This is a genomic window from Asaia sp. A2, assembly GCF_057319415.1.
In genome coordinates this window covers 57,672-234,399 of record NZ_JBXWTO010000004.1, presented here as the reverse complement: position 1 = coordinate 234,399, position 176,728 = coordinate 57,672, and the positions used below count along the sequence as shown (strand labels likewise).

At 60.3% G+C, this 176,728-nt stretch carries 151 protein-coding genes, 2 pseudogenes and 1 riboswitch (1 of these 154 running past the window's edge); of the genes and pseudogenes, 80 read left to right on the top strand and 73 right to left on the bottom strand.

Features of this window, described 5'->3' with window-relative positions:
* Positions 1–148: 148 nt before the first annotated feature.
* The 3 genes from ACWNRM_RS05475 to ACWNRM_RS05465 form a co-directional block, all read right to left on the bottom strand.
* A complete protein-coding gene (locus ACWNRM_RS05475) occupies positions 149–544 on the bottom strand; it encodes an MAPEG family protein (protein ID WP_485169691.1) in 396 nt (131 codons plus the stop codon).
* 89 nt (positions 545–633) lie between these two features.
* Positions 634–1,248: a LysR family transcriptional regulator gene (locus ACWNRM_RS05470; protein ID WP_485169692.1), complete on the bottom strand. Its 615-nt coding sequence runs from the start codon at positions 1,246–1,248 to the stop codon at positions 634–636.
* 2 nt (positions 1,249–1,250) lie between these two features.
* Positions 1,251–2,432: a serine hydrolase domain-containing protein gene (locus ACWNRM_RS05465; RefSeq protein ID WP_485169693.1), complete on the bottom strand. Its 1,182-nt coding sequence runs from the start codon at positions 2,430–2,432 to the stop codon at positions 1,251–1,253.
* Between the two features lie 260 nt (positions 2,433–2,692).
* Between ACWNRM_RS05465 and ACWNRM_RS05460 the strand changes: the two genes are divergently transcribed.
* The 5 genes from ACWNRM_RS05460 to ACWNRM_RS05440 all read left to right on the top strand — a co-directional run bounded on the left by ACWNRM_RS05460 (position 2,693) and on the right by ACWNRM_RS05440 (position 7,175).
* Entirely contained in the window at positions 2,693–3,895 is a 1,203-nt protein-coding gene (locus ACWNRM_RS05460; RefSeq protein WP_485169694.1) for an FAD-dependent oxidoreductase, read from the top strand.
* 179 nt (positions 3,896–4,074) lie between these two features.
* A complete protein-coding gene (locus tag ACWNRM_RS05455) occupies positions 4,075–4,959 on the top strand; it encodes a penicillin acylase family protein (RefSeq protein ID WP_485169695.1) in 885 nt (294 codons plus the stop codon).
* The gene (locus tag ACWNRM_RS05450; RefSeq protein WP_485169696.1) at positions 4,884–5,087 is read left to right on the top strand and encodes a penicillin acylase family protein; all 204 of its coding nucleotides are present in this window, start codon (positions 4,884–4,886) and stop codon (positions 5,085–5,087) included. Before ACWNRM_RS05455 ends, ACWNRM_RS05450 begins: the two co-directional genes overlap by 76 nt.
* A gap of 234 nt (positions 5,088–5,321) precedes the next feature.
* A protein-coding gene (locus ACWNRM_RS05445; RefSeq protein ID WP_485169697.1) for an IS5 family transposase occupies positions 5,322–6,079 on the top strand; the annotation gives its coding sequence in 2 pieces (ribosomal slippage) (positions 5,322–5,643 and positions 5,643–6,079; 759 coding nt in all).
* Positions 6,080–6,110: 31 nt separating this feature from the next.
* Entirely contained in the window at positions 6,111–7,175 is a 1,065-nt protein-coding gene (locus ACWNRM_RS05440; protein ID WP_485169862.1) for a penicillin acylase family protein, read from the top strand.
* A gap of 31 nt (positions 7,176–7,206) precedes the next feature.
* Here the strand turns inward: ACWNRM_RS05440 and ACWNRM_RS05435 are convergent, their stop codons facing one another.
* Complete coding sequence (locus ACWNRM_RS05435; protein WP_485172161.1) at positions 7,207–7,893, bottom strand: DUF4410 domain-containing protein; 687 nt, start codon at positions 7,891–7,893, stop codon at positions 7,207–7,209.
* 87 nt (positions 7,894–7,980) lie between these two features.
* Between ACWNRM_RS05435 and ACWNRM_RS05430 the strand changes: the two genes are divergently transcribed.
* Positions 7,981–8,757 (top strand): helix-turn-helix domain-containing protein, encoded by a 777-nt coding sequence (locus ACWNRM_RS05430; protein ID WP_485169699.1) that lies wholly within the window; start codon positions 7,981–7,983, stop codon positions 8,755–8,757.
* Between the two features lie 94 nt (positions 8,758–8,851).
* On the opposite strand, the gene ACWNRM_RS05425 is transcribed toward ACWNRM_RS05430, so the two are convergent.
* Positions 8,852–9,013 carry a DUF3309 family protein gene (locus tag ACWNRM_RS05425; protein WP_023978831.1) on the bottom strand — a complete coding sequence of 54 codons (162 nt, stop codon included), beginning with the start codon at positions 9,011–9,013 and terminating at the stop codon, positions 8,852–8,854.
* Positions 9,014–9,692: 679 nt separating this feature from the next.
* Here ACWNRM_RS05425 and ACWNRM_RS05420 point away from each other — a divergent pair.
* From ACWNRM_RS05420 to ACWNRM_RS05410, 3 genes and pseudogenes are all read left to right on the top strand, one after another.
* Positions 9,693–10,212: pseudogene (locus ACWNRM_RS05420) on the top strand (transposase family protein); the annotation flags it as partial.
* Positions 10,213–10,735: 523 nt separating this feature from the next.
* The gene (locus ACWNRM_RS05415) at positions 10,736–12,475 is read left to right on the top strand and encodes a glycoside hydrolase family 68 protein (RefSeq protein WP_485169863.1); all 1,740 of its coding nucleotides are present in this window, start codon (positions 10,736–10,738) and stop codon (positions 12,473–12,475) included.
* A gap of 148 nt (positions 12,476–12,623) precedes the next feature.
* Positions 12,624–14,183, top strand: a complete 1,560-nt coding sequence (locus ACWNRM_RS05410; RefSeq protein ID WP_485169700.1) for a glycoside hydrolase family 32 protein — start codon at positions 12,624–12,626, stop codon at positions 14,181–14,183.
* Positions 14,184–14,191: 8 nt separating this feature from the next.
* Here ACWNRM_RS05410 and ACWNRM_RS05405 read toward each other — a convergent pair whose 3' ends face one another.
* Positions 14,192–14,602, bottom strand: coding sequence for a lytic transglycosylase domain-containing protein (locus ACWNRM_RS05405; protein ID WP_485169701.1), 411 nt, complete (start codon positions 14,600–14,602; stop codon positions 14,192–14,194).
* A 53-nt stretch (positions 14,603–14,655) separates the two neighbouring features.
* Between ACWNRM_RS05405 and gspG the strand changes: the two genes are divergently transcribed.
* The 14 genes from gspG (at position 14,656) to ACWNRM_RS05335 (ending at position 30,441) form a co-directional block, all read left to right on the top strand.
* Entirely contained in the window at positions 14,656–15,180 is a 525-nt protein-coding gene (gene gspG / locus ACWNRM_RS05400) for a type II secretion system major pseudopilin GspG (RefSeq protein WP_485169702.1), read from the top strand.
* An 8-nt stretch (positions 15,181–15,188) separates the two neighbouring features.
* Positions 15,189–15,968, top strand: coding sequence for a prepilin peptidase (locus ACWNRM_RS05395; RefSeq protein ID WP_485169703.1), 780 nt, complete (start codon positions 15,189–15,191; stop codon positions 15,966–15,968).
* Positions 15,961–17,658, top strand: coding sequence for a GspE/PulE family protein (locus tag ACWNRM_RS05390; RefSeq protein WP_485169704.1), 1,698 nt, complete (start codon positions 15,961–15,963; stop codon positions 17,656–17,658). Before ACWNRM_RS05395 ends, ACWNRM_RS05390 begins: the two co-directional genes overlap by 8 nt.
* A 22-nt stretch (positions 17,659–17,680) precedes the next feature.
* Entirely contained in the window at positions 17,681–18,946 is a 1,266-nt protein-coding gene (locus ACWNRM_RS05385; RefSeq protein ID WP_485169705.1) for a type II secretion system F family protein, read from the top strand.
* Complete coding sequence (locus ACWNRM_RS05380; RefSeq protein WP_485169706.1) at positions 18,930–19,358, top strand: prepilin-type N-terminal cleavage/methylation domain-containing protein; 429 nt, start codon at positions 18,930–18,932, stop codon at positions 19,356–19,358. The genes ACWNRM_RS05385 and ACWNRM_RS05380 overlap by 17 nt, the downstream gene beginning before the upstream one ends.
* The gene (locus ACWNRM_RS05375; protein ID WP_485169707.1) at positions 19,355–19,765 is read left to right on the top strand and encodes a type IV pilus modification PilV family protein; all 411 of its coding nucleotides are present in this window, start codon (positions 19,355–19,357) and stop codon (positions 19,763–19,765) included. The genes ACWNRM_RS05380 and ACWNRM_RS05375 overlap by 4 nt, the downstream gene beginning before the upstream one ends.
* On the top strand, positions 19,762–20,364 hold the full coding sequence (locus ACWNRM_RS05370) for a prepilin-type N-terminal cleavage/methylation domain-containing protein (RefSeq protein ID WP_485169708.1): 603 nt from the start codon (positions 19,762–19,764) through the stop codon (positions 20,362–20,364). The genes ACWNRM_RS05375 and ACWNRM_RS05370 overlap by 4 nt, the downstream gene beginning before the upstream one ends.
* Positions 20,365–20,383: 19 nt before the next feature.
* The gene (locus ACWNRM_RS05365; protein ID WP_485172160.1) at positions 20,384–21,457 is read left to right on the top strand and encodes a PilN domain-containing protein; all 1,074 of its coding nucleotides are present in this window, start codon (positions 20,384–20,386) and stop codon (positions 21,455–21,457) included.
* Positions 21,454–22,077 (top strand): type II secretion system protein GspM, encoded by a 624-nt coding sequence (gene gspM / locus ACWNRM_RS05360; protein ID WP_485169710.1) that lies wholly within the window; start codon positions 21,454–21,456, stop codon positions 22,075–22,077. Before ACWNRM_RS05365 ends, gspM begins: the two co-directional genes overlap by 4 nt.
* Positions 22,074–22,580 carry a hypothetical protein gene (locus ACWNRM_RS05355; protein WP_485169711.1) on the top strand — a complete coding sequence of 169 codons (507 nt, stop codon included), beginning with the start codon at positions 22,074–22,076 and terminating at the stop codon, positions 22,578–22,580. Before gspM ends, ACWNRM_RS05355 begins: the two co-directional genes overlap by 4 nt.
* Positions 22,577–24,955 carry a type II secretion system secretin GspD gene (gspD, locus tag ACWNRM_RS05350; protein ID WP_485169712.1) on the top strand — a complete coding sequence of 793 codons (2,379 nt, stop codon included), beginning with the start codon at positions 22,577–22,579 and terminating at the stop codon, positions 24,953–24,955. Before ACWNRM_RS05355 ends, gspD begins: the two co-directional genes overlap by 4 nt.
* On the top strand, positions 24,952–25,779 hold the full coding sequence (locus ACWNRM_RS05345) for a type II secretion system minor pseudopilin (protein ID WP_485169713.1): 828 nt from the start codon (positions 24,952–24,954) through the stop codon (positions 25,777–25,779). The genes gspD and ACWNRM_RS05345 overlap by 4 nt, the downstream gene beginning before the upstream one ends.
* Before the next feature lie 20 nt (positions 25,780–25,799).
* Complete coding sequence (locus ACWNRM_RS05340) at positions 25,800–26,396, top strand: hypothetical protein (protein ID WP_485169714.1); 597 nt, start codon at positions 25,800–25,802, stop codon at positions 26,394–26,396.
* Between the two features lie 739 nt (positions 26,397–27,135).
* Positions 27,136–30,441, top strand: a complete 3,306-nt coding sequence (locus tag ACWNRM_RS05335; RefSeq protein WP_485172159.1) for a TonB-dependent receptor domain-containing protein — start codon at positions 27,136–27,138, stop codon at positions 30,439–30,441.
* Between the two features lie 62 nt (positions 30,442–30,503).
* On the opposite strand, the gene ACWNRM_RS05330 is transcribed toward ACWNRM_RS05335, so the two are convergent.
* Positions 30,504–31,538 (bottom strand): HoxN/HupN/NixA family nickel/cobalt transporter, encoded by a 1,035-nt coding sequence (locus tag ACWNRM_RS05330; protein ID WP_485169716.1) that lies wholly within the window; start codon positions 31,536–31,538, stop codon positions 30,504–30,506.
* A 138-nt stretch (positions 31,539–31,676) separates the two neighbouring features.
* A riboswitch (cobalamin riboswitch) is annotated at positions 31,677–31,891 on the bottom strand.
* 200 nt (positions 31,892–32,091) lie between these two features.
* Here ACWNRM_RS05330 and ACWNRM_RS05325 point away from each other — a divergent pair.
* Together ACWNRM_RS05325 and ACWNRM_RS05320 are read left to right on the top strand one after the other, a co-directional pair.
* On the top strand, positions 32,092–33,462 hold the full coding sequence (locus ACWNRM_RS05325) for an NAD-dependent succinate-semialdehyde dehydrogenase (RefSeq protein ID WP_062165276.1): 1,371 nt from the start codon (positions 32,092–32,094) through the stop codon (positions 33,460–33,462).
* A gap of 205 nt (positions 33,463–33,667) precedes the next feature.
* Positions 33,668–34,531 (top strand): SDR family oxidoreductase, encoded by an 864-nt coding sequence (locus ACWNRM_RS05320; protein WP_485169717.1) that lies wholly within the window; start codon positions 33,668–33,670, stop codon positions 34,529–34,531.
* Between the two features lie 295 nt (positions 34,532–34,826).
* Here ACWNRM_RS05320 and ACWNRM_RS05315 read toward each other — a convergent pair whose 3' ends face one another.
* The 4 genes from ACWNRM_RS05315 to ACWNRM_RS05300 form a co-directional block, all read right to left on the bottom strand.
* Complete coding sequence (locus ACWNRM_RS05315; protein ID WP_485169718.1) at positions 34,827–36,917, bottom strand: S46 family peptidase; 2,091 nt, start codon at positions 36,915–36,917, stop codon at positions 34,827–34,829.
* A 324-nt stretch (positions 36,918–37,241) separates the two neighbouring features.
* The gene (locus ACWNRM_RS05310) at positions 37,242–37,517 is read right to left on the bottom strand and encodes a hypothetical protein (protein WP_485169719.1); all 276 of its coding nucleotides are present in this window, start codon (positions 37,515–37,517) and stop codon (positions 37,242–37,244) included.
* A 63-nt stretch (positions 37,518–37,580) separates the two neighbouring features.
* Entirely contained in the window at positions 37,581–39,023 is a 1,443-nt protein-coding gene (locus ACWNRM_RS05305) for an ArnT family glycosyltransferase (protein ID WP_485169720.1), read from the bottom strand.
* A 103-nt stretch (positions 39,024–39,126) separates the two neighbouring features.
* Positions 39,127–39,843 carry a polyprenol monophosphomannose synthase gene (locus tag ACWNRM_RS05300; protein ID WP_485169721.1) on the bottom strand — a complete coding sequence of 239 codons (717 nt, stop codon included), beginning with the start codon at positions 39,841–39,843 and terminating at the stop codon, positions 39,127–39,129.
* A gap of 1,082 nt (positions 39,844–40,925) precedes the next feature.
* Between ACWNRM_RS05300 and ACWNRM_RS05295 the strand changes: the two genes are divergently transcribed.
* Together ACWNRM_RS05295 and ACWNRM_RS05290 are read left to right on the top strand one after the other, a co-directional pair.
* A complete protein-coding gene (locus ACWNRM_RS05295) occupies positions 40,926–43,463 on the top strand; it encodes a TonB-dependent receptor plug domain-containing protein (RefSeq protein WP_485169722.1) in 2,538 nt (845 codons plus the stop codon).
* 262 nt (positions 43,464–43,725) lie between these two features.
* The gene (locus ACWNRM_RS05290) at positions 43,726–44,106 is read left to right on the top strand and encodes a VOC family protein (protein ID WP_485169723.1); all 381 of its coding nucleotides are present in this window, start codon (positions 43,726–43,728) and stop codon (positions 44,104–44,106) included.
* Here the strand turns inward: ACWNRM_RS05290 and ACWNRM_RS05285 are convergent.
* The 4 genes from ACWNRM_RS05285 to ACWNRM_RS05270 all read right to left on the bottom strand — a co-directional run bounded on the left by ACWNRM_RS05285 (position 44,091) and on the right by ACWNRM_RS05270 (position 49,530).
* Entirely contained in the window at positions 44,091–47,186 is a 3,096-nt protein-coding gene (locus ACWNRM_RS05285; RefSeq protein WP_485169724.1) for an efflux RND transporter permease subunit, read from the bottom strand. The two genes, ACWNRM_RS05290 and ACWNRM_RS05285, sit on opposite strands and share 16 nt — an antisense overlap.
* 7 nt (positions 47,187–47,193) lie before the next feature.
* Complete coding sequence (locus ACWNRM_RS05280; protein ID WP_485169725.1) at positions 47,194–48,387, bottom strand: efflux RND transporter periplasmic adaptor subunit; 1,194 nt, start codon at positions 48,385–48,387, stop codon at positions 47,194–47,196.
* A gap of 13 nt (positions 48,388–48,400) precedes the next feature.
* Positions 48,401–48,667: a metal-sensing transcriptional repressor gene (locus ACWNRM_RS05275; protein ID WP_485169726.1), complete on the bottom strand. Its 267-nt coding sequence runs from the start codon at positions 48,665–48,667 to the stop codon at positions 48,401–48,403.
* Positions 48,668–48,816: 149 nt separating this feature from the next.
* Positions 48,817–49,530, bottom strand: coding sequence for a pirin family protein (locus ACWNRM_RS05270; RefSeq protein WP_485169727.1), 714 nt, complete (start codon positions 49,528–49,530; stop codon positions 48,817–48,819).
* 88 nt (positions 49,531–49,618) lie between these two features.
* Between ACWNRM_RS05270 and ACWNRM_RS05265 the strand changes: the two genes are divergently transcribed.
* Together ACWNRM_RS05265 and ACWNRM_RS05260 are read left to right on the top strand one after the other, a co-directional pair.
* A complete protein-coding gene (locus ACWNRM_RS05265; protein WP_485169728.1) occupies positions 49,619–50,530 on the top strand; it encodes a LysR family transcriptional regulator in 912 nt (303 codons plus the stop codon).
* 94 nt (positions 50,531–50,624) lie between these two features.
* On the top strand, positions 50,625–51,008 hold the full coding sequence (locus tag ACWNRM_RS05260; protein ID WP_485169729.1) for a helix-turn-helix domain-containing protein: 384 nt from the start codon (positions 50,625–50,627) through the stop codon (positions 51,006–51,008).
* A 132-nt stretch (positions 51,009–51,140) separates the two neighbouring features.
* Here the strand turns inward: ACWNRM_RS05260 and cobM are convergent, their stop codons facing one another.
* The 3 genes from cobM to cbiE are packed head-to-tail and all read right to left on the bottom strand — an operon-like array spanning position 51,141 to position 53,553.
* Positions 51,141–51,941, bottom strand: a complete 801-nt coding sequence (cobM, locus tag ACWNRM_RS05255; protein ID WP_485169730.1) for a precorrin-4 C(11)-methyltransferase — start codon at positions 51,939–51,941, stop codon at positions 51,141–51,143.
* Positions 51,938–52,321: a cobalamin biosynthesis protein gene (locus tag ACWNRM_RS05250; protein WP_485169731.1), complete on the bottom strand. Its 384-nt coding sequence runs from the start codon at positions 52,319–52,321 to the stop codon at positions 51,938–51,940. The genes cobM and ACWNRM_RS05250 overlap by 4 nt, the downstream gene beginning before the upstream one ends.
* Positions 52,318–53,553 (bottom strand): precorrin-6y C5,15-methyltransferase (decarboxylating) subunit CbiE, encoded by a 1,236-nt coding sequence (gene cbiE / locus ACWNRM_RS05245; protein WP_485169732.1) that lies wholly within the window; start codon positions 53,551–53,553, stop codon positions 52,318–52,320. Before cbiE ends, ACWNRM_RS05250 begins: the two co-directional genes overlap by 4 nt.
* 3 nt (positions 53,554–53,556) lie before the next feature.
* Between cbiE and ACWNRM_RS05240 the strand changes: the two genes are divergently transcribed.
* On the top strand, positions 53,557–54,354 hold the full coding sequence (locus tag ACWNRM_RS05240; RefSeq protein WP_485169733.1) for a cobalt-precorrin-6A reductase: 798 nt from the start codon (positions 53,557–53,559) through the stop codon (positions 54,352–54,354).
* Here the strand turns inward: ACWNRM_RS05240 and cobJ are convergent.
* The 22 genes from cobJ to ACWNRM_RS05130 form a co-directional block, all read right to left on the bottom strand.
* Positions 54,330–55,091: a precorrin-3B C(17)-methyltransferase gene (gene cobJ / locus ACWNRM_RS05235; RefSeq protein ID WP_485169734.1), complete on the bottom strand. Its 762-nt coding sequence runs from the start codon at positions 55,089–55,091 to the stop codon at positions 54,330–54,332. The two genes, ACWNRM_RS05240 and cobJ, sit on opposite strands and share 25 nt — an antisense overlap.
* Positions 55,088–55,810: a precorrin-2 C(20)-methyltransferase gene (locus ACWNRM_RS05230; protein ID WP_485169735.1), complete on the bottom strand. Its 723-nt coding sequence runs from the start codon at positions 55,808–55,810 to the stop codon at positions 55,088–55,090. Before ACWNRM_RS05230 ends, cobJ begins: the two co-directional genes overlap by 4 nt.
* On the bottom strand, positions 55,807–56,484 hold the full coding sequence (locus tag ACWNRM_RS05225) for a precorrin-8X methylmutase (protein ID WP_485169736.1): 678 nt from the start codon (positions 56,482–56,484) through the stop codon (positions 55,807–55,809). Before ACWNRM_RS05225 ends, ACWNRM_RS05230 begins: the two co-directional genes overlap by 4 nt.
* Complete coding sequence (locus tag ACWNRM_RS05220; protein WP_485169737.1) at positions 56,481–57,584, bottom strand: precorrin-3B synthase; 1,104 nt, start codon at positions 57,582–57,584, stop codon at positions 56,481–56,483. Before ACWNRM_RS05220 ends, ACWNRM_RS05225 begins: the two co-directional genes overlap by 4 nt.
* A gap of 125 nt (positions 57,585–57,709) precedes the next feature.
* Positions 57,710–59,158 (bottom strand): NADH-quinone oxidoreductase subunit N, encoded by a 1,449-nt coding sequence (locus ACWNRM_RS05215; protein ID WP_023979434.1) that lies wholly within the window; start codon positions 59,156–59,158, stop codon positions 57,710–57,712.
* Entirely contained in the window at positions 59,158–60,660 is a 1,503-nt protein-coding gene (locus ACWNRM_RS05210) for a complex I subunit 4 family protein (RefSeq protein ID WP_338107079.1), read from the bottom strand. Before ACWNRM_RS05210 ends, ACWNRM_RS05215 begins: the two co-directional genes overlap by 1 nt.
* A complete protein-coding gene (gene nuoL, locus ACWNRM_RS05205; protein ID WP_485169738.1) occupies positions 60,657–62,531 on the bottom strand; it encodes an NADH-quinone oxidoreductase subunit L in 1,875 nt (624 codons plus the stop codon). Before nuoL ends, ACWNRM_RS05210 begins: the two co-directional genes overlap by 4 nt.
* Entirely contained in the window at positions 62,500–62,811 is a 312-nt protein-coding gene (gene nuoK / locus ACWNRM_RS05200) for an NADH-quinone oxidoreductase subunit NuoK (protein ID WP_023979431.1), read from the bottom strand. Before nuoK ends, nuoL begins: the two co-directional genes overlap by 32 nt.
* Position 62,812: 1 nt before the next feature.
* Complete coding sequence (gene nuoJ, locus ACWNRM_RS05195; protein ID WP_023979430.1) at positions 62,813–63,316, bottom strand: NADH-quinone oxidoreductase subunit J; 504 nt, start codon at positions 63,314–63,316, stop codon at positions 62,813–62,815.
* Between the two features lie 2 nt (positions 63,317–63,318).
* Complete coding sequence (nuoI, locus tag ACWNRM_RS05190; protein ID WP_023979429.1) at positions 63,319–63,831, bottom strand: NADH-quinone oxidoreductase subunit NuoI; 513 nt, start codon at positions 63,829–63,831, stop codon at positions 63,319–63,321.
* Positions 63,832–63,844: 13 nt separating this feature from the next.
* Complete coding sequence (gene nuoH, locus ACWNRM_RS05185; protein WP_485169740.1) at positions 63,845–64,807, bottom strand: NADH-quinone oxidoreductase subunit NuoH; 963 nt, start codon at positions 64,805–64,807, stop codon at positions 63,845–63,847.
* A complete protein-coding gene (gene nuoG / locus ACWNRM_RS05180) occupies positions 64,804–67,515 on the bottom strand; it encodes an NADH-quinone oxidoreductase subunit NuoG (RefSeq protein ID WP_485169741.1) in 2,712 nt (903 codons plus the stop codon). Before nuoG ends, nuoH begins: the two co-directional genes overlap by 4 nt.
* 13 nt (positions 67,516–67,528) lie before the next feature.
* Entirely contained in the window at positions 67,529–68,845 is a 1,317-nt protein-coding gene (gene nuoF / locus ACWNRM_RS05175) for an NADH-quinone oxidoreductase subunit NuoF (protein ID WP_122040333.1), read from the bottom strand.
* Positions 68,845–69,354 carry an NADH-quinone oxidoreductase subunit NuoE gene (gene nuoE / locus ACWNRM_RS05170; RefSeq protein ID WP_023979424.1) on the bottom strand — a complete coding sequence of 170 codons (510 nt, stop codon included), beginning with the start codon at positions 69,352–69,354 and terminating at the stop codon, positions 68,845–68,847. Before nuoE ends, nuoF begins: the two co-directional genes overlap by 1 nt.
* On the bottom strand, positions 69,341–71,119 hold the full coding sequence (nuoC, locus tag ACWNRM_RS05165) for an NADH-quinone oxidoreductase subunit C/D (RefSeq protein ID WP_023979423.1): 1,779 nt from the start codon (positions 71,117–71,119) through the stop codon (positions 69,341–69,343). The genes nuoE and nuoC overlap by 14 nt, the downstream gene beginning before the upstream one ends.
* A gap of 13 nt (positions 71,120–71,132) precedes the next feature.
* A complete protein-coding gene (locus ACWNRM_RS05160; RefSeq protein ID WP_023979422.1) occupies positions 71,133–71,774 on the bottom strand; it encodes an NADH-quinone oxidoreductase subunit B in 642 nt (213 codons plus the stop codon).
* Between the two features lie 2 nt (positions 71,775–71,776).
* Entirely contained in the window at positions 71,777–72,232 is a 456-nt protein-coding gene (locus ACWNRM_RS05155) for an NADH-quinone oxidoreductase subunit A (RefSeq protein WP_222548295.1), read from the bottom strand.
* A gap of 267 nt (positions 72,233–72,499) precedes the next feature.
* Entirely contained in the window at positions 72,500–74,314 is a 1,815-nt protein-coding gene (locus tag ACWNRM_RS05150; protein ID WP_485169742.1) for a glycoside hydrolase family 15 protein, read from the bottom strand.
* A 169-nt stretch (positions 74,315–74,483) separates the two neighbouring features.
* Positions 74,484–75,989 (bottom strand): glucose-6-phosphate dehydrogenase, encoded by a 1,506-nt coding sequence (zwf, locus tag ACWNRM_RS05145; protein ID WP_485169743.1) that lies wholly within the window; start codon positions 75,987–75,989, stop codon positions 74,484–74,486.
* Between the two features lie 95 nt (positions 75,990–76,084).
* On the bottom strand, positions 76,085–77,638 hold the full coding sequence (locus ACWNRM_RS05140; protein ID WP_485169864.1) for an efflux transporter outer membrane subunit: 1,554 nt from the start codon (positions 77,636–77,638) through the stop codon (positions 76,085–76,087).
* Positions 77,639–77,700: 62 nt separating this feature from the next.
* Positions 77,701–79,281 carry a DHA2 family efflux MFS transporter permease subunit gene (locus tag ACWNRM_RS05135; RefSeq protein WP_485169744.1) on the bottom strand — a complete coding sequence of 527 codons (1,581 nt, stop codon included), beginning with the start codon at positions 79,279–79,281 and terminating at the stop codon, positions 77,701–77,703.
* Positions 79,278–80,399: an HlyD family secretion protein gene (locus tag ACWNRM_RS05130; protein ID WP_122050635.1), complete on the bottom strand. Its 1,122-nt coding sequence runs from the start codon at positions 80,397–80,399 to the stop codon at positions 79,278–79,280. Before ACWNRM_RS05130 ends, ACWNRM_RS05135 begins: the two co-directional genes overlap by 4 nt.
* Before the next feature lie 492 nt (positions 80,400–80,891).
* On the opposite strand from ACWNRM_RS05130, the gene ACWNRM_RS05125 reads away from it, so the two are divergent.
* Genes ACWNRM_RS05125 through ACWNRM_RS05105 form a run of 5 tightly spaced genes read left to right on the top strand, consistent with a single transcriptional unit; the run spans position 80,892 to position 84,382 of the window.
* On the top strand, positions 80,892–82,118 hold the full coding sequence (locus ACWNRM_RS05125; RefSeq protein ID WP_485169745.1) for a molybdopterin molybdotransferase MoeA: 1,227 nt from the start codon (positions 80,892–80,894) through the stop codon (positions 82,116–82,118).
* On the top strand, positions 82,108–83,181 hold the full coding sequence (moaA, locus tag ACWNRM_RS05120) for a GTP 3',8-cyclase MoaA (RefSeq protein ID WP_485169746.1): 1,074 nt from the start codon (positions 82,108–82,110) through the stop codon (positions 83,179–83,181). Before ACWNRM_RS05125 ends, moaA begins: the two co-directional genes overlap by 11 nt.
* A gap of 1 nt (position 83,182) precedes the next feature.
* Entirely contained in the window at positions 83,183–83,683 is a 501-nt protein-coding gene (gene moaC, locus ACWNRM_RS05115) for a cyclic pyranopterin monophosphate synthase MoaC (protein WP_122050632.1), read from the top strand.
* Complete coding sequence (locus ACWNRM_RS05110; protein ID WP_485169747.1) at positions 83,676–83,945, top strand: MoaD/ThiS family protein; 270 nt, start codon at positions 83,676–83,678, stop codon at positions 83,943–83,945. Before moaC ends, ACWNRM_RS05110 begins: the two co-directional genes overlap by 8 nt.
* A gap of 2 nt (positions 83,946–83,947) precedes the next feature.
* A complete protein-coding gene (locus tag ACWNRM_RS05105; protein ID WP_181950280.1) occupies positions 83,948–84,382 on the top strand; it encodes a molybdenum cofactor biosynthesis protein MoaE in 435 nt (144 codons plus the stop codon).
* 10 nt (positions 84,383–84,392) lie between these two features.
* Here the strand turns inward: ACWNRM_RS05105 and ACWNRM_RS05100 are convergent, their stop codons facing one another.
* Positions 84,393–85,178, bottom strand: coding sequence for a sulfite exporter TauE/SafE family protein (locus ACWNRM_RS05100; protein ID WP_485169748.1), 786 nt, complete (start codon positions 85,176–85,178; stop codon positions 84,393–84,395).
* Between the two features lie 198 nt (positions 85,179–85,376).
* On the opposite strand from ACWNRM_RS05100, the gene ACWNRM_RS05095 reads away from it, so the two are divergent.
* From ACWNRM_RS05095 to ACWNRM_RS05085, 3 genes are all read left to right on the top strand, one after another.
* Positions 85,377–86,876 (top strand): leucyl aminopeptidase, encoded by a 1,500-nt coding sequence (locus ACWNRM_RS05095; RefSeq protein WP_485169749.1) that lies wholly within the window; start codon positions 85,377–85,379, stop codon positions 86,874–86,876.
* Complete coding sequence (locus tag ACWNRM_RS05090) at positions 86,873–87,319, top strand: DNA polymerase III subunit chi (protein ID WP_485169750.1); 447 nt, start codon at positions 86,873–86,875, stop codon at positions 87,317–87,319. Before ACWNRM_RS05095 ends, ACWNRM_RS05090 begins: the two co-directional genes overlap by 4 nt.
* A 207-nt stretch (positions 87,320–87,526) precedes the next feature.
* Entirely contained in the window at positions 87,527–88,306 is a 780-nt protein-coding gene (locus ACWNRM_RS05085) for an acetoin reductase (protein WP_485169751.1), read from the top strand.
* 79 nt (positions 88,307–88,385) lie between these two features.
* Here the strand turns inward: ACWNRM_RS05085 and ACWNRM_RS05080 are convergent, their stop codons facing one another.
* Together ACWNRM_RS05080 and ACWNRM_RS05075 are read right to left on the bottom strand one after the other, a co-directional pair.
* The gene (locus ACWNRM_RS05080; RefSeq protein ID WP_485169752.1) at positions 88,386–89,801 is read right to left on the bottom strand and encodes an L-serine ammonia-lyase; all 1,416 of its coding nucleotides are present in this window, start codon (positions 89,799–89,801) and stop codon (positions 88,386–88,388) included.
* Positions 89,802–90,145: 344 nt separating this feature from the next.
* The gene (locus ACWNRM_RS05075; RefSeq protein ID WP_485169753.1) at positions 90,146–91,165 is read right to left on the bottom strand and encodes a cupin domain-containing protein; all 1,020 of its coding nucleotides are present in this window, start codon (positions 91,163–91,165) and stop codon (positions 90,146–90,148) included.
* A gap of 186 nt (positions 91,166–91,351) precedes the next feature.
* Here ACWNRM_RS05075 and ACWNRM_RS05070 point away from each other — a divergent pair, with 186 nt between their 5' ends.
* Positions 91,352–92,197 carry an aldo/keto reductase gene (locus tag ACWNRM_RS05070; protein WP_485169754.1) on the top strand — a complete coding sequence of 282 codons (846 nt, stop codon included), beginning with the start codon at positions 91,352–91,354 and terminating at the stop codon, positions 92,195–92,197.
* A gap of 144 nt (positions 92,198–92,341) precedes the next feature.
* Here the strand turns inward: ACWNRM_RS05070 and ACWNRM_RS05065 are convergent, their stop codons facing one another.
* The gene (locus ACWNRM_RS05065) at positions 92,342–92,695 is read right to left on the bottom strand and encodes a hypothetical protein (RefSeq protein WP_485169755.1); all 354 of its coding nucleotides are present in this window, start codon (positions 92,693–92,695) and stop codon (positions 92,342–92,344) included.
* 275 nt (positions 92,696–92,970) lie between these two features.
* On the opposite strand from ACWNRM_RS05065, the gene ACWNRM_RS05060 reads away from it, so the two are divergent.
* The 6 genes from ACWNRM_RS05060 (at position 92,971) to ACWNRM_RS05035 (ending at position 99,139) form a co-directional block, all read left to right on the top strand.
* Positions 92,971–93,246 carry a hypothetical protein gene (locus ACWNRM_RS05060; RefSeq protein WP_485172158.1) on the top strand — a complete coding sequence of 92 codons (276 nt, stop codon included), beginning with the start codon at positions 92,971–92,973 and terminating at the stop codon, positions 93,244–93,246.
* A gap of 252 nt (positions 93,247–93,498) precedes the next feature.
* Positions 93,499–95,136, top strand: coding sequence for a hypothetical protein (locus ACWNRM_RS05055; RefSeq protein WP_485169757.1), 1,638 nt, complete (start codon positions 93,499–93,501; stop codon positions 95,134–95,136).
* Positions 95,133–96,041 (top strand): hypothetical protein, encoded by a 909-nt coding sequence (locus ACWNRM_RS05050; protein WP_485169758.1) that lies wholly within the window; start codon positions 95,133–95,135, stop codon positions 96,039–96,041. The genes ACWNRM_RS05055 and ACWNRM_RS05050 overlap by 4 nt, the downstream gene beginning before the upstream one ends.
* Positions 96,038–96,592: a hypothetical protein gene (locus tag ACWNRM_RS05045; RefSeq protein WP_485169759.1), complete on the top strand. Its 555-nt coding sequence runs from the start codon at positions 96,038–96,040 to the stop codon at positions 96,590–96,592. Before ACWNRM_RS05050 ends, ACWNRM_RS05045 begins: the two co-directional genes overlap by 4 nt.
* The gene (locus ACWNRM_RS05040; RefSeq protein ID WP_485169760.1) at positions 96,585–97,742 is read left to right on the top strand and encodes a hypothetical protein; all 1,158 of its coding nucleotides are present in this window, start codon (positions 96,585–96,587) and stop codon (positions 97,740–97,742) included. The genes ACWNRM_RS05045 and ACWNRM_RS05040 overlap by 8 nt, the downstream gene beginning before the upstream one ends.
* The gene (locus tag ACWNRM_RS05035) at positions 97,739–99,139 is read left to right on the top strand and encodes an NADH-quinone oxidoreductase subunit D-related protein (RefSeq protein WP_485169761.1); all 1,401 of its coding nucleotides are present in this window, start codon (positions 97,739–97,741) and stop codon (positions 99,137–99,139) included. The genes ACWNRM_RS05040 and ACWNRM_RS05035 overlap by 4 nt, the downstream gene beginning before the upstream one ends.
* A gap of 41 nt (positions 99,140–99,180) precedes the next feature.
* Here ACWNRM_RS05035 and ACWNRM_RS05030 read toward each other — a convergent pair whose 3' ends face one another.
* The gene (locus ACWNRM_RS05030) at positions 99,181–100,599 is read right to left on the bottom strand and encodes a lipopolysaccharide biosynthesis protein (RefSeq protein WP_485169762.1); all 1,419 of its coding nucleotides are present in this window, start codon (positions 100,597–100,599) and stop codon (positions 99,181–99,183) included.
* Positions 100,600–100,821: 222 nt separating this feature from the next.
* Between ACWNRM_RS05030 and ACWNRM_RS05025 the strand changes: the two genes are divergently transcribed.
* A complete protein-coding gene (locus ACWNRM_RS05025) occupies positions 100,822–102,252 on the top strand; it encodes a protein adenylyltransferase SelO (RefSeq protein ID WP_485169763.1) in 1,431 nt (476 codons plus the stop codon).
* 205 nt (positions 102,253–102,457) lie between these two features.
* Positions 102,458–102,943: a hypothetical protein gene (locus tag ACWNRM_RS05020; protein WP_485169764.1), complete on the top strand. Its 486-nt coding sequence runs from the start codon at positions 102,458–102,460 to the stop codon at positions 102,941–102,943.
* A gap of 465 nt (positions 102,944–103,408) precedes the next feature.
* Here the strand turns inward: ACWNRM_RS05020 and ACWNRM_RS05015 are convergent, their stop codons facing one another.
* On the bottom strand, positions 103,409–103,642 hold the full coding sequence (locus tag ACWNRM_RS05015; RefSeq protein WP_485169766.1) for a hypothetical protein: 234 nt from the start codon (positions 103,640–103,642) through the stop codon (positions 103,409–103,411).
* A 197-nt stretch (positions 103,643–103,839) separates the two neighbouring features.
* Between ACWNRM_RS05015 and ACWNRM_RS05010 the strand changes: the two genes are divergently transcribed.
* The 3 genes from ACWNRM_RS05010 to ACWNRM_RS05000 all read left to right on the top strand — a co-directional run bounded on the left by ACWNRM_RS05010 (position 103,840) and on the right by ACWNRM_RS05000 (position 107,123).
* Positions 103,840–104,490 carry an FMN-dependent NADH-azoreductase gene (locus tag ACWNRM_RS05010; protein WP_485169767.1) on the top strand — a complete coding sequence of 217 codons (651 nt, stop codon included), beginning with the start codon at positions 103,840–103,842 and terminating at the stop codon, positions 104,488–104,490.
* Between the two features lie 15 nt (positions 104,491–104,505).
* Positions 104,506–105,972, top strand: a complete 1,467-nt coding sequence (pdxR, locus tag ACWNRM_RS05005) for a MocR-like pyridoxine biosynthesis transcription factor PdxR (RefSeq protein WP_485169768.1) — start codon at positions 104,506–104,508, stop codon at positions 105,970–105,972.
* An 83-nt stretch (positions 105,973–106,055) separates the two neighbouring features.
* On the top strand, positions 106,056–107,123 hold the full coding sequence (locus tag ACWNRM_RS05000; protein ID WP_485169769.1) for a TlpA family protein disulfide reductase: 1,068 nt from the start codon (positions 106,056–106,058) through the stop codon (positions 107,121–107,123).
* A gap of 139 nt (positions 107,124–107,262) precedes the next feature.
* Here ACWNRM_RS05000 and ACWNRM_RS04995 read toward each other — a convergent pair whose 3' ends face one another.
* On the bottom strand, positions 107,263–108,837 hold the full coding sequence (locus tag ACWNRM_RS04995; RefSeq protein WP_485169770.1) for an RNA repair transcriptional activator RtcR family protein: 1,575 nt from the start codon (positions 108,835–108,837) through the stop codon (positions 107,263–107,265).
* A 185-nt stretch (positions 108,838–109,022) separates the two neighbouring features.
* Here ACWNRM_RS04995 and ACWNRM_RS04990 point away from each other — a divergent pair, with 185 nt between their 5' ends.
* Positions 109,023–110,426: an RtcB family protein gene (locus tag ACWNRM_RS04990; RefSeq protein ID WP_485169771.1), complete on the top strand. Its 1,404-nt coding sequence runs from the start codon at positions 109,023–109,025 to the stop codon at positions 110,424–110,426.
* Between the two features lie 172 nt (positions 110,427–110,598).
* Here the strand turns inward: ACWNRM_RS04990 and ACWNRM_RS04985 are convergent, their stop codons facing one another.
* Entirely contained in the window at positions 110,599–111,516 is a 918-nt protein-coding gene (locus ACWNRM_RS04985; RefSeq protein WP_485169772.1) for a glucosamine inositolphosphorylceramide transferase family protein, read from the bottom strand.
* 211 nt (positions 111,517–111,727) lie between these two features.
* On the bottom strand, positions 111,728–112,213 hold the full coding sequence (locus ACWNRM_RS04980) for a hypothetical protein (protein WP_485169773.1): 486 nt from the start codon (positions 112,211–112,213) through the stop codon (positions 111,728–111,730).
* Positions 112,214–112,384: 171 nt separating this feature from the next.
* On the opposite strand from ACWNRM_RS04980, the gene gap reads away from it, so the two are divergent.
* From gap to ACWNRM_RS04965, 3 genes are all read left to right on the top strand, one after another.
* Positions 112,385–113,404 (top strand): type I glyceraldehyde-3-phosphate dehydrogenase, encoded by a 1,020-nt coding sequence (gene gap / locus ACWNRM_RS04975; protein ID WP_485169774.1) that lies wholly within the window; start codon positions 112,385–112,387, stop codon positions 113,402–113,404.
* Positions 113,405–113,430: 26 nt separating this feature from the next.
* Positions 113,431–114,648, top strand: a complete 1,218-nt coding sequence (locus ACWNRM_RS04970) for a phosphoglycerate kinase (protein ID WP_485169775.1) — start codon at positions 113,431–113,433, stop codon at positions 114,646–114,648.
* Positions 114,649–114,814: 166 nt separating this feature from the next.
* Entirely contained in the window at positions 114,815–115,339 is a 525-nt protein-coding gene (locus ACWNRM_RS04965; protein WP_485169776.1) for a hypothetical protein, read from the top strand.
* Between the two features lie 21 nt (positions 115,340–115,360).
* On the opposite strand, the gene ACWNRM_RS04960 is transcribed toward ACWNRM_RS04965, so the two are convergent.
* The 9 genes from ACWNRM_RS04960 to dapF form a co-directional block, all read right to left on the bottom strand.
* Positions 115,361–116,011 carry a response regulator transcription factor gene (locus tag ACWNRM_RS04960; RefSeq protein ID WP_485169865.1) on the bottom strand — a complete coding sequence of 217 codons (651 nt, stop codon included), beginning with the start codon at positions 116,009–116,011 and terminating at the stop codon, positions 115,361–115,363.
* The gene (locus ACWNRM_RS04955) at positions 116,011–117,183 is read right to left on the bottom strand and encodes a sensor histidine kinase (RefSeq protein ID WP_485169777.1); all 1,173 of its coding nucleotides are present in this window, start codon (positions 117,181–117,183) and stop codon (positions 116,011–116,013) included. The genes ACWNRM_RS04960 and ACWNRM_RS04955 overlap by 1 nt, the downstream gene beginning before the upstream one ends.
* 2 nt (positions 117,184–117,185) lie before the next feature.
* Positions 117,186–119,651, bottom strand: a complete 2,466-nt coding sequence (locus ACWNRM_RS04950) for a TonB-dependent receptor (RefSeq protein ID WP_485169778.1) — start codon at positions 119,649–119,651, stop codon at positions 117,186–117,188.
* Positions 119,652–119,801: 150 nt separating this feature from the next.
* Positions 119,802–121,616 (bottom strand): ShlB/FhaC/HecB family hemolysin secretion/activation protein, encoded by a 1,815-nt coding sequence (locus ACWNRM_RS04945; RefSeq protein WP_485169779.1) that lies wholly within the window; start codon positions 121,614–121,616, stop codon positions 119,802–119,804.
* A complete protein-coding gene (locus ACWNRM_RS04940; protein WP_485169780.1) occupies positions 121,613–122,422 on the bottom strand; it encodes a hypothetical protein in 810 nt (269 codons plus the stop codon). The genes ACWNRM_RS04945 and ACWNRM_RS04940 overlap by 4 nt, the downstream gene beginning before the upstream one ends.
* A 195-nt stretch (positions 122,423–122,617) precedes the next feature.
* The gene (locus ACWNRM_RS04935) at positions 122,618–125,347 is read right to left on the bottom strand and encodes a TonB-dependent receptor domain-containing protein (RefSeq protein ID WP_485172163.1); all 2,730 of its coding nucleotides are present in this window, start codon (positions 125,345–125,347) and stop codon (positions 122,618–122,620) included.
* A gap of 558 nt (positions 125,348–125,905) precedes the next feature.
* The gene (gene ftsY, locus ACWNRM_RS04930) at positions 125,906–126,853 is read right to left on the bottom strand and encodes a signal recognition particle-docking protein FtsY (RefSeq protein WP_485169782.1); all 948 of its coding nucleotides are present in this window, start codon (positions 126,851–126,853) and stop codon (positions 125,906–125,908) included.
* A gap of 1 nt (position 126,854) precedes the next feature.
* Entirely contained in the window at positions 126,855–128,099 is a 1,245-nt protein-coding gene (gene mtaB, locus ACWNRM_RS04925) for a tRNA (N(6)-L-threonylcarbamoyladenosine(37)-C(2))-methylthiotransferase MtaB (protein WP_485169783.1), read from the bottom strand.
* Complete coding sequence (gene dapF / locus ACWNRM_RS04920; RefSeq protein WP_485169866.1) at positions 128,096–128,896, bottom strand: diaminopimelate epimerase; 801 nt, start codon at positions 128,894–128,896, stop codon at positions 128,096–128,098. Before dapF ends, mtaB begins: the two co-directional genes overlap by 4 nt.
* 110 nt (positions 128,897–129,006) lie before the next feature.
* Here dapF and ACWNRM_RS04915 point away from each other — a divergent pair, with 110 nt between their 5' ends.
* Positions 129,007–129,633 (top strand): hypothetical protein, encoded by a 627-nt coding sequence (locus ACWNRM_RS04915; protein WP_485169784.1) that lies wholly within the window; start codon positions 129,007–129,009, stop codon positions 129,631–129,633.
* A 140-nt stretch (positions 129,634–129,773) separates the two neighbouring features.
* A complete protein-coding gene (locus tag ACWNRM_RS04910) occupies positions 129,774–130,421 on the top strand; it encodes a class I SAM-dependent methyltransferase (RefSeq protein ID WP_485169785.1) in 648 nt (215 codons plus the stop codon).
* Positions 130,422–130,483: 62 nt separating this feature from the next.
* On the opposite strand, the gene ACWNRM_RS04905 is transcribed toward ACWNRM_RS04910, so the two are convergent.
* Together ACWNRM_RS04905 and ACWNRM_RS04900 are read right to left on the bottom strand one after the other, a co-directional pair.
* A complete protein-coding gene (locus tag ACWNRM_RS04905) occupies positions 130,484–131,443 on the bottom strand; it encodes a sugar phosphate isomerase/epimerase family protein (RefSeq protein ID WP_485169786.1) in 960 nt (319 codons plus the stop codon).
* Between the two features lie 175 nt (positions 131,444–131,618).
* Positions 131,619–133,781, bottom strand: coding sequence for an FUSC family protein (locus tag ACWNRM_RS04900; protein ID WP_485169787.1), 2,163 nt, complete (start codon positions 133,779–133,781; stop codon positions 131,619–131,621).
* 253 nt (positions 133,782–134,034) lie between these two features.
* Between ACWNRM_RS04900 and ACWNRM_RS04895 the strand changes: the two genes are divergently transcribed.
* Both ACWNRM_RS04895 and bfr read left to right on the top strand, forming a co-directional pair.
* Positions 134,035–135,861, top strand: coding sequence for a DEAD/DEAH box helicase (locus ACWNRM_RS04895; RefSeq protein WP_485169788.1), 1,827 nt, complete (start codon positions 134,035–134,037; stop codon positions 135,859–135,861).
* Positions 135,862–136,205: 344 nt separating this feature from the next.
* The gene (gene bfr / locus ACWNRM_RS04890; RefSeq protein ID WP_023979379.1) at positions 136,206–136,697 is read left to right on the top strand and encodes a bacterioferritin; all 492 of its coding nucleotides are present in this window, start codon (positions 136,206–136,208) and stop codon (positions 136,695–136,697) included.
* Between the two features lie 179 nt (positions 136,698–136,876).
* Here the strand turns inward: bfr and ACWNRM_RS04885 are convergent, their stop codons facing one another.
* Together ACWNRM_RS04885 and hrcA are read right to left on the bottom strand one after the other, a co-directional pair.
* Positions 136,877–137,107 (bottom strand): (2Fe-2S)-binding protein, encoded by a 231-nt coding sequence (locus tag ACWNRM_RS04885; protein WP_485169789.1) that lies wholly within the window; start codon positions 137,105–137,107, stop codon positions 136,877–136,879.
* 114 nt (positions 137,108–137,221) lie between these two features.
* A complete protein-coding gene (hrcA, locus tag ACWNRM_RS04880) occupies positions 137,222–138,268 on the bottom strand; it encodes a heat-inducible transcriptional repressor HrcA (protein WP_485169790.1) in 1,047 nt (348 codons plus the stop codon).
* Between the two features lie 102 nt (positions 138,269–138,370).
* On the opposite strand from hrcA, the gene ACWNRM_RS04875 reads away from it, so the two are divergent.
* The 4 genes from ACWNRM_RS04875 to ACWNRM_RS04860 all read left to right on the top strand — a co-directional run bounded on the left by ACWNRM_RS04875 (position 138,371) and on the right by ACWNRM_RS04860 (position 141,532).
* Positions 138,371–139,159 (top strand): MOSC domain-containing protein, encoded by a 789-nt coding sequence (locus ACWNRM_RS04875; RefSeq protein ID WP_485169791.1) that lies wholly within the window; start codon positions 138,371–138,373, stop codon positions 139,157–139,159.
* Positions 139,160–139,385: 226 nt separating this feature from the next.
* On the top strand, positions 139,386–140,147 hold the full coding sequence (rph, locus tag ACWNRM_RS04870; protein ID WP_485169792.1) for a ribonuclease PH: 762 nt from the start codon (positions 139,386–139,388) through the stop codon (positions 140,145–140,147).
* Between the two features lie 20 nt (positions 140,148–140,167).
* Complete coding sequence (gene rdgB, locus ACWNRM_RS04865; RefSeq protein WP_485169867.1) at positions 140,168–140,791, top strand: RdgB/HAM1 family non-canonical purine NTP pyrophosphatase; 624 nt, start codon at positions 140,168–140,170, stop codon at positions 140,789–140,791.
* A 21-nt stretch (positions 140,792–140,812) separates the two neighbouring features.
* Complete coding sequence (locus ACWNRM_RS04860; protein WP_485169793.1) at positions 140,813–141,532, top strand: hypothetical protein; 720 nt, start codon at positions 140,813–140,815, stop codon at positions 141,530–141,532.
* Here the strand turns inward: ACWNRM_RS04860 and ACWNRM_RS04855 are convergent.
* Positions 141,515–142,144, bottom strand: coding sequence for a LysE family translocator (locus ACWNRM_RS04855; RefSeq protein WP_485169794.1), 630 nt, complete (start codon positions 142,142–142,144; stop codon positions 141,515–141,517). The genes ACWNRM_RS04860 and ACWNRM_RS04855 overlap by 18 nt on opposite strands.
* A 227-nt stretch (positions 142,145–142,371) precedes the next feature.
* Positions 142,372–144,186 carry an ABC transporter ATP-binding protein gene (locus tag ACWNRM_RS04850; protein ID WP_485169795.1) on the bottom strand — a complete coding sequence of 605 codons (1,815 nt, stop codon included), beginning with the start codon at positions 144,184–144,186 and terminating at the stop codon, positions 142,372–142,374.
* Positions 144,187–144,328: 142 nt separating this feature from the next.
* On the opposite strand from ACWNRM_RS04850, the gene nth reads away from it, so the two are divergent.
* Entirely contained in the window at positions 144,329–144,997 is a 669-nt protein-coding gene (nth, locus tag ACWNRM_RS04845; protein ID WP_485172157.1) for an endonuclease III, read from the top strand.
* Positions 144,994–145,281 (top strand): DUF1330 domain-containing protein, encoded by a 288-nt coding sequence (locus ACWNRM_RS04840; protein WP_485169797.1) that lies wholly within the window; start codon positions 144,994–144,996, stop codon positions 145,279–145,281. The genes nth and ACWNRM_RS04840 overlap by 4 nt, the downstream gene beginning before the upstream one ends.
* 48 nt (positions 145,282–145,329) lie before the next feature.
* Here ACWNRM_RS04840 and ACWNRM_RS04835 read toward each other — a convergent pair whose 3' ends face one another.
* Positions 145,330–146,043 carry a M23 family metallopeptidase gene (locus tag ACWNRM_RS04835; RefSeq protein WP_485169798.1) on the bottom strand — a complete coding sequence of 238 codons (714 nt, stop codon included), beginning with the start codon at positions 146,041–146,043 and terminating at the stop codon, positions 145,330–145,332.
* Between the two features lie 239 nt (positions 146,044–146,282).
* Here ACWNRM_RS04835 and ACWNRM_RS04830 point away from each other — a divergent pair, with 239 nt between their 5' ends.
* Positions 146,283–147,533: a cation:proton antiporter gene (locus ACWNRM_RS04830; RefSeq protein WP_485169799.1), complete on the top strand. Its 1,251-nt coding sequence runs from the start codon at positions 146,283–146,285 to the stop codon at positions 147,531–147,533.
* Positions 147,534–147,536: 3 nt separating this feature from the next.
* On the opposite strand, the gene ACWNRM_RS04825 is transcribed toward ACWNRM_RS04830, so the two are convergent.
* A complete protein-coding gene (locus ACWNRM_RS04825) occupies positions 147,537–149,705 on the bottom strand; it encodes a ComEC/Rec2 family competence protein (RefSeq protein ID WP_485169800.1) in 2,169 nt (722 codons plus the stop codon).
* A gap of 27 nt (positions 149,706–149,732) precedes the next feature.
* A pseudogene (locus tag ACWNRM_RS04820) lies at positions 149,733–150,803 on the bottom strand (purine nucleoside permease).
* Positions 150,804–151,132: 329 nt separating this feature from the next.
* Here ACWNRM_RS04820 and gltX point away from each other — a divergent pair.
* The 9 genes from gltX to ACWNRM_RS04775 all read left to right on the top strand — a co-directional run bounded on the left by gltX (position 151,133) and on the right by ACWNRM_RS04775 (position 162,927).
* Positions 151,133–152,539, top strand: coding sequence for a glutamate--tRNA ligase (gene gltX / locus ACWNRM_RS04815; RefSeq protein WP_285532459.1), 1,407 nt, complete (start codon positions 151,133–151,135; stop codon positions 152,537–152,539).
* Positions 152,532–153,473, top strand: coding sequence for an aspartate carbamoyltransferase catalytic subunit (locus ACWNRM_RS04810; protein ID WP_122050736.1), 942 nt, complete (start codon positions 152,532–152,534; stop codon positions 153,471–153,473). The genes gltX and ACWNRM_RS04810 overlap by 8 nt, the downstream gene beginning before the upstream one ends.
* Complete coding sequence (locus ACWNRM_RS04805) at positions 153,470–154,762, top strand: dihydroorotase (RefSeq protein ID WP_485169801.1); 1,293 nt, start codon at positions 153,470–153,472, stop codon at positions 154,760–154,762. The genes ACWNRM_RS04810 and ACWNRM_RS04805 overlap by 4 nt, the downstream gene beginning before the upstream one ends.
* Entirely contained in the window at positions 154,759–155,409 is a 651-nt protein-coding gene (plsY, locus tag ACWNRM_RS04800) for a glycerol-3-phosphate 1-O-acyltransferase PlsY (protein WP_485169802.1), read from the top strand. Before ACWNRM_RS04805 ends, plsY begins: the two co-directional genes overlap by 4 nt.
* Positions 155,410–155,415: 6 nt before the next feature.
* Entirely contained in the window at positions 155,416–156,543 is a 1,128-nt protein-coding gene (gene dprA / locus ACWNRM_RS04795; RefSeq protein WP_485169803.1) for a DNA-processing protein DprA, read from the top strand.
* A 41-nt stretch (positions 156,544–156,584) separates the two neighbouring features.
* Positions 156,585–159,314 (top strand): type I DNA topoisomerase, encoded by a 2,730-nt coding sequence (gene topA, locus ACWNRM_RS04790; protein ID WP_485169804.1) that lies wholly within the window; start codon positions 156,585–156,587, stop codon positions 159,312–159,314.
* A 201-nt stretch (positions 159,315–159,515) separates the two neighbouring features.
* The gene (locus tag ACWNRM_RS04785; protein WP_485169805.1) at positions 159,516–161,138 is read left to right on the top strand and encodes a S41 family peptidase; all 1,623 of its coding nucleotides are present in this window, start codon (positions 159,516–159,518) and stop codon (positions 161,136–161,138) included.
* On the top strand, positions 161,135–161,467 hold the full coding sequence (locus ACWNRM_RS04780; protein ID WP_485169806.1) for a DUF1491 family protein: 333 nt from the start codon (positions 161,135–161,137) through the stop codon (positions 161,465–161,467). Before ACWNRM_RS04785 ends, ACWNRM_RS04780 begins: the two co-directional genes overlap by 4 nt.
* Before the next feature lie 320 nt (positions 161,468–161,787).
* On the top strand, positions 161,788–162,927 hold the full coding sequence (locus ACWNRM_RS04775; RefSeq protein ID WP_485169868.1) for an OmpA family protein: 1,140 nt from the start codon (positions 161,788–161,790) through the stop codon (positions 162,925–162,927).
* A 160-nt stretch (positions 162,928–163,087) separates the two neighbouring features.
* Here the strand turns inward: ACWNRM_RS04775 and cysK are convergent, their stop codons facing one another.
* A complete protein-coding gene (cysK, locus tag ACWNRM_RS04770; protein ID WP_485169807.1) occupies positions 163,088–164,089 on the bottom strand; it encodes a cysteine synthase A in 1,002 nt (333 codons plus the stop codon).
* Between the two features lie 129 nt (positions 164,090–164,218).
* On the opposite strand from cysK, the gene ACWNRM_RS04765 reads away from it, so the two are divergent.
* A complete protein-coding gene (locus ACWNRM_RS04765) occupies positions 164,219–164,668 on the top strand; it encodes an RrF2 family transcriptional regulator (protein ID WP_485169808.1) in 450 nt (149 codons plus the stop codon).
* 156 nt (positions 164,669–164,824) lie between these two features.
* Here the strand turns inward: ACWNRM_RS04765 and ACWNRM_RS04760 are convergent, their stop codons facing one another.
* Complete coding sequence (locus ACWNRM_RS04760) at positions 164,825–165,361, bottom strand: hypothetical protein (protein WP_485172162.1); 537 nt, start codon at positions 165,359–165,361, stop codon at positions 164,825–164,827.
* Positions 165,362–165,724: 363 nt separating this feature from the next.
* On the opposite strand from ACWNRM_RS04760, the gene ACWNRM_RS04755 reads away from it, so the two are divergent.
* The 4 genes from ACWNRM_RS04755 (at position 165,725) to ACWNRM_RS04740 (ending at position 170,130) form a co-directional block, all read left to right on the top strand.
* Complete coding sequence (locus ACWNRM_RS04755; RefSeq protein ID WP_485169810.1) at positions 165,725–166,282, top strand: hypothetical protein; 558 nt, start codon at positions 165,725–165,727, stop codon at positions 166,280–166,282.
* 64 nt (positions 166,283–166,346) lie between these two features.
* The gene (parE, locus tag ACWNRM_RS04750; protein ID WP_485169811.1) at positions 166,347–168,365 is read left to right on the top strand and encodes a DNA topoisomerase IV subunit B; all 2,019 of its coding nucleotides are present in this window, start codon (positions 166,347–166,349) and stop codon (positions 168,363–168,365) included.
* Complete coding sequence (locus ACWNRM_RS04745) at positions 168,365–169,270, top strand: EamA family transporter (protein ID WP_485169812.1); 906 nt, start codon at positions 168,365–168,367, stop codon at positions 169,268–169,270. The genes parE and ACWNRM_RS04745 overlap by 1 nt, the downstream gene beginning before the upstream one ends.
* Before the next feature lie 125 nt (positions 169,271–169,395).
* Positions 169,396–170,130 carry a YfdX family protein gene (locus ACWNRM_RS04740; RefSeq protein ID WP_485169813.1) on the top strand — a complete coding sequence of 245 codons (735 nt, stop codon included), beginning with the start codon at positions 169,396–169,398 and terminating at the stop codon, positions 170,128–170,130.
* A 78-nt stretch (positions 170,131–170,208) separates the two neighbouring features.
* On the opposite strand, the gene mutL is transcribed toward ACWNRM_RS04740, so the two are convergent.
* Genes mutL through ileS form a run of 4 tightly spaced genes read right to left on the bottom strand, consistent with a single transcriptional unit; the run spans position 170,209 to position 176,145 of the window.
* Positions 170,209–172,089 (bottom strand): DNA mismatch repair endonuclease MutL, encoded by a 1,881-nt coding sequence (gene mutL / locus ACWNRM_RS04735; RefSeq protein WP_485169814.1) that lies wholly within the window; start codon positions 172,087–172,089, stop codon positions 170,209–170,211.
* A 9-nt stretch (positions 172,090–172,098) separates the two neighbouring features.
* The gene (locus ACWNRM_RS04730; RefSeq protein ID WP_485169815.1) at positions 172,099–172,635 is read right to left on the bottom strand and encodes a DUF3035 domain-containing protein; all 537 of its coding nucleotides are present in this window, start codon (positions 172,633–172,635) and stop codon (positions 172,099–172,101) included.
* 43 nt (positions 172,636–172,678) lie between these two features.
* Positions 172,679–173,260: a signal peptidase II gene (gene lspA / locus ACWNRM_RS04725; RefSeq protein ID WP_485169816.1), complete on the bottom strand. Its 582-nt coding sequence runs from the start codon at positions 173,258–173,260 to the stop codon at positions 172,679–172,681.
* On the bottom strand, positions 173,257–176,145 hold the full coding sequence (gene ileS / locus ACWNRM_RS04720; protein WP_485169817.1) for an isoleucine--tRNA ligase: 2,889 nt from the start codon (positions 176,143–176,145) through the stop codon (positions 173,257–173,259). The genes lspA and ileS overlap by 4 nt, the downstream gene beginning before the upstream one ends.
* A 116-nt stretch (positions 176,146–176,261) precedes the next feature.
* Here ileS and ACWNRM_RS04715 point away from each other — a divergent pair, with 116 nt between their 5' ends.
* Positions 176,262–176,728, top strand: the 5' portion of a protein-coding gene (locus tag ACWNRM_RS04715; protein ID WP_485169818.1) for a hypothetical protein. 313 nt of this gene lie beyond the right edge of the window; the window shows 467 of its 780 coding nt (coding positions 1–467); it begins with the start codon at positions 176,262–176,264; the stop codon falls past the right edge of the window.

The window sequence follows — 176,728 nt, the reverse complement described above, 5'->3', positions numbered from 1 at the left end:
CCGGAGGAAACAGCGCCCGATCTGCCCAAAGCGCAGACCAAAAGTCACCCCAGGAGCCGTCAGTCAGAATGACAAAGCACTAAATCACCAGCCAGCTCCATCAACCAACGGTTCTTCGATCTCTCCAGGTTTGATATTTGGACAGAGCCTATCCGAAAGCCAGCGCCCAGAGCGCAAGGAGCAGGCCCAGAAGCGAGATCATGAAAACCACGGTTCGCACGACAGGCACACCGACGGCATACAGCGGCAGATAGATCACCCTTGCTGCCAGATAGATACAGCTGCCCCATTGCGTCTTCCACCCCGCATGACCCGCAAGCAACGCCGCCAGTAGCGTCGCAAGGAAGAGGGGCAGCGTCTCGAAAAGATTGGCCTGCGCGCGCGCCAGACGTGCAGGTACAGGCTGCAACTCTGGCATCTTGCCGTCTCGTGCACCCATATTCCATTCCGTACCATACTGGCGCGTCTTGGCGGCGCCTGCCCAGAATATGTTCACAAGCGCCAGCAGAACCAGCCCCGCAATGACATAGAATTCGATACGCATGATGAGCGGTCTTTCCTTGAGTTGATGGCTTCGCCGTACAGCACCGGCAGTCGGGAAGTCGGCATATTTCGAACGATTTTTCTGGCAATTCAGGCAGGGATTTGCTTGAGGCTGACCAGCTGGATCTCGTCTTGTCCCTTCTCACCGTGTCGAAAGGCAGATAGCGCTTCGTAAACCCGCATCCTCGCCCGCATGACCGAACCCAGTGGACGATGCGCACTGAGCCCCTGCGACGGGCAGAAAACAAGATGATCCTCAAAGAAGGCCGCGCGTTGGGCATTGAAGGCGTTCTGCACGGGAAAGCTCAGCCTGCCCACTGACCTAAAGGGGGCCTCATCGGCCGACCAGATGACGGAGGCATCTTCGATAGGTTGCGTCTCGGCGTTGTTCCAGAGCTGAACGCGCATGTCGAACACCACCTCATGCCCCCCTCTGCCGGTGCGCAGGTTTTCGGCCAGACGGGAGAGATCGGCAAACTGATCGAACAGGGCTGTAATGCGCGGCAGAATGATCTGTGCCTCACGCGTGGGCACCAGACGGCCTTTCACGCGATCGAACAGCGCAAAACCAAGAGACTGCTCAGCATAGTGCAGCGCCTTGCTGGCAGCGGGTTGCGACACATTCAATGCCTCGGCGGCCTGACGCAGCGAGCCTGTCCGCATAACATAATACACCAGTTCGATGGAGCGCAGGCGCAGTGCCATGATCAGCCCTGCACCCTGTCCGTTCTGTCGATACCGAGCGCACGGGCGGCCTCCGTTGCAATCGCGCGCCGAAGCGCCACCACGCTGTGACCGCCTAAGGGGTGCACACGATTGGTGAGGATCAGCACATAGCTGTCGCTCACCGGATCAATCCAGAGGGACGTGCCGGTAAAACCCGTATGCCCGAAGGAGCGGGGCGAAAACAGGTCGCCGCGCGGTGTGGAATAATGGGTGGCAATATCCCAGCCCAGGCCGCGCAGATCACTCTTGCCGGAAGGCTGCTGCGGCGTCGTCATCAATTCCAGCGTCTCACGACGCAGCGGGAACGTGCTGGCACGACCGGCCAGCCGGTCCAGCAGGGCCTGAGCGTACAGACACATGTCATGCGCATCGGAAAAAAGTCCGGCGTGCCCTGCCACACCGCCCATGCGACGTGCCGTTGGATCATGCACCACGCCACGCAGCATGATGTCCTTTTCGTCGAACTGGGTCGGGGCGATCAGGGTACCCAGCGCCGGGTCGGGGCGATATCCGCTATGGGTCATGCCCATGGGCCCGAGGATAGAGCGGGCGACATAGGTATCGAGCCCGAGACCGCTCAGCTTTTCCACCACCAGCCCGAGCGTGATGTAGTTCACATCACTATAGACAAAGGCATTGCCCGGAATGGTGGCAGGGCGCATGGCCATGACGCGTTTCACCGCCTCCTCCTTGCCCTGCCAGGGCTGGCTCAGATCGATATCGGGGGGCAGACCGGAATAATGGGTCAGCAGCAGGCGTATGGTCAGAGCGCCTTTTCCACCGGCCTGGAAACCGGGCAACAAGGACGAGACAGGCTGATCGAGGCTGAGTCTGTTCTGCTCGACAAGCTGCATGATCGCGAGCGCCGTCATAGTCGGCTTGGTCAGGGAGGCCATGTCAAAGCGCGTATCCCAGCTTTCGGCCTCACGATGGGGAACCAGCGCACGGGCACCATAGACAAAACGGTGAACGACGGCCCCGTGATGCCCGATAGCCAGCACGATACCGGGGCACTGACCGGCTTTCACAGCATCCCGCGCCAGGCGGTCCACCCCCGCAAAAGCAGAGGGCGCCTCACAGCCAGCAAGACCGAACAACGCCACGCCCCCGCACAGCAATGCACGGCGGGGCAGAACCATTTTTGTCTCAGGCTTCGTGATCATGTCGCATCCGGTATGACGGTCCAGTTCGGTTGCGCAACATCACCACACCCTGCGGCATCGTGATAGCCCCGGAATACGGCACAAGCCCTGCCCGTTCGATATGCTGACAGGGCAGATTGCCTGTACTCTCAGCCACTTGAATCGAATGACGTGCGCCGGGTCATAACCTGAGGTTAAGGGTTCGCAGTATCTTCCCAATGGATGCCCCGCCCCATGCCCCCTAGGCTTGACCTGTTGCACGAGAAACAAAGGCAGGGTCCGTGGCGCAGCGTCAGTCCGTTACTGTTATCGGGGCCGGTGTCATCGGTCTTTCGACCGCTTTTGTCCTTTGGCGCGATGGGCATCATGTCACCCTTGTCGAACGTCACGACACCCCCGCCAGCGGGGCCAGCCGGGCCAATGGGGGCCAGCTTAGCTATCGTTACGTATCGCCGCTGGCCAGCCCATCGGCCCCGCGTGAGGCACTGTCATGGCTGGGGCGCCCCGGCTCGCCTGTAGCCTTGCACCCCAATGCCAGCCCGGCACAATGGGTCTGGCTCGCACGGTTCCTGCGGGCCTGCACCCCGGACAGGTTCCGGATGGGCGGCCAGGCTTTGCTGGCTCTGGCCCTCGAAAGCCAGAGCGAACTCGCGACATGGCGCAGCGCGGGTCTGGGCGGTTTCGACTGGGAGAGGCCGGGGAAACTCATCCTGTTTCGCGATCCACGCAGCATGCAGCGCAATGTGGCCAATCTGACCGATCCGCAGAATCAGCGCGTCCTGTCACCGGATGCATGCCTCGAACTCGAACCGGCTTTTGCTGCACTCCGGCCCGGGCTGGCTGGTGGTCTCTTCACGAAGGGCGAGGAGGTGGCCGATTGTCATGCCTTCTGCCTGAAACTAATCGAGACCATGCGCCAGTCCGAACGCTTCCGGCAGGTTCAGGGCGAGGCCAGTCTGTCACGACGGGGCACACGCTGCATCGTGCATGTCGACAACAGGGCTTTGCCCTCGCGTCTGGTCGTGCTGGCAGCAAGGCTGGGGTCAAGAGCACTGGCGCGCCAGATCGGGCTTACCCTGCCGCTCTATCCGTTGCAGGGTTATTCGCTCACCCTCACGCCCGCTCCAGGCCATCTGCCTGCCGTCAGCGTCACCGATTATGACCGGCGCGTGGTCTATGCCCGCCACGGCGCAAGACTGCGCATCGCTGCGATGGTCGATATCGGTCGGTCGGGCCCGCGGGCCGATACGAACAGGATTGCGCAGCTGCGTCACCTCGCGCAGGAAGCCCTGCCCGGCGCAGGCCCTTATGAACAGGCCGAAAGCTGGATTGGCCAGCGTCCCGCCACGCCGGATAGTGTGCCGATTATCGAACGCGGCCCGTGCGAGAACCTGTTGCTCAATGTCTGTCACGGGGCGCTCGGCTTTACCCTGGCCGCCGGATCGGCCCGCCGGATTGCAAGGCTCGCTGCCCAGACCACGTAATACGTGGTGCTACGCCCTCACTCCCATAACCCTCGCTCTCGACCAACAACATCCTTGGAAAGGACAAGCGCCATGCCCTCTTCCCCCCTCACAGGTCGGCGCGCCCTGCTGCACGCCAGCGTCTGTGCGGCTCTGGCTGCCTGCCACGCCATGCCCGTGCGAGCGCAACACCTGCCTCCATGCAGGGTCTTGAAGGATTGAAAGCCCCGGTCACCGTCATTGAGGATCAGTGGGGTGTCCCTCATGTACGTGTAGAGACGTTATGGGATGCCTTCTTCGCCAATGGCTATCTGATCGCCCGGGATCGCTTGTGGCAGCTCGATTTTGGGTACCGGCAATCGATTGGTCGACTGGCAGAGGTCTTCGGCCCCGATTTCGTTCCTTCCGATCAGGCCGAGTGGGCGCAATACGACCCGACTGTACGCGATGCCGCTGGCGCCTATGTTGCCGGGATCAACGTCTTTATCCGCACCCTGACCGACAAGGAGAGGCTCCCGCCGGAATTCGCGCTTTATGCCTATCGGCCTCTGGAATGGTCACTGGATGACCTGATCCGCATGAGGGCCGAGCCCACAGGCAACACAGCGCTTGAAATCAGAAGGGCGCGTCTTGCGGCGAGGGGCGAGGCACTCTTCGATCTTGATGGCTTCATCACCCCCCGCGAACCCGACAGCCCGCTCGTTGTCCCGCAGGGGCTGGATACGGGCGCCGTGTCACATGACGATCTTGGCGCGCTGGGTGTGCTGCAAAAGCGCCTGCCCCTTGGGGCCATTCATGCCGCAACCCTGCATGGCGATATGGGCCATCGCCGCGCCAATGAGGGCAGCAATGCCGAGTGCATCGCCCCGCATCGCACGGCGATGGGACGCCCCATTCTGGCCAATGACCCGCACCTCTCCTTCGGCGTGCCGGGCCCTCGTTATGTGATCCACCTCACAGCCCCGGGTCTGGATGTGATCGGGGAGGTATGCCGGGAATACCCGGCATCATGCAGGGCCATAATGCCGATATTGCCTTCGGGCGTACCGATTTCCATATCGATCAGGAGGATCTGTTCGTTCTGAACACCCATCCTGATCATCCTGACCGCTACTGGCATGACGGGGCATGGCGGGAAATGACACACAGGCGCGAGACCATCGCCATACGTGGTGCTGCCCCTCAGGAGATCGTGCTGCGCTATGCCGCGTAGGGGCCACTGATTGCACAGGATCTCTCCCGGCGACGTGCCATCGCGGTATCCGCCACATGGCTGGCACAGAGGGCCAATGCCCTGCTTGGTAATATCGGCATCAATCTTGCCAGGGACTGGCCCCAGTTCCGTGCGGCTTTGCGCCATCACACAAGCCCCACCAATTTCACCTAGGCTCAGGACCCATTGATTTTTACAGGGAGTTTTGATTCAGGCTCTGTGAGGAGACTGAAGATGAGCGATCTGTTTTGGCTGACGGACGAGCAGATGGCGCGTCTGGAGCCATTTTTCCCAAGGAGCCATGGCAGACCGCGCGTTGATGACCGGCGTGTATTGAGCGGGATCATCTTCGTGAACCGCAATGGACTGCGCTGGCGGGACGCTCCGCGAGAATATGGGCCGCATAAGACGCTCTATAATCGCTGGAAGCGGTGGAGTGCTGCGGGGATTTTTGTCCGTCTGATGGACGGCCTGGCGGCTGGCAGAGCGGACAATCAGACGATCATGATCGACGCGACGTACCTGAAGGCTCATCGTACGGCCTCGAGCCTGCGGATAAAAAAGGGGGCTCAGGCCGCCTGATCGGGCGGACCAGAGGCGGCATGAACACGAAGCTGCACGCGGTGACGGACAGAAATGGCCGCCCGATCAGGTTCTTCATGACAGCAGGCCAGATCAGTGATTACATCGGGGCCGCTGCCCTGCTGGACGATCTGCCCGCTGCAAGGTGGCTCCTGGCCGATCGCGGTTATGATGCCGACTGGTTCAGGGACGAGCTGGAGGGAAAGGGGATCAGACCCTGCATTCCAGGCCGGAGATCTCGCACGACGCCCGTGAGCTACGACAAACGCAAATACCGGCGCCGCAATCGTATCGAGATCATGTTCGGCCGGCTCAAGGACTGGAGGCGCGTCGCCACACGCTACGACAGATGCCCGACCGTGTTCTTCTCAGCCATCTGCCTCGCCGCTACCGTCATGTTCTGGCTATGAGTCCTGAGCCTATGCAGACCGGCACGGTAATATCGGCTGGCAGGCTGCTGGCGGGCTTCCCCACCGCCGCCCGCATCATGATGGCCTCATGCCTGCCCCCGGCGATGGAAGTTTCGACTGGCTGGGATTACGCCCGCTGGAGGATCTGCCCCACCAGTTCAATCCGGCCAAGGGCTGGTTCAGCACCTCCAATGAAATGAACCTGCCAGAGCCGCCGGGTTTCACCATCAGCCATGAATGGAGCCCGCCCTATCGCCATGAACGGGTGGAGCAGGTGCTCGATGCCACCCCTCGGGCCAGCCTGGCGGACAGCATCGCTCTGCAGCACGACACGCTTTCGCTTCTGGCGCTGCGAATGGTCGCGCTGCTACCGGAGCATGACGCGCGTGATACGCTCTCCCGGTCCGCGCTGACTCTGTTGAAAAACTGGGATGGTCATGTGACGGCCAGCAGTGCCGCAGCAGCGCTTTACGAAGTCTGGGTGACCCGGCTTGGCAAGGCTCTGCATGAGCGCTTCATCCCCTCCGGACTCAACGATCTTCTCGCAGCCGAACTCAGCCCCATGACGCAGCTTGGTCTGCTGGAAAACGCCCGGAATTTCGGTGGCACGTCACCAGAGCAGCGCCGCGAGATGTTCATGCTGGAACAACTCGACCGGGCCTATGCCGAATGTGTTTCGCTGATGGGGCCATTGCCCGCTGCCTGGCAATGGGGGCGCCTGCATAGTTTGACCCTGCATCATGCTCTGGAAAACGACCCGGCCATCGCCGCCAGTTTTCCCTCGCCGGGTGGTCCTGGTTTTGGTTCCGGCGGTGACCACTACACCGTCATGGCGCGGTGGTACGATCCCGGTCATGTGAAGGACAACCCCTATGCCGTAACGGGCGGGGCGAGCTTCCTGATGGTTTGCGATGTAGGCGCATGGGATAATTCGCTCTTTCTCAATTTCCCCGGGCAATCAAGCAATCCGGCCTCGCCCCATTATGCCGATCTGTTTTCGCCCTGGTACAAGGGCGAGATGCAGCGCTTGCCTTTTTCCCCTGCCCAGGTGGATCGCCTTGGCGTCAAACGCGCGCTTCTGACGCCCAGAGGGTAAGATTTGCTCCGCGCCATGTAGGCAGGGCTTTTCAGAGGCGTGAGAGCCACGAGGTTGGCGGGCGCGGATAGGGCCAGTTTCTAGCCTGAAAATACGCGGCCAATCGTTCGTCGATGCGATCTGTCGTCTGCTGAGCCTCCTGCGCCAGCCCCTGACGCAGGGTTCCGGGGACACCCAGCAACGGCCCTGCCATATGCACGGCTGTCCCCGCTGCAGACGCAGCCGACGCCACGCCAATACCTGCCCCCGGCATGGCGCCCGTGGTGCTGGTCGTGACGAAGCTCAGCAAAGGCGTGTGTCGACTGCCCGCCTCCGCCAGAACGGTCCTGACCTGAAGCTCAGCCTTGCCCGCACCATAGCCGATCAGCAGGCGCGCCACGGTGCTTCCGGGCCGGATTTTGGTCAGCGTGCAGGTCAGGGTCATATCGGCGGGCTGTCCCGATGCCACCACAGCAAGATGACGGGCAGACAGCATTTTCTGCAAATCGTTCATCAGTGCCACCCGGGTTGTCGCCACGGCTGCGTCATGACGCCGGGCACGATCGGCCTTGCGGGGCGGCACGCTCTCATCATCGATCACGAGGGTAATCTGATGGGGTGGCAGTAGGAAAGGATCACTGGCCGTGACTTCGGACGCCACATGCGTTCCGGCGCAGCCAGCCAGCAGGAGAAGGGGCAGCAGGATGGCGAGCCATTCCCGCAGCGTCCTGAGACACATCTTTACGGTATTCATGCAGCCAGTATCGCCAGCGCGTCGCTGGCCCGCTAACATGATCAGGGCATGTACCAACAGGATCGGGCCATAATGGGTATAAACGCACCCCTGCTGATCGACCGTATCGGAAGCGAGGCTGATCTGTTTCTCGACCGCGATCGTGATCGCACTGAGAGTATTGCCCTTCATCGGCACCCGCACGGTGAACTCGGTCTGATAAGGCGGGGGCATATTGTTACGGCTACCGAACAGGCGCGATGGATGATCCCCGCCGGTCAGGCCTACTGGGTTCCACCTTACATGACCCATGGTGGCGACATGGCCGGGGTCGATGGGTGCCGGCTCTATATCTCCGCTTCTCTCGCCCAGGCGCTCATGCCGAGCGAACCTGCTGCCCTGACCGCGACACCTCTGATGGAAGCGCTGATGTCACGTTGGGAGCGCGATCTGCAGGCCCCCTGCCTCGTGCGCCCGATTGACCATCATCTTCTGGCCGTCATGCGTGATGAAATTGAAAGCAATCTTGCGAGCCCCGTACTTTTGCCCATGCCGCGTCATGCCCTGACTCGCGCTGTGCTGTCGGAGTGGGCCCGCCATTGTGAGGAAAAACTGTCGCTCGATGAGCTTGCATCGAAATGTGGTCTGTCCCGGCGGAGCTTCACGCGTCGTTTCCATGCCGAAACCGGCTTGTCGCCGGGGGCATGGATGCAGATCGCCCGCATTATACGGGGCTGCCAGCTTCTGGCAGCCGGACTACCAGTTACCGAAATTGCGCTCATGCTTGGTTATGAAAGCGTGACGAGTTTTGTCACGTTGTGTCGGGCCCATACCGGGTTCAATCCGACAACACTCAGGCAGAAGATCTGAAAGGCGACCTGCCGTGATACCTGCCGTGATATTGGATCAGGGGGAGAGAGTTCTCCCCCGCCCATATCCCGTCCGATCAATACGGGATGACCTGTCAGAGGCGGCCCATAAGGATAAGAATCAGCAGAACAAGAACAATCAGTCCGACGCCGCCGCCAGCGCCATAACCGGTCCAGGCCGTGCCATACCAGCCGCCATAGCCCCCGAATGTGCCGAGCAGAAGAAGAACGATGATGATGATGACAATGAGATTCATGGCGAGCCCCTGTGATCGGTAGCCTTGATTGCGCCACCGTAATCCTATCACGCCCAAAAGGGTGGCAAGTTCACCCTATGATCCGGCACATCCCATATTTTAGGTTTCCCGGGCATTCCTGCCACAGCTGTTACATGATTGCTGGAAGAGAAACACATCGCGCACAGCGCATCCCAGGCTGCGTCTCCCAATCATGACAGTGCTGGTTTACCTGTTTCAAGGCCGCAACCGGAACGTTCGTTAACGCCTCCCTGCGTCACAACGCCCCTTTTCCGGAATAGCCATACTGCTGAACCGTGCGCCCATATCGGTGTGGCCGTGCATCGGCGTGCGTCCGGATAAATGTCACTGACCAAGGCTCACCCTCGCTCCCGAGTTTCGCCTGGGCGGCCCGTATCCTGCGGTATTTCTCCTATGAGATTCCTATACGGCATGAGGTCTCTTCCTCTGTCATAACTACGCCCCCGGCGGGATAACGCTCCCCTCACTCTGGGAGCTTTACCTATGCTGGACAGTCTCTACTGCGCGCTCGGCATGATGGGTTTTGCGCTGTGCCTCGGTTTCATTTCGGCCCGCAAGAGGATCTGACATGACGCCCAACTTCGCTCTGGCGGGCCTCGTGACCCTGTCTGTCAGGTCCCGTGTTTTGATGGTGTCGTTTCGCGAGCATGGAAGCCCTATGGGACAGATACGTCATGGGAGCCCACGACCATGTACACAGTGCGAGCAGCAATACAGGGATCGCAGCCGTCGCTCCCGACGCTGAGCGAGGCGTCAGGCATCGTCCCGGAAACCATTGTGAAATAGCGAAAGCATCGGACGGTTGCGGATCAGAAAACCGGCCCCAAGAAATGGCGCTCAACAGTCCTTTCCGAGACGGACAAGGCGATATTGTAGTGTTTCGACGCCATACATTGCTGCCGAGGGATGACTGCCCTTGTCCCCTGCAAGCCAGCATTCCCTATCTGACATATTCGGCTCTTCATCGCTGTGTTTAGCGTCACGAGATCTCACGGCTGCCAGCCATTGAGGGAGACAAGCCCCAACGACAGCACTTCAGACGCGACCCGATTGGGTTCTTCCATCTTGATATCGCGGAGGTCCAGACTGCTCAGGGCAAGCCCTATCTCGTCATTGCCATCAACCGGACCAGCAAATTCGTTGTCACACAACTGGTCGTAAAAGCCGACCGGAAGACGCCTGAAAATATCTCGAACGTTTCCCGAGCGTTATTTCTTGCCTGTAAACCCGTCCTCTCCCAAGCCGGTTTATATCTTGCGCCCCCGTCCGAAAAACAGGGATGACCTCTGTCACCGTGACCAACATCGGCTACCGTCTGGTGCACGGTGAGTAACAGCACTATCCACGTCGTTCGGAGCGATATCAGTGTCACGACAGTGACAGACGCTCACAAAAAATGTTTCACCAAAAATTTTCCTATTAATGCAATTATAAACAAATATGACTCACTACATTGATTATTATCTTTCTCGCAGGACTTGCCGAGCCGAATACTCCCTGCTGCTGCCCGGTCTCAAGATAGACATCTTTCTGCCATTAATCTGTCGTTAATTAAGAATTGACTCTCATAACGTTTTTGTGACCAGTTAACGATGCGCTGGAGGAATGTAACGCCACCAGGGCACGAGACACGGGATCATGATGCGTGACGGAGCAGTAACGTTCCTGCCATGCCTCATGACGAAATCATTCGAGGGTGACATGGCAAACAGGTTCCGAAAGAGAGCGATGCTCAATCTGTTGCTGGCCGGATCGATGGTCGCAACATTCACCAGCCAGGCGGCTTTTGCCCAGCTCAACCCCGACGCCCTTCGTGAGGCGTTCCGCGTTGCGCCCCGCCCCGGCATGATGCCGCATGGCGCAAAACTGTATCCGGGCAGTTCGCTGAATGGCGTGCCCGGCTTCCCGTTGCCCACCATCCACACCCAGAAAGCCTACGACCCGCAGGACAGCTTCACGGCACGATGGACGCGTGCCGATGCCATGCAGATCAAGGCCCAATCCGACACCTCGGCCGGTGCAGGCAAGAATTCGCTTCCCGAGCAGCTCGTCATGCCTGATGTCCCCGCCGATTTTCCGGCAACCAACCCTGATGTTTGGGTCTGGGACACCTGGACGCTCATCGACAAGAAAGCCAATCAGTTCAGCTATAACGGTTGGGAAGTCATTTTCTGCCTGACCGCCGACAAGAACGCCGGCTATGGCTTCGATGACCGTCACACCCATGCCCGTATCGGCTATTTCTACCGCCGCGCAGGCATCCCGGCGAGCCGTCGCCCGACCAATGGGGGCTGGATCTATGGTGGACACCTGATTCCAGAAGGGGCGCAGGAACAGGTTTTTGCCGGAACGACCTATACCATCACCGCCGAATGGTCCGGCTCGATGCGTCTGCTCGACCCCACGAGCAACAAGGTGTCGCTGTTCTATACCGATATGGCATTCAACCGGAATGCAGCGGGTCAGGATATCACCCCCTCACAGGCGGTGATCACCCAGAGCCTTGGCCAGATCCATGCCGATTTCAACCATGTCTGGTTTACGGGCTTCACGCAGCACACGCCGCTTCTGCGCCCCGACGGCGTTCTCTATCAGAATGGCGCACAGAACCCGTATTACAACTTCCGCGATCCGTTCACTTTCGAGGACCCCCAGCACCCCGGCACCAACTACATGGTGTTTGAAGGCAACACGCCCGGTGAGCGTGGGCTTGCCAACTGCACGGCCGAGGATCTGGGTTATCGCGCCAATGACCCACACGCCGAGACCGTTCAGCAGGTGCTGAACACGGGTGCATATTACCAGAAGGCGGCTATTGGTTTGGCAGTCGCCGAGAATGGCTCCCTGTCGAAGTGGAAGTTCCTGTCGCCGCTGATCGAAGCCAATTGCGTAAACGATCAGACCGAACGTCCCCAGATGTATATCAAGGACGGAAAGTACTACATCTTCACCATCAGCCATCGCACGACCTATGCGGCCGGTGTGGACGGACCTGACGGTGTCTATGGCTTCGTCGGCAATGGCATCCGCAGTGATTTCCAGCCCATGAACTACGGAAGCGGGCTTATGCTCGGCAACCCGACCAACCTGAATATTGCGGCTGGCACCGACTACGATGCCAATCCGGACCAGAACCCGCGCGCCTTCCAGTCCTACTCGCATTACGTCATGCCGGGCGGGCTCGTGGAATCCTTCATCGACACGGTTGAAGGACGTCGTGGCGGTGCGCTGTCACCGACCGTCAAGGTTCGCATCCGTGGCGATGCGTCGATTGTCGACACACGCTATGGCAATAACGGTCTTGGTGGGTACGGCGATATTTCGGCCAATCGCGCCGATATCAATATCGTCGGTTTCATTCAGGATCTGATCAGCCAGCAAAAGCAGATCGGCCCGGATGTGAATGCCCGCATGAAAGCCTTCCTGACCACACAACAATAAGCGTCCGGTGATCGGCCTGCCCCGCGCAGGCCGATCACTTTCCTTTGGGTATCCTCAGCTCCGGGTGATGATGTCACAGCGCCATAAACGGTTTTTTCCTTGCGCAATACTTTGCGCGCTCTCCGGGCTCATCGCGCCTCTGGCGGCCATGACTGCCTGTCCCGCCGCTGCGCAGGCTTCAAAGCCAACAGGCAATAGCTCGAGTACCGCGAGCGAGACCCCGCAATGGCGTCCCGCCCTGCATTTCTCTCCTCGTGCGCACTGGATGAATGACCCCAACGGGCCGTTCTGGCTGGATGGGACATGGCATCTTTTTTATCAGTATAATCCGGATGGTATGGTGTGGGGTCATACCTCATGGGGCCACGCGACCAGCCATGACCTTCTGCACTGGCATGAGGAACCCGTTGCGCTCGCTGCTTCGCCCGGGCGTGACATGTTTTCAGGGTCAGTTGTAGTGGATCGAGATAATCGCTCCGGTCTGGGCAAAAACCACATTCCGCCACTGATTGCGCTCTATACCACTGTCTTCTCACAGGATCCGGCCCACCCTGACGGTACGCAGGCACAGTCACTTGCCTATAGTCTTGATCGCGGCGCGACCTGGGAGCACCACGAGCGCAACCCGATACTGACATTGTCTCCGGACTCACGACAATTCCGTGATCCGTCAGTGATCTGGTACGCGCCGGGACAATACTGGGTCATGACGACCGTCGTCGCCGATGCGCAGGTGGTCAAGCTCTACCGCTCCCGCGACCTGAAGCACTGGGATTTTCTGAGTGATTTCCAGCCGAACGGTTATCGCAAGCCCGGCATGCTGTGGGAGATGCCCACTCTCGTCCCGCTCGATCTTGATGGAAACCGTAAGGACACCCGCTGGGTGATGATCGTCAGCGTCAATCCCTGGAGCATTGCCGGGGGATCCGGGGTAGAATATTTCACAGGCCGCTTTGACGGCACGAAATTCACAGCCGATCCTCTCCCTCCTGAAGGGGCCGACCCATCGGCCTATCACTGGCTCGATCATGGAGCCGATAATTACGCGGCCATACGCATTGCCAACACGGCAGGTCTGTCGCCCCGCCTGATCAGCTGGATGAGCAACTGGGATTATGCTGACAAGCTTCCTACCGCACCCTGGCGGGGCCAGATGACCTTGCCGGTTGCGCTTTCGCTCAGGACACTGCGTGGCAAGCCGCATCTTTATCAGATTCCGACACCTGAATACGACGCGCTCATCGCCCGCTCTCCCTCCCGCAGCTGGGCAGGTCATACGCTGGCCGCAGGTGGGGTCTGGTCCCTCTCCGTGCAGCACGAGGTAGAGGATATTTCATTGACCCTGCACAGCGACGGCAAGGGGCAGGCAGGCATTACGGTGCGTCAATCTGAAGATGGTCAGGAAGGGACGCGCATCAGCTATGATTTTGCCCGTCACCTGCTGTCGCTGGATCGCTCCCATTCCGGAGTGACCGATTTTTCAGGCAAGTTCAGTCCGATCCACATTGCCTCATTGCTCCCGCACAACAACACCATCACCCTGCGCCTCGTGGTGGACCGTTCCTCTGTCGAGATTTTCGCCAATGACGGCGAGTTACGGATGACGGGTCTGATCTTCCCCCATGAAGGCAGCACGCACATCTCGCTGTTTGCGCAGGATGCCCCGGCATGGGTCGAGACCCTGCACGTCACCGGGCTTGATCATTGAACGGACGCTCAATGATCGCCATTCTGGAACAGAAGGCGTGCCGCACCCAGCACGCGCTGCTGGTACGCCAGATTGAGCGCGATGGTATGGGAATGGTAATTTCCGACCGCTCGCATGAGATCACCATGAGATTCATTGAGATAGAGGCGCATGATGGCCCCCGCTGCGCTGATATTGTAACAGGGCTGGGTCAGCAGATTGCGGTAAACGCTTTGCGGCGTAGCATGGGTAAACTGCGCAATAGGCCCAAGCCACAACGTGTTGACCTGCATCACGCCGAGGTCATCCGTTCCGTTACTGTTATGACGCACCATGCCATTGCGACCATTTTCCACCCCCAGAATTGCGGGAAGAACCCTGGGTGGCAAATGGTACAGGGAAGCAACAAAAATCATGCAGCTCGCATACGCCACGGCCATATTGCGCTACACTCCTCCCTTATTCAGGGCTTTTCATATCGGACACATTATTGATGCGCCTTTTTGACACGCTAGCACAGCCCCGTTGCGCCAAAACAGGCGAATGGCCCGTCCGGACCACGCAGCGGCCCGACCAAACCGAAGGCAAAGATATCGGCGTTCCCTCCGATACCGACGAGGCCGGGTTCACGCTGCTCGAATTGCTGGTGGTGATTGCCATTCTCGGTTTGCTGATCGGTCTCGTCGCCCCCGCCGCATTGCGTCAGTTGGGTGGCGCGCGCAATTCCGTCGCTCATCAATCCATTCAGCGGCTAGGCGAGGTTCTGGATCTGTATCGTCTCGACACAGGAAGCTACCCCAGCACTGAAGACGGGCTGCACGCGCTGATCGAACGCCCGCAGGACGCCGAGAACTGGAACGGGCCTTACCTCAAGGACAATGCTGATCCCAAGGACCCGTGGCACCACCCTTATATCTACAGCAACCCCTCGGAACGACCGGGCCATGATTATGACCTCTGCTCAAAGGGCGCTCATGAAGCGACGAGCGATCGCGCTGCCATGATCTGCAATCCCTGAACGCCCCCATGAATTTCGCGCTCCCTCTCCATACAGGCCTCGTCATCGCCTCGCCGTTCATCGGGTCCTTTCTCGGTGTGCTTGCCTGGCGGCTGCCAGAGGGGCGCTCGCCTTTCTTTACCCGGTCACGCTGCCCGAACTGCGATTGCGTGCTTGGCGCCCGCGATCTCATACCGCTGGTCAGCTACGCCATACAGCGTGGCAAATGCCGCTATTGCCAGTCGGCTATCGATGCGTTCCACCCGGCGATGGAAGTCGCGGCCCTGATCGTTGCGGGAGCCGCTGACTGGGCCGTGCATATGGCGCCGGATCGTCTCGACCTGTCGCACCTCATGATTCAGGGATGCCTGTTTGGCTGGTGGCTGCTGTTGCTCGCAGCCATCGATCTGCGCAGCTCAACCCTGCCGGATTACCTGACTCTCCCCTTGCTCGGTATCGGGCTCGCCTTCGCAGCGCAGCATGGTCGCGCCGAGTTTCATCTGCACAGTCTGGCTGCCTTGCTGGGCTGGGCCGCATTTGGCGGCGTCGCGCTGCTTTATCGCAAGTTGCGGGCGCGGGACGGGCTTGGCGGTGGCGATGCCAAGCTGCTTGCCGCAGGAGGCGGATGGCTGGGACCATTCATCCTGCCCGAGATCGTGTTTGTGGGCGCTGTCGTGACACTGGCCGGCGTGTGGCTTACGCGAAAAGCCAGCCTCAGCGCACAGACGCGTATCCCGTTCGGCCCTGGGCTCGCCTTTGCCTTGTGGGGCGGCTGGTTGCTCGAAATCATCGGACAGACCTATGGCTGAGCGTCAGCATGACGGCCGTCTCGAGGCGTTAGCTTCCCTGCTGGTCGACAGAGGATATTGCGACCATCGAGGGCTGGACCGCGCTGCACGTGCCGCAGAGCAGAGCGGTGGTCGCCTCGACCAGATCCTGCTGCAACTGGGTCTGGTATCAGAAGCGCTCATGGCCAGAACCTATGCTGAGTTGCTCGATATTCCTCTTGCGGGTGCTGACCATTATCCGGCTGATCCGGTTCTGACCGGGCAGCTCAAGACACGTTTCCTGCGTGATGCGCATGTTGTGCCGCTCTCGTTGGAGGGAAACACGCTGGCTCTCGCCATGCGCGACCCGCTGGACAGTTTCACGCCTGCGGCCCTGCAGGCGGCGACGGGACTGACCATCGCAACCCATGCCGCCCTTCCAGTCGAGCTCGAAGCCGCGCTCGACCGCCTCTACCCGGATGAAAGCCGCGAGGCGGAACCCGAACAGGCAGAGGGCAATGCTCTTGAAGACGACGCCGAACGGCTGAAGGATCTGGCTTCGGAAGCACCCGTGATCCGTCTGGTCAACCAGATCATCAATCGTGCGGTCGAGACCAGGGCTTCGGATATCCATATCGAGCCCTTCGAGGACAGGCTGCGTGTGCGCTATCGCTATGACGGCATCCTGCATGAGGCGGAAACACTGGCGGCCCAGCTTGTGCCCGCCGTGCTCTCACGCGTGAAGATCATGGCGCGCCTAGATATTGCCGAACGACGCCTGCCCCAGGATGGACGGATCAAGCTTGCCGTGCGTGGGCATGAAGTCGATTTTCGTGTGTCCACCATTCCGTCTCTCTATGGCGAGACACTGGTCCTGCGCGTTCTCGACCGGTCGGGCGCGGTCTTCGATTACGCCACGCTGGGGCTGCAACCCGGCATTGTCGGGGGCTTGCGCAAGCTTCTCGAGCGGCCCAATGGCATCGTTCTGGTGACCGGGCCAACCGGATCGGGAAAAACCACAACACTCTATACGGGCCTGTCCGATCTCAATGCCGTCACGCGCAAGATCGTCACGATCGAGGATCCGATAGAGTATCAGCTTGGCGGCATCAATCAGGTGCAGGTCAAACCGCAGATCGGACTGGATTTCGCCGCCCTGCTGCGCGCCATTTTGCGTCAGGATCCCGATGTGATCATGGTAGGCGAGATACGCGACCGGGAGACAGCCCAGATTGCCGTGCAGGCGGCTCTGACGGGGCATCTGGTTCTGTCCACACTGCACACGAATTCAGCATCCGCCGCCATCATACGCCTGCGCGACATGGGGGTAGAGGACTATCTCATGACCGCAGTGCTGCGTGGTGTTCTGGCCCAGCGCCTCGTGCGTCGCCTCTGCCCTCTATGCAAGACGCCCTACACGCCACCTGCGGCTCTGGTTCAGGAATTGCAGCTTGATCGTTTTGCCCCGGGGGAGCCTATCACCCTTCATCATGCGGCAGGTTGCGCTTCCTGCCGCCATACAGGCTTCAAGGGCAGGCTTGCAATCGCAGAACTGCTCGAACCCGATGAGGCCATTGAAAAACTCGTTTTCGAGAAAGCCGATCATCTCGCGATAGAACGTGCAGCCGTCGCAGCCGGCATGGAAACCCTCTTTGATTCCGGCCTTCGTGCAGCCGTCGATGGCCATACCACCATCGAGGAAGTCATGCGTAGCGTGCGCGCTGTCGGTTGAGTGTGGCGAGCGCAGCCCTTTCATGACAGAATTCCTCTACAGGGTCATTGACCGGCAGGGCACCCCGCAACAGGGCATCCTCATGGCCGACACGCAGGAAGACGCTGTCGCGAAATTGCGACGCCAGGGCTACATGCCCATTCATGTCGGTGTCGCGGAGAAAGGCGCAAAAGGGCGCACGAGGTTTGCGCCCGCGTCTGGCACAGGAACCATGCAGCGCTCTGGCGCGCAGGGCTTCAGCCTGAGGCGACACGGCGTAACGCGCGTTGAGCTGGCCAATCTGACACGCGAACTCGCTGTCATGCTCGATGCAGGGCAGGATATGGATCGTGCCCTGCGTTTTCTGATCGAGACCACGTCATCCCCCCGCATAGGTGGCGTCCTGAAAAATGTTCGGGACAGGGTCCGTGACGGACAGGCGCTTCATTCGGCACTTGCCACGAGCCGGGGTGGTTTTCCCCCGCTCTATATCGGCATGGTGCGGGCGGCTGAGGCCACGGGAGATCTGGCCCCCACCATGGAACGGCTCGCCGGGTTGCTCGAGCGCGAGCGCGCGCTGATCAGCACCGTCCAATCGGCCATGATCTATCCCGCTATCCTCACCCTGACGGCTATCGGATCTGTCACGTTGCTGCTCACGAAGGTCCTGCCGCAATTCACGCCGCTTTTCGAGCAGAATGGCGCGACCCTGCCGGCCTCCACGCGCCTTCTGACGGAGGCAGGCGCTGTCATCGGTCATTACGGCCTGGCCATGCTGGTCATCATATTTCTGACAGGTATGGGCCTGCGTCTGGCCATGCAGCGCCCGGCCCTGCGCCGCCCGGCCGACCGCCTGCTGCTTCGTATGCCAGGGCTCGGCCGTCTGGTCTCGGAAATCCTGGCCGCGCGGTTTGCCCGTATTCTCGGCACCCTGCTGGTCAATGGCATTGCCCTGCTTCCGGCACTGGGGATCGTGCGTGACGCGCTGGGCAATCAGGCCGCCAGCGCCGCCATCGAGACAGCTGCCGAAAGTGCACGTTCGGGCGCGGGGCTGTCAGCAACACTGGGCGCCGCTGGCATTTTTCCGACAAGGCTGATCCATCTGCTTCAACTGGGTGAGGAAACCGCACGCCTCGGCCCCATGGCGCTCAGGGCCGCCGATATTCACGAAGATCAGGCCCGCATTGCCATTCAGCGCCTTGTTGCCCTTCTGGTCCCGGCCATCACCATCGTCATGGGTCTGATGGTGGCAGGCATCGTCTCGTCGCTTCTCCTCGCCATGCTGAGCCTGAATGACCTTGCCCAGTAGAGCGCAGGCCGAGTCCGGCTTTACCCTGATCGAGATGCTGGTCGTGCTGGTCATTCTGGGCATGATTGGCGCCATTGTGGTCCAACACGGCGCCTCGCATCCTGCACGGCTCGAACTGCGTAACGCGGCGCGACAGATCGCCGCCCTGATGCGCGAGACCCATGCCCGCGCGCTCTATACGGGGCGTGCCCAGGAGCTCGATATCAACCCGCTTTCCGGAAGCTATGTCTCCACCTCGGCAGCTGCGGGAGCCCTGCCCGCCATTACGATCACGCCAGATACGAGGAGCGTGTTCCGCTTCTACCCGGATGGCAGCGCATCCGGCCCCGTGCTCGGGCTCAGCCGGGGGGCGAGCCGCATGACACTGGGCGTCAACTGGCTGACCGGTGCCATCGAAAGCCACGGCGGATGATGGAGGTGGAGGGCGCGCATCCTTCCTCCGAAGACGGCTTTACGCTCATTGAGGTGCTGATTGCGTTCATTATCGTCGCGCTGGCGCTTGGGGTCGTCTATCGCGGCATGCTGGATGGCGTTGCGGCAGGACACGTCGCCACCGCCACGCGCGAGGCTCTCTCACGGGCGCGGTCACATCTCGATGCCATCGGTCACGGCATGACCCCCGGTGCTTTTACCCAGAGCGGCGAGGACGGACATCATTTCCACTGGCGTGTCACCATGACCCCACTGGAACATCGTGGAGGAACTGTCCTCTACCACGTCACCGTAACGGAATCCTGGCCTGACGCCTTTACCCTTTCCGGCCAGCGCGCCGTCACCCTAAGCAGCCTGTGTTCCGGTCCGGCGGAGGGCACACCATGACCCCGCGCCGTGATGATGCGGCCGGGTTTACCTTGCTGGAGCTGTTGATCGCTCTGGTCGTGTTCTCTCTGGTGCTGCTGGTCCTGCGCCAGGGTTTCGACGCCGCCACGCGCCTGTTCGAGCAGCAACGCCAGACCCTGGCTGCGCAGGATGATCTGGATGCAGTGGACAGGTTTGTAAGGCAGGTGGTTGCCAATGCCGATGCAGGCAATGGACGCGAGGGGCCGCTCCTTGTGGGCACGAACCATCGCCTCACATGGCGTGGCCCCGTGCCCCATGCCCTGCAAACACAGGCTGAGGCAATTTCCGGCGGAGGACGGGCAAACATGGCGCTCTTCGTGGATGACGCGCATCGGTTCGTGCTGCAGTGGTCAGCCTATCGGCATGTGATCGAACCCCCGACGCCTGTGGAACAACGGGTCTTGCTGAGCGGTCTCGAGGGCGTGGAGTGGCATTATTACGCATCCGGGCACTGGAGCCCGACATGGTATGGCAATACCCTGCCCGAGCTGGTGCGCCTGCGTCTCGTGTTCGCGCCGGGCGATGCGCGCCACTGGCCCGATATCGTGGTGGCACCCCGCCTGAATCCTCTACCGTGAAGCTGAAGGAAAAGGAGACATGGTGATGCAGCCTTTCCTTGTCTGGTGGTGGCGCCAGATCCGGGCCGTTTTGCCGGAACGTGTCACGACAGCACTTGCCGCCGTTCAACGCCCGGTGGTTGAGGCCGTCGCCACTGACGACGCCCTGACACTCTATCTGCGCGAGGCGCGCAGCCGGATCATCATCGGAACGCTAGGGCAGTCGGAAACGCTGGATCTTGAGACCAGCGCGCGATATCGCGCCCTGCGCAAAGGCAAGGCACGCCATGCTGCCATCAGGCTTGTTCTGCCGGCAGGGCGCATCATGCAGCGCGATGTCACCCTTCCCCTCGCTGCGGAACAGGACCTCGCGGCCATTCTCGCCTATGAAATGGATCGCCTGACGCCGTTCGATGCCGAGGCGCTTTACTGGGACTTTATCGTACTCAGGCGCGACGAGGCGCTCGGACAGATCATGCTCCGTCTCTCCGTCGTTCCCCAGGCATCGCTACGCCCCTTGTTCGAGCGTCTCCACCTGCTGGAAGCTCATCCGCAAGCCATTGCTGATGAGACCGGAGAGACCCTGATCAGACAGCCTGTTGCGCGTCCTCTCGTGACCCGCCTGAGCGACCCACGTTTTGCATTGCCTCTCGGCGCATGCACTCTTTTCGCCTGCCTTCTGCTGGGTCTATTGTGGCATCAATCGCGTGTTCTCTCAGGATATGAACGCCAGATTGACGCGCTGCGCGGCCCGGCGCTGGAGGCCAGTGCGTTGCGTCGCACGATTGAAGACAGGCGCATGGGCGAAGGGATCGTGAACAGGGCGAGGCAACGCCTTGGTGACCCGATGCAGATCATTGCCGCCCTGACCAATCTGTTGCCTGATGACGCGTGGTTGACCGATCTGAGCCTGAAGCAGGGCCAACTGCTGATTAGCGGGCAATCCCGTGATCCCGCTGGGCTGATACAGGGGCTTGGCACGTCGCCAGTTCTTCGTAATCCGGGCTTTATCGCGCCTGTCACGCGCCTTGCAGGACAAAATGCCAGTGCGTTTTCAATACGAGCGGAAATTGGTCATCCCGTTGGCACACCCCATACCGGAGCGAGACCATGAGGACACGGCTCCCATTAGCGCTGATGCGTCTGTCTCATGATCTGCCAGAAGGGCGAAGGGGACGCGTGCTGGCCCTCATGCTCCTTCTGATGGCGGTCGCCCTTGTCTGGCTGATGATCGTCGGTCCACTGATCGGGTTTTACAGCCAGTACGCCAGCCGCATTGCCCTGGCACAGCAAACGGCGGAGCGTATGGCCCATCTGCAGGAAATCCTGCCCCATTTGCGTCAATCTGCAGCGCACCGTCCGTCATCGGCACCGCAACTGATCGATGGTGCGAGCGACACCATGGCGAGTGCCACATTGCAGGACAAACTGGCGCATCTCGCGAGCCAGTCTGGCATCGAAATCAGCAGCAGCGAGACGCTCGCCCCAATCAGGGAAGGCAGTTACCGGCGCATCGGGTTGCACATCACGCTGTCTGCCCCCTATCCAGCCCTGATTCACTTTCTCACTGACCTCGCACAAGCCTCGCCTGCCCTCGTCGTGGACGGGCTTCATCTCCATGCATCCGAAGATGAGGGTCGCAGCGCCGATGCCCTGTCATGCGACATGGGGGTCTTTGCCTATCGTCGTGACATGGCGCTACCGGCCCGTCTCGCGAAGGAAACAGCCCCATGAAAGCCCCCCTGCCCGTACGCGGCGTCATGCTTTGTGCTTTTCTGATGATACCCCGTGCCGGGTTCTGCGCCGGTCCCACGCTAGCCGATCGGGCCACCTGGCAGGACCATAGCCTCGCCCGCCCACTCTTTGCCCCGACGCGACGCCCTTCCCCGACTGGCAATGCCCTGGCTGGTACGCCCCGCCTGACAGGTATTATCGAAAACGGGGGAGTCAGCCGTGCCATTTTCATGATACCGGGTCAGGAACGTGGCGTTATCGTACCGTTGCAGGGTCATATTGGTAACTGGCAGGTTATTGCGATCGGAAAAGGCACCATCACCATTCGCGAGGCCGGTCAGGACAGGCTGATGCGCCCCGATCGTGACCGGTCATCCGCACCGTCAACGCCTGATCATGTTCCTCGAAGCGAAAACCGGCCCGAAACCTTCTCGCGCGATGAGCTCTCGCGTTTCGCCCCTCCTGCCTCATCTGACACTCCTCCACCAGGTATGCCGCAATGATCGTTCTGCCCCGCGCCTTTCCTTCCCACGTTCTGTCACACGGCAGACAGGATGCCCGCAGACAGGCCTCCCTGCGTCTTGGCCTCACTGCTCTGGCCGCAGGCCTGACTCTTGGCCTGACCGGATGCGACAAGCCGGTGCCCAAACCCAAACCCCTTGGGGGTCCGATGCCGCTGGGTGGATTGCAGGATATTCCGCAGGAGGGACGCCTCTCATCGGCCGATCCAACCGGCAAGGCGCGCTACAGCCTCGCTCGCCCGAACGTTCCCACCCTCCGCGGAAGCGGCGACACAGAAGGTATCGGTCAGGTTTCGCTCAATTTTGCCGATACGGATGTGCGCGATGCCGTCTCGCAGATTCTCAACGACATCCTGCACGTCAATTACGCTATCGATCCTGCCGTGCATGGACAGGTGACGCTCAGAACCAGCGAACCCCTGACCAATGCCCAGCTTCTGCCAGCGCTGCAGGTGATCCTGGCGCAGGTTCATGCTGTGCTGGTGCATGGTGACGGCCTGTATCGTGTCGTGCCCAGCCAGTCGGCACCGGGTGCCGCGCAGGGTGCGCTGGCGGGCATGGCTGACAGCCTCTCGATGGGTGGCGACCTGATGGTCCCGCTGCGCTACGCACAGGCCAGTTCTCTCGCCCATGCCTTGCAGCCCTTCGTGCAGGGTGGCGCTCGCGTTGCAGCGATAGACAGCAGCAATGCCCTGATGGTGAGCGGAGACCCTTCGGCCCGCAACGCGCTGGTCGAGGTCATTCATGCTTTCGATGTGGACTGGCTGAGCAGCCAGTCCTATGCGCTTTTACCTGTCGACTCAGGCAATGCGAAGGACATGGCAGGCGCGCTGCAATCAGCGCTGCACGGGGCCGGTAATTCGCTCTCGAAGCTTGTGGACGTCCTTCCCCTTGCACGTGTCAATGCCGTGCTCGTGGTGGCACGCAACGCGCGCTATATCGAGGATGCCAGACGCCTGTTTTCTGTCATCGAGCAGCATCGCAGAGCAACTGTAAGAAGCTGGCATATTTTCTATGTGCAGAATTCAAGCGTCAATGACGTGACCTATACGCTTCAGCAGGCCTTCACCCCGGATAATGTGACAGCCACACCGCCCGGTTCGGGCAACAGCCAGACAGCACAGACCGGCATGGGAGGGGGATTGAATGGGGGCGGCCTGAACGGCGGAGGGCTGACCGGTGGGGGGCTGAATGGGGGCGGCCTTACAGGGGGGGGGCTGGGCGGAGGTCTGGGGGGCACCGGCACGACCACCTTTGGTCAGACAGGGCAGAACACGGCAGCCCCTGCAGGTCAGGCTGGCGGCAATGCGTCTCTCAACAATCCGCTTCTGGGTGGGCTCGACAGCTCAGGCGGCGGAGACCACAATACCGACACACTGCGTATCCTCTCGAACGCCCAGCATAACGCCATTCTGGTTCATGCCACGGATCAGGAAAGCGATACGATCGAGCAGATGCTGCGACGTATCGACGTCATGCCGCTTCAGGTGCGTATCGACGCTGTTGTGGCCGAGGTGCAGCTCAATGATGCCCTGCAATACGGCACGCAGTTCTTCTTCAAATCCGGCGGCATCAATGGCGTGCTGAGCACCAACAGCCAGACCATCACGGCCGGCACACTCGCTACAGCCGCGTTCAGCCACACCCTGCCCGGCTTCATCATCGGCGGGGCAAGCGGTGGCGGTGCGCCGTTTGCTATCGATGCCCTGCAAAATGTAACCACGGTGCATGTGCTGTCCTCGCCTCAGCTCATGGTGCTGGATAACAGGGCTGCACGGCTTCAGGTCGGGCAGCTGGTACCCGTGCAGATCGGCTCGCAATCCAGCACAATCGGAACTTCCGTCTATAACCAGTTCACCTATCAGCCTACCGGCGTAATCATGGAGGTGACCCCCCATGTCAGCCAGAGCGGCCTCGTCACGCTGGATGTGTCACAGGAGGTGAGCTCTGTCAGTTCCAATGCAGCCAGCAACACCAGCAGCGCGGCCAATCCCACTTTCAATGATCGTTCCGTCAATTCGCGTGTGGTCGTGCAGGACGGGCAGACAGTGGGGCTTGCCGGGCTCATCACCGAGAACTCATCCCGCGCCAATATCGGTATCCCCTGGCTCAAGAACATCCCGGTTCTGGGCTTTCTGGCGGGGAGCCAGAACAATAGTCGTCAACGCACCGAATTGCTGATCCTGATCACACCCCATGTCATCCACGACCAGCGCGATGCGGTGAACCTGATGGAGGATCTGCGCGACACCCACCCCAATGCTGCCGATGTACCAGACGAGATGAAGTCGATGCACACGACCGGCAGCGCCGACCCCCAAAAACGCCTGCGCGAGAAACTCGGTCTGGATCGGTGAACACGAGGCAGCCAGCATGGGAAAGACAGGAGCGCGGTTTCGCGCTGGTGATCGTGCTCTGGGCGCTGGCGGGGCTCTCACTATTGACGGCCATGACGATCGCCAGCGCAGGCTCGGCCTTGCGTGAAACACGGCTGCTGCGCGACACGGCCCGTATGGAGACCCTCGCTGAAGGCGGTATCGCCAGCGCAGTCTTTCACGAAAGCGGGCCAATCGCCACACGCTGGCCACTTGATGGCACACCGCATGTCAGCCGGATTGATGGTCTGAAGCTCAGTATAAGCCTCAAAAGTCAGGCCGCTACGATCAACCCCAATACTGCCCCCCTGCCACTTCTCGCTGCGCTATTCGTGGAGTGCGGTGCAACGCCCGATCAGGCGGCAATGATCGCCCGGGAGATGGTGTCATGGCGTCGGCAGGCCCAGGCGCAGGACCCGAATGAGCGACAGCGCTATCTTGCCCTTGGGTTACGCTATCTGCCGCCCCATGCCCCGTTCCAGTCGCTGGATGAGCTCGCGCTTGTGCCCGGCGTGACACCTTTGCTTTTGGCTCGCGCGAGGCCGCATCTCTCGATCGTCCAGCCTGAGGAACTTCACGCCCCGATCTCCGACCCTGTCACCCGACAGGCGCTGGCCCGCGCGAACCTCCCCGCCCTGCCTGCCGCAAGCGGTGACCAGAGGCATGCCGCCAGTTTCGTCGCGACCGTCATCGTGACCGATGGACACGGGGGCGCCTCTTACCGTCAGGCTACACTTTTGTCCGATAGTGGTCTCTCACTGGCACGGATCATAGCAGAGCGACGAGAGAGCGATGAGGCACGCTGACCAAGCATTACAGTTGCACTTTGTTGGGAGTTCCGGAGACCAAGTCCGTCCAGCATATTTGCCTGCAAGCCTATATCGAGCCCGATCCTGGCGGGGCGGCGGGAGCAACCAACTCCGTGCAGATCGAAGGCTACACACAGGGACCACGCGTTCTCCAACAGGATATAGGGGAGTTGCTGCTCAATCCGAGTGCAGAATATACCAATAATCCGATCCCTGATGTCATCGTGAGAGGAGCCGTCGATGCTAATCCGGGGCATTACGAGGTTCTCGACCTTGGCCGCTGGCTCCGTTCGGTCATTCAGTCTCGCGGAAACGCTTGCAGCCTCAAGGATACGAAGTTCGGGGGAGGTGTAGGCGCCGGAATGACTACATCACTGTTCACGCCTGATCTACCGCTGACGGGGAATGTCATCGCGGGTCAGGATACTGGTCGCTATGGTGCGTCCGAGCTTCCTGATGTCACCTTCAACGGTCAGGGCGGTCTCTCGCCCATCCCTCAGATTCGTGGCGCGCTCGGCCTGATTGGGCATCCAGATCCCTCAGTGCTGGTTTATCTCTATGGTGGTGTCGAGACGAGCAGCAAAAGAAGCTATAGCGCCGCCGACAGCATGTAATATGACTACGGGGTGAAAGACCATAATCTCGCTGGCTGCTCCATCGAGTTCGGAATATGCACCGCCCAGACCCGTACCCTGGCTTTCCATGACGGCGGAGGGCTGATGGTATTTCCTTGATGGCACTTACGGCCGCCTTATGGGAGGCGTACAATATAACCATATCCGCAAGTTTGCCTCTCGGGGGTCGGATGGCAAGGGCGGCCCGGTCTATCCAACCACATTCAGCAATATCGTATACGTCACGTCTCGGTATCTGCCTTTCCAGTGAGCCCTGCCCGACCTCCTGCCTCTGCAGAGGGCAAGCTGACTTTTCTTGCAAGGTGAAACCTGCCTTACGGGGGTGCGGCACGTCGCCAGCGTGGTCGCGCTCGCCTTATCGTGTTCGGGTTAAGGCGCATTGCCTCCCTTCTGATGGCAGGCACAGTGAAGGCTGTCCCCTAAATAATCTCCATATCGCGGTTGGTACGTTGGAAACTTAACAACAATATCAAACATGACGGCATGATGCGCGACGTGCTGTTGCCATTGTACAACAGCGTGACATATTCGCAGAATATTACCGCGATACTTCGTCGCCTTTCGCCCGCGGGGATAATAGTGGGGGAGAGCTCTCACCCGGTTGCGTCACGCAATCACCCGGCGAAAGCACTTGTGCCGCACGGTGTAGCGCAAGGAGACGACAGACAAACGGACATGATGTGCCGGATAACGGCGCACAAGCGATGGGGTGTTCTTGATGCCATTTCCCGCAAGGGTGAAGACACGTGCTCTCACCCCCACATGGTCGTGGCGTCTCCTGCTTACCCTGACCGCCGGCACAATGGCCTTTGTCCCGCTTTCTGCTTCGGCGTCCGAAAAGGTCACCGGGCAATCCGGAGCAGGTTTTCAGGACAAGCAGACATCCGGTGCCCTGCGGGAGCGGGAGCAAACCCAGCTGCGGCAACAGCAACGCGAGGCAGAGCAATCGACAAGCGAAAAAAATCGCCTGTCCCGTTCCGTGCCCTCAAAACGCGCCGCGTTGGCTGTGGGCGCGGAGCAGAAAGCGTCCCCTGCAGAGACGATTTTCGTCACCGGCACGCGCCTGACGCAATCACGTCTGACCAATGTCATGGCCGGATCGTCACTGAGTGGCGAACAGATTGGCCGCCGGGGCTATACCGATCTCGGCCTTGCGCTCCTGCGCGAGAACCCTGCCGTCAGCGTGCCTGACAATTCCTCACTCGGCACACAGAACATGTTTGGTGCCGGGCAGTCCTTTGTAAGCCTGCTCAATCTGGGTTCGCAGCGTACCCTCACCCTTGTTGATGGCATGCGCATGGGCGGCGGGGCTACGGCTTCGATCTACGGTGTGGGATCGGGCTCACAGGTTGACGTAAGCACGTTGCCGACCTCGCTCATCAAGTCGGTGGATACCCGTCTGGGCGGTGCTGGCGCAGCTTATGGCGCTGATGCTGTGGCTGGTGTGATCAACTATACGCTCGATGACCATTACAAGGGTGTTTCGCTTGACGGTCAGGGCGGCTGGACACAACAGCTCGATGCGGCGAGCGAGAAGATCGCGTTCAAGGCCGGCACCGGTTTCGATCACGATAAGGGAGGCCTGGTCTTCGATGTCGAATATCGCAATCAGGCCGGTATCATAGGCAGTGATCGTCCGGATGTGTTCGGCGCCAACGCGGCTGTCTATCACCGGCCCGCACTGGGTGAAACATCCCCATACACCTATGTATTGGGTCCGGACCTGCGTTTCATCCAGGCATCGCTCACCGGTATGCCGTCCCTGACCGGCGCCTATGGCGACTTTCCCGTGTATGGCGGCAATTATGGTGCGACCTGGGCTGGCCTCGCTGCCTCCGGCATTGCCAATGCCAATGGTATTCCCCTGACCTTCAGCCAGAACGGCCAGTCGCTCGTGCCGCTCAATGCCGGGACCTTGCTCAAGGGCGACACGGCTCAGGCCGTAGGGGGCGATGGTATCTCCCTGCGCAACTACAACCAGATCGTCACGCCAAACGACAAGCTCAATCTGACCTTGCTTGGCCATTACGATTTTGATCCGCACATCCACGCCCACTGGCAAGGCTGGTACGCACGCGGCAGCGCAGAAAACCAGGTGGGTCAGGGAACATGGAGCAGCACGCTTTTCAACGATGCGCTGACGGCAAATAATGCCGGGCCCTATAGCAGCAGCTATTATCAATACGGTGTCACGACTGGTGCATTCGCTCTGAGCACCAGCAACCCGTTTCTGACAGGTGCCGAACAGAGCACGATCAAACAGGCTCTGGCCGAAAACGGCCTGCCAACCGATACATTCTATCTTAACCGCCTCAATCAGGATCTCGATCAGGGCCTGTTTCGCACCACATCGCAGATGTTTCGTTTTCAGGGCGGGCTGAATGGCGATTTCCGGGCCTTCAATCGTCAGTTCAACTGGAAGCTGCAAGGCGAGTATACGCGCAATACCAATGCCACGACGGCTCCGTCACTCGTTATTCCCAATCTTGTCAACGCGTTGAACGCCGTAACCGCTGCTGATGGCACGATCGAATGTGCCCCCGGCTATCAGAACGCCCCGATCGCCACGCGCAGCGCGGTATGCGCTCCGCTCAACCCGTTTGGCTACAACCAGATGACGCCGGCCGCGCGCGACTACGTCACAGCAGAGTCACGCTCGACCAATCGTAACACGCAACGCGATTTGCAGGCCGAAATCAGTTCGACCGTGGCGACCCTGCCAGCAGGGGCGATACGGTGGGATCTGGGGTACGAACATCGACGTGAGGCCTATCATTTCGACCCCGGTGCCTATCTGCTTGGCTGGAAGCAGAACGACGGCAGCTATCTTCCTTACGGGATCAATGCCTCTATTCCTTATACGGGTGGCGCCTATCATACACATGAAGGCTTCGGCGAACTCGATATCCCCCTGATCTCACCGACAATGCACCTCCCGGGCGCCTATCATCTCTCCCTGACAGCCAATGGGCGCATAACCTATAACAGTATCACCGGCGCTTACTGGACCTATATGACCGGTGCCGCCTGGTGGCCCACACGTGATATCGGTCTGAGTGGCAATTACGCTGTATCGGTGCGCAACCCTGCGATCGGTGAACTCTACTCCCCTCAATCCTCGACCTATCAGAACGGTGTCGATCCCTGTTCCGATACAGGCCTTGCGTCTGGCCCCAACCCAGCCCTGCGAGCCGCCAATTGCGCACGCGCCGGACTGCCGCAGAATTTTGTCTCGAACTTCAATTCCTACGGCGTTGAGGGTACAGCCGGGGGGAACCGGAATCTCTCCAATGAGCGTTCCAAAAGCTATACGGGCAGCCTTGAATTCAGGCCGCATTTCATACGCGGGTTCGATGTCAAAGCCTCATTCGTGGATGTCAGGGTTTCTGATGCCATCACCTATCTGAGTGCCAATGATCTGCTCAATGCGTGTTACGACACCGGCATCTACCCGAATAATCGCTTCTGCTCGACATTCACCCGGGATTCATCGGGACAGATTTCCTCTTTCCGCTCCGGCTATTACAATATCGCCAGCTACGACACCCAGGCCCTTCAGACGACGATAGAGTACAACACCCCCCTCTCCCGTCTGGGTCTGCCTGAGAACTCAGGGGTGATCGACCTTCGGGGCAACTACGTGCATTATGTCAAAAGCACGCGCAATTATGCCGGAAGCACCTATCTGCTTTCGGGTAATATTGCTGCGCCCAATGACAATTTCACGCTCAACACCACGTGGGTACGGGGGCCGCTCAGTGCACAATGGCAAACCATCTGGTATGGCCCGAGCGTTGTTGCCCTGCAGGTGCCGGCCACGCGCTTTGAGGGCAACAAACGGCCTGCCTTTGCCTATTTCAATCTCTCACTCGACTATGCCGTGACCAAGCATTTCTCAACCAGCTTCGTGGTAAACAACATCACCGATGCCCTGCCACGCGATGCAGGCATCTATAGCGTGGGCCGTTATTACGAGGCGCTTATTGGTCGCGCCTTCCAGATGCGCATCGGCGCCCATTTCTGACCGCAACGTGCACCGGTGGGTGTCGCCCCGACCACCGGCGCACCAAGACGATGAGCCCGTCGTCAGTTTTTGCGTCGTGCATCGACCCGGCTGAAAATCAGGGACAACATCCAGGCCAGCACGAACAGCCCGATCACGATAAACCCGATCTGGTTGAAGCTGTCGCTGACAGCGGCCACCATGCCCCAGAACCGCCCTTCAAAACCGATCTGGTCACCCAGCAGACGAAGCGTCTCGATACTGCCAATCCCGACAGCCACGATCACCGAGATCAGGGTAATGATGATGTTATAGCGCAGCTTGCGCAACGGATCGACGAAGGCCCAGCGATAGGCCCCGAGCATGAGAACACCATCTGCCGTATCGACAAGGGCCATGCCCGCAGCGAACAGGGCAGGAAAGATCATGATCGCCGCAACCGAAACACCCCGGCTCGCCTGTGAGGCAGACAGCCCCAGAAGCGATACTTCCGTCGCAGTATCGAAGCCGAGGCCGAACAGAAAGCCGAGCAGCACCATATGCCAGCTGCGCGAGACCAGTCTGAACAGCGGATAAAGCAGGCGCGACAGCACTCCACCCCGGTTCAGAAGTGCTTCGGGGTCGACCTCCTCAATCGCTCCACCAGCCCGTATGTGACGCCAGGCGCGCCAGGCGCCGCGCAGGACAATGAAATTTGTGATGGCCAGGGCAAACAGGAAGCCGGCAGAAACGAGCGTGCTGGCAATACCCCCTATATCACGCCATGCACCAAAACGCTCCTGCATCGCCTGTGACAGCAGTGCCGTGCCCAGCGCCGCCAGCACAACGATCAGGGAATGACCGATGGCAAACCAGAACCCTGTCAGCAAGGGCTGACGCCCCATTTGGATGAACTTGCGCGTGACGTTGTCAATCGAGGCGATATGATCGGCATCGACAGCATGACGCAGGCCGAAACCATAAGCGAGCAGGGCGTTGCCAAGCAGCAAGGGCCGATCGCGAAACATCACGAAGGTCCAGACCCAGAGCGCCATATTGGCCAGAAGCAGGCCGATCCCAAGCAGCGAAATGCGCCAGCGCAGCAACGGCGAAGACACCGGCAAGGTTTCAGCGCTCATCACTACGCCCTTCGCCGGGATGGAAAGTCGATGCGGGCCGATCCGCATCCCGTGCAAATCGCAATGCACCAATAGACGGGGGTAATTCGTTCACGAGAAACGCTCTCCGCAATCGCCGGATCATCCCGTCCGGTCAGGCAGTCAGACACGACAAGGGCAGGTCTCCTGGCTCACGGTTCATCGCTCCCCTGCCCCTTCCCGGATGACCTGCATCCAGTGGTTCCGGCAGGGCGCTCACCGCTCACAGTTGCGGGGACAGCTGCCGCCTCGTGCCCGATCCTTTCAGGATCAGCCAGCCCGTTCGGCATTCCCTTTTCACTTGCTTGCACAAGACCCTTGACGCGGGCGAGCCTACCCCCTCACCCCAGTGAAAGCCAGCTTCCAGCCGATTGTAATCAAGGGTCTCTACCTTGCGGTAGCGGAGCAGCACCCAGGCTGCCCAGCCCGCATTGCATACCATTTCAGGGAAACCATGCGCCTTTCCAGGCATTTGTTGGACCGTGACTTTGGTTCGGCCATGCGTCGGACCCCAGATAAACGGGAGCAGGAAACGATGAGCGCCTATCGTACAATCAACCCCGCCACAGGCAAAACCGAGCGTGAGTTCGATCTCCACACCAAGGCACAGGCCTTTGAAAAGCTAGACGCTGCCCATGAATTCTACAGAAGTGACTGGCGTCACCGCAGCTTTGCCGAGCGCAAGGCCATCGTCAGCAAGGCGGCGCAGATCCTTGAGCAGAACAAGGAAAAATATGCCCGACTGATTTCCATCGAAATGGGCAAGGTTCTGCCTGAGGCCATTGCCGAGACCGAACTGTCTGCGAAGATCCTCGCCTATTACGCCGAAAACGCCGAGAAATTCCTTGCCCCGCGTGAGATCCCTGTCTCGGAAGGTCGTGCGACGGTCCTCAGCCAGTCTCTGGGTGTCATCTACTGCGTCGAACCCTGGAACTTCCCGTACTACCAGCTTGCACGCGTGGCAGGTCCCAACCTGATGGCCGGCAATGTCGTGCTCGCCAAGCACGCACCGGGTGTGCCGCAATGCGCCCTCGCCTTCGAGGCGCTGTTCCTCGAAGCCGGGGCACCCAAGGGAGCCTGGACCAATCTGTTCATCGACAATGATGTGTCGGAAGAACTGATTGCGCGCCCTGAAGTGCGTGGCGTGGCCCTGACCGGCAGTGAGCGTGCAGGCAGTGCTGTCGCCGCACAGGCTGGCAAGGCTCTGAAAAAGACCACGCTAGAACTCGGTGGCTCCGATCCGTTCATCGTGCTCGATGATGCCAATCTCGACGAGGTCATCCCCCGTGCCGTGGCAGGGCGCATGTCCAATAACGGTCAGGTTTGCACCGCCGCCAAGCGCATGATCGTTCATGAATCCCTGGCCGACGAATTCGTGCGTCGCCTCTCCGACGCCTTGGCCGAATTCCGCTATGGTGATCCGCTGGAACAGGGCGTCACTCACGGCCCGATGAGCAGCGAAAACGCCATGAAGCTCGCACTGAGCCAGGTCGAAAAGGCAGTCGATCACGGGGCAAAGCTTGTCACCGGCGGCAAGCGGCTTGATCGCGAGGGCTTTTTCATGCAGGCGGCCCTGCTCACGCATGTCACCAAGGATAACCCGATTTTCTACGAAGAAATTTTCGGTCCCGCCGCCATTGTCTACCCGGTGGCCGATGACGACGCTGCCATTGCGCTTGCCAATGACTCTCCGTTCGGTCTGGGTGGTTCCGTTCATACGGCTTCCGTCGAGCGTGGTCGCAAGCTTGCCGAGCGCATCGAGACCGGCATGGTGTTCATCAATGATGTGACGGGCACCGCCCCGGAACTGCCATTTGGCGGGGTCAAGAATTCCGGCTATGGCCGCGAGCTTTCCTCCAACGGGATCGAGGAATTCGTCAATCACAAGCTGATCCGCTCAGCCTGATCGAAACCGGCCTGTCACGATCGTCCACCTGATCCGTGACAGGCCCTCATGATGCCCTGTGCAAGGCCTTACGAAAGCCAACTCCTGACCTCATGAGCGCCGCGACACGCTTTGCCATGAAACTAAGGCTCACGTTTCCGCGATGAATAGGGTGCAACGCACAGCCCGCGGCACTTGACCGCCGTCCGGAAAACGGAGCCTCATCATGACCGATTACGCAAAGCCCCCCTTCGATACCCCTCTTCAGGATCGCATCCCCGGTCAGACCAAAGCCATGACGCCCCTCCCCGATCATGGTGAGGGGACGTATGAAGGTTCAGGTCGTCTGGAGGGCAAGATTGCCCTCATCACAGGTGGCGATTCCGGCATAGGCCGCGCTGTCGCCATCGGGTTTGCTCGTGAAGGCGCCGATATCGCGCTATCCTATCTTGAAGAAGAAGCCGACGACGCCAGGGAAACAGCTGCCTGGATCGAAAAAGCAGGCCGCAAGGTGCTTCTCCTCCCCGGCGACCTGAAGTCACGCGAGATCTGCAAATCCGTGATCGATGAGACGGTCTCGACTTTCGGCCGGATCGACGTTCTGGTGAACAACGCTGCTTTCCAGATCGAACGCCTCGCTCTTGAGGACATCTCGGAAGATGAATGGGACGACACATTTGCCACCAATATCGGCGCGACATTCCGTCTGACCCGTCACGCTGTTCCCCATATGAAGCGCGGCGCCTCGATCATCCATACCATCTCGGTCAATGCGGACAGCCCCAAGCCGCGCCTGCTTGCTTATTCCGCCACCAAAGCCGCCATCCAGAATTTCAGCGGCGGACTTGCGCAGTTGCTTGGTGAGAAGGGAATTCGCTCCAATACCGTTGCCCCGGGCCCGATCTGGACACCGCTCATTCCTGCGACCATGCATGGCGACCACGTGCATGTCTTTGGCGAGGATACCCCGCTGGGCCGCCCTGGCCAGCCTGTCGAACTGATCGCGCCTTACGTCATGCTGGCCAGCGACGAGGCCAGCTATATCTCGGGTGCTACCATCGCCGTAACAGGCGGCACACCTGTCATCTGAGGGATAGTGGGGCCTTGCCCCACGCCCCACCAAAGGGCCGTCGCCCCTTGGAAACCCGGGATGCCAGGGCTTTCAAGGAGGTCATTCCAGCTTCGGCTGCGGCCGCACGCGGCATTGCGCTTATGCCGCAATCTGGGCCAGAGGCTCGCGCTTCAGGCAGCTTCACCTTACCGACAGCCGCAATGGTGTCACCGTTCTAAAACGCCAGACGAATAGAGTGGCGCAGGTTTCTACCTCCGCAAGAAGCGGGGCAGCGCTGAACGCTACCCTCTTCCTGCACTGATACGCCCTTAGATCAGCGATGACCGTTGGTCAGCTCATCGGCGAGTGTCTTCTCGTTATAGACCACTCTGAGCGCGGTGATGATGGCGCTCGTATCGGTCGCGACAGCACGGTTATTGCTGATGTCGTAATAGAGATCACCCGCAAGGCTCGGCAGATTACCATCGAAGATCAGGCCGACAGCCTTACCTTCGCGATTGATGACCGGAGAACCGGAGTTACCCCCCACGATGTCGTTGGTCGAGACGAAATCGAGATGCGTCGCCAGACCCAGATTGGCCTTCGCATCCAGCCAGCGCTTGGGCAGAGCAAAAGGTTCGCTGCCGGTGGCGTGACGGTACATACCCGCAAAATCCGTGAAGGGCGCGACATCTGTGCCATTCTTGCGCCAGCCCTTGACGGTGCCATAGGACAGGCGGGGCGAGAACGTGGCGTCGGGATACAACGCATCGAGGCGATTTTCGGCCTTGGCCTGAGCGAAGCGTGCACGGGCAATATCGCCCTGAGCCTTGTGCAGCGGGGCCGCAACGTCGTCACGCATACGGTCGTGGAGTGACGCATAATCGGGATAAAGCTTGCGGGCAAAGACGATCAGCGGATCAGTCGAGGCTTCGATGGCTTTCAGCCCCCCTTTCCACAAGGCGAGACGCTGTGCCGGATCAGACAGATGCGTCCCCTTGATAAGGCGCGCCGCCACATCTTCCGGTGCATCATTGCCAAGGGCCAGATGGACAAGACTGTCATCGGCACCAGCCACCTGACGCAGGCTGGTCAGGCTGAGTGCCAGCGAAGCAGTTTCAAGATCCGGATAGAAAGGCTCTTTCGCACCAAGGCTGGTCTCGATTTCGCCAAGCTGGGCGTCATGGAAGCCCGCATGACGCTTGGCGTCGGGCTTGGCCCGCTCATGGGCGCCTTCCACCAGGGTCATGACGTCATCAAGGAAACCACGAAAGACCATACCAATGGCCAGATTACGCGTGAACAGATCCTTCTCAAGCGCTACAGCCTTGTCCACCATGGCAAAAGGCTGGCCATAAGCAGCACGACGCGCCGGGTCGGCATCGATCCAGCGTTGCAGGGCGGCATCTTCCTTCTCACGTCGGCTCACGATATCGCCTGACTGAAGTGCCGCCTGAGTGCCGGAATAGGATTTCAGACCGTTCTGGATACCGAACAGCGTATTTTCCGCCTGTTTCGCATGATCGGCGCTTTCACGGCTGTATTGCCACAGCATCCCCTCACGCACTGAAAGCATGGCGATAATTGCCGGATTGGCGACATCACGCTGGAACGCGAGGGCTGCAGCAGGCAGCCCGCGCTGCGTGCGCCCCGGATTGCCGGAGGTGAAAACCAGATCATCCGCCTTGGGGCCATTCGGATCAAATTGCAGGAACGGCGTATTCACTGGCTTGCCACCCTCATAGACGCGCAGCATCGACAGATCGATATCGTAGCGGGGATAATCGAAATTATCTGGATCACCGCCGAAGAAAGCGATCCCCTGCTCGGGGGCCATCACCACGCGCACATCGTTGTAGCGGCGATAACGGTAAAGCGCGGTCTGCCCACCATGATAGAGCGAGACCATGTCGCAGCGCCAGTGCGCGTCATCACCGCCCACGCAATCCTTGGTCAGCTTGCTTTCCACTTCCTGCAGGGCCGCCGAATAGGCGGCCCCCTGCTTGCCCTTGGTGGCTTCTGCCACAGGGGCAGACACGTCTTTCATGGTGTCGAGGCGATCGAGCTCCATACCGGGGCACTGGCGCTCATCGGCGAGATCCTTCGTGTAGAACCCGTCGCGGAAATAGTCGTGATCCTTGTCAGACAAGGCGGCAAGGCATGAATTGGCGCAGTGATGATTGGTCATGACCAAGCCGTTGCCTGACACGAAGGAAGCAGAGCATCCCTCGGCCAGACGTGCCGAGGATTGCACAACGTGCTGGATCCAGGCGGCATCAGGCTTGAAATGATAGGTCTTCTGCAAAGCAGCGTTAGGCAGATGATCGAATGTCCACATGCCCTCGTCGGCGCGTGCAGCGTCCGCAAGCGTTACGGCACCGAACAGGGCCGATGAGAGGAAAAGCGATAGACGGGCACGGTTCATGGGCAGCAGCTCGGTTCTGAATGATGATATAATGTATCAATCCATAACATACGCCATTTTGCAAATCCGAAAATCAGCACGGTGACCTTGTCCGGCGGCTCTGGCTGGCCGTCGCCAGCGTGCCACACGCTTAAACCCATCGAGGCCGCGGAAAAGACACCAGTTTGCGAAGAGGCTATTCCCCGGAGGCTCATATCGCAAAAATCACGCTGTGAAATGAGAATTGGGTTTATTACCGTCGCGTTGAGATGCGTTCCCCGAGGGAGGCTGCGGCAATCGTACCAAACGTACAGTCAGGAACCTTGAGGCCTTTCCTCGCCGCGATCATCCGACCTGCGCCACGAGACGGGAGAAAAGCGCCAATTCATCTGGCGTCGCAGGCTCATTCAGCCGCCTGACATGGGCAGCCATGATTGCCGAGGCGCGAAAAGGCAACTCACAACCCGGCCGATCCTGAACCCGCCCTGATACAGCACAAAGATGCGTGCGAAAACGCGCCTCATGTAACGGGAACGTCGCGCGGCATGAAGGTTCGATGCAATCGCCCGAATGCCCGTCCCCTGGTCGATCGGCGGCACGGGGGCGGACGCGATTGGCCACGTCTCTCATTATTCGATCGGAACGATCACGACACCCGCGCCCTGAGGTTTGACGAAAGCGAGGTCACTCTGACTGTGGGACAGGCGCAAGCGCAGGGTGAGGCGGGAGCACCCCCCTGCTCCGTTTATAAACCGACAGCATTCTGCGATGGGGTCGCGAAATCCAGCTGTAAGTCCTGACATAATCCCGGGAGAGCGCGTCATACAGCGCCTTGCGCACATTGCGGTTTTCACCGGCAGCTTCCGGCTCCTGGCTGATGATATATGCAGGTTCCTGCGTCAGAACTGCATGCAGTTCTGCGAGGGGGTCCATGCCCGTCGCACCGGCTTCGCGCTGGAGCCCGAAATGGGATGGAAATGGATGCGACGTCAATCGGCAATATGGCAGGGCATCATAGAGCGCAACGGGACCGTTATAGATAAAAAGGCAACCTGATTTTCCGTAATCCACACTTTTCTCAAGCGCCAGGAAAAGCTCTTTCCCACCATTCGATCTCAAATGCTTCCAGGTACTCAGTTGCGAAGCCACAAGCCCGATAATTGCCATAAGCCACGCCAGATTGCGACCGGATTTCCTGTAGAACAGCGGGGCAATCTGGATGGAAAAGGGTACGAGAAGCGGGAGGATATAATGGATGTACCAGGTGCCGAAAATCACGAACGCACCGAACGCCACCATCGCCCACATAGTCAGAAACGAGACGTAAGGTGCCTGTTGCGCAGAAAGGCTTCTTCTGGACAGAAAATTCACGCCCATGACGATGAAAAACGGCCCCAGCAAAGGCAGGAGCTTGATCAGTCTCTCCGAGATAATCTGATGACTCTCAATCGCACGCAGAAACACCGAGGAAATATTAGAGAACAGCCACTCATGCCCGTAACCGCTCATTATATAGAAAAGACCAGAGGCAATCGTGGGCAATACAGCAACAAAAACCCATATGGCAGAGTCAGCAATGATGCTTCTGGGGTTACTCCCTGATCTTATTTCCCGATATATCAGATATAGACCAGCAAACATCCCTTCGAAGACAACGGTATATTTTATCTGAATAGCCACCCCGAAAAGGAGCATGATCAGGATGCCGACCGGTCTGCGGCGTTTTCGATCATTTCCCTCGAAATCTTGCAGGTGATCCAGAAGAAGGCACATCGCGCCAGCGACCAGGAGATTATAGAAAATGGGCGATTGGCCACCTTCGCCCTGTGCCAGAGTGGGCCAAATCTCATAGATGAGCGCCGCAACCAGCGCTCCGCTGGCAGGAGCAATCCTCAACGCCATGCGACGTATCAGTAGCGCCGTGCCCCACAGGGCCAGCAGTGCCCCGATCTGATAGGCGATAACCCGATACGCCCCGAAGAGATGAAAAAAGGCGTAAAGCAGAAACAGGCCAATTGGCTTACGGTCCCAGAAATCAACATAGGGCAGATGGCCTTGCAGTAGCCGCCCCCCTCCGAAGAGATAGAACTCCTCATCCCATTCAAGGATAGGGTTCCCCAATGTCATGAACCGTATCAACAGTGCCGCGAACAGCAGAAAAAAATGCGGATAACACGCGACGACTATTTTGTTCAGTTGCTTCAAGAGAGCCCACTTTCGCCTGACATGATCACCGGAAGGCGTTTCGTATCTTGATTTCAGCCAGAGCCACAAAAAACTGGCCAATGATCCTGGGTGTCATCTTGCTTTCGCCATGAACGCGCTCCCGAAAAACCATGGGACACTCCTTGATCCGGAGCGATTTCGGACTGGTCATGATAATCTCGAACAGAATTTTGAACCCGTGTCCGGTCAGGCGAGGAGCGAGCGCTTCAAAATCACGCTGCCGCATCAGGAAAAAGCCACTCATCGGATCATTGATCGGTGCAGAGGCAGACATGGCCACCAGATTGCCCAGACGGGAAATGAAACGCCGCCAGAAACCGGAGAGCCCCCCACTGTCACCCCCGAGCACGTGCCGACTGGCGACGGCGAGATCATACTGATCGTCCTGGAGAGCCGCCAGCATGGGAAGCAGGCAAGACTCGTCATGTTGCAGGTCACCATCCATCACCGCAACAAATGTTGCCGATGAAGATAATATGCCCTCGATCACGGCCGATGATAAGCCACGACGGCCCATACGGACGATGCCACGTATTCGCCGATCCAGCGCCGCAATATTCCGGACCGTATGGATCGTCCCATCTGGTGAATTGTCATCGACAAAAATGATTTCCCACGCAATGCCACTGAGCGTTTTTTCGAGTGCATTGATGAGAGGTCTGACATTTTGTTCTTCACAGTAGCACGGTATTATTATGCTCAGAATTGGTGCTGCTGCCATCTTTTCCTCTGGGATTAGCCCTCGACTTTACCAACACGAGCAGGAAGGATACACAGGATCTTTTGTAACATTTCTTGCCTTAATGTGAGACGACCTGATGATCGGGGCGGCGTCTCAACATCGGATCATTATCGCTCGGGTGGCAGGACGCATCCTGTGACAAATCAGTTATGCTGACACCACGATCGTCTGAGCCCCGCACGCGGCATCAAACGGATAACGGAAGGGCTGCTGACCTGCCGTCGCTCCATGAGCTGCACTCAGCGAGATGAAAGCGCCCGACAAATCGTCCGGCTCCAGCTTTGCGGACGCAATGAGGATCAGTTTGAGGAGAACATCATTCAGGCACACAATTGCCCTGTGACCTCAGACAGATGAGATCACCTCCCGGCTGGTCTGCCCCCACGCCGGTACGTGCCGAAACTCTGTAGGCTCGCAAAGCACAAGCCTTGGAGACAGTATCGCAGAGGGGGCGAAACAATGCCTGTCTCTTATGGCCCCTGCACGGCGCTGTCGCATCGACTCTCTTGGGGAGCCACTCTGCCTGCAGACACGCAATTGATTGGATATCGTTATGATCATCGCCATTCAGGGGGGTATCACCTGTCGGTTCGCCCGGTCGGCTTCATGACAAGTTTATGACGCGACGCTTAACCGCGCTGCGGCCGGTCAGAACACGAAAACCAGAACAATGTGCCTGCTAACTGGAATGAAATTATATTTATAAAGTAGTTACATTTTGTCCATCGCGCCAAAATCCGTTTCCGCCGGCACTCAGAGCACAAACGATTAGATGATTGAGGAAACTGCAATAAGAAACGTACATATGAATATATATAAAATATATCATGCATTATATATGAATACATTACCATGACAATTTATAACTATAGACTTACATATCTAGGTTTCGTTCATATTAAAAAATACAGGCAGAAAATAATTCTTAGGATTCCCTCAGAAACATATAAAAATACAATGGAAATATTTCGACATACTGCCATAAAAGCTTAACTTTACTCAAACACTCCCGGTAACGTTTTTGCGACCCGTTACATCCCAGACACGTGTCGGAGAGACCGGTGAAAAGACTTGCCCTGTTCCTCGTTGCAACGACTGCCTGCACGCCCTTCGTGAGCCGCGCTGCCGATGCCGCAAGCGCCACCGAGGCGCAGGACGTCGCACAGAAAAAAGCCGACAAGACCACAGCCCTGACGAAGAAAAATAAATTCGTCAAAAGCACCGACGATGCCGAGCAGGTCGTCGTGACAGGCACGCGTGAAAGCCATGTGAAGGCCCGCCAGAGCATCAGCCCCGTCGTGGTCATCTCCTCCAAGACGCTGGAGCGCTCGGGCGAGCTGAACGTCGCCAATGCGCTGACGCGCACCTATCCCTCCATCACCATGAGCGCGCGTGGGTCCAACACCAACTCGCTGGTGTCGTCCATCCAGATGCGTGGGCTGGGGCCGAACGAGACGCTGGTTCTGGTCGACGGCAAGCGCCGTCATTCCACCGCCAATATCGTGCAGAAGCCAGGGCCGCAATTTGCCTCGTCAGGCGTCGATCTGAACATGCTGGCTGGCAACATGATCGACCATATCGAGGTGCTCGAGGATGGCGCCGCCGCAATGTATGGTTCTGACGCCATCGCCGGTGTGGTGAATATCATCACCAAGAAAAAGGATCACGGTCTGACGCTCAGCGGTCAGGGCGGTGCCAATGCCTATCTCGGCAGTGGCGAGCAATACCAGCTCGATGCTGATGGCGGCTTCAAACTCGGCAAGGACGGTTATGTCCATCTAGGCGCGCAGTTCTATCAGACACAGCACGCTATTGCCTGGGGACCCGATCATGCATTGCTCGGCTACTGGCCAGCCGGTGCCGATACCAAGAACTACTTTGTGGGCGTCAAGCCAGGATCCGAAAGCTGGCGTGGTCGCAAGACCGATTATCTGAGCACACCAAAGGAAACACGCGAGACCTTTGCGCTCAATTTCGGCAAGCCTCTTGCCGCTGGCATTGAACTTTATGGACAGGCAACACTCGGCTATCGCCATGCCGAAATGCGCGCCTATAAATACCCCTATGTCGTACCTGCCGCAGGCATCAGCGAACTCCGCCCCATCACAGGGGATGATGAACTGGATTACGCCGCCGAGCTGGGCCTGAAGGGCGAGAACCTGTTCGGCTTCGACTGGAATCTCTCAACCGTCTATGGCGGCGATAATTCGCGCATCAGCATCCGCGATGTAGTCAATCTGGGCGAACTTGCCCGTACAGGTTATTCACCCAGCAAGTTCTGGGACTACACCCAGAAAAACACACAGTGGACGAATAATCTCGACCTGCGTCGCGGGTTCAATATCTGGTCCATGCCGGTCAGTCTGGCATTCGGCGGGGAGCACCGTCTGGACTCCTATCAGATCATCTCGGGTAATCCGGAATCCTATCTCGATGGCGGCCCGGTGGAACATGCCGGTATCCCGCCCCAATCGGCAGGCACATGGTATCGCAACATCTACTCGGCCTATGTGGATGCGACCTTCCGCCCCACGCGCAAGCTCTCCATCGATGTGGCTGGCCGCTACGAATATTACACCGACACTGACAACACCGAAAACGGCAAGCTTTCAGCGCGCTATGATTTCACCAGACGCTTTGCGCTGCGTGGCACCATCGCCAACGGGTTCCGTGCGCCAACATTGCAGGAATCCCATTTCAGCCGCCTGAACATCTTTGCCGGTACCGGCAGCGTTGGCGGTCAGCTTCCGGTGGAGTCCGCCGCAGCCCGCTCACTGGGTGCGCAGGGCCTGAAACCGGAACGCTCTGTCAATGCCAGTGCGGGCTTTACCATGGAGCCGGTACGCGGCCTGCATGTCGAGGCCGATGTGTACCAGATCAATCTGCGTGACCGTATTGTGCAGGGTGGCACGGTGCGTGGCGCACAGGCGCTGGACGCCATCCGCTCTTTCGGCTTCGATGTCTCCCCGACCGCCACCAATGCGGCAGCGTCTTCGGCCTACTTCCTCTCGAACGGGGCCAGCACGCGCACGCAGGGTCTGGATATCAAGGCCGATTATCTTGTGCATATGCATGATTACGGCAATCTGGCGCTGATGGCGGCGTTCAACCTCAACCGCACACGCCTGCACCACAATGGCATTTCGACCATCGGCAAGCCGCTGCTGAACGAGCAGACCATCGCCTACATCACCACCGCCACACCCCGCAGCAAGATCATCCTCAACGCGCTGTGGACCATCGGCAGGTGGGATGTGAATATCCGCCAGAGCCGTTATGGCGAAACCACCAACATGATGACCTATCAGGACTGGACCCCGGCCTCGGCTACCTGTGCCAGCGGTGGCGCCCTGCGCTACTCCAATTCCTGCTTTGGCCAGTTCAAGAACACACCCCGCTGGCTGACCGATCTTGAGGTAGGCTACAAGATCACCTCGCGCGTCCATGCCTCCATCGGCGTGAACAACGTCTTCAATGTCCGCCCCCGTCGTCTCCCGGGCAATCTCGTGCCGGCAGGCGGGTCGATGTACGATCAGTTCTCCAATCAGGTGCCCTTCACCGGCGGCTATTATTTCGGGCGCGTCAGCGCAAGCCTCTGAGCGCAGCGCGACCAGCCTCACATCGCAAATCGCCTGCTCAGGCCGGGAGTGGAAACGCTTCCGGCCTTTTTGCCGTATAGGATCGTTCCCGCTTCCGCCTTCCTACACTGCGCGCCTGCAAAGCGGGATGGAGGCCGGATTGACAGCCCTGCCCGATCTACCGATCCTCCCTGCCGGCAGAGCCTTCTGCCCCCGGATGGTGGAGGGGACCCGTTACAGGCGCCCTCGGATGCCGGGTTTATCAGCAGGAGAGAGAGAGTTCATGTTCAGTCATATCACGATAGGCAGTGACGACCTCGAAGCCTCGAAAGCGTTTTACGACGCCGCGCTGGGGGCACTTGGTTGTCCGCCGGGTGAGATCATGCCCCCAAACCGCCTGTTCTATACGCATGATGGTGGCAGACTCATGATCACCACGCCGCTCAATGGCGAACCCGCAACCGGCGCCAATGGCGGAACGATCGGTTTCAAGGCGGACTCACCCGAAGCTGTCGATGCGTGGCACAAGGCCGGTGTCGCGCATGGCGGTACCGCCATCGAAAATCCCCCTGGCCCGCGTGAATCTGCAATAGGTACGCTCTATCTCGCCTATCTGCGCGATCCCTACGGCAACAAGCTCTGCGCCCTTCACCGCATGGGCTGATCGGCCTCCTGCGCCGGACGCGACGCATCCTTCCGGCTGAAGAACCGCGCATAGAGCAGCGGCAGCACAAGAAGGGTCAGGAGGGTTGATGTGATCAGCCCTCCAATCACGACACTTGCCAGAGGGCGTTCGACTTCGGCCCCGGCACTGCCGGAAAACGCCATGGGGAAAAAGCCGAGACTGGCCACCGAAGCCGTGGCCAGAACCGGGCGAAAGCGGGCCTTTGCCGCGGCAAAGGCCGCCTCGGCAGCGCCCATCCCCGTCAGGCGGTAATCACGTATCTGGCTGACCAGCACGACACCATTGAGAATGGCCACCCCGAACAGCGCGATGAACCCAATTCCGGCGGCAATGCTGAATGGTAGCCCCCTGATGGCGAGGGCAAAAATACCCCCTGTGGCGGCAATCGGCAGGTTGATGAAAACCAGCAGCGCCGCCCGGGGTGAGCCCAGAGCCAGCACCAGAAAAACGAAGATCAGAACCAGAGCCACGGGCACAACCTGCGCGAGGCGCGTCATGGCCGAGTCCAGATTGCGGAACTGACCCGCCCATTCGAGCCTGTAGCCCGGAGGCAGATGCAGCGATGCCCCGACCTTCGCTTGCGCAGCAAGAACGAATGATTTGACATCGCGCCCGCGCACATTGGCCTGCACGATCACCCGACGGCGCAGACTGTCCCGGTCGATACGCGCCGTCGTTTCATCAATGGTGATATGCGCAACATCCTTGAGCAGCACCCAGCCGCGCCCATCCTCGCGCCTGATCTGCAATCCGCCAATACGAGCTGCACTGGCCACTGCACCGCCAGCAAAGCGGATCTGTGTGGGTATGAGGGCATTATCGATAATCACCGGCCGCCCGATATGGCCACCTATCGCCTCGATAGTGGAGAGAATTTCCGGCACGGCAACACCCAGTCGCGCAGATGCATCGCGATTGATATCGATATGAAGATACGCCACCGTCCCCTCACCCTGCTGGGCGACATCGGCAGCCCCCGGCACCGAGGCGATCACGCTCACAAGATGCGTGGCCAGCTTGTCGAGCATCGACAGATCATCGCCATAGACCGAGATGGCCAGTTGCGTGCGCACACCCGATAACAGGTCGTCCATGCGCATCTCGATCGGCTGGGTGAAGGAGTAGGCCGCATCGGGAAGGTCATGACTGAGCTTGGCGCTCATGGCACTCACAAGCTTCGATTGCGTCATGCCTGCACGCCACTGATCACGTGGCCTGAGGAAAACAAAGCTGTCCGTCTCGTTCGTCCCCATCGGATCGGTCGGGATGGCGGCGGTACCGGTATTGCTCACCACGGTCTCAACCTCAGGGAAACTGCGTAACAGGCGCTCTTCCTGCGTTACCGATGCCAGAACAGTGGGCAGAGAGGCGCTTGGCAGGCGCATGGCATTGACCACCAGCGCCCCCTCCTCAAGCTGGGGCACGAATTCGCCGCCCAGCCGAGAGGCGAGCACGAGCGCGAGCAGGAAGATACAGGCTGTTCCCATGAAAACGCTGCGCGTATGTGCAGCGCACCAATCCAGAGCCGGCTCATAACGGCGCCGGAGAGACTGGACGATAAGCGTTTCGCGGTCCTGCGGCGCATGACGCATCAAAAGCGCAGAGAGGACCGGCACGACAGCAAAGCAGTAAATGAGCGAGGTCACCAGCCCCATGATGATGGTCTGCGCCATGGGTCTGAACATACGGCCCTCCACCCCCTGCAGGGTCAGGATGGGCAGATAGACCATGATAATCACGAAAATGGCGAAGCTGACCGGTCGCAACACGGTGCGCACGGTGTGAATGGCCAGTGAATCGAGGCTCTCACCCGGTCTGTTGCGGGCGCGCTCGACCATGAGATGCTCGACCACCACCAGCGAGCCATCCACGATCATACCGAAATCGATCGCGCCGAGGCTGAGCAGATTGGCTGAAATGCCAAAAACACGCATTCCGACAAAAGCCATGACGAGCGAGACAGGGATGACAGAAACAATCACCAGCGCGGCACGCCAGTTCCCCAGCACGATAAGCAGCGTCACAAAAACCAGACATGCCCCGAGAACGAGATTTTCCTTGATGGTGCGTATGGTTTCGTCGGTCAGGGTCGAGCGCCGGTAAAATGGCTTGAGCGTCACGCCCGGGGGCAGCGTCTGCTGAATGGCTGGCAACACAGCATCAATCGCATCGAGCGTCGCATTGGAACTGGCGCCCTTCTGCATGAGAACGACACCGTTGACGATTTCACCCCTGCCATCGCGCGTGACAGCGCCGAGGCGCAGGCGCGCCTCAAGCGAAACGCGGCCCAGATCGCGCAGGCGAATGGCCAGCCCGTTGGCCCCCATCGCCACAGGGATGGCCCCGAAATCGGCCAGCGACCCGACAAGGGCGCGCCCCACAACCACCTGCTGCTCCGCTCCGCGTGCAATCCACCCCCCACCCGATGAGGCATTATTGCTCTCTATCGCGGCATAGATCCTGCCAAGCGCGATGTCATGGGCACGCAGGCGGGCCGGATCGAGGGTCAGCGTATAGGTTTCCTCGGCCCCGCCATTGACATTCACATCGGCCACGCCCGGCACGAGCCTTAACTGCGGCGCCACGGACCAGGTCATGAGCCTGTTGAGGTCAAGCGGCGAATAACGTCCGTCGCCATCGATCTGCATCTGCATGATCTCGCCCATGCCGGTGGCAAGCGGCCCCATCGCAACACTCACCGGCACGGCAATGGCCTCACGGGCCTTTTGCAGGCGCTCATTGACGCGGGTCCGGTCGAGATCGAGGTTGGAAGTATCGCTGAACTGCAGATAGACGACCGAAAGCCCCGTACGCGAAACGGAGCGCAGATCGATCAGATCCGGCAGTCCCGTCAGGCTCGCTTCGAGCGGAAAGGTGATCTGCTTTTCCACTTCTTCCGTCGCAAGGCCCGGCGATGTGACCGAAACAAGCACCTGCTGGGGCGAGATATCAGGGACGGGCTCGACCGGCAGGCCCGGCACCACCACCAGCCCGGCCAGGACCAGCATCGCGCAAAGCGCGAGTACAGCAAGCTTGCTGCGCTGCAGGAATTCCCACATGACGCGCTCAGTCCGCTGTCATGGAAGAGAGCAGCGCCATTGATTTGAGCGTGAAGCTGCCTTCGCCCACCAGCCTGTCGCCATCGTGCAAGGCCCCGCTCACAATGGCCTGCTCGTCATCACGCGCCTTGACCTCCACGGAAACGGGCATGAAATGCGTGGCATCCTGCTGGACGAACACCACATCCTCACCATCAATCTGCTGAAGCGCTGCCACCGGCACACGCAGGCCCTGCGTCCCCTCGCCGGTCTGGAAAGCCGCATCGAGCATCATGCCCGGGCGCAGTGAAGAAGGTGGATGATCGAGGGTGCAGACCACGCGCACAAGCCCTGTGGCAGGGTCGGCGAGCCCCGCCACGGTGGTGATCCGCGCCTCGATTACCCGTCCCTTTTCCTGACTGGCCGGGCGAAACCGCGCCTTGCCTCCGGGTGCCAACCCGGCAGCATCTTCCGGCGAGAGATCGGCGCTCAGCCAGAGGCGGGAGAGATCGACCACGGTCACAAGATTGTCGCCAGCATTGATATCGGCTGCGACAGAGGTGCGCACAGCCTGCACGACGCCATCGACCGGGCTGATCAGATCCGATGCCTCGTCCTGCACGATCCGCTCGGTGACAGAGGTGAATTCCTCCGTCTGCCGGTGTTCGAGCGTTGCGAGGTCTGCCTCTCGGGCCTTCACCAGTCCACGCTGCTGCTCAAGCACCATCCGGCGTCGTTCAAGCTCCCCGCGTGAGACCGCACTCCCGACAAGCGCCGCACCGCGACGATAGAGCATCGTCGCCTCCGCCTCACCGGCCCGCGCCGAAGACAGAGCGGCATCGACCTGTTCGCGCTGAAGCTGAAGCTCATGCAGGGAGTGATCGGTGTAGGAAATCAACGCCTCACCGCGTTTGACAGGCTGACCGGGCGTCACATGCACTGCCATGACCTTGCCTGCACCGGCTGCATGGATATCAATAACTCGGCTCGTATCGGCATCGACCCTTGCCATCGCCTGCACTGAGGGGAACACCTCGCCCTGTGACAGCGAGACGATCACGACATGCTCGTTGCGCTGCGCCTCCTCAGGCAGCGTGAAGACATGACGCCAGGCCTCCGCTGCCTGCGCCGTGCCAGCGAGACACGATGAAGCCGCGAGACCCGTCAGAACGACAGAGACCGCCAAAATCCTGCCGCGTATCGAGGCGAGACATCTGAGCATGCGACGCCCCCTGTCAGAGATATTTAACGAGACGGGCAAATTCGCGCATGGCATCGTCACGCCCGGTTCCGCCATCTTCCATCGCCTCAATCACGCAATGCTCGACATGGTCCTGAATCAGGGCGCGCTTGGCATTGCGCAGGGTGTTTTCAACAGCCTGAATCTGCTGGGCCAGATCGGCGCAGCTTCGATCGGCCTCGATCATGTCGAGGATCGTTGCCAGATGGCCGTGGGCCTGCTTGAGACGAAGGGCAATTTTTTGGTGATTCGGCGGGCTCATAAAACCCCTATACCCTAGGGGGGGAGGGTGTAGGGAAGAACGTTCAGACATCAAGCGTCACAATCAGCGCCGGAGAAGAGGGGTGCCTCCATCGAGACTGGCATGATGGGTGCATTGCCTGCCCAAGCCCCCCCACCATGCCCTGGTAATCAGTCGCGTGTTTCGACAATCACGATTTCCGAAACGCTGGCTGCTTCGATTGTCACGAGAGCCTCGTCACGCAGCGCAGCCCCATCGCGTGGAGCGAGTTTCACGCGCGATCCGGGAGTGACGAGCGTGACATCGCCAGAAGCCAGAACGGCATAGCCCGACCAACCGGGCTCAAGCTGCCACTCAAGCGCGCTACCCTTCTCGATCGTCGCCGCCCGGACCCGTGCCGTGGCATTGATCCGCAGCGCATCGTCGTCACCTTCAACACCAGAGGCCAGCGTCACCAGCCGATTGGCCCGCGCCTCGACCGGAAAAGGCCGTGTGCCCCACGAGGGCGCGTGACCACGCCGGTCGGGCTGGATCCAGATCTGAAAGAGTGTGGTGGTAACGGCCTCAAGATTGGCTTCGCTATGAATGATCCCTGTCCCGGCTGACATGACCTGTACCTGCCCTGCCTCGGTCCGCCCCTCATTACCCAGCGAGTCACGATGCGAGATCGCTCCCTGACGGACATAGGTGATGATCTCCATGTCCCGATGAGGATGAGACGGGAAACCGCTATCCGGTGCAATCTCGTCATCATTCCATACGCGCAGCGCACCCCAGCCCATGCGGGCAGGATCGTGATAACCGGCGAAGGAAAAATGGTGTGCAGCTTTCAGCCAGCCATGATCCGCGTGGCCGATCGAGGCAAATGGACGGTAGTCGATCATGGGGTGATCCTCCTGAGTGATGATCGACCATAGGCAATCGGGCGCACGTCAATATATAGAAATAATGGCAACAGATCGGTTCCATTTCATGACACAGCGCTTGCCTGACTTCGAGGCTCTGGCCATCTTTGCCCGTGTGGTCGAGCTTGGCTCCTTCAGTGCTGCGGCGCAGGCTCTTGGCCTGTCGCGCCCCACCATTTCCAAGGCCATTGCGCGTCTGGAACACCGCACGGGCACCTATGTGCTGAACCGGACCTCACGCCAACTCGCCCTGACCGAAACCGGACAGCGGGTACTGGCCCATGCCAACCGCATCTTGGGCGAAGGCGAGGCTGCCGAGGCCGAACTACGCCAGGCCGTTCATCGCCCGCATGGACTGTTGCGCCTCACTGCTCCAATCTCGTTTGGCCTCAATCATGTTGCGCCCCTGCTTCCGGATTTTCTGGCGCGGTATCCGGAAATACGCCTTGCCATGACCTACACGGATGCCCAGCTCGACCTGATTGCTGAAGGGTTCGATATCGCCATACGCATTGCAGCCCATGAACCGTCATCCTTGCGCGCCCTGCGGCTCTGCCGCATCCCGCTGCTTCTGGTCGCGGCACCCGGTTATGTGGCGCAGCATGGCGCGCCATCCCATCCCAAAGACCTCAGGCAGCATGATGGATTGATCTATGAGGGCACACACTCGGCATCTGTGCTCCGCATGAGCCGGGGCGCTGAGAGCCTTCAGGTTGAACCGCCCGTGAACCGCTGCCGATCCAATAATGCCGAAGCGTTTTTACCTACCCTGCGGGCGGGACTCGGTATTGGAGCCTTTCCAGAATTCATGATTGCCCGAGATATCGAGTGCGGCACCCTGATACAGCTTTTGCCAGAATGGTCGCTCCCTGAAACCGAACTTTGTCTGCTCACACCCCCTGGTCGCTCTCATCCAGCCAGGGTCTCGGCGTTTCTTGATCATATCGGCGCTGCGTTAAAAATTTCCCCGTGGCGTTAATTCCTGACATTTAACGCCCTCTAGGGTAATAACTTATTAACCTTTATGTTATGCTGGAATAGGGCACGTTCTGAAAGAATAGAATCGAAAAAAGATGACCAGTGAGAGACAAAACAAGATTTCACCAAGCTTTGCCCTGACGAGAAGAATTGCAATGCTCAGGAAGAGCCAGGGCATGAGTCAGCAACAACTTGCTGATACACTGGGCGTATCACGCTCGGCCGTTGCTTTCTGGGAAACGGGCCGTGTGGGAAGTTTGCGAAAGTATATTCCGAAGCTCGCCGACCTCTTCGGGGTCTCGACCGAAGCATTCCTGACCGGCATGATCGAGGAGGATATTCCTGCCGTTCTGACACCCGATGAAGACGATCTTCTGCGGCTTTACCGATTGCTCAATCCCGAGATGAAACTCACGGCTCAAAAGTGGCTGGAGAGACAGGTGCATAAGCAAAACGCACCGACGCCGGCTATCCTTTGAAACAGATATGACCGAGCTTGCTGTACAACCTTACTGCCCGGTCGTCTTTTGGGCAGGCGCGGTATCCTGGTTACGAAATATGCAAAGGGTCGGGAAAAAACACTCGATTTTTCCCGACCACCGGGCGAGTTTTCAGACTACCAGGCGAGGATGTGCTTCGTGCGGGTTATTGTTTTTATCGCGCCCGCGAAAGCGCCGCTGATATCCGGCGTCATAGAGAGCACTCTCCTGAAATACGCCCGGGTTCAGCGCCTTTCCAACCAGAACGAGCGCTGTTCGTGTCTCTGGCGCCGCTGCCATGATTGAAACGATCGTCTCCAGACTGCCCTGCACACAGTGTTCATCTGGCCAGCTTGCTCGGGCAACCACGGCCACGGGGCAGGTTGCGCCATAGAAAGGCAGCAGGCGGTTCACGATCTCTTCCAGTCGATGCACCGCAAGATGAATTGCCAATGTCGCGCCAGTTGCTGCGAAGGCTTCGAGTGCCTCGGCTTCAGGCATGGCAGAAGCCCGTCCTGACAAACGGGTCAGGATGAGACTTTGGGCAACGCCTGGGACGGTCAATTCACGCCCAAGTATGGAGGACGCCGCAGCGAAGGCAGGTACGCCTGGCGTGAGCGTATAGGCAATACCTCGACGCTCAAGCCGCGCAATCTGTTCGGCCACGGCGCTATAGAGCGAGAGATCGCCCGAATGAAGCCTCGCGACATCTTCTCCCGCTTGATGAGCCTGCACGAACAGTTCTTCAATCTCATCAAGACAAAGCGGCGCCGTGTCGACCTTGCGGGTGCAGGGGCCGCAAAAGGCGAGGATCTCGGGTGGAATAATTGACCCGGCATAAAGGCAGACAGGCACACGTTCCAGAATGGTACGGCCACGCAGCGTCATCAGGTCGGCTGCACCGGGCCCTGCTCCGATGAAATGTACCGTCACTGGCTGGCAGACCCGGCTTTGATCGTGGCAAAGGCACACGTCACACCATCTCCCGCCAGCCTTGCACCAAGCAACTGGCTGTGCGGCCCAAGAACGGCCAAAGCGCATCCCTCGGCGATCGAGCCAAATCCCATCGTCATACGCGCGCGCTCCGAGTGGGTGAGGCACCGTGGTTGTGCCGATGCAAGCGCCAGGAGATCAACTACCGTAACGGGCAATTTGAAGAGTTGCGCCACAGCCTGCACAGCCGCATGACGCTGCCTGAAAGCAGGCACGGCGAAGCCGTGCGGCAACCCCCAGCGCTCGATGGCCAGCCTCACCACATCAATCATGGCCTCGGGGGATGCCTCGAGCCTGCAACCCAATCCTCCCATGATCATGGTTTGACAGCCTTGTACTGTGTGACCGTCATGGCCGGCCTGAATCCATGCATGGTCCCTATTGGTCCTAGACGCTCCATGTTGATGCGCGATAGCGCACCGCCCCATGCTTGAAAAGCCTCGAAAAGCCGTTGCTCGCCCCCAAGCGTGACAGCATTGGCCACCAGCCTGCCGCCCGAACGAAGCGCAGACCACGCATTGTCCAGCAATCCGGGCGTGCTGATACCGCCGCCGACAAACACAGCATCGGGCGGCGGCATATCAGACAGGGGCGCAGACAGGTCACGCTGTTCCACGTGAAGCTGGTCAACACCCAAAGCTTCCGCATTGCGAGCGATACGCGCACAACGCTCTGCGCTACGTTCAACGGCAAAGCACTGGTTCGAGGGGTGGCGCAGCATCCACTCGATACCGATCGACCCCGATCCTGCCCCGAGATCCCATAACACCTGCCCCGGATGGGGGGCGAGGGCGCTAAGGGTAATCGCGCGTATCTCCTGTTTGGTAATCTGACCGTCATGCTCGAAAAAATGGTCAGGCAGACCGCAGGCCAGAGGCAGCAATGACGCGCCCATGCCGGCCGCAATCTCCACCGCCATCATGTTGAGCCGCGCCACATCGCCGGGTGCACCTTCCCGGGCCCGGAACACCCGCTGTCGTTCTTCGGGTCCATCGAGTGCTTCGAGCAGATGGATCACGCTCTCACCGCATCCCTTCTCGTCCAGCCACGCGGCCAGAGAGGCGGGCGTGGTCTCATCTGCCGAAAGGATGACAAGCCTTGCACCCGGCTGCACATGGGGCAGAAGGCGGCTCATGGGCCGGCCGCAGAGCGAGACAAGGCCGACATCCTGTGCGGACCATCCTGTTCTGGCACAGGCCAGGGTCAGGCAGGAGCGTGAGGGTATGACCTGAAGCCCATCATAGCCAAAATGCGCCGCAATCTGCTTGCCAATCCCGAAGAAGAACGGATCACCCGAGGCCAGAACGACGACATCGCGTCCTTCATGACGGGCCAGGGCCTGCATGGCCTGCGAGTAGGGCGACGGCCAGGTCTCGCGCAGCGCCTGCCCCCTTCCCTCCACAAGCCTCAGATGTCGCTTTCCGCCGACCAGAACATCGGCCTCGAGAATTGCCCGTTGCGCCTTGCGTGAAAGCGCCTCAAACCCGTCCTCTCCCAGGCCGATGATCGTCAGCCAGTGTTTGGCGCCGGAACAGGGAGAGAGTGAGGGCAAGGAATGCATATCCTGATATTGGGGGGCACCACCGAGGCGCGCCAACTCTGTCACGCGCTGGAGTCCCGGGGGAGTGATGATATCACGTTTTCTCTGGCGGGTGTCACAGCGTCGGCATTGCCTGTTCCGTCCCGTATGCGCATGGGGGGGTTTGGCGGCATCGCCGGGCTGAGCGCCTGGCTGACCCGCCATGAGGCTGACGTAGTGATCGATGCCACCCATCCGTTCGCTGCGCGCATAAGCCATCATGCCGTTGCGGCGACAATGGCCTGTTCGCGCCCATTGCTGCGCCTCACGCGCCCGGCATGGCAAGCCGGAGAAGGGGCGATATGGCGCCATGCGCCATGGATCAGCGCCGTGCCCGCCATGCTGGGAACGACGCCGCGCCGGGTTTTCCTGACGACAGGACGCAAGGATCTCGAACCATTCAGGCATACGCCGCATCATTACCTTCTGCGCAGTATCGATCCGCCCGGCGATGCGCTGCCAGACGGCGCGACCCTCCTGCTCGCACGCGGCCCCTTCCGGCTTGACGACGAACTCATTCTGTTTCGCAAGCATCGCATCGATTGTCTCGTGACAAAAAATGCCGGTGCAGCGGCCACAGCGCCCAAACTGGAGGCGGCCCGGCAACTTGGTATTGAGGTCATCATGGTCGATCGCCCGCCTCTTCCGCCTGCCGAGGAAGTCGATACGGTCGAGGCCGCCATGACATGGCTGGAACGGATCAGGCTTCGCGGCTCAGAAGGCGGCGTAACCTGCGGCGATCCCCGGCTTCAGGGTACGCGACGCAACGTGTAGAGCCAGGGGGCTTCGCCGGGGCGTTCGACCAGATGAGTGAAGGCGCAGCCAATCAGCACCAGCGTGCTCATATCCGCATCCTCACCTCTGGCCTGAGCCAGGGACACATGCAGGACATGCTCTCCAGGGCGGCCTATGGCGCGGGCAAATACGACATGGGTCTCCCCTGGCAGCACCCGACGCAACACCTCTAAACCCTGATCGAGCTGGCCGGGGCGCGCCAAAGAACGGGGATTATAGAGCGCAATCACAAATCCGGCTTCGGCCGCGGCCTTCAAACGGCGCGCCACGATGTCCCAGGGCTTGAGATTATCCGACAGCGATATCACACAGAAATCGCCGCCGAGCGGCGCCCCAAGCCTCGCCGCCGCGGCGAGCACGGCACTGATGCCGGGTATGACGCGTATATCGATAGCACGCCACGCAGGTGGCCCGCCTGCCACGGCCTCGAACACGGCGCTCGCCATGCCGAAAACGCCCGCGTCCCCGCCCGAGACGACCACAGGCACTCGCCCGCTCATCGCCAGATCGAGCGCATGGCGGGCGCGATCGAGTTCCTCACGATTATCCGTCACATGGGGCGTTGCGTGCTCCCCAGCGCCCAGTGCAAAGGCGCGAGTGACATAAAGCCCGTAACCCAGCACATCGGTTGCCGCAGCCAACGCCTCACGCGCCTCAGCCGTGATCTGACCCGCTGCACCGGGCCCAAGACCGACCACATAGAGAACAGGCTTCATCGGGCACGCTTTCGCCCCGGCACGAGGACCATGGAGAAGTAAGGAGCCTTTTCCGGCGCCTGATCAAGCGGCAGGCAGATCTGCCCGGCTTGTGTGCCGCGTTCGACATAGACCGCCTTCTCGTGGCGCCCGCTTTGCTGCAAGGCTGCACGCACTTTCGCGAAATTGCGCCCGATCTTCATGATCACATGCGCATCACCCCGTGCGAGCCAGGCAGAAAGACTGGCTTCATCGAGCGTTGCAGGCAATACACTGAGAATATCATCACCATGCACCATCGGCAGATGGGCGGCTGACCAGCAACCGCTCATCCCGGTAATACCCGGCACGATCTCGCAGCGAAAATGCGGGCTGAGGCGGTCAAACAGATACATGGCCGAGCCGTACAGAAACGGGTCGCCTTCGCACAAAAGCGCAATCCGGCGCCCTTTCGCCAGCTCTTCTGACAGCCTCTGGGCGCAACGGTCGTAAAATGCGGCCATATCGACCAGATAACGCGGGTCCTCCACCGGCACAGCCGTGGTGAATGGATAGTCGAAACGCAGTTCTTCTGCACCTGAGGGCACATGATCACCGGCGATGACACGCGCATGGCCCGGTTTGCCGCAAGCAGCGAACCACGCCACGACATCGGCGGCCTGCAGGTAACGCACCGCCTTGAGGGTCAGCAGTTCCGGGTCGCCCGGCCCCATGCCGAGAATCTGGCAGAGACCGGTCATTCGCTCTCGCTGGCCAACGCGTTGACACAGGCAGCCGCCATGGCGCTTCCCCCCTGCCTGCCCCGTACGATCGCCCAGGGGATTTCATTGAAGGATGCCAGTGCCTCTTTGGACTCCGCGGCGCCAATGAAGCCGACCGGCATGCCGATAATGGCTGCGGGACGCTTGCCGCCTTGCCGGATGAGTTCCAGCAGGCGAAACAGGGCTGTCGGTGCATTGCCGATCGCCACGACCGCGCCCTCCAGGTCGCTCCCCCAAAGATCGACCGCCGCGGCCGATCGCGTGTTGCCAATAAATCTGGCCAGCTCCGGTGTACGCATGTCACGCAAGGTACAGATGACCTGGTTATGGGCTGGCAACCGCGCACGCGTCACACCATGAGCCACCATCTCAGAGTCACACAGGACAGGCCTTCCAGCCAGCAGCGCGGTACGCGCCGCGGCGACAAAGCCGGCAGCGAAAGCGAGATTACGGGTGATATCGACCATGCCACAGGCATGAATAACCCTGACGGCAACGCGTGCCTCGTCATGACCGTAAGCCGAGAGATCGGCCTCAGCCCTGATTGTCGCAAAGGACCGGGCATAGATCTCAGCGCCGTCGCGGATATAGTCGTAACTCTCTTCGGTCATGCGCTCCCCCCGGTCATGGGCCGTCTCGTTTCTTCCTGTCATGCCCGACGCAAACGCCTTCGCACGTCCTCGATGTCAAGACCAGACTCGGCAGGTCGATCAGAGACACTCCCCTGCCAGACGAGATCATATCCTTTTGGCCCCGCCACCAGTGTCACATCATGACTACCGCGCGAAGCACATCCCTTGGCGCAGCCCGAGACATGGAGCCGTCTGCCGTGCAGTTCGGTCACCAGCGACAACGCGTCGCGTTGTGTTGGCGCATGGGCCTGTGCGCAGCGCCCTGCGCCCGGACAGGCCACGAGGTCCGCTCGCCTGTCCTGAGGGTCGGTTATCAGGTCATGGGCTGCAACCGGGCGATCGAGCACCAGCCCGCGCCAGGGTGTCAGCCGTATCGCCGCGCCGGCAGAAGCAATGGAGGCAAGAGTCTGGGCACTGATTTCACCCAGCACCGCCACAGCACCAAAACACCCGGGCAGGAAAGGACCGAGCAAAGACGGTATCGCCCCCCTAAATGGTGCCGCCCGATGCAATGCCCGATCTGCAACGGCCCGACGCGCAGAACGCTGGAGCGCCGCCAGCACTTCGGCGACCAGCTCCGCCCTGTCCGGTTGATGGCGAAGGGCACCCTCATACAAAGCCCACTCCCCCGCCTCGTGGCGCAGGGCCAGATCACCCCGCAGCGCCCCTGAGGGGACCAACCCACCACCATCGACAGCAAAACTGAATTTCTCCGGCGGACGCCATAAGGGCGGCAAATCCTGCATCGCCTGCGTGATTTCATGCGCGAGAGCCAAGGTGTCGTCAGCGCAATCGGGATCGAGACCAGCCAGAGGCGATGCAAACAGGATGCGGCGCCTTGCTTCCTGCTGTGGCGCCTCAAGGCCCAGACCGCGCGCCACAGCATGCGACGTGAAATCGAGCGCGGCCTGATGATCGAGCCCCCGAATCTGGAGGTTGCCGCGCAGGGTGAGCGTGATGCGCGCATTGCCATGACGCGCGGCATAATCCGCCAGAAAACCCGATTGCCCGGGGTTCAGTCCTGTGGGGTCCGGGGTGACACGCACCAGCCAGCCATCATGCGTTTGCATTGGGGCATGAAGGGCTGGACACCAGCCTTTGCGAATGGGGGCGGAACTCATGACCCGGTGATACCTCTCCTGACCGGACAATGCGCATAAAAAAAGCTGCACGCCCGACGGACATGCAGCTTTCATCGACTTTCTGAACTGGCTGCCATGTAGTCGCCAGCTCGGGAGAGCCTTCGTCAGGGCAAGGTTGCTGGCGCCGCAGGGAGAGGCGGGGCCACAACCAGAGACTGGCTGCGCTGGACCAGCGTGCTGGGGCAAATGCCCAGCAGGATGGTGGCGCAGGCCAGCACGGTGATCAGTGCAGCATTGACCGGCGTGGGCGCCGTCAGCTCCGCGCGGGTCTCGCGATCTGCTGGCGCAGGCGTCAGCATGATCAGGATCAGGCGCAGATAGTAGAACAGACCGATCGTGCTGCTGGCGATCAGAACGAAGAGCAGAAGCGTGCGATGGGCCGAAACGCCCGCAGCCGCCACATAGAACTTCGCAAAGAAGCCGACTGCCGGGGGGATACCTGCCAGCGAAATCAGCATGATCGACATGGCCAGCGCTGCAGCAGGCTTGCGACGGAACAGCCCGTGCCATTCACGGATATCGGTACCCTGGGGCAGCACACCGTTCATGATGGCAAACACGCCGAGCGTCGAGATCGCGTAGGCCGCAAGGTAGAAGGCAGCCGAAGCCACGCCGAACGGCCCCGGTGACAGGAAAGCCACCAGCAGATAGCCCACATGCGCGATGGACGACCCGGCAAGCAGGCGACGCAGATCCGTCTGCACCACGGCCATCAGGTTACCGCCCAGCATGCTGAGCACGGCCACGATCAGGATCTCGTTCACCTGTGCGCTGGGCGCATAGAGATTGACGGCGGAGAAATAGCGCAGCATGGCCGCAAAAAGCGCGATCTTGGATGTCACGGCGACCAGGGCGGCCACCGGTACGGACGTACCTTCAAGCACATCGGCCAGCCAGAGATGGAACGGCACGGCAGACAGCTTGAAGAACATGCCCGACAGGATGAGGATAACCCCCATCACACCAATGATCGGCTCGGGAACATGGCTGAGATCGGGGGCTGCAAAACGCAGCGATCCGGTCTCGGCGTAGATCAGCGCAAAACCGAACACCATCGTGGCCGATGCGACACCCGAAAGAAGCAGATACTTCATCGCGGCTTCACCGGCGTCGAGACGCTGGTTGTGGAACGCGATCAGGCCAAGCAGGGCCAGGCTGAGCGTTTCGAGACCAAGGAAGAACGACACAAAATGAACCGCGCCGGTCATGGCCACGCCACCCAGTGTGGCCAGTGTGAGCAGCAGGAAATACTCGCTGTTCACACTCGGGTCAGCACTGATGGCGCCATGGCGCGACATCAGCACGATTGCCAGTGCGGAGAGAATGATCAGCGCACCGGCAAAAGAGGCCCATGTATCGGGCGCAAAAAGCGGGGTGGCACCCGTCATGACGAGCACGGTCGGCAGCATGATCGAGGCCAGCGATGCCAGTAGAACGATCACGCACAGAATGGCATCACGAACGACATGACGCCGCCAGGAGATGGCTGCGAGCTGCACCAGGCTTCCGAGGCACAGCACCAGCACCGCATTGGGGAGGAACGAGAAAGACATTACTGGGCCTGCTCCTGAGCGATGCTCACGACATGGGGGCTGGCCGGTGCCGACAGGTTGAGAACCGGCTGCGGATAGACGCCAAGCGCAAGGAGAAGAAGGGCTGCCACACCAAGGACAGCGAGATGCGGCACGGAAGGCGCACCAAGCGGTGCCACGGCATCGGTCTTTTTCGGACCATAAAAGACGCGCAGCATCATGGTGAGCGAATAGACCGACGACAGCACCAGACCAGCCGCTGCGAAGAACGTCATGGTATGGCTGACCTGCCATGTGCCCATGAGCACCAGGAACTCACCGACAAAGTTGCCCAGCCCCGGAAGGCCAAGCGAGGCCGCGGCGAAGAACATGGCCAATGCCGAGAACTGCGGCATGGCAGGCCAGAGCCCACCCATGCGCGACATGTCACGCGTCCCCAGACGATCTTCCAGAAGCCCCGCGATCACGAACAGAGCGCCTGTGCTGAGACCATGCGCCACCATCTGGGCGATGGCACCCTCCATACCGATGCGTGTGCCCGAGAACACACCCAGCAGGATGAAGCCAAGATGGCTGATGGAGGAATAGGCAATGAGGCGCTTGATATCGTCCTGCGCCACGGCAAGCCATGCGCAGTACAGGATACCGACCACGCCAAGCGTCATGGCGATGGGTGCGAGATGCGCCGCAGCGCCGGGGAAGAGCATGACCACGAAGCGGATCAGGCCATAGCCACCTGTCTTGGCCAGAACACCCGAAAGCAGAATGCTCGCAGCGGCAGGCGATGCTGCATAGGTGTCTGGCAGCCACGAATGGAAAGGCACCATAGGCAGCTTGACCGCAAAAGCGATGAAGAAGCCGAGCATCAGCACCGGGGCGATGGGCGCAATGAGCGCCGTCTGCGACAGGGCAAAGTAGTCGAACGTAATGACGCCGGTGCGCTGGGCGTTGACGATGACAAGGCCAAGAATGGCCAGCAGCATCAGCAGACCACTTCCCTGCGTGAACAGGAAGAACTTCAGCGCAGCGCGCTGGCGCCCTGCATCACCCCAGATCAGGATAACCCCGAAGAGCGGCAGAAGCATCAGCTCCCAGAAGAAGAAGAACAGGAACAGATCGGTCGCCATGAAGACGCCGTTGATCCCGGCCACCGTCGCCAGCAGCAGGAAGTGAAACAGGCCTGCGCGATCTGCCACGTTGCGTGCGCTGAGCAGCGCGCAAGGCAGGGAGATCAGCGCGTTGAGCCACAGCATGACGAGGCTCAGACCGTCAATGTCGAGCCGGACATTGATGCCCAGCATTGGCACCCAGGCCATGGAGAAATGGCCAAGCCATCCCCCGGCGCTGGCACCGCCTGACAATGCGCTGAGTGTGACCTGCGCAAGCAGGATCACCATCAGCACAAGCGTGATGAGCGAGGAAACCGACGCCGCGCGCGAGGCGCCGCGCAGCCCGACAAGCCAGGCTGCAAGACCCCCGATGAAGGGGATCAGAACAAGAGCGGGAAGTGCCAACATCATCATACCGCCAGACAAAGAGCTGCAACCGTTCCTGCTGCGATCCAGCCGGCATAGCGACGCACCTGGCCGCTCTGCAGCTTCGCAACAGCGTATCCACCGCCCTGGGTAAGGGCTGCAACCAGATCATAGAAACGATCGATGAAATCACGACGGTTCAGATGGGCAAGCACCATGAACGGCCGTACGAAAATCCGGTCATACAGCGTGTCGAAACCCCAATCGGCGCGCAGCGTCGAAATGGCAGGGCTTTCGGCTGCAACCGGCGCTTCGCCTTTCGGGCGCCACAGCGTCCAGGCGATGGTCACGCCGGCAATCGGCACGAGAGAGCCGAGAATGAGCAGGCTGGTGTTGTGCTCTTCAGGCAGGGCACCGAGCACGGGGGAAAGAAGATTGGAGAAGATATGCACGTGTGCGATGGCATCCGGCATTTCCATCCAGCCGCCCGCAATGGCGAGCACGGACAGGATCCCCATGGGCAGGGCCATGGCGATGCCCGACTTGCCATGTGCATGGGTGCGATGCCCGCCCCAGAACACGATGAACACGCAGCGGAAGATATAGATGGAAGTCAGGAAGGCACCAAACAGTGCACCGGCCCAGAAGATCGGGCTCAGATCATAGGCGCTGCCCAGAATGAGCTCTTTCGAGAAGTAACCGGCGGTGATCAGCGGCAGACCCGCCAGTGCAGCCGAACCAATCAGGAAGGCTGCAAACACCCAGGGCATGTCCTTGCGCAGACCACCCATCTTGAAGATGTCCTGCTCGTGATGGACACGCAGGATGATCGAACCCGCCGCCATGAAGAGCAGAGCCTTGAAGAAGGCATGGGTGACAAGATGGAACATGGCGGCATGCCAGGCGCCGCAACCGAGCGCGAGGTACATGTAGCCGAGCTGGCTCATGGTGGAATAGGCGAGGATGCGCTTGATGTCGGTCTGGACCAGAGCGCTGCCCGCAGCGAGCAGAATGGTCACGAAACCCACAATGGCGCAGGCGAACATCGCCAGCGGCGTAAGAACGAACAGACCATGCAGACGCGCCAGAAGATAGACACCCGCCGTGACCATGGTCGCAGCATGGATGAGCGCCGAGACTGGCGTCGGGCCGGCCATGGCGTCAGGCAACCAGGTCTGGAGCGGCACCTGCGCCGATTTGGCCATCGCACCACCCAGCAGCAGGAACATGCCCAGCGTCAGCGTGCGCGGTGCGGCATGGGGGCCGACGGCCAGAAGCGTCGGGATGTCCAGCGAGCCAACGGCTGTTGCCATAAGCAGCATACCCAGCAGGAACAGCGCATCGCCCACACGCGTAACCACAAAGGCCTTGCGCGCGGCGATGGCATTGGCCTGCTCGCCATACCAGAAGCCAATGAGCAGATAGGAGCAAAGGCCCACGCCTTCCCACCCGATAAACACACCCAGCAGATCCGATGCCAGAACCAGCAGAAGCATGGAGGCAACGAAGAGGGTCATGTAGGTGAAGAAACGCGCGATGTCCTCGTCGTCATACATGTAGGCACACGCATAGACGAGAATGAGGAAGCCGACGCAGGACACGACCAGCATCATGACCAGGGAGAGCCGGTCGAGCGTGAGCGCGATCTGGGCGTTGAAGGAGCCGACATTCATCCAGTTCCACAGCACGACGTGCAGCGAACCGAGCGAGTCCGGGCCGGAAAGGAAGCTATAGGCCGAAATGACGGCGAAAAGCGCACAAAGCCCCATACCGGCGCCGACGAGAAGCGTCGTCGCCCGTGCGGGAAGCTTGCCCCCGGTCAGCATCAGGATGATGGAGACCGCCAGGGGGCAGAAGATGACAAGTGGAAGCAGCATGGCCACGAGACTAACCCCCCAGACGATTGCCGGTATCGGCATCTAGCGTGGAGCGTCCGGCTGCATGCATGCGCAGGATGATGGCCAGGCCAACTGCGGATTCCGCAGCAGCGAAGGCGACCACCATGATGAACATGACCTGACCATCCGCCATATGCCAGCGATTGCCCGCCGCGATGAATGCGAGGCAAGCGGCATTGAGCATGATTTCGGTCGACATCAGCATGAAGAGCAGGTTGCGACGGACAAGGACGCCCAACGCTCCGAGTGAAAAGAGTATGACGGCGACAATGAGCGCGCCATTGGGATCGGCAGCAGTCATATCAGGATTTCCCTCCGATCCGGCGGCCGATGTGATAGGCGCTCACAAGCCCTGCCAGAAGCAGGAACGAGGAGAGCTCGACGGTCAGGATATAGGGGCCATAAAGCGTCAGGCCGACCGCCTTGGGGCCGATCGGCGCGCCAACAGTGCCCACCGCCATGGTGTTGTGGCTCACGCCATAGACCAGCAGACCCATCAGCAGCAGCGAAATCACGCTGGGGCCAATCCAGGCGCCACCGGCAAACCAGCCTTTTTCACGAAGCTGGTCGGGCTGGCCCAGATTGATCATCATGACCACGAACACGAACAGGACCATGATCGCGCCGGCATAGACGATGATTTCGAGCATGGCGGCAAAAGGCGCGCCCAGCTCTTCAAACATGCAGGCAAGCGCCAGAAGCGACACGACAAGGTAAAGCAGGCCGTGAACGGGGATGGTGCGGGTAATCGCCAACGCGGTCGCGCCGATGGCGATCAGCCCATAGAGTTCAAGCATGATATTCATGATCAGGGCATCAGTGCATGAATGTCGATAGGCTTGGCTTCATTTTCGGCTTCACCTTTGTTCTTGCCCGGGATCTTGAGCCCCGACACATTATAGAAGCTGTAATCATGTACCTTGCCGGGTCCGCTGATCAGGAGGTCTTCCTTCTCGTAAACCAGGTTCTGGCGCACATATTCGCTCATCTCGAAATCGGGCGTGAGCTGAATGGCGTAGGTCGGGCAGGCTTCCTCACAGAAACCGCAGAAGATGCAGCGTGAGAAATTGATCTGGAAGAATTCCGGATACCAGCGCCCTTCCTTCTCGCCTTTCTGCAGGCTGATGCAATCCACCGGGCAGGCCGCGGCGCACAGATTACAGGCCACGCAGCGCTCTTCGCCGCTCGGATCGCGGGTAAGGACGATACGACCGCGATAGCGGGGGGACAGGTACGGTTTGACGTCCGGATACTGCACCGTTTCATTGCGATGAAACATGTGCAGGAACGTCATCCATATGGTGCGGAGAATACCAAGCATGGCGCGCCCCCTCTCAGACGCCCGCGCGCAGCAGAACGACCGCGCCGGTGACCAGAATGTTAAGAAGAGACAGCGGCAGCAGCACCTTCCAGCCGAAGGACATCAGCTGGTCGTAACGAGGACGGGGCAGTGCTGCGCGCAGCAGGATGTAGAAGCAGATCAGCAGGAAAACCTTGATCGCAAACCACAGGAAGGGCGGCAGGAACGGGCCATGCCAGCCACCAAGATAAAGCGTGGTGATCAGGGCCGAGCTGAGCGCGACACCGGCATATTCGGCAAGGTAGAACATGCCGAATTTCATGCCCGAATACTCGGTATGGAAGCCTGCGCCGATTTCGTTTTCACCTTCCGGGAAGTCGAAAGGCAGACGATGCGTTTCGGCAATGCCGGCAAGCAGGAAGATCACGGCACCCAGGCATTGCGGGATGATGAACCAGCAATTTGTCTGGGCTTCCACGATGTCGCGAATGCTGAACGAACCGGCCGCCATGACAACGCCCATGACCGACAGGCCCATGAACACTTCATAGGAGATCATCTGGGCGGCGGCACGCATGCCACCAAGCAGGGCGTATTTGTTGTTGGACGACCACCCGGCGAGAACCACCGAATAGACGCCAAGGCCCAGCATGCCGAAGATGAAGAGCAGGCCGACATTCAGCTCACCCGCCACACCCCAGATGGGGGTGATAGGCACGACGCCGAAGCAGAGCAGAACGGCCAGAAAGCCGATGATCGGCGCAACAAGAAAGACCGGCTTGTCCGCGAAAGGCGGAATCCAGTCCTGCTTGAACAGCATCTTCATTGCATCGGCGATGACCTGAAACAGGCCGAACGGGCCGACGCGGTTGGGGCCGGGGCGATCCTGGAACACGCCGAGCAGGCGACGCTCCAGCATGGTCGAGACCGCTGCGACGCCGAGAACGCCAAAGACGGTCACGACGATCACAAGAATTGGCCACACGATGGGCATCATACCGCGCTCTCCGTTCCAATACGCTCGGCAGGCGCCATGATTTCAAGAGAAACCCAGCCCGGTGCCGACCAGGAGCGGGACACCATATGCGGCGGGCATGTGGCGACACCTTCGGGCAGAGAAGAGTCAGAGACGGCATCGACCGTGAACACTTCGCCATTCAGCGACAGACGGACCTGAGCACCCTTGGCCACGGTACCGCCGATACGCACCACCGCAGGGGCGGCGCGCTCGGCAATCGGCTGGGCCATCATGCTCATTTCATCTGTGCCGAATACGCGGGCTTCAGGCAGAAGCATGAACTGACCGGCACGCGGGGCGAAAGCCGACGGCACGTCCATGGCATAGGAGCCTGCCGCATTGGCCACCCCTTCCACCAAACGCACGCCGCAATCACCACCGCGCATCTTGCCACCAATTTCCTGCTGGAAGCGGTTCAACGACTGCTCAGAGTTCCAGCCCGGCACCTGATAGAACGGCACGAGCGTGCCGGGCATGTCGGTGCTGTAGGAGCCTTCCATCGTGGAATGCAGCGGGGTGTCGGGCGAGCTCGGCGGCGGGATATCACGCACGCTGATATTGGCGCGAATAGCCGTGCGTCCGCTGACGCGATGCGTCTGGCTGCGCAGCGGCGTGCCTTCGAGTTCATAGTCCGAACCCGGTGCTGCCTCGGGGATGCGGGCGAAAACCGGCATCGTCGCGGCAATCTCGGCGATCAGATCGTCCAGCTTGCCCCAGGGCTGCACATGGCTGAGGCCAGCCGCCTGCGCCATATCGGCAATCCAGCGCCAGCCCGCCTGAAGCGGGGCGTCGGGATAGACCACCTGGAAGAAGCGCTGGGCGCGGCCCTCGGCACTGACCAGCGTGCCATCCGTCTCGGAATAGGCTGCCGAGGGGAAGGTAACCTGAGAGCGAATGGCCGTCGGGGTGACCGAATGATCAAGCACCACGAGATTGGCCACACTCCCCACCAGCGCCTCGAACTGCGCGCCATCGAGGCGGCGGCTCAGATCGTTTTCGAGAACGATCAGCGTGGCATCGGCGGCGCGAGCGGCGATCTCGTCGAGCGAGAGCCCATCCATCAGCGCGAGGCCCATCGAGTTGGCTTCCGGCAGGACGAAGCTGATGAGCGGCGTCTTGCCCTTGGCAGCCAGAGCAGAGGCAATGTTGGCCGTTGCCTGGAGCAGGGCTGCCGAAGCGTATTGCAGGCCCGAAATCAGCAGGGGCTTCTCGGCAGCCAGCAGCGCTTCAGCAATGAGCGAAGCAGAAGCTGCCTCGGCGTCGGTCAGACCAGCCACATCGGGCGCCGACGCGTCGATGCGATGCGCGATGGCGAAGCCGAGACGTGCCGCATCTTCCGGCATGGCGCGGATGGCGTCCTGCGCGAAACCATCGAGATCCGTCACCGTGGGCGACACCACGAAGAGCGGCGAGATCGTGTCCTGACCCAGCGTCCGCACCGAGGCGTCCATCCAGTGAGGGACACGAGCCTGATCGGCGGCCTTGTTAAAGGCCGTGCGCTTGATCTGGCGCAGTGCCAGGCTCATGCGCGGCGAGGTTGCCGAGACATCCTCACCCAGGATCAGCGCGCCGTCAGCGGTTTCCATCTCATGCATGGTAGCGATACGCGCTGGGCCAGCGGCCAGAAGCGACACTGCCAGCTTGACCAGGCTATGCTGCGGCTCGGCCATGCCGGTCGAGAAATTCTCGGCACCGACGAGCTTGCGCAGGGCGTAGTTGGATTCCAGCGAGGCGCGCGGCGAGCCGATGCCAACCAGCTTGCCCGAAGCCGCGATCTTGCCGAAATGATCCAGCGCGGCCTGGGCCGGTACCGGCGTCATGTCGCCATTGATCACATAACCTGCCGAACGCAGGCGCGTGGGGGCGTTGACCCAGCCATGTCCAAAGCGACCGCGATCGCACAGGAAGTAGCGGTTCACCTCATCATTGTAGCGGTTGAGTGTACGGCGAACCTTGCCAGCGCGCTCATTGATGATGGTGTTGCAGCCCGTTGCACAGTTGGAGCAGACAGACGGTGCGCCCCGCATGTCCCATTTACGGCTGTACATCTTCGAGAACGGCTTGTCGGTGAACACGCCGGTCGGGCAGACCTCAATGAGGTTACCGGAAAAGGGGCTCTCCAGCGTACCGCTCTCGTGACGGCCGAAATAGACGTTGTTATGCGAGGCAAACACGCCAAGATCCTGGCCGCCCGCATAATCGCGATAGAAACGCACGCAACGATAGCAGGCAATGCAGCGGTTCATTTCGTGCTTCACGAAAGGACCGAGTTCCTGATTGTTGTGGGTGCGCTTGTCAAAGCGATAGCGACGCTCGCGATGACCGGTCATCACGGTCATGTCCTGGAGGTGACATTCGCCACCCTCTTCACAGACCGGGCAGTCATGCGGGTGGTTCGTCATCAGCCACTCGACCACCTCGCCACGGAATTCCTTGGCTTCGGGGTCTTCAACCGAGATGATCGCGCCTTCAGTTACCGGCGTCATGCAGGCCATGACGATACGACCGCGCGTGTCGTCGGCATTGGCATATTGCTTGACGGCGCACTGGCGGCACGCACCGACAGACCCGAGTTCCGGGTGCCAGCAGAAATAGGGCAGGTCTTCCCCTGCCTCGAGACAGGCCTGCAGAAGGTTCACGTCTGAACGTGCTTCAACCTCGCGGCCGTCGATTACGATTTTTGCCATCGGGCCGTTCCTCCTACGCCGCCTGCCCTGCGGCGCCGCTCTCTGCGGTACCGGAGGTGGGCTTGCTAACCATTCGCTGGAAATCCTCGGCAAACATCTTCAGGCCGCTGGCCAGAGGCGCAATCGCACCCGGCGCATGGGCGCAGAAGGTGCGTCCCATCGGGCCGATCAGGCGGGCCGCGTCATGAAGGCGATCGATATCCTCCGGCGTGCCGCGCCCTTCCTCAATGGCAATCAGAAGACGCTCGACCCAAGGCAGGCCGTCACGACAGGGCGTGCACCAGCCACAGGATTCCTGCGCAAAGAAATGCTCGAGATTGCGGATCATCCCGATCGGGCTGGTCTTGTCATCGAGCAGGATGGCCAGACCCGTGCCAAGGCGGCTGCCCGCCTTTTCCGGCGTCGGGTAATCCATGATGATATCAGCGTGCTCGGCCCCGAGGAACGCGGTCGAGGCACCACCGGGCAGGAAGGCACGCAGCTTGTAGCCATCCTGCATCCCGCCAGCACACTCATTCAGGATCACGCCAAGCGACGTGCCGAGCGGCAGCTCGAACACACCCGGACGCTTGGCGCGACCGCTGACACCGTAAAGCTTGGTGCCACCATCGACGCAGGCGCTCAGCCCCAGATACCATTCGGTGCCATTGGCAAGAATATGCGGGATGTTGCTGAAGGTCTCGATGTTGTTGACGACCGTCGGTGCGCCCCACAGACCACCGATCTGCGGGAAAGGCGGCTTGGCGCGCGGATTGGCGCGACGGCCTTCCAGCGCCGTGATCAGGGCCGTTTCCTCACCGCAGATATAGCGACCGGCGGAGGGATGAACATGCAGATCGAAATCGAAACCCGAGCCGAGAATGTTCTCGCCAAGGAACCCGGCCTCACGGGCCTGGATGACCGCCTGCTGAAGGCGCTCCAGACCCAGATGATATTCACCGCGCAGAAAGATGATGCCGTGCCGTGCCTGGATGGCATAGGCCGAGATGATCATGCCTTCGATAAGCTGGAGCGGGTTGCCCTCGACAAGGATACGATCCTTGAAGGTGCCCGGCTCCATCTCGTCACCATTGGCGACGATGTATTTCAGGCGGTCCTTGGAGGATTCCTTGGGAACGAAGCTCCATTTCATGCCGGTGCTGAACCCGGCGCCGCCGCGTCCGCGCAGCTTGGAGTCCGTCACCTCGGTGATGATCTCCGCAGGGCTCATGCCAAGGGCGCGGCGCAGACCGCGCCAGCCACCCTTTCTGTCATAGCCAGCCGGATCGAGCGGCGTCTCGCGATTGACGAGCGCCAGAAGCGGCTGCTTTTCGGGGTTGAGACCAGTCATCACTTCTTCCTCGCCCGAATGTCGTCGATGATCCCGTCGATATCTTCCGGACGGACAGGACCAAACAGGTCCTTGCCGACCAGCATGGCCGGCGCATGGTCGCAGTGACCAAGGCAGACGATAGGCAGAACAGTGAATTCACCGTCCGGCGTCGTCTCGCCCATCTTCACGCCCAGCTTCTTGCACAGGCGCTCGCGTGTCTGCTCCGCACCCATGATGTAGCAGGACACGGAGTCACAGAGCATGACCACGTTCTTGCCGACTGGCTTGCGGAACAGCAGGTTGAAATAGGTGGCAATTCCGTCCAGATCGGCCTGGGACATGCCCAAGATCCGTGCCGTATGGGCAAGATGCGCGTCATTGATCCAGCCGAAGCGCTCCTGCACCAGACGCAGCGCCTCAATGGCGGCGCCACGCGGGTGATGCTCATGGGCCGCCATGTCGATGAAGGTATCGACGAGATCCTTGGGGAGTTCGGCGTCCTGCGCCGTAAGTTCAGCGGTCGACATCGGCCATCACAAAATCGATGCTTCCGATGATGGCGATCAGATCGGCAATCATGGTGCCGCGTGACAGCATCGGAAGCTGTTGCAGATGAATGAACGACGGTGTGCGGATACGCGTCCGGTAGGACATCGTGCCGCCATCGCTCACAAGGTAATACTGGTTCAGGCCCTTGGTCGCCTCGATGCAGGAGCGCACTTCGCCCTGCGGAATGACTGGCCCCCAGCTGACGCCCACGAAGTGATGGATGAGCGTTTCGATGTCATGCATCGTGCGCGGCTTCGGCGGCGGCATGGCCAGCGGATGCTCGGCCTTGTAGGCCCCGCCCGGCATGTTATCGAGGCAGTAGCGAATGATGCGCAGGCTCTGGCGGATCTCTTCGATATGCACCGCAGCGCGGTCATAGCAATCGCCATTGACGGCGGTCGGGATATCGAAGTCGATCTGGTCATAGCCCGAATAGGGCGCCTTGCGACGGTAATCCCATTCCAGACCCGTGGCGCGCAGCCCCGGCCCTGTCACACCCCAATCCACGGCCTCTTCGGTCGTATAGACGCCTACGCCCTTCGTACGGGCCTTGAAGATCGGGTTCTTCATGACGAGTTCGTTGTACTCGTCCAGACGCTTGGGCAGATAATCGAGGAAGGCGCGAACCTCGCCATCCCAGCCCTGCGGCAGATCCATCGCCACGCCGCCGATGCGGAAGAAGGCCGGATGCATGCGGAAGCCGCAGATCTTTTCGATGATCTCGAAAACGCGCTCGCGATCGGTGAAGATGTAGAAGACCGGCGAGAGCTGACCCAGATCCTGCACCATGGTTCCGTAGAACACGAGATGGCTGGAGATACGGAAGAACTCGGCCAGCATGATGCGAATGAGCTGAGCGCGCGGCGGCACGGTGATGCCTGCCAGCTTCTCGACACCCATCACATAGGGGAAGTTGTTCATCACCCCGCCGACATAGTCGATACGGTCGGTATAGGGGATGTAGCTGTGCCAGGTCTGGCGCTCGGCCATTTTCTCAGCACCGCGATGATGGAACCCGATATCGGGCACCGCATCGACAATGAACTCACCCTCAAGCTGCAGCACGACGCGGAACACGCCATGCACCGAAGGATGGTTCGGGCCAAGGTTGAGGAACATGAAGTCGCTATTGTCGGAATGACGCTTCATGCCCCAGGATTCGGGGTCGAACTTCAGCGCTTCCTGCTCGTCGAAAACCTGGTCTTCCGAGAGCGTATAGGGCGGGCGCTCGGTCGCGCGGGCGTAGTGATCCTTGCGCAGGGGATGCCCGACCCAGGTCGGCGGCGTCAGGATGCGCGAGAGATGCGGATGCCCCTCGAACACGACACCGAAAAGATCCCATGCCTCACGTTCGAGCCAGTTTGAATTCGGCCAGATATCGGTGATGGACGCAATATTGGCATCATCGACAGCAAGCGGCACCTTGAAGCGCACTTCATCGATCGGCCCGTCGAAGGACTGGATGTGGTAGATGACCGTGAAGTCGGATGCCGGCAGATTGTCACGATGGATACGCTGGCGCTCGTCCACACAGGTCAGGTCGAGCAGCATGCGCAGCGCGCCACCGGCCTTGACCGCCTGAAGCACGGCACGGATCTGGCCACGCGAGACCCAGAAAGTCGGCACGCCATCACGCGTGGCTTCTTCCATCATGATCATGTGCGGCGGGAAAGCGGCGACCGAGGCCCCCATGCTGCCCGTGCCCATGCCTGCTGCGCGGCTGTTGTCGAAAACTTCGCTCATGGCTGCAGGCTCCTCAGATCGTGTCGGGCGTGCGCAGCTTGGTGACCGCCATGCGCTCTTCACGCTTGAGGTCGCGCATGCTTGCAGGCGTCACCTTGGTTACGCCCTGATCGCCCACCATCCAGCTGAGCGGACGGCGCTGCTTGCCGATGGAGTCCTGCAACAGCATCAGCCCCTCAAGCAGGGCGTCGGGGCGCGGCGGACAGCCCGGCACATACACATCGACAGGAAGGAAGCTGTCGACACCCTGCACGACGCTGTAGATGTCGTACATGCCGCCCGAATTGGCACAGGATCCCATGGAGATGACCCAGCGCGGCTCAAGCATCTGGTCGTACAGATACTTCACGATGGGAGCCATCTTGCGGAACACGGTGCCTGCAATCACGATCAGATCGGCTTCACGCGGGGTAGCGCGCAGCACTTCGGAGCCAAAGCGGGCAATGTCGTAACGGCTGGTAAATGCCGTCGCCATTTCCACGTAGCAGCAGGACAGGCCGAAATTGAACGGCCAGACCGAGTTCTTCTGCCCCCAGGAAATGAAATCCTGAAGCTTGCCCACAACAAGATTACGGCGCACGTCCTCGTGCGCCAGAAGTTCCTCAGGGGATTGCAGACGGGGCTCGCCGACGGCGGAGGTAAGAGTCCAAGTCATCGTTATACGACCTCGCGCTCGGGGATTTTGACAAGTTCAACGGGGGAGTTGGGCGGCACCTTGACCGGCATGCGGCGGTGCTTGGGGCCCCATTCGAGGGCACCACTGCGCCAGAGATAGACCAGGGCGAGCGTCAGAAAGACGACAAAGGTCGCAACCGAGATGAAGGCAGCCCAACCAGCCTCGACCACCACGGGAGCCCATGAGTAGATGAACACGCCTTCCACGTCGAAAATAACGAAGAAGACGGCGAGCAGATAATACTGCACCGGCAGGCGGATACGCGCCGAGCCGGTGGAGAGAATGCCCGATTCATAAGGAAGGCTCATGGAGCGACCGCGTGCCGCACCAACACGACGAGGGCCGAGAGCAGCTGACAGCGCCACCACGATGCAAAGGAAAATGACCGTAAAGGCCACGTAGATCGCTAAAGCATGATCTGCGAGAAACTGAGACACTGGCGCAACCACCTATTCCCGACGGGACCACAAGGCCTGCGTGCCATAACGGCGTGTAACACCGGTCTGGAACTAAAAAGCCAGTGGTCGTGAGGTTTTTTTCTGCGCCATTGCCTAGCATCACATCAAGTCCCTGCCTATCACCTGAAGGGGAGCACACGAACCCGTGATTATTAGTATTTAAACAGTCCTGTTTTTATTGATATTGATTATCAACTCCTCACCCGTCATCACGGTTTTGCCGTGATGACTTGTTGATACTTATTCTTAACTTCCCACTGCCTGCCGGGACAGGGCCTGATCGAGATATTGTCCTGCCCTGATGAGCGCCAGATGCGTGAAAGCCTGAGGAAAATTGCCCAGATGCTCGCCAGCCGGACCGATTTCCTCGGAAAAAAGACCGACGTGATTGGCGTATGAAAGGGTCTTGTCAAACAGGAACCGGGCCATCAGCAGGTCGCCTGAGCGGGCGAGACATTCAATGTACCAGAACGAGCACATCGTAAAAGTTCCTTCCCGCCCTTCCAGACCATCCTCATTATCTCCCTCGGCCACATGATAGCGGAAGACGTGGCTGTCATCGAGCAACTGGTCGCCCACGGCCTTCAGCGTTGCCATCCATCGTGGATCGTGATCACCGATGAAACCCATGAGCGGCATGAGCAGACAGGACGCGTCGATTGCAGTACCGCCCTTGTACTGTACGTAATACTGAAGGTCGTCACTCCAGAAATTATTCTGCACATCCATGTAAATGGCGTTCCGCTCACGCACCCATACAGCGATACGGGCTGGCAGACCACGCTCTTCCGACATCCTGATGGCACGATCAAGGGCCACCCAGCACATGATACGTGAGAACAGGAAGTGCTTCTTGCCGCCACGGACCTCCCATATACTCTCGTCGGGCTGGTTCCAGGCCGTGCACAGCCAGTCAATACCCTCGGCGATTGATTCCCAGGCCTTCCAGCTGATCCGTTCGCAGTGGCGATCGGCGTGATACACGGCGTCCATCATCTCACCGATGATATCGAGCTGGAGCTGATCCTCTGCCCCGTTGCCAATACGCACGGGTCGCGAGTCCCTGAACCCGCGGAAATGCGTCAGGTCGGTTTCGGGTACGAAGGCCTTGCCATCGATCGCATACATGACCTTCAGCCGCGCCTCACCCGGCTGGGCGTCCAGTCGGCGCTCATGCAGCCAGCGGATAAAGGCGGTGGCCTCCTCCGTATGGCCCGTTTTCATGAAGGCATAGACCATGAACGACGAATCACGGATCCAGCAATAACGGTAATCCCAGTTACGGACCCCGCCCGGATCTTCAGGCAGGCCGAAGGTCGCCGCCGCAACCATCGACCCGTATTCGGCTGAGGTCAGCAGCTTGAGGGCGAGAGTCGAGCGCGTGATATGATCGTGCCAGCGCCCGTGATACTTGGCGCGCGCCACCCAGTCGGTCCAGTAATTGGCTGTTGCCTTGAAGGCATTGGATGTCCAGTGGTCTTCAAGACAAAGATTCTGGTCCGTCGTCACGCTATCAAGCATGAAAATGGCCGTCTCATTCAGTTCGAGCACGAATTCGGCACAGGCATCATCGCCGATGATCGTCATGGGTATGGTCGAGCTGATACGCAGGCTCGGCAGGTCGGGTCGCTCAGGCTCGAACAGGATCACCCGGTCACTCAGGGCACGGGCCTTATGGCCGACACGGGCATAGTCAAACCGGGGGGCGCAATGCAGCCTGAAGCGCAGCGTACCGCGAACAGCTTTGACACGCCTTATCACCCGCTGCTCAGGATAATCAGGGGCCAGCGTCATGAAATCGGAAATTTCGCTCACGCCCTCAGGGGAGAGAACGCGCGTCAGCAGGACATTCGTGTCCGGCACATAGAACTGCCGGAAACGCCCGCCCTCGAGAACGGGCGCCAGCTCGAAGAACCCGGCGCTGGGCTCAAGCAGGGAGGCAAAGACGCTCGGGCTGTCGAAACGCGGCCAGCACATGAAATCGATCGACCCGTTCAGTGCGACAAGCGCTGTCGTGCGCAGATCACCGATAACGGCATGATTCTCAATCGCCATACTCATTCGCAATTCTTTCAACCCAAGGCTTCTGGATACCTGTGTAAAACAGCAGTCTGAACGACCTGTAAGGCGCCCGTTGTGGCGCCCCATTCTGTAGGCCGGAGACCCGATGATCGCCTAACGGAGGACGCGGCCCGACAACATTCAGGCAACCTGCGCTGCGCGGGGGCCGTCACGCCACCGGAATCCAGCGCCGCCCGTCACGCGCGAGAAGCGCATCTGCCTCCTCGGGTCCCTGCGACCCCGCCGCGTAGAAACTCGGCGCTACAGCACTGGTCGCTATCTGATCAATCGCAGCCCAGGCGGCCTCGATGGTGCCAGCGCTCTGGAAAAGCATCTGGTTACCTGCCATGCAGTCATGTAACAGCGCCTCATAGCCGACATTCGGCACTTTCGGGAAAAACGAGTCGTAGAGAAAACTGCTGGTTACGGGGGCAATCACCTCTTCCAGTCCGGGCTGCTTGGCATCAAACCCTATGGAGACACCCCGGACAGGATCGAGAAGAAAGCGGATGACATTACCTGTGCGCGGGTCGTTCATGTCCTGATTGAAAAGCGCATAAGGCGGCTTTTTAAAGACAATGTTGATCTCGGTGCGTCGGGCCTTCATGCGTTTGCCCGTGCGCAGATAAAACGGCACCCCACCCCAGCGCCAGTTATCGATATCCAGCCTCATGGCGACGTAGGTTTCTGTCTGACTATCGGGCGCAACCCCGGGTTCGCCGCGGTAGGCCGCGACGGGTGACCCGGCAATCTCACCTGCCCCGTACTGGCCCGTCACGCAATCCTGCGCGCGCACCGGGCGTATGGCTTCCAGCAATCGCGTCTTTTCCTGACGTATCGCCTCAGCGGCCAGAGAGGATGGTGGCTCCATTGCAATGAGGCTGAGCAGGACAAACAGATGGTTGGGCACCATGTCGCGCAGGGCACCCGTATGCTCATAGAAGGCGCCCCGGCTTTCAACGCCAATCGTCTCGGCGGCCGTGATCTGCACATGGTCGATATATTCGCGTCGCCAGATTGGCTCGAACAGGACGTTGGAGAAGCGGGCTACCAGAATACCCTGATTGGCTTCCTTGCCCATGAAATGGTCGATGCGATAGATCTGGCTCTCGCGGGCCTGCTGGCGCAAGGCCTCGTCGAGAGCACGCGCCGATGTCAGATCATGACCGAATGGCTTTTCGATGACGATCCGACGAAATTTTCCCTCCTCCCTGAAAAGCCCTGCCTTGCCCAGCGCCGTGGCGATTGGCTCGAAGAAACGAGCCGCAACCGCACAGTAGAAAATGGCGCTTGAGTCACCAAGGGTTTCCGCCAGGGTGACGAAAAGTTCGGGGCGGGTGAAGTCTCCCGCAATATAGTGGGCGTTGTGCGTTACCCGGTCCCACGTAGCACGATCGAGATGCGGGCATGAGAATTCCGCGGAAGGATCTTTCCCATCCTGCTCAGCCAGCGTGAACAGACGGTCAGCCCAATCCTGGCCAGTCTGTTCCGCTCGGTCGATCGCGATGATCTGGAATCCCACAGGCAGAGCGTCTGCAACGGCAAGATCATAGAGCGAGGTAAGAAGCAGACGGCGGGTCAGATCGCCTCCCGCTCCAAAAATGACCAGCTTGCAGGATTCAGAAACGGGCGCTTGCCCGATAACATTCCGAAGCTGGTCAGCGAGGGTCGACATGGTCTTTCTCCATCCTTCTCAATGAGCAGAATGAAAAAGCCCTCAACCCCCAATAGATCGACTAATTATTTTATCCTTCTCAAACAATCACGTGATCAACCGCGCCGCGGACTGTCATTCCCCAGTTGTCGAACCGTGGCGTCTTCTGGCTTGTCTTGCGGGAATTGTGTCTCCCACCCCCCGCCAAGGGCGTTGTAAAGCCGCGCCAGATTGCTTGCGATGGTCGTCGTGCTATCGGCCAGCTGCAACTGTGCCGATAGCAGGTCGCGCTGGGCAGAAAGCACATTGAGGTAGGTTGTCAGACCGCTGCGATACTGCTCCTGCGAGAGCTTGAGCGCGCGCTGGCCCGCCATGACTGCTGCCTGCAACCCGTCGCGACGGCGTTGCTCGTCACGATAGGCCACCAGGGCGTTGTCCACATCACGCCAGGCACCGAGAACTGTTTGTCGATAGGTGATTGCTGCCGCTTTCTGGGCATAACGATTAAGCTCAAGTTGGCCACGCAGCCGACCGCCCTGGAAAATAGGAAGCGAAATGGACGGACCGATATTCCACGCACGCGCGTTCCAGAAACCCAGATCGCGGAACGAAAGCGATTGCAGACCGAAATCGGCACTGATCGTGATCTTGGGATAGAATTCAGCCTCCGCCTCGGCCACATTCGCGACAGCCGCGTGAAGCTGAGCCTCAGCCTGCCGGATGTCGGGGCGTCGCTGGGCCAATTCGGAAGGCACACCCACTGGCACGCGGGGGGGCACGACCGGAATGCCGGCGGTGCGCGTCAGTTCGTCGTTCAATGTGCCAGGCGGCGAGCCGAGAAGCAGGCTGATCGCATTGATCTGCTGGGCAATACGCTGCTCGATCTGGGCAATCTGGGCCGTGGTCGAGTCAAGCTGACTCTCGGCACTCGTCACATCGAGCTCAGTCACGATACCGCTCTTCTGGCGCTCTTTCGCGAGAGAGAGTGTCTGGGCCTGCGTATCGCGATTGGCCTGGGTAATGCGCAACTGTTCCTGCAGGCCACGCAGTGTCAGATAATCATTGGCCATGTCGGCCTGTTGAGCAATCAGAACACCACGACGCTGCTCGTCCGTCGCCTGTAGATCGGCTTTGGCAGCTTCATACTGGCGCGCCACACGCCCCCACAGATCGACCTCATACTGAGCGTCGATCGAGTATTTCCACTGGTTGAGCAGGGGAATTGTGGCAGACCCCACACTCTGATCGAGCAGATTGGCGTTTTGCTGACCCAGCGCCGTCGCATTATCCTTGGCGACACCGGAAAGGATGCGCTGCAGTGATTTGGTGCTGTATTGCGAGCGGGTGTAGGACCCGCTGGCAGAAAGCCCGGGAAAGCGCTCAGCACCAGCCATCAGCAGCTGGGCACGGCTCTGCGCCAGCTGTGCCGTGGCACGCTGGATATCGAGGTTCTGGGTCGCCAGTCGCGTTTCGAGCGAGGTCAGGGTCGGATCGTTGAAGATCTTCCACCAGTTGACATCGGGCGCGTCCGGCGTGGTCAGGCTTCCCTTCTGGCCGGCATGGGCATGCATGTCATACTGGGTGGGCGACCACAGATCGGGTTTCTGGTATTTCGGCCCGACGCAGCCCGGCAGCGAGAGGACCATGGCGAGGGAAGCACCGCACAGCATGAGCGCACGCGGGGAACGGCCAGTCTTCAAGTCATGGCTCCGGAAAATCGTGAAACGGGTCATCAATGGGCACCTCCGGCCGGGCCTTTCTTGGCCACCGGGGACAACAGGAAGCAGAAGGGCACGACAAAGAACGCCATGATGCCAATCACCATGAAGGTCTGGTTGTAGGCCACCATCGACACCTGCTGCAGGAAACTCTGATAGTAGCTGTGTATGGCGTATTGATGTGCGGCCGACTGGGTCAGACCGGCATCGGTCGCTACCTTCTGCACTGTGTTGAGGTAATCCTGTCCGTTGGCATTATAGTCGGACGACCAATGCGCCATCAGGCTCTGGCGCACCTGCTTGGTTTCTGTAATCGCTGCCGTGGCGAGCGAGATTGCCAGAGAGCCCACATAGTTACGCGACATGCTGAACATGGCCGAAGCATCGGAGTTCAGCTCCTTGGGCAGGGTCGAATAGGCAATGGTCGAAATGGGCACGAACAGGAAGGCCAGAGCCGACGTCTGGAAGATACGATATTCCACCAGATGGGCATAACTCGTGGTCGGCACGAGCTGCGCCGAATAGAACATGGCCAGCCCCATCAGGAAGAAGCCGAACGCGATCAGGTTGCGCACCTGAACGAAGCCCATCAGCTTGCCCACAATCGGGATAAGACAGATGATCACAGCTCCGCCCGGAGCGAGCACCTCACCCGAGATCGTGGCCGTATAGCCAAGGACCTGCTGGGCAAACTGGGGCACGATAATGGCGGAGGCGTAAAGCAGACCACCCACCATCGCCATCAGGAACGTCCCAACAGCAAAATTGCGATCCTTGAAGATGGCAAGATTGAGCAGCGGGTTCTTGGCGCGCAGCAGCCAGATCACAGCACCCACCACCCCGGCCACGCCGAGCGCCGCCATGATGATGATGAAGTTAGAGCCGAACCAGTCATCATCCTCACCGCGATCGGCCATGACTTCGAGGCAGCCGAGACCGAGCGAGATCAGGCAGATGCCAATGACATCGACCTTTTCGCGCTTCTGCTTTTCCCATGGCGGGTCCTCCACGAGCGCCGAAACGCCGATGAGGGTTAGGATACCAAAGGGCACGTTGACGTAGAAAATCCAGCGCCAGGAATAGTTATCGACCAGATAACCACCAAGCAGCGGGCCGAGAATGGGGGCTACGATGGTGGCAATGGCGGTCAGACCGAAAGCCGCACCGCGCTTTTCAGGCGGGAATGTATCCAGAATGATGGATTGCTGGTTGGGCTGAAGCCCGCCCCCGAAGAAACCCTGCATCAGGCGGAAAACGATCAGCATGGGCAGGCTTGTCGATAGTCCGCAGAGGAACGACGACACCGTGAACATGGCGATGCAGATCAGGAAGTAGCGCTTGCGCCCCAGAAGCTTGCCGAACCATGCCGAGATCGTCAGCACGATACCGTTTGCCACCAGATAGGAGGTGAGCGCCCAGGTAGCATCGTCATAGGAACTGCCGAGCGCGCCCGAAATATGCGGAAGCGCCACATTGATGATGGTGGTGTCGAGCACCTCCATGAAGGCGCCCAGCGTCACAACCACTGCAATCAACCAGGGGTTGGCTTTGGGCTTCCAGTCGGCATGGTTGTTTTCGCTGGACGCGTCGCTCATTGGACGGTCACCGTCGGCACGACAGAGACGCCAAGCGGCAGGGGCACATTGGGGTCGAGCCCGCTATCGATCAGGATCTTGACCGGCACGCGCTGGACGATCTTCACAAAGTTGCCCGTCGCGTTTTCGGGCGGGAAGGCGCTGAACGCGGCACCCGCGCCGAGCTGGATGGAATCCACATGGCCGTGCAGGGTCAGGTTGGGATAGGCATCGACCTCGATCTCGACCTTCTGGCCGGGACGCATTTTCTGGATCTGCGTTTCCTTGTAGTTCGCAACAACCCAGACTTCAGGCTCGACCACAGAGAACAGCTTCTGGCCGGTCTGGACGAAATCGCCCTGCTCGACATTACGCTGCGAGATCCAGCCATCATGCGGTGCGCGCACTTCGGTCCAGCCGTAATTCAGCTGTGCCTGAACAAGATCAGCCTCGGCCGCCTTGAGGGCAGCGTTCTGCTGCTTCATCGTGGCTTCCTGGTTTTCGATGTTCGGCTTGACCGGGGTCGCCTGCTGCAATTCACCTTCAGCGCGCATGACCTCGGCATGAGCCTGGTCGAGTGCGGCCTTCGAGTAGTCGATATCCTGCTGGGTGGTCGCAGCGCGGGACACGCTGTGCTGGCGACGATAATCCGTCTCGGCCTTGAAAAGCTGGGCCTGCGCCGATGCAAGAGCCCCCTTGGCCGCGATCAGGCGACCGGGGAAGTTCTGCTTGGCGACCATGACCATCTGCGTGGCAGCGGCAAAATTGGCCTGAGCCTGTGCAATGCTGGCTTCAGCCTTGTGCAATGAGGCAATGTAGTCGCGGTCATCGATCTTGACCAGAAGCTGCCCGGCATGGACGAACTGGTTGTCATTCACCAGAAGCTGGGTGACATAGCCGTTCACATGAGGCGCAATCGAAACCTTGCGTCCTGTCGTATAGGCATCATCCGTCTCGATTTGGTTGCGTGTCAGCAGCCAGTAGGCGATCCAGACGATCACCACGACAACGACAACGGCAATCAGGATGATACGCAAAAGGGGGCTGCGTTTCTTGCCCCCGTTCTTCTTGTCCTGCTTGCCGTTCTTATCGTCATCACCCTGCGATGCGCGATTATCCTGCTCGTCGCCCTGCGCCATGTGCATCCTCTCGGCGTTGCTCCGCCCTTGCGCGCAGCAACTCGTTTTTGGCTCTGTAAACCCGAAATTTCATTGCCTGAACTGAAAATGACCGTTCGGTTCGGTCATGGACTAGCATAGGTCTTCGGGGCCTTCAATCATCTGTTTCAGACAATGTCCGGGGTCTTTTTCACCGCCGCCATGCCTGAATTCCTCAGCTCTGCGATATCCTGCCACGCCCCGGCTTACGCCTTCGTTACGCGCTAGAGATCAGACATTACTTGCCCATCCAGCGCATCACGATGGCCAAAAGCCAACAACCCGTCAGATCATCGCGAAGTTGCCCTCTCAGGTCTCGTCGTGCACGACACCATCGCTTCTGTTACGCAAAAGACACAACACATGCAGGGATATATTTGCCTTTGGCCCGGTTCCGCCCCATCTGAGGGCCTGATGCCGGACTCGGCGCATCTGAAATATTGTGGCTGTCAGGGTTCCTTGGGGGGGGCGTATATGGGTGATCTGCTGGATATCGAGACCGCCGAGCGTCTGATTGGTGAAACGCTTGTGCCGTTTCCTGTCGAGGCTGTGCCTCTCGCTCAATGCACCGGGCGCGTGCTTCGCCAGGACGTTCAGGCCGAGCGTGCGCTCCCGCCCTATGATCGCGTTATTCTTGATGGCATCGCGGTGCGCTGGCAGGCGCTGGACCGGATTTTCCGGCTGGCAGCCACGCAACCTGCCGGACATCCTCCCCTCACCCTGCCCCCTCAGCCTGTGCCAGCAGACGCAGGATCTTTTGTCGCGCCCTGCATTGCCGTTATGACAGGATCTGTCGTGCCGACCGGCGCTGACACGATCATCCCGCGTGAGCATTACAGTGTGAAGGACGACCTGATCACCCTGCACGCTTCATCTCACCCGCAAACCGGACAGCATATCCATTGTCAGGGTGCGGATTGCGCCGCGGGTGACATCCTTCTGCGCGCAGGCATCAGCCTTTCCCCACCCGATCTGGCCGTGCTGGCCGCCAACGGGCTCAGCCATCCCCTCGTCGCGCAGATTCCCTCGGTCGCCATCATCTCGACAGGCGACGAGCTTGTAGCCCCCGATGCGCCTGTTGCAGACTGGCAGATCCGCCGCTCGAATGAATATGCCATAGCCGCCTCGCTTGCCCGCAATGGCTTCACCCGTCAGAGCTTTGCGGTGTTACCCGATGACCTGGCAACGCTGACCGATCAGCTTGGCGCGCTTCTCGCGGAACAGGATGTTCTGGTCATCAGCGGGGGCGTATCGATGGGGCAGTTCGATTTCGTCCCGCAGGCCCTCGCTGCGCTGGGCGTGCGCAATATATTCCACAAGGTGGCCCAGCGCCCCGGCAAACCCTTCTGGTTTGGCATCTCGCCCGCAGGCAAGCCTGTCTTTGCTCTGCCGGGCAATCCTGTCTCGGCCCTCGCCTGTTGCAGTCGCCATGTCGTGCCTGCCCTGCTCCGTGCCCAGGGACTTTCGGTAACCCCTCGCCCTGTCCGGCTGGGGGCCTCTCTGGCACCTCTGGCCAACATGACCCGGCTTGTTCCCGCACAGCTCGTTCAGGACGATACCGGTACGGTCATTGCGATACCGCGCCCCATGCCGACCTCGGGTGATTTCAACCGACTGGGTGCAACGCAGGGGCTGATCAGCCTGCCCCCCGGCGAAGCGATATTGGATACCGGCTCGGTCGTGCTGTTCCATGACTGGTGAGGCGCCACAGACCAGCGCACCACGCGACCGGCTCGGACGCCCCTGGCATGATCTGCGCATCTCGGTCATGGACCGGTGCAATTTCCGCTGCCCTTATTGCATGCCGGAATCGGTCTTTCATGACGATTTCGCCTTTCTCGCCCCTGACGCCCGGCTGAGTTTCGAGGCGATCGAGCGCGTGGCCCGCGTGGCCTCCGGGTTTGGTGTCAGCAAGCTGCGCCTGACGGGTGGCGAACCGCTTTTACGGCCCGATCTCTCCCATCTCATCAGACGGCTCGTGGCAATCGAGGGTATTGATGATGTGGCCCTCACCACCAACGCGGTGCTGCTCGAACGCCATCTCGACGCGCTGCACGACGCCGGGCTGACGCGCCTGACCATCAGTCTGGACAGTCTTGACCCGACAATATTCAGCCGCATGAGCGGTGGACGCGCCGTGGTCGAGACCGTTCTGGCGGCCATCGACAAGGCTGCACAACGAGGATTTCCCGGCGGTATCAAGATCAATACCGTCGTACAGCGCGATGTGAATGAAAGCGAGATCCTGCCGCTCGTTGCCCGCTTCCGCCATACCGGCATCACGCTGCGCTTCATCGAATATATGGATGTCGGTACGCGCAACCACTGGTCGCAGAGTGCCGTCGTTCCCTCGGCGGTGGTCCTTGAGCGTATTGCCACCCGCTGGCCAGTCGAGGCCATCGCCCCCCGCTACAGGGGGGAGGTCGCCCGCCGATACCGCTTTACCGATGGCGCAGGTGAGATCGGTTTCATCTCTTCGGTCACGGCGCCCTTCTGTGGCGATTGCTCGCGTGCGCGGCTGTCATCGGATGGGCAGATCTTCACCTGCCTCTTCGCCACAAAAGGTACGGATCTCCGGCCCGCGCTGGCAGATGAGTCGGATGAGGCCCTGCGCGCAGCCCTGCGCGGCATCTGGCATGAGCGCAGCGATCGTTATAGTGAAATGCGTCATCCTGCACCGGTGCAGCCAGCGCCCCCGGAAGACGGACACGGGACGGGGCGGACGGGCGACCGGAAAATAGAAATGTATTATATCGGAGGCTGATGTGACATCGCTGACCCATGTGGATGAAAAAGGCGAGCGGCCCCGTATGGTCGAGATCGGCGACAAGACGGTTACCCGCCGCGAGGCTCATGCCCAGGCCCGTCTGCGCTTTCCCCCGGAAGTCGCGAATACCCTGGCTGATGCCGGTTACATGACCAGCAAGGGCGCGGTACTTACCGTTGCGCAGCTTGCCGGTATCATGGGGACGAAAGCGACATCACAGCTTATTCCGCTCTGTCATCCGCTTTCGCTTACGGGCTGCAAGGTGGACATCACGATCGAGGGCCATGATGCCGTGATCGATTGCCGGGTGAAATGCGAAGGCAAGACCGGTGTGGAGATGGAAGCACTCACGGGTGCCACGGTCGCCGCCCTGACGCTTTATGACATGTGCAAGGCGCTCAGCCACGACATGGTCATTCACGAGGTGCGCCTGATGGGAAAAAGCGGCGGCAAGCGTGATTTCAGCCACGAACCCGGCCACGGGTCCGGCCATGTCTGAAGCCGCCACCCTGACCGGACCGGCCTGCGTGACGCTCGAATATTTCGCCCAGCTACGCGATGAGGCCGGTTGCCCGACTGAAACCGTCACCACTCAAGCGACCACGCTTGCCACGCTTTATGACGAATGTTCCGCCCGGCATGGCTTCAGCCTCCCCCGGATGCGCCTGCGTGTGGCCGTCAATGCCGCCTTCACGCCGTGGGATCACAGGCCTGTCGATGGCGACCATATCGTGTTCATCCCACCAGTTTCGGGAGGTTGACCATGTTCCTTTTAACCGAAACCCCGATCGAGCCAGACAGCGTCGCCCGCGTCTTGAGGCGCAACGAGGCGGGTGGTTACTGCAGTTTCGAGGGATGGGTGCGCAATCATAGCGAGGGACAAGCCGTGCTGGGCCTCGATTATCAGGCCTATCGCCCCCTCGCAGAGGCGGAGGCGGCGCTCATCCTGCAGGAAGCAGAAAGCCGGTTTGATATCGTGGCCGTCTCGGCCATTCATCGTATCGGCAGTCTCGGGCTCGGGGATATGGCGGTATGGATCGGGGTTTCAGCCGCCCATCGTGATGCAGCCTTCGTCGCCTGCCGCTACGTGATCGACGAGATCAAGCGCCGTGTGCCCATCTGGAAACGCGAGCGCTATGCCGATGGCCATTCCGAGTGGATTGCCTGCCACGATACCGAGCCCTCACCCGAGTTGTGATCGGTGGGCCTCAGACGAGGCGCCACCCGACAATAAAGAGCACAGCTGCCAGAACGGAGCGTTGCACGCGCTCATTGACCTGCCCGACGCACAGGCTGCCGAGCACGATGCCCGGGATCGAGCCGCAAAGCAGCGAGACCAGCATCGGAATCTTGACCGCCCCCAGATACCAGTGCCCCATGCCCGCAATCAGGGTGAGCGGTACGGCATGGGCGATATCCGACCCCACAAGGCGCGCCGTACTGAGCGAGGGGTAGAGCAGGATCAGCACAGTCATGCCAATCGCCCCTGCGCCAACAGAAGACAGGGTGACCATCACACCAAGCACAGCACCAAGCACCACGGTAAGCGCCGCCGCCGCGCCGGAGGAGAGCTCGCCCGCATGACGATGGGACCAGGCCTGCAGCTCCTTGCGAAAAAACACGCTGGGCGCGGTAATGAGCAGGGCCACGCCAAGGGCTGTCGAGACCAGACGCGTCGTGTCGTGAGACGGGCTGCCATACCAGTGCAGAAACAGCAGTGAGACCAGCGTTGCAGGCAGACTGCCAGCCAGCATGCGGAACACGACGCGCCATTCCACCGCGCCCCGATGACCATGCACCAATGTGCCTACCGATTTGGTGATGGCCGCATAAAGCAGATCTGTACCCACGGCCGCTTGAGGATGCACCTTGAACAGCAGAATCAGCAACGGTGTCATGAGGGAGCCACCGCCCACACCGGTCATGCCAACCAGAAAGCCCACACCGAGACCGGAGAGCATGTAAAGATAATTGAGGTCGGCAAGCAGTGACATGAACGGGCCTTGGAGCACGAAGCGATGGAAGAGACGGAACTAGGCCATATTTCCGGGCAACAATCAACGCTCATAGTGGTTTGAATTCAATAAACGATTTCGTATCGTTGTTTACAGCAGGGTAGTGGCACTGCGCCTTGCCTTATCCGGTCGCGATGACGATAGTGAGGGCCTTCTCAGCTACAGACCGGAAAGATCATGCTCGATATCCAGATCCAGGCCCCTTTTCCAATCCTGCAGGGCAAGGGCGCCCCGGAATCGGAGCAGACCCTTGTCCTGCTGACTGGCCCCGAATTCGATGTCGCTGATGGTCCGTTCTCGCATCTCGATGCCGCAACGGGCGGGGCGCTCCGCCGGGCTGTTGCCATCTCGCGCTTCAAGGGGCAGCGCGACCAGAGCTGTGTTCTGCTTGCCCCCTGTGCGGCGCTGGCCCGAATCGTTCTGATCGGATGCGGTCCCGAGGACGAGCTGGACATTCCGACGATGGAAGCCGCTGGCGGGCAGGCCGCACGTGCCGTTCGTGACGCCACCCATGCCGATCTTGCCTTTGCGGGTCGCTGCGCCGCGTTCGCCGCCCATGCTGCCTATGGCGCCGCACTGAGCCGCTACAGCTTCGACCTCTATCATACCGACGAAGCGGAAAACGCACCGCAGCTTCAGCGCCTGCATCTGGGTGTCGCCGAGATCGACGCTGTGCGTGAAACATGGGAGAGCCTGAAGGCTGTGGCCGCAGGCGTGTTCCGCGCCCGTGATCTGGTGAGTGAGCCGCCCAATGTTCTGAACCCGCCCGAATTTGCCCGTCGTATCGAGACATTGCGCGATCTCGGGGTCGAGGTGGAGATTCTCAAGGCCGCAGAGCTGCGCGAACTTGGCTTTGGCGCCCTGCTGGGCGTGGCGCAGGGTAGCGATCAGGAAGCCCGCGTGGCCATCATGCGCTATCGGGGTTCGGACGAGGCGCCACTTGCCTTCATCGGCAAGGGCGTGACGTTCGATTCAGGCGGGATCTCCATCAAGCCGGCTGCCGGTATGGATGAGATGAAAACCGATATGGGCGGCGCAGCCGCCGTTGTCGGTGCGCTTGAGGCCGTGGCACGACGCAAGGCGAGCGTCCATGTGATCGGCGTGGTGGGACTGGTCGAGAACATGCTCTCGGGCAATGCCCAGCGCCCCGGCGATGTTGTGCGCAGCTATGCTGGCAAGACCATTGAGGTGCTCAATACCGATGCCGAAGGGCGTCTGGTTCTCGCCGATGTTCTGGCCTACACCAAGGCGCGTTTTGCGCCGCGCCTGATGGTCGATCTGGCCACTTTAACCGGTGCCATTGTCGTCAGTCTTGGCCATGTTCGTGCCGGGCTGTTCAGCAATGACGATGCGCTGGCCAACGCGCTTTTCGAGGCTGGTGAGACCACGGGTGAGGCCGTCTGGCGCATGCCGATGGGCAAGGCCTATGACCGGCAACTGCGCTCGGACATCGCCGATATGAAGAACATCACGGGCCGCCCTGGCAGTTCGATCACGGCCGCGCAATTCCTGGCGCGTTTTGTGGGTGACACACCCTGGGCGCATCTCGATATTGCTGGTGTGGCGTGGCGCAGCGACGCGGCACCGCAATGCCCCAAGGGAGCGACCGGGTTTGGCGTGCGTCTGCTGGACACGCTCGTGCGTCATCATGAAGAGGCAGACAACAAGGCCTCATGAGTGATATCGGCTTCTATCATCTGACGCGCACGACGCTGGAAGACGCCTTGCCGCCGCTATTGGGCCGCACGCTCGAAGCGGGGCAGCGTGCCGTGATCCGGTGTGGCGACGCGGCACAGGTAAAGGCGCTGGACGAGGCCCTGTGGAAGGCGAAATCACCCCTCTGGCTGCCCCACGGCAGCCAGCGCATGGGGTTTGGGCCACGTCAGCCCATCTGGCTGACAAGGGGAGACGATATTCCCAACGGCGCGCGTTTCCTTTTCCTGCTCGATGGCGGTGTCGAGGACGGGCTGGAAACGTTCGAACGTATCTTCACCCTGTTCGATGGCAATGATCCAGAGGCTGTTGCGAGGGCTCGGGCACGCTGGAGCCTTGCCAAGAAGGCCGGTCATAATCTGGCATACTGGCAGCAGCAGGAACGCGGGTGGCAAAAAGCGGGATAAGCCCGCCGCGCCTGATAACGCGAGGGACGCGTTGTTCTCGCAAGGCTTCCGACACGCTTCATCGGCGGTCGGACATCAAACGTCTTACTTGTCACAAGCCGGTCAGGCCTGAAATCCGTCGTTACCACCACTCGTTAATGCTGCAGGAACGGGCTGAGTGACCGGCGTACATCACTGGTGCTGGCCCAGATGATAAGGGAAGCATCCATGTCGTTGAACGGGAAAGTCGCCCTCGTTACCGGTGCCGCTCAGGGAATTGGTCGCAGCATAGCACTCAGGCTGGCACGCGATGGCGCCGATATCGCCCTTGTGGACATCAACGCCGATCGTCTTTCGGATGTTCGACGCGAAATTGAGGCCATGGGACGCAAGGTCTGTGTCTCGGCTGCCGATGTAAGCCAGCGCGACGCTGTCTATGCCGCCATTGATCACGCGGAAGCGGAACTGGGCGGTTTTGACATCATGATCAACAATGCGGGTATCGCGCAGGTGAACCCGATTGCCGAAGTCGCGCCCGAGGAAGTCGAGCGTATTTTGCGTGTCAACATCCAGAGCGTTCTTTGGGGCATTCAAGCTGCCGCGGCCAAGTTCAAGGCACGAGGCCACAAGGGCAAGATCATCAATGCCTCGTCCATTGCAGGGCATGACGGCTTTGCGATGCTGGGTGTGTATTCCGCCACCAAATTTGCCGTACGTGGCCTGACACAGGCCGCCGCCAAGGAATATGCCAGCGCTGGCATCACGGTAAACGCCTACTGCCCCGGCATTGTCGGCACCGATATGTGGGTCGAAATCGACGAACGGTTCTCCGAACTGACCGGCGCAGAAAGAGGACGCACCTACGAGAAATTCGTTGAAGGTATCGCGCTGGGTCGTGCCCAGACGCCGGACGACGTGGCGGCTCTCGTCTCCTTCCTGTCCGGTTGTGACTCAGACTACATCACGGGGCAATCGATCCTGACAGATGGCGGGATCGTCTATCGCTGATCATCCTGGCCGTCGGCCCGGTCACACAGGCTGACGGTTCAGAATCTCATGGCCAATTTGTCGTTCAGGTGAGGGCGTATCAACACTCCGGTAGATTCACCGCAAGGCCGCCAAGCGATGTTTCCTTGTAACGGTGGCTCATGTCACGACCGGTTTCCGCCATCGTGCGAATGACCTGATCGAGCGAAACAAGATGAGCCCCATCGCCATTCAGCGCGAGTGAGGCGGCGTTCACCGCCTTGACCGCGCCGAAGGCATTACGCTCGATACAGGGGATCTGCACGAGACCGGCGACCGGATCGCATGTCATGCCCAGATGATGTTCCATCCCGATTTCGGCAGCATCCTCGATCTGCTCGGGGGTTCCTCCCAGAGCAGCGGCCAGCCCCGCTGCCGCCATGGATGACGCAACGCCCACTTCACCCTGACAGCCGACCTCTGCGCCGGAAATCGAGGCATTCAGTTTGAACAGCCCGCCAATGGCCGAGGCGGTAAGCAGAAATTCCCGCATGGCCTGGGTCGTTCCGGGTGATGCGAGCGGCGCGCAGTAGTCACGGTAGTAGCGCAGGACCGAAGGAATGATGCCTGCAGCCCCATTGGTGGGTGCCGTGACGACGCGCCCTCCGGCAGCATTTTCCTCATTCACCGCGATGGCAAACAGGCTGATCCAGTCCATGATGGCGTGGGCCGAGCGCATATTGCTGCGCTCATGCGCACAAAGCTTTTCATGCAGGGCATGGGCACGACGTCGCACCTTGAGCCGCCCGGGCAAGATTCCTTTCTGCATGATGCCGCGTTCGATACAGGCCAGCATGACCGCGATGATCTCATCCAGATAGTGCTCCACTTCCGAACGAGGGCGCAGGGCACATTCATTGGCCATGACCAGCGCGGCAATGCTCAGATTATGGGTACGGGTCTGCTCAAGCAATCCGGCACCGCTGGTGTAGGGATAGGGCACATCAGGCTGCGCGTAGCCTGCTGTCTCCGTCACGCTTTCCGAAACAATAAAACCGCCACCGACCGAACAGAAACGGGCGCAATCAAGAACCTCCCCTTCAGCCGAAAGTGCCTCAAACTGCAAGGTATTGGGATGAACGGGCGGCACAGTTTCGCGGTCGAGAACCAGATCATGATCCGGGTCGAACGGGATCACCCGGCCATCATGACCAACATGCTTTGTGCGCCTCACGCGCTCAACGATCCCATCCGCCTGATCGGGGTCGACCGTATGAGGCAATTCGCCGCACAGTCCCAGAATGACCGCCTTGTCGGTGGCATGCCCCTGGGCCGTCCAAGCCAGGGAGCCGTATAGCGTCACGCGCAAACGGGCAATCTCTGCCAGACCGTCCGTTGACGCTGATGGCTCGGCCCCGATCGGTATCCGATGATCAGTGAGAGACATCATGAAGCGCTGCGCGGCGCGCATCGGGCCAACCGTATGGGAGGAGGAAGGGCCAATACCGATCTTGAAAAGGTCAAACAGACTGATCATGAACGTCTCACCGCGTATTTTTCCTGAAGCAGATGTCGGCCTGTAAACCTCTCATCCTGATTAACCCACCCGCCACAGCATGATCGCCAGCCACGCGCTCTCCCTGACACTTCATGAATCGGGTAGAACGCAGTGACAGTCATCCGGCATCTGGGACTTGGGGTTTCAACCATAACGTCTGGCGTCCTCCCTGACAAAACAGGCCAGACACCCGAACCATTCCTACGCTTGCAGTGCGCGAACACGGCCTGAACAGGGGTGGCTGACACCGCCCGAGCGTGCAGGGCAACAAGCCAGTCGCCGCGCACCAACGCAGCACAGGCAATCGCGCGGGACAGGACCGCTCAATGCGTACCATACCCCGCTGAACGAGTTGACGCCTGAGCTGCAAAGACGCTCTCCCTGACTGCAAGATCAGCGACGACCGCCACATCGACACACAGATGGGCTGCAATATCCTCTGCCGAACAGGCTGCCAGCCATTGTGCCAGGGAGAGGTCGTGATAATGATCCGATCGGAAGATTTCGAGCACCTTCATCACCTGCGCGCCATGATTGCGAATAAGATACCCTTCGCCACGCGGCACATAGGCCATCATACCAGGGCAGAGAGACGCATTTTGCTGTCCACCCCCCTTTGGCAGACTGTTCAGGCATCCCGCCCCATCAAGACAGATCTGCCATACCGAGGTGTTAAGGTGCCAATGCAGGTCGGTCTGGCAACCTGGTTCGATCTCCACGAGTGCGGCAGATAGCGCATCAGGGTCGCTGAAGGCGGCTGCCTCGACCACCCGGAGACTGCCCCACGCAGTGTGCTGGGCTTCCTGTGCCTGCAGGCGATGATGAAACGACACGCCAGAGGGCACATCATCGGCGCAGATTTCGGGAAATGCAGACAATGTTTTATCCGGCTCGCGTCCACCCATGAAGGCCACCACACTGGCCTGTTCTCCCGCTTCACAATGAAACCAGGCAACAGCCGATGCGGGCACGCTCCAGACATCGCCTGCCAGCAGCGTCTCGCTATGTATCGAGGCCCTGGCATGCCGCCGCATGTTGAGGGTTGCGCATCCGGCAACGACCATACCCCACCCTTGTGCAGGACATGCAACCGCTGCGCCGCATATCGACGTTCCAAGCGCATGATGCACAACCCGCACCTCCCGGACTCCAAAGGGAGCAACACGCTCGGACCAGGACCAGCCCTCGCCTTGCGGTGTGGTCATACAGGTCATCGAGCTGCGGGGCTTTACCCGCGGCATGAGGTTCCCGCCTGACACACGCCTTCCCGAGAACAAGCCCGTTCCTCTTGTCGGTACCGCGCCCAAAAGGCGCTGAAGGACGATACGATCGAAAGACGCCATGACTGGCCTCCTCTCCGGGAGTGCAGCGGATATGCATCGGGGCACGTCTCGTCTCCCCCGACAGATTAACGCCAAAGCCGTGTTGGCTCACATTAGATCACCAATTCGTGATGACGCTGCTGGTTTTATCCCCGAACGCTGTGGCCACTCTGACGCTTGCTTCCAAGAGACAAAAGGGAAGTTTTGATGAAAACCGTCCGTTTCAGCAACGACTGCGATGTCCCGGCTCTCGGTATGGGTAGCTGGAATATCGGCGATTCGACAGCAAGCAAAGCCGAAGAGATCGCCAGTCTTCACATGGGCCTCGACCATGGTTTGAGGGTGATCGACACCGCCGAGATGTACGGCAGCGGACGCTCGGAACGTCTGGTTGGCGAAGCCATTGCCAACAGGCGATCCGAAGTCTTTCTGATCAGCAAGGTCCTGCCCTCCAATGCCAGTTTCGAGGGTACACTCAGAAGCTGTCAGGCATCATTGAAACGACTGGGAACGGATTTTCTTGACCTCTATCTTCTGCATTGGCGCGGCGGCGTCCCTCTGGGCGAGACCATCGAGGCTTTTGAGACGCTCATCGACAAGGGCCTTATACGACGCTGGGGCGTTTCAAATTTTGATACTGAAGACATGCAGGAGCTCGAAGCGACAGCAGCGGGATGTGCCGCCAATCAGATCCTCTATAATCTGGAGGCACGCGGCGTCGATTATGACCTGATCGATCGCGATCGATCCAGTAACGTCGTCACGATTGCCTATTCTCCGCTCGGGCAGGGAGGAAGTTTGCTGCATGCTCCTGTCCTCGCAGAGATTGCCGCTGAACACGAAACAACCGCAGGCCCTGCCACGCCAGCGCAGATTGCGCTTGTCTGGACACTGAGACAATCCAACATTCTTTCAATCCCCAAGGCCGGAACACGTCGGCATATGAAAGACAATATTGCGGCTTTATCTATCAGGCTGCGGGTTGAAGACATGAAACGTCTGGACGGGTATTTTCCACCGCCCCAGCGCAAGGTGCCGCTCGAAATGATCTGATAGCCATGACGCTTCACTCGGCCCCAGGTCTTGCTCCAATGTGCGTGATTGCGATGCAGATGGCGGCAATGGACACGTGACGGTTTTCACGCATCGCGTGGCAACATCTCTGCACTTCTTGCGGCGTGCCCCTTAGGTTTTCGATCAGATGTCGTTGCCGACAAGCCCATTTGGACCAGGCGATCCACGCTCATTGTGTCTGGGCGGAATGACGGGGCGTGAGCCTCTGTTCCACAGGGCCTTGCGAAACCGGGCCTCGCGAAACCGGGCCTCGCGAAACCGGGCCGAGGCATAGACCCGGTCGCAGACAACGTGATCCAGAGTGTATGGCGGCTCGTCAAGGAGGGTCATGGCCGAGGGGAGTTCATGGGCCCGACTTGGCTTCAGGTCAAAAGACAGGCCTTGGTCCTGCGGATGAAAATTCGGTCTGCTGAAGCGTTCGGGCTGCGGGCCACCGGAGGCCGAGGCCAGACGGGATAGCGTACCGTTTCGTCTCATTACTGGCGCCGCCGGACGATTGCCGACATGGTCCGCCGCAGCTCGCACAGCAGGGTTTTGCCTTTCGGTCGGCCTGCCTCATCCAGTGGTTCTCACACCGAACGTGCACCACAGAAAATACAGGCTGCACCATGCTCATTGCAAATGAGGCAATGCAGTCACATTCAGCGTTCAGTCCCTGACACATCCTGATATTGGGAAATTATTTATTTTGCGTTACTAATTTATAAACGATAAATTAACATTATTTCTTATGAAGTCGAAGGAAGAACAAATTGACCCCTGCCGAATTCGAAAAATTCATGACCGTACACCCGGAACTGGTCGAGCAGTTCCGCAAGGATCGTCGTATCTGGGTCTCACACATACCCAGTGTTCAACTGCGCAGCTTTACTGATCACCTCAGCAAACTGCTGGAATGTCGATTGCTCTCCACACAGATCGAGCCTGAATTTGAATATGTCTTTTATGATCCAGAGGCTCATGGCAATTCGAGCAATGAGCTGCTTGAATTGTCCCACGAACGTGCCGGAGATCTGACGCGTCTCTGAATCTTCCGAGACTTCAGGGGCATTACTGGCCTCGGCGCAAGGATACCGAGACCAGGACGATCCGGACGCATAAGGCCTTTCGCGCACCGGTTTTCCTGAATCTGATGTCAGCTAACGAACGATGAGACGATTGGGCGATTCGTGAAACTGGTTTAAGAAGATCGCTCATAGCGTTCCTTCCTGTCAGGATTTCCCCTGCTCGCGACCTTCGCCCTTGCCCTGCTGCTCGCCTGTATTGTCCTGAGGCTGGCAATGCCTGTCGCGCGTCATCCGGGGCTGGTGGTCGTACGTCCGGGACTGCTGGCAGTGCAGATTGTGGTTGCCTGCTGGGCCGCCATTGGCGGCGGTCATGTGACACTCGGCCCCCTGGTTCTCAATCCGCTCACGGCCTGCTGGATCGTGCTCTGGGGATTGAGTCACCTGTCTCCCGAACGTGCGTGCGGCCCTGTCGGCGAGGCATTCGGCACGCTGGGTCTGCTCTGCCATGAGCCGGTTATGGCGCTGACCTGCTTCATGCCCTGCCTCATCGAAAACTGGCAGCAGCCTTTTGCAGAGCACGCAGGAAAGGCGCCGCAAGCAGACCGCAAGAGTATTAAGGTCCATCCTGAGGAATGGTCGACGACGCCAGTCCGGCAACAGCGACACAGAGGATGGCGGCTGGGCCTCCTGGCGCCTGCCGCATGCTGCCTTGCTGCGGCAGCCTTTTTCCCCTCGCATGGATTAGAAACCGCGCTCATCACGCATGATACCGGCACGGGTGCTCTTTCGGGGGTAATTTCAAGCACCGTTGGTGTTACGCCTGACACTGACACCATGCTATCCACCCGGCTCCTCCCCCTCGCGGCGTTGGCTCTCCTGCCGGCCTTCGCCACCATGCCTGTTCTTGCCTATTCCCTGATCGTACCCGCCCTGCTCGGGCAGAGTGGCATGTTCTGGCCTGTCGGTCTTGTCGTGCTTGGCAGCATTCTGTCCCTTCTTCTACCCCTTCAGCGCGTATTGTCTTTCTGGCCGCTCTTCCTTCTGGGTCTGACGCTGAGCGCGCGCGTCGGCGGCCTTGCTGATAGCGCCCTCGCGGGGAGTGAAGCCTTCGTTCTGGCGCTCGCCTTGCAAGGGTTGCGGGGAAAGACGGGTCTTCTGCAAAGCCCCGTCCCTCCACTGGCCGGCTTTCTTCCCTTTTGGCTGGGTTTGCATGTCGTGAATGGTCTGACCGGACTTTCACCTGCATGGACTGCCGGGGGCATGATTTTGAGTCTTGTGATCGGGGTGATCATGGTCAGGGCATGGCTTGCCTCCTGGCAGGCCCTCTCCCGCATGCTCCAACCCGTATATGGCGCATCCCATTCCACCGCAGGGCCGACAGTGCGCGGTACCGCCTCACTTTCCGGGCCGTTTGGCCTGCGAGATATACCGTCTCTCACTTTGGGTCTGTGCCTGACAATCTGTCCCGGACTTCTGGTCGGGCCGATACATGATGCGGCCCTGTTCATTGCAGGTGTACCTTCGGATATCTGGCGCGCTTGGCCGATCTGGTCGATTGCAGGAGGAGATGGTGCGTTCTGGTATCCAGCGCTGGTCTTTCTCGTGCCCGCCCTCATTGCTCCGGCTTTCATAACGCACATTCCGGCCATATCCGCACCGTTACCGCCTTGGCCGACCGCTACGCTCAAACTCGGTCTTCCCTGGGTGACACGTCGTCTGCTCGCCACCGGACGACGTCGCGTTGTCCTGATCCGGCAGGTCCTGCTGCGCCAGATGCGTAGTGATGATGTCATGTCCCGCCCTGCCGGTCTGTTCCCGCTCCGGCCTGACATGTTCCTTGCGCGTCACGCGCTCGTGCTCTGGTTGCTGCTCATCGCCCTTGCGTTGTCCTGGATGGGATGGACAGCATGATTGCCGCTATAGCCCTGCCGCTATGCGCCTTGCTGGGGCAGGCTCTGACCATGTTCCTACTGGCACCATGCCTTACCGATCTGGAGTGCATCGTGGAAAGGATGATGGCGGGACGTCACGGTCCTTCGCCCGGTTGGCGGTGGCGTCAACTGCGCGCCGGATGGCAACAGCATACGATAATATCGCCCCTGAGCTGGCTGGGTTTATGCGCCACGGTGATTGCCGGGCTGAGTATCCCGTACGCAACGACCCTGATACCGTTTCATTTTCTCTCGGAACCTCTCGCCTGCGGTGTTCTGCTGATCCTTTCCTGTGCGCCAGTATGGGGTCAGGCTATCACCGACACGCCGACACGGATGACAAGGCTTCGCCTGCTGAACTCGTTGGGTGCATTGGGGCACGATCTTCTGTTTCTGGTGCCTCTGCTCGCCCTGACGGGAACGCTGATCACTGTTGGATTACCAGGCTCGGCGACACTCGTCGGCTTGTTGCAGCAGCGCCTTCTGCAGCCTTCACCCGCCCTTCTGGGGGGACTTGTCTTCATTGCGGTTGCATTACTGCTGATCCTCAACCGTCGATTCCTGTCGCAGTCATGGCATGAGCAGCTGATTGCAGGCGCCGAGGGACGCCAACGCAGCCTGTTGAGGTATCAGCACGATCTGACGGCGCTGTGCTGGTATCTCCTTGTGGCCGATCTGATCTGGCCGGATTCGATTGCCATAGCGGCCACATCGGCTGGACATTTAGCCCTGCTATGGTGCCTGGCGGCGCCAGCCAAACTCGGGTTCCTGGTGATTTTTGCGACGGCGTGGCGGGTCATACGGCCTCTGCCCTCGGCGCGGCTAGCTCTTGTCCTGAGCGGTGCTGCCATCCTGCTGGTTGTTGCGGGAAGGCTGACCTCATGATCGTTCTTCTTGGACTGACCCTGCTCATCGCCCTCGCGGCGATTGGGCGCGATGCACGCATCCTGCCCGTTCACGGCACCTGCGCGGCGGCCTGTGTCTCGGGCATTGGTCACGGTGCGCCGGCTTTGGCCGCTCTTCTCTTTCTGCCCGTCCTCAATGGTGCGGGACTGATTGTACTCCGTCGCCATGTAGCGTGGCGCTCAGGAGAACCGCATGAGCGGCGCTCTGCCCAGCAAGCCGCCGGACTTGCCGCTTGTGCGGCCATTTTTCTTGTGCTGTTGACGGCACTTGTTGCAACCCCCGGCATACCGGCACTGGTATGCATCGGCATCGTTCTGGCGGGTCTCTGTGGTGCGACCCTGCCGGCACCCCTGTTACAGCTGGTCGCCCTGTTATGCACACTCAACGGTCTGCTTCTGCTGGGCGGTTACATGCATAGCTGGCCGCTGGTTCTCGGTACGGCTTTGGTCTGGACCGGCCTTCTTGCCCTGGGCGGATGGCTTATGCCGCGTCTTGCATGGCATCGTATCAACGGCCCTGACCATGATTGAGGCCCTTCACCAGCTCGCTCGTTTCCTCGTACCTGCATGGCCACTCCTGGCTGCCAGTCTCATGGCACTTCTGCCTGAGACACGTGCCTTGCGCTCGGCACGACATTTCGCTCTGGCCGGGCTGATGCTCACCCTTTGCCTGACACCGCTCCTCCCGGCTCAGGACCTGCTGAGCCGGTGGGGTTGTCTCATGGCGGGGGCAGCGCCTTCTCTTGCGCTGGGCAGGGGGCAGACCCGTCTGACCCTCTGTCTCGACTTTATATGCAGCAGCATCATTACCTTGGCTCTTTGCGCCCATGATGTGCTGGTTGTCGTATGCCTGACCGCCTGCGCAGCGCTCATTCTCGCGTACCGCGAAACGCTCGCCACGACACGCGCACGTCAGGCATGGGAATCGATGCGCATGCGCCTTGCCGGACTGATCCTTGCCTTGCTTGGAACCAGCCTGACAACCATGAACCCCGACCTGGCCATCGTCCGGTTGGGTGATCTGTTTCTGGCTGTCGGCCTCTGCCTGCTGGCAGGGCTCGGTACAACCGTACCCACACAGGGCATCAGTTCCGACGTTGGCCCTGATGGTGCGATGCAGCGTTCCGAACGGGCGACAGCCCTGCCCGACATGCTTTTGTGTCTGAGCGCCGTAGCACTCATGCTGCGTCTGCCCAGCCGAGACGTCACGCACATGGTGCTCCTTCTCGCGGGGCTCGCTGGTTTGTGGCTTTGTGTTCTGGCGCGTCAGGACGGCCCCAGATTTCTGGTAGCCCTTGCCACAATTGCGGCTGTGCTGCCCAGCGGACCTGTTCCCTCTCTGCTCTTCCTCAGTTCTGGCATGACACTCGCGGCCGTTTCCGGTGTTCCGGACACCATGCGACGCTGGATCATGAGCGGCCTACCTCCGTGGCCGGGCTTCACGGCGGGCTGCATCATGCTGTCAAGTCTGGAGACTTCCGGTCTCCTGCCAATTCTTCTCGTCCTCCCAGCATTGGGGCTGACGGCGAGCCGCGCCACCTTGGACTATCAATTACCTGTCCATTGGCGGGACCGCGCGCTCATTCTCGCACTCCTCATTCTGGGGATGGCCGCCCCTCTTGTATCGGGTCTCGTCCCACAGGCCAGCGCCGTCTGGGTTCCATCGTGGAGCGCACCATGAGCATGATCGCCCACATCAGGGCCGGAGAACGCCTGACCCCGCACCACTACAGCCTTGATGAAGGGCAATGGCGCAATATGATCACTGCATCACCGGGCTGGTTCATTGCCCATTGGTGTGACGATAAGCGTGCCTATGCCTTGTTTCTCGACCAGGAAACACCGATCATGGTCAGTACGGCCCTGATTGATGGGCGTTATTTTGCCCTGTCAGCGGCTATGCCCTGTGCCTCCTGGCCCGAGCGCATTGCGCAGGATTTGTGGGGCTGCCTGCCACTGGGCGCGACTGACACCGAGCCAGCCCTTGACCGGGGTGGCTGGTCCAGCATCGCACCGCTATCTGCCCGGTCCGTTCCCGCCTCGGTCCCGACGGACCACCCCCCCTCCCCATCTGTGTTCATGCAGAGCCTGCATGGCGATATGGCGCCGTTCATGTGGGGGCGTGGCAAGATCATGCCTGGCGCTGCACATACCGGCCTCATACATCACCTCAAGGGGCACAAACCCGAAGACGCGCTTCGCCTGATCGGGCGCAGCAATGCATCGGCGTTCGTAGCCGCCCCGCTGGCGTATTCACGCGCCATCGAGTGCGCCCTTGGTATTGCCCCCGATGACGATGTACGCGATGCCCGCACAATTCTGCTGGAGATCGAACGCGTCATGGTTCATTGCCGGGACATGGCCCAGATGGCAGGTTTGATGGGATTTAACCTTTTGGCCACCCATACCACTCTGGCTGAAGATCTTTGCGCTGGTCTGTGCACCCATCACGGGGCCAGCCGCCGCCTGACTGATATGATCACCCCGCAGGGAATCACTGCAGGCGTCGATATCTGCGCTCTCGCCCATGCCCTTCATGATGCTCTCATGCCGCGCCTGCCCGTTATCGAGGGGCTGCATACCCAGATGGCCGAAACCCTGGAAGGACTTGGCACGATCACCCCCGCCCGTGCCCAGGCCCTTTGCCTCGGTGGCCTGGTCGGTCGGGCTTCCGGACGCTCATTCGATCTGCGCCAGCTTGAAGACGACATGCGTCACGTTCCCGGTAGGGCAGGCTCGCGCCTTGGTGGCGATGGCTGGGCCAGACAATGCCTGCGCCTTGATGAGATACGTGACTCGCTCAGACGCATCGACCGTATTGCCGCAGATTTCGGCGTGCCTTTGCCGTCACCGGCAGCGGACACATCCGGGTCCGGGGAGGGTATTGGTGCTGTCGAGGGCCCTCATGGCGATATCTGGTGCTGGGTGCGCCTCGAAGAGACACGCCTTGACGGGATCATGCTACGTGATCCTGCCCTTGCCACGCTGGGTTCTCTCCCCGCGTTGATGCATGATGTCTGGGAGGACAGGCTTATTCTGGCGTCGCTGGGCTTCGATCCTGCTGGAGCCGAGCAATAATTCCCGATCAGGGGATTACTCCGGCCCAGCGGCAATAAGCATTAGGCCCCGACAACGACCCTGCTTTGCGTCTCGCCCCCGGCATGGCCCGGGGCGCTGTCCGGCGCGGTCTCTTCGGTATGCTTGATCGCTGGTGAAGCTGGCTTGAGCGGATCGGCCGGTGGACGCAGGGAGCTGGCCACGGCGCGCCACAGACGCGTCACGAACATCACAAAGCTGCTGAGCGCGGTCGCATAGCAGGCGCCAGTCAGCGAGAAATGCCGTGTAAGACCATAAAGCACGGGAAAATAGGCCAGTGTGATCCAGGTACGGTTGGCCATGAGAAAGCCGATTTGTCCCATGACCGTCAGCAAGGGTTCGAGCGGCACGACCAAAAGGGTGAGCACCGCAGAAACGAGCATGATCGAGACGTAATAGGTGGTACCATGCAGGTGGATGTGCAGCATTAGCGAGAAAATTCGCCCACCGAAGAAAGCCGCCACCAGAAGGAGTGCGATAGAAACGGCGCAGAGGATACCGAATATCTTCCATGTCAGGCGCTTGAGACCGCTCCAGTCCTGCCGGTCACGCATCTTGACCAGCTCGGGATAAAGCACAGGCGAGAGCATTTGTGCCGGTGTGACGATCCCGTCGGCAATCTGGCGGCAGATCCTGAATACGGCGGCCTCGGCAGAGCCGAGTAACGACCCCACGACCAGCGTGCTGATATGGCCGGACACTGCCCCGAGGGTCTGATTGATGCTTGTCGAGCGGGTGAAGGCCCACATGCCCGGCAATTGCCAGCGCCATTGCCCGAGCACATCACGCCAGCGCAAACGCAGGCCGATTTTCTGACGCAAGGTGGAAAGCGCAAAATACAGGAACAGGCCATAATCCATCAGCACGGCCCCGGCCCAGACCAGAACGAAAAAGCCGAGATCAAGATGCAGCCCATAGCCGACAGCCGTGCCCGCCGTACGGAAAATGGCCGTACAGGTATCGCTGACCGGCACGAGATGGAAACGCTCCGTCAGGCGCAGAACGCCATTGCTCCACCCGGTATACATGAACGGGCAGATCAGCGCGTAGCCATAGGCCAGGAACGTCACCCAGTGCGACCAGTGCGCCACATGCGCGTAGAACGTGACGCTGATTATCCCGATACAGACCGCCACCACCGCGGAGATCAGATCGAGCCTGACACAGAACCCGATGATCTGACGCAGGAGAACCAGGTCGCGTCTGGCGTAAGGGTCATTTCCGTAACGGATGAGCGTTTGCCAGGACTGCATGCGCGAGAAGGTCGAGGCCATGATGCCCAGAGAATGGATCAGGATCAGCAGACCGAACGACGCCAGCCCCAGTGCCCGCACGGCAAAGGCGATATAGGCAAAACTGCATATGGCCGTCGCAATGCGCCCCAATGTCAGGAAGCTGACATTATGGAAGATCCGTCTGGCGGCAGAGGGGTGGGTCGACATGCAGGGGTTTTGAACGTCCGGCCATGAAATGGGAAGGGAGGGGTCGAAAAAACTTGCAGGTTTCGCTCTTCGAGCCCCGACCGCCTTGCCTGAAAAGCGTGAGAAACCATCTCATGGTACACAGGACTTTCTGTCAAAGGCGAGTTTGTTCTTTTCACCCCTGACGTTTCGGGTGCCATTTCAACAGGGCCGCTTTCGTATCGGCCCTACCAGCGAGGTCCCATGTCCCTGCCCCTGAGCCCGGCACCTTTCCCCCCCACCATGGCCGTGCAGGCTGATCCCGCCCGGTTTCCCGCGCTAAGACTCGTTGCCCTGAATGCTGCGCTGGCTGAATCGCTGGGCTTTTCCTCCGCATGGCTCGAAACCCCCGAGGGTGTCGATTTTCTTGGGGGGCAGACACGGCCTGACGGTATTGCCCCTGTGGCACAGGCTTATGCCGGGCATCAATTCGGCCAGTTCGTGCCACAACTGGGCGATGGACGCGCCCATCTGCTGGGGGTTGCCGCCGACCGGCAAGGCCGTGATTTCGATGTTCAGCTAAAGGGCTCCGGCCCCACACCACTCTCCCGGCGTGGCGACGGTCTGGCCGCCATCGGGCCGGTCTTGCGCGAATATCTTGTCAGTGAGGCCATGGCCGCGCTCGGCGTTCCCACCACCCGCGCCCTCGCTGCGGTTCTGACGGGCGAAACGGTCTGGCGTGATCGCCCCCTGCCGGGTGCCGTTCTCGCACGGGTTGCTGCAAGCCATCTACGTGTCGGTACATTCCAGTATTTCGCTGCACGGCAGGACAATGAGGCTCTGCGCTTTCTCTGTGATCTGGCAATCACGCGCCATTATCCGCACGCAGCCACAGCCGAAAATCCCGTAAGAGCTCTCTACGAAAATGTGGTCGCGGCTCAGGCAAGGCTGATCGCCCAGTGGATGAGTCTCGGGTTTGTGCATGGCGTAATGAACACTGACAACATGGCCATTTCGGGCGAGACGATCGATTATGGTCCATGTGCCTTTCTCGATGTCTACAGCCAGGACAAAGTCTTCAGCTCCATCGACCGTAACGGTCGCTACGCCTATGCCAACCAGCCAAAACTCGCAGGCTGGAATCTGGCCCGCCTCGCCGAAACCCTGCTTCCCTTCTTCGATGCGGACGAAGCGCGTTCCCTGGCATGGGCACAGGAGACGCTGGGCACGTTTGCCACGCTTTACGAAAATGCATGGCTCGAAAAAATGCGTCCGAAATTCGGACTCACGACATGCGAACCGGATGACAAGGCCCTGATCGAGCGTTTTCTGGCGATCCTGGAACAGGACAGACTGGACTGGACACTGAGTTTCCGACGCCTGACCCGCCACGAGTTGTCATGCGATGCACGGAACTCACCTGCCATGACGAAATGGCTACAGGATTGGGACGCACGCTGCACACGGGAAGGCGTATCCGCCATTGTCCGTGAAAATGCCATGCGCCAGATCAACCCCGCAGTCATTCCGCGCAATCATCGGATTGCCGAGGCGATCGACGCTGCGGAGAGCGGTGATTTATCAGTGTTCCACGCCCTCCTCTCCCGGCTGGAATGCCCCTTCGTTGACGATGCCGTCTATGAAACCCCACCGCGCCCCGAGGAAGTCGTGCAGGCGACATTCTGCGGTACGTAGGCCCCGCTTCTTCAAAGGGGGGATGACTGACTCAGACGCATCACAAGATGGTGCCTCAACTTGCCGTAGTAATTGCGCGCCGGTCATCTCCGGTCCGGCTCGACACCCGCATTGGAACCCGCAAGTCGAGCGATATTGTGAAGCTCACCATCCTGGCACTACAGGACCCAAGGCGATACGATCCGGACCCGGAACGGAGTGACTCATGACCTCGATGCGTAAGCATTGGTTCTATCCCCCTATCGTCACGTCCTGCATCGCTGTGTTTCTGTGGCTCTCAGGTTTTCAGAACTCCCCAGTGAAGGCGGCCCACCAGACGCTCATCGGTGCGACGTGGATAGGCACGCTCGTCCTTGCTTGCTGGGTGTGCTATCGCCCTCCCACGCTCAGGCGTGGCCTTGTGCGCAGCCTTGCCCTTGGAGGTTCTGGCTTATGGATAGCGCGCCATACACTGCCCGGCTTCGATGAGGGTACAACCCCTCATATCGGGTGGGTCCGCTTCATCAGCGTCGGCCCTGCCGTTCTATGCGAAAGCACTGTCCTGATTGCTGCCATGCGAGTTGTATTCGGCAAAACTGGCGATCCAGACAAGCTGAAGGATCTCGGATTACCGCCTCTTGCCGTCAGGGCCATGCTCGCAGAAGCTCGTTTCTGGCGCTGGGTCCGGCACGCTCTGACCGGGCCACGATGAGCAGGAAAGGAAAAACAAACCAGTTCTTTCGCTGTTGACGCTGACTGTCGTTTTTTGTCCACTTCAGAAGCATTTCACTGCAACATAATAACCCTAACAAGCGGCATTCGGTGTAAACCGGACCGGCTCGCTGCGAAAAATATTTGTACCATGCGCACCCATCACTGCATTGAGGAGCTTCGTGTCCCCTCGAAGTTGATGCAAGGTCACGGGGCCATCATGCGCCATTCCCGCGCGGCATCCGGACTTATGAATCAAACGGGTCGCTCGTGCGCCTGAAACCGATTGCCAAACGGTTGAACAGGTTCATCAGTCCGACAGCGATGGTCAGGTCCACAATTTCCTTCTCAGAGAACACCTCGGAGAGCGTGCAAAATTCGGCGTCAGGAATGACCGTCTCTCGCACGCATGTGACACTCTCCGCCCAGGCAAGGGCCGCCCGTTCGCGCGCGCTGAATGTTGCCTCTACCTCACGCCATGCCTGAAGCACACCGAGTTTACGTGGGGAAACACCCTTTTCGAGCAGGGTTTCGTATGGAAATCGAGATAATAGGCATAGCCATCGATCTGTGAAATGCGCAGATAGATCAACTCGATCAGAAGCGCATTGAGTTCCGAACGGGCAATGTAGCGATAGACTTCACCCAATGCCCTGATCCCTTGCGGGGTAATCGCTTCATAATCCAGACGCTGCGGCATGTATTTGTCTCGCGGTGGTGATGGGTCCCAATGTTCCTCTCATGGGTGTTGCACCATCGGACAGGACGAAGAATGATGTTTTCAGTTGGACCTCCCATCTTGGTACACGCGAAGAACAGGTTTCTGGTCCTGTCGTCGCCGGGCGGATAGACCCAAGAATCATCACTCTTCTTCTCTCGCCCTGCGGTGCCCAAGCGATGCAAATTCTTCATATCGATTGCAGCCCTCGCCCTGACGGGCAAAGCCGGATCATTTCGGCGGCCATCGTAGCGCGTCTGCGTGCGCTCGAACCCGGTGCTGCCATTGTCTGGCGCGATATCAGTGCTCTGCCGATGCCCGATGCCCCCTACGCTGCGCTTCTGGCACACCCTGATGATGCGACGCCCCCTGCTGCGCGGGGATCGATTACCCTGTCAGAAACACTCATCAGGGAAATAGAGGATGCCGATATTCTGGTGCTGGGAACGCCCGTGCATAATTTCACGGTCCCCGCCGCCCTGAAGTCCTGGCTGGACCATGTCGTGCGCGTGAACCGGACGGTTGCGCTGAGTGCACAAGGCAAGAAGGGACTACTGACGGATCGGCCTGTGCTTGTAGGTGTCGCGGCAGGTGGCGTCATCCTCGGCGAAGATGCCCAGCAGCCGGATTTTTTCACCCCGTATCTCAGAGCAGTTCTCGGCTGTATCGGACTCCATAACCTGCATATTGTTTCCGTTCAGGGAACGGCATTCTGCGATGTCTCCGCGAAGGCCGCGGCCCTGGAGAACGCCCTGTCGACGCTCTCACCCGTCCTTTCCGCCTGCACCGAGGCCGAACTTTCACACGATATCCCGGCGCCACATGTCTGAGACGGGCTCCCACGCATGACCGCACCCACGGCCCCGCTCGCAGGACTCATACTCGACAGGCAGAGCACGCGGACCCTGAGCGAGCAGATCGCAGGGCATATCGAAAGTGCCATACGCTCTGGCGCCTTGCCCAAAGGCAGCCGCCTGCCATCCTGGCGTGATCTGGTCACACAACTTGGTGTCGCCCGTGGGACCGTGCGTGCGGCCTATGATCGCCTGATTGATCGCGATCTGCTTTACACTGCCGGGGCAGCCGGCACGCGCATAGCCTCCCCGCCGGAATGGCCAAGCCGAATGAAACAGGCCGATACGGCCAACCCATCGATATCTGCTGCGGCATCGCGCCTGGATGACGAGACCGGTTACGGGTCTCTTGCCCTTTTCCGGCAGAGGGATACAAGGCCACTATCATTCCAGATGGGTGTTCCCGCGCATGATGTGTTTCCTGCCACGCTCTGGGCGCGTCTGCACCGGCAGGCTGTGCAGGCTTCAGCCCTCAATACAGGCGTCATGGACCCGCGCGGCCTGCCGGAATTACGGACCGCACTGGCCTCTCACCTTGCTCTGGCCCGCGGGCTGGATTGCACCCCTGATCAGATCCTGATTACGACGGGCTTTCGCAGTGGGCTTGCCATGGTCCTGCGTGCCATTGATTGCGCAGGCAAACAGGCCTGGGTAGAAGATCCGGGCTTTCCCATCACGCGTATGGCGCTCGAAAGTGCCGGTGTGCACCCTGTGCCGATTACTGTGGATGACGAAGGGCTGGATGTCGCGCAGGGGCAAGCCACCGCTCCCGGTGCAGCATTCGCGCTTGTTACCCCCGGTCAGCAGGCACCCATGGGGGTTTCGCTCAGCGCAGCGCGTCGCTGTGCCTTGCTGCACTGGGCGCGACAAAGCAATGGCTGGATCATCGAGGACGATTATCTGGCTGAACTGCATCTGAACGGCCGCTCGCCTCCGGCCCTGGCCTCGGGTGAGCATGCTGATCGCGTGATCCATATCGGCACATTCAGCAAGACACTTGCCCCTATGGTCGGGCTCGGCTTTGTCGTGGCACCGCCCAGCCTGCTCAAACGCCTGACCGAAACCGCCTGGTGGCTGGCCACCCCACCCAATAACGCGGTGCAGATTGCCGTGACGCGATTCATGCGCGAAGGGCATTATTTCCGACATCTGCGACGCACACGCGAGGCCTATACCCAACGGCGTGACCTGCTGCACCAGACATTGCGGCACTGCCGGGCGCCCGTAGCCCATGATGCGGGGTTGTCCGTCATCCTGCCACTTCCCTCGGGCTATGATGATGCCAGGCTGGCGCAGCAGGCGCGGGCGGCCTCCCTCGGGATTACGCCACTCTCGGCGTGGTTCGCCAAAGGGTCACGCGCCCGGTCAGGCGTGTTGCTGGGCGTGGCCAATATACGCCCCGAGCAGGTCGAGGCCGATTGTCAGACACTCCTGAGCCTTATGGGCACAGGCCCCTGACAGGGGCACAGTCCCCGCTTCCCTGCGCACCCAGCTACCCACGCACCCTCCCCTTTTCAATTTCAGGACAAGGACGATCAACCATGCCCGGCTTCCGACACGGCCTTCTGGCTCTTCCCTTTCTTTTTCCGATCTGGGGGTCCAGTCAGGCGCGAGCCGACACAGCGCCTGCTCCTGACTCAGCGGCGTTCATTGCCGAAGACCCGGCCCTGTCGAAGATGGTTGGCCACGCCATTCCGGCTTTGCAATGGCAAACGCTGGACGGGCAGACGCTTGATCTCGCGGCACAGACCCGCAAGGGGCCTGTCTATCTCAAGCTCTGGGCCACCTATTGTATTCCCTGTCGCGCCCAGATGCCCGGCTTTGAAGCGCTTTATCAGCGCTACAGGACACGCATGAGCATCATTGCCGTCGATATCGGCTTTGGGGAAAACCGTGACAAGGTTGCCGCTTTTGTCAAAAAGACCGGACTGACAATGCCGGTCGTGATGGATGACGGCAAGCTGAGCGACTGGCTGCAGATTCGTGCCACTCCCCTGCATGTGTTGATCGACCGTGATGGACGACTGGCCTATCTCGGCCATCAGGATGGCCCAGCCCTCGATGCAGCGCTTGAGCGGGTATCGACCAGACCATGCACAGCGGGTGAGATCCACTTTGCCGACATAACCCCCACACCACCTCTGACCACCGGAGAACAAATTCCCGAGATCACACTGGGCGATGCGACAGGTGCCACGGTGCCTCTGCGCCAGTCTGGCGCGACCAGAAGCCGCAAACCCCAGATTGTCCTGTTCACAGCGCCCTGGTGCGAAAGCTATCTCGCCACGATGGACCCGCCGACTGCCCGCAACTGCGCGAACACACGTCACGTGGCGCAAAAACTTGTTGGGCACGTCGCGTCAGACTGGGTTGTTATAGGGGCGAGACTCTGGACCGAACCAGCAGATATGAATCCGTTCCAGACCCTCTACGGCCCCGGATTTCGCGTGCTGCTCGATCGGGACAATCTGGCTTTCACGCGGTTTGGTGTGCGTCAGATCCCGGCCGTGGCCCTCATCACGAAAGACGGCCGCCTGTCACGGATGATCGACGGATCGGACCCCGATCTGGCCTTGCAGATCAAGGCGTTTGCGCGTCAGGAGCAATAAGCCTGCCCCCTGATGGTTGCCGGACGCCCTGGAAGCGTCTGCGCTTTCAGGCTGAGAGTTGTTGCAGGCAAACAACCCCCTATGGGCCAGAACCGGGGAACCGGGACGCTATGATCACCGGTGTTCAGGATGCTGGTGATCAGGTGAGCGTTTTCCCACCTTTCCTGACGGCGTCCCAATCCAGATCAAAACGTGCCAGATATTTGCGCAACCGGTCTGCATCATTGCGGCTCGAACGCTGCGTACGAGAGACAGAAAACAGGGTTCGCCCTGCGTCAGACAGGCTGGACGACATGCGGCATATCCGCACGACCGTGGCCAGCTGGACGCGATCGAACATATCGATTGCGGCCGGATCCGGAACGATATCGGCCAGTGCTGCCATATCGTCCGTGAATAAAGAACCCGCGGCACCCTGCCTCGCGGGACGCCAGCGTGCCGACAGCTCTGCAATTTCCTCGTCGATCATGGGTACCGTAATGCGACCTCGTTCGGCCAATGTGCATAGCCTGAGCAACGAGTCCGACAGATCGCGATAATTCCCCGACCAGGCCGCATCGATCGATGTCGCAAAACGCATATAGCGCGCCCGTGCGCCCGGAGCGAAGCCGGCTTTGGTTCCTGAACGGCGTTCGGCTGTGTCAAGCGCGTGATCAAACGCTGCTTCAATATCTGCAAGACGTTCCCGCAAGGTTGGCAGACGTATGGTCCAGGGAAAAACGGACTCCATGCCCGCCCCGTCTCGCGCGGTCGCAATCAGGCTGAACTGTGCATCCAGATCGGTCTCGCCACCCAGCGGACGGTAGCGCTTTGCCACCGCCGCGCGAAAAAGAGTGTCGCGCAGGGCCTGTGGCACATTTTCCATGCCGTCGATCAGAAGCGTGCCGCGATGGGCCTGCGCCAGAAACCCTGCCCGTTCAGTCCCGGCCGCACTGCCGAGGCCTCGTTTCTGACCCAGAAGCAATGCGGTGCCATCCTGCGTGGCAAGCAGACTGCCATCCACGCGAACGAGCGGTCCGCGCAGCAAGCGGCGCTGGGTACGCAGCTCGTGAATATTGGCTGCAAGCGTGCTCTTGCCGCAGCCCGCCGGGCCGGTAATCAGGATGGGAGCATCTGACCTCAGGGCTATCTGCTCAAGCCGCCCGATCAGGCGATCAATCGCGGGGTCGGCACCCGCAATACCGCTACGCAGCAAAGTGGAATGTTCAGCAGAGGCGATCTCGAAACGATGCCTGATCGCGTCATATCGTGCGAGATCGAGATCGATGAGTGTCAGACGCCCGTTGGGTCCCGTATCACGACGCGGGGGCTCCATCTGGATCAGGCGCGCCGGGACATAACGACTTTCGGTGAGCAAATACCAGCAGATCTGCGCGACATGCGTGCCTGTGGTCAGATGGACGAAGTAACGCTCACGGTCCTCATCGAAACCATAGGCGAGAGCGAAGTCATAGAGCTTGGCATAGACCTCCTCCAGATCCCAGGGATTGTCGAAGTCGAGCACGGTCAGACGCACTTCGGTGTCCGGCGAAATGGCCGCAATATCACGTGCAACGTGATGGGCCAGTGCCTCGGCATATCCGGGATAAAGCAATTCGAAGCGATCGACCGGCAGGGAATCATGGCCGCACAGCCTGGCGCTTGGCTGCCACGACCCGACTCCGCGTGTGCGATCGATTTTGACGCCAAGCAGACCGATAACCACGTTTCTCATGAGACGATTATCCCAGATAAAAAACGATACGCATAGATAAAAACCGGATAAGCTACATCAGCGAGAACATTTCTTTTATCGTTCCGAAACAGTGCCTTAGACCAAAAATCGGGTTTTCTTTCGGCCAAACCTCCCGCCGTCCATGCTTGAGCCAGATGCAAGCGACGAAAAGAAAGGACATGGCCATGAGCGCGCCTGTAGAGATTGACGGCAAAATTCTGATCGAATGGGGCCACACGCCCGGGCCCGCGTTTGGCGCAGCGCTTGAGCAGGCACGCGCATTGGCAGCAGAAGGGCGTGATGAGGCCGCCATACGCGCTGCCGTGGCCCCGACTCCATTACTGCCCAAACTTCCGCTACAGGACGCCGATACAGTACCGCTTCATGTTTCGCTGGATGCCGAAACACCCGATGAGGCGCTTAACCGTGAGCGTGTCATTGAGACGATGCGAACGCTGATGCGCACGCCTACGGTGACAGCGGCAGCCATCATGCCCGATGCCTGCCCGGCGGGGCCGCTCGGCACTATTCCAGTCGGCGGCATTGTCAGCACGCGCAATGCCATCCATCCTGGCATGCATTCACCCGATATCTGCTGCTCGGTAATGATGACGGATCTGGGCATGGTCGATCCTGTGGCTGTGCTCGATGCGGCCTCCGGGGTTACGCATTTCGGTGCGGGCGGGCGCGATCAGGGGCGACGCTTCACGCTCTCGCTCGACCTGCTTGATGCGTTCCGAGCCAATCCCTTCCTCAGCCACCAGAAAATGCTGCACACGGCGCAGTCCCATATGGGTACGCAGGGGGATGGCAATCACTTCCTGTTTGTGGGGCGGTCCCGTGCGACAGGCCATACCGCCATCGTGACGCATCACGGGTCACGCGGGCCGGGTGCTCAGCTCTACCGTGCCGGTGTGGAGGTCGCTGAACGCTGGAGGCGTCGCCTGTCGCCCGAAACATTGCGGCAGAATGCCTGGATCCCTGCGGATAGTGATGAAGGGCGCGATTACTGGGAGGCGCTCCAGATCATACGCCGCTGGACCAAGGCCAACCATAACGCCATCCATCAGGCGGTAACGGAGAATCTGCGTGCCACGCCGGCAGAGCGTTTCTGGAACGAGCATAATTTCGTGTTCGAGCGCGACGGGCTGTACCATCACGGCAAGGGGGCAACCCCAGCCTGGGGCAGCTATGCCAGCGATGCGACAGGCAAGGTGCTGATCCCGCTCAACATGGCCGAGCCGGTTCTGGTCGCACGGGGGCGCGATGCTGGTCACGCCCTGGGCTTTGCGCCCCATGGTGCGGGCCGCAACATGTCACGCACCGAGCATCGCCGCCGCATGGGTGAGGCAACCCCGGAAGCGCTGCTTGCCGCCGAGACACAGGGGCTGGACGTCCGGTTCTTCGGAGGGAAGATCGATGTATCGGAGCTTCCGTCGAGCTACAAACGGGCTGCAAGTGTCGTGGAGCAGATCGGGCGCTATGATCTGGCAGATATCGAGGATTATATCGATCCTGTCGGCTGCATCATGGCCGGCGATATGGCACCGCCCTGGCTGAATGGCCACCGTTCGGGTCGCCGAAACTAGAGCGAACCGCTGCCGGTATTCTGCGGGCACGACGCCGCAGAATACCGCCCCTGACGACAGCCTTTCGGCAGGTACGGCCGGTATGAAACGACCGGCGCCTCCGGCTCCGCACAGGCCGGTGGAGCGGCGCTCAAACCATACGCATCTCACCCTCGGGGCGAGAGGTGATGGGTCAGGCCAGCCCCACGCGCTTGCGCAGTTTGCGCAGTTCGCGTCCGGCCTCGATCATGAGACCATGCGGTGACAGAACTGTTCGCTTGATATCGAACAGCGTGACATCCCCTGCCGCAGACAGGGTGTGCATACCTTCATCATAGGGCGCGTAAACCGGCGGTATGGGCAAGGCTGGCCCGCTGTGAGTCACAACGCGCGCAGTGGTGAGTGCATCGAACCAGAGGGGGCGGATGGCGCCACCATAGGTATGAGCGCAATCCTGAACCGGCAGCATGAGCTTTCCATCAATCATGACCGGCGTGCCTCCAGCCCGTGCGCTGGAAGGGTCAAGGCGTATCGGGTTCTGACCATGACGCGTCCAGGAGCCCGTCAGGCTTTTGGCATAGGCAACATGCAGACAGCTTGGAGCTTTCTTGGCGGCTTCGACAGGGGTGTAGATCATCCACCACAGATCATCACGAAAGCAGAGCGTGGCATCAACGGCGACTTCGCCACCCAGATCGATCTGGCAGACGGGCTCCCACTGATCGGGAAAGCGCTTGGCACGATAGAGTGTCTGTGTGCCCGAACGATGCGCCTCGGGGAGCATCCAGAACGCGCCCTCTGCCTCGACGATCTGAGGGTAGGAAAGATGCCAGGGCTCACGCAGCACGATCTGCTGGCCGATAAGCCGATACTCTTGATCGTAGATGAGCACCTCAATTTCGCCGATGCGGTTGCGGTAGTCATAGATCTCGACAAAGACGTGCAGCCTGCCCTCGTGCCACACCCCGAACGGGTCAGCGCGAAACTGGAAGTCACGCGGCATGTCCGGCAGGAAGTGGCAGGGAATATCTGTCCAGTCGGGGCTTTCGAGCAACGTAGCAAGCGGGGCCTGCAAGATGCCGGTTCGCCAGATATCCTTTCGCAAGCTCATGTAATGTCTCTCCGGTAAATCAATACGCCACCCGACCTGACCGCAACGGGGCGGTTGTCCTGTCAGGGGGTGTCAGCAGACAGAAACAGGCAGGATTGCCCGGAAGGGATCTATGCCCGCTGCTGCATCAAGGTCCTGTCCTGCGTTACCCCCGGATGGCCATGAAAGCACCCCCTGTCTTGAAGTGGCAGGCGCAGAAAGGTGGTGCGGCCTAGCGCAGATCGACGCGGATACGCCCCTTGGGGCTGGAACCATCGGTCTTGGCCTCGATCTGGACCTGATTGGGTGGTGCGCCCGATGCCACGATCTGGTCGGCCACATCCTTGCCGTCCTGCTCGGTCAGTGTCTCGATCGATTTGACCTGCGCTGCCGGACTGCCTGTCTCGGGGGAGAGCACGGTGACCACAAACAGAAGGTCAGGCTTGCGTGACAGGGCGAGTTTCGTACTGCGTGAAACAGCTGGCGCCCACTCCGCCTTGGGTGTGCCGGCAACAATCTGCAGGAAGGGCGCGGGCGCGGGCTTGCCCGGAGGCGCAGGCGGATAATGGGGCTTGGGTGGCTTGCCCGCATTGGGGTTGAAGAGCCTTTGATCGGGCGGGGTACAAGCCGTCAGGCCCCCCGAGACGAGGCACAAACCGGCGATCGCCAAAGACCGAAATTTCAGGAAACCACAATTTGAAGCATTCGTCATCGTCATGACCTAAAGAACTTGCAGGAAGACCGCACACAAGCAAGAGAGCAGAAACAGAAAGACCAGTTTTCACGAAAATATCGATAAGATTTTTGGTAGCCCCCTCTCGTCTCGTCTTCCAAGGGTGCTATGGTTTCACCTCTTATAACGAAACCGCCTACTGGCCGGGAGACTACAATGGCTGTGAAAATCGCGATCAACGGTTTTGGACGCATCGGGCGTCTGGTACTGCGTGGTATCATTGAGAGCGGACGCACGGATGTCGTGCCTGTCGCCATCAACGACCTTGGCTCCGTCGAGGAAAGCGCCCATCTGCTGGCCTATGACAGTGTTCATGGTCGTTTCCCCGGCACGATCCGTGTCGATGGCAATGCCCTGATCATCGAAGCCAATGGCCGCACCTACGGCCCAATCCGTTTCTCCGCCGAACGCGATCCGAGCAAGGTGCCGTTCGAGGGCGTCGACGTGGCCATGGAATGTACCGGCCTGTTCACCAGCAAGGAAAAGGCTTCGGCCCTCATCAAGGCCGGTGCACGCAAGGTCCTGATTTCCGCTCCGGGCACCGATGTCGATGCCACCATCGTCTATGGCGTGAACAATGCCATGCTGACGAAGGACATGACGGTCATTTCCAACGCATCCTGCACGACCAACTGTCTGGCGCCAGTCGCCAAGGTGCTGGACGAGGCCTTCGGCATCGAATGCGGCTACATGGTGACCATCCACTCCTACACCGGTGACCAGCGCACGGTGGACACCCACCACCGCGACCCGCGCCGCGCCCGTGCTGCTGCGCTGAACATGATCCCGACCTCGACGGGCGCTGCCAAGGCCATCGGCCTGGTTCTGCCGCACCTCAAGGGACGTCTGGATGGCACCTCGATCCGCGTGCCGACGCCGAATGTCTCGGTTGTCTCGCTCGACTTCATCCCGAGCCGCGCACCGGCGTCGGTCCAGGCCATCAACGACGCCCTGCGCGCCGCTGCCGAGGGCCCGCTGAAGGGCGTTCTGGACTATAATGAAGCCCCGCTGGTGAGTACGGACTTCAACCACTCCTATGCCTCCTCCACCTTCGATGCCACGCAGACGGCCGTGATCGATGGCGGCAAGATGGTGCGCATCTGCTCGTGGTACGACAATGAATGGGGCTTCTCGAACCGCATGTCCGATACGGCAGCGCTTTTCGGCAGCCTGTAAGCAACAAGAAACCGGGAGAAAAGAGCATGGCCAGTTTCCATACGCTCAATGACCTGTCTCCTGAGGGAAAGCGCGTCCTTCTGCGCGCTGACCTCAACGTGCCGGTGCGTGAGGGTGCCATCACCGACACGACGCGTATCGATCGCGTCATTCCCACCATCTGCGAGCTGGCCGACAAGGGCGCGCGCGTGATCATCCTGAGCCATTTCGACCGCCCCAAGGGTCAGGTCGTGCCCAGCATGTCACTCGCCCCTGTTGCCGAAATGCTGGAATCCAAAATCCAGCACAAGGTGCATTTCGTGTCCGACTGCGTTGGACCGAAAGCTGAAGAAGCCGTTGCCAACCTCAAGGATGGCGAAGTCTGCGTTCTCGAAAACACCCGCTTTCATGCCGGCGAGGAAAAGAACGATCCGGCTTTTACAGACATGCTGGCCCGTCTGGGCGACGTGTATGTGAACGACGCCTTTTCGGCGGCCCATCGTGCTCATGCCTCGACCGAAGGTCTGGCCCATCATCTGCCGGCCTATGCCGGCCGCCTGATGGAAGCCGAGCTGAACGCCCTGACCGCAGCGCTCGAACTGCCTGAGCGCCCTGTCGGTGCGCTTGTTGGCGGCGCGAAGATCTCCACCAAGCTCGATCTCATCGGGAACGTGCTGGGCAAGGTCGATGTGCTGTTCATTGGCGGCGCCATGGCAAACACCTTCCTTGCGGCGCAGGGCGTTGCTGTTGGCAAGTCGCTTCAGGAAGCCGACATGCACGAGACAGCACGCAAGATCATGGCACAGGCCAATGACGGCAAGTGCGAGATCATCCTGCCGGTCGACGCTGTGATCGCCCGCGAATTTCGCGAGGGTGCCCCTTCGGAAGTCTGTGACATCCACGCCGTACCAGCCGATGCCATGATTCTCGATGCTGGTCCCAAGACAATCGCGCTGATCAACGCCAAGCTCGAAGATCTCAAGACTCTTGTCTGGAATGGTCCGCTCGGCGCATTCGAGATCAAGCCCTTCGATACAGCAACAGTCGCAGTTGCCCAGAAGGCTGCCGAGCTGACCAAGGCCGGCAAGCTCAAGACCATCGCAGGTGGTGGTGATACCGTCTCTGCACTGCGTCACGCCGGGGTTGCCGACCAGATGAGCTATGTTTCAACGGCAGGCGGCGCTTTCCTCGAATGGCTCGAGGGCAAGCTTCTGCCTGGCATTGCCGTGCTTACCGACGCTGCACGCCACGCTTTTCCGCTCTGATCGGCAAAAGCATACCCGCTCGGTTGCATCACGTTTGATGACAGCGTGATACAATCGGCGGGTTTCGGTTGCATAAGATTTTCTGACCTGGATACAGTCACGTCAGTCGGCAATCGGGCCCGGCATTTTCGTGAAATACTGCACCAACGGAAAGAGGATCGCGCTGTTGCGTATCTGTTCTGCCTTGATACTCGGCCTTGTGAGTTGCGCCTCCATCGCCCCGCTTCATGCAGCGGAAACCGGTGTAGCAGGACAGTCTGTGCCGCCTGGCGCCTCCCCGGCCCAGTCCGGCAATGGCCACGCCCTCGAAAATACGGCGACGCCCGAAGCCCGGATGCGAAAAACACCCAGCCATGTGCGGTCCCTCCACTCAGGGCTCAACACGGTTTCGGCTTTCTCACTGGAGCCCGAAACGGCAGACGCCCCCCTGATCAGACAGGCCTCGCTGACCGTGAGAGCGCAAGCACCGGCATCGCGTGACGGCTTTACCGAAGCACCCTTGCCCGATGACTCTCTCGACGCCCCCAAAGAGCGTGGCGGGGACGACAATACGAAGCTGCGCCCCGATTTCTTCCAGCGTAACCATCATCAGGTTGGCGATGCATTGACCGGCGGCGCGGGTGCCAACGATCAACGCCGCGGGCATGGCTCAATGGCCGCCGGTGTAGCAGTTGCCATCCCGCTCGACTGAAGCATACGGATCGGACTTCCTTCAGCTTTCGAGGTCGCCTGGCGAGAGCCCTCTCAGACGATCCATCTCACGCACAAGATCTGGCAATGAGCCCGCCTTCATCTTGCGCATGATCTGCGCGCGGCGCACTTTCACAGTGATTTCGCTGACACCCAGTATTCCTGCAGTCTGCTTATTGAGCAGCCCCGTGACCACCAGGCGGGCAACCTGTCTTTCACCCGCATTCAGGCTGCGCCATCGCTCCAGAAGCGCCTCACCCTCTGCGCTCTCATGCCGTGATGCCTCGTTGATTGCCAGGCCGCGCTGGACGGCATCAAGCAGATCGAGATCGCGAAACGGCTTGGTGAGGAATTCGATGGCCCCGTTCTTCATGGCCTCGACCCCCATGGCAATATCCCCATGACCAGTGATGAAAATCACCGGGTAATTCAGGCCGAGTCCAGCCATGCGCCGATGACAATCCATCCCCGACAGGCCCGGCATCCGGATATCAAGAATCAGGCAGGCGGGGCAGTTCGCTTTCGGCGCGGCAATGAAGCTCTCGGCATCAACGAAACAGTGAACTCTCTGCCCAACCGCGCTCAACAGATCATCAAGTGCCTGACGGATCGAGGCATCGTCATCGACCACGTAAACGATCGTCTCACCTGAATACCCACCCAACGCATCCATCACGATTTCTCCTCGCCCGCTGCGGGAATGCTGAAGCAGAACGCTGCCCCCTCTCGCCGATCCTGATCCAGCCATATGCGGCCTTTATTCGCCTCGATAAGCGTGCGGCTGATCGCAAGGCCAATGCCCGTCCCTTCCTGCTTTGTGCTCCAGAAAGGCTCGAACAGGTGATCTGTAAGTGAGGGCGCGATCCCGGCGCCATCATCGCTCACCCTGCACAGGCAGAAATCGTCTTCCTCCCACAGGGCAATCTCTATGTGGCCAGTTCCGGTCTCCTGCGCCGCGATCGATTCGCTCGCGTTGAGCACGAGATTGCTCACGACCTGCTGGATCTGGATCGGATCTCCCAGGGCAGGCAGATTGCTGGCCTTGCAGCGGATATGCGTTGCGATGTTGTGACGTTCGAGACGATGCTGGGCCATCGCCATCACATCCATCACCGCGTCAACCAGATTGAAACGCCGGCACTCGGTCACCTTGCCGCGTGTCAGATCCTTCATGCGCGTAAGGATGTCAGCGGCACGCGTGGTGTCGCGTATGATCCGCCCAAGCGCGGCGTCCGCCCGCTCGACGTTGGGCGGCCTTGCCGAAAGCCAGCGCTGACATGCCTGCCCACTGGTAACGATGGCGGCGAGGGGCTGGTTGAGTTCGTGCACGATGGACGAGGTCAGACCACTGACCATCTGGGCATGGACGACGCGAGCGAGTTGGGACTGCCCCTGCAAGGCCAGTTCCTTGGCATGCTGAAGCCGGATGGCGAGCCAGGCCGTGATGACGATCGCCGCCGAACTGATCAGCAGATTGATCAATCCGGTAGCCGCGTTGCCATGCAGGGTGAAGGCAAAACTAACACCAGTCAGACCAAGACACAGGCAGCCAAGCCAGATGAGGCCTCGTGAGTGGAACGAGAAGGCGGCGCCTAGCAGCACCACCGTATAGAGCACCGGTATCGCGATCTCGTAGTGGGTGATCGTATCGGCAGAAAAAATGGCGGCCATGACCAGGCCGAGCAGGATGGGACGGGTCGCCCTGGCAGAGGGGTGCAAGCCATGACCGTCCCTCCCGGAGCCGGACGAAACGACATGACATGGCATGGGACACTGCCGTTTTCCCTGCCGGGCCATGCGGGCGACCATGCGGGCGGTCTCGGGCGTACCGCTCCCTTTTCTCATGCTCAGAACCTCGTACCAAGGCTGAAGACGAGTTGTCTCGGCGCCGAGCGCTGCATGGTCTGATAATCTCCGGAGAACGGGGCGCCGTCCACATTGAGGTTGCCGATCATCTTGCTGTTGAGCAGATTATAGACATCAAGACGCATGTCGAGCGGCGGCCAGCCTGCATGGCCTGGGCGTTTCCACGCGATATAGGCCGTGGTGTTCCAGTAATTCGGCCCCATGATATCGTTGGTGTACGAGAACGGGCGGTCGAGATAGACGATGCTCGTCGCCCCCGCCTCGACCTGCCCGACATGCACAAAGGCCGCGCTTTGCAAGGACAGAGCCGGGTATCCCGGCTGCGCCTTTCCCCTGATCGGGAAGACTTCACCTCCCGCAACCAGATCGCCACCGTAACGGAAGCGACTGACCGAAAGTGACTGGCTGAGCGTCAGATACGGGCCTACAGGCAGGCTGACCGCAATGTCACCGCCCCAGATATGCGAGGCCCGCACGATCCCGACAGTATTGACTGGACTATGCAACGTGCCGATGGACGCGGAAACAAGCCGGTTTTCGATGAGCGAGAAATACCCGTCCCAGGACAATCTGAAGCGTCCCTCTTTTCTGTGTCCGCCAATCGTGACTGTCATGTCCTTCTCAGGCGCAATGCGCGACAGGGCTTCATCGAAACTTGCCTGATCCGAAGCGGACCAGATCGAGGCGGAATAGCCGATATTGCCGCGAGGCGACATGCGGTAGCCGCTCTGGGTCTGGGCAGCGTCGATGAACAGATCCTGACGGGGCGACAGCGTCCAGAGCAGGGAGAGATGCGGCAGGAAGCCGTTTTGCGAGCGCAGATTCCCGCGGGGGGCGCCATCATCCCCAACACCGCCGCCTGAGGAATGCACATCTATTGCCTTGAACCCCAGCCCCAGAAGCAGGGAAGGCGTGAGCTTCCAGTCGTCATGCAGAAAGATCTGGCGCGAAGACGTGTGCCAGCGAGAGAGATTTTGTGTCTGAAAGGCGGGTCCATAGCGATCAAACGGACCGATGGCTCGCAGTGGCGTCCCGCTCCCCAGGAGCGGCTCATTATACCATGACTGATCGGCGACCGAGCGTGATGTCTCCTGCCAGAGTCCTGCAGAAAGAAGATGATGCCCGATCCGGTAGTCGAGGGTGAGACTGCCGCCGAAGCGCCGGACCGCAGAATGCCAGACCTGCTCTGAAAACGGAGCGCCGGTTTCGGAAGGGGTTGTCGGGTCTGAAACGCTGGCGTCGGTATACGTGCTCGCCCCATAGAAAAGCGCCTGGCCATGAAGGCGGCTCCCAATCCGGAAGCGGTGGGCCAGGGACCCTATGAAATCCTGCGAGACCTGTCCGCTGTCATACGGGGTCAGGGCCGCGCGCTCCGCACAGCTATAGGGACCGCATTGCGCCCCGGCATTTTCAGGGCGCGCCATATCGTAAGCGGCCCCATAATTCGGATAAGTGAAATCCGCACCGCGCCACCCAAGCTTGTCCAGCATATCGTGGGATACGTTGTTATAGCCCCAGACCTGCGCCTGCGAGGCCGAGAAAAAGGCAGTCAGGTCACCCCAGGCAACATCCTGCACGGCCTTGACGTTGCCGCGCAGCATGTTCTGCGAGCCCTGCCCCTGATATTTATCCTTGCTGATGCGCTGGAAGCCGGCGAGCACACGCGGTCCCGACGCGCCAAGCGTGCCCGATTGCCCGACCAGCGTCGTGACAAGAGTGTTGTTGCTGCCTACGGCCTGATTGACGGCAAGGCTGCGCGTTTCCGTGGGCGCCATGAGCGCATAGCGGATTTCGCCGCCATTATTGCTGCTCGAATAGGTGCTCTCGCGTGAGGTGCCGGGCGACACGACAATGGAGCCAATCGTATCAGGGACACTGATATTGAGCACATTTGTACCGCTCAGCGTCCCGAAACTCGAATCATTCAGCGGAATGCCCTCAAAGAGAATGCCGAGTTCATTCATATGAAACCCACGCAGAAACAGGCTCGCATCGGATTCATCGAGACCGTAGGAATCTGATGACGTATAGGAAACACCGGGCGTCTGGGCGAGGAGAGCGAGCGGATTGGAACCACTCAGCGTATTGCGCCAGTCAGCCGGGGTGAGCACGGTCATATTGGGCTGAACCGCGCGGTGGACATCTCTGGCCACCCTGATGGTCTCGGTCTGAGGGGTCGCCGTCTTTGCCGAGATCCGACGGCTCCCTCCTTTCGCCCGAAAAGCCTTTGCGCCGTTTTTCCACTCTGCGGATTTCGCCGCTGCACCGGCAAGGTTTTCTGCCTCGGATGCGACTTTTGCCCTCGCGGCCCCTTCAGCGGCCAAGGCTGCCTCGCAGGGCAGGAGGAGGGGAAGCATCAGGCCTGCCATGCAGGCCGCCTGACGCGGCAAAACGATCTGATTCCCCCAGGAATAAGCGGTTTTCCAGTGATGCATATCATGGCTCATGTCGAGATCTTCCCTGTTCGGGAATTCTCTAATGACAATATGCTTTTGATAAAATGATCTCTTTTGTATGACCTTCCTATACGAAAGTATATTTGTTCAGGACATTCAGATCATTACTTGTGATAGAGTTGTTCGGTACTTTCGTCTCGATCAGAACCCTGCCACCAGATTGAAATCGCAGAACACGCCCCGATCGCCGCGACTGGCTGCGCGGCGCAGACGCCAGCCAGCATCGACCGTCATGTTGAGATGACGATTGATCTTGCTGTTGAGATCGGCCCCGATACTGGAGAGCGTCACCACACGCGGCCCTATACCGGCCGGATGAACCTGCGAATTATCGCCCCAGTCCCAGAAAGCGCCGAGCGTATTGGTGTCTTCAAGCGCGCTGAACCCTGTCCATTTGCCAAGCGAGAAGCCCTTGGTATTGATCTCCTCGCTGAACATCAGGCCACGACTGCCGAAGGACGTGTTGACGTAATAGCCACGCACCGTACCCATACCGCCAATCATCAGCTGCTCACTATACAGCAGATTATGGGTCGCGCCCTGCCACGCGGCGCGCGTATTGGCCTTGAACCCCCAGGGAAGCGATAAGGCGCGCTTCAGGGTCAGGCGGTCATAGACATAATTCGGCTTGGCGTTGGGGAAGATTGTCTCATACCATCCGCGCTTGTTATAGGCTGAAATGCCGGGCGGCCCGTAAACGATCTGGTTGTTGATCTCGGTCTTGCCCAGAGGGTCCTGTAGCGATCCCATGAATCCGGCGACAAACTGGTTGGTCTCGGCATTGGCCAGAATGAGTGGCACAGCCGCGCTGAACTGGTCCGAGATAGTCGATTTCCAGTCAAAACCAAGCTGTGTCGTGCCATCAAGCCCGAACAACGTACCAAAGGCGATATGCGGCAGCATATGCTGCCAGCGCAAGGACGCCTGACCGGAAATACCCTTATTGGTAAGGGGTTGATCGGCCACCGGATAAGAGACCGAATAACTTCCGAAAACCAGAAGGGCATCGCGGGAAGTCAACGGAATTTCCCAGCTGCCATTATGCCCGGTGAAACGACCCGAGACACTGCGCTGCAACTGATAGGTGAGGATATGCCCCAGATTGAAGGCGTTGCCCCATGATACGCCAAGATCCCAGTTCACGCGGCCCAACGTGGGATCAAGCTGGTTGTTGTAGGCCCCGTAGATGTAGAGCGGCAGGCGATCGGCAACCTTCAGATCGACATCCGTCAAACCCGGCGCGGCACCGGGGCGATAGACCATATCAACCGTCCGAAACGGGTTGCTGTTGACCCAGCTCAGATCGGTCTGGAGGCTGTCCAGCGAGAGTGTCTGACCTGTTTGCAGCCCGCTCTGGTTGCGAATGGTGCGGTCGGAAAACCAGCGATTGCCGACGACCCGTATCGCACCAATGCGATATTCGAGCACATCGATATGCAAGATGCCCTGATGGATCTTCTGGGGCGATACACAGACCGTCACGAAGGCATGCCCCCTGGCGCGGTAATACCCGACCACGGCATCAATAAGGGCCTGCATCTGGCCGAAACGCAGGGCCTGCCCGATGAACGGCGTCATGATGGCTGTGAAATCAGGAGAGCGGAGGATATCAAGCCCGGTAGTGGTGAGGGAGGAGCGCCCGTCCTGTTCGCTGATACGCCCTGCAGGCTGGATGACGAGCGCACGAAGCTGGGGCAGCACCAGGCGGTCCGATTGCAAGGCAACGGGCGCGAGATCGTGGGTTCTGCTCTCAGGCGCTGCCAGATCCGGAAGATTGGCACTGCGGCTTGTTGCGCCGGAATGAAAGACCGTCTGAGCCTGCGCCGAGGGGGAATTGGCCATACCGATGACGGCGCAGCACAGAGCACCGGCCCTGAGGAGTCTGACCGTGAATGGCGTGCATCCTGCCCCCTCCTGCCCTGAATGATCCGAAGCACGCCCGCGCAGACCCTTCATGGTCTGGCTTCCTGCCGGTTGGATGCGGCAGCCTGTTCGTCCGTTACGACCGGTGCAAGGCGCGGCTCTGCATGGTCGGGGCGTTCTGTCGTCAGCAGCACATCACCATCGGGCAAGGCAACGGCATGATTGGCCTGCTGCATACCATCGCGATTCCCCGCCAGAGCAAACACATTGCCCCCGGCTGAAGCGAGCGAGGCGGCAGCATCATGAATCATGGCCTCCTTACCCGCGCCATGATGTCGGCATGGCTCGGGCAGCACATAGACGCCAGCGGGGCCAAAAGAAGCGTTCATGGTGGCCTGCGGGCGTATTCCGCCATTCCCTGCGCGTTCGTCGTCGCGAGCCGCTTTCAGGGGGGAAGCCTGCTCCGTCACACCAATCATGACGGCCTCGTCCTTGTGGGTGCCAATCCCGGCACCAGCACTTCCCCTCAGGGCCGGTTCGGATGGGGCTCCGCCGGCGACGAACTGGCCGGCTGCCACATTGTCGGGCGCCGGACAGCCGCCGGACACGGCTTGCCCGTCAGGGCCGATCAATGTGCCGGCAGGGGTAACGCGATAGGTCTCACCATTCAGCCCGACCTCTGCCTTGACGGGAGAGGGCCGATTGCCAACGACGCTATCGAGCGTGCCATTGGCTGAGGCCGAGGCACGCGCTCCGGGAGCGAAACCGCCCGCCGATTGTGCTCCCTCCGCCCGCTGCGCTTGGCATGGGTTTGCCCCTGCGCCAAGCAGCATGATGCCGAGGAGAACAACAGGAAGTGATAACCGCCAAGGACGGTGAAGAGCATGAAGGCGGCGCATGGTAACCAGACAGAAAAACAAGGATAGAACTAGTATATCACCAAACCGTGATCAATACTGATCGTTCCTGGTTTTTCTTCCGCCGCCCCCTGCCCGGACCCGTAATAAACAGGCCGGATGAGGGGAATACAGGTCTCGAAGCCTGCTCAGGTCAGGCCATGCATCAGGCATGGCCCGCCCGGTGACAGGGCCGGATCAGAAGCTGATGCCAGCCTGCAGGAAGGCATAGCGGCCAACAATGAGGCTGCCATACTGATAGATATTGGTGTTGGTGGCCGCATCCATGACGAAGGGCGGCTTCTTGTCGAGCAGATTGCTGACGCCCGCCTGGAAGTTCCAGCGGTTGAGGCGATAGCCCAGCGTGATGTCATGCGTGAAGATACCGGGGGTCTTGTACTGTCCGGCTGTCTTGGCCGTCAGATCGGTCACACCGTTATTCCACACCATGCCGCCGATATAGCGCATCATGTAGGTGAAGCTGAAATCGTCATGCTGCCAGGTCGCCTGGGCATAATCGCTTACGCGCGGCTGGCCGCTTCCACCGGCATAGAACAGACGACCGGTATAGTTGTACCACTTACCATTGGGCACGTTCTGCTGCAGGTAGCTGACAAGCTGCTGCATGTTGTTCGACACGGTCAGGCTGTCATGGGACGTCAGACGCACATGATAGTCGAGGTCGAAATCGATGCCGCTGGTGCGGATTCCGCCCAAATTCTGATAGAACGCGTTGACCGAAGTCAGCTGCTGCGAGGAAGAGCGCGCGGCGATAGCGCCGCAATTGCTGGTATCCGCACCGGTATAGCACTGGTCGAGAATATACTGCGTGCCCAGCGTGCTGATCGTGTTGTTGAGCGAATAATGCCAATACGTGACCGAGGCGGAGAGACCCGGTACCCAGCGTGGCGTGACAACCGTGCCGACCGTATAGGTACGACCGCTCTCAGGCTGCAGCTTGGCGTTACCGCCGGAAACCGTCGGAACCTGCCCCGTGTTCTGCGGAACGAAAGTCGCCGTATTGATCCCCTCGCTTGCGCAGCGGGCCTGAACAGCGGCAGCCTGTGCGCCGTAGCTGGAAACGGCACTGCAGGGATCGTATGCCGACGGGTAGCCGAGGCTCTGGCCGCCATAGAGTTCATAGACGTTGGGCTGGCGGTAGGACGTTCCGAGCGTCGCACGGAAGCGGATATCGCGCACCGGGGCCCAGTTGATCGAGACCTTCCAGTTCTTGGTCGATCCGAAGGTATTGTAGTCTGACCAACGGCCCTGACCGTCAATGGTCAGATCCTTGGCAAGAAATGCATTTTGAAGCAGCGGAATCTGACCTTCGGCATAGACTTCATTCACATTGAAGCCACCGCCGCTATAGCTTGAGGCATTGCCTGTGGAATCACCGCTCACAACGATCGGGTCGGGCTTGCTGCTCAGCTGCTCGCTGCGATGCTCCATACCAAAGGCGATACCGACATTGCCGCCATGCTCGTAGGGCATCTTGACGACGCTGCTGTTATTGATGCGCAGGTTGAAATCACGCAGCTGATATTCGGCATGATCGTGCTGCGTGAACTTGCCATAAGCGGCAGCCTCGGGTGAAAGCGGCGCGAGTGGGTTGGACAAGACGCAGCCCGGCTGGCTGGTGCAGACGGTCGGGTCATACACGATCTTGCTGCCCGGATTGGTGGGGTCGAGCTGACGCACACCAGTCATCTGCAACAGATGACGATAATTGCCCATGTTCTGCGTGTTGGCGGTCCAGCGGCTCTGGCCGTATGTCATGGACGCATCATATTCCCAGCCACGCCAGATCTTGCCCTTGGCGCCGCCAATCACGGTCCAGGTATCGGTCGCGTAATCCATCTTGCGCGGACCGAGATCATTCATACGGCGCGACATGATCGCGTCACGTCCCCAGATATTATAGGGGCTGCCTGCCGGAATGGTCCAGGACGACAGCAGTGGAGACGGCTTGATACCACCGGAGACCGGGGCTGCAGCCATCTGCCGTGCCGTTGTCGTGTGGCTGTACCGCACATTGGCATAGGGCTTGAAATGGCTGTCCACATCGTAATGGGCATCGCCGGACAGGGCTGAGTTCTGGTTATAATTCTGCACCATCGTGTCTTTGGCAAAATTATACCGGTCGGCATTGCTGTAACGGTGAAAGGTGCCATCCCCATTCGAGACCAGATTGGCCCCTGTGCGCGGGTCGGTCACACGGCCTGCCGGAATGATGGAGGAGCCATAAAGCGGCGTGCCAGTCACCGGGTTGCTCTGCTGCGGGTTGGCCGCCCAGGCGCGGTCCTGGCTCATGATGCCGCCAGATGTATTGTACTGGCCGAAAAGGGTGACGTTGCCCTTGCCGTGATCGAAGTTGAAACCCTTCATGGCGGAAAGCAGGCCCGTCTTGGCATCGCCGTATTGCGAGATCCCGCCACGCATGGTGATGGTCGCCTTGGTGACGTCATGACGCAGCTTGATGTTGATCACGCCTGAGACGGCATCCGCACCGTAAAGCTCGGAGCCGCCATCCTTGAGCATTTCGACGCTGGCGATTTCCTCGATGGGGATCGTGTTCAGATCGACGCAGGATGTGGCCGCGTTGATTGCCGTGCGCTTGCCGTCAATCAGGATGAGCACACGCTTGGAGCCGAAATTGCGGATATCGGTGCAGCTCACACCACCACCGCCATTGGTCTGCTGGTTGGGCGTACCCGACGAGCCGACCGAGGGGAGGCGCTGGAGATAGTCACCCAGCGAAACAGCCGAAGTCTGCTGGATCTGTTTGGCGGTTACGATCTGGACGGGGTTGGCCGAGCTGTTGTTCGAGCTGCGCAGATACGATCCCGTTACCATGATCGTTTCTGATTTGGCCGTGGCCTGTTTGGTCTTGACCAGGGTCTTTTTCTTGGTGGCAGTTGCGTCCATCGGCACCGTGGCCGCTATGGCTGCCGAGGTAGATAGTCCGGCCACTGCCGTAAATGTCAAAAGGAAAGATCTGCGCAGGCTCAACGCCATAGGTCACACGCTCCACACGTAACGTAATTCATCTGAAACGTAACGCTGGCATAACGAGAAACTGGCGAGTGCGACGAAATATTTCTGTTTTGTGTCGAACTTTAAAAATTAATTGAATTAGCGTTATTTCGTTATCGCATCGTTAATCCCTATATCAGTCGTCGAATTTTCGTTGCGAAAATGACACGATATGGAGGGAAGTCTCGCAAAAAACGATCCACGACCCCCATTGCGACACAGGCGCAAAGTCAGGGGTGGGGCGGGAATCGCCTCTGGGGCACGGTAACGCTCCTGCACCCGGAGGCCGACGAGGTCAGGAGCCGAACTGGGCGGCAATCGGTGTTGCTCAGCAGACGCCCGCTCGGGCTTGTGATGACCGATACAGGCCTTTCCACACGAAAGGCATGCCGGAAAGTTAATGATGGCGTAGCCACCACAGGCCACGCATGGTCAAGCCGAGTCGCTAGCTTAATCCTGAGGTTCGTCGATCAGATGGCTGGTCAGATCGGCACCGCTTCCGCCTACAAGACCGCGCGCATATTCCTGCGCCGAAAAGGGACGCAGATCCTCGACCTGCTCACCCACGCCCACCAGATGCACCGGAAGCTTGAAGGCGTCGGCCAGTGCCACAACGATACCCCCCCGTGCGGAGCCATCGAGCTTGGTTACGATCAGACCCGTTACATTCACGAGTTCACGGAAAACACGCACCTGCTCCATTGCATTCTGGCCGGTCGTGGCATCGAGCACCAGCAACACTGAATGAGGGGCAGTTTCGTCGAACTTCTTCATGACGCGGATGATCTTGGCGAGCTCTTCCATCAGCGCGCCCTTGTTGTGCAGACGCCCCGCCGTATCGACGAACAGCAGGTCGGTCCCTGATTCACGCGCCTGCTTGATGCCTTCATAGGCGAGGCCTGCCGCATCACCACCCGGCTTGCCCGCAATGACAGGCGCGCCAGTGCGCTCACCCCAGACCTGCAACTGCTCGACAGCAGCGGCGCGGAACGTGTCACCCGCCACCATCATGACCGAGCGGCCCTGATCCCGGAACCATTTGGCCATCTTGCCGATGGTCGTGGTCTTGCCCACGCCATTGACGCCCACCACAAGCACGACATGCGGCTTGTGCTCGGTCTTGAGCTCGAAGGGCTGGGCTACAGGTTCGAGCACGCGAGCGATTTCGGTGGCCAGAGCCTCCTGAATTTCCTCGGTCGTGACATTGCGACCAAAACGCGACGTGCGGAACTCCTCGATCACGCGCCCGGCCACTGCAGGGCCGAGATCGGCTGCAATCAGCTCGTCCTCGAGTTCCTCCAGCGCTGTCTCGTCGAGATAGCGATGGGTAAGAGCAGCATTCAGCTTCTGCGTCGAGCGCGTCAGCCCCTGTTTCAGACGTGAGAAAAATCCGGCCATGTCAGTTGATCTCTGCTACCAGCCCTGCTTCGTCAAGGGTTTCGGCGACAAGGGTGAGGCGTGTGCCACGGACTGCCTGCCCACGCGACAGACGCACCGGCACGAAATGGGCTGAGTGGCCCTTTGTTGCGCCCTCCATCAGAACATCCAGAGGACGCCCCATCATACCACGCCAATAGGCCTGCCGATTGGCCTCGCCTGCCTCACGCAGGGCCGCCGCACGCGCCTGACGTTTTGCATTGGGCACGCTGGGCATACGGGCTGCCGGTGTGCCTGGGCGCTCGCTATAGGGAAAGACGTGCAGGTAGGGCAGTTCATGACGTACGACAAAATCGAGTGTCTCCTGCGCCTGAGCCTCGGTTTCTGTCGGAAATCCGGCAATCAGATCGGCCCCGATCGCGATATCGGGGCGCAGGTGCCGCGCCTGCGTGATCAGATTGGCGGCATCCTGCACCGAATGGCGGCGCTTCATGCGCTTGAGTACCATATCGCTCGCTGCCTGTAGCGAGAGATGCAGATGCGGCAGAAAGCGGGGCTCCTCGGCCAGCAGATACCATAGATCGGCATCGACAGAGGCCGGATCGAGCGAGGACAGGCGCAGTCGGGGCAATTCCGGCACGGCTGACAGCACGTCACGGCAAAGCGTGCCCAGTGCAGGTGTGCCATCAAGGTCCCGCCCCCAGGAGGCGATATCGACACCCGTCAGAACGATTTCATGATGGCCCGCCTCGACCAGCGCCCGGGCGCGGGCGATCACATCCCGGGTCGGCACCGAACGCGAGCGGCCGCGCCCATACGGGATAATGCAGAATGTGCAGCGATGGTCGCAGCCCTGCTGCACCTGAAGCAGGGCACGCACGTGCCCGCCTGTTTCGACCACGGGCGAGGCAGGGGCGGGGGTGGCCCGCATGATGTCAGCAACAGCCCCCTGCTGCCTCAGGGCAGTTTCCGACCAGCTGGCGGCCTCGAGCTTTTCGGTATTACCCATCACATGCGACACGCCGGGCAGGCTGGCCCAGTCCTGCGGGGCGATCTGGGCCGCACAGCCTGTGACCACAATACGCTTGCCGGGGTCATCACGATGGGCACGTCTGATGGCCTGACGCGCCTGACGTTCAGCGCTGGTCGTCACCGCGCAGGTATTGACCACCACGACATCCGGCAAATGGCCGGTCAGGGCCTGCATACGCTCGCTTTCATGCAGGTTGAGGCGGCAGCCGAAAGTCAGAAGACGGGCACCGCTCATCCGTCATGCGTCCCGAGCGGATAAAGCCCCTCGAAAACATGGGTCGCCGGGCCGATCATGAGGACATGGCCGTCTGCCTCGCGCCAATGGATACGCAGCGCACCGCCATCCATTTCCACCCGGCACTCGCGGTCCAGAAGGCCGCGACGCACACCATTGACCACGGCAGCACAGGCTCCGGACCCGCAGGCCAGTGTCAGTCCGGCGCCACGCTCCCAGACGCGCAGCCGAATGAAATCACGGGAGACGATCTCGGCGCAGCCGATATTGGCGCGTTCCGGAAAGAGCGCATCGCGCTCCAGCGCTGCGCCCTCGCGGTCCGCACGGTCCATTCCGTCAAAGAAGGTCGCATGCGGATTACCCATCGAGCAGGCCGCAGGGCTGCCCGGCAGGGGCAGTTCGACGGTGTCCATCGCCTGCGACAGGGGAACACGCTGCCAGTCCAGCGCGGGCACACCCATATCCACCCCGATTTCGCCCTCAGGCGTGATGAAGCTCGGCAGCAATCCCGCACTTGTCTGTAATACCGGGGCATTGCCAATGAGGGCAGCGACACAGCGTGAGGCATTGCCGCACGCCCCTGCTTCGGATCCATCAGGATTGTAGAAACGCACCCGGATATCAGCCCCGTCGCGATCTGGCGCGTCAAGCAGCACAAGCTGGTCACACCCGACGCCAAAGCGACGGTCACAGAGCCTGGACATGGTATGTAATGTAGCGTTGAAACGCTCGTGGCGCCTGTCGATAATGACGAAGTCATTCCCGAGGCCCTGCATCTTATGGAACCGGATCATCATACGCACAGTTATAGTGGGTCCGGGCCGCCACGGCACGGGAAACCTCCGGTTTCTTGACGTAAATTTTCAAAGCCGACGCATCGCCCGTTGCGATGCAGGATAACAGACCCATGTTCATCGCCTCCTACGACACCCCCGCCATTGCACGCCATGTCCGTCTCATCTGGTCGTGCCTTGATATGAGCCGGGAGGCGCTTGAAAAATGCCTGACGCAACTGCCTACCGGATGCAGCCTGCTCGTTCGTGATGACATGATCGACTGGATGCATGGTCATGCCGCGCAGCATAACCTGCTGCGGAAGGGCCCTGGTGGCATTGAACGGCTAAGGCCCGATGGCAGCGTGGCTGAGACCATGGCGCTCTACGAGCACTGCCTGCCATCGCAGATTGTCGACCACCCGGCCCGCTCCGTGGTGGCTCTGGACATCGTCCTCAAGGACAGCACGGAAGAGGCTTGGGATGAAACCGAAACCCTGATCGATCAGGGACTCCCTTCGCAGGTGGCTGCCTCGGCGCTCGTAGGTACCGCGCAGGAAGTCGCACAGCGCCTCAATGACTATCGCAAGCTTGGGCTGCTTGATGTCATCCTCACTGCGCCCCCATCCCGTGCGCCCTATCGCGAGGTGAGCGAGGCGCTGCAGCCGCTCCTGCGCCAGCAGGCCATCCCGGTGGACCGTCACGCCCGCATCGCCGGGATTTCCGACGGTCCGTTCGAGTGGCACGGCGCAGCGCTCTGAACCCGGCCTCACATCGCCTGGGCGGGAAGTGCGCATAGCGAGGCCGTCTGTCTTGACGTGTGCCTGTCATGGCGTCATCCCTGCGCAGGTCCTCGCAATGCTGCGAGCACGCCAGAGCAGAGACAGGCAGGACTGGTCCGATGACTGATACCCCGTCAGGGCTGCACCCGGCAGCCTTCACCCGCGCCAATAACGATCCCGACCGCAGCTTTTACGCAGGTCGTGGCGATTCAACGCAAATGGATGCGGGCGCCCGCACCGCGGTCACGGCCCTCTACCAGACCACACTGCCTGCCACGGGTGTCATACTCGACCTCATGGCCGGGGCGATGAGCCATCTTCCCGATGAAGCCCAGCTTGAAACCGTGATCGGGCTGGATGTGAACAGCAAGGCCCTCGAGGCCAATATCGCCCTTACGCGACGGGTCGAACAGGATCTGAACGAGACAACGGCACTCGACCTGCCTGATGATACGCTCGATGCCGTGTGCCTGTGTGACGGGTTTGCCTATCTGATAAATCCGCTGGCCGTGCTGGAGGAGGTCAACCGCGTGCTGCGGCCCGGCGCGCCATTCATCATCACCTTCTCTGACAATTTCATCGCGCAGAAAGCCGTGGCCCTGTGGCAGGCGCTTGAGCCCGCCGACCGCACCCGTCTTGTCACGCTCTTGCTCGACAAGGCAGGTTTTGGTGATCTGGACACCGGTGAGGTCGTGCCCCCCGAGGACCTCACGGCATGGAATGATACGGTTCATGCCGTGATTGGCCGCAAGAAACTCGCGGCCTGATCGGCCGCGTTCGACTGCATGTCAGAGGCCGACTTTTGGGTAGACCCGAAAAGGGGCTGCGTTCAGATATCCATCTGATCAAAGCCGCCAAGGGCCACTGGCATGACCTCACACAGAAGGGCGACTGACTTTTCGAGCCCTTCCACTGCGTCAAGCAATGGGTCCTCATGCTCGATGGACAGCCAGCCATCATAGCCCACCATGCGCAGGCGATAGCAGAATTGACGCCACCATAGCGTGTCATGGCCATAGCCAAGCGTGAGATACGACCAGGCACGTGCCGAAGGCAAACCCAGCGGGCCATTTTCAAGATTCGATGTCACGCCCCGCCTCGCCTCATTGAACCCGGCATCCTTTGCGTGGACATGGAAAATGGCGTCACCCAGCGCATCGATAGCGGCGATCGGGTCAGCCCCCATCCAGAACATGTGTGAGGGGTCGAGATTGGCCCCGATCATCGGGTCGAGCGCTTCGCGCAGGCGCAGGAAATTGGGAACGTTATAGGCCCATTGTCCGCCATGCAGTTCGAGCGCAATGCGCGTGATACCGTGATCAGGCGCCATACGCAGGATACGTTCCCAATAGGGCAGCAAACGCTCGCGCAGTTGCCATTCCTTGGCAACCTGACCTTCGGGCGGCCATGAACTCACCACCCAGTTGGGCAAACGGTCCCCCTCCTGCCCCTCCGGCAGGCCCGACATGGTACAGATCGTGCCGATACCAAGATCACCCGCCAGCCGGATCGTCTCTTCAAGGTCCTGACCCTGGCGCGTATCCACCGGGTGAAGAGGATTGCCGTTGACGTTGAGGGCGATGATTTCGAGATTGCGCCGCTCGAAAGCATTCACAAAACGCTGACGCCCTTCGGCGCTTTGCCTGAGTTCCATGAGATCGACATGCGGCGCCGATGACCACCCACCCGTATTGACCTCCACGCCCGACACACCGAGCGCAACGGCCTGATCCAGCATGGCTTCAAAAGACAGTTTGCCGAGACTGTCGGAAACGAAACCGATCTTCATGGCATGACGACCCTTTCAGTGTGACGGGACTGGTAGAATGGCCCGCATGAGAGAATTTATATTCTCTTCTCACACCCGAATCGGAACATAAATTCGTTATGAAATGATCATTTGGCTGTGATCGACTAACATTCTTATCTAATGCCCTCCGGGCAATCCGGTCCGGTGGCGCGGGTTACTGCCCGGTCGCACGGGCCAGTTGCAGGCAGCGCCTGAAGTGCCGGTCATTCAGCCAGTCCTGATTGCCCTGCCATTCGTGCCGCACCACGAGCAGGCTCCCGAGCACCTCGGCATAAGCCGGACATTCCCGGTCATCCGCCGACGCTGCCCGCTGGTGAATGGCGCTGATGGCGCTTTCTATCCGCGACGTGAACACGGCGGCTTCGACACCGGGGCCACGAAGCCAATGGGGACCGAGCCCAGTAAAGAACTGCGCGAGAATGTCGCGCAGCGCCGCAGGAAGTGCAGGCCGCGCCGCGACACCACGCAGAAAAAGCAGGTTACGCCCCATTGTCATGGTGGAGAGCAGACCATGCAGGTTGAGTTCCATGAACGGAGTGAGCGAGGCGCCTGCATAACGAATGACACGTTCCATGCCCTGGGTAATGAGCCCGATCCAGCGATTCTCGGCCGGCAGAAACCGCGACGTCGCACAGATACGCTGCAATCCATGCAGGGCACGTCGTCGCAACAGGGCACATACCTGATAGATATTGAACGGCAGGATACAACGGAACACAAGCACCCCTGCCCCAAGCCCGAGCAGCAGGGCGATCGTGGCATTGAACCAGGTAAGTTCGTTCATGCGCATATGGTTATCGAGACCAATCAGCGCGGGCAGGAAGGTATTATATGACCCCGCTGCGGTGGCAGTGGCAGGGTTGCGTGCCGCCAGTCCACCGATGAACATCAGAGGGGCCAGAGCCACGATCAGAGCCTCGAACCCCGTCCCGGTGGGGATAAGAAAGAATACCGGCAGGATGGAAGCCAGAGTGGCGAGGCAGGCACCATAGAAAAAGCGGTTGCTGACGAGCACGGTATTATCGGTGGTGGCAAAGCGGCCCACTACCACAGCGATAAACGAGATGAACGCCGCTCCCTGTGGCCATGCCGTGACCTCCCACACCAGTCCAGCCAGACAGATGGCGGCGGCAGACCGCATGGCGTTGTGGAACGCGGCATGAAAATACAACACGCGTCGCAACCGATACCGCGCGGGAGTCGTGGCTTCGGTCGGACGGGCCTCGAAATAGATCAGCAGCGTGCAGTATTCTTCAAGAATCAGGCGCATGCCCTGAAGAATGATCGCGTCATCGGGGTTGAACCCTTCCCCCGGATTATCGATTGCGCCAGCTTCGTCATGCAGGATGTCGCAGCGCGCAGCGAGCGCCTCAAGGTCCCGACGCAGTGCCAGAAGCGTGTCGGCATCGTCCAGCCTTGCAGGAACGTCCCGGATGAAACGCGCCACATCAGCCAGCCCCGTTCTGGCACGTTCGGAAAGGACAAGCTGTGTGGAAAGCCGCGCCTGCATCCCCAACGCACGCGAGACGAGTCGCGACAGGATGCCGATCGTGGCATAGGCGCAGGCGATTGCATGATCGCTGCGCCCGACCTCGACCACGGTAAATTCGAGTTGCTCGTTGAGGCTGAGCGTGCGGCTGAATACGGCACGTATGGCCGCCTCGGGCGGCGGGGCGCCATCAAGCACATCGCCAATGACCTTTGAGGCAGCCCCTATGGCCTCGATCAGCCAGCCGCGCATGGTCCGTCTGGCCTTGGCCGACAGAGAAGCCGAAAAGACCACCCCCGCCACCATCTCGCACACGACACCCAGAAAGATATAGGTGCCACGCGCCATGGCGATTTCAAACACATGATCGGGCACGTTGAGGGCGCCGGTTGCAATAATGGCGCAGGTATAGGCCGCCAGCACAAAGGCATAGGCGCGAAAATTCTGACACAGCGTCGCCAGCCCCGTGCATAGCCCGGCCCAGAGCGCCAGGGCAGGAATGAACAGCCACGGGGCCTGGGGAAATGCTGAAACCAACCCCACCGCGCCCGCCATGCCCAGCACAGTGCCGACCAGACGCCACCGCCCCTTGGAGAGGCTCTCGCCACGTGAGCCCTGCGCCGTAATCCATACGGTCATGGCGGCCCATTGCGGCTCGCCCAGCTCCATCCAGAACGCGATTCCAAGCGCGACGAGCGAGGCGATAGTGTTGCGCAGGGCGAATTCAAACGCATTGCCGCTGGGGGCAAAAAACCACTTCAGAGGCCATTGCTGCGCGTGCAGGCGCAGAAACGCACCCTTTTGACGAGAGAAGAACGCGGCGATCATGCGTGGCGTCTTACCCGAATTTAACGGTTTGTGTGGCAGCAATCGCTTCAATTTGGCGCGCATCTCCCATATATTAGGAGTGTGCCGAGTCAGGTTCCTGCAGAAGCGTTTTCAGCACGGGTGCCGTTTAATCCTAGATTTCAGCTCGCATATTCTTTATTGACCGCCTTCCTGACGCCGCGAGCCATGCTCGAACAGCGCATTCCTGTCTCGGCGTTCTCTCTTCGCACGATCCTGATTGAGTCCGAACCGCATGCCCTTTCCCGATACCGTACCGTCTCTAAGCCGCGCTCTGGCGGCACGCGGTTATGAAACACCGACCGCCGTGCAGGAAGCCGTTCTGCAGCCTGGCCTTGAGACACGGGATCTCCTCGTTTCCGCACAGACAGGATCGGGCAAGACGGTTGCTTTCGGTCTCGCCTTTGCGCCGACCCTCATTCCCGAGGGCAGTGAGCGCCTTCCCCCTGCCAACAGCCCGCTTGCTCTGGTGGTCGCACCAACGCGCGAACTGGCCCTGCAGGTGCAGACCGAGCTTCAGTGGCTTTATGCCGAGACCGGTGCGCGTATCGTCAGCTGCATTGGCGGCACGGATGCCCGTCGCGAAGCCCGCAACCTGTCGAACGGTGCCCATATCGTTGTTGGGACGCCGGGCCGCCTGTGCGATCATCTGTCGCGCGGTGCCCTGAATTTGTCCGATCTGCGCGTGGTCGTGCTGGACGAAGCCGACGAAATGCTCGATCTGGGCTTTCGCGACGAGCTGGAGCAACTTCTGGATGCCGCGCCGGTCGAACGCCGCACGCTGCTTTTCTCGGCGACCATTGCCAAGGAAATTGCCAATCTGGCGCGCCGCTTCCAGAAGAACGCCGAGCGCATCAACACGGTCTCCACGTCCAAACAGCATGATGACATCACGTATAAATGCGTGCTGACGGCGCCGAATGACATTGGTCGCGGTGTCGTCAATGTGCTGCGTTATTACGAGAGCCCGACCGCCATGCTGTTCTGCAATACCCGCGCCATGGTCGCGCAGGTGCAGGCAGCGCTGGTCGAGCGTGGCTTTGCCTCGGTCGCCATTTCCGGCGAAATGGGCCAGAACGAGCGTTCGCGCGCCATCGAAGCCCTGCGTTCGGGTGTGGCACGCGTTTGCGTGGCCACCGACGTGGCCGCACGTGGCATCGACATTCCGGCGCTTTCACTCGTGATCCATGCCAATATGCCGAGCGAAGCTGCAACATTGCTGCACCGCTCGGGCCGTACGGGCCGTGCAGGCCGCAAGGGCACCTGCGTGATCATGGTGCCTGTCAGCCAACGTCGCAAGGCTGAGCGCCTGCTGTCCTTTGCCAAGATCAGCAATGCCGAGTGGGAAAGCGTCCCTTCGGCAGATGCCATCCTTGAGCAGGACGCCAAGCGCCTGATGGAAGACGAGACGCTTTTCGCGCCGTCGCAGGCCAATGAAGATGCCCTGGCATCGCAGCTGGCAAATGCGCATGACGCGCATCAGCTCGCCACGGCCCTCGTGCGCCTCTACAAGAGCCGCCTGCCGAGCGTCGAGTCGATCCGTCCGGTCAGCATTGATGCCCCTGCCCGTGGCATGCGCGACGATCGTGCACCCCGCGAGTTCACGGGCCGTGTGGACCGTATGGGCGGTGAGTGGTTCAGCCTTGCCATTGGTCGCACCGAGCGGGCCGACCCGAAATGGCTCGTCCCCCTCATCTGCCGCCTGGGTGGTGTGACCAAGAGCGAGATCGGTGCGATTCATATCGACACGGATCACACACTCTTCGAGATTGCCCCTGACAGCGCCGAGCGTTTCCGCTCCTGCGTTGCCGGTGCCGATGCGGATGAAGCCAAGATCGAGCCGGCTTTCGCCCCGACTGGCCCCTCTGCCCCGCCACGCGGCCCGCGCCGCCCGCGTGAGGGTGGCTTTGCTCCCCGTGGCAAGGGCGGCTTCCGCGGTGGTGACCGTGGCGGCGATCGCGGTGGTGACAGGGGCGATCGTGGTGATCGCGGCGACCGCCCTTCATTCCGCAAGGGCAACTCGGTCGGCAACGGCAAGGGCTCGTCGCGCAAGCGCTACTGATCGGATCAGAAGCGTTCGTCCGGGCGGCTGTGCCCCCGGGCGACGGCTCTCGCAATCTGACGGGATTATGTCCCGCTGCACCCCGCCTTGCGCGGGGTGTTTTGCGTTCAGGAGCCTGCTTTTAAGCCCATGATTTGGGGCGACTTTGTTGTTGCAATTAAATTGCAACAACATTTACTGATTACGTACCAATAGAGAGAGTCATTCTCAACTCCGATACTTCAATACTGAACAACGTTATTTCTATTGCACCCGCTTCTTTTCCATGCTTGAACAGCGTCACACAGCCTGCGGGGAGTGGCCATGCGCCCCTCCTGCGTGCAGGACAGAAAAAGGAGCCAACCATGCTTAAAGATCCGAAGGTTATCGAGCATCTGAACATTCAGCTCACTAATGAGCTGACGGCCATCAACCAGTATTTCCTTCATGCCCGCACCCTGAATCACTGGGGCGTCACCAAGCTGGGCAAGAAGGAATATGACGAATCCATCGAAGAGATGCGTCATGCCGACTGGCTGATCGAGCGCATCCTGTATCTGGGTGGCCTGCCGAACGTGCAGCGTCTGAACCAGATCCTGGTCGGTGAAAGCGTTGAGGAAATCCTCGCCTGCGATCTCAAGCTTGAAGAAAAGGCGCTGGCCGATCTGCGCGAAGGCATCGCCTATTGTGAAAGCGTGCGCGATTACGTGTCACGTGATCTGCTGATCCGTATCCTCGCCAACGAGGAGGAGCATGAAGATTTCATCGACCGTCAGTTCGATCTGATCAAGCAGGTCGGTATCCAGCGCTACATCACGCTGAACTCCTCGCCGGCTCCCGACCAGACCGCCGAGTAAGACAGAACCGGACACCCCTGCCCCGGGCTTGCCCGCACAGGATCCCGGAAAAGAAAAGCCCGTCAGCGCAAGCTGGCGGGTTTTTCTATGGCCGGTCGGATGTCCGGCCCCCTACAAACAGATCAGCAAGCCTGCCGACATGACGGCCCATCAGCACGCCCCGGTGCAGGTGCCCTCATTCAGACGTAAGCGGCGTTGCCAGCACCCTGATCGACCGTGTTGAAGGCCATCGCGGCCTCCTTTCTTTCACGCAGCAGACTGCGCAGGGCGCACACCACGCCGGGCACGCAATTGCCGCACTGGGCCTTGCACCCCTTGGAGGCATAGACCTCCCGCGCGCGCGAGGCCCCTCTGTTTACGGCATCAGCGATATCATGATTGGTCAGGGCGTTACACGAACAGACGATCATCAGCCATTCCACTTCAGAACGGCGCGACCCTAACAGCGTTTGAGAATAATTCTCAATAATAAATTGCGAGTGATTCTTAAAAAACATGTCACAGCGGTGTCAGAGCTTGCCTGTTCAGCTCAGCAGGCGACCGATCACACGGGCCGTGTAATCCACTACAGGCACGATCCGCCCGTAATTGAGGCGTGTCGGGCCAATCACCCCAATGGCACCGACGATGCGATTCGTCTCGTTGCGTGCCGGTGCCACGACCATCGATACGCCCGACATGCCAAAAAACCCGCTCTCGGCACCGATATAGATCCGGACACCGTCCGATTCCTGGGCCAGCTGAAGCAGGCGCAGCATCGTTTCCTGCGCCTCCAGACGCTCAAAGAGCATCTGGATGGTCGTGAGTTTCTCGATTTCGGTAATGTCGGTGAGCAGGTTGCCCTGCCCGCGCAGATAGAGCGTGCCATGCTGCTCATCCCACATCGCAAGACCGCTCTCGATCACGCTGGTCGCCAACACATCCAGATCAGAGCGGTTCTGCTGCAAATTCTCCGAGACGCGCTGGCGCAAGGCACTCAATGTTACATCGCCAAGCAGGGAGTTGAGATAATTGCCCGCCTCGACAAGGGCTGACGGCGGCAGACCCGGTGGCGTTTCGATCACGCGGTTCTCGACCTGACCATCGGCTGCCACAAGGATCACCAAAGCCTTGCCCGGCCCGAGCGCGACGAATTCGATATGCTTGAGGGCACCATCGCCCTTGGGAGCCAGAACCAGACCCGCTGCTGCCGAAAGCCCTGAAAGCATGGAGGAGGCCTCAGCCAGCGTCTCCTGCATGGATCGCCCCTTGAGCGCCAGACGCCCGGCAATCTGGGCGCGCTCCAGTTCATCGAGCGCGCCGAACTGCAACAGGCCATCCACGAACAGTCGCACGCCTTTCTCGGTGGGCAGGCGACCCGCCGAGACATGAGGGCTGAACAGCAATCCGGCCTGGGTCAGCTCCGCCATGACATTGCGTATGGTCGCGGGAGAGAGCGCGGGCGTCAGGCGCTGGGCAAGCGTCTTGCTGGCCACGGGATCACCCGTCTCCATGTATTGCTCGACAATCTCGCGCAGCACATTCGCCGACCGGGCATCCATGCCACCCGGCAGGTTTGAGAGATCGATCATGCCCTGCCCCTTTTCCCGACGCGCCAGCTGGCTTCCTGTCACCGTCCCGAGCGACTAGACCTGTCACGACGTGTCCTGTCCATCCGCTTCGGAGTCGTGCCGATGACCCGCCTTGCAGCCTTATATATCCATCCTGTCAAAAGCCTGCACCGGGTTGATATGAGGGCACTCGAACTCGACCCCTGGGGGCCGCGTGGCGACCGACGCTGGCTCGTGGTCGCGCCAGACGGCCGCTTCATGACGCAGCGCCAGCATCCGGCCATGGCACGCATCCTGACAGCGCTGGACGGTGAGACACTTTACCTGACCGGTAGTGACGGCTCGGAACTAAGGATCGATCCGCCTGCCCCTCAGGCACCCGCAATCACAGTAAGCGTCTGGAAGGACCATGCCATTGCGGCACGGGATGCAGGAGACGAGGCAGCGGCATGGCTGAGCGCTATTCTCGGCACAGCGTGCAGGCTCGTGCATATGGCCGACCCGGCCCATGCCAGACCGACCGACTTTGGTAGCGTGAGCTTTGCAGACGGGTTTCCCCTGCTGGTCACCAACACGGCGTCACTCGACGACCTCAACGCCCGTCTTGATCAGCCCGTGCCGATGGAGCGTTTCAGGCCCAATATTGTCATCGAGACCGATCAACCCTGGGCCGAGGATGAATGGCGCTCCATCCGGATCGGTACAGTTGAACTCGACCTGGTCAAACCCTGCAGCCGCTGCATCGTCACCACCATCGACCAGGAGAGCGGGACGATCCCTGTTCCGCGCGAGCCACTCAAGACCATGACCGGGTTTCGCCATCGTCCCGGTGGGGTCATGTTCGGCCAGAATGCGGTCATCCGCCACGCAGGGACCATCCGCCTTGGGGATGCGGTTGAACTGATCGGCTGAGCGGGTCAGCTGGGCACGACGCCGTGCCCGGTCATCCTGACCGCCTGACCTTAGTCGAGGGGCGCGTGCCTTGCCGCATGCCTTGGGTGATGGCGGTAACGGGAGGGTCCCGGACGGACCTGACCCGCGTGATTCTGCTTTGTCATTCGGCTTTGTCATTCAGGGCCCCAGGCGCTAAAGCTGCACCCGACCGCATCTTCTGCGCTTGAAACGAGGAAAACGCTCCATGTCCAGCACCCGCCCTTCAGGCCGCAAGGCCGACGAGAACCGCGTCGTTTCCATCGAGCCGGGTTTTGCCCGCCATGCCGAGGGCTCCGTGCTGATCCGCGTGGGTGGCACTGAGGTTCTTTGTGCAGCCTCGATCGAAAACCGCGTGCCGCCTTTCCTGCGTGGTCAGGGCCAGGGCTGGATTACCGCGGAATACGGCATGCTGCCGCGCGCGACGCATACCCGTGGCAACCGTGAAGCAGCCAAGGGCAAGCAGTCGGGCCGTACGCAGGAAATCCAGCGCCTTATCGGCCGCGCGTTGCGCGCCTGTGTGGACCTGCGTGCCCTGGGCGAGATGACCATCACGCTCGATTGCGACGTGCTCAATGCCGATGGTGGCACGCGCTGCGCCGCCATCACGGGCGCCTGGGTGGCCCTTGCCATTGCTCTGGACAAGCAGATCAAGGCTGGCGTGCTCAAGCGCTCGCCCCTGCGTGCGCAGGTGGCTGCGGTCTCCTGCGGTCTGACCGATGCCGGCGCTGTGCTCGATCTCGATTATATTGAAGACAGCTCAGCCCAGGCCGATACGAATTTCGTTCTGACCAGCGAAGGCGGCATTGTCGAAATTCAGGGCACGGCAGAAGACGCACCGTTCAGCGAGAGCGAATTTGCGTCACTGATGGCTCTTGCGAAGCTGGGCACGTCACGCCTGTTCGTCGCCCAGCGCGAGGCGCTTGAGAGCGTGACAAACAGCAACGCGTCAAACGGAAAAACGGCGTGAGCAGCGCGGCGCCAGCCGACATGACCGAGCCCGGCAAACGGGTTCTCAGGCGGGGCGAGCGCGTTGTGCTCGCCAGCCACAACAAGGGCAAGCTGGCTGAATTCCGGGTTCTGCTGGCTGATAGCGGCATCGAGATCGTCTCGGCGGCCGAACTCTCTTTGCCCGAACCGGAAGAGACGGCTGACAGCTTCGAGGGCAATGCGGCCATCAAGGCACTTGCCGCAGCGCGCGCGACGGGGCTGCCTGCCTTGTCTGATGATTCCGGGTTCTGCGTCAGCGCCCTCGAAGGGCGTCCCGGGGTCTATTCAGCCCGCTGGGCCGGCCCGGGTGGTGACATGCAGGTGGCCATGCAGCGCGTTCATGACGAGATGAACGGTGCGGCCGATCGCTCGGCCTCCTTCGTGGCTGTGCTCTGCGTTGCCTGGCCGGATGGTGTCACACGCTTCGCGGAAGGCCGTTGCGAGGGAACGGTATGCTGGCCGCCACGCGGCGCGCAGGGCCATGGTTATGATCCCATTTTCATTCCCCAGGGTGACGATCGGAGCTTTGCCGAGGTTTCTGCCGAGGAAAAGAACGCGACCAGCCACAGGGGTCGCGCGTTGGCGCGGTTTCTGAAGACCTGCGTCGCGCCCGGTGATGCCTGAATTGCAAGAGGAGTACCCGTCATGAAAAAAGGTCTGTTCCTTTTCCCAGCCAGTGCGCTCGCCTGCCTGATGGCGACCGCCAGCGCAGAGCCGGCGATGGACACGCGCGGCTTTGACCTGCGTGAAACCAGGGCTTTCAGCATGTCTGTCCTGCCTGCCTCGGCTTTGGGGCAACAAACCAGGGCTGACGCATCCTATCACATCGTACCCGGCGGAATCGTCCTGACCAGCGAGGCACGCAAACCGACAGCTTATCACGCTCGCCAGCCCCGCACAGAGCTTTCGGAATCACGCCCCTGGCGTGTCGCCGATGCAGAAGCAATGCTGAATACAACGGTCCATGTTGATCGCTTTCCTCAACGCGGGAACGTGATTCTTGCCGAGTTGACAGCCGATGAGGACGCCACCCCGGTGCTCCGCATTCTAATCGACGGGGACCGTCTGATCCTGCAAGGCCAGATCGACAATGTGCCGAAAAACGGCGTCGTCCTCGGTACGATCGACCAGACCCGTCTGGCCCATATCGTCATACATAGCCAGCCTGACGGCATGATCACTGTCGGCGCCAATGGCACGACGGGTACATTCCATCTTTCTACCGCAGCCTTGAGCATGCCGGTCATGTTCCGTACCGGCGCTCATGCCGTGAATGATATTGGCACCACGCCTGATCAGGTTGCGGTAACGCTCACCGGGCTGAGTGTACATCATGGCGCTGCACGCTCAGGCCTTCGCTCTTAAAATTACGAGCCCGAACGCCACAAACACAAGGCCGGTCAGACGATTGAAAGCCCGTCGGACCGGCCTGCGGGACAGAAACCGCGACAGCGAACGCCCTCCCAGCCCATAGAGGGCAAGCCATAACCCGTCCGAAAAGAGATAAGTCACAACCAATATGCCAAATTGAGGCAGGACCGGCTGGTGATGATCGATGAATTGCGGGAAAAACGCCGCCGCGAACAGCAAGAGCTTGGGATTGCTGATACCAACCAGAAATCCCGTGCGATACAGCGTCCAGCCACTGACCTGTGCCGGGGCTCCAGCCTGATTATCAGACGGCTCAGGGACATCACTCGCACGCCACGCCTTGATCCCGAGGAAAACAAGATAGGCAGCCCCGGCATAGCGGATGATATCGAAAAGACGGGGCATGGCGATCAGGATTGCGCCAATACCCATCACCGACAGTATGAGTGCCAGCAGCAACGCCGAGATACACCCGGCCATGGCCGCCATACTCCGGCGAAATCCAACCTGAACGCTGCGGCCCAGCGCATGCATCATGTTCGGCCCGGGTGTCGCCGAAATGAAGAACACCGTGACAACGAAAAGCCACCAGGTTTGCAGGGTCATTTGAGATACCATCACGGGCAGGAAAACAGTGCGGGGACAAAGGATAGTTGATAACGCGCCATCACCAAGCGCAAAGATCAACTCTCGGTAATCTGCCGGTTCAGCATCGGCTGTTCCTGCAAACAGCCGAAGACACACAAGCCTTCGCGCTCGCGGCGCTGCTCTTGCACAGACCAGCGCTCGACGTCCCCGCGCGCTGGCAGACTCTCACTCTGGTACAACTTTCTCTACCCTTCGAGCGACTGAAGCTCGAAAAGACGTCGATAGATGCCCCCTTCACGCCGGACCAGTTCGGCGTGGGAGCCATCCTCCTTCAACGCGCCCTTGCTGAACACAAGGATACGGTCCAGTTCCATGACCGTAGACAAGCGGTGCGCCACCACAATCACCGTGCGGCCGGCCATCAGGCGATGCATGGCATCCTGGACCAGAACCTCGGACTCAGAATCGAGGCTGGAGGTTGCCTCATCGAAAATCAGCAGTGGCGCATCGGCGAGAAACGCGCGGGCAATTGCGACACGCTGACGTTCGCCGCCCGACAGCTTGACCCCACGCTCACCGACCAGCGTGGCGTAGCCATCGGGAAGGCGCTCGATGAAGGCGCTGGCATTGGCCAGCTGAGCAGCGCGCTCGATTTCAGCCTGCGTTGCCCCCGGTCGGGCATAAGCAATATTTTCTGCCAGCGAACGATGAAAGAGCATCGGCTCCTGCGGGACAATGGCGATGCCCGCACGCAATGAATCTTGCGTGACATCGCGCACATCCACACCATCGATCAGCACCCTCCCGCCGGTTGTATCGTAGAGACGCTGAATGAGCTTGGTGAAGGTTGTCTTGCCCGATCCGCTCGGCCCGACGAGGGCAACACGCGAACCGGGGGTGATCGAGACATCCAGATCACGATAGAGCGGCGTATCCTGACCGGGGTACTGAAACGTCACCTTCTCGAAACGCACGCTCCCTTTGGTGAAAGCGGCCTTGCCCGCGCCCTTGTGGTCCTGAACGCCCGGTGCCTCGTCAAAAATCGCCACCAGCTCTTCCATCTCGTTGACAGAGCGCTGGACCTGGCTGACCTGCTGGCCCAGATCACGCAGATAGCCCTGCACGAGAAACACCATCGTCAGCACATAGGCTACATCGCCCGGTCCAGCCTTGCCCTGCCACCATTGCCAGACGATCAACACCACCAGAAGCATACGCATGACCAGCGAGGCAAAGCCCTGCAGGTTGGCGCTGTTGGTTCCCCTGATCCAGGTCCGCGCCGTGCGCCCGCTCCAGGCGCGCAGTATGCGGTTCAACCGGCGTTCCTCGCGATGCTCGGCACCAAAGGCCTTGACCACGGCATTGCAGGTCACGGCATCCGCGATGGCCGCGCCCACTTTCGTATCCCAACGATTGGCCGCGCGGGCCGAAGGCGCCACGTAGCGCAGTGTCAGCACCACGGAGAGCCAGGTGAACAACACAACAGAAAGCGCCAGCACGGCCCCCATGAACGGAGAGTGCCATGCCAGAACAAGCGTGGTGCCGGTCAGCACCAGCACTTCCGGCGCGATCAGCAGCAGCAAGGTGTCGTCAAGCGTGTCGATGGCCCACATGCCACGGGTCAGCTTGCGTACAGTGGACCCTGCGAAATTATTGGCGTGCCAGTCGGTCGAAAAGCGCTGTACGCGCGCAAAGCCCTGAGACAGGGCGCGCTGCATGATGGCAAGGCTGAGATGCGTAATGCCGAGATAGGAGGAACGCCGCCCCAGAAGCCCCACAAGCCCAAGCGCGATCAGCCCACCCACCATGAACAGCGCATCATTGCGCAGGGCTATTTGTGCGGCATCATGTGGGGCACCGCCGGTATGGCTGGAGATATCGGTCACCAATCGGCCCGACAGGACCGGTGTCGCCACATCAGCGATCGTGGCTAACGCGATACCCATCACGGTGCGTGTCAGGAAAGCCGGATGCTCAAGCCACCGACGCATGACGAAACGCACGATATCGACAAAGGCGATATCGTGTTTGTGGCGGGTAGTCTGGTCAGTGTCGGACACGAAAGAAAGCTCCTCCGCCTGACGATCGACCGGGCGGGCATACTGGAAGTCTGAGGCGGGAAGCGCTTATTGTGGGGTGTCGATCGCCCTTATGCAACATGATGAAATGGTTCTGATGTCTCTTCCCTCGGCCAAAAGACCCATGACACGTGTTCAGGCCCGTCAGTTCATCACCGCGCTGGCCGAGTCCATGCCCGATGCCGAGAGCGAGCTGATCTATACCGACGCCTTTTCGCTCCTTGTAGCCGTGGTGCTCTCGGCGCAGGCGACGGATAAATCGGTCAATAAGGTCACGGCAGGCCTGTTTCGTGATGCACCGGATGCAAAGGCCATGGTGGCGCTGGGCGAAGAAGGCATAGCCGCACATGTCCGCACCATCGGACTATGGCGCGCGAAAGCAAAGAACGTGCTCAGGCTTTCCGAGCAGTTGCTCGCCCTGCATGGCGGGGAAGTGCCTTCAGACCGTGCAGCCCTGGAAGCGCTGGCCGGGGTCGGGCGCAAAACGGCAAGTGTCGTACTGAACGTCATGTTCGGCGAGAGCGCGATGGCTGTGGACACGCATATCTTCAGGCTTGGAAACCGTACCGGCCTGGCCCCGGGCAAGACGACACGCGCCGTGGAAGAAGGGCTGATCAAGCGGATTCCTCCTGAAATGCTCCGCCCCTCACATCACTGGCTGATCCTGCATGGTCGTTATGTGTGCAAGGCACGCAGCCCCGAATGCGGAAACTGTGTTGCCTTTACGCCTTGCCTTTTCCCGCTCAAAACCCAGATCAGCAATGGCAACAGCAGCAAAGGAGAAACTGTATGAGCACCTATATCGTATTCACCCGCGAAGAGACGCTCGACCAGAACGAACTCGACACCTATTTCTCGCTCGTTGCGGAGACATTCGAGGGGCATCCCATCAAGCCGATCGTGGCTTATGGTGCGCAGAAATCTCTCGAAGGTCATGAACCCGAGGGGATTGTTGTCGTCGAATTCCCCGACAAGGCCTCGGCGCTGGCCTGGTATGATGGCGATGCCTATCGCAAGGTGCGCGAGCACCGCTTTGCCGGTGCAAAATATCGCGCCACTCTGGTTGAAGGGGTATAATCAGGCGAAGCAAGACCTTCAGGCCTCGTACCGAAGGCCTGGAGGGCCCTAGTTTCCGCTCAGCGCCGGAATGGCTCCCATCGCCGCAAGATCCCATCGAATCTGGAATGGCTCGGTGCCCCTGTAGGCACCGACATGAACATGGGGATTACGCGCAAACCCGTTATTGCTGTCGAGCGCCACGGCATCCCCTGCTTTCACATGGTCACCCTTTTTGACCCGGATATCGGCAATGTGGGCATAGATCACATTCAGACCATCTGCTCTGGTGAACATGATGACACTGGCCGGTGGTTTACCCATCTCGCCGGGATTATTCGTGACCGGATTTACATGGATATAGGTCACGACTGAGTCAAAAGGCGCATGCACGGTCTTGTGCCAGCCATACCAGTCCTCGTTCTTTTCTCCGAGCCCGCGATAGAGCCTGTTATAGCCGTGCGTGGCATCAGTTGCGCCGCCTATGATCATGCAATCTGTCCCGAGCGCATCACCGGTACCGAGGAGTTGCCCGACAGGATGCTCCACACAGGCAAACGGCTCGTGGAAAAGTGGCGCAAGTGTCACCTGCCGTGTTGGGCCTGCTCGCGATGCCTTCTCTCCGAGCCCGGGAGGCAGGCCCATCGCCTGCAATTGCTGATGCCAGGCATCGGCTTTCGTTGCATCCCCCGATGCGGCGTGCCCATCCGATGAGCCGATCAGTAACACAAGTGCCATGATGCCGAGATCACACAGAGCCGTCTTGACCCCTACCTTGCCCATCGCCCTCTCTTCCTCTCAGGTCAAAAACAGACCAGCGTCCGGGAACCGGGTGAGCAGGCTAGCTTCATACGATACGAAAGCGCAATAGACGGCGATGGAAGCGCTCTTCCAGTGCCAAAGGCTGCTGTCCGGAAGGGGATCGTTGGAATGACATAATGTGAGAAGCTGGACGAAGCACGTGCGTTAACGTTCTCATGCGATAAAACGGCTCTATCTGGCACCAGCGACAAAGAGATTTCATGTCCTCCCTCAGCCTCTTCGCGATTCTTCTTACACTCTGCACGGCCTGCGGCATTCTCAATTACAAGCTGCTGCGCCTGCCCATGACGATCGGCATCCTGCTGATTGCCCTGATCGTTTCGCTGGTGGTCAAGGCGCTCGACATGGCCCTTCCCAGTGTCGATCTGCACACTCTGCCCATGACGCTTCTGGCCTCGGCCGACCTGCCCGGCAATTTGCTCGACGGTGCCTTGTCTTTCCTGCTTTTCGCCGGTGCCCTGCAGGTTGATACACGCCATCTGATGGAGCGGAAATTCTCGGTATTCTTCCTCGCCATCGTGGGAACGATACTGGCGGTGTTCATGCTGGGCGGGGCCATGTACTGGGTCATGGCGCAGGTGGGACTGCCCGTGCCATTCCTGTGGTGCGTTGTGCTCGGGGCCATTCTCGCGCCAACCGACCCGGTTTCTGTGGTCGGCATGTTGCGCCGGCTGGGTCTGCCGGGGCCCATTCAGGCCATTTTTGCGGGAGAAAGCCTGTTCAATGACGGGGTGAGCATCGTGATTTTCGGCCTTGCCATGACGCTGGTCACGGGTGAAGCGCATCATCTGACCCTGGTGGATGCCGCTGAAGCTTTCGGGATCGAGGCTTTAGGGGGTGCGGGGCTTGGTTTTGTGGCCGGTCTGATTGCTCTGCTCTGCTTTCGCGCTGCACGCGACAGCCACTTGCAGCTTCTGGTGTCGCTCAGCCTCGCGGCAGGCACATTCAGCCTTGCCCATGCACTTGGCATGTCAGGCCCGATCGCCGTGGTCGTGGCAGGTCTCTGCCTGGGGAGCGAACGCGCCAAGAGCAGCATGGACGACCATGCGCGTGAGGAACTCAACAGCTTCTGGACACTCGTTGACGAGATCCTGAACGCGCTTCTCTTCCTGATGATCGGCTTTGAAGTGCTGGCCGCCATTCCCAGCCAGCGTGCCCTCGTGGCCCTGCTCCTGGGTATTCCGCTTTCAATTGCAGCGAGGGCGCTCAGCGTGTTTCTCGCCATCCTGCCGATCCATCTTTATGGAGAAGATCGCGGGCGCATGCTGGCCGTGCTGACCTGGGGCGGATTGCGCGGTGGCATTTCACTGTCGCTCGCACTCACCCTCCCTGCGGGACCGATGAAGGAGGTTCTTGCCCCGATCTGTTACGGCATCGTGGTCTTTACCATTCTGGTGCAGGGATTGAGCATGGAGCGTGTCGCTCTTCATTTCTATCCAAAGAAGGGCTGAGGGCTACTCAGCCTTTGCCAGAGGCAGATTGGGTACGCCCCTGAAACCGGGGCGCGGCACCCATAGCCGCGCACCGCGCCATGAGCGGTCTGATATGACCTGCAAGGCTTCCCCCCTGCTCCGACCTGCGCCATCGCGCACCATAACCGCGCCATCGCGCCAGACCGTGAAGCGATCAACATAGACGCTCCTTCTGCACGCTGATGGCAGGGGGGCAGCGCTAACCACAAGCGTGTTGCCCGTGCATTCCGGAGGTGGGTCTGCTGAACGGAGCCGGGAGAACAGGATGGCGATTTTCTGGCCTCCCCGCTCGATATGGCACCGCTGAGCGTCGCAATCCGGCATCTGTGCTGATGATATGACAGGCCGGGGCCAGGCCTGCACCCAGGCAGAGAGCGTATGGGCCGAAAGGCTGCCATGTGGGCCTGCAACCCAGGTGCTCCCCTGTCGGAAAGCAATGAGACCGCCATCGGGTGAGACGAGCAGCAAAGGCGCTGACAGACAAAGCGGTGACGCAACCCCCATCAGCATGAGAGACAGACCCATGAAACGGGCCTTGCCACGCCAGAGGCAGAGAATCATCAGTCCGGCCATATACAGGACCAGGGCCCAGCACGGCATATGGGGCACAGCGATATGGGCCATTGGCCATGCTGCAACATGGGCGGCCAACGAGGAAACCAGTCCGATCCCCTGCCCCATGACCCACAGAGGTGCGCCAGCCACCCCCAATGGCATGAGCAGCAATGCGCACAGCCCTGCAGGCATGATGCAGAACGCCGCTATCGGTACAGCGACAAGATTGGCCATGATGAACCAGGGCTGAAAACTGCCAAAGCCCGCCATTACAAGTGGCAGGGCTGCCCCGCCCGCCAGCGCACTGGTGAGCGAAAGCAACACCAGATGATGGCCGATGCCGCCCTGATGCCCCTGTTCGGCTCGCCGGACAAACCACGGCTGCATGGCTTCGTAGCCCGCAATCAGGGCCATGACGGCGGCAAAAGACATCTGGAATGACAGATCGAGCACCAGCACCGGAGACGCCATGAGCAGGACCAGTGCCACCAGAGCCAGCGAGCGCATGGAGAGCACGCGACGCCCGCTCAGGAGGGCCAAAATCGCCAGACCCGCCATGCCCAGACTGCGCAGGGCTGGCAGATGGAACCCTGTGAGCGCCACATAGATCACCCCCCCTGCCAGCGCCGCGAAAGCAGCGATTTCCCGACAGGGCAGACGCAGGCCGAGCCACGGCCAAAGGACGAGCCCCATCCGCACAGCCGCGAAGAGGGCGCCCATGACCAGACCCAGATGCAGCCCCGCGACGGCAAGGATATGGGCTAGCCCCGATGCCGCATAGGCCTGCCTCGTCTGCTGGCTTATCCCCTCGCCATGCCCGGCCAGCAGGGTGGCGGCAATGGCGGCGCGCTGCCCTTCGAGATGGTGCATGATTTCTGCCGTGATCGAGGCGCGCCAGCGCCCCAGCCTGTAGCCCTGCGGTGCGGCGATGATCTCTGGCACGCCCAGTACACGTCCGGCCCCGGCGAGGGCATCGAACCACGCCTCTCTTTGCCGATCGCGTGCACCGGGAAAATCCGGCCAGTCGGGCGGACGCAATACAGCCCGCAGGCGCAGCACCATGCCCGGAACATAGGTCTGGCCCTCATGAGTAAAGAACAGCAAATCACGCTGTAGCGGGGCCATGCCGATATCGACCCCGCTCTCGAACACGGCATCCCTGAGACGCAAACGCTGAAGGATCTGGCCCGGCTCTGTGGTCGTGGCGACATCGATCACCCTGCCATGCAACACGACCGCCAGTGAGGGAAGTGCAGGCATGGGAGGCTGCCGCCCTGCCTGCGCCCGCGCCAGCAGAAACCCCGCGCCGGCCATCACCATGACAAAGCCCAGTCCTCTGGCACTGATACGGGACCACCCTGACAGCACTATGCCCAGCCCCGCGAGGACGCAGGCACTGGCGCACCAGAAACCGGGCTCGTAACGGGGCAGGAAATAGATCAGGCATCCTGCGGCCCATGCTACGGCAAGCCAGGCTGCAAGCCCGCGCCCCTGCGAGAGCAGAATGTTCTCAAGAGACCTGGCAAGGCGGGAAAGCGTCACATTCCCCTGCCCTGACAGGGCCACATCCCCCAGCTCCGACAGGGCAAGGCACACCTGCTAGAGGCGCCCTGTCCAGCGCTTTCAGGGGGCGGAGGGCACATGGTCACGATAGTGATCCCAATGACGGACCAGCTCCGCCACGACCGGCGCCCCGACGCGCTCATTATTGTCGAAAGCGACATTCTGGCCGGGCCCTTCATCACCCATCGACTGGGTCAGGGAAACATGTGGGGGCGGCATGGACGGGTTGGAGCCCGAACGCAGCACCATCACCCGGTCCGGATCGACATAGCCCCATTTTGCCAGCAGGCGCATCTGCTTCTGGTTGGTCTGGCTTTCCTCATTGGTCATGACGAAAACACCCTGGTTTTTCGTCCAGAGTTTCACCCAGTCCTGCGCCCAGTCATTGCGTGCCTCGCCATGCCAGTAGCGCAAGGCCCCCAGGGTCTCGCCCATCAGGATCATCGGAGGCTTGCTGGCCGGAAGGCTCGCAGGCCAGGCTGCGCGTCGGCGGGCAATTTCCGGGTCGTCGGCCAATTTGACATCCTTGCTCAGACCATAGGCCCACCGCGCCAGACCCTGATTGAGCGCATAGGCCTTGGTCAACTGCGCGACATCCGTCACCGAGCCATAGTGATTGGGATCTTTCGGCAGGGTGTTCGGGCGGTCTGCCCCGATGGCGTAAAGCCCATAGGGCCAGTCCTTGGGAATGGTGCGGTCATCGAGTTCGCGCAGGGCATCGCCATCCACCACCCAGCGCGCCCAGGCCACGCTTCCGACCGAGGCCACATTGGGGTTCACGCCGGAAATGCCGGTGAAGATCTAGTAGGTCTTTTTCAGGTCAAATGCCGGGTCGAGCGCCAGAGCCATGAGTTCAGACGGGCCGGAACGCAGTACAATGCCATACACTCCGTCGTTATTGCGTCGCAGGATGGGCTCCTTCACGCCACGCACCGGCACTGTCTCGCTCAGATGCTCACGCTCGACCCAGTCCTGATATTCGCCCGGCGCATCACCTGTATCTGCACCGTTTTCCCAGCCTGCAACAATAATGACGCGCGGTGCCACGGGTGCAGCATGGGCAGACGCCACCCCAAGATCGAGAACGCAGGCGAGAGATGCGAGGCAGGCAGGAAGCAATCGTTTTTTCATATCGGGATCGTTACATCGAATACAGGTTTCTGCAAATACTGTTCGCAGGATACTGCTTTGATCTGGAGCCTGACCCGGCAGACATCTGACCGCGATGCCCCCTGCAAGGCAACCGGCAATCCGCAGCCTTTACGGGGCTTGCCCCGCTGCCCGGAAGGGGCGTGCTCCCCCTGTGCCGGATTTTCACCAGGCAGGTTTCCATAAGGGTGACTGTCCTCTGGCGGGGCATGGGGCAGCACGCTCATGAGGCATGACTTGCCTCTCATGATACCCGGACAACAAATCGCCATCCGGTAGTGTGGCGCACTCAATCATGCTATGCAGCCGCCATGACCGTTCGCACACGCTTTGCCCCTTCTCCCACCGGCTTGCTGCATATCGGCAATGCCCGTGCGGCCCTCTTCAATTTCCTTTTTGCCCGCCATCACGGTGGACAATTCCTGCTCAGAATCGAGGACACGGACCGCGAGCGCTCGACGCAGCGCGCGGTGGATGTGATTTTCGAAGGGCTGGCCTGGATGGGCATCACGGCGGATGAGGAGCCTGTATTCCAGTCCACGCGTCAGGGACGCCATACGGAAGTAGCGCAGGAATTGCTTGAGAAAGGTCTGGCCTATCGCTGCTACTGCACGGCAGACGAACTGAAGCAGATGCGCGAGGACGCGATCGCGAACGGCCAGCCGCCGCGCTATAACGGCATGTGGCGTGACCGTGATCCCTCTGAAGCTCCCGAGGGAGCGCCTTTCGCCGTGCGCCTCAAGGCCCCGCGCGAGGGTGAGACGATCATCAACGATCTGGTCCAGGGCGAGGTCCGCGTCGCCAATGCCGAGATGGACGATCTGATCATCCTGCGCTCGGATGGCACACCCACCTATCTGCATGCCGTGGTGTGTGATGACCATGACATGGCGATCACCCATGTGATTCGTGGCGATGATCATCTGACGAACACGTTTCGTCAGGCGATGATCTATCGCGCCATGGGCTGGGATCTGCCCCATTTCGCGCATCTGCCGCTCATTCACGGGCCGGACGGCGCGAAGCTCTCCAAGCGTCATGGTGCGCAGTCAGTGGTCGAATTCCGCGATGAGGGCTTTCTGCCGGAGGCGCTGTGCAATTACCTGCTGCGTCTGGGCTGGGGTCATGGCGATGCCGAGATCCTCAACCGTGAAGAGCAGATCCGCCTGTTCGATCTGGATGGCGTCGGTCGCTCGCCGTCACGCATGGATTACGTCAAGCTGACGCATCTGAACGGTGTCTATATGCGTGAGGCCGATGATGCACGTCTGACCGACGATGTGATCGAACGCCTGAAGGAACGCGAGGACGTAACGGTGGATGATGCGCTGCACGCCCGCGTGCTGACGCTGATGCCGGGCCTCAAGGAGCGCGCCAAGCTTCTGACAGACCTCGCCGACAGCGCCGCGTTTCTTGGTCGCTCCCTGCCCTTTACCTATGACGCGAAGGCACAGAAGCAGCTTTCGGAAGAAGGCAAGGAAGTGCTGCGCGGTGTGGCGCAGGCCCTCGCTCTGGTGGAGCCATTCGAGGCATCGGCCATCGATGCCGCACTTCGCGAATTCGCCGAGGCGAAAGCCATCAAGCTGGGTCAGGTTGCCCAGCCCCTGCGTGCGGCCATGACCGGCAGCACGGTATCGCCCGGTATCGACCTGACACTGCAAGCCCTTGGCCGGGACGAGGTTCTGGCCCGTATAGGAGCCGCGATCGCGCATGGCTGACACGCTCACCCGACGGCATCATCTGCTCGGCCTTGAGGGCATGAGCGCCGAGGAGATCACCCCCTATCTCGATCTCGCGGCCAATTATGCCCTGCTGAGCCGTTCGCGCACCGCCCCGCGTGATGCGCTGCGCGGCCGGACGGTGATCAACATGTTCTTCGAGGACAGCACCCGCACACGCACGAGCTTCGAGCTGGCGGGCAAGCGTCTGGGGGCGGATGTCATCAACATGACGGTCGCCACCTCCTCGGTGAACAAGGGTGAGACGCTGCTCGACACGGCGGCCACGCTCAACGCCATGCGCTGCGACCTGCTGGTGGTCCGTCACGCGGCCTCGGGTGCGCCAGCCCTGCTGGCCCAGAAGGTCGAGGCCAGTGTGGTCAATGCCGGTGATGGCATGCATGAGCACCCGACACAGGCCCTGCTCGATGCCCTGACCATCAAGCGCCATCTTGGCACGCTCAGCGGGCTGACTGTCGCGATCTGCGGTGATGTCGGCCATAGCCGTGTCGCGCGCTCAAACATCCATCTGCTGACCGCCATGGGCAGCAAGGTGCGCCTGGTGGGACCGCCCACCCTCGTTCCTGCGGCGATGGCTTCGCTGGGTTCGGTCTCGATCCATCATGATATGGAAAGCGGCCTGCGTGATGCCGATGTGGTCATGACGCTGCGCCTGCAACGCGAGCGCATGGGCGCCGGGCTGGTGCCGAGTGCTCGTGAGTTCTTCCGTTTCTATGGCGTCGACAGCCGCCGCCTCGCCTTGGCGAAGCCTGGCGCACTGGTCATGCATCCGGGTCCGATGAATCGCGGTGTCGAAATTGCCTCGGACGTGGCGGACTCAGCGCAGAGCGTCATTCAGGAACAGGTCGAAATGGGCGTGGCCGTGCGCATGGCCGTGCTCGACCGACTCTCACGTATGCGGACAGCGTCATGACCGATCTCATTTTCGAAAATGTCCGGCTGATCGATCCGGTAACGGGTCAGGAGTCGCTTTCGCGCCTGCGCATTTCAAATGGTCGCATCGCGGGGCGTGACAAGGCTGGCGCCGAAGGTGCGCCGGAAGGTGTCCAGAGCATTGATGGTCAGGGCGCGGTTCTCTGCCCCGGCCTGGTCGATATGCGTGTTGCAATTGGCGAGCCGGGTTTTGAATATCGCGAAACCATCGCCTCCTGCGCCCGCGCCGCGGTTGCCGGTGGCGTGACAACGCTGGCGGCCCTGCCCAATTCCAAACCTGCCATCGACGAGCCCGCTCTGGTGCGCCTGCTGCGTGGCCGTGGCGAGGAAACAGGCCTCGTCACCATCCTGCCCTATGGCGCGCTCACCAAAGGCTGCAAGGGTGAGGAAATGGCCGAGCTTGGCATGTTGCGCGAAGCCGGGGCCGTTGCCTTTACCGATGGTATCCATGCCATTGCCGACACCAAGCGCATGCGCCAGCTTCTGGCCTATGCCAAAGGGATTGGCGCTCTGGTGGTGCAGCACCCGGAGGACCAGTCTCTGGCAAAAGGTGGCGCCGCCACGGCGGGCGCGCTTGCAACCCGCATGGGCCTGCCCCAGATACCTGCCGCTGCTGAGGCCATTCTGATTGGCCGCGATATCCGTCTTGCGGAAATGACCGGCGCCCCCTTGCATTTCGGCCATGTCTCGACCGGCGAAGGGCTTGATCTGATCCGTCAGGCCAAGGCCCGGGGTCTGGCCATTACCTGTGACACGGCGCCCCCCTATTTTGCGCTGAATGAAGAGGCGATTGGCGAATTTCGTACCTACGCCAAGCTTTCGCCTCCATTGCGTGCGGAAGAGGACCGTCTGGCGGTCTGTGCGGCGCTCGCGGATGGGACAATCGACGCCATTGCCTCGGACCATGCGCCATGGGACGCCGATGACAAGCGCCTGCCTTTCGCTCAGGCCTGCGCCGGCGGGACAGGCCTGACCACGCTGCTTGGTGTCGGTCTGTCTCTGGTGCATGACGGCGTGCTTACCCTGACGCAACTCATTGCGCTGCTCACCCGCCGCCCTGCCCGGTTGCTGGGCAGCGAGGCCGGAACGCTGGACGACGGCGCCAGCGCCGATCTGTGCCTGTTCGACCCCGCAGTTGAATGGGTGGTCGAAGCGGGCGAACAGCCCGGACGCGCGCAGAACACACCCTTCGACGGCAAGCGCCTCAAGGGGCGCGTTCTGGGAACGTGGAAGAACGGACAGCGCGTTTTCGATGGTGCCGCATCATGATCCATCATCTGCTCACGACACCTTTCCTGCTTTGTGCCGGTATCGCCTATCTGCTGGGCAGCGTCCCTTTCGGGTTGCTGATCAGCCATGTCGGCGGGGCGGGTGACATACGCAAGATCGGCTCGGGCAATATCGGCGCAACGAATGTCCTGCGCACGGGGCGAAAAGGTCTGGCTGCGGCGACCCTGCTGTTCGACGGGCTGAAGGGCGCTATGGCTGTGCTGATTGTGCACCTCCTTCTCGATGGCGGCTTCCAGACGGGTATGGCTGTCGCCGCAGTCTGTGTCGTGATTGGCCATTGCTTTCCGGTCTGGCTCGGCTTTCGCGGAGGCAAGGGCGTTGCGACCGGGTTGGGGGCGCTGTTTGCCCTGTGCTGGCCCGTGGGCATTGCCTGCTGTCTGGTCTGGCTGGCGGTTGCCAAACTCTCCCATATCTCGTCAGCCGGGGCGCTAGCCGCTTTTGCCGTGGCACCATTCATCATGGCGCCGCTGAGCGAACAGCCTGTGCACAGCCCGCTTCCCATTGCGACACTCATCCTGACTCTTATCATTCTCCTGCGTCACACCAGCAATATACGGCGTCTGCTCACTGGACGGGAATCGCGCATCAATATCGACCCGCCACCCCAGACCAAACAGGAAATCTGACCCATCATGTCGGCCGTACCCCAGGGAAATGAACGGCTCGACATTGTACGCCTGGCCCGCACGGATGGCATCGGCCCCGTCAATTTCCGAAGGTTGATGACCGAACACGGGACAGCCGGCGCCGCCATCGAGGCATTGCCCGAGCGCGTGCGCAAGGCGGGACGGCGCGCCACCATTGCCATCCCGGCGAGAGACAGTGTCGAAGCTGAGCAGGAGGCTCTGACACGACTCGGCGGGCGCATGCTGCTCCTTGGCGACCCGGACTACCCCGCCCTTCTCTCGCGCATTACCGATGCGCCCCCCGTTCTGAGCCTATGGGGCCAGGCTGAGAAGCTCTCACAGCGCGCCATCGGAGTTGTCGGCGCACGCAATGCCTCAGCCGGAGGGTTGCGCATTGCTGAAAGCCTGAGCGGCGCTCTTGCCCATGAGGGCTGTGTGATCGTGTCGGGCCTGGCCCGCGGGATCGATACTGTCGCGCATCGTGCCGCCCTGCATCAGGGCATGACGGTTGGTGCCGCAGCGGGCGGCCTTGACTGTTTCTATCCCCCCGAAAACGAGGGGCTCTATCGCGCCATTGCTGAACGGGGCTGCGTTGTGACCGAGGCCCCTCTCGGCACGATTCCCCAGGCCAGTCACTTCCCGCGGCGTAACCGTCTGATTGCCGGCCTTTCTTTAGGTGTCATCCTGATCGAGGCCGCGATGCGCTCTGGCACGCTCATCACCGCGCGCCTTGCCCTCGATTACGGACGGGACGTGTTTGCCGTTCCGGGGTCGCCGCTCGATCCGCGCTCACGCGGTGGCAACGACCTGTTGCGACAGGGCGCGATTCTGACCGAGACGGCGCAGGATGTCCTGAACCAGATCGAGAGCGGCGCCCGCACCCGTATCGAACCCCGATGGACAGGCCTGCCGGGCTTTTCAGAGCCCGAAAGCGCAGGGTTTTCACCGCCTCCGGACCCCGAGACCGTCAAAAAAAGACTATGTGAGCTTCTCTCTCCGACGCCTGTGGCAGTTGACGATATCGTAGCGCACTGCCAGTTCTCGGTTTCCACGGTGCTGTCCGCCCTGTCAGAACTCGAACTTGGCGGCACAGCAACCTTCCTTCCCGGGGGGCAGGTTGTCCTGACAGCCTGATCCACCGGTTACGAACAGGCCGGAGCGGTTCTGGAGTAGAGATGACTGATGTCGTAGTGGTCGAAAGCCCGGCGAAGGCAAAGACCATCAACAAATATCTGGGCGATAATTTCATCGTTCTGGCATCCTTCGGCCATGTCCGCGATCTGCCGCCCAAAGACGGCAGTGTGCGGCCTGACGAGAATTTCGCCATGGACTGGCAGACCGATGAGCGTGGGGCGAAGCAGATCGCCACCATCGCGAAAGCGGTCAAGAACGCCGATACGCTCTATCTCGCCACTGACCCGGATCGCGAAGGCGAGGCCATCTCCTGGCATGTGCGTGCCGCACTGGAAGAGAAGAACCTGCTGCGCGGCAAGAACGTGCAGCGCGTCACTTTCAATGAAATCACCAAATCAGCCGTGCAGACGGCCATGGCGAATCCGCGTGCGCTCGATCAGCCTCTGATCGATGCCTATATGGCCCGCCGTGCGCTTGATTATCTGGTCGGGTTTACCCTCTCGCCCGTCTTGTGGCGCAAGCTGCCCGGCAGCCGAAGCGCCGGTCGCGTGCAGTCCGTCGCGCTACGACTGATCTGCGAGCGCGAGGCCGAGATCGAGGTTTTCAAAAGCCGCGAATACTGGTCGGTCACAGGGTCTTTCGCGACGCCGCGCAACGCTGCCTTTTCTGCCAGACTGACGCATCTTGATGGCCGCAAGCTCGATCAATTCGATCTGGACAATGCCGAGAAAGCTCATGCGGCGCGTGACCTCGTGGCCTCTACAGGTTTCAAGGTCCGCTCCGTCGAGCGCAAGAAGGCCAGACGCAACCCGCCCGCGCCATTCACCACCTCAACGCTGCAACAGGAAGCCTCGCGCAAGATCGGCATGAGCGCGCAATCGACAATGCGCGCTGCCCAGCAGCTCTATGAAGGTGTCGATCTGGGCGGCGAGACGGTCGGTCTGATCACCTATATGCGTACCGATGGTGTGACGATGGCCGCCGAGGCCGTTCACGCCATCCGCGACATGATCGGGAGCAGTTACGGCGCGCCCTATCTGCCGGAAAAGCCGCGCGTCTATACCAGCAAGGCCAAGAATGCGCAGGAAGCGCATGAGGCCATTCGCCCCACCGATGTCACGCGCACGCCTGAATCGATGGCCCGGCATCTCTCGGGGGAGCAGATGCGTCTGTACGAGCTGATCTGGAAACGCGCTGTCGCGTCACAGATGCAGTCGGCAGAGCTCGATCAGGTTGTGGTCGATCTGTCCGATGCCGCGCAGCGCACCATTCTGCGCGCCAATGGCTCGATCATCGCTTTTGACGGTTATCTCAAGCTCTATAGCGAGGGGCGTGACGATACCAAATCCGATGAGGATGAAGGCCGCGTCCTGCCTGCCATGAGCGAGGGTGATGCGCTCTCGACCCGTGGTGTCGAGGCTGACCAGCATTTCACCCAGCCGCCGCCGCGCTTCTCGGAAGCCAGTCTGGTCAAGCGTATGGAAGAGATCGGCATTGGCCGTCCTTCGACCTATGCCTCGATCCTGACCGTTCTGCGCGACCGCAATTATGTGCGTCTGGATGCGCGGCGCTTCATCCCCGAGGATCGCGGCCGTCTGGTCACGGCATTCCTGACTTCCTTCTTCGAACGCTACGTGGACACCGATTTCACGGCGACGCTCGAAGAACAGCTCGATGACATTTCCGATGGTCGCGCCGACTGGCACGACATCATGGCTGCGTTCTGGCGCGATTTCTCGGCGGCCGTAGCGCAGACCAAGGACCTCAAGATCTCGGATGTCATCGATGCGCTCGATGAGGACCTAGGCTCGCATTTCTTCCCTGCGCGTGAAGATGGCGGTGACCCAAGGCAGTGCACGGCCTGTGGCACGGGGCGTCTGGGGCTGCGTCTTGGCAAGTTCGGGGCCTTTATCGGCTGCTCGAACTACCCGGCCTGCCAGTTTACCCGTCGCCTCGTGGCCGAGGATGGCGGCGAGGGCGAGACGCTCAAGGAAGGGATGAAAAGCCTTGGTCAGGACCCGGAAACGGGTGAGGAAGTGACCGTGCGTCGCGGGCCTTATGGTCTTTATATCCAGCGCGGTGAGGCCGACCCCGAGAACAAGAAGATCAAGCCCAAGCGCACCACCATTCCCAAGGGGCTGGAGGGCGACAAGCTGACGCTGGACAAGGCAATCGGTCTTCTCTCCCTGCCGCGCAAGCTGGGCCCTCACCCTGAAACCGGTGAGATGATTGAGGCCGGGCTGGGGCGTTTTGGCCCCTATGTGAAGATGGGATCGATTTTTGGTACGCTTGATGCCGATGATGACGTGCTCACTGTAGGGCTCAATCGCGCCATCGACTCGCTGGCCAAAAAGCTGGCATCGATTCGCAATCTTGGCGCTCATCCCAAGGATGGCGAGGCCGTGATGGTCCGCAAGGGACGATTCGGCCCTTATGTGCAGCATGGGCAGGTCGTGGCCAATCTGGCCAAGGGCCAGATGATGGATGACGTGACCCTTGATGAGGCTTTGGCACTTCTGAACGAGAAGGGGAAACCCCTCAAGGCGAAGGGCAAGACCACTCGCAAGACCACGGCAAAGGCTGCATCGGGCGACACCGCGTCCGAAAAGGCCGCGCCACGCAAGAAGGTCGCCCCGAAAGCCGCCGCCAAGAAACCGGCTGCCAAAAAGACGTCATCAGCCAAGAAAAAAGCCCCCGAAGGAGAAGGGGTTAAGAAACCGGCAAGGAAATCACGCGCTTCAGGGACAACAGATGGTGATGACGCCGCGTAATTTGCGTTTTTGATGCCACAGACCGTGGCAAAAACATCGCTCCCCCTGTTAGGCTCTCTTTCGCGGTTCTGGCAGGACCGTTAAAGCGGCTCTCGATGGGGGAAGCCATCGCTCTGATGGTCAAGGTCACCGGCTCTGAACAACCTTACTTTCCTGACTGGTGCGCCTTCACGAGGGCTCAAAGGCGCAGCAGGGCTGGCCTTGGTCCTGACCGCGCTTGGCGGGAGCTCATCAGCTGGAGCCGCCCGGTCTCATGTTGCCGGAACAGTTCAGACAGAACTCGCTCAGTCTGCCCCACCTCAAGGCCAGCCAGTTCCTGCTCAAGGAAATCAGCAGGACGGCCCGGCCCTTGATACCGGACTTCTCTCTTCCGTACTGTCGAGCGCGTTTCGCTTTCTGTCACCCAGAACCCTCGATGCTCATTCAAGCCGCACCTACAGCCTCTGGGGCCTTGATGGCCTGACTGCGATCGACCCTTCGATCACCATCGAAGAACCGTCGCACGGCCCAAAGGAGCCTGCATCTATCCGGCTTAGCCTGAGCCAGAAAACGCTCGCGGAATTGCGCGAACCCGGCGAAAATGACACCGCCGAATGGGTACATGTCCTGGTTTCCATCATGAATGCCGCATGGCGCGCCTCGCCTGCATTGAGAAGCGCTGGGCGCGATGCGCTGCTCCAGAGTTTCTTTGACGAGCTGTTCAATCACCTTGACCCTTACTCACGTTATGTTGCGCCTGCCCCAGCCGGCAATGACCGTGCCAATCGAGGCGGCGCGACAGCAGGAGTCGGGATCTCGCTCGTTCGCGATGGAAGCAACCTGATCATCGGGGCGATCAATGCCAATGGTCCTGCCTGGGCTTCAGGAGCGAATATAGGACAGAGGCTCCTCTCGGTTGACGGCAGATCGACCCGCAATCAGGAGCCATCCAGTGTCGAGGGCTGGCTGAATGGTGCCCCCGGCAGCAAGGTAAGGCTGCTGCTCGCCGATCCTGGGCGTCATGGGGCAATCATGCGTCTGGATCGTCAGATCGTGCCACCGCAGACGGTTTTCGCCAGTATGCACGAGCATATTGCCGTCATGCGTATCGCCTCGTTCTCATCCGATACGGCTGAGGAGTTGAGTCAGAATATCGATCAGGCCCTCGAAGACAAGAAGCTGGCAGGCCTGATCATTGATCTGCGTGGCGACCGTGGCGGGGTGTTGCAGCAGGCCGTAACTGCAACAGCCCTGGTGCTTGATCAGGGCATTGCCGTGGTCACGAAAGGCCGCGATCCGAAATCGAACCACATCTGGGCCGTTCAGGGCGGAGACATGACACATGGCCTGCCCATTACAGTGCTGGTCGATGGACGAACGGCCAGTGCCGCCGAAATCATGGCTGCTGCCTTGTCAGACCATCGACGCGCCGTAGTGATCGGGAGTGCGACGCTCGGCAAGGGACTGGTGCAGGCCATTGGGCAGATGCCCGACGGAGGTGAGTTGTTCGTGACATGGAGCCGCGTGCTCGCGCCTCTTGGCTGGCCTCTGCAGGGGCTGGGCGTTACACCACAGATCTGCACGTCTCGCGGGGCACTGTCTCTTGAGCAGCAGCTGGGCGCGCTCGATCAGGGAAAATTGCTGGATGCCGAGACGGTACGAGCCAGCCGTGCCATCCGCTTTCCTGTCAGCGTATCGAGAATCCTCGATATCCGTCGCCATTGCCCCGCGGCACTGGGAACAGATGCCGATCTCGATACGGCAGCCCTGCTTCTGCATCGCCCCGGCAGCTATCGCGCAGCGCTGGCGGCCATGCCAGATGATATGGACGACGCCTCGCCATGACCGAAGCGCGTCTGAAAACAGGATTATGGGCACGCGGCCTCATGCGTCTGGTACAGAGTCAGGGCCACGGTGCCATGATGCTCAAGCGCGGTGACGAAGATGCCGGGGCCATGCTGATTGTGCTGACTGACAGACATGACCGGCTTGCCGTATTGCGTGTCGCAGGGTTGGGGCAAGGCTGGGAACGCATCAATATGGACAATGCCGATGCGCTGGGCGCTTATCTCGACCGACAGAAAGGCTATGACCCGGATTTGTGGATTCTTGAATTCACGGTGGATGATGTTGCCCGGCCCATCGAAACAACGCTGCCCGGCCGTGTCGCCTGAACCGGGCCGCTGACCTCGTGGCGCGCCTGAGGCAAGGGACATGAGAGTGTTGCAGCCATCCCACACTCAGGGCAGGAAGAAAGAATTGCCTCACATGGTGAATGCACCGGGAGAGGAAACATGCGTTGCACAGGGATGACAGTTCAGCGAAAAGACGGCATTCAGATCGCTGCGGACGGCCAAGGGACTGGCCTTCTCTCAGTCTGCCGCGTGAAAAGGATGGAGAAGACGATATGACGCTGGAACACCGAACGCGCGGTGAAACCGTTTACCGCCCGTTTTACGATGTCCGGCAGGTGGTCGGATCCTTCTCCCGCCTAATGCGCAGACATGGATTGAGCCTGACTGCTCTTGCCGGTTTTGGCGCGATCGGGCTGAGCCTGACCGCCGCGCCCGCGCAGGCACAGGTCGTCAAGGGACTATACGTTGCGGGTTCTGGTGGGGCGAGCTTCAACCAGGATCAGACTGTACGCCTTTCGCCAGTCCTGCCGAGCGGTCGTGACCATTATGATGCAGGTGTAACGGGCCTCGGATCCGTCGGCTGGGGCCTTGGCAACGGCTTTCGCGTTGAAGTGGAAGGCAACTACCGCAACAATCGTCTGCAGCAGTTCAAATCGAGCTATTTTCCATCGGCCACAGGGGGACGCCAGCAGGGTTACGGCGTAATGGCCAATGCCCTGTTTGACATGGATATCGGCGCGAACTGGGTCTATCCCTATTTCGGTGCCGGTATCGGTTATGGTTGGCAAGCCATGAACGCCTCGGTACGCGCCCCCAACAACTATCTCAGCCAGAAGATTGGCGGGACGACGAGCAACTTCGCCTATCAGGGCATATTCGGCCTGTCGTTCCCTGTGCCTTTCGCCGTCGGCCTGTCTTTCACCACCGAGTATCGTTTCTACTCGCTGCTTGGCCCCAACGGGCATCACGCAACGGGCTATGGCAGCATCGGCGGTTACGACACCCCGCGCCCCGCAGGGGCGATGGATGGCAATCGCGTGACCCGCAACGACTTCAACCACTCCCTGCTTCTTGGTCTGCGTTACGAATTCAATCCGGCCCCGCCGCCACCTCGCAGTGTTCCCGTCGTGACTGCCCCGGCACCGGCACCAGCACGCAGCTATCTGGTCTTTTTTGACTGGGACCGCGCCGATCTGACCGACCGTGCGCGCTCGATTGTCGGCACAGCTGCGCAGAACTCGACCCGTACGCAACTCACCCGGATCGAGGTAAACGGCTATACGGATAATAGCGCAGCTCATCCGGGTGCCCGTGGGGCCGCCTACAACCTCAAACTGTCACAGCGTCGCGCCGATGCAGTACGTGCGGAGCTGATTCGTGATGGCGTGGCGGGTGGCCTGATCACGGTCAAGGGTTATGGCGAGAGCAATCCGCTTGTCCAGACCGGCCCCAACACGCGCGAACCGCAAAACCGTCGCGTCGAGATTATCCTGCACTAACCATGAAACGCCTGCCGCCTGATTGGCAGCGTGGCGTTGCTGTAGCCTGAGAATTATCCGACGACGGAATATTCGGGCAAGCTCCGTGCCGGCCACGCCAGATCAGGCTGAAAAAGCCCTGACCCGCATAGCGGTCTCAGGGCTTTTTACTGGAGGCACGTCAGACCAGCCCGTTGAACAGCGAGGTCGAGAGGTAGCGCTCGGCAAAGGATGGCACGATCGAGATAATGGTCTTGCCGCTATTCTCCTCACGCTGCGCCAGCGCCAGAGCGGCGTGCAGCGAGGCTCCGGAAGAAATCCCGATGGGAATACCCTCGATGCGGGCACAGCGCCGGGCGGCAGCCATCGCATCGCGCTCGGACACCGCCAGTACGCCGTCTAGCAGTGAGGAGTCGAGCGTGTTCGGACAGAATCCGGGGCCAATACCCTGGATACCGTGCGGGCCGGGATCATCGCCATTCAGCACCGCGCTTTCGGCTGGCTCGACGCCCCAGAACTGCATCTCGGGCTTTCGGGGACGCAAGGTGCGGGCGATCCCTGTCAGCGTGCCCCCTGTGCCGACACCTGCTACCACCACATCGACCTTGCCCTGCGTATCCTCCCAGATCTCCTCAGCAGTGGTCAGGGCATGGATTTCCGGGTTCGCAGGATTATCGAACTGGCTTGGCATCCACGCATCGGGCAGTAAGGCGACGAGTTCCTCTGCGCGAAGAATGGCCCCGGCCATGCCGCGGGCCGCAGGCGTCAGTTCGAGCTGGGCATCCATCATGCGCAGCATCTTGCGCCGCTCGATCGAGGCACTCTCGGGCATGGTCACGATCAGCCTGTAGCCCAGTGCCGCCGAAGCAAAAGCCAGGGAGATACCGGTATTGCCTGAGGTCGGTTCGACCAGAACGGTACGGCCCGGTGTGATATCGCCTCGGGCCTCGGCCTGCTGGATCAGGGCAAGGCCGATACGATCCTTCACCGAGCCAAGCGGGTTGAAGAATTCCAGTTTAAGCAACAACCGGGCGTGAAGCTTGTCAGCCTCGGTCAGACGCGGCACGGCCACAAGCGGGGTACCGCCTACCGTTTCGAGAATCGACTCATAGACACGGCCCCTCGGTGCGGCATAGCGCGATGCGAAACCACGCGCCTCATCCTTTTCGTGTCGAATGGTCATAGTTGGATCCCTCGTATCAGATGGCAGGACAATGATTCCTGCAATGTCGGCTTTCCTGCGATGCCGGTCTGTGATTTGCAGGCAATAACTGCTATATTACGCGTAATTTGTCATTGAGGAAAAATCTGCATGTATCTCCGCAGGGACAGGGCGATGGTTGCCGTGATCATCATGGCCGATGTAGCCTTCCATGCAGGGCGCTCAAGCCTTGTCAGCGGTGGGGATATTGCCGAGCGAGCAGGCTTGGCCCGCCGTGGAATCGAGCCCCTGCTCCAGGCGCTGTCACGCTCAGGATTGCTGGAGAGCGTGCGTGGGCCTCGTGGCGGCTATCGCCTGGGGCGGCCACAACGCGATATCGGACTGGATGAGATCGTACGCGTCGTTGTGTCAGACGATGCCGGCACTGAAGAGACAGCTCAGGGGGCGCTTTTTCGCAATGTTATCGAGCCCTGCTGGCAAGTTCTAGATGAAACGGTGCGTAGCGAGATGGCGGCGCTGACCCTTGAGGAAATGGTACGCCGTGCCGAGGCTGCTGGCCTTCGACGGCCGGTGCATGAACCGATTTCTTTTTCGATCTGAACGAATCCAGCGCTTCAGGCCAAGCCCCTCAGGACGACGCAATGAAGGCAGCATGACGCTAGAGCCGTACATCGGCACGCCTAAACTTGTGTCAAGCGGCCTGGCGACCTCTGATCCGGGGGCATACGCCTTGGCAAGCCCCCTGACCTGTCGCGCTTACTTTTTGGTCGTCTTGCGGTGCGTGGCGCTGCGCTTGGCAACGGGTTTCTTGGCCGCCGGTGCCAGAACGGGCGCGGGTGGCGTAGCAACGGTCACACCCGTTGCATCGACGATCGCATTGACGGTCAACTTCGCACGCGAGTCGGTACCGCCGGGGATCAGGATGGCGGTAAAGCTGTCCTTGCCGGCATAGGCCGTGCTGGGCGTATAGGTGACGTAGGTATGGTCATCGAAATTGTAGATGAAGGCCTTGCCGTGTTCCGGTGCAGGAGCCACGCCGAAGGAACGGTAATTGGTATTACCCGGCTTCTGCACCGACAGGGCGCAAAGCCCGTCATCGCTACGCACAGTCATGTCGACCGTCATGCTGCCATCGGCCGCCGTCTTGACCGGTGTCGTCTTACAGACGGCAGAGACCTTCTGATAACCGAAAGGATTTGGGGGCACGACGCGCTGCACAACAGGTTTTTGTGCGCAGGCCGCCAGGGTCAGGGCCGAAACGAGAGTAATTGCAGAACCACGCAGTCGCACCATCAACTCCACTGATCTCATGTCATCGAAAATCGATTCTGCCTTTTTGCAACAGCAGGCCCGACACCAGATGTTCAGGCGCACCCATCGCGCACCTGAAAACAAATTCATCAATGGCCCTAGCGCAAGCCGCGCCCTACAGGAAGGGGGAAGCAGGGGCCGGGACAAAAGAAAAGGGTGGACAGGTTTTTTTTTGCAAAATCGGCTTATACCCTTGCCTGCGGGCATTTTCTCGCCGCAATTGCTGCGACATAATCGGAGAAAGTTCCGTTCCCTACGTGTGCGCCGCATATCAGGTGCGCCCATCCGTCTGCGGTGTCCGGAAAATTCCGGCTTTCCAGTTCTGTGCTCTTGTGGAGTCTTCTGATGTCGTTTTCTACCCGGCAACGCCTCCTGCGCCCGTTTGCGCGCCTGACCGCCTGTGCCTTTGTCGCCGGCAGCTTTTTTGCATCGGGTGCCGCTTACGCCGCCGGGTGCAGCGAATCACCAGCGCATGAGGCCTTCAATGTGCAGGGACTCAAGAGCGAGCTGATGGTGACCGCGCTCTCGTGCAGCGCGCAGGACCGCTACAATGCGTTCGTCGCGAAGTTCCGCCCCAAGCTGGCCGCCGAGGAAGAACGCCTCAACACCTATTTCAAGTCAGCCTATGGCCGTAACGCCATGAAGGCGCATGACGACTACATCACCCAGCTCGCCAATGTGCAGTCGGAAGGCGGGCTCAAGGCCGGCACGATTTTCTGTCAGCAGCGCGTTGCGATGTTCGATGAGGTCGATGCCCTCGATGATGGTGCTGATCTTGCGCATTACGCCGATGCGAAGGACGTGATCCAGCCGGCCTCGTTCGAGACCTGCTCGGCTCCCAAGGCTGAGTCTCACGGGCGCACCACAACCACACGGCGCACTCATCGCAAGACACGCGCCTAAAATCTGATCCTGTTCCTGCACGGGGCGCTTGACGGCGCCCCGGCGAGGCCGTCAAGAACGCAATATGAACGACGACCTCTTCAAGAGCGATGAAAAGCCCGTGCGTCGGCCTAGAAAGGCCGCGCAGGCCCCAGTGCCGGAAAATTATGGCGCTGACCAGATTGAAGTCCTTGAAGGGCTCGAACCGGTCAGGCGTCGTCCTGGCATGTATATCGGTGGAACCGACGACACCGCCTATCATCACCTCGCATCCGAAATTCTCGACAATGCGATGGATGAGGCCGTGGCAGGCCATGCCAGCATCATTGATCTCGCCCTTGAGGGGCCGCATCTCCTGATGGTGCGTGACAATGGTCGCGGTATCCCTGTCGATCCCCACCCCAAGTTTCGCGACCGCTCAGCCCTGGAGGTGATTTTCACCACACTCCATGCAGGTGGCAAATTCTCGGGCAAGGCCTATGACACGTCGGGCGGTCTGCACGGCGTTGGCTCATCGGTGGTCAATGCCCTTTCGGACCGGCTCGAAGTCGAGGTCGCCCGCGAAAAGCTGCTATGGCGTCAGGATTACGCCCGCGGCAAACCCGTGACGGCGCTCCAGCAGGTTGGCAATGCACCCAATCGCCGCGGGACCACCATACGCTTCTCCCCCGATCCCGAGATTTTCGGCGGGCTCAGCTTCTCCCCGCTGCGGCTCTATCGCCTTTGCTGCTCCAAGGCGGCGCTATTTCGCGGTGTCACGATCCGGTGGAGTGTCGATCCCTCGCTGCTAAAGGCGGGAGACGAGATACCGGCTGAGGCGACCATTCACTTTCCCAATGGCCTGGCAGACAGCCTGAATGCCGAGCTGGGCGCCAGCCCTGCCCTGCTGGCACCGGTCTGGGCAGGTGAGGCAGAGTTGCCCCAGGCGGCTGATGGCCGGACCGGGGGCAAGCTGGAATGGGCCGTGGCGTTTCTGGAGCAGGGAGCGTCGAGCATGACCTCCTATTGCAATACCATTCCAACCCCTCAGGGCGGCACGCATGAGGCCGGCTTCAGATCGGCACTGGTCAAGGGGCTGCGCGCCTGGGGTGAGAGCCGCAACATGAAGCGCGCGGCGGCAGTAACGGCGGAAGATGCGCTCGGTGCGCTGGCGGTCAAGCTCTCGGTCTTTATTCGTGACCCGCATTTTCAGGGCCAGACCAAGGAAAAGCTGACGACGCAGGAAGCCAGCCGCCTCGTTGAAGGCGCCTTGCGCGACCGGCTCGATCACTGGCTCGGCGGCAACCCGGCTCAGGCAGATAACCTGCTGGCCTTCATCATCGAGCGCGCCGAAGAGCGTCTGCGCCGACGCGAAAGCAAGGACACACCGCGCAAGAGCGCCACGCGTCGCCTGCGCCTGCCCGGCAAGCTGACAGACTGCACACGCGAAAATGCCGCCGACACCGAGATCTTTCTGGTCGAGGGCGACTCGGCTGGTGGTTCAGCCCGCCAAGCCCGTGATCGTGAAACGCAGGCCGTGCTTCCGCTACGCGGCAAGATCCTCAATGTAGCCTCTGCCACGGCGGACAAGCTCAAGGCCAATCAGGAATTGCGCGATCTGGTCGAGGCGCTTGGCTGCGGATCGGGCTCAAGCTTCGATGTCGCCCGACTGCGCTACGGCCGCGTGATCATCATGACCGATGCTGACGTGGATGGAGCCCATATCGCATCACTGCTCATGACGTTCTTTTACCGCGAAATGCCCGATCTGGTGCGCAAAGGCCATCTTTACCTCGCCCAGCCGCCCCTTTATCGCCTGACGCATGGAGCCAAGACCGTCTATGCGATGGATGATGATGACCGCGTGCGTCGCCTCAAGCGCGACTTCAAGCAAGGGGCAAAGGTCGAGATCTCGCGGTTCAAAGGGCTTGGCGAAATGCCCGTGAAGGATTTGAAGCAGACTACCATGGACCCCGCCAAGCGCACGCTGCTGCGCGTGGTGACCCCGCCGGAGGACAGGGCACTCACAAGTGATCGCGTGGAGAGCCTGATGGGACGCAAGCCTGAGCTGCGCTTTCGCTTCATTCAGGAGCACGCCCGCACGGCGGAATTGCTCGACGTCTGATGGCTGCTTTCGATCACCCCGCTTCGACCCGCCTTGACAAGCTTGGTGGCCTCGCCCTTCTGATTGGTGGCATTTCCTCCTTTCAGGTTGGCGCTGCGCTGGCCAAGAGCCTGTTTCCGCTCTTTGGCGCGGAAGGCATGGTGGGGCTACGTGTCTGTCTTGCCGCCGTGATCCTCCTCGCCGTCATGCGACCAGGCCCATCAGTGCTCAAACCGGGCATGTGGAAGCTGTTGCTGCCTTACGGCGCCTCGATGGCGGTCATGAATTTCGCGTTCTATATTGCTCTGGTGCGTTTGCCATTAGGTCTCGTGGTCGCCTTCGAGTTCATGGGGCCGCTTTCGCTTGCGCTTATCGGCTCACGTCGCCTGCTCGATGTGCTTTGGGCAGGTATGGTTCTGGGTGGGCTCTATCTGCTGCTCCGTCCTGACCATGTGGAAGGCCATCTGGACCCGATTGGCGTGATCGCAGCGCTTACCAGCGCCGTTGGGTGGGTCGTCTATATTCTGACAGGCACACGTATCGGGCGTGTCATGCCAGCGGCACAGGCCACGACACTGGGAATGACCACAGCGGGCATCCTGCTGCTACCCTGGCTGATACCGGCCATCTCTCCTGCCATCACGCACCCGCATCAGGGGATTCAGGCCGTGGGTGTGGCAGTTCTTTCCTCCGCTGTGCCTTATATTCTCGACATGATGGCCATGCGGCGCCTGGGTCCGCGCGATCTGGGTATTCTGCTCAGTCTGGAGCCCGTGCTGGGCTCCATTTCCGGCCTTCTGCTTCTGGGTGAGTCACTTTCAGTGGCGCGATGGATGGGCGTGCTGTGCATTGCAGGGGCATCAGCAGGCAATGTTCTCACCTCGCGCAAGCCGCCTCCAGATGGCGATATCGTCCCCCCAACCTGAGAAAACACGGCCCTCAAAATATTGATGGCGCCGTGTTAACGGCCTTGTCATGCAACGTGCTGGTCGAGCCATCGTTCTGATCCCTGAAATCTCGACTTACGGGATGTGTATTGAGGAGATGACCGATGCGTCGACTGATGAGTGCGGGTGCAGCCCTTGTTGTACTGTCCAGCGGGTTTTCTGCTATACCAGCTTTTGCTGCAGCCTTCGGCGATGACAGTGCCGCTCGCAGCGTTGCCATGATGAAGGCAGACCAGGCCAACGCCACCCGTGACTTCGGCCGCCTGTCCAAAGACGGGCAAAAGGCCTTTGCCAATATCCTCCTGGCGCAGCAGGCTTTGACGAATAATCAGAACGGACAGGCACAAAGCCTGATCAACGAAGCCGAAGCCCGTCTCGAAAAAGCAGCGAAGGACAACAAGGCCTTCGTAAAAGCTGAAGATGCCATGCAACCTGTCCCAAGCCACGGCATGCCCAAGCGTGTAGCCGCCAATGGCGTGCCGATGCACTGGCTGCCTGTCGGCGGTGAATATGCCGTGACCGATACGCTGGCGCCAGCGCAACAGACCGCTCTTGCCAATGCGAACCAGCATCTCAAGACGGGTGACACGCAGCTGGTGAATCAGGATCTTCAGGTTGTTGGCACGAGCGTGCAGTACGTTGTGGCTCTGGCACCGCTGGAGATGATCTCGGGCGACATACACCGCGCCTCAGTGTTCATGGATGGGGGCGATGCAAAATCTGCGGCCGATGCGTTGCAGAACGCTGTCGATTCAATTCTGTTCGTCTCTGGTGATGTTGTAGCTGTCACGCATCCATCTGCCGCCAAGCGCCACAAGATGGCTCATAGTCCCTCCTGACCCTCTCCCCTGGGCGCCCAGTTTGGGGCGCCCAGGGCAGGACGCACAAGACAGAGTTTTTCGGAGACAGTAATCAGCCTAGCGTATCCGGCCGAAAAGCTTTTCCAGTTCGTCCCGTCCAAGGCGCAACCACGTTGGCCGACCATGCGAGCATGTGCCAGCTCGCGGCGTCTGCTCCATCTGTCGCAAGAGGGCCGCCATCTCGTCCTGCTGTAACCGACGCCCGGCGCGAATGCTGCCGTGGCACGCCATACGCGCAATCACGGCATCAATACGACGCTCCAGTGCCGCGCTGTCTCCAGGTGTCAGATCAGGGTCGGCTGCCAATTCTTCGGAAAGATCACGCAGCAAGGCGCTCCCGTCACCGCCCTGAAGCAGCACGGGCATGGTTCGCAGCAGCACGCTGCCCCCACCGAAGGATTCAATCTCCAGGCCTAGTGCTTCAAGCGCCCCTTTCCATTCCATGAGCCTGTCAGCCTGACCGGGCGGCAAGTCGATCACTTCGGGAAGCAGGAGGCGCTGCGCCTTGAGCGACCCACTGGTGTACTGGGCCAGCAGCTTCTCATGCGTCAGACGTTCATGGGCAGCATGCTGATCGACAAGGATCAGATCACCATCCTGACCGACAGCGAGAATATAGGTGTCGAAAACCTGCGCGACCGGCGCGCCGAGTGGAAAGCGCGCCATTTGAGAGGCATCTGGCTGAACCAGCGGTCGGGAAGACGGCTCGAACGCATCAAGCGGCATAACCGGTGAGCGGTCATCCGGAGAACTGTCCGGCTCTTGAAAGCCACCATACGGGCTGACAGACCCCGTTGCCGTGGGAGCGCCATTCCCGCTGAGCGCGGCATGGCTCGTCAGAAAACCCGGGGTCAGGCGCACTGGGTCGGGCGGTGGATAGTGGATGGCCTGACGCGACGGGGCGGCAAAACGTATCCTCACGCCGCCCTCACCCGCGCCGTGCCCCAGAGCGCGCTGCATGGCACCGATCATCAGACCGCGCACATCCGCCTCATCGGCAAAACGCAGTTCGGTCTTGGACGGATGCACGTTCACATCAACGCGGTCATGAGGCAGTTGCAGATGCAACGCCAGAACAGGATGACGTCCCGGCTCGATGACTGGGCGATAGGCGACGCGTATGGCCGTCTTCATCAGCGGATCAGCAACGGGGCGGTTATTCACGACCAGAAACTGGGCAGCCGCCGTGGCCCGCGTGGCCGCAGGCCCGCAGATGAAACCGCTCAGATGCAGCCCATTGCGCTCCTCATCCAGTGCGATCAGGGAGTCGCTTTCGCCCAGAACCGCCTGAACGCGGGCGATAGTCGAGTGGGCGGGGAAGTCGAACACCAGACGCTCATCCAGCGTGAAACGCATGGCACAATGCGGGGCAGACAGTGCCAGTCGACGCATGACCGCCTCGGCATGGCTACCCTCCACACGGGCCGATTTGAGAAACTTGCGTCGCGCTGGCGTGGCAAAGAACAGATCGGCCACCACGATACGTGTTCCCGGCGCTCCTGGCGCAGGGGCTGGCGGGGTCAGCACCCCGCCTTCAAGGCGTAATTGCCACGCAGTGTCGGAATCATACAGCCGTGAAGTCAGGCTCAGGCGAGCGATCGCCCCGATTGAGGGCAAGGCTTCACCGCGAAAGCCGAGCGTGACGATCCGGGTCAGCGTTTCATCAGCAAGCTTGGAAGTACAGTGTCGCTCGACAGCCATAAGCATGTCATCCGGCGACATGCCACAACCGTTATCTAGAACCTCGATACGATCACACCCACCGCAGGCCAGAGCGACTTCGATACGGGTCGCACCAGCATCGAGCGCATTCTCGACCAGCTCTTTCAGCGCTGCAGCAGGACGCTCTACCACCTCGCCTGCCGCGATCAGATCGATCACATGGCTGGACAGCCGTCGCAGCTTTGGCTGAGGCAACGGGCGCTCAGACCGTGTCATGGCAAGACATCAGAAAACGCCGAGAAAAGCGCTCTTGGACTTCTTGGTAGGTGTTGCACCGGTGGAGGGATTCTGGCCAAGGGCAGAAGCACGCTGGATACGGCGATTTTCAGCCTCGCTGTCGACGACGCTGCCGGCATTGCCGCCGCGCCAGAACATCAGCTCATCTGTCAGACCGGCACCCGCCGCACCAAGCTCGGCATTGTTGGGCGCCTTGGACGCCTGATCGACCTGCCCCACAAGAGCTTGCTGCCCTGCACTGCTGCTACCCGACGCAGGATGCAGCGCAGCATTGGGCGAGAGGGTCTCAAGTGCCTGCATACGGGGATTTTCCTCCGCCGTATGATCACCCTGTCCCGGCAGGCTCAGCTGCTCGGAAGGCGGCATGGAAAGAGGGGCACGCGTCGTGACCGTGTACTCATCCGGCATGGAGCGTTCGAGACCGAACGCACGCGAGACGTCAGAGCCGGAGCAGGCCGGAAGGAGCGCTGTCAGGCCGAGAACCGGCAGGACGCGGAGGACGGACGGGAAGGAGAGCTGAGCCATATCGGATCCGATCCTAGATGAGCGTTTCGGCATCGACAAGAGATCAATGCTCGCGATGTCCTGGGCCATGATCGGAGGCACCCCCCAAGACAGATGCAGGCTTTTCACCGGCAGTTGACGGGCGACGATCCGACAGGATGGAGTCGATCACCCAGGCGACCACACCACAATCAATGGCCGAATCGGCAACGTTGAAAACATACCAGCTCCAGCCATAGGCATGGACGTGAATGAAATCGACCACAGCACCAAAGCGCACACGGTCGATGACGTTGCCCAATGCGCCGCCTGCGATGGCAGCTGAGGCAATCGCCACAGCCATGCGTGAGGTGCGCAAGGTCTGCCATAGCAAGACCAGCACCGCGATAAGCGCCACTGTGCAAAACAGCAACGGCCCGTAACGGCCGACGCTGCCGAGCATGCCAAACGTCACAGCATGGTTCCATACCATTGTGAAATTCAGCCCCGGCGCGATGACCACACTCCCCTTTGCGGGAAGGTCGAATACGTTCAGGATCCACCATTTGCTGGCCTGATCGGCGCAAAGCACGACAATGAACGCCGCCAGACCGGCCAGCAAGGTTGCTGGTCGGCCGAAGGAGAGCGTGACTTTGGCTGATTTCACGCCGTCACCACATCGCTACAGCGCAGGCAAAGGCCCGGATGGGTGGTCTGGCTCCCGACTTCGGGCAGGACACGCCAGCAGCGAAGGCACTTGCTGCCCGCAGCCTCGCCCACACCTGGCCCCGGATGAGCGCTGACAACGCCCTCGTGCTCGGTGGTGGCGCTGTCATCGATATAGAGCGACGGCACGTTGGTCAGGAGCTGGATATCGGCCTGCGAGACAATGGCGAGTTCGGCCCAGTCCACGTCGCCGAACACGGCCTGTTCCTGTTCGGTCAGGGGCAGGCTGAGACGAGCTTCGAGAGACGAGCCAATCACACCACCCCGACGCGCACCCTCAAGCTCGGTCGTGATGACGCGTCGCAGAGCACGGATACGATTCCAGCGCTCGCCCAGCACCGTGTCATGCCATGCGGGGTCGGGCTCAAGGAACGCCTGGAGATGCACCGAACTCTCTTCGCCAAAGCGCGATGTCCAGGCTTCTTCAGCCGTGAAGACCAGAACCGGCGCAAGCCAGGTGGCGAGGGCACGATGCAGGATATCGAGCACGGTGCGGGCAGCACGACGACGCAGTGAAGACGGCGCATCGCAATAGAGTGCGTCCTTGCGCACGTCGAAATAGAAGGCCGAAAGATCGGTCGTGCAGAACCCGTGCAGCATCGGATACACGCCCACCCATTGATGGGTCTGTACTGCCTGCTTGAGAAGGCCGCCCAGATCGCTCAGGCGATGCAGGATATAGCGCTCAAGCTCGGGAAGCTGCTCGAAAGGTACCGCCTCTTCAGGGGTAAACCCGTCGAGCGCGCCCAGCAGCCAGCGCAGCGTGTTGCGCAGGCGACGATAAAGCTCACCCTGCTGCTTGAGGATCTCGTTACCGATACGCAGGTCTTCATTGCTGTCGGAGTTCACAACCCACAGACGCAGGATATCTGCGCCAAGCTTGTCGGTCACTTCCTTGGGCGCAATCACATTACCCAACGATTTCGACATCTTGCGGCCCTGCTCATCAAGCACGAAGCCGTTGGTGACGATGGCCTTCATGGGAGCCACGCCACGTGTGCCGACGCTCTCGAGCAGCGAGGACTGGAACCAGCCGCGATGCTGATCGGAGCCCTCAAGGTAGAGATCAGCCGGGAAGTTCAGACCGTCCTGACCCAGCACGAAGCTATGGGTCGAACCGCTTTCAAACCAGACATCGACGATGTCGAACACCTGTTCGTACTGCGCGGGGTCACGACCTTCGCCAAGGAAGGTGGCGGGGTCAGCGCTATACCAGATATCGGCACCATGCTCGGCCATGGCATTCACGATACGCTGCATGACCGCCGGATCTCGCAGCACCTCGCCCGTGCTCTTTTCCACGAAAACGGCAATCGGCACGCCCCAGGCGCGCTGACGACTGATGCACCAGTCAGGACGCTGTTCGATCATGGAGGTGAGGCGGTTGCGTGCAGCCTCTGGCACGAAGGTGACATCTGCCAGCGCATCCAGCGCCTTGCGACGCAGGGCCTGATCACCATCCATGCGGATGAACCATTGAGGGGTGGCACGGAAGATGATCGGCTTACGCGAGCGCCATGAGTGCGGATAGGAGTGCACGATGCTCGACCGGGCCACAAGGCCCGCAGCGGCATCGCCATTGGCAGCCCAGCGCTGCGCTGCCTCGGTCAGGGCATTGCAGACCGGGTCAGCCGCCTTGAACACATGGATACCAGCAAAATGGGGAACCCACGGCGCATAGGTGCCGTCATCCTGCACCAGTTCGGGCACTTCAATGCCGTACTGGCGTGTCAGCAGGAAGTCGTCCTGACCATGAGCCGGAGCCATGTGCACAAGGCCCGTACCGGCATCGGTCGTCACGAACTCGCCGGGCAGCATTGGCACGTCGAATTCATAGCCACAGCCACGCAGCGGGTGGGCACAGATCGTGCCCTCGAGCGCCTCACCGGGCAAAGTGTAGAGAATGTGATGGTCCTGGATACCGGCCTGCTTGCAGAAATCGCTGACGCGCTCTTCGGCGACCAGAAAACGTGAGCCGGGAGCAACGAGGCTGTTCTCTTCCATGATGTCGGCACGCAGCACGACATAGGCAATTTCAGGCCCATAGGCGATGGCGCGATTGGCCGGAATCGTCCAGGGCGTGGTGGTCCAGATAACCGCAGAAGCCCCCTGAAGAGCCTGACCGGGCGTCGGATCGGCCTCGATGGGGAAAGCCACATGGATCGTGGTGGACGTGATGTCGTGATATTCGATCTCGGCTTCAGCGAGCGCTGTCTTCTCGACCGGGCTCCACATGACCGGGCGCAGACCACGATACAGCCCGCCATTCAGCAGGAACTTGCCGATTTCGCCCACGATGGCGGATTCGGAGGAAAAATCCATGGTGGCGTAACGGTTCTTCCACTCGCCCTGCACGCCCAGACGCTTGAATTCCTCGGCCTGAATGTCGAGCCAGCGACGCGCGTACTCGCGACATTCGGCGCGGAACTGCAGAACAGGCACATCGTCCTTGTTCTTGCCTGCCTTGCGGTATTCTTCCTCGACACGCCATTCGATCGGCAGGCCGTGACAATCCCAGCCAGGCACATAGCGCACACGAGCGCCATTCATGCGCTGGGCACGGTTGATCACGTCCTTGTTGATCTTGTTCAGGGCGTGACCGATATGCAGGTGACCGTTTGCATAGGGCGGGCCATCATGCAGGGTGAAAACCGGCTTGCCCTTGCCTGCCTCGACAATGCTCTCATCCAGCCCCATCGACTCCCAGCGCGCCAGAATTTCCGGCTCACGCGTCGGCAGATTGCCACGCATCGGGAAGCTGGTACGGGGCAGAAAGACCGTGTCGCGATAACGGTCCTGAGGATCTTGGCTTTTGGAATCAGGCATTTTCGATCAATCGACGGAGTCAGGGAACCGGGAGTTATGCGAATAGGGAGGCTCGCGGGTCAAGTGCCGAGGTGCAATGCGGCGATGATCGAAGCTGGATAACGGTCAGCCAAGGAATGGATCTGGCGACGATATACGCTGCCTTCACGGTCATGAGGCATGTCATCAATCTGTATTTGATGTTACCATTACTCAAAATACGGGAAAATCCGATAAAGAACCTTATCCTGCTCGCTCTTTCAATCGTGTCATGCCTGGCATGTACGGAGTCTTGTGCTGAAGAGTTCAAATTCGATACTGAAATCACGATTACACAGATCGACAGGGTGGTTGCCGTTCTCAACAAAAATGCACACGATTATGAGAATGAGATGGAAACGATCACGGCGGCCAGTCGCGATGGGCGGATTCTCGTTGAGGAAACCGAACTGACCCGGGAGGCTGACAACTGTGTCCAGGCGTTCTCCAGAGACAAGCTCAAACAGCTTCTCTATGACGCGACAGCCAATCGTTACTGCAACACCAATCTGAAGTTTCTGATGAATGGAAATGTGTCGCTAAGACTGATTTTTTCCTGCATGGC

Excerpts from the sequence above, each read along its gene's own strand:
- zwf (WP_485169743.1), bottom strand. The coding sequence starts at position 75,989 with ATGTCGACCCTCGCTGACCAGCTTCGGAATGTTATCGGGCAAGCGCCC.
- ACWNRM_RS05010 (WP_485169767.1), top strand. The coding sequence starts at position 103,840 with ATGCAAATTCTTCATATCGATTGCAGCCCTCGCCCTGACGGGCAAAGC.
- ACWNRM_RS05080 (WP_485169752.1), bottom strand. The coding sequence starts at position 89,801 with ATGATCAGTCTGTTTGACCTTTTCAAGATCGGTATTGGCCCTTCCTCC.
- ACWNRM_RS05335 (WP_485172159.1), top strand. The coding sequence starts at position 27,136 with ATGCCATTTCCCGCAAGGGTGAAGACACGTGCTCTCACCCCCACATGG.
- ACWNRM_RS05000 (WP_485169769.1), top strand. The coding sequence starts at position 106,056 with ATGCCCGGCTTCCGACACGGCCTTCTGGCTCTTCCCTTTCTTTTTCCG.
- nth (WP_485172157.1), top strand. The coding sequence starts at position 144,329 with ATGACACGTGTTCAGGCCCGTCAGTTCATCACCGCGCTGGCCGAGTCC.
- parE (WP_485169811.1), top strand. The coding sequence starts at position 166,347 with ATGAACGACGACCTCTTCAAGAGCGATGAAAAGCCCGTGCGTCGGCCT.
- rph (WP_485169792.1), top strand. The coding sequence starts at position 139,386 with ATGTCCAGCACCCGCCCTTCAGGCCGCAAGGCCGACGAGAACCGCGTC.
- ACWNRM_RS05265 (WP_485169728.1), top strand. The coding sequence starts at position 49,619 with ATGACACAGCGCTTGCCTGACTTCGAGGCTCTGGCCATCTTTGCCCGT.
- ACWNRM_RS05370 (WP_485169708.1), top strand. The coding sequence starts at position 19,762 with ATGACCCCGCGCCGTGATGATGCGGCCGGGTTTACCTTGCTGGAGCTG.
- nuoJ (WP_023979430.1), bottom strand. The coding sequence starts at position 63,316 with ATGAATATCATGCTTGAACTCTATGGGCTGATCGCCATCGGCGCGACC.
- ACWNRM_RS04860 (WP_485169793.1), top strand. The coding sequence starts at position 140,813 with ATGAAAAAAGGTCTGTTCCTTTTCCCAGCCAGTGCGCTCGCCTGCCTG.
- ACWNRM_RS05260 (WP_485169729.1), top strand. The coding sequence starts at position 50,625 with ATGACCAGTGAGAGACAAAACAAGATTTCACCAAGCTTTGCCCTGACG.
- ACWNRM_RS05285 (WP_485169724.1), bottom strand. The coding sequence starts at position 47,186 with ATGTGGGAATTCCTGCAGCGCAGCAAGCTTGCTGTACTCGCGCTTTGC.
- ACWNRM_RS05290 (WP_485169723.1), top strand. The coding sequence starts at position 43,726 with ATGTTCAGTCATATCACGATAGGCAGTGACGACCTCGAAGCCTCGAAA.
- ACWNRM_RS05150 (WP_485169742.1), bottom strand. The coding sequence starts at position 74,314 with ATGAGTATGGCGATTGAGAATCATGCCGTTATCGGTGATCTGCGCACG.
- ACWNRM_RS05375 (WP_485169707.1), top strand. The coding sequence starts at position 19,355 with ATGATGGAGGTGGAGGGCGCGCATCCTTCCTCCGAAGACGGCTTTACG.
- nuoL (WP_485169738.1), bottom strand. The coding sequence starts at position 62,531 with ATGCCGATACCGGCAATCGTCTGGGGGGTTAGTCTCGTGGCCATGCTG.
- nuoI (WP_023979429.1), bottom strand. The coding sequence starts at position 63,831 with ATGCTTGGTATTCTCCGCACCATATGGATGACGTTCCTGCACATGTTT.
- ACWNRM_RS04745 (WP_485169812.1), top strand. The coding sequence starts at position 168,365 with ATGGCTGCTTTCGATCACCCCGCTTCGACCCGCCTTGACAAGCTTGGT.
- cysK (WP_485169807.1), bottom strand. The coding sequence starts at position 164,089 with ATGACCATTCGACACGAAAAGGATGAGGCGCGTGGTTTCGCATCGCGC.
- ACWNRM_RS05300 (WP_485169721.1), bottom strand. The coding sequence starts at position 39,843 with ATGGCAGCAGCACCAATTCTGAGCATAATAATACCGTGCTACTGTGAA.
- ACWNRM_RS05075 (WP_485169753.1), bottom strand. The coding sequence starts at position 91,165 with ATGGCGTCTTTCGATCGTATCGTCCTTCAGCGCCTTTTGGGCGCGGTA.
- ACWNRM_RS05240 (WP_485169733.1), top strand. The coding sequence starts at position 53,557 with ATGCATATCCTGATATTGGGGGGCACCACCGAGGCGCGCCAACTCTGT.
- ACWNRM_RS05040 (WP_485169760.1), top strand. The coding sequence starts at position 96,585 with ATGATTGAGGCCCTTCACCAGCTCGCTCGTTTCCTCGTACCTGCATGG.
- ACWNRM_RS05270 (WP_485169727.1), bottom strand. The coding sequence starts at position 49,530 with ATGATCGACTACCGTCCATTTGCCTCGATCGGCCACGCGGATCATGGC.
- ACWNRM_RS04935 (WP_485172163.1), bottom strand. The coding sequence starts at position 125,347 with ATGGACGCAACTGCCACCAAGAAAAAGACCCTGGTCAAGACCAAACAG.
- ACWNRM_RS05385 (WP_485169705.1), top strand. The coding sequence starts at position 17,681 with ATGACAGAATTCCTCTACAGGGTCATTGACCGGCAGGGCACCCCGCAA.
- ACWNRM_RS05225 (WP_485169736.1), bottom strand. The coding sequence starts at position 56,484 with ATGACAGGAAGAAACGAGACGGCCCATGACCGGGGGGAGCGCATGACC.
- ACWNRM_RS04955 (WP_485169777.1), bottom strand. The coding sequence starts at position 117,183 with ATGAGAAAAGGGAGCGGTACGCCCGAGACCGCCCGCATGGTCGCCCGC.
- ACWNRM_RS04960 (WP_485169865.1), bottom strand. The coding sequence starts at position 116,011 with ATGGATGCGTTGGGTGGGTATTCAGGTGAGACGATCGTTTACGTGGTC.
- ACWNRM_RS05275 (WP_485169726.1), bottom strand. The coding sequence starts at position 48,667 with ATGAGCCCGCCGAATCACCAAAAAATTGCCCTTCGTCTCAAGCAGGCC.
- ACWNRM_RS05330 (WP_485169716.1), bottom strand. The coding sequence starts at position 31,538 with ATGAGCGCTGAAACCTTGCCGGTGTCTTCGCCGTTGCTGCGCTGGCGC.
- ACWNRM_RS04885 (WP_485169789.1), bottom strand. The coding sequence starts at position 137,107 with ATGATCGTCTGTTCGTGTAACGCCCTGACCAATCATGATATCGCTGAT.
- ACWNRM_RS05410 (WP_485169700.1), top strand. The coding sequence starts at position 12,624 with ATGACTGCCTGTCCCGCCGCTGCGCAGGCTTCAAAGCCAACAGGCAAT.
- ACWNRM_RS05455 (WP_485169695.1), top strand. The coding sequence starts at position 4,075 with ATGCAGGGTCTTGAAGGATTGAAAGCCCCGGTCACCGTCATTGAGGAT.
- nuoH (WP_485169740.1), bottom strand. The coding sequence starts at position 64,807 with ATGATGCCCATCGTGTGGCCAATTCTTGTGATCGTCGTGACCGTCTTT.
- mtaB (WP_485169783.1), bottom strand. The coding sequence starts at position 128,099 with ATGAGCGGTGCCCGTCTTCTGACTTTCGGCTGCCGCCTCAACCTGCAT.
- ACWNRM_RS04970 (WP_485169775.1), top strand. The coding sequence starts at position 113,431 with ATGGCCAGTTTCCATACGCTCAATGACCTGTCTCCTGAGGGAAAGCGC.
- ACWNRM_RS04915 (WP_485169784.1), top strand. The coding sequence starts at position 129,007 with ATGTTCATCGCCTCCTACGACACCCCCGCCATTGCACGCCATGTCCGT.
- ACWNRM_RS04855 (WP_485169794.1), bottom strand. The coding sequence starts at position 142,144 with ATGACCCTGCAAACCTGGTGGCTTTTCGTTGTCACGGTGTTCTTCATT.
- gltX (WP_285532459.1), top strand. The coding sequence starts at position 151,133 with ATGACCGTTCGCACACGCTTTGCCCCTTCTCCCACCGGCTTGCTGCAT.
- ACWNRM_RS05140 (WP_485169864.1), bottom strand. The coding sequence starts at position 77,638 with ATGCTGTGCGGTGCTTCCCTCGCCATGGTCCTCTCGCTGCCGGGCTGC.
- bfr (WP_023979379.1), top strand. The coding sequence starts at position 136,206 with ATGCTTAAAGATCCGAAGGTTATCGAGCATCTGAACATTCAGCTCACT.
- ACWNRM_RS05325 (WP_062165276.1), top strand. The coding sequence starts at position 32,092 with ATGAGCGCCTATCGTACAATCAACCCCGCCACAGGCAAAACCGAGCGT.
- ACWNRM_RS05070 (WP_485169754.1), top strand. The coding sequence starts at position 91,352 with ATGAAAACCGTCCGTTTCAGCAACGACTGCGATGTCCCGGCTCTCGGT.
- ACWNRM_RS04830 (WP_485169799.1), top strand. The coding sequence starts at position 146,283 with ATGTCCTCCCTCAGCCTCTTCGCGATTCTTCTTACACTCTGCACGGCC.
- ACWNRM_RS05020 (WP_485169764.1), top strand. The coding sequence starts at position 102,458 with ATGACCTCGATGCGTAAGCATTGGTTCTATCCCCCTATCGTCACGTCC.
- ACWNRM_RS05425 (WP_023978831.1), bottom strand. The coding sequence starts at position 9,013 with ATGAATCTCATTGTCATCATCATCATCGTTCTTCTTCTGCTCGGCACA.
- ACWNRM_RS05390 (WP_485169704.1), top strand. The coding sequence starts at position 15,961 with ATGGCTGAGCGTCAGCATGACGGCCGTCTCGAGGCGTTAGCTTCCCTG.
- ACWNRM_RS04980 (WP_485169773.1), bottom strand. The coding sequence starts at position 112,213 with ATGACGATGACGAATGCTTCAAATTGTGGTTTCCTGAAATTTCGGTCT.
- ACWNRM_RS05220 (WP_485169737.1), bottom strand. The coding sequence starts at position 57,584 with ATGAGTTCCGCCCCCATTCGCAAAGGCTGGTGTCCAGCCCTTCATGCC.
- gspG (WP_485169702.1), top strand. The coding sequence starts at position 14,656 with ATGCGCCTTTTTGACACGCTAGCACAGCCCCGTTGCGCCAAAACAGGC.
- ACWNRM_RS04985 (WP_485169772.1), bottom strand. The coding sequence starts at position 111,516 with ATGAGCTTGCGAAAGGATATCTGGCGAACCGGCATCTTGCAGGCCCCG.
- gspD (WP_485169712.1), top strand. The coding sequence starts at position 22,577 with ATGATCGTTCTGCCCCGCGCCTTTCCTTCCCACGTTCTGTCACACGGC.
- ACWNRM_RS05160 (WP_023979422.1), bottom strand. The coding sequence starts at position 71,774 with ATGACTTGGACTCTTACCTCCGCCGTCGGCGAGCCCCGTCTGCAATCC.
- ACWNRM_RS05475 (WP_485169691.1), bottom strand. The coding sequence starts at position 544 with ATGCGTATCGAATTCTATGTCATTGCGGGGCTGGTTCTGCTGGCGCTT.
- cobJ (WP_485169734.1), bottom strand. The coding sequence starts at position 55,091 with ATGAAGCCTGTTCTCTATGTGGTCGGTCTTGGGCCCGGTGCAGCGGGT.
- ACWNRM_RS05415 (WP_485169863.1), top strand. The coding sequence starts at position 10,736 with ATGGCAAACAGGTTCCGAAAGAGAGCGATGCTCAATCTGTTGCTGGCC.
- ACWNRM_RS04910 (WP_485169785.1), top strand. The coding sequence starts at position 129,774 with ATGACTGATACCCCGTCAGGGCTGCACCCGGCAGCCTTCACCCGCGCC.
- ACWNRM_RS04875 (WP_485169791.1), top strand. The coding sequence starts at position 138,371 with ATGACCCGCCTTGCAGCCTTATATATCCATCCTGTCAAAAGCCTGCAC.
- nuoC (WP_023979423.1), bottom strand. The coding sequence starts at position 71,119 with ATGAGCGAAGTTTTCGACAACAGCCGCGCAGCAGGCATGGGCACGGGC.
- ACWNRM_RS05025 (WP_485169763.1), top strand. The coding sequence starts at position 100,822 with ATGTCCCTGCCCCTGAGCCCGGCACCTTTCCCCCCCACCATGGCCGTG.
- ACWNRM_RS04775 (WP_485169868.1), top strand. The coding sequence starts at position 161,788 with ATGCGCAGACATGGATTGAGCCTGACTGCTCTTGCCGGTTTTGGCGCG.
- ACWNRM_RS05355 (WP_485169711.1), top strand. The coding sequence starts at position 22,074 with ATGAAAGCCCCCCTGCCCGTACGCGGCGTCATGCTTTGTGCTTTTCTG.
- ACWNRM_RS05045 (WP_485169759.1), top strand. The coding sequence starts at position 96,038 with ATGATCGTTCTTCTTGGACTGACCCTGCTCATCGCCCTCGCGGCGATT.
- gap (WP_485169774.1), top strand. The coding sequence starts at position 112,385 with ATGGCTGTGAAAATCGCGATCAACGGTTTTGGACGCATCGGGCGTCTG.
- ACWNRM_RS05430 (WP_485169699.1), top strand. The coding sequence starts at position 7,981 with ATGGGTATAAACGCACCCCTGCTGATCGACCGTATCGGAAGCGAGGCT.
- ACWNRM_RS04940 (WP_485169780.1), bottom strand. The coding sequence starts at position 122,422 with ATGCGCCGCCTTCATGCTCTTCACCGTCCTTGGCGGTTATCACTTCCT.
- ACWNRM_RS04895 (WP_485169788.1), top strand. The coding sequence starts at position 134,035 with ATGCCCTTTCCCGATACCGTACCGTCTCTAAGCCGCGCTCTGGCGGCA.
- ACWNRM_RS05030 (WP_485169762.1), bottom strand. The coding sequence starts at position 100,599 with ATGTCGACCCACCCCTCTGCCGCCAGACGGATCTTCCATAATGTCAGC.
- ACWNRM_RS05450 (WP_485169696.1), top strand. The coding sequence starts at position 4,884 with ATGCAGGGCCATAATGCCGATATTGCCTTCGGGCGTACCGATTTCCAT.
- plsY (WP_485169802.1), top strand. The coding sequence starts at position 154,759 with ATGATCCATCATCTGCTCACGACACCTTTCCTGCTTTGTGCCGGTATC.
- ACWNRM_RS04950 (WP_485169778.1), bottom strand. The coding sequence starts at position 119,651 with ATGAGCCATGATATGCATCACTGGAAAACCGCTTATTCCTGGGGGAAT.
- ACWNRM_RS04840 (WP_485169797.1), top strand. The coding sequence starts at position 144,994 with ATGAGCACCTATATCGTATTCACCCGCGAAGAGACGCTCGACCAGAAC.
- ACWNRM_RS05365 (WP_485172160.1), top strand. The coding sequence starts at position 20,384 with ATGGTGATGCAGCCTTTCCTTGTCTGGTGGTGGCGCCAGATCCGGGCC.
- ACWNRM_RS05395 (WP_485169703.1), top strand. The coding sequence starts at position 15,189 with ATGAATTTCGCGCTCCCTCTCCATACAGGCCTCGTCATCGCCTCGCCG.
- ACWNRM_RS05315 (WP_485169718.1), bottom strand. The coding sequence starts at position 36,917 with ATGAACCGTGCCCGTCTATCGCTTTTCCTCTCATCGGCCCTGTTCGGT.
- nuoK (WP_023979431.1), bottom strand. The coding sequence starts at position 62,811 with ATGACTGCTGCCGATCCCAATGGCGCGCTCATTGTCGCCGTCATACTC.
- ACWNRM_RS05465 (WP_485169693.1), bottom strand. The coding sequence starts at position 2,432 with ATGATCACGAAGCCTGAGACAAAAATGGTTCTGCCCCGCCGTGCATTG.
- ACWNRM_RS04760 (WP_485172162.1), bottom strand. The coding sequence starts at position 165,361 with ATGGTGCGACTGCGTGGTTCTGCAATTACTCTCGTTTCGGCCCTGACC.
- ACWNRM_RS05435 (WP_485172161.1), bottom strand. The coding sequence starts at position 7,893 with ATGTGTCTCAGGACGCTGCGGGAATGGCTCGCCATCCTGCTGCCCCTT.
- ACWNRM_RS04730 (WP_485169815.1), bottom strand. The coding sequence starts at position 172,635 with ATGGCTCAGCTCTCCTTCCCGTCCGTCCTCCGCGTCCTGCCGGTTCTC.
- ACWNRM_RS05050 (WP_485169758.1), top strand. The coding sequence starts at position 95,133 with ATGATTGCCGCTATAGCCCTGCCGCTATGCGCCTTGCTGGGGCAGGCT.
- ACWNRM_RS05230 (WP_485169735.1), bottom strand. The coding sequence starts at position 55,810 with ATGACCGGTCTCTGCCAGATTCTCGGCATGGGGCCGGGCGACCCGGAA.
- ACWNRM_RS05210 (WP_338107079.1), bottom strand. The coding sequence starts at position 60,660 with ATGATGATGTTGGCACTTCCCGCTCTTGTTCTGATCCCCTTCATCGGG.
- ACWNRM_RS05130 (WP_122050635.1), bottom strand. The coding sequence starts at position 80,399 with ATGGCGCAGGGCGACGAGCAGGATAATCGCGCATCGCAGGGTGATGAC.
- mutL (WP_485169814.1), bottom strand. The coding sequence starts at position 172,089 with ATGACACGGTCTGAGCGCCCGTTGCCTCAGCCAAAGCTGCGACGGCTG.
- ACWNRM_RS04905 (WP_485169786.1), bottom strand. The coding sequence starts at position 131,443 with ATGAAGATCGGTTTCGTTTCCGACAGTCTCGGCAAACTGTCTTTTGAA.
- ACWNRM_RS05015 (WP_485169766.1), bottom strand. The coding sequence starts at position 103,642 with ATGCCGCAGCGTCTGGATTATGAAGCGATTACCCCGCAAGGGATCAGG.
- ACWNRM_RS04805 (WP_485169801.1), top strand. The coding sequence starts at position 153,470 with ATGACCGATCTCATTTTCGAAAATGTCCGGCTGATCGATCCGGTAACG.
- ACWNRM_RS04835 (WP_485169798.1), bottom strand. The coding sequence starts at position 146,043 with ATGGGCAAGGTAGGGGTCAAGACGGCTCTGTGTGATCTCGGCATCATG.
- ACWNRM_RS05125 (WP_485169745.1), top strand. The coding sequence starts at position 80,892 with ATGGGTGATCTGCTGGATATCGAGACCGCCGAGCGTCTGATTGGTGAA.
- rdgB (WP_485169867.1), top strand. The coding sequence starts at position 140,168 with ATGACCGAGCCCGGCAAACGGGTTCTCAGGCGGGGCGAGCGCGTTGTG.
- ACWNRM_RS05085 (WP_485169751.1), top strand. The coding sequence starts at position 87,527 with ATGTCGTTGAACGGGAAAGTCGCCCTCGTTACCGGTGCCGCTCAGGGA.
- ACWNRM_RS04945 (WP_485169779.1), bottom strand. The coding sequence starts at position 121,616 with ATGAAGGGTCTGCGCGGGCGTGCTTCGGATCATTCAGGGCAGGAGGGG.
- ileS (WP_485169817.1), bottom strand. The coding sequence starts at position 176,145 with ATGCCTGATTCCAAAAGCCAAGATCCTCAGGACCGTTATCGCGACACG.
- ACWNRM_RS04765 (WP_485169808.1), top strand. The coding sequence starts at position 164,219 with ATGTATCTCCGCAGGGACAGGGCGATGGTTGCCGTGATCATCATGGCC.
- ACWNRM_RS04990 (WP_485169771.1), top strand. The coding sequence starts at position 109,023 with ATGAGCGCGCCTGTAGAGATTGACGGCAAAATTCTGATCGAATGGGGC.
- ACWNRM_RS05470 (WP_485169692.1), bottom strand. The coding sequence starts at position 1,248 with ATGGCACTGCGCCTGCGCTCCATCGAACTGGTGTATTATGTTATGCGG.
- ACWNRM_RS05110 (WP_485169747.1), top strand. The coding sequence starts at position 83,676 with ATGTCTGAAGCCGCCACCCTGACCGGACCGGCCTGCGTGACGCTCGAA.
- nuoE (WP_023979424.1), bottom strand. The coding sequence starts at position 69,354 with ATGTCGACCGCTGAACTTACGGCGCAGGACGCCGAACTCCCCAAGGAT.
- ftsY (WP_485169782.1), bottom strand. The coding sequence starts at position 126,853 with ATGGCCGGATTTTTCTCACGTCTGAAACAGGGGCTGACGCGCTCGACG.
- ACWNRM_RS05320 (WP_485169717.1), top strand. The coding sequence starts at position 33,668 with ATGACCGATTACGCAAAGCCCCCCTTCGATACCCCTCTTCAGGATCGC.
- ACWNRM_RS04755 (WP_485169810.1), top strand. The coding sequence starts at position 165,725 with ATGTCGTTTTCTACCCGGCAACGCCTCCTGCGCCCGTTTGCGCGCCTG.
- dprA (WP_485169803.1), top strand. The coding sequence starts at position 155,416 with ATGTCGGCCGTACCCCAGGGAAATGAACGGCTCGACATTGTACGCCTG.
- hrcA (WP_485169790.1), bottom strand. The coding sequence starts at position 138,268 with ATGATCGATCTCTCAAACCTGCCGGGTGGCATGGATGCCCGGTCGGCG.
- ACWNRM_RS05090 (WP_485169750.1), top strand. The coding sequence starts at position 86,873 with ATGAGTGATATCGGCTTCTATCATCTGACGCGCACGACGCTGGAAGAC.
- ACWNRM_RS04995 (WP_485169770.1), bottom strand. The coding sequence starts at position 108,837 with ATGAGAAACGTGGTTATCGGTCTGCTTGGCGTCAAAATCGATCGCACA.
- nuoG (WP_485169741.1), bottom strand. The coding sequence starts at position 67,515 with ATGGCAAAAATCGTAATCGACGGCCGCGAGGTTGAAGCACGTTCAGAC.
- ACWNRM_RS05250 (WP_485169731.1), bottom strand. The coding sequence starts at position 52,321 with ATGATCATGGGAGGATTGGGTTGCAGGCTCGAGGCATCCCCCGAGGCC.
- ACWNRM_RS05065 (WP_485169755.1), bottom strand. The coding sequence starts at position 92,695 with ATGAGACGAAACGGTACGCTATCCCGTCTGGCCTCGGCCTCCGGTGGC.
- nuoF (WP_122040333.1), bottom strand. The coding sequence starts at position 68,845 with ATGACTGGTCTCAACCCCGAAAAGCAGCCGCTTCTGGCGCTCGTCAAT.
- ACWNRM_RS05035 (WP_485169761.1), top strand. The coding sequence starts at position 97,739 with ATGAGCATGATCGCCCACATCAGGGCCGGAGAACGCCTGACCCCGCAC.
- ACWNRM_RS05280 (WP_485169725.1), bottom strand. The coding sequence starts at position 48,387 with ATGCTCAGATGTCTCGCCTCGATACGCGGCAGGATTTTGGCGGTCTCT.
- ACWNRM_RS05105 (WP_181950280.1), top strand. The coding sequence starts at position 83,948 with ATGTTCCTTTTAACCGAAACCCCGATCGAGCCAGACAGCGTCGCCCGC.
- ACWNRM_RS04810 (WP_122050736.1), top strand. The coding sequence starts at position 152,532 with ATGGCTGACACGCTCACCCGACGGCATCATCTGCTCGGCCTTGAGGGC.
- ACWNRM_RS05405 (WP_485169701.1), bottom strand. The coding sequence starts at position 14,602 with ATGGCCGTGGCGTATGCGAGCTGCATGATTTTTGTTGCTTCCCTGTAC.
- ACWNRM_RS05100 (WP_485169748.1), bottom strand. The coding sequence starts at position 85,178 with ATGTCACTGCTTGCCGACCTCAATTATCTTTACATGCTCTCCGGTCTC.
- pdxR (WP_485169768.1), top strand. The coding sequence starts at position 104,506 with ATGACCGCACCCACGGCCCCGCTCGCAGGACTCATACTCGACAGGCAG.
- ACWNRM_RS05305 (WP_485169720.1), bottom strand. The coding sequence starts at position 39,023 with ATGACATTGGGGAACCCTATCCTTGAATGGGATGAGGAGTTCTATCTC.
- ACWNRM_RS04780 (WP_485169806.1), top strand. The coding sequence starts at position 161,135 with ATGACCGAAGCGCGTCTGAAAACAGGATTATGGGCACGCGGCCTCATG.
- ACWNRM_RS05380 (WP_485169706.1), top strand. The coding sequence starts at position 18,930 with ATGACCTTGCCCAGTAGAGCGCAGGCCGAGTCCGGCTTTACCCTGATC.
- ACWNRM_RS05135 (WP_485169744.1), bottom strand. The coding sequence starts at position 79,281 with ATGAGCGACGCGTCCAGCGAAAACAACCATGCCGACTGGAAGCCCAAA.
- ACWNRM_RS04900 (WP_485169787.1), bottom strand. The coding sequence starts at position 133,781 with ATGATCGCCGCGTTCTTCTCTCGTCAAAAGGGTGCGTTTCTGCGCCTG.
- moaA (WP_485169746.1), top strand. The coding sequence starts at position 82,108 with ATGACTGGTGAGGCGCCACAGACCAGCGCACCACGCGACCGGCTCGGA.
- gspM (WP_485169710.1), top strand. The coding sequence starts at position 21,454 with ATGAGGACACGGCTCCCATTAGCGCTGATGCGTCTGTCTCATGATCTG.
- ACWNRM_RS05215 (WP_023979434.1), bottom strand. The coding sequence starts at position 59,158 with ATGTCTTTCTCGTTCCTCCCCAATGCGGTGCTGGTGCTGTGCCTCGGA.
- topA (WP_485169804.1), top strand. The coding sequence starts at position 156,585 with ATGACTGATGTCGTAGTGGTCGAAAGCCCGGCGAAGGCAAAGACCATC.
- ACWNRM_RS05095 (WP_485169749.1), top strand. The coding sequence starts at position 85,377 with ATGCTCGATATCCAGATCCAGGCCCCTTTTCCAATCCTGCAGGGCAAG.
- dapF (WP_485169866.1), bottom strand. The coding sequence starts at position 128,896 with ATGATGATCCGGTTCCATAAGATGCAGGGCCTCGGGAATGACTTCGTC.
- ACWNRM_RS04740 (WP_485169813.1), top strand. The coding sequence starts at position 169,396 with ATGCGTCGACTGATGAGTGCGGGTGCAGCCCTTGTTGTACTGTCCAGC.
- ACWNRM_RS05055 (WP_485169757.1), top strand. The coding sequence starts at position 93,499 with ATGCCTGTCGCGCGTCATCCGGGGCTGGTGGTCGTACGTCCGGGACTG.